The sequence below is a fragment of the Bradyrhizobium sp. USDA 4011 genome (assembly GCF_054063415.1).
The window spans coordinates 2040495-2265182 of record NZ_JBSSGG010000001.1 but is presented as its reverse complement, the minus strand read 5'-3'; the positions used below and the strand labels follow the sequence as shown (position 1 = coordinate 2265182).

The 224688-nt window shown below is 64.9% G+C and carries 212 protein-coding genes, 1 tRNA gene and 3 pseudogenes (2 of these 216 running past the window's edge); 125 read left to right on the top strand and 91 right to left on the bottom strand.

The genetic code is table 11. The annotated features are described in order from the left end of the window. Positions 1–12, top strand: partial view of an SDR family NAD(P)-dependent oxidoreductase gene (locus ACVW1C_RS10520; RefSeq protein ID WP_176533237.1) — the end only. It extends 771 nt beyond the left edge of the window; 12 of the gene's 783 nt are visible here — the last part of the coding sequence; the start codon falls outside the window, past its left edge; the stop codon is at positions 10–12. A 353-nt stretch (positions 13–365) separates the two neighbouring features. Here the strand turns inward: ACVW1C_RS10520 and ACVW1C_RS10515 are convergent, their stop codons facing one another. After that, the gene (locus tag ACVW1C_RS10515; protein WP_456758360.1) at positions 366–1178 is read right to left on the bottom strand and encodes an enoyl-CoA hydratase; all 813 of its coding nucleotides are present in this window, start codon (positions 1176–1178) and stop codon (positions 366–368) included. A gap of 510 nt (positions 1179–1688) precedes the next feature. Continuing rightward, positions 1689–2393, bottom strand: a complete 705-nt coding sequence (locus ACVW1C_RS10510; protein ID WP_456758359.1) for a hypothetical protein — start codon at positions 2391–2393, stop codon at positions 1689–1691. Positions 2394–2578: 185 nt separating this feature from the next. Here ACVW1C_RS10510 and ACVW1C_RS10505 point away from each other — a divergent pair, with 185 nt between their 5' ends. From ACVW1C_RS10505 to ACVW1C_RS10475, 7 genes are all read left to right on the top strand, one after another. Continuing rightward, positions 2579–3199, top strand: a complete 621-nt coding sequence (locus ACVW1C_RS10505) for a class I SAM-dependent methyltransferase (protein WP_456758358.1) — start codon at positions 2579–2581, stop codon at positions 3197–3199. Positions 3200–3222: 23 nt separating this feature from the next. Beyond that, entirely contained in the window at positions 3223–3633 is a 411-nt protein-coding gene (locus ACVW1C_RS10500; protein ID WP_456758357.1) for a DOPA 4,5-dioxygenase family protein, read from the top strand. A 135-nt stretch (positions 3634–3768) separates the two neighbouring features. After that, on the top strand, positions 3769–6150 hold the full coding sequence (locus ACVW1C_RS10495) for a putative bifunctional diguanylate cyclase/phosphodiesterase (protein WP_456758356.1): 2382 nt from the start codon (positions 3769–3771) through the stop codon (positions 6148–6150). A 290-nt stretch (positions 6151–6440) separates the two neighbouring features. Continuing rightward, complete coding sequence (locus ACVW1C_RS10490; RefSeq protein WP_456758355.1) at positions 6441–7394, top strand: DUF2778 domain-containing protein; 954 nt, start codon at positions 6441–6443, stop codon at positions 7392–7394. A gap of 246 nt (positions 7395–7640) precedes the next feature. Beyond that, complete coding sequence (locus ACVW1C_RS10485; protein WP_456758354.1) at positions 7641–8690, top strand: aromatic ring-hydroxylating dioxygenase subunit alpha; 1050 nt, start codon at positions 7641–7643, stop codon at positions 8688–8690. Between the two features lie 8 nt (positions 8691–8698). After that, positions 8699–9445, top strand: a complete 747-nt coding sequence (locus tag ACVW1C_RS10480) for a GntR family transcriptional regulator (protein WP_456758353.1) — start codon at positions 8699–8701, stop codon at positions 9443–9445. 12 nt (positions 9446–9457) lie between these two features. After that, a complete protein-coding gene (locus tag ACVW1C_RS10475; protein ID WP_456758352.1) occupies positions 9458–10438 on the top strand; it encodes a PDR/VanB family oxidoreductase in 981 nt (326 codons plus the stop codon). 22 nt (positions 10439–10460) lie between these two features. Here the strand turns inward: ACVW1C_RS10475 and ACVW1C_RS10470 are convergent, their stop codons facing one another. Further along, positions 10461–12422: a putative bifunctional diguanylate cyclase/phosphodiesterase gene (locus tag ACVW1C_RS10470; RefSeq protein ID WP_456758351.1), complete on the bottom strand. Its 1962-nt coding sequence runs from the start codon at positions 12420–12422 to the stop codon at positions 10461–10463. A 264-nt stretch (positions 12423–12686) separates the two neighbouring features. On the opposite strand from ACVW1C_RS10470, the gene ACVW1C_RS10465 reads away from it, so the two are divergent. Further along, positions 12687–13067, top strand: a complete 381-nt coding sequence (locus ACVW1C_RS10465; protein ID WP_456758350.1) for a VOC family protein — start codon at positions 12687–12689, stop codon at positions 13065–13067. After that, positions 13058–13281, top strand: a pseudogene (locus ACVW1C_RS10460) (FAD-dependent monooxygenase). The gene ACVW1C_RS10465 and the pseudogene ACVW1C_RS10460 overlap by 10 nt, the downstream one beginning before the upstream one ends. Here ACVW1C_RS10460 and ACVW1C_RS10455 read toward each other — a convergent pair. The 3 genes from ACVW1C_RS10455 to ACVW1C_RS10445 are packed head-to-tail and all read right to left on the bottom strand — an operon-like array spanning position 13271 to position 16842. Then, positions 13271–13744 (bottom strand): GlcG/HbpS family heme-binding protein, encoded by a 474-nt coding sequence (locus tag ACVW1C_RS10455; RefSeq protein ID WP_456758349.1) that lies wholly within the window; start codon positions 13742–13744, stop codon positions 13271–13273. The pseudogene ACVW1C_RS10460 and the gene ACVW1C_RS10455 sit on opposite strands and share 11 nt — an antisense overlap. A 40-nt stretch (positions 13745–13784) precedes the next feature. Further along, positions 13785–15290: an aldehyde dehydrogenase family protein gene (locus tag ACVW1C_RS10450; protein WP_456758348.1), complete on the bottom strand. Its 1506-nt coding sequence runs from the start codon at positions 15288–15290 to the stop codon at positions 13785–13787. A gap of 10 nt (positions 15291–15300) precedes the next feature. Continuing rightward, positions 15301–16842: a hypothetical protein gene (locus ACVW1C_RS10445; RefSeq protein ID WP_456758347.1), complete on the bottom strand. Its 1542-nt coding sequence runs from the start codon at positions 16840–16842 to the stop codon at positions 15301–15303. A gap of 309 nt (positions 16843–17151) precedes the next feature. On the opposite strand from ACVW1C_RS10445, the gene ACVW1C_RS10440 reads away from it, so the two are divergent. The 6 genes from ACVW1C_RS10440 to ACVW1C_RS10415 all read left to right on the top strand — a co-directional run bounded on the left by ACVW1C_RS10440 (position 17152) and on the right by ACVW1C_RS10415 (position 23211). Further along, positions 17152–17919, top strand: a complete 768-nt coding sequence (locus tag ACVW1C_RS10440; RefSeq protein ID WP_456758346.1) for a TenA family transcriptional regulator — start codon at positions 17152–17154, stop codon at positions 17917–17919. Positions 17920–17939: 20 nt separating this feature from the next. After that, a complete protein-coding gene (locus tag ACVW1C_RS10435; RefSeq protein ID WP_092124472.1) occupies positions 17940–18284 on the top strand; it encodes a 2Fe-2S iron-sulfur cluster-binding protein in 345 nt (114 codons plus the stop codon). A gap of 313 nt (positions 18285–18597) precedes the next feature. Then, the gene (locus ACVW1C_RS10430) at positions 18598–18927 is read left to right on the top strand and encodes a 2Fe-2S iron-sulfur cluster-binding protein (protein ID WP_229166071.1); all 330 of its coding nucleotides are present in this window, start codon (positions 18598–18600) and stop codon (positions 18925–18927) included. Positions 18928–19054: 127 nt separating this feature from the next. After that, on the top strand, positions 19055–19864 hold the full coding sequence (locus ACVW1C_RS10425; RefSeq protein WP_456758345.1) for a GntR family transcriptional regulator: 810 nt from the start codon (positions 19055–19057) through the stop codon (positions 19862–19864). Positions 19865–20042: 178 nt separating this feature from the next. Next, entirely contained in the window at positions 20043–21674 is a 1632-nt protein-coding gene (locus ACVW1C_RS10420) for a GMC family oxidoreductase (RefSeq protein ID WP_456758344.1), read from the top strand. Between the two features lie 217 nt (positions 21675–21891). Then, complete coding sequence (locus ACVW1C_RS10415; RefSeq protein WP_456756648.1) at positions 21892–23211, top strand: IS1182 family transposase; 1320 nt, start codon at positions 21892–21894, stop codon at positions 23209–23211. Between the two features lie 93 nt (positions 23212–23304). Here ACVW1C_RS10415 and hemE read toward each other — a convergent pair whose 3' ends face one another. After that, complete coding sequence (gene hemE, locus ACVW1C_RS10410) at positions 23305–24351, bottom strand: uroporphyrinogen decarboxylase (protein WP_456758343.1); 1047 nt, start codon at positions 24349–24351, stop codon at positions 23305–23307. Between the two features lie 122 nt (positions 24352–24473). On the opposite strand from hemE, the gene ACVW1C_RS10405 reads away from it, so the two are divergent. Then, on the top strand, positions 24474–24659 hold the full coding sequence (locus ACVW1C_RS10405; RefSeq protein ID WP_456758342.1) for a hypothetical protein: 186 nt from the start codon (positions 24474–24476) through the stop codon (positions 24657–24659). Between the two features lie 224 nt (positions 24660–24883). Here the strand turns inward: ACVW1C_RS10405 and ACVW1C_RS10400 are convergent, their stop codons facing one another. The 3 genes from ACVW1C_RS10400 to ACVW1C_RS10390 are packed head-to-tail and all read right to left on the bottom strand — an operon-like array spanning position 24884 to position 27316. Beyond that, a complete protein-coding gene (locus ACVW1C_RS10400) occupies positions 24884–25174 on the bottom strand; it encodes a PilZ domain-containing protein (protein ID WP_456758341.1) in 291 nt (96 codons plus the stop codon). 56 nt (positions 25175–25230) lie between these two features. Continuing rightward, complete coding sequence (locus ACVW1C_RS10395; protein ID WP_456758340.1) at positions 25231–26901, bottom strand: pilus assembly protein TadG-related protein; 1671 nt, start codon at positions 26899–26901, stop codon at positions 25231–25233. Between the two features lies 1 nt (position 26902). Further along, positions 26903–27316 (bottom strand): TadE/TadG family type IV pilus assembly protein, encoded by a 414-nt coding sequence (locus tag ACVW1C_RS10390; protein WP_456758339.1) that lies wholly within the window; start codon positions 27314–27316, stop codon positions 26903–26905. 398 nt (positions 27317–27714) lie between these two features. Between ACVW1C_RS10390 and ACVW1C_RS10385 the strand changes: the two genes are divergently transcribed. After that, a complete protein-coding gene (locus tag ACVW1C_RS10385; RefSeq protein WP_456758338.1) occupies positions 27715–28602 on the top strand; it encodes a LysR family transcriptional regulator in 888 nt (295 codons plus the stop codon). A gap of 30 nt (positions 28603–28632) precedes the next feature. On the opposite strand, the gene ACVW1C_RS10380 is transcribed toward ACVW1C_RS10385, so the two are convergent. Both ACVW1C_RS10380 and trhO read right to left on the bottom strand, forming a co-directional pair. Further along, positions 28633–28848, bottom strand: coding sequence for a SlyX family protein (locus ACVW1C_RS10380; protein WP_456758337.1), 216 nt, complete (start codon positions 28846–28848; stop codon positions 28633–28635). After that, the gene (trhO, locus tag ACVW1C_RS10375; protein ID WP_456758336.1) at positions 28841–29593 is read right to left on the bottom strand and encodes an oxygen-dependent tRNA uridine(34) hydroxylase TrhO; all 753 of its coding nucleotides are present in this window, start codon (positions 29591–29593) and stop codon (positions 28841–28843) included. The genes ACVW1C_RS10380 and trhO overlap by 8 nt, the downstream gene beginning before the upstream one ends. Positions 29594–29776: 183 nt before the next feature. Here trhO and ggt point away from each other — a divergent pair, with 183 nt between their 5' ends. From ggt to ACVW1C_RS10360, 3 genes are read left to right on the top strand one after another with little or no spacing between them, the layout of a single operon-like run. Further along, on the top strand, positions 29777–31363 hold the full coding sequence (ggt, locus tag ACVW1C_RS10370) for a gamma-glutamyltransferase (protein WP_456758335.1): 1587 nt from the start codon (positions 29777–29779) through the stop codon (positions 31361–31363). 35 nt (positions 31364–31398) lie between these two features. Further along, entirely contained in the window at positions 31399–31857 is a 459-nt protein-coding gene (locus ACVW1C_RS10365) for an FKBP-type peptidyl-prolyl cis-trans isomerase (protein WP_456758334.1), read from the top strand. A gap of 45 nt (positions 31858–31902) precedes the next feature. Further along, the gene (locus ACVW1C_RS10360) at positions 31903–32892 is read left to right on the top strand and encodes a D-2-hydroxyacid dehydrogenase family protein (protein ID WP_456758333.1); all 990 of its coding nucleotides are present in this window, start codon (positions 31903–31905) and stop codon (positions 32890–32892) included. 69 nt (positions 32893–32961) lie between these two features. Here ACVW1C_RS10360 and ACVW1C_RS10355 read toward each other — a convergent pair whose 3' ends face one another. Beyond that, the gene (locus ACVW1C_RS10355; protein ID WP_456758332.1) at positions 32962–33177 is read right to left on the bottom strand and encodes a CsbD family protein; all 216 of its coding nucleotides are present in this window, start codon (positions 33175–33177) and stop codon (positions 32962–32964) included. A 139-nt stretch (positions 33178–33316) separates the two neighbouring features. On the opposite strand from ACVW1C_RS10355, the gene ACVW1C_RS10350 reads away from it, so the two are divergent. Together ACVW1C_RS10350 and ACVW1C_RS10345 are read left to right on the top strand one after the other, a co-directional pair. Beyond that, a complete protein-coding gene (locus ACVW1C_RS10350; RefSeq protein WP_456758331.1) occupies positions 33317–33838 on the top strand; it encodes a cupin domain-containing protein in 522 nt (173 codons plus the stop codon). A gap of 53 nt (positions 33839–33891) precedes the next feature. Further along, positions 33892–34629: an enoyl-CoA hydratase/isomerase family protein gene (locus ACVW1C_RS10345; protein ID WP_456758330.1), complete on the top strand. Its 738-nt coding sequence runs from the start codon at positions 33892–33894 to the stop codon at positions 34627–34629. A 69-nt stretch (positions 34630–34698) separates the two neighbouring features. Here the strand turns inward: ACVW1C_RS10345 and ACVW1C_RS10340 are convergent, their stop codons facing one another. After that, on the bottom strand, positions 34699–36225 hold the full coding sequence (locus ACVW1C_RS10340) for an amidohydrolase family protein (RefSeq protein WP_456758329.1): 1527 nt from the start codon (positions 36223–36225) through the stop codon (positions 34699–34701). A gap of 278 nt (positions 36226–36503) precedes the next feature. On the opposite strand from ACVW1C_RS10340, the gene ACVW1C_RS10335 reads away from it, so the two are divergent. Both ACVW1C_RS10335 and ACVW1C_RS10330 read left to right on the top strand, forming a co-directional pair. Beyond that, positions 36504–37520 (top strand): alpha/beta hydrolase, encoded by a 1017-nt coding sequence (locus ACVW1C_RS10335; RefSeq protein ID WP_456758328.1) that lies wholly within the window; start codon positions 36504–36506, stop codon positions 37518–37520. A 120-nt stretch (positions 37521–37640) separates the two neighbouring features. Then, complete coding sequence (locus tag ACVW1C_RS10330) at positions 37641–38063, top strand: VOC family protein (protein WP_456725101.1); 423 nt, start codon at positions 37641–37643, stop codon at positions 38061–38063. A gap of 29 nt (positions 38064–38092) precedes the next feature. On the opposite strand, the gene ACVW1C_RS10325 is transcribed toward ACVW1C_RS10330, so the two are convergent. Together ACVW1C_RS10325 and ACVW1C_RS10320 are read right to left on the bottom strand one after the other, a co-directional pair. Next, positions 38093–39538, bottom strand: coding sequence for a sensor histidine kinase (locus tag ACVW1C_RS10325; RefSeq protein WP_456763044.1), 1446 nt, complete (start codon positions 39536–39538; stop codon positions 38093–38095). Beyond that, positions 39538–40209: a response regulator gene (locus ACVW1C_RS10320; RefSeq protein WP_456758327.1), complete on the bottom strand. Its 672-nt coding sequence runs from the start codon at positions 40207–40209 to the stop codon at positions 39538–39540. Before ACVW1C_RS10320 ends, ACVW1C_RS10325 begins: the two co-directional genes overlap by 1 nt. 464 nt (positions 40210–40673) lie before the next feature. On the opposite strand from ACVW1C_RS10320, the gene ACVW1C_RS10315 reads away from it, so the two are divergent. The 3 genes from ACVW1C_RS10315 (at position 40674) to ACVW1C_RS10305 (ending at position 43276) form a co-directional block, all read left to right on the top strand. Next, positions 40674–42443, top strand: a complete 1770-nt coding sequence (locus ACVW1C_RS10315; RefSeq protein ID WP_456763043.1) for a glycosyltransferase family 39 protein — start codon at positions 40674–40676, stop codon at positions 42441–42443. A gap of 196 nt (positions 42444–42639) precedes the next feature. Beyond that, entirely contained in the window at positions 42640–42882 is a 243-nt protein-coding gene (locus ACVW1C_RS10310) for a hypothetical protein (RefSeq protein WP_456758326.1), read from the top strand. Positions 42883–42946: 64 nt separating this feature from the next. Further along, positions 42947–43276: a hypothetical protein gene (locus ACVW1C_RS10305; RefSeq protein WP_456758325.1), complete on the top strand. Its 330-nt coding sequence runs from the start codon at positions 42947–42949 to the stop codon at positions 43274–43276. A 65-nt stretch (positions 43277–43341) separates the two neighbouring features. On the opposite strand, the gene ACVW1C_RS10300 is transcribed toward ACVW1C_RS10305, so the two are convergent. Both ACVW1C_RS10300 and ACVW1C_RS10295 read right to left on the bottom strand, forming a co-directional pair. Next, a complete protein-coding gene (locus tag ACVW1C_RS10300) occupies positions 43342–44454 on the bottom strand; it encodes a hypothetical protein (protein WP_456763042.1) in 1113 nt (370 codons plus the stop codon). A gap of 47 nt (positions 44455–44501) precedes the next feature. After that, on the bottom strand, positions 44502–45107 hold the full coding sequence (locus ACVW1C_RS10295; protein ID WP_456758324.1) for a FecR family protein: 606 nt from the start codon (positions 45105–45107) through the stop codon (positions 44502–44504). Positions 45108–45445: 338 nt separating this feature from the next. Here ACVW1C_RS10295 and ACVW1C_RS10290 point away from each other — a divergent pair. After that, a pseudogene (locus ACVW1C_RS10290) lies at positions 45446–46749 on the top strand (phospholipid carrier-dependent glycosyltransferase). 60 nt (positions 46750–46809) lie between these two features. Here the strand turns inward: ACVW1C_RS10290 and ACVW1C_RS10285 are convergent. Continuing rightward, positions 46810–47442 carry an OmpA family protein gene (locus tag ACVW1C_RS10285; RefSeq protein ID WP_456758323.1) on the bottom strand — a complete coding sequence of 211 codons (633 nt, stop codon included), beginning with the start codon at positions 47440–47442 and terminating at the stop codon, positions 46810–46812. Between the two features lie 163 nt (positions 47443–47605). On the opposite strand from ACVW1C_RS10285, the gene ACVW1C_RS10280 reads away from it, so the two are divergent. From ACVW1C_RS10280 to ACVW1C_RS10170, 23 genes and pseudogenes are all read left to right on the top strand, one after another. Further along, the gene (locus ACVW1C_RS10280) at positions 47606–47848 is read left to right on the top strand and encodes a hypothetical protein (RefSeq protein ID WP_207835584.1); all 243 of its coding nucleotides are present in this window, start codon (positions 47606–47608) and stop codon (positions 47846–47848) included. Between the two features lie 310 nt (positions 47849–48158). Then, positions 48159–49322 carry a winged helix-turn-helix domain-containing protein gene (locus tag ACVW1C_RS10275; RefSeq protein ID WP_456758322.1) on the top strand — a complete coding sequence of 388 codons (1164 nt, stop codon included), beginning with the start codon at positions 48159–48161 and terminating at the stop codon, positions 49320–49322. A gap of 229 nt (positions 49323–49551) precedes the next feature. After that, complete coding sequence (locus ACVW1C_RS10270; RefSeq protein WP_456758321.1) at positions 49552–50877, top strand: MFS transporter; 1326 nt, start codon at positions 49552–49554, stop codon at positions 50875–50877. Between the two features lie 218 nt (positions 50878–51095). After that, positions 51096–52202, top strand: coding sequence for an efflux RND transporter periplasmic adaptor subunit (locus ACVW1C_RS10265; RefSeq protein ID WP_456758320.1), 1107 nt, complete (start codon positions 51096–51098; stop codon positions 52200–52202). A 124-nt stretch (positions 52203–52326) separates the two neighbouring features. Continuing rightward, positions 52327–55464, top strand: coding sequence for an efflux RND transporter permease subunit (locus ACVW1C_RS10260; protein ID WP_456758319.1), 3138 nt, complete (start codon positions 52327–52329; stop codon positions 55462–55464). 21 nt (positions 55465–55485) lie between these two features. After that, positions 55486–56094, top strand: coding sequence for a TetR/AcrR family transcriptional regulator (locus ACVW1C_RS10255; protein WP_456758318.1), 609 nt, complete (start codon positions 55486–55488; stop codon positions 56092–56094). A 178-nt stretch (positions 56095–56272) separates the two neighbouring features. Beyond that, positions 56273–56896 (top strand): flavin reductase family protein, encoded by a 624-nt coding sequence (locus ACVW1C_RS10250; protein ID WP_456758317.1) that lies wholly within the window; start codon positions 56273–56275, stop codon positions 56894–56896. Between the two features lie 327 nt (positions 56897–57223). Beyond that, positions 57224–58489, top strand: a complete 1266-nt coding sequence (locus ACVW1C_RS10245) for an SMP-30/gluconolactonase/LRE family protein (protein WP_456758316.1) — start codon at positions 57224–57226, stop codon at positions 58487–58489. A gap of 327 nt (positions 58490–58816) precedes the next feature. Beyond that, positions 58817–61084: an acyl-CoA dehydrogenase gene (locus ACVW1C_RS10240; RefSeq protein WP_456758315.1), complete on the top strand. Its 2268-nt coding sequence runs from the start codon at positions 58817–58819 to the stop codon at positions 61082–61084. Further along, on the top strand, positions 61084–62367 hold the full coding sequence (locus ACVW1C_RS10235) for an acetyl-CoA C-acetyltransferase (RefSeq protein ID WP_456758314.1): 1284 nt from the start codon (positions 61084–61086) through the stop codon (positions 62365–62367). Before ACVW1C_RS10240 ends, ACVW1C_RS10235 begins: the two co-directional genes overlap by 1 nt. Positions 62368–62369: 2 nt before the next feature. Then, positions 62370–64466, top strand: a complete 2097-nt coding sequence (locus ACVW1C_RS10230; RefSeq protein ID WP_456758313.1) for a 3-hydroxyacyl-CoA dehydrogenase NAD-binding domain-containing protein — start codon at positions 62370–62372, stop codon at positions 64464–64466. A gap of 89 nt (positions 64467–64555) precedes the next feature. Beyond that, positions 64556–64909 carry an acyl-CoA thioesterase gene (locus ACVW1C_RS10225; protein WP_456763041.1) on the top strand — a complete coding sequence of 118 codons (354 nt, stop codon included), beginning with the start codon at positions 64556–64558 and terminating at the stop codon, positions 64907–64909. Positions 64910–65075: 166 nt separating this feature from the next. Next, complete coding sequence (locus ACVW1C_RS10220) at positions 65076–65270, top strand: hypothetical protein (RefSeq protein ID WP_176533195.1); 195 nt, start codon at positions 65076–65078, stop codon at positions 65268–65270. Between the two features lie 76 nt (positions 65271–65346). Further along, positions 65347–66021, top strand: a complete 675-nt coding sequence (locus ACVW1C_RS10215) for an HAD family hydrolase (protein WP_456758312.1) — start codon at positions 65347–65349, stop codon at positions 66019–66021. Positions 66022–66166: 145 nt separating this feature from the next. Continuing rightward, a pseudogene (locus ACVW1C_RS10210) lies at positions 66167–66979 on the top strand (DeoR/GlpR family DNA-binding transcription regulator); the annotation flags it as partial. A gap of 369 nt (positions 66980–67348) precedes the next feature. Next, the gene (gene glpD, locus ACVW1C_RS10205) at positions 67349–68893 is read left to right on the top strand and encodes a glycerol-3-phosphate dehydrogenase (RefSeq protein WP_456758311.1); all 1545 of its coding nucleotides are present in this window, start codon (positions 67349–67351) and stop codon (positions 68891–68893) included. Continuing rightward, positions 68890–70029: an ABC transporter ATP-binding protein gene (locus tag ACVW1C_RS10200; protein ID WP_456758310.1), complete on the top strand. Its 1140-nt coding sequence runs from the start codon at positions 68890–68892 to the stop codon at positions 70027–70029. The genes glpD and ACVW1C_RS10200 overlap by 4 nt, the downstream gene beginning before the upstream one ends. Positions 70030–70041: 12 nt before the next feature. After that, positions 70042–71127 carry an ABC transporter ATP-binding protein gene (locus ACVW1C_RS10195; protein WP_456758309.1) on the top strand — a complete coding sequence of 362 codons (1086 nt, stop codon included), beginning with the start codon at positions 70042–70044 and terminating at the stop codon, positions 71125–71127. Then, the gene (locus tag ACVW1C_RS10190; RefSeq protein WP_092124514.1) at positions 71127–72029 is read left to right on the top strand and encodes a carbohydrate ABC transporter permease; all 903 of its coding nucleotides are present in this window, start codon (positions 71127–71129) and stop codon (positions 72027–72029) included. Before ACVW1C_RS10195 ends, ACVW1C_RS10190 begins: the two co-directional genes overlap by 1 nt. Further along, positions 72029–72835 carry a carbohydrate ABC transporter permease gene (locus ACVW1C_RS10185; RefSeq protein ID WP_456758308.1) on the top strand — a complete coding sequence of 269 codons (807 nt, stop codon included), beginning with the start codon at positions 72029–72031 and terminating at the stop codon, positions 72833–72835. The genes ACVW1C_RS10190 and ACVW1C_RS10185 overlap by 1 nt, the downstream gene beginning before the upstream one ends. Positions 72836–73027: 192 nt before the next feature. Next, the gene (locus ACVW1C_RS10180) at positions 73028–73354 is read left to right on the top strand and encodes a DUF2160 domain-containing protein (RefSeq protein ID WP_456758307.1); all 327 of its coding nucleotides are present in this window, start codon (positions 73028–73030) and stop codon (positions 73352–73354) included. Positions 73355–73462: 108 nt separating this feature from the next. Beyond that, positions 73463–75205 (top strand): ABC transporter substrate-binding protein, encoded by a 1743-nt coding sequence (locus ACVW1C_RS10175; RefSeq protein ID WP_456763040.1) that lies wholly within the window; start codon positions 73463–73465, stop codon positions 75203–75205. Positions 75206–75376: 171 nt separating this feature from the next. Next, positions 75377–76087, top strand: coding sequence for a hypothetical protein (locus ACVW1C_RS10170; RefSeq protein ID WP_456758306.1), 711 nt, complete (start codon positions 75377–75379; stop codon positions 76085–76087). On the opposite strand, the gene ACVW1C_RS10165 is transcribed toward ACVW1C_RS10170, so the two are convergent. Further along, positions 76076–76888, bottom strand: coding sequence for a tetratricopeptide repeat protein (locus ACVW1C_RS10165; protein ID WP_456758305.1), 813 nt, complete (start codon positions 76886–76888; stop codon positions 76076–76078). The genes ACVW1C_RS10170 and ACVW1C_RS10165 overlap by 12 nt on opposite strands. A gap of 71 nt (positions 76889–76959) precedes the next feature. Continuing rightward, positions 76960–78129 carry an FAD-dependent oxidoreductase gene (locus ACVW1C_RS10160; RefSeq protein WP_456758304.1) on the bottom strand — a complete coding sequence of 390 codons (1170 nt, stop codon included), beginning with the start codon at positions 78127–78129 and terminating at the stop codon, positions 76960–76962. A 73-nt stretch (positions 78130–78202) separates the two neighbouring features. On the opposite strand from ACVW1C_RS10160, the gene ACVW1C_RS10155 reads away from it, so the two are divergent. Continuing rightward, positions 78203–78676: a MarR family winged helix-turn-helix transcriptional regulator gene (locus ACVW1C_RS10155; RefSeq protein ID WP_456758303.1), complete on the top strand. Its 474-nt coding sequence runs from the start codon at positions 78203–78205 to the stop codon at positions 78674–78676. A gap of 184 nt (positions 78677–78860) precedes the next feature. Here ACVW1C_RS10155 and ACVW1C_RS10150 read toward each other — a convergent pair whose 3' ends face one another. From ACVW1C_RS10150 to ACVW1C_RS10135, 4 genes are all read right to left on the bottom strand, one after another. Further along, positions 78861–79964: an alkene reductase gene (locus tag ACVW1C_RS10150; protein ID WP_456758302.1), complete on the bottom strand. Its 1104-nt coding sequence runs from the start codon at positions 79962–79964 to the stop codon at positions 78861–78863. Between the two features lie 88 nt (positions 79965–80052). After that, complete coding sequence (locus ACVW1C_RS10145; RefSeq protein WP_456758301.1) at positions 80053–80913, bottom strand: SDR family NAD(P)-dependent oxidoreductase; 861 nt, start codon at positions 80911–80913, stop codon at positions 80053–80055. A 120-nt stretch (positions 80914–81033) separates the two neighbouring features. Further along, positions 81034–81537 (bottom strand): DUF1993 domain-containing protein, encoded by a 504-nt coding sequence (locus tag ACVW1C_RS10140; RefSeq protein ID WP_456758300.1) that lies wholly within the window; start codon positions 81535–81537, stop codon positions 81034–81036. Positions 81538–81788: 251 nt separating this feature from the next. Continuing rightward, the gene (locus tag ACVW1C_RS10135) at positions 81789–83105 is read right to left on the bottom strand and encodes a lytic murein transglycosylase (RefSeq protein ID WP_456763039.1); all 1317 of its coding nucleotides are present in this window, start codon (positions 83103–83105) and stop codon (positions 81789–81791) included. 213 nt (positions 83106–83318) lie between these two features. Between ACVW1C_RS10135 and ACVW1C_RS10130 the strand changes: the two genes are divergently transcribed. Together ACVW1C_RS10130 and htpX are read left to right on the top strand one after the other, a co-directional pair. After that, the gene (locus tag ACVW1C_RS10130) at positions 83319–84971 is read left to right on the top strand and encodes an ATP-binding protein (RefSeq protein WP_456758299.1); all 1653 of its coding nucleotides are present in this window, start codon (positions 83319–83321) and stop codon (positions 84969–84971) included. Positions 84972–85202: 231 nt separating this feature from the next. Continuing rightward, a complete protein-coding gene (gene htpX / locus ACVW1C_RS10125) occupies positions 85203–86135 on the top strand; it encodes a zinc metalloprotease HtpX (protein WP_456758298.1) in 933 nt (310 codons plus the stop codon). 122 nt (positions 86136–86257) lie between these two features. On the opposite strand, the gene ACVW1C_RS10120 is transcribed toward htpX, so the two are convergent. The 3 genes from ACVW1C_RS10120 to ACVW1C_RS10110 all read right to left on the bottom strand — a co-directional run bounded on the left by ACVW1C_RS10120 (position 86258) and on the right by ACVW1C_RS10110 (position 88499). Next, positions 86258–87208, bottom strand: a complete 951-nt coding sequence (locus tag ACVW1C_RS10120) for an aldo/keto reductase (RefSeq protein ID WP_456758297.1) — start codon at positions 87206–87208, stop codon at positions 86258–86260. 245 nt (positions 87209–87453) lie between these two features. Beyond that, a complete protein-coding gene (locus ACVW1C_RS10115; protein WP_456758296.1) occupies positions 87454–87825 on the bottom strand; it encodes a hypothetical protein in 372 nt (123 codons plus the stop codon). A gap of 305 nt (positions 87826–88130) precedes the next feature. After that, complete coding sequence (locus tag ACVW1C_RS10110; protein WP_456758295.1) at positions 88131–88499, bottom strand: EF-hand domain-containing protein; 369 nt, start codon at positions 88497–88499, stop codon at positions 88131–88133. 478 nt (positions 88500–88977) lie between these two features. Between ACVW1C_RS10110 and ACVW1C_RS10105 the strand changes: the two genes are divergently transcribed. The 3 genes from ACVW1C_RS10105 (at position 88978) to ACVW1C_RS10095 (ending at position 90991) form a co-directional block, all read left to right on the top strand. Continuing rightward, a complete protein-coding gene (locus ACVW1C_RS10105) occupies positions 88978–89313 on the top strand; it encodes a GYD domain-containing protein (RefSeq protein ID WP_456758294.1) in 336 nt (111 codons plus the stop codon). Between the two features lie 528 nt (positions 89314–89841). After that, the gene (locus ACVW1C_RS10100; protein ID WP_456758293.1) at positions 89842–90480 is read left to right on the top strand and encodes a S1 family peptidase; all 639 of its coding nucleotides are present in this window, start codon (positions 89842–89844) and stop codon (positions 90478–90480) included. 79 nt (positions 90481–90559) lie between these two features. Further along, on the top strand, positions 90560–90991 hold the full coding sequence (locus ACVW1C_RS10095; protein ID WP_456758292.1) for a hypothetical protein: 432 nt from the start codon (positions 90560–90562) through the stop codon (positions 90989–90991). A 131-nt stretch (positions 90992–91122) separates the two neighbouring features. Here ACVW1C_RS10095 and ACVW1C_RS10090 read toward each other — a convergent pair whose 3' ends face one another. After that, positions 91123–92565: a helix-turn-helix domain-containing protein gene (locus tag ACVW1C_RS10090; RefSeq protein WP_456758291.1), complete on the bottom strand. Its 1443-nt coding sequence runs from the start codon at positions 92563–92565 to the stop codon at positions 91123–91125. 242 nt (positions 92566–92807) lie between these two features. Here ACVW1C_RS10090 and ACVW1C_RS10085 point away from each other — a divergent pair, with 242 nt between their 5' ends. The 3 genes from ACVW1C_RS10085 to ACVW1C_RS10075 all read left to right on the top strand — a co-directional run bounded on the left by ACVW1C_RS10085 (position 92808) and on the right by ACVW1C_RS10075 (position 94660). Then, positions 92808–93017, top strand: a complete 210-nt coding sequence (locus ACVW1C_RS10085) for a DUF4170 domain-containing protein (protein WP_016839740.1) — start codon at positions 92808–92810, stop codon at positions 93015–93017. A gap of 210 nt (positions 93018–93227) precedes the next feature. Beyond that, positions 93228–93803 carry a hypothetical protein gene (locus ACVW1C_RS10080; RefSeq protein WP_456758290.1) on the top strand — a complete coding sequence of 192 codons (576 nt, stop codon included), beginning with the start codon at positions 93228–93230 and terminating at the stop codon, positions 93801–93803. A 23-nt stretch (positions 93804–93826) separates the two neighbouring features. Further along, on the top strand, positions 93827–94660 hold the full coding sequence (locus ACVW1C_RS10075) for a glycine-rich domain-containing protein (protein ID WP_456758289.1): 834 nt from the start codon (positions 93827–93829) through the stop codon (positions 94658–94660). 21 nt (positions 94661–94681) lie between these two features. On the opposite strand, the gene ACVW1C_RS10070 is transcribed toward ACVW1C_RS10075, so the two are convergent. Beyond that, a complete protein-coding gene (locus ACVW1C_RS10070; protein WP_456758288.1) occupies positions 94682–95569 on the bottom strand; it encodes a metallophosphoesterase family protein in 888 nt (295 codons plus the stop codon). A 147-nt stretch (positions 95570–95716) separates the two neighbouring features. Here ACVW1C_RS10070 and ACVW1C_RS10065 point away from each other — a divergent pair, with 147 nt between their 5' ends. From ACVW1C_RS10065 to ACVW1C_RS10055, 3 genes are all read left to right on the top strand, one after another. Beyond that, positions 95717–96205, top strand: a complete 489-nt coding sequence (locus tag ACVW1C_RS10065; RefSeq protein ID WP_456758287.1) for an NUDIX domain-containing protein — start codon at positions 95717–95719, stop codon at positions 96203–96205. A 39-nt stretch (positions 96206–96244) separates the two neighbouring features. Then, positions 96245–96757, top strand: coding sequence for a GNAT family N-acetyltransferase (locus ACVW1C_RS10060; protein WP_207835642.1), 513 nt, complete (start codon positions 96245–96247; stop codon positions 96755–96757). A gap of 114 nt (positions 96758–96871) precedes the next feature. Further along, on the top strand, positions 96872–97189 hold the full coding sequence (locus ACVW1C_RS10055; protein ID WP_092124536.1) for an EthD family reductase: 318 nt from the start codon (positions 96872–96874) through the stop codon (positions 97187–97189). Between the two features lie 59 nt (positions 97190–97248). Here the strand turns inward: ACVW1C_RS10055 and ACVW1C_RS10050 are convergent, their stop codons facing one another. The 6 genes from ACVW1C_RS10050 to ACVW1C_RS10025 form a co-directional block, all read right to left on the bottom strand. After that, a complete protein-coding gene (locus tag ACVW1C_RS10050) occupies positions 97249–99627 on the bottom strand; it encodes a TonB-dependent receptor (RefSeq protein ID WP_456758286.1) in 2379 nt (792 codons plus the stop codon). A 119-nt stretch (positions 99628–99746) separates the two neighbouring features. Then, positions 99747–100169: a DUF2946 domain-containing protein gene (locus ACVW1C_RS10045; protein WP_456758285.1), complete on the bottom strand. Its 423-nt coding sequence runs from the start codon at positions 100167–100169 to the stop codon at positions 99747–99749. 143 nt (positions 100170–100312) lie between these two features. Next, positions 100313–102376 (bottom strand): hypothetical protein, encoded by a 2064-nt coding sequence (locus tag ACVW1C_RS10040; RefSeq protein WP_456758284.1) that lies wholly within the window; start codon positions 102374–102376, stop codon positions 100313–100315. A gap of 67 nt (positions 102377–102443) precedes the next feature. Next, positions 102444–105254 (bottom strand): DUF4159 domain-containing protein, encoded by a 2811-nt coding sequence (locus ACVW1C_RS10035; protein WP_456763038.1) that lies wholly within the window; start codon positions 105252–105254, stop codon positions 102444–102446. Continuing rightward, complete coding sequence (locus ACVW1C_RS10030; protein WP_456758283.1) at positions 105254–106195, bottom strand: DUF58 domain-containing protein; 942 nt, start codon at positions 106193–106195, stop codon at positions 105254–105256. Before ACVW1C_RS10030 ends, ACVW1C_RS10035 begins: the two co-directional genes overlap by 1 nt. Then, positions 106195–107199, bottom strand: a complete 1005-nt coding sequence (locus ACVW1C_RS10025; RefSeq protein ID WP_456758282.1) for an AAA family ATPase — start codon at positions 107197–107199, stop codon at positions 106195–106197. The genes ACVW1C_RS10030 and ACVW1C_RS10025 overlap by 1 nt, the downstream gene beginning before the upstream one ends. Before the next feature lie 229 nt (positions 107200–107428). Between ACVW1C_RS10025 and ACVW1C_RS10020 the strand changes: the two genes are divergently transcribed. The 4 genes from ACVW1C_RS10020 to ACVW1C_RS10005 are packed head-to-tail and all read left to right on the top strand — an operon-like array spanning position 107429 to position 110266. Then, complete coding sequence (locus ACVW1C_RS10020) at positions 107429–108085, top strand: DUF1285 domain-containing protein (RefSeq protein WP_456758281.1); 657 nt, start codon at positions 107429–107431, stop codon at positions 108083–108085. 32 nt (positions 108086–108117) lie between these two features. Then, a complete protein-coding gene (locus ACVW1C_RS10015; RefSeq protein WP_456763037.1) occupies positions 108118–108753 on the top strand; it encodes a CoA pyrophosphatase in 636 nt (211 codons plus the stop codon). Next, complete coding sequence (locus ACVW1C_RS10010; RefSeq protein WP_176533164.1) at positions 108750–109013, top strand: DUF6111 family protein; 264 nt, start codon at positions 108750–108752, stop codon at positions 109011–109013. Before ACVW1C_RS10015 ends, ACVW1C_RS10010 begins: the two co-directional genes overlap by 4 nt. Further along, the gene (locus ACVW1C_RS10005) at positions 109010–110266 is read left to right on the top strand and encodes a CCA tRNA nucleotidyltransferase (protein ID WP_456758280.1); all 1257 of its coding nucleotides are present in this window, start codon (positions 109010–109012) and stop codon (positions 110264–110266) included. Before ACVW1C_RS10010 ends, ACVW1C_RS10005 begins: the two co-directional genes overlap by 4 nt. Positions 110267–110420: 154 nt before the next feature. On the opposite strand, the gene ACVW1C_RS10000 is transcribed toward ACVW1C_RS10005, so the two are convergent. The 6 genes from ACVW1C_RS10000 to ACVW1C_RS09975 all read right to left on the bottom strand — a co-directional run bounded on the left by ACVW1C_RS10000 (position 110421) and on the right by ACVW1C_RS09975 (position 113964). Then, entirely contained in the window at positions 110421–110699 is a 279-nt protein-coding gene (locus ACVW1C_RS10000; protein ID WP_456758279.1) for a YodC family protein, read from the bottom strand. 112 nt (positions 110700–110811) lie between these two features. Beyond that, positions 110812–111552 carry an HAD family hydrolase gene (locus ACVW1C_RS09995; protein WP_456758278.1) on the bottom strand — a complete coding sequence of 247 codons (741 nt, stop codon included), beginning with the start codon at positions 111550–111552 and terminating at the stop codon, positions 110812–110814. After that, entirely contained in the window at positions 111543–112439 is an 897-nt protein-coding gene (gene hemF / locus ACVW1C_RS09990; protein ID WP_456758277.1) for an oxygen-dependent coproporphyrinogen oxidase, read from the bottom strand. Before hemF ends, ACVW1C_RS09995 begins: the two co-directional genes overlap by 10 nt. A 2-nt stretch (positions 112440–112441) precedes the next feature. Next, complete coding sequence (locus tag ACVW1C_RS09985) at positions 112442–112807, bottom strand: 6-pyruvoyl trahydropterin synthase family protein (RefSeq protein ID WP_456763036.1); 366 nt, start codon at positions 112805–112807, stop codon at positions 112442–112444. A 28-nt stretch (positions 112808–112835) separates the two neighbouring features. Next, positions 112836–113468, bottom strand: coding sequence for a 7-carboxy-7-deazaguanine synthase (gene queE / locus ACVW1C_RS09980; RefSeq protein ID WP_456758276.1), 633 nt, complete (start codon positions 113466–113468; stop codon positions 112836–112838). A 10-nt stretch (positions 113469–113478) separates the two neighbouring features. After that, entirely contained in the window at positions 113479–113964 is a 486-nt protein-coding gene (locus ACVW1C_RS09975; RefSeq protein ID WP_456758275.1) for a tRNA (cytidine(34)-2'-O)-methyltransferase, read from the bottom strand. 277 nt (positions 113965–114241) lie between these two features. Here ACVW1C_RS09975 and petA point away from each other — a divergent pair, with 277 nt between their 5' ends. The 3 genes from petA (at position 114242) to ACVW1C_RS09960 (ending at position 117756) form a co-directional block, all read left to right on the top strand. Further along, a complete protein-coding gene (gene petA, locus ACVW1C_RS09970) occupies positions 114242–114772 on the top strand; it encodes a ubiquinol-cytochrome c reductase iron-sulfur subunit (RefSeq protein WP_456758274.1) in 531 nt (176 codons plus the stop codon). Positions 114773–114843: 71 nt separating this feature from the next. Then, positions 114844–116916 carry a cytochrome c1 gene (locus tag ACVW1C_RS09965; RefSeq protein ID WP_456758273.1) on the top strand — a complete coding sequence of 691 codons (2073 nt, stop codon included), beginning with the start codon at positions 114844–114846 and terminating at the stop codon, positions 116914–116916. Between the two features lie 165 nt (positions 116917–117081). Further along, the gene (locus ACVW1C_RS09960) at positions 117082–117756 is read left to right on the top strand and encodes a dienelactone hydrolase family protein (protein WP_456758272.1); all 675 of its coding nucleotides are present in this window, start codon (positions 117082–117084) and stop codon (positions 117754–117756) included. A gap of 148 nt (positions 117757–117904) precedes the next feature. On the opposite strand, the gene ACVW1C_RS09955 is transcribed toward ACVW1C_RS09960, so the two are convergent. Beyond that, positions 117905–118903, bottom strand: coding sequence for a VOC family protein (locus ACVW1C_RS09955; RefSeq protein ID WP_456758271.1), 999 nt, complete (start codon positions 118901–118903; stop codon positions 117905–117907). 331 nt (positions 118904–119234) lie between these two features. On the opposite strand from ACVW1C_RS09955, the gene ACVW1C_RS09950 reads away from it, so the two are divergent. Together ACVW1C_RS09950 and ACVW1C_RS09945 are read left to right on the top strand one after the other, a co-directional pair. Beyond that, positions 119235–121400, top strand: coding sequence for an anthranilate synthase component I (locus ACVW1C_RS09950; RefSeq protein ID WP_456758270.1), 2166 nt, complete (start codon positions 119235–119237; stop codon positions 121398–121400). Positions 121401–121414: 14 nt separating this feature from the next. Next, positions 121415–121954, top strand: coding sequence for an adenine phosphoribosyltransferase (locus ACVW1C_RS09945; RefSeq protein ID WP_074131621.1), 540 nt, complete (start codon positions 121415–121417; stop codon positions 121952–121954). A gap of 52 nt (positions 121955–122006) precedes the next feature. Here the strand turns inward: ACVW1C_RS09945 and ACVW1C_RS09940 are convergent, their stop codons facing one another. The 8 genes from ACVW1C_RS09940 to ACVW1C_RS09905 all read right to left on the bottom strand — a co-directional run bounded on the left by ACVW1C_RS09940 (position 122007) and on the right by ACVW1C_RS09905 (position 131845). After that, on the bottom strand, positions 122007–122675 hold the full coding sequence (locus ACVW1C_RS09940) for a hypothetical protein (protein WP_456758269.1): 669 nt from the start codon (positions 122673–122675) through the stop codon (positions 122007–122009). A gap of 107 nt (positions 122676–122782) precedes the next feature. After that, positions 122783–123526, bottom strand: a complete 744-nt coding sequence (locus ACVW1C_RS09935; protein WP_173641235.1) for a P-loop NTPase family protein — start codon at positions 123524–123526, stop codon at positions 122783–122785. A gap of 163 nt (positions 123527–123689) precedes the next feature. Beyond that, positions 123690–124925 (bottom strand): M48 family metallopeptidase, encoded by a 1236-nt coding sequence (locus ACVW1C_RS09930; protein ID WP_456758268.1) that lies wholly within the window; start codon positions 124923–124925, stop codon positions 123690–123692. A gap of 34 nt (positions 124926–124959) precedes the next feature. After that, positions 124960–125520, bottom strand: coding sequence for a LemA family protein (locus ACVW1C_RS09925; RefSeq protein WP_456758267.1), 561 nt, complete (start codon positions 125518–125520; stop codon positions 124960–124962). 143 nt (positions 125521–125663) lie between these two features. Further along, a complete protein-coding gene (locus ACVW1C_RS09920) occupies positions 125664–126629 on the bottom strand; it encodes a small ribosomal subunit Rsm22 family protein (protein WP_456758266.1) in 966 nt (321 codons plus the stop codon). A 145-nt stretch (positions 126630–126774) separates the two neighbouring features. Beyond that, entirely contained in the window at positions 126775–130239 is a 3465-nt protein-coding gene (smc, locus tag ACVW1C_RS09915) for a chromosome segregation protein SMC (protein ID WP_456758265.1), read from the bottom strand. A gap of 347 nt (positions 130240–130586) precedes the next feature. Beyond that, positions 130587–131243 (bottom strand): DsbA family protein, encoded by a 657-nt coding sequence (locus tag ACVW1C_RS09910; RefSeq protein WP_050403998.1) that lies wholly within the window; start codon positions 131241–131243, stop codon positions 130587–130589. Positions 131244–131365: 122 nt separating this feature from the next. Beyond that, positions 131366–131845, bottom strand: coding sequence for a DUF721 domain-containing protein (locus ACVW1C_RS09905; protein WP_456758264.1), 480 nt, complete (start codon positions 131843–131845; stop codon positions 131366–131368). Between the two features lie 142 nt (positions 131846–131987). On the opposite strand from ACVW1C_RS09905, the gene mutY reads away from it, so the two are divergent. Continuing rightward, positions 131988–133100 carry an A/G-specific adenine glycosylase gene (gene mutY / locus ACVW1C_RS09900; RefSeq protein WP_456758263.1) on the top strand — a complete coding sequence of 371 codons (1113 nt, stop codon included), beginning with the start codon at positions 131988–131990 and terminating at the stop codon, positions 133098–133100. A gap of 65 nt (positions 133101–133165) precedes the next feature. Next, on the top strand, positions 133166–133585 hold the full coding sequence (locus ACVW1C_RS09895) for a PaaI family thioesterase (protein ID WP_456758262.1): 420 nt from the start codon (positions 133166–133168) through the stop codon (positions 133583–133585). Positions 133586–133727: 142 nt separating this feature from the next. On the opposite strand, the gene ACVW1C_RS09890 is transcribed toward ACVW1C_RS09895, so the two are convergent. Then, entirely contained in the window at positions 133728–134996 is a 1269-nt protein-coding gene (locus ACVW1C_RS09890; protein ID WP_456758261.1) for a flavin-dependent oxidoreductase, read from the bottom strand. 171 nt (positions 134997–135167) lie between these two features. Between ACVW1C_RS09890 and ACVW1C_RS09885 the strand changes: the two genes are divergently transcribed. Continuing rightward, the gene (locus tag ACVW1C_RS09885; RefSeq protein WP_456758260.1) at positions 135168–135788 is read left to right on the top strand and encodes a glutathione S-transferase family protein; all 621 of its coding nucleotides are present in this window, start codon (positions 135168–135170) and stop codon (positions 135786–135788) included. Between the two features lie 145 nt (positions 135789–135933). On the opposite strand, the gene ACVW1C_RS09880 is transcribed toward ACVW1C_RS09885, so the two are convergent. After that, positions 135934–136848, bottom strand: coding sequence for a LysR family transcriptional regulator (locus ACVW1C_RS09880; RefSeq protein WP_207840733.1), 915 nt, complete (start codon positions 136846–136848; stop codon positions 135934–135936). A gap of 91 nt (positions 136849–136939) precedes the next feature. Between ACVW1C_RS09880 and ACVW1C_RS09875 the strand changes: the two genes are divergently transcribed. Together ACVW1C_RS09875 and ACVW1C_RS09870 are read left to right on the top strand one after the other, a co-directional pair. Further along, positions 136940–137383, top strand: a complete 444-nt coding sequence (locus tag ACVW1C_RS09875; protein ID WP_456758259.1) for a nuclear transport factor 2 family protein — start codon at positions 136940–136942, stop codon at positions 137381–137383. A 4-nt stretch (positions 137384–137387) separates the two neighbouring features. Beyond that, the gene (locus tag ACVW1C_RS09870) at positions 137388–137564 is read left to right on the top strand and encodes a DUF1127 domain-containing protein (protein WP_456758258.1); all 177 of its coding nucleotides are present in this window, start codon (positions 137388–137390) and stop codon (positions 137562–137564) included. A 68-nt stretch (positions 137565–137632) separates the two neighbouring features. Here ACVW1C_RS09870 and ACVW1C_RS09865 read toward each other — a convergent pair whose 3' ends face one another. The 3 genes from ACVW1C_RS09865 to ACVW1C_RS09855 form a co-directional block, all read right to left on the bottom strand. Next, complete coding sequence (locus tag ACVW1C_RS09865; RefSeq protein WP_456758257.1) at positions 137633–138319, bottom strand: glutathione S-transferase family protein; 687 nt, start codon at positions 138317–138319, stop codon at positions 137633–137635. Between the two features lie 134 nt (positions 138320–138453). Further along, the gene (locus ACVW1C_RS09860) at positions 138454–138780 is read right to left on the bottom strand and encodes a hypothetical protein (RefSeq protein ID WP_456758256.1); all 327 of its coding nucleotides are present in this window, start codon (positions 138778–138780) and stop codon (positions 138454–138456) included. Positions 138781–138976: 196 nt separating this feature from the next. Beyond that, positions 138977–140110 (bottom strand): DNA methyltransferase, encoded by a 1134-nt coding sequence (locus ACVW1C_RS09855; protein ID WP_456758255.1) that lies wholly within the window; start codon positions 140108–140110, stop codon positions 138977–138979. 381 nt (positions 140111–140491) lie between these two features. Between ACVW1C_RS09855 and ypfJ the strand changes: the two genes are divergently transcribed. Further along, positions 140492–141427, top strand: a complete 936-nt coding sequence (gene ypfJ, locus ACVW1C_RS09850) for a KPN_02809 family neutral zinc metallopeptidase (RefSeq protein ID WP_456758254.1) — start codon at positions 140492–140494, stop codon at positions 141425–141427. A gap of 187 nt (positions 141428–141614) precedes the next feature. Then, positions 141615–142175: a molybdenum cofactor biosynthesis protein B gene (gene moaB, locus ACVW1C_RS09845; RefSeq protein ID WP_456758253.1), complete on the top strand. Its 561-nt coding sequence runs from the start codon at positions 141615–141617 to the stop codon at positions 142173–142175. Between the two features lie 65 nt (positions 142176–142240). On the opposite strand, the gene ACVW1C_RS09840 is transcribed toward moaB, so the two are convergent. Beyond that, on the bottom strand, positions 142241–143182 hold the full coding sequence (locus tag ACVW1C_RS09840; RefSeq protein WP_456758252.1) for a bifunctional helix-turn-helix transcriptional regulator/GNAT family N-acetyltransferase: 942 nt from the start codon (positions 143180–143182) through the stop codon (positions 142241–142243). A gap of 93 nt (positions 143183–143275) precedes the next feature. Further along, a complete protein-coding gene (locus ACVW1C_RS09835; protein ID WP_173641253.1) occupies positions 143276–143845 on the bottom strand; it encodes a glycosyltransferase family protein in 570 nt (189 codons plus the stop codon). 164 nt (positions 143846–144009) lie between these two features. On the opposite strand from ACVW1C_RS09835, the gene ACVW1C_RS09830 reads away from it, so the two are divergent. From ACVW1C_RS09830 to ACVW1C_RS09815, 4 genes are all read left to right on the top strand, one after another. Next, a complete protein-coding gene (locus ACVW1C_RS09830; RefSeq protein ID WP_456758251.1) occupies positions 144010–145188 on the top strand; it encodes a PA0069 family radical SAM protein in 1179 nt (392 codons plus the stop codon). 107 nt (positions 145189–145295) lie between these two features. Next, positions 145296–145742: a VOC family protein gene (locus ACVW1C_RS09825; protein ID WP_456758250.1), complete on the top strand. Its 447-nt coding sequence runs from the start codon at positions 145296–145298 to the stop codon at positions 145740–145742. A gap of 78 nt (positions 145743–145820) precedes the next feature. Further along, positions 145821–146597, top strand: coding sequence for a ribonuclease HII (locus ACVW1C_RS09820; RefSeq protein WP_456758249.1), 777 nt, complete (start codon positions 145821–145823; stop codon positions 146595–146597). A 320-nt stretch (positions 146598–146917) separates the two neighbouring features. After that, positions 146918–148423 (top strand): glycosyltransferase family 39 protein, encoded by a 1506-nt coding sequence (locus ACVW1C_RS09815; protein WP_456758248.1) that lies wholly within the window; start codon positions 146918–146920, stop codon positions 148421–148423. A gap of 34 nt (positions 148424–148457) precedes the next feature. Here the strand turns inward: ACVW1C_RS09815 and ACVW1C_RS09810 are convergent, their stop codons facing one another. After that, a complete protein-coding gene (locus ACVW1C_RS09810) occupies positions 148458–149270 on the bottom strand; it encodes a uracil-DNA glycosylase (RefSeq protein ID WP_456763035.1) in 813 nt (270 codons plus the stop codon). Positions 149271–149462: 192 nt separating this feature from the next. Between ACVW1C_RS09810 and ACVW1C_RS09805 the strand changes: the two genes are divergently transcribed. The 7 genes from ACVW1C_RS09805 (at position 149463) to ACVW1C_RS09775 (ending at position 159582) form a co-directional block, all read left to right on the top strand. After that, on the top strand, positions 149463–151121 hold the full coding sequence (locus tag ACVW1C_RS09805; protein ID WP_456758247.1) for an electron transfer flavoprotein-ubiquinone oxidoreductase: 1659 nt from the start codon (positions 149463–149465) through the stop codon (positions 151119–151121). Between the two features lie 543 nt (positions 151122–151664). Further along, a complete protein-coding gene (locus ACVW1C_RS09800) occupies positions 151665–153461 on the top strand; it encodes a tetratricopeptide repeat protein (RefSeq protein ID WP_456758246.1) in 1797 nt (598 codons plus the stop codon). 284 nt (positions 153462–153745) lie between these two features. Next, positions 153746–154633, top strand: a complete 888-nt coding sequence (locus ACVW1C_RS09795; protein ID WP_456758245.1) for a 4-(cytidine 5'-diphospho)-2-C-methyl-D-erythritol kinase — start codon at positions 153746–153748, stop codon at positions 154631–154633. A 415-nt stretch (positions 154634–155048) separates the two neighbouring features. Then, positions 155049–155975 carry an SMP-30/gluconolactonase/LRE family protein gene (locus tag ACVW1C_RS09790; RefSeq protein ID WP_456758244.1) on the top strand — a complete coding sequence of 309 codons (927 nt, stop codon included), beginning with the start codon at positions 155049–155051 and terminating at the stop codon, positions 155973–155975. Between the two features lie 133 nt (positions 155976–156108). Beyond that, the gene (locus ACVW1C_RS09785) at positions 156109–156702 is read left to right on the top strand and encodes a GNAT family N-acetyltransferase (RefSeq protein ID WP_456758243.1); all 594 of its coding nucleotides are present in this window, start codon (positions 156109–156111) and stop codon (positions 156700–156702) included. Positions 156703–156730: 28 nt separating this feature from the next. Next, positions 156731–158374 carry a GMC family oxidoreductase gene (locus ACVW1C_RS09780; protein ID WP_456758242.1) on the top strand — a complete coding sequence of 548 codons (1644 nt, stop codon included), beginning with the start codon at positions 156731–156733 and terminating at the stop codon, positions 158372–158374. 122 nt (positions 158375–158496) lie between these two features. Continuing rightward, entirely contained in the window at positions 158497–159582 is a 1086-nt protein-coding gene (locus tag ACVW1C_RS09775; RefSeq protein WP_456756830.1) for an IS4 family transposase, read from the top strand. Positions 159583–159928: 346 nt separating this feature from the next. Here the strand turns inward: ACVW1C_RS09775 and ACVW1C_RS09770 are convergent, their stop codons facing one another. From ACVW1C_RS09770 to ACVW1C_RS09760, 3 genes are all read right to left on the bottom strand, one after another. Further along, complete coding sequence (locus ACVW1C_RS09770) at positions 159929–161431, bottom strand: flavin-containing monooxygenase (protein WP_456758241.1); 1503 nt, start codon at positions 161429–161431, stop codon at positions 159929–159931. 72 nt (positions 161432–161503) lie between these two features. Beyond that, positions 161504–162346 (bottom strand): AAA family ATPase, encoded by an 843-nt coding sequence (locus ACVW1C_RS09765; RefSeq protein ID WP_456758240.1) that lies wholly within the window; start codon positions 162344–162346, stop codon positions 161504–161506. 105 nt (positions 162347–162451) lie between these two features. After that, a complete protein-coding gene (locus tag ACVW1C_RS09760) occupies positions 162452–162697 on the bottom strand; it encodes a GlsB/YeaQ/YmgE family stress response membrane protein (protein ID WP_456758239.1) in 246 nt (81 codons plus the stop codon). A 285-nt stretch (positions 162698–162982) separates the two neighbouring features. Between ACVW1C_RS09760 and ACVW1C_RS09755 the strand changes: the two genes are divergently transcribed. The 3 genes from ACVW1C_RS09755 (at position 162983) to sseA (ending at position 165587) form a co-directional block, all read left to right on the top strand. Continuing rightward, the gene (locus ACVW1C_RS09755) at positions 162983–164158 is read left to right on the top strand and encodes a vWA domain-containing protein (RefSeq protein WP_050632069.1); all 1176 of its coding nucleotides are present in this window, start codon (positions 162983–162985) and stop codon (positions 164156–164158) included. Between the two features lie 57 nt (positions 164159–164215). Then, on the top strand, positions 164216–164629 hold the full coding sequence (locus ACVW1C_RS09750) for a rhodanese-like domain-containing protein (protein WP_456758238.1): 414 nt from the start codon (positions 164216–164218) through the stop codon (positions 164627–164629). A 100-nt stretch (positions 164630–164729) separates the two neighbouring features. After that, a complete protein-coding gene (gene sseA / locus ACVW1C_RS09745; RefSeq protein ID WP_456758237.1) occupies positions 164730–165587 on the top strand; it encodes a 3-mercaptopyruvate sulfurtransferase in 858 nt (285 codons plus the stop codon). 10 nt (positions 165588–165597) lie between these two features. Here sseA and ACVW1C_RS09740 read toward each other — a convergent pair whose 3' ends face one another. Beyond that, positions 165598–166455: a hypothetical protein gene (locus tag ACVW1C_RS09740; RefSeq protein WP_456758236.1), complete on the bottom strand. Its 858-nt coding sequence runs from the start codon at positions 166453–166455 to the stop codon at positions 165598–165600. Between the two features lie 329 nt (positions 166456–166784). Here ACVW1C_RS09740 and ACVW1C_RS09735 point away from each other — a divergent pair, with 329 nt between their 5' ends. Beyond that, on the top strand, positions 166785–168032 hold the full coding sequence (locus tag ACVW1C_RS09735) for a L,D-transpeptidase family protein (RefSeq protein ID WP_456758235.1): 1248 nt from the start codon (positions 166785–166787) through the stop codon (positions 168030–168032). 101 nt (positions 168033–168133) lie between these two features. Next, entirely contained in the window at positions 168134–168877 is a 744-nt protein-coding gene (locus ACVW1C_RS09730; RefSeq protein ID WP_456758234.1) for a DUF4336 domain-containing protein, read from the top strand. 231 nt (positions 168878–169108) lie between these two features. Here ACVW1C_RS09730 and ACVW1C_RS09725 read toward each other — a convergent pair whose 3' ends face one another. Then, positions 169109–170071 (bottom strand): D-2-hydroxyacid dehydrogenase family protein, encoded by a 963-nt coding sequence (locus ACVW1C_RS09725; RefSeq protein ID WP_456758233.1) that lies wholly within the window; start codon positions 170069–170071, stop codon positions 169109–169111. 126 nt (positions 170072–170197) lie between these two features. Then, positions 170198–170440, bottom strand: coding sequence for a hypothetical protein (locus ACVW1C_RS09720; RefSeq protein WP_456758232.1), 243 nt, complete (start codon positions 170438–170440; stop codon positions 170198–170200). 271 nt (positions 170441–170711) lie between these two features. Here ACVW1C_RS09720 and ettA point away from each other — a divergent pair, with 271 nt between their 5' ends. From ettA to ACVW1C_RS09705, 3 genes are all read left to right on the top strand, one after another. Beyond that, complete coding sequence (gene ettA, locus ACVW1C_RS09715) at positions 170712–172361, top strand: energy-dependent translational throttle protein EttA (protein ID WP_456758231.1); 1650 nt, start codon at positions 170712–170714, stop codon at positions 172359–172361. Between the two features lie 166 nt (positions 172362–172527). Then, positions 172528–173112 (top strand): TIGR00645 family protein, encoded by a 585-nt coding sequence (locus ACVW1C_RS09710; protein ID WP_097672860.1) that lies wholly within the window; start codon positions 172528–172530, stop codon positions 173110–173112. Between the two features lie 390 nt (positions 173113–173502). Further along, on the top strand, positions 173503–174735 hold the full coding sequence (locus tag ACVW1C_RS09705) for a lytic murein transglycosylase (RefSeq protein ID WP_456758230.1): 1233 nt from the start codon (positions 173503–173505) through the stop codon (positions 174733–174735). An 85-nt stretch (positions 174736–174820) separates the two neighbouring features. Here the strand turns inward: ACVW1C_RS09705 and ACVW1C_RS09700 are convergent, their stop codons facing one another. Both ACVW1C_RS09700 and ACVW1C_RS09695 read right to left on the bottom strand, forming a co-directional pair. After that, the gene (locus ACVW1C_RS09700) at positions 174821–175105 is read right to left on the bottom strand and encodes a hypothetical protein (protein WP_029084043.1); all 285 of its coding nucleotides are present in this window, start codon (positions 175103–175105) and stop codon (positions 174821–174823) included. A 236-nt stretch (positions 175106–175341) separates the two neighbouring features. Continuing rightward, positions 175342–175647: a hypothetical protein gene (locus tag ACVW1C_RS09695; RefSeq protein ID WP_050422015.1), complete on the bottom strand. Its 306-nt coding sequence runs from the start codon at positions 175645–175647 to the stop codon at positions 175342–175344. Between the two features lie 386 nt (positions 175648–176033). Here ACVW1C_RS09695 and ACVW1C_RS09690 point away from each other — a divergent pair, with 386 nt between their 5' ends. Both ACVW1C_RS09690 and bfr read left to right on the top strand, forming a co-directional pair. Then, positions 176034–176309, top strand: coding sequence for a (2Fe-2S)-binding protein (locus ACVW1C_RS09690; RefSeq protein ID WP_050422037.1), 276 nt, complete (start codon positions 176034–176036; stop codon positions 176307–176309). Between the two features lie 231 nt (positions 176310–176540). Then, positions 176541–177029 carry a bacterioferritin gene (gene bfr, locus ACVW1C_RS09685; protein WP_029084046.1) on the top strand — a complete coding sequence of 163 codons (489 nt, stop codon included), beginning with the start codon at positions 176541–176543 and terminating at the stop codon, positions 177027–177029. Between the two features lie 94 nt (positions 177030–177123). Here bfr and ACVW1C_RS09680 read toward each other — a convergent pair whose 3' ends face one another. The 5 genes from ACVW1C_RS09680 to ACVW1C_RS09660 all read right to left on the bottom strand — a co-directional run bounded on the left by ACVW1C_RS09680 (position 177124) and on the right by ACVW1C_RS09660 (position 180143). After that, positions 177124–177534 (bottom strand): hypothetical protein, encoded by a 411-nt coding sequence (locus tag ACVW1C_RS09680; RefSeq protein WP_456758229.1) that lies wholly within the window; start codon positions 177532–177534, stop codon positions 177124–177126. Positions 177535–177697: 163 nt separating this feature from the next. Next, complete coding sequence (locus tag ACVW1C_RS09675) at positions 177698–178051, bottom strand: hypothetical protein (RefSeq protein ID WP_456758228.1); 354 nt, start codon at positions 178049–178051, stop codon at positions 177698–177700. Positions 178052–178206: 155 nt separating this feature from the next. Continuing rightward, positions 178207–178554: an MmcQ/YjbR family DNA-binding protein gene (locus ACVW1C_RS09670; protein WP_456758227.1), complete on the bottom strand. Its 348-nt coding sequence runs from the start codon at positions 178552–178554 to the stop codon at positions 178207–178209. A gap of 17 nt (positions 178555–178571) precedes the next feature. After that, the gene (locus ACVW1C_RS09665; protein WP_456758226.1) at positions 178572–179633 is read right to left on the bottom strand and encodes an alpha/beta fold hydrolase; all 1062 of its coding nucleotides are present in this window, start codon (positions 179631–179633) and stop codon (positions 178572–178574) included. Between the two features lie 108 nt (positions 179634–179741). Continuing rightward, entirely contained in the window at positions 179742–180143 is a 402-nt protein-coding gene (locus ACVW1C_RS09660; RefSeq protein ID WP_456758225.1) for a nuclear transport factor 2 family protein, read from the bottom strand. Between the two features lie 139 nt (positions 180144–180282). Here ACVW1C_RS09660 and ACVW1C_RS09655 point away from each other — a divergent pair, with 139 nt between their 5' ends. Further along, positions 180283–180972, top strand: coding sequence for an ArsR/SmtB family transcription factor (locus ACVW1C_RS09655; protein ID WP_456758224.1), 690 nt, complete (start codon positions 180283–180285; stop codon positions 180970–180972). Positions 180973–180989: 17 nt separating this feature from the next. Here the strand turns inward: ACVW1C_RS09655 and ACVW1C_RS09650 are convergent, their stop codons facing one another. Continuing rightward, positions 180990–181235, bottom strand: a complete 246-nt coding sequence (locus ACVW1C_RS09650) for a DUF2188 domain-containing protein (protein WP_173641286.1) — start codon at positions 181233–181235, stop codon at positions 180990–180992. A 120-nt stretch (positions 181236–181355) separates the two neighbouring features. Between ACVW1C_RS09650 and ACVW1C_RS09645 the strand changes: the two genes are divergently transcribed. Both ACVW1C_RS09645 and ACVW1C_RS09640 read left to right on the top strand, forming a co-directional pair. Further along, entirely contained in the window at positions 181356–181622 is a 267-nt protein-coding gene (locus tag ACVW1C_RS09645; RefSeq protein ID WP_456758223.1) for a DUF2277 domain-containing protein, read from the top strand. A 98-nt stretch (positions 181623–181720) separates the two neighbouring features. After that, entirely contained in the window at positions 181721–181948 is a 228-nt protein-coding gene (locus ACVW1C_RS09640) for a hypothetical protein (protein ID WP_456758222.1), read from the top strand. Positions 181949–182004: 56 nt separating this feature from the next. Here the strand turns inward: ACVW1C_RS09640 and ACVW1C_RS09635 are convergent, their stop codons facing one another. Next, entirely contained in the window at positions 182005–182532 is a 528-nt protein-coding gene (locus tag ACVW1C_RS09635) for a collagen-like protein (RefSeq protein WP_456758221.1), read from the bottom strand. A 128-nt stretch (positions 182533–182660) separates the two neighbouring features. Here ACVW1C_RS09635 and ACVW1C_RS09630 point away from each other — a divergent pair, with 128 nt between their 5' ends. After that, positions 182661–183650 (top strand): hypothetical protein, encoded by a 990-nt coding sequence (locus ACVW1C_RS09630; protein WP_456758220.1) that lies wholly within the window; start codon positions 182661–182663, stop codon positions 183648–183650. Here the strand turns inward: ACVW1C_RS09630 and ACVW1C_RS09625 are convergent. Together ACVW1C_RS09625 and ACVW1C_RS09620 are read right to left on the bottom strand one after the other, a co-directional pair. Then, a complete protein-coding gene (locus ACVW1C_RS09625) occupies positions 183647–183907 on the bottom strand; it encodes a helix-turn-helix domain-containing protein (RefSeq protein WP_456758219.1) in 261 nt (86 codons plus the stop codon). The genes ACVW1C_RS09630 and ACVW1C_RS09625 overlap by 4 nt on opposite strands. A 170-nt stretch (positions 183908–184077) precedes the next feature. Beyond that, positions 184078–184845, bottom strand: a complete 768-nt coding sequence (locus ACVW1C_RS09620; RefSeq protein WP_456758218.1) for an SDR family NAD(P)-dependent oxidoreductase — start codon at positions 184843–184845, stop codon at positions 184078–184080. Positions 184846–185044: 199 nt separating this feature from the next. On the opposite strand from ACVW1C_RS09620, the gene ACVW1C_RS09615 reads away from it, so the two are divergent. Continuing rightward, positions 185045–185443, top strand: a complete 399-nt coding sequence (locus ACVW1C_RS09615; RefSeq protein WP_456758217.1) for a hypothetical protein — start codon at positions 185045–185047, stop codon at positions 185441–185443. Positions 185444–185528: 85 nt separating this feature from the next. On the opposite strand, the gene ACVW1C_RS09610 is transcribed toward ACVW1C_RS09615, so the two are convergent. After that, a complete protein-coding gene (locus tag ACVW1C_RS09610; RefSeq protein ID WP_456758216.1) occupies positions 185529–185783 on the bottom strand; it encodes a hypothetical protein in 255 nt (84 codons plus the stop codon). Between the two features lie 259 nt (positions 185784–186042). On the opposite strand from ACVW1C_RS09610, the gene ACVW1C_RS09605 reads away from it, so the two are divergent. Beyond that, on the top strand, positions 186043–186483 hold the full coding sequence (locus tag ACVW1C_RS09605) for a lipid-binding SYLF domain-containing protein (protein ID WP_092124605.1): 441 nt from the start codon (positions 186043–186045) through the stop codon (positions 186481–186483). Positions 186484–186890: 407 nt separating this feature from the next. On the opposite strand, the gene ACVW1C_RS09600 is transcribed toward ACVW1C_RS09605, so the two are convergent. The 4 genes from ACVW1C_RS09600 to ACVW1C_RS09585 all read right to left on the bottom strand — a co-directional run bounded on the left by ACVW1C_RS09600 (position 186891) and on the right by ACVW1C_RS09585 (position 190472). Beyond that, complete coding sequence (locus tag ACVW1C_RS09600) at positions 186891–187472, bottom strand: GDP-mannose pyrophosphatase (protein WP_456758215.1); 582 nt, start codon at positions 187470–187472, stop codon at positions 186891–186893. Positions 187473–187482: 10 nt separating this feature from the next. Continuing rightward, a complete protein-coding gene (locus ACVW1C_RS09595; RefSeq protein ID WP_456763034.1) occupies positions 187483–187932 on the bottom strand; it encodes a GNAT family acetyltransferase in 450 nt (149 codons plus the stop codon). A 14-nt stretch (positions 187933–187946) separates the two neighbouring features. After that, positions 187947–189374 (bottom strand): FAD-binding oxidoreductase, encoded by a 1428-nt coding sequence (locus ACVW1C_RS09590; RefSeq protein WP_456758214.1) that lies wholly within the window; start codon positions 189372–189374, stop codon positions 187947–187949. 111 nt (positions 189375–189485) lie between these two features. Beyond that, positions 189486–190472, bottom strand: coding sequence for an L-threonylcarbamoyladenylate synthase (locus tag ACVW1C_RS09585; protein WP_173641297.1), 987 nt, complete (start codon positions 190470–190472; stop codon positions 189486–189488). Positions 190473–190551: 79 nt separating this feature from the next. On the opposite strand from ACVW1C_RS09585, the gene ACVW1C_RS09580 reads away from it, so the two are divergent. After that, a tRNA-Pro gene (locus ACVW1C_RS09580) sits at positions 190552–190628 on the top strand. 290 nt (positions 190629–190918) lie between these two features. On the opposite strand, the gene ACVW1C_RS09575 is transcribed toward ACVW1C_RS09580, so the two are convergent. Beyond that, positions 190919–192751 carry an outer membrane protein assembly factor BamB family protein gene (locus tag ACVW1C_RS09575; RefSeq protein ID WP_456758213.1) on the bottom strand — a complete coding sequence of 611 codons (1833 nt, stop codon included), beginning with the start codon at positions 192749–192751 and terminating at the stop codon, positions 190919–190921. 263 nt (positions 192752–193014) lie between these two features. Between ACVW1C_RS09575 and ACVW1C_RS09570 the strand changes: the two genes are divergently transcribed. The 3 genes from ACVW1C_RS09570 to ACVW1C_RS09560 all read left to right on the top strand — a co-directional run bounded on the left by ACVW1C_RS09570 (position 193015) and on the right by ACVW1C_RS09560 (position 196810). Continuing rightward, positions 193015–194595: a sugar ABC transporter ATP-binding protein gene (locus tag ACVW1C_RS09570; protein ID WP_456758212.1), complete on the top strand. Its 1581-nt coding sequence runs from the start codon at positions 193015–193017 to the stop codon at positions 194593–194595. Continuing rightward, the gene (locus tag ACVW1C_RS09565) at positions 194592–195584 is read left to right on the top strand and encodes an ABC transporter permease (protein ID WP_456721227.1); all 993 of its coding nucleotides are present in this window, start codon (positions 194592–194594) and stop codon (positions 195582–195584) included. Before ACVW1C_RS09570 ends, ACVW1C_RS09565 begins: the two co-directional genes overlap by 4 nt. A gap of 74 nt (positions 195585–195658) precedes the next feature. Next, positions 195659–196810, top strand: coding sequence for a substrate-binding domain-containing protein (locus tag ACVW1C_RS09560; RefSeq protein WP_342712712.1), 1152 nt, complete (start codon positions 195659–195661; stop codon positions 196808–196810). An 80-nt stretch (positions 196811–196890) separates the two neighbouring features. Here ACVW1C_RS09560 and ACVW1C_RS09555 read toward each other — a convergent pair whose 3' ends face one another. Continuing rightward, positions 196891–197685, bottom strand: coding sequence for a DeoR/GlpR family DNA-binding transcription regulator (locus ACVW1C_RS09555; protein WP_456758211.1), 795 nt, complete (start codon positions 197683–197685; stop codon positions 196891–196893). 238 nt (positions 197686–197923) lie between these two features. Here ACVW1C_RS09555 and deoC point away from each other — a divergent pair, with 238 nt between their 5' ends. From deoC to serA, 9 genes are all read left to right on the top strand, one after another. Further along, positions 197924–198946, top strand: a complete 1023-nt coding sequence (deoC, locus tag ACVW1C_RS09550) for a deoxyribose-phosphate aldolase (protein ID WP_456758210.1) — start codon at positions 197924–197926, stop codon at positions 198944–198946. 10 nt (positions 198947–198956) lie between these two features. Continuing rightward, on the top strand, positions 198957–201344 hold the full coding sequence (locus ACVW1C_RS09545; protein ID WP_456758209.1) for an aldehyde dehydrogenase family protein: 2388 nt from the start codon (positions 198957–198959) through the stop codon (positions 201342–201344). A gap of 81 nt (positions 201345–201425) precedes the next feature. Further along, positions 201426–201881, top strand: coding sequence for an RbsD/FucU family protein (locus ACVW1C_RS09540; RefSeq protein WP_456758208.1), 456 nt, complete (start codon positions 201426–201428; stop codon positions 201879–201881). Positions 201882–201885: 4 nt separating this feature from the next. Next, positions 201886–202809 carry a ribokinase gene (rbsK, locus tag ACVW1C_RS09535; RefSeq protein ID WP_456758207.1) on the top strand — a complete coding sequence of 308 codons (924 nt, stop codon included), beginning with the start codon at positions 201886–201888 and terminating at the stop codon, positions 202807–202809. Between the two features lie 7 nt (positions 202810–202816). Then, positions 202817–203692 (top strand): carbohydrate ABC transporter permease, encoded by an 876-nt coding sequence (locus ACVW1C_RS09530; RefSeq protein ID WP_456758206.1) that lies wholly within the window; start codon positions 202817–202819, stop codon positions 203690–203692. Then, a complete protein-coding gene (locus tag ACVW1C_RS09525; protein ID WP_456758205.1) occupies positions 203689–204726 on the top strand; it encodes a carbohydrate ABC transporter permease in 1038 nt (345 codons plus the stop codon). Before ACVW1C_RS09530 ends, ACVW1C_RS09525 begins: the two co-directional genes overlap by 4 nt. A gap of 49 nt (positions 204727–204775) precedes the next feature. Continuing rightward, positions 204776–206215: an extracellular solute-binding protein gene (locus ACVW1C_RS09520; RefSeq protein WP_456763033.1), complete on the top strand. Its 1440-nt coding sequence runs from the start codon at positions 204776–204778 to the stop codon at positions 206213–206215. Positions 206216–206298: 83 nt separating this feature from the next. Continuing rightward, positions 206299–207390, top strand: a complete 1092-nt coding sequence (locus tag ACVW1C_RS09515) for an ABC transporter ATP-binding protein (RefSeq protein WP_456758204.1) — start codon at positions 206299–206301, stop codon at positions 207388–207390. Positions 207391–207740: 350 nt separating this feature from the next. Further along, entirely contained in the window at positions 207741–208994 is a 1254-nt protein-coding gene (serA, locus tag ACVW1C_RS09510; RefSeq protein ID WP_456758203.1) for a phosphoglycerate dehydrogenase, read from the top strand. Between the two features lie 9 nt (positions 208995–209003). Here serA and ACVW1C_RS09505 read toward each other — a convergent pair whose 3' ends face one another. Next, positions 209004–210443, bottom strand: a complete 1440-nt coding sequence (locus tag ACVW1C_RS09505; protein WP_176533082.1) for a helix-turn-helix domain-containing protein — start codon at positions 210441–210443, stop codon at positions 209004–209006. A gap of 145 nt (positions 210444–210588) precedes the next feature. Between ACVW1C_RS09505 and ACVW1C_RS09500 the strand changes: the two genes are divergently transcribed. Both ACVW1C_RS09500 and ACVW1C_RS09495 read left to right on the top strand, forming a co-directional pair. After that, on the top strand, positions 210589–212226 hold the full coding sequence (locus ACVW1C_RS09500; protein WP_456758202.1) for an isocitrate lyase: 1638 nt from the start codon (positions 210589–210591) through the stop codon (positions 212224–212226). A gap of 224 nt (positions 212227–212450) precedes the next feature. Continuing rightward, on the top strand, positions 212451–212978 hold the full coding sequence (locus tag ACVW1C_RS09495) for a DUF4269 domain-containing protein (RefSeq protein ID WP_456758201.1): 528 nt from the start codon (positions 212451–212453) through the stop codon (positions 212976–212978). Between the two features lie 9 nt (positions 212979–212987). Here the strand turns inward: ACVW1C_RS09495 and ACVW1C_RS09490 are convergent, their stop codons facing one another. The 7 genes from ACVW1C_RS09490 to ACVW1C_RS09460 form a co-directional block, all read right to left on the bottom strand. Next, positions 212988–214202 carry a PepSY-associated TM helix domain-containing protein gene (locus tag ACVW1C_RS09490; protein ID WP_456758200.1) on the bottom strand — a complete coding sequence of 405 codons (1215 nt, stop codon included), beginning with the start codon at positions 214200–214202 and terminating at the stop codon, positions 212988–212990. Next, positions 214195–215220: an extracellular solute-binding protein gene (locus ACVW1C_RS09485; protein ID WP_456758199.1), complete on the bottom strand. Its 1026-nt coding sequence runs from the start codon at positions 215218–215220 to the stop codon at positions 214195–214197. The genes ACVW1C_RS09490 and ACVW1C_RS09485 overlap by 8 nt, the downstream gene beginning before the upstream one ends. Before the next feature lies 1 nt (position 215221). Next, a complete protein-coding gene (locus ACVW1C_RS09480) occupies positions 215222–217546 on the bottom strand; it encodes a TonB-dependent siderophore receptor (protein WP_456763032.1) in 2325 nt (774 codons plus the stop codon). A gap of 277 nt (positions 217547–217823) precedes the next feature. Further along, positions 217824–218057, bottom strand: a complete 234-nt coding sequence (locus ACVW1C_RS09475) for a hypothetical protein (protein ID WP_456758198.1) — start codon at positions 218055–218057, stop codon at positions 217824–217826. A 212-nt stretch (positions 218058–218269) separates the two neighbouring features. Further along, a complete protein-coding gene (locus ACVW1C_RS09470) occupies positions 218270–219196 on the bottom strand; it encodes an acyl-CoA thioesterase (RefSeq protein ID WP_456758197.1) in 927 nt (308 codons plus the stop codon). After that, the gene (locus ACVW1C_RS09465; RefSeq protein ID WP_456758196.1) at positions 219196–220311 is read right to left on the bottom strand and encodes a hypothetical protein; all 1116 of its coding nucleotides are present in this window, start codon (positions 220309–220311) and stop codon (positions 219196–219198) included. The genes ACVW1C_RS09470 and ACVW1C_RS09465 overlap by 1 nt, the downstream gene beginning before the upstream one ends. 54 nt (positions 220312–220365) lie before the next feature. After that, positions 220366–221589, bottom strand: coding sequence for an ABC transporter substrate-binding protein (locus tag ACVW1C_RS09460; RefSeq protein ID WP_456758195.1), 1224 nt, complete (start codon positions 221587–221589; stop codon positions 220366–220368). A gap of 202 nt (positions 221590–221791) precedes the next feature. On the opposite strand from ACVW1C_RS09460, the gene ACVW1C_RS09455 reads away from it, so the two are divergent. The 3 genes in view from ACVW1C_RS09455 to ACVW1C_RS09445 are tightly spaced (each overlapping or abutting the next) and all read left to right on the top strand, a layout consistent with a single transcriptional unit that may run on beyond the window. Then, on the top strand, positions 221792–223345 hold the full coding sequence (locus tag ACVW1C_RS09455) for an acyl-CoA synthetase (RefSeq protein WP_456758194.1): 1554 nt from the start codon (positions 221792–221794) through the stop codon (positions 223343–223345). Then, complete coding sequence (locus ACVW1C_RS09450) at positions 223315–224412, top strand: phosphotransferase family protein (RefSeq protein ID WP_456758193.1); 1098 nt, start codon at positions 223315–223317, stop codon at positions 224410–224412. The genes ACVW1C_RS09455 and ACVW1C_RS09450 overlap by 31 nt, the downstream gene beginning before the upstream one ends. Further along, positions 224409–224688: the 5' portion of a hypothetical protein gene (locus ACVW1C_RS09445; RefSeq protein WP_456758192.1), read on the top strand. 230 nt of this gene lie beyond the right edge of the window; 280 of the gene's 510 nt are visible here — the first part of the coding sequence; its start codon is at positions 224409–224411; the stop codon falls past the right edge of the window. Before ACVW1C_RS09450 ends, ACVW1C_RS09445 begins: the two co-directional genes overlap by 4 nt.

Here is a 224688-nt window from a genome sequence, read left to right as displayed (position 1 = left end):
GAGAGGAAGTAGGGGGCAGGTTCAATCGCGAGCACAATGCCAAAATATCGAAAACAACCCCATGCAAAGTAGCCGGCGGCTGCCGGCGTTCGTCCAGGCTGCTTGACATGCCGGGCAAATCAGGGATATTCTTCTAATATTCAGAAATCGCTCGGCGTCATCATCTGTCACCGCCCGGTTTAACCGGGCGATCCAGTACGCCGCGGCCCATCGGCTCAAGCACAACCGCCTCTGGAATACTGGATCGCCCGGTCGGCGATGACAGTGTGTTGCGTGGCAGCGACGACGGGGGTGGACCACCGCTGTTACCGCACTCTCAGCTGTCATTGTCAGCGAAAGCATGCGCGGGTGGTGACACCGGGTGGCTATCGGCCCTTGAACTGCGGCTTGCGCTTTTCCATGAAGGCGTTGCGGCCTTCGCGGAAATCCGCGCTGTCCATGCAGTCGATGCCGATCTGCTTGATCGCCGCCATGTCGCGATCGGCGGGATCCTTCAGCACCTGCGCGATGGTGATCTTGGCGGCCTTGATCGCCAGCGGCGCGTTGCCCGAAATCGTGCGGGCGATCTCCATGGTCGCGTCCCACAGTCCGGCATCCGGCAGCACGCGATCGACGAGGCCGATCCGCAGCGCTTCCGCGGAGTCGATCCGCATGCCGGTATACATGATCAGCCGCGCCCAGGACGGGCCGACCAGCGACACCAGGTGGCGCAGCCCGTCATAGCCATAGGCGATGCCGAGCTTGGCGGCGGGAATGCCGAACTGACCGCTGGCGCCGGAGATGCGGATATCGGTCAGCATCGCGACCTGCATGCCGCCGCCGAGGCAGAAGCCGCGGATGCAGGCGATGGTCGGCTTCGGGTAGTCGGCGAGCAAGGCGCGCTGGGCGGCGCTCCGCCGTGAATATTCCTCGGAGGCTTCTGCGTTGTGGCGGGTCTTCTCGAACTGGCTGATATCGGCGCCGGACACGAAGGCCTTGTCGCCCGCGCCGACCAGGATCACGACACGGACAGCCGGATCGTCGCGCAAGGCGGTCAGCGCCTCGCCGAGCCCTCCCCACATCTCCAGCGACATCGCATTGCGCTTGTCGGGATTGTTGAAGGTGATGACGCCGACGCCGTCGACCACGCTTTGCAGGATCTTGCCGTCGGCAAGCGACTTGTCTGAGATGTTTGGCATATGAGGATCCGGTCTGATTTCGGCCAAGGCTGGCATCAAAAGGCTGGCATCAAGGTTGAGGCTGGCACCAAGGCTAGCACCGGATTGCGGGCCGCGGCAGGCGGTTTAGGGCACTGCGCGATTGCAACGGCGTGCGGCAACTCTTCCGGTAGTTGTACGGATCGCAAAATAGACCGACGCGACGTGCCTGTCGTTGGCAAGGTCGGCGACCGGCTGCCGCCGTATTCCGAGGAGTTCGGCAAGCTCGAAGGCTGCCTCTCGACACGATGAGCGGCAGCTTCCTGATCGAGCTAAAGATGACGCATGCAATGCGCGAGAAGTTCGCCAGCAAGCTGACCTGCGTTGATTTGCGCAGCAAATCCCGTGAGGGGTTTTATCGAGAGAGCAAGAGCCCTCACCCGGATTGCACCGGACGATGCTTCGCATCGCCGAGAGCAATCCGACCTCTCCCCGACGGGGCGAGGTGAACCGAAGCCGCGCCAAGCCGATTCAACCAAACCTCATCCCTCTTTACGTCAGCTGTTCCGGATCTTCGGCCGCGCGCATGCGCGCGATACTGTCTTCCGTCGCCGCCGCGCCGGCCGTCGCGATCGCGATCTCGCGCGCCAAATTGGTGCATTCGGCCCACAGCAGGAAGAACACCAGCGGCGGCCGCTCGCGCGCCTCCAGCATCTGCCGGCAGCGCTCCGCGGCGCCGTCGAGCGCCCACCACTGCCGGGCGACGACCATCACCTTGCGGAAGCTGCGCAGTGTGCCGGAGAATTTCTGCGGATCGGCACCCACGGTGGCGCCGCAATGGTTCAGCCAGTTCAGCGCCGCATAGATCGCGATGCCGTAGTCCTCGATCGCCGTGCCCGTGAAATCGATGGCGGTGTTGTCGTGCGCGCGCTGGCGCAGGAAAGCGTCGATCATCTCGGCCTGGCGGGCCGGATCGACCAGCAGCGAGGTGTCTTTCCGCGGCACCATCGGGACATAGCGCATCGCCTCGAGCCGCGTGTGCTCCCAGATCGCCCTGCTATCGCCGAGCAGGTCGCCGGGCTTGCGCTTGCAAGCCGGATAGACCAGCGCGCCGTTGTCGGCGAGATCGAGATAGCGCGGCACCACCTTGTCGAGCGCGGCGAGAAACGCGCAGGGATCGGTGAGGCCGCGCAAATCGCTGGCGGCGTCGTCCGTCTGTGCAGGCTTGTTGCCGCGTGTCCAGCCGAAATTGGCCATCCCCGGACGCCCCGATCTCAACCTCGCCATCAGGTTAAATGGAAAATGTCGCGATGCAAATGCGGCATTTGCCGCTGCGCGGCCGGGCGTGTCGGCTGCTGCCGGTTGACGCGGGAGACCGCCGCGCCTAGCTCATGGTTAATGGTGCGCAACACGGGTTGCCGCCGCTTTCGGGACCTATCGCCGTGACAGCTTCTGATCGCCAGTCGCATTGGCAGACCGTCTATCTGACCAAGGGCGAGCAGCAGGTGAGCTGGTCGCAGGCCGATCCGCAGCCATCGCTGGGCTTGATCGAATCCGTCGCGGCCGGCCGCGATGCGTCGATCATCGACATCGGCGGCGGCGCTTCGCGCCTCGTCGATGCGCTGCTGGCGAGGGGCTTTCATGATCTGACCGTGCTCGATCTCTCGGAAGCTGCGCTGGCGAGCGCGCGGGAACGGGTCGGCGCGCCCGGCGCGGCGGTGCGCTGGGTGGCCGACGATGTGACGGTCTGGCAGCCGCAGCAGGCTTTCGACATCTGGCACGATCGTGCGGCGTTTCATTTTCTCGTCGCGGAGAGCGACCGCGCGGCCTATCGCGAGAGACTGCATCGCGGCGTCAAGGCAGGCGGCCACGCCGTGATCGGCACCTTCGCGCTCGACGGTCCGGAAAAATGCAGCGGCCTGCCGGTACAGCGCTATGATCCCGCAACACTCAGCCGGACCATCGGTCCGGCATTCGAGCTGATCGCGCATGAGGCGCACCGGCACGTCACGCCCTGGGGCGCGACGCAGTCGTTCCAGTTCAGTGTACTGCGGCGGAAGTGACCGGCCGTGGAAGGAGAGGCGAGATGACGGACGGGCCACGGACGATCGGCGAGATCGCGAGCTATCACGCCCATGTCTATTACGACCCCACCTCCGGCCGCGGCGAGGCCGAACGCCTGCGCAACTGGATTGGCGAGCGTTTCCTGGTCACGCTCGGGCGTTGGCACGACGTCAAGGTCGGCCCGCACGACCAGGCGATGTATCAGGTGACGTTTGCGGCCGAGCTGTTTCCGACCCTGGTGCCGTGGCTGATGCTGAACCATGGCAGCCTGAGCATCCTGGTCCATCCCAACACGACCAATCCGCGCCGCGATCATCGCGACGATCCGCTCTGGATCGGCCGGCCGCTTGCCGTCCATGCTGACAAGCTGCCCGAGGAGGCCGAAATGGAGCAGGCGCCGGCCCCGAACACGTCGCCGACATTGCGTCCCTGAGCGTCGCGGCAGTTGCGTAAAGTTTGACGCAATTGCGTTACAGCCAAGTCGTTTCAAACTCATCGCGTTTTGCAACGTGAGGTTAAGCCGGCATTCCTAGGCTTACCCGACATTTCGGGGTCGGGCGCATTGGGCATGTTCTTTTCGTTTCGAAGCTGGTCACTGTGGCGGGTGGTTGGGCCTCTGCTCGCGATCGTGTTGCTGCTGGGCGGACTGTCGGCCGGCAGCCTGCAGGTGATGTCCGCGGTGCGGGCCTATGTGGCGGGCGAAAGCCTGTGGTCGAAGGGGCAGAAGGACGCCATTCACGACCTCCAGATCTATGTCAGCACCGGCGCGCCGCTCTATCTGCAGAGGTTCGATGCCGCGATCGCGGTGCCTCTGGCCGATCGCACGGCGCGGCTCGCGCTGGAGGCGCCAGGCAACAACGACGCCGTGGCCCGGGCCGGCTTCGCCAAAGCGGGCAATCATGACGACGACATCGGCGGCCTGATCTGGCTGTTCAAATATTTCCGCACGATGCATCACGTGGCCGGCGCGGTGACGGCCTGGCGGAATTCGGATGCGCTGCTCGATCAGCTGATCGAAATAAGGAACGAGGCCGCCAACGACGGCGCGCTGCATGATCCCTCGGCTGCGACCATCAAACACTGGGCCGAGCGGATCGGTGCGGTCGACGCCGCGCTGAGCACGCTCGCCATTGATTTCTCCGACCATTTGGGGAAGGCGTCGCGCCAGGTCTCCGCGCTGCTGCTGCTGGTCAATCTCGTGATCGCGGCCTGCCTTGCCGGCATCGTCCTGTTCCATACGCGACGGATGCTGTGGCGGCGCTGGCTCGCCGAGACCGCGCTCGCCGTCGAGAAGGAGCGCGCCCAGCTCACGCTGGCCTCGATCGGCGACGCGGTCATCGTGACCACGCAGGACGATCGCGTCGGCTACATGAACGGCGCTGCGCAGCGGCTGATCGCCTCGGGGCAGGACGTAACCGGATGGCAACTCTCGTCACTGTTCAACATTGCCGAGCAGCCGGTGCGGGGATCGTTCCAGAGCGCCGATTCCGGCGACGAGAGCCGGCCGCAGCAGCGGCTCCTGGTGCGGCTGGACCGTTCCAGCGTGCCGGTCTCGGTGGTCGAGACCCCGATCGTGCATGCCGGCGAACCGGCCGGCCGCGTCATGATCATTCACGATATGACGGCTGAGCGGCGGCTGGTCGAGGAACTGGCGTGGGCCGCCTCCCATGACGCGCTCACCGGCCTTGCGAACCGCCGGCAGTTCGAGTTCGAACTGCACAAGGCGATGTCGGGCTCGCCGGCCACAGGCGCCGATCTGATGCTGATCGACCTCGACCAGTTCAAGATCGTCAACGACACCTGCGGCCACATGGCGGGCGACCGGCTGCTGAGACAGGTAGCGAGGCTATTGGCGGCTGAAGTCGGCGGCGGCGGGCTGGTCGCGCGTCTTGGCGGCGACGAGTTCGGCATTCTGCTCCACGATGACGGCTCCGCCACGCATGACGTCGCCGCCGATGTCGCGGAGCGGATCAGGGCGGTGATCGAGCAGTCGAACTTCGTCCATGAGGGCTCGAGCTTCCGGATCAGCGCGAGCATCGGTCTGGTCGCGTTGGCCGACAGCGCCGGCGTGCAGGACGCGTTGCGGCTCGCCGATGTCGCCTGCTTCCTCGCCAAGGACAAGGGACGCAACCGCGTCCAGGAGCACCGTCCGTCCGATACCGGCATGGCGGTGCGTGTCGCCGAGATGAGCTGGGTCAATCGCATCCGCAAGGGATTGGACGAGGGGCGCTTCTGCCTCTACGAGCAGGAGATCCGCCCGATCAACGGTGCCCTGAAGGGCAATGAGCGGCGCGAACTGCTGCTGCGGCTGCGCGACGAGAGCGGCGCGCTGGTGCCGCCCGGCAGCTTCCTGCCTGCGGCCGAACGTTATGGGTTGATGCCGCTGATCGACCGCTGGGTGGTTCGCCGCGCCTTCGAGATCATCGCCGAGCGCAAGCATCATCCGCGCAGGATAGCGAGCTACGCCATCAATCTCTCCGGTGCCACCATCGGCGACAGCGATTTCGTCGACTTCGTCGCCGAACTGTTCGCGCAGCATGACGTCGCGCCGGCACTGGTGTGTTTCGAGATCACCGAGACCAGCGCCATCTCCAATCTCGACGAGGCGCAGACATTCATCGCGCGGCTGCGCAAGATCGGCTGCAGTTTCTCGCTCGACGATTTCGGCACCGGCATGTCCTCGATCGCGTATCTGAAGCACCTGCCGGTCGACATCATCAAGATCGACGGCTCGTTCGTGAAGGAGATCCTGAACAGCAAGGTCGATCGCGCGATGGTCGAGATGATCACCAAGACCGCGAAGATCATGCAGAAGCAGGTGGTCGCCGAATTCGTCGAGAGCCTCGCGATCCTGGACGAGCTGCGCCAGATCGGGGTCGACTACGCGCAAGGTTACGCCATCGGGAAGCCGGTCCCGGTGCTCACCCTCCGGGAAGAAAAGATCGCCTGAGTCGCCGAAATTGTCCCGAAACGGGACTTTTTGGCCTTTCCAGCCCGCCCGGGGCTGATTCCCTGGCACTTTCCATCCGAAAAACGTTTAAAAATCCTGTCGTTGCCCGCTTCGTCTCGATTATGCCTTACTCTAATTCCCTGATATAATGAGTAGACGGTGAATTCCAACGTGGGCCGGGTAACAGGCCCCAGAGCACCGACTTGGGGATGATGGGTCAACGTACGACGAAAGCTGCCGCGCGCAGGTCGAGCCGCGGCACGTCTCTGGTGGGCAGCACGGCGTTCGCCGTGAGCGCGCTCGTCCTGTCGTCTGGCCTTGCCGCCTGGATGGTCGGCATCGACCCTACCGCTTGGCTGCATGGACCGGCACTCGCCAACACCACCGCCTCGTTGAATTTCGACGATCGCTTCGGCTCTCGCTCCACGATCAATACGGCTTCGCTCTATTATCCTTTGCGCCGCGGGTTCCGTTCGAGCCGCGGTGATTTCAATTCCGAGTTCGGTCAGATCGAGGACGCGCTGGCCGGCCAGCTGCGTGACACCCAGACCGAGCTGCCGACCAGCCAGCCGGCGATGGCATCCGTCGCGGCCACGACCACGACCGCAGCATCCGCCGTGCCGATGCCGCGATCGCGGCCGGCCGAGGCCAACCTGCTTGCGCGCAATGATCAGCCGCCGCAGGCGCCGGTGCAACAGGTCGATAACCGGACGTTCCTGCAGAAGATCGCCGACTTGATGCCGGGCAAGCTGCATCTTGCCTCGATCGATCCGAATGATGGCTTGTTGTCCGGCCCGAGCCCCGATCTCGGCGCGCTCGGTTATGATAGCACCACGGCGGTCTACGACATCAGCGGCCGCATCGTGTACATGCCCGACGGCACGAAGTTCGAAGCGCATTCGGGGCTCGGCAATCTGCTCGATGATCCGTCGCATGTGAACGCCCGCAACGCCGGTGCGACGCCGCCCGGCGTCTACGAGATGAAGCCCCGCGAGAAGCTGTTCCACGGCGTGCCCGCGCTGCGCATGACCCCGGTCGATGGCAGCGATACGTTCGGGCGTGTCGGCCTGCTCGTGCACAGCTACATGCTCGGACCGAACGGCGACTCCAACGGCTGCATCTCGGTCAAGCATTACGACAAATTCCTGCAGGCCTATCGCAGCGGCACGATCAAGCGCATCGCCGTCGTGGTCAGCATCAAGGACGTCAAGTCGGCCTCGACCCGCGCGGCGTCGAACTCGTAAGCCGCACACCGGCGCGGCCGGTTCGTCGAACCCGTCAAATTCCCAGTCTCCTGGCCTCCGGCGCGAAGGCGCCGGACGATGCGCCGTTGGCGTGTCGGAATGCGCCGGAAAAATCTCTCGGCTTCTAATCCGTCTAGGAATTGTATACACAACCAGCCGGGTTGCGGATTATAGTACCGTCAATTGCTAACTCTTGGAAGATAATGTATACATAGAGTATCCGAATCGAACCCGAGAGGGCGACCGATGCCAAGACCTTTTCCGATGAACGCGTGGTACGCGGCCGGCTGGGACGCCGAGATCAAGCACGCGCTGTTGCCGCGAACGATCTGCGGCAGGCATGTCGTGATGTACCGGAAGGGCGACGGTGAGGTCGTGGCGCTCGAGGATGCCTGCTGGCATCGCCTCGTGCCGCTGTCCAAGGGCAGGCTCGACGGCGATACCGTGGTCTGCGGCTATCACGGCCTGAAATACAATGCGCAAGGCCGCTGCACCTTCATGCCCTCGCAGGAGACGATCAATCCGTCGGCCTGCGTCCGCGCCTATCCGGTCGTCGAGCGCCATCGCTTCATCTGGCTCTGGATGGGCGATCCCGCGCTGGCCGATCCAGCGCTGGTGCCCGACATGCACTGGAACCACGATCCGGCCTGGGCCGGCGACGGCAAGACCATTCACGTCAAATGCGACTATCGCCTCGTGGTCGACAATCTGATGGACCTGACCCACGAGACCTTCGTGCACGGCTCGAGCATCGGCAATGATGCGGTCGCCGAAGCGCCGTTCGACGTCACCCATGGCGAGAAGACCGTGACCGTCACGCGCTTGATGAGGGGCATCGAGGCGCCGCCGTTCTGGGCCAGACAGTTGCAGAAGCCGGGTCCGGTCGATCGCTGGCAGATCATCCGCTTCGAGGCGCCGTGCACCGTCAATATCGACGTCGGCGTCGCGCCGGCCGGTTCGGGCGCGCCGGAGGGCGATCGCTCGCAGGGCGTCAACGGCTATGTGCTCAACACCATCACGCCGGAGACCGAGAAGACCTGTCATTACTTCTGGGCCTTCGTCCGCAATCACCGCATCACCGAGCAGCGCCTGACCAGCGAAATCCGCGACGGCGTCGCCGGCATCTTCCATGAGGACGAGATCATCCTGGAAGCGCAACAGCGCGCGATGGACGAGAATCCGGACCGCGTATTCTACAACCTCAACATCGATGCCGGCGCGATGTGGGCGCGGCGCGTCATCGACCGCATGGTGGCGAAGGAAAATCCGCCACAGCAGTTGCAGGCGGCGGAGTAGGCCGAGCCATGGCGGAGCGCGAAGCCGATCGCTCAGTATCGCACAGCGTGCGGGCGCAGCTCGCACTGCGTGACCTGGTTCTCTCGGGCCGGCTGCGGCCGGGCGAGCGCATCTCGGAGCTGCAGGCGGTCGAGATCACCGGGGTGTCGCGCACGCCGGTGCGGATGGCGCTGGTCCGGCTGGAGGAGGAGGGCCTGCTGGAGGCGATCCCGTCCGGCGGCTTCATGGTCAAGGCATTTTCCGAGCGCGACATCCTCGATTCGATCGAGCTGCGCGGCACGCTTGAGGGGCTTGCTGCGCGCTTTGCCGCCGAGCGCGGCGTCTCGTCGCGCGATCTCGAGCCGCTGAAGGAATGCCTCAGCGAGATCGACGGCCTGGTGCGGCAGGACCCGATCTCGGTCGAAGCGTTTTCGTCCTATGTCGCGCTCAACGCGCGCTTCCACGCACAGCTCACCGAACTGTCGCGCAGTCCGCCGCTGATCCGGCAAATCGACCGCGCCTCGGCGCTGCCGTTCGCCTCGCCGAGCGGCTTCGTGATGGCGCAATCGGCCTTGCCCGAGGCGCGCCAGATCCTGCTGATCGCGCAGGACCATCATCGCGTGGTGGTCGACGCCATCGAGAACCGCGAGGGCGCGCGTGCCGAAGCGATCATGCGCGAGCATGCCCGGCTTGCGGCACGCAATCTGCGGCTGGCGCTGCGCAATCGCACCCACCTTGATCTGCTGCCGGCGCTGGCGCTGGTCACCGCCGGCTGAACGGAGCGCGCGATGCGATTCATTGAAACCTGGACCTCCGCCACGCTGCTGGCAACGCGCGACCTCACGCCCGGCATCCGCGAATTCCTGCTGCGGCCGGACAATTTCACCGCCGCGCCCTATCCCGTCGGCAGCCACATCGATGTCGGCGTCACCATCGAAGGCCAGCCGCAGACCCGGTCGTATTCGCTGGTCGGCGAAGTCGATCCGCAAGGCTACCGGATCGCGGTGCGGCACGCAGCGGATTCCCGCGGCGGCTCGCGCTATATGTGGTCGCTTGTGCCGGGGGCGCGGCTCACCATCACGCTGCCGACCTCGCTGGTGCAGCTCGACTGGACGCGGCGGCATTTCTGCCTGATCGCGGGTGGCGTCGGCATCACGCCGATCGTCGGTGCGGCACAGGCGCTGGTCCGCCGCGATGCCGGCGTGACATTGCACTACGCGGTGCGCACGCGCGGCGACGCGGCCTATCTCGAACCACTCGAGCGCCTGCTTGGCGACCGCCTCATCGTCCATGCCGGTGACGAGGGCAGACGGCTCGATCTCGACGGCGTCTTCGCAGGCTTGCCGCGGCATACGATGACGTTGTTCTGCGGCCCGATGCGGATGCTGGACGCCGCGCGGCGCGCCTGGGAAGCGTCAGGCCGCCCGATCACCGATCTGCGTTACGAGACTTTTGGATCGAGCGGACTGCTGCCGACCGAGGCGTTCCGCGTGCGGCTCAGGGGAGAGGGGACCGAGTTCGTGATCCCGCGCGACCGCTCGATGCTGGACGTGCTCAACGAAGCCGGCCATGAAGTGATGAGCGACTGCCGGCGCGGCGAATGCGGCGTCTGCGCGCTCGACGTGGTCGATGTCGACGGCGAAATCGACCATCGCGACGTCTTCTTCAGCGACCACCAGAAGCAGCAGAGCCGCAAGATCTGCGCGTGCGTCTCGCGCGCCCGCGGCACCATCACGGTCGACACCTTGCATCGCGCCGACGCACCGTGATATGCGCGGCGCCCGGCCGGCGCTACGCCGCGTGCACCGAATGCTGCGGATTGTGATCGAGCAGCGCGGAGATCTCGCTGCCCGACATCGGCCGGCCGATCAAATAGCCCTGCACCTCGTCGCAGCTGGTCTGGCGCAGATATTCGAGCTGATCGGCGGTCTCGACGCCTTCGGCCACGACGCCGATCTGCAGGTCCTGCGCGAGGCCGATCACCGATTTGACGATCGCGGCGCAATCCGGCTGGGTCAGCATGTCCCGGATGAAGGATTGATCGATCTTGATGCGGCTGAACGGCAGCTTGCGCAGATATGTCAGCGACGAGAAGCCGGTGCCGAAATCGTCGAGCGCGACCGTCAGGCCGAGCTCGAGCAATCCATTCAGGATCGCCGGCGCCGATCCGTATTTGGAGATCAGCATCGATTCGGTGATCTCGATCTCCAGCCGGTTCGGCGCGACATTCGCCTCGGCAAGCGCCTGGACGATGGTCTGCAGGATGCCGGCGTTCTGGAACTGGACCGCGGAGAAATTCACCGCGATCCTGATGTCGTCCGGCCAGCGCGACAGCATCGCGCAGGCGCGGCGGATCACCCACTCGCCGAGCTGGTGGATCAGTCCGCTCTCCTCGGCGATCGGAATGAAGACGCTCGGCGGGATCTGGCCGCGCGTCGGATGCTGCCAGCGCAGCAGCGCCTCGAAGCCGGTGACGCGGCCTTTGCGGATGTCGAGGAACGGCTGGTAGACGAGAAGCAGCTGGTTCGCCTCGATGGCCTGTTCGAGGTCGCGCTGCAGGGCGCGACGGTCGCGCGCCGACTGGTCGTCGCTGGCCTCGAAGAAGCAGATGGTGCCGGGGCCGGATTTCTTGGCCCGGTAGAGCGCGATGTCGACATGCTTGAGCAGATCGTGGGAGGTGTTGCCGTCCCGCGGCGCGAGCACGATGCCGATGCTGATCGCGCTGGTGATCTCGAACCCGTCGATCGGGAACGGATCGGCGAAGGCCGCCACGAACCGTTCGGCGATCGCAAGCGCGTCGTCGGGCCGCGTCAAATTGGACATGATCAGCGCGAACTCGTCGCCGCCGATTCGCGCGACATGCTCGGCCGCGCGCGTGCAGCGCTGCAAGCGGGCCGCAAGCTGCACCAGCAGCTCGTCGCCTGCCGGATGGCCGAACCTGTCGTTGATCTCCTTGAAGCGATCGAGATCGAGCAGCAGCACCGCGAATTCCTCGCCCGAGCGCTCCAGTCGGCTCAGCGCACCATTGAGCGCCTCGTTGAAGGCGACGCGGTTCGGCAGATGCGTCAAAGGATCCTGCCGCACCGTTCGTTCGGCCTCGTGCTGGGCGATGATGCGGCGCCTGAACTCGAATGCATTGACGAACACGCCGCGCAGCAGGACGAAGCCGTAGACCAGGACGAGCACGACCATCATCAGATAGACGAAGTCGCCGTCCCTGCCGAGGCAGATCGCGGTGCCGACGAAGATCGGCCCGGTGAAGGCAATGGCGGCGATCGGAATGGTGGAGAAGGCGAAGGCGCCGCCGGCCAGCATGCCGGCGCAGAGACACGTGATCACCAATTGCGCGCCGCTCGATGCGTTCGCGAAGAAGGCGACCGGGACGACGCCCCAGGCGGCGCCGAGCGCCAGCGCATTGCGCACCAGCCGGTACATGGTTCGGCGCGACACGAATTGCGGCTTGGCGATGCGGCGCGACGCGCGCACCTGCATGCCGAAGAACAGCGCCGCGCTGCTCACGGCGGCGGCCCACACCAGCGCGAAGGCCCAATCCGGCGATTGCCACAGCGCCACCGCGAGCACCAGCGCGTTGCAGGCGTTGGCCAGCATGATGCCGAACGAATAGCCGAGCACGAGCGAAATCTGCTCGGCGCGGATGTGGCCAGCAAGCGCTTCATCTGTCGGTGGTGCGCCGAAGGCCGCGAGGTCACCCGCGAACAGGGCCGCGAAATATGATTTGAGATCGATACGCATCTCACTACGTCGCCTGCATGGTCTGGCCATCGCGCGTTGCCGCAGAATTCTCTGCAAACCTTTGACAAACTATGAACTATTGGAACGGACCGTGCCACGGCGAGCGCCGCTTGGGTTTCACCGGCAGGCATTGCTAACAAATTGATACAAATGCGTGATGTGACGTCACGGAGCGGCAGAGATGGCCCAGCGCACGCTGCTTGATCGTCCGCCGGTTTTTCGCAATGGGTTGGGTTCCCGCGACCGCAAAACCGGAAGGTGCGCATGAGCTTGCCGACCACGAACCACGATCCCGGGTTTCGGATCGCGCGGGCCAGCCACGTGGTCCTGACCGTCCGTGACCTCGCGGCAAGCCGGCAGTTCTACGAAAACGTGATCGGGCTGATCCTGACCGCGGAAGAGGGCGATGCGCTTTATTTCCGCGGCGTCGAGGAGGCCTGCCATCACGGCCTTGTGTTGCGCAAGAGCGCCGGGACACGCGATGTATGTCTGTATGCGCGATCCCGACGGGCACCGCGTCGAGCTGTTCAACACGCACTACCAGATCATGGACATCGAGAACGAGCCGATCGATCTGGCGCTCGGCGGTCTATCGCTTCCACGCGCTGCTCGGGCAGCGCTGGCGCGACCGCCGCGTGCTCCTGATGGGCGATGCCGTGCACCAGACGCCGCCGTTCCTCGGGCAGGGGCTGTGCGCCGGCATCCGCGATGCCTGGCCTGGAAGCTGCGCCTGGTTCTTCGTGGCGACGCCGGCGAGGCGCTGCTCGACACTTACGAGATCGAGCGCAGGCCGCATGTCCGTGCCGTCGTCGCCAGCGCCAGACATCGATCGTGCCCGGCGACATCAGTCACTTCTTGATGTCGGCTGCGACCAGCACGCGATGACCGTTCAGCAGTTCCTGCAAGGCCTGCAGGGCAGCGACGCCGCATTGGGTGTCCTGCTCGCCGTTGCCGCCGCTCAACCCGATGCCGCCGACAACCTCGTCGTCGACGACGATCGGAAAGCCGCCGACGAACACGGCAAATTTTCCGTCAAAACTCCACTGGATGCCGAAGGCCTCGTTGCCGGGCAAGGCAGGTCCGTTCGGCGGCTGGTTGAACAGATGTGTGGAGCGCTTGTGTCCGGCCGCCGTGAACGCCTTGTTCCAGGCGATCTGCGGGCCGGTGACCCGCGCGCCATCCATCCGCTCCAACGCCAGCGGATAGCCGCCGTCGTCGGTCACGCAGACCGTCTCCGCAACGCCGATCTCGGCGGATTTGCGGATCGCGGCCGCGATCATGTGGCGGGCTTCGGCAAGTTCGAGTTTGAAAGACTGTCTCATCGCTTTGGTCCAGGATTGGAGTGAAGTCGTCGACCGCGGCTCAGGTGCCGCGGTAGACCGTCTTGATCTGGGTGTAGAATTCGAGGCCGGTGCGGCCGGACTCGCGGAAGGTCGAGGTGCTCGACCGCTTCAATCCGCCGAACGGCGCGTTGATCAAATTGCCCGTCGTGGTGCGGTTGATCTTGACCGTTCCGGACTGGATGTCATTGGCGAAATCATGCATCGCGCGCGGGTTGCGCGTCACGATCGCGGCCGACAGGCCGTACTCGCTGGCATTGGCCTTGGCGATCGCGTCAGCATAGCTGTCGACCTCGATGATCGCGATGACCGGGCCGAAGATTTCCTCGCGTGCGATCGTCATGTCCTGGGTCACATCGGTGAAAATCGCGGGTGAGACGAAGTAGCCGCCGTCATAGGCGGCACCGGTGAGCCGGTCGCCGCCATGGAGGTGCGTCGCTTCCTTCTTCCCGATCGCGACATAGCGCAGCACGGTTTCGAGCTGCCTGGCTGTTGCGAGCGGCCCCATCTCCATTCCGCCGGCGAGGCCGCTGCCGATCTTGATCGCCTTCACCTTGGCGAGCAGCCGTGCGGTGAACTCGGCTCGCACCTGCTTCATGACCAGGACGCGGCTGGTGCCGGTACAGGCCTGGCCGGCCAGCGACAGGCCGCCTTTGACAGTCAAATCGACCGCCAGATCAAGGTCGGCGTCGTCCATGACGATCAGCGGATTCTTGCCGCCGAGCTCCATCTGCGTGCGGGTCGTGAAGCTGACCGCGCGGCAAATCTGTTCACCGGCGGACGTCGACCCGGTAAAGGAAATCGCGCGAATGACCGGCGGCTCGGTGATCGCAGGCCCGATCTCGCCGGCCTTGCCGGTGATGAAGTTGAGGGCGCCGTGCGGCAGGCCCGCCGCAATCAGCGCCTCCGCCAGGCGATAGCCGCTGAGCGGCGCATCGGACGACGGCTTGAACACCACCGTGTTGCCGGTGACGAGGGCCGGCGCGATCTTGCGCGCCGGGATGGAAATCGGAAAATTCCAGGGCGTGATCACCGACACGACGCCGAGCGGCTCGCGCAATGTATAGACCGTCATGTCTGTATCGTCGTTCGGAAACACCTCGCCGGTGAGCGATTGTCCCTCCACGGCATAGAACCGCAGGGTCTGCGCCGAGCGCAGCGCCTCGTCGCGGGCGAGGCCGAGCGATTTGCCCATTTCCCGCGTCATCTCCCGCGCGATGCGATCTGCGTGCGCCTCGAGATGATCGGCGGCCCGGTTCAGGATGGCGGCGCGTTTGGAGATCGGCGTCCGCCTCCAGCCTTCGAACGCGGCGGCCGCGGCATTGACGGCTGCTTGCGCATCGGCGGCGGTCGATTCCTGGAAGCGTCCGACCAGGTCGCTGGTGTCGGCGGGATTGATGTTCACGAACAGTCGGCCGGACGCGCTTGCGATCCGCTCGCCGGCGATCAGGTTCGGAAATTCCTCGATCCCTGCGCTGCCCTCCGCGGAAGGGTGCGCGTTGCGTATCGTCGTTTCAGCTATCGTCACAGGATTCTCCTCAATGCCAGATCAGCACCGCGCAGACGGTCGACACCGCGAGCCCGGTCAATACGGGGATCATCGCCGTCCGCACGATCTGGAACACGGGGACGCGCGCGAAGCCGGCCACTGCGATCAGCGACGACCAGGCCACCAGGGTGCCGCCGCCGGTCCACACCGCGCCCATCTGGCCGATCGCGGCGAGCGTTGCGGGCTCCATTCCGACCGACGGTGCCAGCGCGCCTGACAGTGAGCCGGTCAGCGGCAAGCCGGCAAAGCCCGAGCCGTCGATGCCGGTGATCATGCCGGCGATCAGGATGCCGAAGGCGACGAAAATCTCGTTGCCGGGGATCCAGGCCTGAGCGGTCTGGATCAGTTCGAACAGGAGGCTCGGCGCCTGGGCCGCGGGCACCCCGAGGATCGGCGCAGACAGGCCCGGCTCGGCGCCGAGAAAGAAGAATCCCGCGATCGGCAGCACGGAGCCCATCGCCTTGAACGCGAAGACGAAGCCTTCGGTGACGTGGTCGGCGCTGGTGTCGAGGAATTTGCGCAGGTCATCGGTGATGAAGGATGCGCAGATCATCAGGATCGCGGCGACGCCGCCGACCAGTGCGGCAGCGTCGCCGCCCTTGAGGTCGTGGCCGATGCCAAGCTTGGCCAGCACCATCACCGCGATGACGCAGAGAAAGGCGAGCGGGGTCGCAACCGCAAAGAATTTCGACCAGCCTTCGCGGCGCGTCGGCACCCCGGCGAGTTCCTTGTCGATCTGCGCCTGGGTCGCGAGCGGCCGCTGGCCGTCGGCGGTGCCGCGGGCGATCTCCGCCTTGTCGAAGCTGCCTTCCTGCTCCAGCCGTGCCAATTCGCCGTTGCTGGACTGCGCCTGCCAGCGCTCCAGCAGCCGCTCGTCGGCCTTGGTGATCGACTTGCGGATCGAAAGATAGGCGAGCGTCAACGCGATGCCGCCCGTGATGAGGGACAGCACCAGCGCGCGGTCCGCGACGGTGGCGGCGCTGACCGCGGCGCCGGCCGCCTTGGCACTGATCCCCGGCGCGACGCCGATCACGTAGTCCGACGACAGCGCCATGCCTTGTCCGGCGATCGCGATTGCAATGGCACCGCCGAGCGGCGACAGGCCGGCCGCAATCGCCGCGGGCAGCAGCACCGCGGAGACCAGCGGCACTGCCGGCGTCGGCCAGAAGAACAGCGAGATCACATAGGTGATGGCGGCAAGCACGAAGTAGGCGGTGTGTCCGCTCTTCATAATGGCGCGGAACGGCTCGACCATGCGAATGTCCGAGCGCAGCACCTTGAGTGCGTTCAGCAGCGCCGTCATCAACGCGATCACCAGGAAGATGTTGAACAGCTCCTTGGCGGCGGTGAAGCTCGCGTTGAAGACGCTGGCAAGCGCCGCGACCGGGCTGTGCGTCCAGGCAAGCGCGACCAGGAGTGTCGCGATCACCGACGGCACCACGACGTTGGCGCGCCAGATCATGGTGAGAACGATGACGGCGACGCCGAGCAAATAGACCCAGTGCGCGGCAACGATCGGAGCGTGCTGCATGGTTGTTGCTTCCCCTCTAATGTCGCGAATAATGTATACTGTATTCCGCTATGGCAAGCGCAAATTGCGGGCTGGCGATCCGTGCGTCGTAGAAGGATGGGAACATCTTCGACCGCATATTTGTGCACAGAAAGCACAAATTATCGGCGGTTCAATGCGGTTGGCGTCGGGTGGGATGGAGGGCGGGGAACCCGGCCCTCGGTGTTGACAGGCGCAAAAATAGTATACAGTATACCGAAATAGCCAACCAAAATCGGACCGATGGTCCGTGGCCGGACGGCCATTTCTTCACGGCACAGGAGCGCCACGATGCAAAAGCTGATGGATCACGTGGAATTTCGAGCGGCCCTCGAAAATGCCATCAAGGGAAAGAGCGCCAACAAGGCTCCGTTCAGCGTCGCCTGGGCGAGCGGCAAGCTCAGCCGCGCGCATCTCGCGCGCTGGGCCGAGAACCACTACCACTATGTCGGTCCGTTCGCCGACTACCTCGGCTACATCTATGCGCGGATGCCGGAGCAGTACCAGGAAGCCAAGGACTTCCTGCTCGCCAATATGTATGAGGAGGAGATCGGGGGCGACCGTCACACCGATCTGCTGATCCGCTTCGCGGAGGCCTGCGGCACGACCGCGGCGCGCATCAAGAACCCCGACAACATGACGCCGACGACGCGCGGGCTGCAGAGCTGGTGTTATGCGGTCGCGATGCGCGAGGATCCGATCGTCGCTGTGGCCGGCCTCGTGGTCGGTCTGGAGTCGCAGGTGCCCTCGATCTATCGCAAGCAGACGCCGACCCTGCGCGAGAAGTACAAGTTCACCGACGAGGAAGTCGAGTTCTTCGACCTTCACATCGTGTCGGACGAGATTCACGGCGAGCGTGGCTACCAGATCGTGCTCGAGCACGCCAATACGGTCGAGCTGCAGCAGCGCTGTCTCAAGATCTGCGAGATCGGCGCACAGATGCGGCTGCTCTACACGACCGCGCTGTACCATGACTATGTCGCAAGCGACATTCCGCTGGCGGAGCTCGATCTTGCCAGCGGCGCCTCCGCTGAGGAACGCGTGCTGTTACAGGCCTGAGCGCGGGGAGCAGCGGCGCGATGCCCAACGTCATCTTTCACCGCAATGGCGAGACCTTTGTCGGCGAGGTCAAGGAGAACACCAATCTCGTCGTCCGCGCCGGCATCCGCCAGTTTCCCTACCCCAACTTCCTTTATGGCTGCGGGATGGGGAAGTGCGGGAAGTGCGCGTCGCTGATCATCAAGGGGGGCGAGCACTTGCCGGAGCCGAACTGGAAGGAAAAGAAGCGCCTCGGTGCCAGGATCGAGCAGGGTTATCGCCTCGCCTGCCAGCTCTGGCTCACGCATGACGTTGAACTGTCGCAGGAGGCAGCCCCGCTGGTCGACGTCGTCGCGCCGGCCGGCGCCGCGGTTGGGAGGACATGACCGATGTATGTGATACTGACGAGCAAGCCGGGGCAGTTTCGCACCGAGATCGCTGACGGCCTGCGGCCGCTCGCGGCTTATGACTACCTGTTCTACGGGATCAGGAAGGCGACGTTCGTGATTGCCGAGCTGGTCGAGGAGACCAAGGTCCGGGTGATCGACGAGGCCTGGTCGCCGCCGATCGTGAACGAGGTGCGCCTCGAAATTCCTCGAAAAGTTCGAGACGCCCGAGCGGGCGCTGCACGAACTCGAGCACCTCATCACATTCGGGCACATGGACACCAAGCTGCGCAAGCGTTGAGCGGATGGCGGGATGATCGAAGTCACGTTTCTGACCAATGGCGGGAAAACCGTCACCGCGGCGGAGAACAGCAATCTGCTGCGCGTCTCGCTGCGCGAGCAGGGCGGCATTCCGTTCAAGTGCGGTGGCGGCCTGTGTGGAACCTGCAAATGCCTGATCGAGAAAGGCATCGAGAACACCGATGCGATCAAGCCGAAGGAACGAAAGCACCTCACCGACGCGCAGTTCGCCGCCGGCTATCGGATGGCGTGCCAGACCTTTCTCACCGGCAGCGTGAGCGTGTCGTGGGTGCCGAAAGCCGCAGTGCCGCCGGCTCGACCTGTAGCTGTTGACGGCGAATGAGCGCGGCTTGATGGCATGCAGCCGGCGGTCTAAATACGCAACAGCGGTCATTCGGCCAGGACTCTGGCAGCTCGTTGGACCTCCGGTGTCCATGCATTGAGCGAAGCGCGGCCGGACAGGTCGGTTCATGGCAGGCAAGCTCGGAAGCTCCAAACGTCTCGGCGACGACTACCTCTCCCTCCACGGCAGGGTGATCGAGGAGCTACGGCAGGCGATCCTGAGCCGGCGGCTGAAGCCCGGCGAGCGGCTGGTCGAGGGCCGGCTCGCCGATGAACTCGGTGTTTCCCGCAATCCCGTGCGCGAGGCGATCCGCGTGCTGGAGTCGGAGGGGCTCGTCGAGGTGACCGCGCGGCGCGGTGCCTCCGTCATCACGATGAGCGACGAGGAAGCGCGCGAGACCGTCGAAGTCCGCGCGCTGCTCGAGGGACAAAACGCGCGCCTGGCTGCGCGGCGCCGCGAAGAGAGCATCATCAAGCGGATCGCGGCGGTGTTGAAGCAGGGCAACGAGGCGGTCACGGGACGGCGCTACGACCTGTTGTCGGATCTCAACCAGCAATTCCATCATGAACTGGCGGAGGCCGGCCGCAACCGCGTGCTCGCCGATCTGCTGAAGCGGCTGCGCGAACGCACGGCGATGCTGTTCTCACCCACCGATCCGGTGCGCCAGGCGCGGACCTGGGATGAGCACGCCGCGATCCTGCGCGCCATCATCGCCGGCGACGAGCGCGCCGCCGCGACGCTTGCCGCCGAGCACGTGATGCGCGCCGGTGCGGATTTTCTCTCGAGCCTCCATGTGCCCGATGAGGAGACCTCGCTGGAGGCGGCGTCGGCGAAATACGGCCTGCCGTCCGGCTCCCGCACGGATCAAACGACGGCCAAGCCGCCGCGCCGGAACCAGCAGCGCGCCGGTACGCGACGGCGCAAAGCGGAGAGCTGAACGCGCCCGTCGCGTTGATGGCTTACGGCCCGCCGATCCCGCGGTGAAAGGTCCGGTGGTACCGCTCCGGATCGCCAGCTAACTTTCTTGACCGTATCTGCCACGCTCGCTACGTCTCTTCCCAATGCTGGGCAGGGGAGCAACCCTGCCGGCCGCGCCGCATGGCCGGGGGAAACCAATGAACAACAACAAGGATGGCGCGTCGCCGAACGACGTCACCGAATTTGATTACGTCATCGTCGGCGCCGGCTCGGCCGGCTGCGTGCTCGCCAACCGCCTGAGCGCCGACGGCAAGCATTCGGTGCTGCTGCTCGAGGCCGGCCCGAAGGACACCAACATCTGGATCCATGTCCCGCTCGGCTACGGCAAGCTGTTCAAGGAAAAATCCGTCAACTGGATGTACCAGACCGAGCCTGAGCCCGGCCTGAACGGGCGGCAGGTGTTCCAGCCGCGCGGCAAGGTGCTCGGCGGCTCCAGCTCGATCAACGGCCTGCTCTATGTGCGCGGCCAACACGAGGATTATGATCGCTGGCGGCAGCGCGGCAATGCCGGCTGGGGCTATGACGACGTGTTGCCCTATTTCAGGAAGGCGGAGGATCAGCAGCGCGGCGGCGACAAATATCACGGCGCGGGCGGCCCGCTGCCGGTGTCGGACTGGCGGCACCACGATCCGCTGTCGGAAGCTTTCGTGCATGCCGCGGCCGAGGTCGGCATCCCGACCAATCCGGATTTCAACGGCGCGACCCAGGAAGGCGCGGGCTTCTTCCAGACCACGACGCGGCGCGGCCGGCGCGCCAGCACGGCGCGGTCCTATCTGCGGCCGGCGCTGACGCGCGGCAATCTGCATGTCGAGACGTCGGCGCTGGCGCAGCGCGTCCTGTTCGATGGCAAGCGCGCGAGCGGCGTCGCGTACAAGCAGAACGGGCAGTTGCGCACGGCCAAGGCGCGCAAGGAGGTGCTGGTGTCGAGCGGCGCGTACAACTCGCCGCAATTGCTGCAGCTCTCCGGCGTCGGCCCCGCCGATCTGCTGCGGCAGCATGGCATCGAGGTTCTGCTCGATGCGCCCGGCGTCGGTAACGACCTGCAGGATCACATGCAGGTGCGCATCGTCACGCGCTGCGCCCAGAGCGTCACGCTGAACGACGTCATCAACAATCCGGTGCGCCGCGTCATGGCCGGCCTGCGCTACGCGGCGTTGCGCAAGGGGCCGTTGACCATTGCGGCCGGCACGTCGGGGGCATTCTTCAAGACCAGTCCGCGGCTGGCATCGCCTGACATCCAGATCCACTTCCTGCCGTTCTCCACCGACAAGATGGGCGAGAAGCTGCATCCGTTCTCGGGCTTCACGGCTTCGGTCTGCCAGCTGCGCCCGGAGAGCCGCGGCTCGCTGAAGATCCGGAGCGCGGACCCGAGCGTGCCGCCGGAAATCCGCATCAACTATCTGGCGACCGAGACCGATCGCCGCGCCTTCATCGACGGCATCCGCATCCTGCGCAAGATCCTGGCCGCGCCGGCGCTCAAGTCATACTCGGTCGGGGAAGTCGATCCCGGCGCCAAGGTGGTGAGCGACGACGATTTGCTCGATTTCTGCCGCCGCACCGGCAGCACGGTCTATCATCCGACCTCGACCTGCCGGATGGGCAACGATGCGCTCGCGGTCGTCGACCAGCGGCTCAAGGTGCGCGGTGTCGAGGGCCTGCGCGTGGTCGATGCGTCCGTGATGCCGGACCTGATGTCGGGCAATACCAACGCGCCGACGATCATGATCGCGGAGAAGGCCTCGGACATGATTTTGGAGGATGCAAGGTAACATCTCGACCCGTCATCCTGAGGAGCCGCGAAGCGGCGTCTCGAAGGATGCACGGCCCCGCTTTATTCGTGCGGAGAAAGCGGGGCCGTCGACCCTTCGAGAGGCGCGCAAGGCGCGCTCCTCAGAGCGTGTGAATTTTTCCTGTTTTAGACTGCCGATGTAGCCGGTTCGGTCGGGATGTGATTCTCTGCACGGAGCGAGTTGCGGGGGATGGAAGATGGCCGGGGACAAGCTGTTCGGAGAACTGCCTGAGCGGTCGAAGCCGCAAACTGATGGGGCGCCGTTGGGCTCGCCGCGGCTGCGCGAACCGAAGCGCGATCAAGTTGAGCTGCGAGCGGTCGATATCGAGAGCCTCATTGGGGAGGGTCATCCGGCGCGGGTGATCTGGTCCTATGTCGAAGGTCTCGACCTGAGCGAGCTTGAGGATCGGATCAAGGCCCGGGGCCACAGGCCTGGTCATCCGGCGACCTCGCCGCGACTTTTGTTGGCGCTGTGGCTCTATGCGACCAGCGAGGGGGTGGGGAGTGCCCGGGCTCTGGAGCGGCTGTGCGAGAGCCACGATGTCTATCGCTGGCTGTGCGGCGGGGTGTCGGTGAATTATCACTCGCTGGCGGACTTCCGGGTCGGATATGCCGATTTGCTCGACCGGCTGCTGGCAGAACATCTGGCGGCGCTGGCCGAAGTCGGCTTAGTCGATCTCGACACGCTGGCGCAGGATGGCGTGCGGATTCGGGCGAGCGCCGGAGCAGCCTCGTTCCGGCGCCAGGCAACCCTCGACCGGCATCTGGGGGTGGCGCAGGGGGTCGTGGAGGAACTCAAGCGAGAGGTCGATGCGCGCTCCGACGCGAGCAACCAGCGCATCAAGGCGGCCAAGGAGCGCGCAGCACGTGAGCGCGCGCAGCGGCTGAAGGCGGCACAGGCAGCGCTTGAGGAGATCAAGCGCCAGCGTCAAGCGCGCGCGGAAGAGCGCAACAACGGCAAGACGCCCAAGGAGCCGCGCGCCTCCACCACGGACCCACAGGCGCGCGTCATGAAGATGGCCGATGGCGGCTTCCGCCCGGGGTACAATTTGCAAGTGGCAAGCGTGGCCGGAGAGCAGATCGTCGTCGGGTTCGAGATCACCAATGCCGGCTCAGACCGCGGCCTCATGCGGCCGATGCTCGAGCGGACGCGCGTGCGGATTGGTCGTCTTCCGGGGCGCCATCTCGTCGACGGCGGCTTTAGCAGCGCCCACGACATCGAATGGGCGCACAGCCAGGGAGTTGAGGTCTTCTGTCCACCGACACAATCCAAGCACGGCACCGATCCCTCCCTGCCGCGGCGCGGGGATGGCCCGGGTGTCCTGGCTTGGCGGGCTCGGATGGCTAGCGAGGCCGGCAAGGCTCAGTACAAGCTTCGCTCGATCTGCGAATGCATCCATGCCCGCTGGCGAAACTGGAACCTGCGGCAACTGACCGTGCGCGGCATCGAAAAGGTCCGCGCTGTCGTGCTCTGGTACGCACTCGCCAACAACATCCTGCAAGGCCATCAAATCTGAAGCTTCGGCTATCCCGCCAACACACCAGAAATTGGCGAAACAAAAAGATTCACAAGCTGTCAGGGTGACGGTGATGGAGTGGGCTACAGGGCGTTAGCCGTTATACGCGCGCACCCGTGCGACCATCTGCTCGACATGGGCGATCGGTGTCTCCGGCAGGATGCCGTGGCCGAGATTGAAGATCAGCCGGCCGCTGCCGAAATTCTCCAGCACATCGTCCACCGCGCGGTCGAGCGCGGCGCCGCCGGCAATCAGGGCCAGCGGATCGAGATTGCCCTGCACGGCGACGCGGCTCTGCACGCGCTCGCGGATCATCGACGGCTCGGCGGCCCAGTCGATCGAGACGGCATCGACGCCGGTTTGCTCGACATAGGCCGGCAGCATGCCCGCCGCGCCGCGCGGAAAGCCGATGATCCGGGCACCGGGGACCTGCTTGCGCACCCCGGCAACGATGCGCCTGGTCGGCTCGATCGACCAGCGGGCGAACTCGCGTGGCGGCAGCACGCCGGCCCAGGTGTCGAAGATCTGCAGGCAGTCAGCGCCGGCCTTGAGCTGCCCGACGAGGTAGTGGATCGAGTTCTCCACCAGGACGTCGATGATCTTGGCGAGGGCGTCCGGATGGCGATAGGCGAGCATCCGCGCCGGCGCCTGGTCCGGCGTGCCCTGTCCGGCCACCATGTAGGTCGCAACCGTCCATGGCGCGCCGCAGAAGCCGATCAGCGTAATGTTCGGCGCAAGCTCGCGCCGGACGCGGCGCAGCGCTTCAAAGACCGGCTCGAGCTTGTCGAAATTGGCCTCGGTAGCCAGCGTCGCGATCTCGCCGGGCGTGGCCAGCGGATCGAGCCGCGGCCCTTCGCCGGCCTCGAAGCGCACCGAACGGCCGAGCGCGTAGGGGATCACCAGGATGTCGGAGAAGATGATCGCGGCGTCGAAGTTGAACCTGCGGATCGGCTGCAGCGTGATCTCGGTTGCGAATTCGGGCGTGAAGCAGAGATCGAGGAAGCCGCCGGCCTTGGCGCGCAGCTCGCGGTATTCCGGCAGATAGCGGCCGGCCTGCCGCATCATCCAGAGCGGCGGCACGGCCTGCCGGTGGCCCGACAGGAGGTCGATGAGCGGCTTTGTGGTGGGATCCTGGGGCACACGAAAGTTCCTGATCAAGGTCAAAATTTGGCCCGTGATACACGCTGAGGCGCAATGGGCCAAGGCGGTTCTGGAACCCTGGTTTGTGCAGGGGCGTTGTCCCCCCGGAATGGAGGGACGACATGGCCGAGAAATTCGATCCTGCCGCGCACGACAAACACGCCGAGAAGCCTCACGAGGCACGGGCTGCCGACCGCAAGGCACGCTCCCGGTTGAAGGAGGGACTGGAGGATACCTTCCCGGCCTCCGATCCGGTCAGTGCCACGCAGCCCGCGCCGTCGAAGCACGACGGCGATCGGGACAATTAGCTGGAATATCCCGGCGATCGCTAACCACGATGCGAAATGAGTTCAGCCGTGCGAGGAACGGCTTACCGCGGCGCGGTGGTTCGAAGGGCACCGCGCCCGTGGCGTGGAGCGCAATCGTCGCGGCAGGAATCGCCGCGATACCGTGGCTGACGCTGCATGCGTGACACGTTCGCCGGCGGCCTCGATGCGCGAGACCGCCCGCCTATCGTGATGCTCTGGACCGGCTAGACCGGACCGCCTTCGGGGCGCTGCACCCGGTCAAATTCGAAGGTCACGCCGAGCCGGCGCTCCAGGCGCCAGGCCAGAATGCAGTGCCGCCGGATCGGTTCGCTCTCGATCTTGAGATCGAAGGCGAACGGAATTGCGACATCGCTTTGCGCGGCCAGCCCTGCGCCGCCGGTCGAGATGTTGAGCACAAGACATCCGATGCTGGTGTTGCGGAACAGGATCGTTCCGCGCTTCATCAGGACGGTTCGCTGGCTGTCGATCTTGTACCTTTTTATTGTTGTACTCACGCCAGTCTCCTACCCCGATGTGACGCCCGCTCGCGATCGTTTCCCCGGAGAACCCCCTAGTTCACCAGCACCGCGCCGTCGCAGCGAATGCCGAGCACCCAGACGTCGACTTGGCCGAGCCCGACGCCGAGCGCCGAGAGCAGGGATGCCAGCACCTGATCGATCGAACTCGTCACGGCGTTGAGGATGCTCATGACCAGCGCGCCCAAGCCCGGGATCGGAAGCCCGAGCGGGCCGACATTGATGGTGAGCGAGAGGTCGCCCAGCAGACTTGATGTGAGCGAGGTGAGGAAGTTGGTGGTCGTCACCGTCTTCTTCGTCCCCGACTGGATGTCGCTGTAGCTGAAATTGACGTTGGTCGGCGTGGTGTTGCCCATGCCGACATGGGCGAGGCCGGTGACGGTGATGAGGCCAAGATTGACCAGCAGCGCCGGCGGCGCATTGGGCTTGGTCGTGAAGTTGGTCATGTCGGCAACCGTGACGTTGCCGATCCAGGCGTCGACGATCCCCGGCGTCACGCCGATCGTGACCTGCGAGGTGTTGATGTTCGGATGGCCGCAGGACACCGCGTTGAGCGTCGCGGTGCCGGAGGCGACCTCGACATAGACCGGGAGGTTGATCGCGGAAACGCTGCCGGAGCCGAGCACATTGATGGTCGCCAGGATCCTGGTCTGCGCGGTGTGGACGCTCACGCCCTGGGTGCCCATCGCGATCCAGCTCGAGCCGACCGGGCGCTCGCCGACCGTCGCGATCACGGACACGTTGGCGATGCCGGGCAGCCCGAGATTGACCGAGGTTGCGATCTGATGGCTGCCGTTGGCGATCTGCGCCACCGTGTTGACGAGGTCGAAGACCGAAACGCTGGCGCCGACCTTCGGTTTCTGGCCCACCGTCAGGTTGGCGAAGGGACCGAGATCGATCAAGGTGCCCGGCGAGATCTTGGTTGAGGAGCCGGTGACGGCCTGGGAGATCGTCGACAGAGCGGTCGTCGCCGCGCCCGCGCCGTTGGTGATCTGCTGTGTGGTCAGCGCGGCCGCCATGATATCGCCGACCTTGAAATTGCTGCTCAGGAGGTCGCTATATGTGACGCCGGTGAGGTTGACCCGGGTTGCCAGCGCCGACAGGAAGTCCAGGGCGTCGATCTTGGCGCTGATCAGCGAATTGTAGTCCATCACCGAGAGCGACAGCGTGGTGCCGAGCATCGAGCCGAGCAGCGCGTTGAGCACGCCGCCATTGACCGACAGCAGCCGCGAGCCGATCTCGAACGAGGCCATTTCGGTCGATGTCGCGGTGGCGGTCGTCGTGATGTTGAAGCTGCTCGCGCCGGTCAGATAGCGCGCGAAGTAGAGCGGGGTCTTGGTCGTCAACGTGACGCGCGCGGCGTTCGGAATGCCGACCGCCGGGCTCACGAAACGGGCCTGCGGCGCGACGGCGCTGTTTGCGGTGTAGGTCCCGGTCTCGACCTTGACCAGCGCGCTGGCCGGATAGTTGTTCTGCGTCACCGTCGCGGAGGCGGCGTTGACCGGATTGCTCAAATTGGCGGCAGCGACGATTGCGGCAAGGTCGGCGGTGCTCTGGGTCTTGCGCCGGTCGGCGAAGATCGTGCCGAGATCGATGGCAAGCCCGGCGCACCCGATCAGGAGCGTCATCAGGCCGGCCGAGATCATCGCGAAGTTTCCTCGTTCGTCGGCGCCGAAACGCCGCATCAGCATGAGGATGCCGCTCATGCTAGAATCCCCCGTACTGGATCGCCGCGGAGCGGACGATGGTGCTCGCCGGAGCGGGAACGAAGGGCAGCTTGTAGATGAAGTTGCCGGCCGCGTTGTAGTTGACCGTCACGACGTAAACGTTGGCGTTCGAAGGCGACGGTGCGGCATTGACGGTGAGATTGCTGGCTACGAGCAGCGGATAGGTCGATGCGTTGGCGGTGACGTAGCTCGTTGCGAGGCTGTTGCGTTCTGTGTCGGTCATTCCGGCAATCGACGAGCGCGCCGCCTCGGCGGCGAGTTGCTGGACGCCATGCACCATCGCGAGATACGAACCGAATACAATGATGCCGAAAATAAAGGCAAGAAACAGCGGCAGCATCAGCGCAAATTCGACAGCAGAAGCGCCGCTTCGACAACGAAAGAACCTGGTCATGGCACACCTCGAAACGCAATCCAGGGCGCCACGTTGCGAGGCTTTGATTAAGGAAAACTATGAAAACGCTTCCGCGAATCAGTGACGTCAATTCAGACAAATGGCGGCGTTCAAATTTATTGGGTGGACGACACGTTATGGGGCGATCAGAATTTTTGATGCCGTGTCCGCAGAAATCCGAGGTCCGATGGTGTCGAGGTGTTGCTTGCGCGTGCAGATGCAGTCGTCCGACACCGTAGCACTACGGGGCAATGCACGTAACAATACATAAGGCCTGCAATTACGATAGCATCGCAGCAAATTGAAACTAAACGAAAGTGCAACCAAATGTTAGTATAGCTTAATCACATACTATGGAGATCGTAATTGCGTCCCGCGCTGAGATTGGAGGGCTCGCGATGCACAGACCACGTCAGCATTTGAATATTCCTACAGAGATTGTTCGCACCGTCGTTGCGATTGCAGAGACCGGAAGTTTATCGAAGGCCGGGGAGCGTCTCGGCCTCAGTCAGCCGGCGATCAGTTCGCAGGTCAAGCGACTGCAGAGCCTGGTCGGCGGCGCGCTCTTCGTCAGAACGGCGAACGGCACCACGACGACGGAGCTCGGCAAGGTAGCCGTGCAGCAGGCAAGGCGAATCCTCGAAGCGAACGACCAACTGCTTCGGCTCGGCGGCAATCACGAAGGACCGCAGCCGTTGCGGCTCGGAATAAGCACGATGCTCGCCGAGGAATTCCTCAAGCTGCATCCGGCCGACGTACTCGCCGACGTGCTGGTTCACGCCGACATGTCGCCGATCGTCATCAGAGGATTGATCGACGGCTACATCGACATTGCCTTCGTCTACAGCAACCCTTCGCTGGAGAACGAACACGAGGTGACGATCGCCGCCGAGGCCGAAGAGCGCTCGGTTTGGGTACGGTCACGCGATTTTGTTCTGCGGCCGGGCGCCCCGATCCCGATCCTGGCGTGGCCGGGTGACGACTGGATGATCCGGACTCTCACCAAGCACAGCATCTCGTACAAGATCGTGTTCAGGAGCCCGAACCATCAGCTGCGACTCGAAGCTGCGCGGGCCGGATACGGCCTGACGGCGTGCCCCGAGCGGATGATCCCGTCCTCGCTGATTTCGGCGAAGGACTATTATCTGCCGGAGCTCCCGCTGCAGAAGCGGTTGTTGTGCGTTCGTCCGGGCCTCGAGGGAAGCCGCGCGACGGCGATGGTGCAGCGGTTGTCCAGCCTGTTCTTCAGCGGCGCGAAGCCGATGCGTCAGGTGAGCAACATGTAATCCGGCGCCGCCGGGCTCCGGCGGTACCGATCAGTAGTGCGGTGGGCGCTCGTTGGCGGGGCCCGGCGCCTGGCGTTCGGCTTCCTGAAGCCGGTCGCGCAACTGGGCGAGCTGGCGCGTCAGCGCGTCGATCTGCTTCCATTGTGCCGTGATGGTCTGGTTCAGCGTCTCGATGGCTTCATCCTGGTAGGTCAGGCGGACCTCCAGCGCATCGATCCGTTCGCTCAGCTTGGCCGCGTCATTCATGCACGGCGTCCTCGTGCCCACGCTCGCGCAGGCCGTGGCCGAGCGCGACCCGTTCGTCGAACACAAAGCAGTCGCCGCGCCAGCGGCTGTCCTGCGGCGGCGTTTGCTCGAGATATTTCAGGATGCCGCCTTTGAGGTGATAGACCTCGCTGAAGCCTTGCGCGAGCAGATAGGCGCTCGCCTTCTCGCAGCGGATGCCGCCGGTGCAGAACATTGCAATCCTGCGGTGCTTCGCGGGATCGAGGTGCCGCGCGGCAAATTCCTTGAATTGTCCGAAGCTCGCCATCCTGGGATCGACCGCACCTTCGAAACTGCCCATCGCGACCTCGAACGCGTTGCGGGTGTCGAGCACCATGATGTCGGGCGAGGCGATGAGCTCGTTCCAGTCGGCGGCATCGACATAGGTGCCGACCTGCCGCGTCGGATCGACGGTGGTGTCGCCGAGCGTCACGATTTCCTTCTTCAGCCGCACCTTGAGTCGCTGGAACGGCATCTGCGCGGCTTCGGAGAATTTCAGCTCGAGATTGTCGAGGCGGCCACCGAACAGCGGCCCGTGCCTGAGCTCCGCGACGAAGCCATCGATGGCCTCGTCGCTGCCGGCGATGGTGCCGTTGATGCCCTCATGAGCGAGCAGCACGCTGCCCTTGAGATCAAGCCCGGTGCAGAGCGCGCGCAGCGGCTCGCGCAATGCGCGGAAGCCGGGCATCGCGGCGAACTGGTAGAAGGCGGCGACCTTGAGGGGCATGGCCGGGGTTTATCAGGCCAGCCAGAGCGGCGAAACCCCGCAAAGCCATGCATTATCGGGATAATTCCTCTGGCATACCATGCATTGCCCTGCCGGGGACGAATGTGCCATGTACTTCGTATCCCCTTGGCATCCACCCGCCGCAGCGGCATCAGACCCTCACGATCAAGCGAGCTCTCCGTTATGAGGAACTTCCACTTCGCCGGCCGTTCCACGGTCCACGCCCAGAACGCGATGGTTGCAACGTCGCATCCGGAGGCGGCGCTGGCGGCCATCGAGGTGATGCGCGCGGGCGGCACCGCTGCCGATGCTGCGGTTGCGGCCTGCGCGCTGCTGGGCGTCATCGAGCCGCAATCGACCGGCATCGGCGGCGACTGCTTTGCGCTGATCCAGCCGAAGGGCGAGGGCAAGATCACGGCCTATAATGGCAGCGGCCGGGCGCCGATGGCGGCCACCGCCGAGTGGTATCTCGAGCGCAATATCCATTCGGTGCCGCTGACCTCAGCGCATGCCGTCAGCATTCCCGGCGCGATCGACGCCTGGGACGTGATCCTCCGGGATCACGGCAAGTTCGGCTTCGACCGGCTACTGCAGCCCGCGATCAGGGCTGCCGAGGAGGGCTATGTCGTCGCTCCGCGCGTCGCCTTCGACTGGAAGAACGGCTTCGAGAAGCTGAAGAACGGCACCAACACCGAGCGCTACCTGCTGCCGCATGGCAAGCCTGCGGTCGCCGGCGACGTGATCCGCCAGCCCGAGCTCGGCAAGACGTTGCGCGCCATCGCGCAAAAGGGCCGCGACGCCTTCTATAGCGGCGAGATCGCCGCCGACATGGTCGACACGCTGCGCGGTATCGGCGGCCTGCATACGCTGGAGGACTTTGCGGCGCATTCGACCGAGACGACCTCGCCGATCGGCACGATGTACAAGGGCTATGACGTCTGGCAGTGCCCGCCGAACGGCCCCGGCATCACCATGCTGGTCATGCTCAACATCCTGTCGCGCTTCGACCTGACCAAGTTCAAGCCGCTCAGCATCGAGCGCTTCCACCTCGAGGCCGAGGCGGCACGCATCGCCTACATGATGCGCGAGCAGCATATCGGCGATCCCCAGCACGTGCATGTCGACGTTGCCGGCATCCTCGCCCGCGAATTCGCCGACGAGCACATCAAGAATATCCGGATGGACCGGCTGCTCGAGCTGCCGAACGTGGCGCCGCCGATGAATCCCTCGACCGTCTACATCACGGTGGTCGACAAGGACCGCAACGTCTGCTCCTTCATCAACTCGATCGCGCATTCGTTCGGCTCGGCGATCGTCTCCAACAAGACCGGCGTCCTGCTGCAGAACCGCGCCGGCGGCTTCCGCATCCAGCCCGGCCATCCGAACTGCATCGCGCCGGGCAAGCGTCCGCTGCACACCATCATCCCGGCGCTGGCCACCAGGAACGGCCGCGCGGTGATGCCGTATGGCGTGATGGGCGGGCAGTATCAGCCGGTCGGCCAGACCCGCGTGCTGACCAACATGCTCGACTATGGCTGCGACATTCAGGAGGCGATCGACATGCCGCGCGGCCTGCATTACGAGGGCGTCTACCAGCTCGAGGACAGCGTGCCGGCGGAGATCGTCGAAGGCCTGAAGAAGATCGGCCACAAGACCACCAGCGTGGTCGCGCCGCTCGGCGGCGGCCAGGGGATCTGGATCGATTGGGACAAGGGCACGCTGACCGGTGGCTCCGATCCGCGCAAGGACGGCTGCGCGCTCGGCTACTGATCGGGATCAATATCAATCAAGGAAGGACGTCCGGGATGCAATCTTCACGACGCACGATCATCACGACTGCGTTCGCCGGCCTTGCGGCGGCAGTCTCCACGTCCGTTGCCGGCAGGACGGCAATGGCGCAAACCGTAGGAAAGCCCATGACCACAGCTTCAGGCCTTCAGATCATCGACAGCAAGGTCGGCACCGGCGCCTCGCCGAAGACCGGCCAGACCTGCGTCATGCACTACACCGGCTGGCTCTACGAAAACGGCCAGAAGGGCAAGAAGTTCGACTCCTCGGTCGACCGCAACGAGCCGTTTGAGTTTCCGATCGGCCAGGGCCACGTGATCAAGGGCTGGGAGGAGGGTGTCGCCACCATGAAGGTCGGCGGCAAGCGCACGCTGATCATCCCGCCGAACCTCGGCTATGGCGCGCGCGGCGCCGGTGGGGTGATCCCGCCGAATGCCACGCTGATGTTCGACGTCGAACTGCTTGGCGTAAAATAACCGGATGGCCGTGAAGTAACCGGCCCACCACAAGAGGGCGCAGCGATGAAGATTTCGATCCTCGACGATTATTTCGACACGCTGCGCACGCTCGATTGCTTCGGCAAGCTCGACGGCTACGACGTCACGATCTGGAACGATCATGTCCAGGACGTCGATGCGCTCGCCGAACGGCTGCGTGACACGGACGCCCTGGTGCTGATCCGCGAACGCACCCAGATCCGCACCCCGCTGCTCGAGCGGCTGCCGAACTTGAAGCTGATCAGCCAGCGCAGCGTCTATCCGCACATCGACATCGACACCTGCACGCGGCTCGGCATCATCGTGTCGTCGGGCCAGCACGCCGATACGCCGTCCTATGCCACCGCCGAGTTCACCTGGGGCCTGATCCTCGCCGCAATGCGGGCGATCCCGCAGCAGATGGCGGCGCTGAAGGCGGGGAAGTGGCAGATCGGCGTCGGACATACGCTGCGCGGCAAGACGCTCGGCATCTACGGCTATGGCCGCATCGGCGCCGTGGTCGCTGGCTATGGCAAAGCGTTCGGCATGAACGTGCTGGTCTGGGCGCGCGAGGCGGCGCTGGCGAAGGCGCGCGCCGATGGCTATGAGACCGCCGCCAGCAAGGCCGATTTCTTTGCCCGCTGCGATGTGCTGTCGCTCCATATGCGGCTGGTCGACGCAACGCGCGGCATCGTCAAGGCGGAAGACCTCGCGCGAATGAAAGACACCGCGCTGATCGTCAACACCAGCCGCGCGCCGCTGATCGAGCCCGGTGCGCTGGTCGACGCGCTGCGCGCCGGCCGGCCCGGCATGGCCGCGGTCGATGTCTACGAGAAGGAGCCGCTGCGCGACACCGCCGACCCGCTGCTCAACATGGACAATGTGGTCTGCACGCCGCATCTCGGCTACGTCTCGCGCGACGAATACGAGATTCAGTTCACCGACATTTTCGATCAGATCGTCGCCTACAATGCGGGTACGCCGACCAATGTCGTCAATCCGGACGTGCTCGCGAAGCCGCGCCCGCGTAGCTGACGGTGCCTTCAGCCACGGAAAAGACCGGCCCATCGGGTCGGTCTTTTCCTTCAATCAACAATCGGACGATCAGAGGTTCTTGTTCGCCACGTTGGCCGCGCGGTTGACTGCGTCCTTGGTGGCGTCCTTGACGTCGCCGACAGCCTTCTGGCCCTTGCCCTTGGCCTCCTGAATCGCGCCTTCGCCCCGCATTTCCTCGGACCCCGTGGCCTCGCCGATTTTCTGCTTGGCCTTGCCGATGGCTTCGTTGGCGGTGCCCTTGATCTTGTCGGTGGTGCTGCTCATGATGTTCTCCTGCGGTGTGTTCAATCTTCGGAAGGGCAACGCGGGGGCGCGATCAATAGTTCCGATTTTCTGCTCGCCTGCGCGTCAGCTTTTCGGTAGCGTTCCACGCACGAAAACTTGACCAACGAAAGCAAGAACGATGAGCGGTTCCCACGATCACACCCATTCCGACCACGATGATCACCATCACGACGACGAGCGCTGGAAGCACGACGGCGTCCGCGTGATTCCCGGCAATCAGCTCGATCCCAACGTGCCGTCGACCGCCGGCATGGACCGCAAGGCCGCGATCAACTTCGCCCGGGTCGGCGCGCAGAAATTGTGGGCAGGCACCGTCAGCATCAAGCCGGACGCCAAGACCGGCGCGCATCATCACGGTCATCTCGAAAGCATCATCTATGTCGTGAAGGGCAAGGCGCGGATGCGCTGGGGCGAGAAGCTGCAGTTCACCGCAGAAGCCGGTCCGGGCGATTTCATCTTCGTGCCGCCCTACGTGCCGCATCAGGAGATCAACGCCAGTCACGACGAGGTGCTGGAATGCGTGCTGGTGCGTTCCGACGGCGAGGCGGTCGCGATCAATCTCGACATCGAGCCGGTCGAGAAGCCGGAGAACGTGCTCTGGGTCGATCCGGTGCACCGGCATCCCGACGAGAAGAAATAACGTCGCCGCGCAGCCGCGACGAAGACAATAACAACAAAAGCAGGGAGGCCAGCATGACGCTCGTTCGTTACGAGAGCGCCGACCACGTCGCGACCATCACGATGGCACGCAGCGATAAGCACAACGCGCTCAACAACGCGTTGTGTACCGAGCTGCGTGACGCCTGGCTGCGGTTTCGCGACAGCGACGATCGTGTCGCGGTGCTGGCTTCGGCGGAGGAAAAGTACTTCTCAGTCGGCGCCGATGTTGGTGATCTTCCCGCCAACATGTGGCACGCCGTGCCCGGCCTCGGCGTCGAACTGGACAAGCCGGTGATTGCCGCGACATCCGGCTGGGTCGTGGGTGGCGCCTTCGTGCTGGTTCAGATGGCCGATTTGTGTGTGGCGTCGGAGACGACGCGCTTCATCTACCCCGAGGGAAAGATCGGCACCACCGCGGGCGGCGTCTCATCGGTGATGGCGCGGATGCCGCACAAGATCGCGATGGAGTTTCTGCTGATCGGCGAGGAGATGTCGGCGGAACGCGCCTTCCAGATCGGTTTCGTCAACAAGGTCGCGCCGAAGGGCCAGCATGTCGTGATGGCACAGCAGATGGCCGGCAAGATCGCGGCCAATGCGCCGCTGGTGGTTCGCGCCCTGAAGAAGCTCGCCCGTGAAGCCGTGCCGAAGGGGCCGCTGGAAACCGTCGCCGACGTGCGGCGGCTGCTCGACGAAGTGCGAGACAGCGACGATCTCAAGGAAGGCGTCAAGGCATTCAGCGAGAAGCGGACGCCGAGGTTCACGGGGAGGTAGGTTGGTGCGCCTGTTTCCTCGTCATTCCGGGCTCTCGCTTCGCGAGCCCGGGAATGACGGGTAGGGCGCCTACGCAAACACCCGGTGATCGATCGGCCCGTTCGGCACCACATAGCCGTAGCGCGTATGCGACGGCTCCACGCCTGCCTTCTCATACTGCGCCTTCATCATCGCGAAGCGGTCGCCCTTGATGTCGAGCATCGCGCGCTTCGGCTGGATGTTGTAAAGCCTCGCATTGTTGTCGCCGAAGATCGCCGTCTTCACCGGTCCATCGGCGGGCCCGAGCGGCGTGTAGCCGAACTTCTTCTGCATCAATTCGGGGATTTCCAGCCGCCGCAGGCCCTCGATCTGCCATTGCGGCGCGCCGGTCCACAGCGCGTCGGTGCCCCAGCAGACGTGGTCGACGCCAAGGCCCTTGATCAGGGTGCCCATCAGCGCGGCGCAGACATTGGGCTCGGCGACCAGCGTGGTCGCGAACAATTGCCCGACATCGCCGTAGACATTGTTGACGCCGTATTGCGCCGGGATGTCGGCGAGGTCGGAGGTCCAGGCGATCCGGCCGGTGCGCTCGAACTCGGCCAGCGCGACCTTGGGATCGCCCCCGACATGGCGATAGGCCGAGTGATAGATCACGAAGTTGAGCTGCGGCCAGTCCTTGGCCGCCTGGCCGACATCGGTAACGTCGGCGAAGCCGCGCAAATTCGGATACTGCTTCTCGATCCCGGGTGGAAACAGTCCCTTGTGCACGCAGACATTCTTGATGCCCGCCTTCACCATCTTCTCATAGCCCTTGTAGGCGACCTTCTCGTCGTCCAGCCGCCACGGATAGCGGCTGATCTCCTTGTGGGTGTTGTCGCCGATCGTGTAGCCCTTGCAGGATTGCGGCCTCAAGGCCAGCGCAGCATCGAGCTTGTCGAGCCAGCCGGGCTGCCCGGGCGTGAAGATCGCGTGACAGAACACGCGGCGCGAGCCGGCCTCGTCGTTGATCTTCTTGCGCGCATCGGCCATCTGCTCGTTGGTCAGGAACCAGTCCTGCTCGATATCCGACGGCGCCGAGGAGATCAGCGCGATCTTGGTGTCGGAATCGAGAAACATCTCCTTCTTGTAGTTGTTGAATTTCAGATCCTCGATGGTCTGCTCGTGATCATTGAGTTCCTTGTTCCAGCCGGCCTTGCCGACCGCCTTGCGCATTTCCACGAAGCCCATGATGCGGGTGTCGTCGCGCAGGAAATGCGTGTGCATGTCCATGATGAACTGGTCTTTCAATCCGTCGGCGCGCTCTTGCGCAATCGCCGGCGTTGCCGCCTCGGCCGGCGTCACGTCGAACAGCGGGCCATAGACCTGGTTCATCGCGACAAAGGAAGCGGCCATGCCGGCTGCGGTCTGGAAGAACCGGCGGCGATCGAGGCCCTGCTTGCCGCCGAGATCGTCGGCCATCGCCAGCAGACGCGCCTCGACCTCGCGCTGCCGTTCGTTCTGCGGATCGGGATAGAACTCGTCGCTGGAGACGATCTGGGTCGGAATCGGCGTCTGGTACTGGCACAGTTCGGAGGGCATCAAGGCGGCAAGTTCTTCGTCGGTGAGATTGCTGCTCATTCTTCGCTCCCGCATCTCGCCGGATATTTCCGGTCGGACCGCGGCTGAGACTATGACCAAGTCCGTCCGTCGTCCGCGCCGATCGCCGGAAACCGCGTTCACAAAATCGTGCATCAACTCCGCTGTCGTTGCGCGGAGCGTAAGCGACGAAGCAATCCATGCTCCCGCAAGCGGCGCCATGGATTGCTTCGCTTGCGCTCGCAATGACGGTTGTGAATGCTAGCATCGTGCAGTCCGGGGGGCGAACGAAGCCCCGTTGTTCCGAGGGGAGGCCAACCATGACGCCAGCAGATCATTCGCGGCGCACCATCATCAAGGGCATCGGCGTTGCGACGGCAGCCGGTGTGCTCGGCGCAGCGCCGGCGCAGGCCGCGACTGCAGTTCCTGCTGAGGGAGAAATATGGAGCAACGAATACTGGGCGAAGAAGGGTGACATCCCGCTGTGGATGTTCCGCAAGCGGATCGGCGCGCCGAAACCGGGCGAGCCGGCGCGGCCCGTGGTGTTCTTCGTCCACGGCTCATCGGTGACGTCGAGGGTGTTCGACCTCACGGTGCCGGGCAAGGGCGAGTATTCGCTGCTCAACGTCTTTGCGCGCTACGGCTTCGATTGCTGGACCATGGATCACGAGAATTACGGCAAGTCGGGCCGCACCTCGGGCAATGCGGATATCGCGAGCGGCGTCGAGGATCTGAAGGCCGCGGTCGAGGTGATCGCGCGCGAGACCGGCGAGCGGCGATATCACTTCATCGGGGAATCCTCTGGCGCGCTGCGGGCGGGTGCCTTCGCGATGGCCGCGCCCGAGCGCATCGACCGGCTGGTGTTCGCCGCCTTCACCTACAAGGGCGAGGGCTCGCCGACACTGGCAAAGCGCGCCGAGCAACTCGCCTACTACCGCAGCCACAATATGCGCACGCGCGACCGCGACATGATCCGCTCGATCGCGACCCGCGACAGGCCGGGCACGTCGGACCCCGCGGTGGTGGAAGTGTTGGCCGATGTCGAGATGCAGTTCGGCGACCAGATCCCGACCGGCACCTATCTCGACATGACCGCCAATCTGCCGGTGGTGCATCCGGAGAAGGTGCTGGCGCCGGTGCTGCTGGTCCGCGGCGAGTATGACGGTATCGCGGCCGTCCCCGATCTCGAGGAGTTCTTCAACGAGCTGCCGAATGGCGACCGGCAGTTCATCATCCTGCCCGGCACCGCCCATTCGGTGGCGCTGGCCATCAATCGTGAGCTGTTCTGGCATGTGACACGGGCATTTCTGACCATGCCGACGCCGATCGTGACCTGAAGCAGCCTGCGGCAGGACGCCGCAAGAAAAATCTGCGCGGCGATGTCGGGATCCGGCTATGTGGTTCGTCCTCGGGGCACAACCCCGCCAACAGGAGTTCTTCGCGTGGCCAATCCCAAAATGATCTTCGTCAACCTGCCGGTCAGCAACCTTGCCCATGCCACCGCCTTCTATGAGGCGATCGGCGCGACGAAGAATCCGCAATTCTCCGACGAGACCGCCTCCTGCATGGTGATCTCCGACACCATTTTCGTCATGCTGCTGACCCACGACAAGTTCCGGCAGTTCACGTCGAAGAAGATCGCCGACGCCAAGACCACGAGCGAAGTGTTGGTTTGTCTCTCCGCCGACAACCGCGACGCGGTCGACGGCTACGTGACCAAGGCGAAGGGCGCGGGCGGCACGGCCGATCCGTCGCCGAAGCAGGATTTCGGCTTTATGTACGGGCGCAGCTTCGAGGATCCCGATGGGCACATCTGGGAAGTGATGTGGATGGACCTCGAGGCCGCAACGAAGGCGCAGGCCGCGGCGGCCACCGCCTGAGCCGCCGCACGATGCATTAAGACAGCACCTCAGACTGCGGAAATGCCGTCCGGCCGGGCTTCGGTCATGGCCTGGGCGGCTTTTCTGCCTGTAGACTGGTCGGCTTGCCGGCAGCCTGGGACCGGAAAGTTCAGTTCGACCGTGGTGCCGCCTCCAGGCGTCTCGCAGAGGGAAACGGTGCCGCCGTGGGTGGTCATCACCTGGGAGACGATCGAAAGCCCCAATCCTGTTCCTTCCGTGCAGGTGTTGCCGCGCTTGAAGGGCTCCAGCAGCAGCTCGGGCTGACCGAGTTGGAGTCCCGATCCGTAGTCAATCACGCTCAACCGCGCTGGTGCTCCGACCTCGATGAGGACGGAGCCACCGGCGCTGCCGTGCGTCACGGCGTTTCGGATCAGGTTCGAGAGCGCGACGGCGATCGCGGTTTCCGAGCCACGCACCCAGACCGGGTGACGAGGCTCGGTGAACTCGATATCGCTTCCGTTCTTCAACGCCATCGGCACGTGTTCGGCCGCAACCCTGCGCGCGAGCGCCGCAAGATCCATCTCGATCAGTTCGGCAGGTTCCGCGGAGATGCGCGCGAGCTGGAGCAGCATGGTGACGATCGACGACAGCTTCTGGTTCTCGGCTATCAGCCTGGCGCGCAACGGAGCGTCCTCGACCTGCTCGAGTATGGTGCGCGCATTGGTCAAGGGCGTACGAAGTTCGTGTGCCGCGTTCGACAGGAAATTTCGTTGCGATTTCGACGCGACGTCTATTCGCGATAGCGCGCGATTGAAAGCCGCGACGAGGGGCAAGAGCTCGGCTGGTGCATCTTGTTCCGGCAATCGGCGGCCATCCGAAACCCCATCGATCATCTCGGCGGCCGCCGCGACGGCCCGGACGGGACGCGCGATGAGCGTCGGCACGAAAACCATCGCGGTAAACGCCGTCGCCGCCAGGACCAGGATGATGGGGAGCGCGACAATCGTCGCATCGGTGAGCATTCCGGTCGTCAGTTGCGCGGCCGTATAGGCCACGCCACCGGTTTCAATCCAGACCTCGCCCACAGGCGTATTTCTGACCGCCGCCATCTTCTTCAGATTCGTGGTTTCGCCGTCGAACGCGTAGGCGAGGAAACTCGTCCCGTCACGTGACGTCTGTGTCTTTTGCGGACGCCACTTCGGGATCGGGCCGTAGCTGACCTCTCCACTCTTGTCGGACACGACATACCAGAATGTCGGAAAATTGCGCGTGATCTCGTCCAGCCTCGAGGTCCGTTTGAGAGCCAGTTGCCCCGCCTCGTTGCGGATGACGGCTTCCTTCAATGCATCGGCGACGTCGGCGGCGGCCCAGGTGCCGTCATCGTCGCCGCCAAATCGGATCAGCAAGGCTGCCGCGCAGAGCAGCATGATGGTCGTCACGGCGCCTATCAGCGTCGCGGACAGCACCGCGATCGAGCGATGGACGCGCTTGAGCCTTTGCCACTTCAAGATCATCATTCGCCACTCAGCAGATATCCGAGGCCACGGACCGGTTTGATGACGACCTTGCAGTTGGCCGCGCGGAGGCGCCGGCGCAGCCGCGAAACGTGGGCCTCGATCGCGTTTGATTGAATCTCGTCGTCAAAGCTGTAAGCGGCAACTTCAAGGGTCTCCCGCAGCACGACGCGCCCAATGCGCCGGACCATCGCTTCCAGAATCGCCAGTTCACGACGTGGGACGACAATGGGCGCGTGATCGACGCAGACCTCGCGATTGAGGACGTCGTAGCTCAGATTGCCGATGCGAACGACCGCCCCTCGATCCAGAAACAGACGGCGCAGCACCGCCTTGGCTCGCGCAATCAGCTCGATCGGCTCGAATGGCTTGGCCACGTAGTCGTCCGCCCCACCGTCGAGGGCGCGAGCAATATCAAGGGGGTCATCAAGTGCCGTCAGCACGATCGTCGCGGGGCTGGGCTTCTGCTGCTTCAGGTCGCGCAGCAAGGCCAGACCGTCGCCATCCGGCAGTCCACGGTCGATCACCACGAGTTCAAAGCTTCGCACGGCGACTGCGGCGCGACCCTCCTCAAGCGTCGTGACCATGTCGGATGCGCCGAAGGCCGTAGCCAGGGTATCTCGCAGCCATGGCCCAAGCTGAGGGTCATCCTCCACCACCAGAACTCGCACCGCATTCTCCCAAGCATAAACCACGGCTTCTACCATTACGGACGGATTACAATAAGATTACGGCCGGCAATAAAACTGCGGTGTCCACACGAATGCGTTGATGTGATTGGCCTTCCCTGGTGGCTCGATCGACCATTCGCGAATGGCCGCGGTGATCGGATCCACCGCTGATGGGCCATCCGAAGGACTCAATCAGGGACGCCGCACACATCGGCGCTCCAGAGCCGATCAGCGTCATGACAGCGAGCGAACTGTCGCATGCGCATCGCCTCTCGGCGATTTCCCCGCCAAGGACGTCGATCAACATGACCGGCGAATGACAGCGCCTCGGCGCGCGCAAGATTACGTTGACTGAGGCGTGAACGGAGCCCCGTCAGGCTATCGTAATGGTCGCTGTGAAAAGCATGGCGGACAACGCGGCTCGCATCGCGCTTTCCGATCTCCATCCCAGGCTTCCGAACGATATGCCGGTCGATTTTGCGTTCTCAGCGATGGCCAAGCGGTCAGATCGCAGCCCGGCGTCATGGCGCCGTCCGTTCAATCGATGGCTGGAGGGAATAGAGGCAGGGTGGTCGGTGCCGCTGCTGCTCGCCTGCTTCGTCGGCATCTGGACGGTGTATCTGTCAGTCGCCTATCACGGCGCCGGCCTGCATCCGGACGTGCTGGAGACCTGGACGTATGGCAGGCATTTCGCATGGGGTTATCCCAAGCATCCGCCGTTGATGGGGTGGACGACCGGTGCGTGGACCGCGGTCTTTCCGCTCACCGACTGGTCGCTGCAGCTGATGGCGATGACAAATGCGGCGTTGGCGTTGTGGTTCGTCGATCTCATTGCAAGAAGATTCGTGACCGGGCACAAGCGCCTGATCGTGCTGCTCCTGCTGATGCTGACCCCGGCATACCAGTTTCATGCGCAGCGCTTCAACGCCAACGCCGTGTTGCTCGCCGTCTGGCCGCTTGCAACCTACTGCTTTCTCCGCGCCTTTGAAACGAAGGCGCCGCTCTGGGCGATCGCTGCGGGCGTCACGGCGGCGCTTGCAATGCTGGGCAAGTATTACTCCGTCTTTCTGATCGCCAGCTTCGCATTGTCGGCAATCATCCATCCCTCGCGACGAGCCTATTTCACGTCCAGTTCGCCTTGGATATCCGCTGCTGTCGGGCTGATTGCGCTATTTCCGCATCTGCACTGGCTGGCCACGACAGGCGCGGAGCCCATCCACTATGCCGCGACACACGTGGGGGCCGGTTTTCCTGCGTCGCTGCGGGATGCCGTCAATTTCCTGTTGGGCCTTGCTGCAGCGACGAGCGTGTCCGCCGTGACGTGGGCGATGATCGCCGGGTATCGGATCAAGCGCCTTCCGCGGGATCTCGCGGCGGCGGATTCCAACCTGAAGCTCATCGGCCACGTCGCGATCGGCACGATCGCTCTTCCTTTCATCACGTCCATACTGTTCGGCACCGACTTGCCGTCGCTATGGGCGCTTCAGGGATTGTTCCTGCTCGCCGTGCCGGTCGTGTGCAGCACGCGTTATCGGATCGAGCGGTTCTATACGGTCAATGCAGCGCTCCTGGTTGCCGGAATTGCAATCGCCGCCGCCGTGATGGCGGCCCCAGCCCATGCGCTCTACCGCAACAGCTATGGTTATGAGGAAGGGCGAAACGTCTATCACCAGGCGGCTGACAAGCTCACCCGGCTGTGGCACGAGCAGATGGGCACGCCGCTGTCGATCGTCGGCGGCAACGATAGCCTTGGGGTTGCGGTGGCCTTCTACAGCTCCGATCACCCGCATTATGGCGACCCTTTCGCCTACCAATATTCATTGGCACTGCCTCGCCAGGTGACAGCGGAGCGCGGCTGGGCAGCGCTCTGTTTCGATGACCAGCACGATTGCCTTGAATGGACCGGGCAAATGGCGGCCCACGCCGGAAGCTACGTCAAACGCGAGTTTTCCGTTAAATCGAGCCTGTTCGGAATTCGAGGCATCAAGCGAAACCTCGTTGCATTCCTGGTGGCGCCGCTTCGTGAGCCGGACGATGCACCGTCAAGCCTCGTCAACGATGCCGGTCAGGGCGGAGGACATGTTTCTCCGCAAACGGATCCGCCGCTCCGCGCGGAGCCGGATGTCGCGCTGCCGGAGAATCAGCCGCCGGGAAATGCGCCGCAGACGACCGATCCAGGAGCGAACATGCTGGTGGATCATGGAGCAGCAAGGCTCTTCGTCGTGCTGCTTTGATCAGGTTCATTCCCGGAATGCCGCCGTGATGATCGCACCCGTAATCTTGCGGTAATCGGCTCCCGCTTTATCGGCGGCGGGGTCAAGGGCGTCATATCACGAAGGATAGCGGTCCATGCTTATCAGGTTGGTTTGCATCAGCCTCGGCGTTTGCGCAGTCATCGGTGCCACCGCGCTCGCGCAGACATCTCCATCAATGACCGGTTCAACTCACTCGGCACCCGCAACACGACCGTCGGTCGGTCGCGCCGACAAGATCAACCTCAACACCGCTCCTGTCAGCGAGCTGGTGAAGCTTCCGCATCTTAGCGTGCGCGGCGTCACGGCGATCACGGAGGCGAGAGCAAAGTCAAAGTTCAAGGATTGGAATGATTTCGTGGCCCGACGGGTTGTGCCGCGATTCGTCAGGAGCGAGCTCAAGGAACTCGTCACGTTCTAGAAGGCTCTGTCGGTCGCTGCCAAAAGGCGGCACGGTTGTTGAACTCGAACATGGATATGCTTCAATGAAACGAGTAGCTGTTTTTGCCACCGTGGCGGTGATCGCTGTGGGATGTCTTGCGTCGACAGAAGCCACGGCAGGTGGCCGGCGGAGCGATGCGGTGGCTGTTGGCATCGTCGGCGGCCTGGCCGTCGGCGCCCTGTTGGGCTCCACCATGGCTGCCGGTGCGGCTCCAGCCTATGTCTACGAGAGGGACTATTATTCGCCGGCCCCTGTCGTTCACTACCATCGTCACGTGTACGAATACGGCGACGAATATCCGGGCGGATATGATTACGGTTATCGATCCGGGTACCGGGAAGGTTACTCGGACGGCTATTGGGATAACGATTGAATGGAGACCGGCGTCGTCGCTGATCCGGTTGCTCGACGGTGCGGGTCCGGACCAGTGGCCCGGTCCTAATAACTGATCCGCAGCCCCACGCCGCCGTGAAGCGTATTGCCGACCGGCTGCGGTCCGGCGGTGCCGTTGAGGAAGAGGTCGGCGATCCAGCCCTTGGTGATGCGGAAGCCGACGCGGCCGCCATATTCGAACCAGCCCTGGTTGCCGATGGTCGGCACGATGGTGCCATCGCCGGTGACGGTGGCGACGATGCCGGAATGGGTGGCGAAGGATTGCACCCAACCGCCATTGATGTTGGTTTCGATGTTCGATCCGAACAGATGCGTCCACTGGCCGCCGATCTTGACCAGGCTGGTGCGGTCGGTGCCCTCGGCGATGGTCGCATCGAACGGATTGAACGCAACGGCAGGATCGCTGTAGCCCTTGACCCGCTGCCAGAGCTGCCAGATCTCGACCGAAGCCGCGACCTCGTCGCGCGCGGACAGCCGGTTGATCCAGCCCGCCCGTCCATAGACGCCGTAATTCTCGCTCGAGGTCTCGCCGGTGACCAACACCGGGCCGAGGCTGGTCGCGTAGCTGCGCGTGTAGCGCACTTTCTCCGACGGCGAGAGGATGGTGCCGATATCGAAGAACGGCCGCGACGAGCCCCAGTCGACGAAGTCATAGCGCAGCGCGAAGGCGCCGATCGGCGCGCTGGTGACGTTGTAGCCGCCCTCGCCATACTGCGTGTACGCGATGCCGGCGAGCAGCGACAAATTCGGCGTAATGGTCTTGCGGCCGTGGATACCCGCCGAGAACGAGCCGGCGGAGCCGAAAGCGCTGATGCAGTCCTCGCAATTGACCTGCTCGTTGACGCCGAGCAGCACCGATCCGAGCACCCGGTTGGTGATCATCTGGTTGAAGCGCTGGTCGGCGAGGTTGTTGATCGAGCTGCCGCTCGACGGTGCGCCGGTGATCGGTGTCGGCGACGGGCTGGGCGTGGGTGTCGGCGTGGGCGTAGGTGTCGGCGTTGGCGATGGTGTGGCAGTAGGTGTCGGCGTCGGCGTTGGGGTCGATGTACAGTTCGACGACGCTGACAGCGTATCGGGATTCGAAGAACAGTTCGGCGTCGGACTCTGCGCCTGAGCCGGCGCAGCCCACGCCTGCAGTATCGCGAGCGACAGCGCCATTGTCAGGGCCGCCGACAGGACCAAATGATGGATACGCCGCGCCATGCTCACCGTCCGCACAGCATGCCGGTCGGGTCGTCGACCGGCTGCGTCACCGGCGAGGCATCCGCGAACTGGGTGACGGTGCAGAGGCCCGCGACCTGGGTGCAGGTGGAGGCAAAGGTCCAGGGCGGGTTGTTGGTCTTCTGGATCGTGGTGCGGCCGCCGCTCGAGGTGATGATCGCGGTGTCGCCGGGCTGCGTCAGATCGATGCATTGCCGGTTCGACGTACACACTGTCGATGCGCCTTCCTGCAACACCACGGTGGTCTTGCCGCGCTGCGACAGGATGTCGAGCACCGTGCCGCGAACGCCGATGGTCGCAAGCGGCGTCGTGATCGTGTAGGCGGCCTTGTTGGAGTGGCCGGTGACGAAGCGAAACGCTCCCGAGGTCAGGTGGATCGCAACATCGCGATAGTGATGCTCGTCGTCGAACACGGTGCGGTCGAGCTTGAGCGAGGCATTCGGTCCGAGCGACAGGTTGGTGCTGTCGGCCATCACCAGCCGGGCGGCACTCTCGAGACCGGTGCGCACCGTCTCGTCGCGCAGCAGCGCGTCGCCGACATTGATCGGTGTGGTCGCGGCCGCAACGCGGACAACCTCGTTCTTCACCATGGCCGCTTCGCCGACACGCGTCTGCGCCTGAACAGGATGAGCCGTCAGTGCGACCGCAAGACCGAGTGCAAGGAGAGGGAAAAAGCTGTGGCGCGAATTCATTGCAATACCGATCGACCTATCCTCTCATCGTACCGGATCGCGGACGCAGCTGATATTGTATAATTGTCACAAGCCGTGTTGAGTTGCGCCGGATGGTTCGTGTCGATGGATCCAAAAATGCTCGCGGCTGCGGACATCAACGTGAGATTTGATCACACTCGTCACATACATCACACTCCTGGCTGTCGTAGCTCACACTTCGCTCACACTGGTTCCCCTCGCAGCGTGCTCGTCCTTTGATCATCGCATCCGAATCTCCTTCTGTTCTGCGGCGTCCCGTCGCGCGCACGACGATCGTCGCGGCGATCATCTTCATCGTCGCCCACGTCGTGTTGCTGCTCGGGATCACCACGCCGGACAAGCTCTATTTCGATGAAGTGCACTACGTGCCGGCGGCGCGCCAGATGCTGTTGCCGGTGATCGAGGGCCCGATCCTCAACCCGATGCATCCGCCGCTCGCCAAGGAGATCATCGGGCTGTCGATCAAGGCATTCGGCGACGTGCCGCTCGGATGGCGCTATCCCGCGGCGCTGTTCGGTGCGCTCGCGCTGGTCGCCGTCTATCTCGGCGCCCTTGCGCTGTTCGCGTTGCAGGAGCGCGCCATCGCGGCCGTGCTGCTCGCCTTCTTCAACCAGATGCTGTTCGTGCAGTCGCGGATCGCGATGCTGGATATTTTCGCGCTCGCCTTCTGTCTGTTCGCGATCGCGGCCTTCATCCACGGCTTCAGGCAGAAGCGGCCGCAGTCTGCCTTCGCGCTGACGGGCGTATTCGCAGGGCTTGCCTGTGCCTGCAAATGGAGCGGGTTGTTCGTGCTCGCAACCTGCATCGCGATCGTCGCGATGGTCCGCCTGATGCAGGGCTGGCGCACCCGCTTCGCCGACGCCAATGCGGAGGACTGGTACCGGCCGGACCTGTGGCCGGATTTCCGTCTTTCCCACTTCGTCGTCTGTTTCGTGCTGATCCCGTCGGCCGTCTATCTCGCGAGCTTCGTGCCGCTGTACGGCTTCTCGTTCACCGACCTTATCGAGGCACAACGCCGCATCTTTGCCGACAACACCACGACCGCGATCGCAGGCCATACCTATATGAGCGCATGGCCGTCCTGGCCGTTCCTGATGCGCCCGGTCTGGTACCTGTTCGAGAAGGCCGGCGATGACAGGTTCGCCGCGGTCGTGTTTCTCGGCAATCCGCAATATTGTGGCCGGCGCTGATCGCGCTGAGCGTCGCGCTACGCGACTGGATCGTGACCCGCAGCCGCGATGCGTTTCTCGTGGTTGCGTTCTATCTCGGCCCGTATCTCGCCTGGGCGCTGCTGCCGCGCACGCTCGGTTTCATCTACTACTACCTGCCGGCCGCGACCACGGCGAGCTTCGTGCTGGTCTATGCCGTAACGCGCAACGGTGCGCCGCGCTGGCTGTTGTGGGCCTTCGTGGCCGCCGGATGCGCGGGCTTCATCGCGATGCTGCCGATCACGGTTGCCGCTATCGGGACGTCGATGGCGACCTTCAATCGGCTGATGCTGTTCCAGAGCTGGATTTGAATCTCTCGGAACAAGCGATCCGCCGGCCGGGCGTGGCAAGCGGATCGGAAGTTGGGGAGATTACTGCGACGCCGTCTTGGTATCCATGTTGACGACCTGCACGCGACGGTTGGTCGGGTCCATCGGTGCGCTCGGATCCTTCGGCCGGGTCTTGCCGTAGCCGACGGTCACGAGATCAGAGCCGTTCAGTCCGTAATGCTCGACCAGATAGTTCTTGATGGTGTCGGCGCGGCGCTCCGAGAGATCCTGGTTATAGGCCTCGCTGCCGATCGCGTCGGTGTGGCCGGCGAGCACGAAGGTCGAGCCCTTCATGCTGGCGTCCGACAGCGCCTTGCCGAGTTCCTGCACTGCCTGGGTCGAGCCCTTGGCGATCTCGGCCGAGTTGTAGTCGAAGTGAATCTCCAGATCGATCTTCGGCTTGTTGGCGGCGATGTCGGCGATCTCCTGGCGTTCGCCCAATGACAGCGAGCGGGTCTGCCGGTTGCGAACGGTGTTGAGGAAGCTCGCCTCCTTGGCCGAAGCGGCCGGGTCGACCTGCGTGCCGGCGGAGAGGCCGCGCGTGGCCGACTTCGGCTTCAGTGCATTGAGGATCTGGGCGGCCGGAACGGTGTCGCTGCCGGCCAGTGCGACGCCCGCCGTCATCGACAGCGCAGCGCCGATCGTCAAAAGAGACAAGGAAAGAGAGCGGGTCATGGTTTTCGTCCTTAAATGTCAGGTCAGCCAATCCGGCTGCTATCGTTTTGATGCTGGGAACCTAGGACCGGTTCAAAGCACGGAATGTGATCTGGATCACAGTTGAATATGCCGGGCGCTGTCTCGTGTCGGGCAGGGGCCAGCGAATGGAGAGGAGAGCATCTTGGCCCACGTCAATCGTGTCCTCCGCTCGATCAATGACGAAGGCGCTTCGCGTTGCGTCGATATCTTCGTTCGCCCGGAAGGGACCATCGGTTTCGAGGAATATCGGCGGGACGTGGAGGATGGCCGCGGCTGGTTTCCGGTTGGCGGTCATTCGTCCCGGGTTTTCCATGAGGAAAACGCCGCGCTCGCGGCGGCGATGGCGGACGTTCCCTGGTTACGGCGGGCCATTGGATCGGACTAAAGAGCGATGAGATTTGGTTGAGCTGAAACGGCGTCAATAGCTCACCTCTCCCCTTGGGAGAGGTCGATTTGCGTAGCAAATCGGGTGAGGGGTTACGGTCTATCGAGAGGGCAAGAGCCCTCACCCGGATTGCTTTGCAATCCGACCTCTCCCCGCCGGGAAAGGTGATCCGAAACCTTGGCGGGTCGATTCGACCAAATTCATCCCGCTTAGCTGCAGCCCGGGGCGCCGAAGCGTGCACAATCGGCGGAGCTGATTTCCCTGGCGCGGCTCTCCACAGCAGCGCGAATCTCACTACATTGCCTGGGCAATGCCTCGCGTCGCCGAACCCTTATCCCTGAACAATGCCGCCGCCCGCCATATCTGGCTGCGTGCGCAACGGCTCGATACGACGGCGCCGTTCGGGGACGGGGCATCAGCCGTGGCCGCTGCCGTCGATCATCTCGGCTATGTGCAGATCGACACCATCAACGTGATCGAGCGCTGCCACCACCACATCCTGTTCAGCCGGATTCCGGACTACCGCCGCGCCGACCTCAAGCAGGCGCAGAGCCAGGACAAGAGCGTGTTCGAATACTGGACGCACGCGCTGTCCTACGTGCCGTCCAAGGACATCAACATCTTCCTGCCGGCGATGAAGGCACACAAGCGCGAGGGCCATAAATGGTTCGCGTCGGTGACGCCATCGGATACCCGCAAGGTGCTGCGGCTGCTGCGGGCCGGTCCGCTGACCATCCGCGACATCGAAGACGACGTGCTGACCGAGAAGGAGCATCTCTGGCAGAGCCGCAAGCCCTCCAAGCGTGCGCTGCAACTCGCCTTCTATGGCGGCGTGGTCACGATCAGCGAGCGCGCCGGCATGCTGAAGACCTACGAACTGATGACCAGGCATTTCGGCTGGGACAAGCCGCCGAAGCCAGCATCGGCCTCGGCCAGAACAGCCTATCTGCTCGACCGCGCGCTGCGCTCGCAGGGCATCGTCAGCCTCGACTCGATCTGCCATCTGGACGCGCCGAGCAAGAAGGCGGTGCGCGGCCTGATCGAGACACGGGTGCGCCGCAAGGAGCTGGTCCGGGTCGCCTTGGAAGGCGCCGGCAAGCAGGAGCATTGGGCGCGGCCCGAGGTGCTGGAGGAAACCGGCGAGGGGGATCCCGCTTTGGTTCACATCCTCTCGCCGTTCGATCCGCTGATCATCCAGCGCAAGCGCACCGAGCTGTTCTTCGGCTACGGCCACAAGTTCGAGGCCTATGTGCCGAAGGAGAAGCGCCTGTTCGGCTATTTCGCGCTGCCGGTGCTGGTCGGCGACGACATCGTTGCCGCCCTCGACCTGAAGACCGACCGGCAGAACAGGAAGCTCCTGATGCAGAAATGGAGCTGGGTCGGCAACGGCAAGAAGCAGGCGGCGCGCAAGGAGCTGAAGCGCCGGATCGAGGAGGAGCTCGACCGCTTCGAGCGTTTCCAGCTCGCCGAGTAGGCCCCGGCGCGCTCTCCATTCGTCATTGCGAGGAGCAAAGCGACGAAGCAAACCACCTCGCCGCCTACGGCGCTATGGATTGCTTCGCTTCGCTCGCAATGACGGGGACGACGTCTGGCAAACGTGGTCCGGGGTTCCGGTTTGGCCTGTGTGCTATGAGTTTTTGCCATTGCCGAATGCGGGGCCACCCAATAATCCTCAAGGCAAGCAATAGCTTTGGGGGGAACAGATGAGCCAGACCGCAACCGTCGCGACTGATCGCGGCGCCCGCAGCGAGATCGAGACGTCCACGATCCGCGCGATCTCCTGGCGGCTGATCCCGTTCCTGATCCTGGCCTACTTCTTCTCCTATCTCGACCGCGTCAATCTCGGCTTCGCCGCGCTAACCATGAACAGCGAGCTGAAGTTCTCGCCGGTGGTGTTCTCGTTCGGCGCCGGCATCTTTTTCATCGGCTATTTCATCTTCGAGGTGCCGAGCAATCTGGCACTGGAGCGATTCGGCGCCAGCAAATGGATCGCCCGCATCATGGTGAGCTGGGGCATCCTCTCGGCACTAATGGCGGCGGTCTATGACGAGCACAGCTTCTATGCGTTGCGCTTCTTGCTCGGCGTCGCCGAGGCCGGCTTCTTCCCCGGCATCATCCTCTATCTCACCTACTGGTATCCGGCCGAGTATCGCGCGCGCTTCCTCGCCGCCTTCGCGCTCGCGGTGCCGATTTCGACGGTGATCGGCGCGCCGATCTCCGGCCTGTTGCTCGGGCTGGACGGCGTGATGGGGCTGAAAGGCTGGCAGTGGCTGTTCGTGATCGAGGGCATCCCCTCGGTGCTGCTCGGCATCGTCACCTGGTTCTATCTCACTGACCGGCCGGAGAAGGCCGATTGGCTCTCGGCCGAGCAGAAGGCCTGGCTGAAGACGAAGCTCGATGCCGAGGTCGCGGCCAAGCAGGCGGCGCAGCACTTCACGCTCGGCCAGGCGCTGTCCTCGCCGAAAGTGCTGGCGCTGAGCGCGATCTATTTCGGCTTCGTCGCCTCGCTCTACGGCATGCAGTTCTGGCTGCCGCAGATCGTCAAGGCGTTCGGCCTCAGCAACGCGCAGACCGGATTCGTCACCGCGATCCCCTATGCGTTCGGCACCGTCGCGATGATCCTGTGGGCGCGCCGTTCCGACGCCGCGCGGGAGCGCGTGTTTCATGTCGGCGCGCCGCTCTTGCTCACGGCGCTGGCGCTCGCCGTCTCCAGCTACATCACCGATCCGACCATGACCATGGTCGTGCTGACGGTCGCCGCGATCGGCGTGTTCTGCACCTTCGCGGTGTTCTGGACGCTGCCGACCGCCTGGCTGTCAGGCACCGCCGCCGCCGGCGCGATCGCGCTGATCAACTCGATCGGCAACCTCGCCGGTTTCGGCGGGCCCTATCTGATCGGCTGGGTGAAGGAGTCGACCGGCAGCACGTCGACCGGCCTCCTGGTGCTGTCGCTGTTGCCGCTCGCGGCGGGCCTATTGGTCTTCCTCGGCAGCCACGAGACCAAGACCGAGTTCGCCGGCGCGAAGTAGCCCAGCCGCCGGGCCAGACAAAACACCGAAAACAACCCCATGCACAGTGGCGGATTTTGCGTCGCTGATCCGGGCGATCCATCTTCCAAGCCGCTACACCGCGGATTCGACGCCAATCCCAGGCCATCCTCACGAACAGGTTACTACTGACGAATATTGACATTCATCAGTGATAAATCGATACTCTTCATCAGTCGTCAGCCCGATGGAGATTTCAGATGTTCGTTCGTTCCATTTTCTCGAGCTATTACAGGCTCTTGACAGGAGCGTCGCTGGCTTTTGCGGTGTTCGCGCTGACCGGCTGCAACGAAAGGGCGGCCGAACAGGCCGATCCGGGACGCCCCGTTCTGGTGGCGACCGTCCATTACGAAGCTGAAACCCCTGAACGCAGTTTTGTCGGCACCATCAAGCCCCGTATCGAAGCCGATATGGGCTTTCGGGTTGCCGGCAAGGTGGCCAAGCGGCTGGTCGAGGTCGGACAGACAGTCGACGTCGACCAGCCCTTGGCCACCCTCGACGAGGTCGATCTGAAGCTGCAGGCCGAGCAGGCAGAGGCCGAGTTCCGCGCCGCCACCGGCGTGCTGGCGCAGGCCGCGGCCGCCGAGCAGCGCGCCAAGGACCTGAAGGCCAAGGGCTGGGCCACCGATGCGGCGCTCGATTCCGCAAAGGCCGCCGGCGACGAGGCGCGGGCGCGGCTGAACCGCGCCGAGCGCTCGGTCGAGCTGACCAAGAATTCCCTCTCTTATGCAACGCTGGTGGCCGACACGAGGGGTGTCGTCACCGCGACCATGATCGAGCCCGGCCAGGTGGTTGCCGCGGGCCAGGCCTCGATCCGTGTCGCCCGACTTGGCGAGAAGGAAGCTGTCGTCGCGATCCCCGAGACGCTTCTCGCTCGTGCCAGGTCGGGCGTTGCCACGGTGACGCTGTGGTCGGATGCCAAGAAGACCTATGCCGCCAAGCTGCGCGAGGTCGCGCCGCAGGCCGATCCCGCGACCCGCACCTATCTCGCGAAGTTCTCGCTGCCGGACGCCGACGAGGCCGTCTCGCTCGGCATGACCGCAACCCTGACCCTGGCCGACAAGGCGACCGAACGGGTCGCCAAGCTGCCGCTGTCGGCGCTGTACAGTCAGGGCGGCGATCCCTCGCTCTACATCGTCGATGACAAGGGCGACATCGCCCTGAAGCCGGTCAAGGTGAAGGCCTATGAGAGCAACAACGTCGTCATCTCCGGCGGCGTCGACGATGGCGCCAAGGTGGTCGCCCTCGGCGTGCAGAAACTCGATCCGAGCCAGAAGGTCCGGGTCGTCTCGTCGCTGTCGTTCTAGTCCCGCGTCATTGCGAGGAGCGAAGCGACGAAGCAATCCACGTCGCCGCAAGCTGAAGAATGGATTGCTTCGCTTCGCTCGCAATGACGATTGAAGTCGAGACGGTTTGGACCTGGAGAGTTCGATGAAGCGCTTCAACCTTTCGGCCTGGGCGGTCAGCCATCCGACGCTGGTGCTGTTCCTGATGATCATCCTCGGCGTCGCCGGCTTCTTCTCCTATGAGAAGCTCGGCCGCGCCGAGGATCCGTTCTTCACCGTCAAGGTGGTGAACGTCTCGGTGATGTGGCCGGGCGCGACCTCGCAGGAAATGCAGATGCAGGTCGCCGATCCGATTGAGAAGAAGCTGCAGGAGCTGCCGTTCTTCGACAAGGTGCAGACCTATTCCAAGCCGGGCTTCACGGCGATGCAGGTCTCCTTCAAGGATTCGACCTCACCAAAGGATGTGCCCTATCTTTTCTACCTGCTGCGCAAGAAGCTGGTCGACGTGCAGGGCGATCTGCCGTCCGGTATCCTCGGGCCCGTGGTCAACGACGAATTCTCCGACGTCGATTCTATCCTCTATATGATGACCGGCGACGGCGCCAATTACGCGCAGCTCAAGAAGGTCGCGGAAGGCTTTCGCCAGCGCCTGCTGAAGGTGCCTGGAGTCACCAAGATCGACCTCTACGGCATCCAGGACGAGCGCATCTTTGTCGAGTTCTCGCATGCCAAGCTCGCGACCCTCGGCATCACGCCGCAGGCGCTGTTCGATTCGCTCGCCAAGCAGAACAACGTCACGCCGGCCGGCACCGTCGAGACCTCCTCGCAGCGCGTGCCGCTGCGCGTCACCGGCGCGCTCGACGGTGTCAAGGCGGTTGCCGAGACGCCGGTCGAGAGCAATGGCCGCGTGTTCCGGCTTGGCGATATCGCAACCGTCAGCCACGGCTATGTCGATCCGCCGACCTTCAAGGTCCGCCAGGAAGGCAAGCCCGCGCTCGGCATCGGCGTCGTCACCGCCAAGGGCGCCAACATCCTCGAGCTCGGCAAGGAAGTGCAGCAGGCCACTGCCGAATTCATGAAGGCGGTGCCGCAGGGCATCGAGGTCGAGCAGATCGCCGACCAGCCCAAGGTGGTCGAGCACGCCGTCGGCGAGTTCGTGCACTCCTTCGTCGAGGCGCTCGCGATCGTGCTGTTCGTCTCCTTCGTCGCGCTCGGCTGGCGCACCGGCATCGTGGTGGCATTGTCGGTGCCGCTGGTGCTCGGCATCGTCTTCATCGTGATGAACGCGATGTCGCTCGACCTGCACCGCATCACGCTCGGCGCGCTGATCATCGCGCTCGGCCTATTGGTCGACGACGCCATCATCGCGGTCGAGATGATGGTGGTGAAGATGGAACAGGGCTGGGACCGCATGAAGGCGGCGTCCTTTGCCTGGGAATCTACCGCGTTTCCGATGCTCACGGGGACGCTGGTCACAGCCGCTGGCTTCCTCCCCATCGGCTTTGCCAATTCGGCGGTCGGCGAATATGCCGGCGGCATCTTCTGGATCGTGGCGATCTCGCTGGTTGCCTCCTGGTTCGTCGCGGTGATCTTCACGCCCTATATCGGCGTCAAGCTGCTGCCCAACATCAAGGTGCACCAGAACCACGATCCGCACGCGATCTATGAGACGCGGATGTATCGCGGCCTGCGCAGCGTGGTGCAGTGGTGCGTCGATCACCGCGTCAAGGTGGTGGTGGCGACCGTCGGCGTCTTCGTGCTTTCGATCGTGGGCTTCGGCCACGTCCAGCAGCAGTTCTTCCCGCTGTCAGAGCGGCCCGAGCTGTTCCTGCAGCTTCGTTTGCCAGAGGGCACGGCCTTCAACGTCACCGAGAAGGCGGTGAAGCAGGCCGAAGGGCTGCTGAAGGACGACCAGGACATCCAGACCTATACCGCCTATGTCGGCCAGGGCTCGCCTCGCTTCTGGCTCGGCCTCAACCCGCAGCTGCCGAACGAGGCCTTTGCCGAGATCGTGATCCTCGCCAAGAACGTCGAGGCGCGCGAGCGCGTCAAGGCGAAGATCGAGCAGGCCGCCGCCGACGGCGCGCTGAACCAGGCGCGGGTCCGGGTCGATCGCTTCAACTTCGGTCCGCCGGTCGGTTTCCCGGTCCAGTTCCGCGTGATCGGGCCTGACGCCAACAAGGTGCGCGACATCGCCTATCAGGTGCGCGACATCATGCGCCAGAACAAGAACGTCAAGGACGTCCAGCTCGACTGGAACGAGCAGTCGCCTTACCTGAAGCTCGCCGTCGACCAGGATCGGGCGCGCGCGCTCGGCCTGACCCCGCAGGACGTCTCGCAGGCGCTGGCGATGCTGATCTCGGGCGCGCCGGTCACCACGATCCGCGACGGCATCGAGAAGGTCGGCGTGGTCGCCCGCGCGGTGCCGTCCGAGCGGCTCGATCTCGGCCGGGTCGGCGATCTCACCATCACGTCACGCAATGGCGTCGCCGTACCGTTGCAGCAGATCGCCAAGATCGAATATGCGCATGAGGAGCCGATCCTGTGGCGGCGCAACCGCGACATGGCGATCACCGTGCGCTCCGACGTCGTCGACGGCGTGCAGGCGCCCGACGTCACCAATCAGATCTCGCCGAAGCTCAAGGACATCCAGGCCCATCTCGAGCCGGCCTACCGGATCGAGCCGGGCGGCGCGTTCGAGGAATCCGCCAAGGGCAATGCGTCGATCTTCATCCTCTTCCCCGTGATGGTGATGGTGATGCTGACGCTTTTGATGATCCAGCTGCAGAGCTTCTCGCGCCTGACGTTGGTGTTCCTCACCGCGCCGCTCGGCATCGTCGGCGCCTCGCTCGGGCTCAACGTCGCCAACCAGCCGTTCGGCTTCGTGGCGCTGCTCGGCCTGATCGCGCTCGCCGGCATGATCATGCGCAACACGGTGATCCTGGTCGATCAGATCGAGAGCGATGTGGCGTCCGGCCTGACCCGGCGCGAGGCGATCGTCGAGGCCACCGTCCGGCGTGCCCGGCCGGTGGTGCTGACCGCGCTCGCCGCGATCCTTGCCATGATCCCGCTGTCGCGCTCGGCGTTCTGGGGTCCGATGGCGATCACCATCATGGGCGGTTTGTTTGTTGCGACTTTCCTGACCTTGCTGTATCTGCCGGGCCTTTACGCCCTCTGGTTCCGCAAGACCCTCGAGGAGAGCGGTCCCGAGCAAACAGATACTGCGCCGCAGCATACGGAAAAAGGGCAACTCGCATTTCCACTTGCTGAGGCGGCCGAATAATTGAAGATTGAGCAGGCCAACATGACACTGATCTCGGAACATAGCGAAACCGACACCCGCGAGCGGATTCTCGTGGTGGCGGAGCGCTTGTTCCGGCAGATCGGTTACCAGAAGACCACTGTCGCCGACATCGCCAAAGAGCTGCGGATGAGCCCGGCCAATGTGTACCGCTTCTTCGATTCGAAGAAGGCGATCCACGAAGGCGTGGCGCGCGGCCTGATGGGCGGGGTCGAGATCGAGGCGCAGCGGATTGCCCGGTCGGAAGGGCCGGCCGCGGCGCGCATGCGCCAAATGATGAAGACGATCAATCGCATGAATACCGAGCGCTATGTCGACGATTCCAAGTTGCACGAGATGGTCGAGATCGCGATGCAGGAGGATTGGCAGGTCTGCGTCACCCATATGGAAACGATCGGCCACACCATCGGCGAGGTGATCGCGCAAGGCGTGGCGACGGGCGAGTTCGAGGTCGACGACCTCGAAGTCGCCGCGCTGTGCGCCGGCACGGCGATGATGCGGTTCTTCCACCCGCAGATGATCGCCCAATGCGCCACCAAGCCGGGCCCGACCATCGACCAGATGATCGATTTCGTGATCGCCGGCCTGTCGCCGCGTGCCCGCGCCAATTGAGCGCCAACGCTGACATTTTCGTCAGTTGACTCTTGCGTCAATTATCTCATTCCGTCATTCCGGGATGCGCCGCAGGCGCAGGCCCGGAATCCATACTCACGATCGTGGTTATGGATTTCGGGCTCGCGTTGCGCGCGCCCCGGAATGACGAGCTACTGATAACAGGAAAGAGCACGCCGTGACCGCCAAAGACCTGCATTTCTACGAGCCGAAGAACGGCCACGGCCTGAAGCACGACCCGTTCAATGCCATCGTGGCGCCACGGCCGATCGGCTGGATCTCCTCGCGCGACAAGGGCGGCAACGTCAACCTCGCGCCCTACAGCTTCTTCAACGCCTTCTGCTACGTGCCGCCGATCATCGGCTTCTCCTCCACCAACTGGAAGGACAGCGTCGCCAACATCCAGGACACCGGCGAGTTCGTCTGGAACCTGGCGACGATGGATCTCGCCAAGCACATGAATGCGACCGCGGCGCATGTCGCGCGCGATGTCGACGAGTTCAAGCTCGCAGGCCTCACGCCGGTTGCCGGCAAGCTCGTCAACGTGCCGCGCGTCGCCGAAAGCCCGGTGTCGTTCGAGTGCAAGGTGAGCCAGATCATCCAGCTTCAGGGCGCCGACGGCAAGAGGGCCGAGGCCTGGCTGACGCTCGGCGAGGTGGTCGCCGTCCACATCGACAAGGCCTTCATCAAGGACGGCGTCTATCAGACCGGTCTCGCGCACCCGATCGTCCGCGCCGGCCGCCGCGGCGACTATTTCGAGATCAAGCCGGAGAACATGTTCGAGATGATCCGCCCGGATTAGTTCTTTCTTCTCCCTCGCCCCGCTCTTGCGGGGAGAGGGTTGGGGTGAGGGGCCGTCTCCGCGAGTTGTCATCGTCGTGAGACCTGTACCCCCTCACCCGAAATTCAAGCTGCGCTTGAATTTCGACCTCTCCCCGCAAGCGGGGCGAGGTAAGAAACGTCCCTCTACGGCGCACTTGCACGCCCCGCGACGCCTGCCCACACCACAACAATGTGAAATTTCGGCGTGCAGTGATGAAAAACCGTCACTCGCAACCTCCGAGCGAGCGGTCTAACCTCCGGCGCGCCAGGCCGGATCAACGGCCGGCCAACACAGTGGGAGGATGCGATGACACGCCAGCAGCGGAGCGGTCCGAAAGGCGCGCAGAGCGGTCAGGAGGAAGAGCGGCGCGATCCGAACGTTTCACGTCGAACGCTCGTCCAGGGATTGGCGGTGGGGGCGGCCGCTGCCGCAGCCGGCGTCACCAGCGCGCTGGCTCAGAACGCGCCCGCGCCGGTCGGACCGCCGACGACCATCACCAGCCCGCCGCGCGACTTCAGTCCGCGCGGTGCGCCGACCACCTATTTCTGGGACCCCGACATCATCGCGGTCGATCCGTCCTTCAACGATCTTGCCCAGCCCAACACCTCGATCAAGCGCCTCTTTACGGGTGTGCTGTGGGCGGAAGGCCCGGCCTGGAGCTCGCAGGGCCGCTATCTGCTATGGAGCGACATCCCGAACAACCGGCAGATGCGCTGGTCGGAGGATGACGGCCATGTCAGCGTGTTCCGCACGCCGTCAAACTACTCGAACGGCAATTCGTTCGACTTCCAGGGCCGCCAGCTCTCCTGCGAGCATCTCACCCGCCGGGTGACGCGCTACGAGAATGACGGCACTGCGACGGTGCTTGCCGATAACTATCAGGGCAAGCGGCTGAACTCGCCGAACGACATCGTCGCGCATCCCGACGGCAGCTATTGGTTCACCGATCCGCCCTATGGCGGCCAGCTCTACGAGGGCGAGCCTGACGCGGCCGGTGGCGCGAGCAACGCGGCCGGCAAGCTCAACCCGCGGATCGGGCAGCCCGCGGGCTTCGCGCCGGCCAAGCGCGAGCTGCCGACCAATTGCTATCGCATCGATCCCTCGGGCCGCGTCGATCTCGTGGTGAGCGAGGACCAGGTGCCGGATCCGAACGGCATCTGCTTCTCGCCGGATTACAAGAAGCTCTATGTCGTCTCGACCGGCAAGGGACCGGGCGACAGCGGCCCGGGCGGCAAGGGCGACGTCTTCGTGTTCGATGTCGGCGCCGACAACAAGCCCGTCAACGGCAAGCGGTTCAGCGATTTCACGATCGACGGCGTAAAGTGCGGACCGGACGGCATCCGCTGCGACGTCAACGGCAATGTCTGGTGCTCGAGCAATGCCGGCCGCGCGGTCGGTTACAACGGCGTGACGGTGTGGTCGCCGGAAGGTAAGCTGCTCGGCCGCATCCGGCTGCCCGAGGTCTGCGGCAACATCACCTTCGGCGGCCCCAAGCGCAATCGCCTGTTCATGGCCGCAAGCCAGTCGCTCTATGCGGTCTATACCGCGACCCAGGGCGCCGGGCCGGCCTAGCCGCGATCTTTACTCCACCTCTCCCCAGCGGGGAGAGGTCGATTTGCGAAGCAAATCGGGTGAGGGGGCGCTGCTCTCACGAGAGACCGTAACCTCTCACCCGGCGCTGCGCGCCGACCTCTCCCAAGGGAGAGGTGAATTCGCCATCCATCGCTACCTGATTGTCGCAGCTCAGCTTTCGGAACTGAACGCGTGGTCTGCCGTTAACAAAGGGCGGCTTGGCCGCGTCAATTTCGCTCTATTTGAACAGCGAAGTGTTCACCGGTGAACGGCACTTTCCGATAGGATCACCACCCATCCGCGCTGCCGTTTCATGAGGACCTCACCATGAGCTTCCGCCGCGATTACTTGTCCAAGCCGATTTTCTCCTGGGCGCGTGGCGTGCTGCCGACCATGTCGGACACCGAGCGCGAGGCGCTGGAAGCCGGCGACGTCTGGTGGGATGCCGATCTCTTCACCGGCAATCCCGACTGGTCGAAATTGCTGGCGTTCGCGCCGGCCAGATTGACCGAGGAGGAGAACGCCTTCCTGCACGGTCCGGTCGATGAGCTCTGCGCGATGCTCGACGAGTGGAAGATCAATTGGGAGTGGCGCGACCTGCCGCCCGAGGTGTGGAGCTTCATCAAGGCGAAGAAATTCTTCGGCATGATCATCCCGAAGGAATTCGGTGGCCTCGGCTTCTCGCCTTATGCGCATTCCGAAGTGGTGCGCAAGATTTCCTCGCGGTCGCTGACCGCGGCCGTCACCGTGATGGTGCCGAACTCGCTCGGGCCGGGCGAACTCCTGATGCGCTTCGGCACCAAGGAGCAGCAGGACAAATGGCTGCCGCGTCTGGCTGCCGGCCAGGACATTCCCTGCTTCGGGCTGACCAGCCCGGAGGCCGGCTCGGACGCCGCCTCGATGATCGACACCGGCATCATCTGCAAGGGCAATTTCGAAGGCCGCGAGGTGCTTGGGCTGAAGCTGAATTGGCACAAGCGCTACATCACGCTGGGGCCAGTGGCGACGCTGCTCGGCCTCGCCTTCAAGGCCTTTGATCCCGACCACCTGGTCGGCAGCGAGGAAGAGCTCGGCATCACGGTCGCGCTGATCCCGACCCATCTGCCCGGCGTCTCGATCGGCCAGCGCCATCTGCCGGCGATGCAGGTGTTCCAGAACGGCCCGAACTGGGGCCGCGATGTCTTCATCCCGCTCGACTACATCATCGGCGGCCAGGAGCGTCTGGGGCAGGGCTGGAAGATGCTGATGACGGCGCTCGCCGCCGGCCGCGGCATTTCGCTGCCGTCGCTGTCGGCCGCCGGCGCCGCCTATGCCGCACGCACCACCGGCGCCTATGCCCGCATCCGCGAGCAGTTCGGCATCTCGATCTCGAAATTCGAGGGCATCGAGGAGCCGCTCGCGCGCATCGCCGGCACCGCCTATCTGCTCGACGCCGCGCGGCGGCTGACCTGCGCCGCGCTGAACGAGGGGCATCATCCCGCCGTCATCTCCGGGATCATGAAGCTGCACGCCACCGAGCGGATGCGGATCGCGATCGACGATGCCATGGACATCCATGGCGGCAAGGCTGTCATCGACGGCCCGCAGAACTATCTCGGCGGGCTCTACCGCTCGGTACCGGTCGGCATCACGGTCGAAGGCGCCAACATCCTGACCCGTAATCTGATCGTGTTCGGGCAGGGCGCGATCCGCGCGCATCCGTATCTCTTGCAGGAGATGAACGCGCTCAGCGAGACCGATCGCGACAAGGGCCTGACTGCGTTCGACACCGCGTTCTGGAAGCATGTCGGCCACGGCTTCGCGACCATGTTCCGCGCCTGGGGCCGCAGCTGGACCTTTGGCCTGTTCGCACCGGCGCCGGATGCCGGCGACGCAACGGAGTTCTATCGCCAGCTCTCGCGCTATTCGTCGGCGTTCGCGCTGTGCGCCGACATGACGCTGCTCACCCTCGGCGGCGCTCTGAAGCGCAAGGAAATGCTCTCGGCGCGCTTCGGCGACATCCTGTCGGAGCTTTACTTGCTTTCTGCCGCGCTGAAGCGCTGGCAGGACGAGGGGCGGCAGAAGGAGGATCTTCCCGCGCTCCAATGGTGCATGGCATCCGGCTTCAAGACCATCGAGAACCGCTTTGCGGAGATCCTCGCCAATCTGCCGAACCGCCCGGTGGCATGGCTGCTGAAATTCCTGATCCAGCCGTTCGGCGCGCGCGTCACGGGTCCGTCTGATAGCGTCGTGCATCTCTGCGCACAGCTCGTGCTGTCGCCGTCGGCAGCCCGCGACCGCCTGACGCCGGACCTCGCCTTTGTCGAGGACGACGGCGGCATGGAGCGGCTGGAAAAGGCCTTCCGCCTCGTCATCGAGTCCGAGGATGCGGCCAAGCAGCTGCGCGCGGCGCGGCTGCATGACTGGAAGGAGGCCGTCCGGAAAGGCGTCATCACCGAAGCCGACGGCGAGAGGCTCGCCGCCGCCCACGAGGCGGTCGCGAAGGTCATCGAGGTCGATGATTTTGCGCCCGAGGCGCTGTCCCCGATTTACAAGAAAACCGCCGACGTGCATCAGTTCTTCCAGGAGCTGGGTGAGCAGAGGGCGGCGAGCTAATGGCGCGACCAGTCTTTATCGTCGACGGCAGCCGGACGCCGTTCCTGAAGGCGCGTTTCGGTCCCGGCCCGTTCACCCCGGTCGATCTCGCCGTGCAATGCGGCCGGCCACTGCTGGCGCGGCAGCCTTTCGCGCCCACCGCCTTCGACCAGGTCATCCTCGGCTGCGTCAACGTGATCGCCGACGAGATGAACCCTGCGCGGGTCGCAGCCCTCCGGCTCGGCATGGGCGAGCAGATGGTCGCCTTCACGGTGCAGATCAATTGCGGCTCCGGCATGCAGTCGATCGACACCGGCTACCGCTACATCCGCGAGGGCATCTCCGAGTTGATCCTCGCCGGCGGCGCCGAGGCGTTGAGCCACGCGCCGCTGGTCTGGCCCAATTCCGGCGTGCGCTGGTTTGCCGGCTTTGCCGGCGCCAAGGGCATCGGCGCCAAGATCGCCGCGGCGTTGAAGGTGAAGCCGAGCTACTTCAAGCCGATTATCGGCCTCGAGCGCGGGCTGACCGATCCCATCACCGAGCTCAACATGGGGCAGACCGCCGAGAAGGTCGGCCATCTCTTCGGCATCACCCGGGCGCAGTCCGACGCTTACGCCGCCGAGAGCCATCAGCGGCTGGCGAAGGCGCAGAAGGAGGGCTTCCTCAAGGGCGAGGTCGAGACCGCGTTCTCCCGCGACGGCAAGTTCTACGATCATGACGATGGCGTCCGCCCGGACTCGACACCGGAGACGTTGGCAAAGCTGAAGCCGGTGTTCGAGCGCCCGTGGGGCCAGGTCACAGCCGGCAATTCCTCGCAAATCACCGACGGCGCATCCTGGGTGATCCTGGCATCCGAGACCGCGGTGGCAAAGCACGGGCTGACGCCGAAGGCCGTGATCCTCGACAGCCAGTGGTCGGCGCTCGATCCGTCGATCATGGGCCTCGGTCCGGTGCTGTCGGCGAGCGCGCTGTTGAAGCGCAACGGACTGACATTGCAGGAAGTCGAGACCTGGGAGCTGAATGAGGCTTTTGCGACGCAGGTGCTCGGCTGTCTCGCAGCCTGGAACGACGACAAATTCTGCCGCGAGATTTTGGGGCTCGACGGCGCGGCCGGCGAGATCGACCGCGCGAAGTTGAACGTCGACGGCGGCGCGATCAGCCTCGGCCATCCCGTCGGCACCAGCGGCAACCGCATCGTGCTGCATCTGGTCAATGCGATGAAGCGGCTCGGCACCAGGCGCGGCGTCGCCACCGAATGCATCGGTGGCGGGCAGGGTGGCGCGATGTTGATAGAGACGGTGTGATCATGGATTCACGGATCATGGACGTTCTCGCCGATCGCGTGCTCGAGCTCGGGCCGAAGCCGGCCGCCGACAGTCCCTACAAGAATTTCCAGCTGACGCGTGACGAGGACGGCATCGCCTGGCTGCTGTTCGACCGCGCCGGCACCAGCGCCAACACGCTGTCCGCCGATCTTCTCGAGGAGCTCGATGCGGTCGTCACGGCGCTGGAGAGCCAGCGGCCGACCGGCCTCGTGGTGCGCTCGGCGAAGAAGAGCGGCTTCATCGCCGGTGCCGACGTCAATGAATTTCGCGGCGCCAGCGACCCGCGGGCGGTCGAGACCGAGATCGGCCGCGCCCATGCGGTGATCGACCGGCTCGAGGCGCTGCGCGTGCCCTCGGTCGCCGTGGTCCACGGTTTCTGTCTCGGCGGCGGCCTCGAGGTTGCGCTGGCCTGCCAGATGCGGATCGCGATCGACGATGCCAGATTCGGCTTCCCCGAGGTGTTGCTCGGCCTGCATCCCGGCCTCGGCGGCACCGTGCGCTTCACCGAGCTGGTTAAGCCGATGCAGGCGATGACCTTGATGCTGACCGGCAAGACGATCGACGCACGCCGCGCCAAATCGCTCGGCCTGGTCGACGCGGTCACCCAGGAGCGCCATGTCCGCAACGCGGTGAAGGATGCGGTGTTCGGCCGGCTGAAGCGCGCCAAGCCCGGCATGCTCAACGCGATCCTCAATCTTGGTCCGATCAGGGGCTTGCTTGCCTCACGGATGCGCAGCCAGGCGGAGAAGGCCGCGCCGCGCAAGCACTATCCGGCGCCCTATGCGCTGATCGAGCTCTGGGAGAAGCACGCCGGCAACCGCTCGGCGATGCTGAATGCGGAGAAGGCCTCCTTCGCCAATCTGATGGTGACGCCATCAGCGCAGAATCTGATCCGGGTGTTCTTCCTGCGCGAGCAGATGAAGAAGGCGGCCGGCAGCGGCAACAAGGTGCAGCACGTCCATGTCATCGGCGCCGGCGCAATGGGCGGCGATATCGCGGCCTGGTGCGCCAGCCAGGACATGCGCGTCACGCTCGCCGACATGAAGGCCGAGCCGATCGCGGGCGCGATGAAGCGCGCCGCCGAGCTGTTCGGCAAGATCATGCGCAGCAAGATCGACCAGCGCGACGCGCTGGACCGGCTGATCCCCGACATGGACGGCGAGGGCGTTCGCAACGCCGATCTGATCATCGAGGCGGTGCCGGAGAAGCTCGAGCTCAAGCAGAAGGTCTATGCCTCGCTCGAGCCGAAGATGAAGCAGGACACGATCCTCGCCACCAACACGTCGAGCATTCCCTTGCAGGATCTGCGCACCACGCTGGCGCGGCCGGAGCGGCTGCTCGGGCTGCATTTCTTCAACCCGGTGTCGCGGCTGCAGCTCGTCGAGGTCGTCAGCCATGACGGCACCGATGCCGCGATGCTCAGGGAAGCGCGCGCCTTTGTCGGCGCCATCGATCGTCTGCCGCTGCCGGTGAAGAGCTCGCCGGGCTTCCTCGTCAACCGCGCGCTGACGCCCTACATGCTGGAAGCGATGATGATGCTGGACGAGAAGACCGACCAGCGCCTGATCGACGCGGCCGCCGTCGAGTTCGGCATGCCGATGGGGCCGATCGAGCTCGCCGACCAGGTCGGCCTAGATATCTGCCTCGATGTCGGCGACATGCTGCGCTCGAAGTTCGGCGACACCTTGCCGCCGACGCCGGCCTGGCTGCGCGAAAAGGTCGCCAGGGGTGAGCTCGGCCGCAAGACCGGCAAGGGCTTCTACAGCTGGAAGGACGGCAAGGCGGAGAAGGCGCCGCTGCCGGAGACCGGTCCGAAAGTCAGCGACGAGATGATCGATCGGCTGGTGCTGCCGATCTCCAATGTCTGCATCGCCGTCTTGCGCGAAGGCATCGTCGACGACGCCGATATGGTCGACGGCGCGATGATCTTCGGCACCGGCTATGCCCCGTTCCGCGGCGGCCCGCTCAACTACGCGCGCACGCGCGGCGTCGACAGCATCGTATCCGCGCTGCGCGCGCTGGCGCAGAAGTTCGGCGATCGTTTCGCACCCGACGCAGGCTGGGAGACCTTCAAGTGACCGATACCCAAGCGCCTGAAACGCATGCTCACGCGCCGCCGATCAGCGGCAACGAGCCGCAGGGCGATCTCTGCATCCGCACGCTGGCGATGCCTGCCGACACCAACGCCAATGGCGACATTTTCGGCGGCTGGCTGCTCAGCCAGATGGACGTCGGCGGCGGCGTGTTCGCTTCCAAGCTGGCGAAGTCACGCACCGTGACGGTTGCGATCGAGGCGATGAACTTCCGCAAGGCGGTCTATGTCGGCGATCTCGTTTCGGTGCACGCCAATCTCGTGCGCGTCGGCCGCACCTCGATCACAGTGCATCTCGAAGCCTGGGTACTGCGCCGCCGCGAACAGCAGTCGATCCTCGTCACCGACGGCAATTTCACCTACGTCTCGATCGACGATCAGGGCCGTCCGCAACCGATCCAGCGCGATGGGGCGACGATTTCGACCTGACGTCTTTCGCGCGAAAAGCGCCGCTGATTCGGCGCAAGAGAAAACGCGTCCAAACTGAGACCGGAGCGCCGCTCGATTGCAAAAAGCGGCGCTTCGCTTCGCAAAAAATTCAGGAACAATCGGGCGGCGATGCCGTTGTCGGCGCGGAATCAAACCGAGGCCGATAATGTCAGACTGCTACGTCATCGAAGTAAGTTCCGAGACCGCGGGTATCGTGGTGCGCGATACCAGGGGTTACGCGTTTTTCGCGGCTTCGCACCGGTTCCAAGCCCTGGAGGGCCAGATCTTCCGCAACGCACGCGAGGCCGAGCGCGCGGCGCGACGCCTGGTCACCGGCCAGGATCTGCAGATGGCCTCCTGAGGAGCCACGCGGTGCGCCGTTTGCGCGCGCCGCAAGAGTCTGTATTGATGCATCCGAACTCACGGAACTTTTTCGGATGCCGCAGACACAAGGCAAGGCGCTGCTGTTCGATATCGACGGCACGCTCGCCGACACCGATCCGCTGCATCTGGCGGCGTTCAACCGGGTGCTCGGCCCCCATGGACACAGCTTCGATCACGCGCGCTTCGGCGAGGAGCTGCAAGGCTTCTCCAATGCGTCGATCGGCGAGCGTTTCCTCACCCGCGAACCGCCCGACCGCCGCGCCAGCATCCTCGGCGAAAAGGAGCGGATCTTCCGCGAATTGGTCTCCGGCCAGATCGTGCCGGTGCCGGGATTGATGGCGTTGCTCGACCGGGCCGATCGCGCCGGCGTGCCGATGGTGGCGGTGACCAATGCGCCGCGCCCGAACGCCGAACTGCTGCTCTCGGGACTGGGTATCGCGCACCGTTTCAAGGCTGTCGTGATCGGCGATGAACTGGCGCACGGCAAGCCGCATCCCCTGCCGTATCTCGAGGGGCTGCGCCTCGCCGGCGCGTCGGCGCAGGCTTCGCTCGCGTTCGAGGATTCGCGCTCCGGCATCCAGTCCGCGACGGCGGCGGGCATCGCGACGATCGGGATGCGAACCGGGCTCGGTCATGCCGATCTGCTCGCGGCCGGCGCCGTCGCCAGCGCGGCGGCATTCGACGATCCGGAATTGATTCGCCTGGTCGCATCGGCGATGGCTTGGTGAGGAAACGGCGTGGTGAGGCATTGTGCCCAAACGTCGCCGGCTCGACATTGCTGCAACGCAGTCCTTAACCCCGTCGATGCTAGCTCGTTGACCTCCGTGCCGAACGGTCGCACCATGGGTCATTCGCCGTTTCAAGGGGGCCGCCGTGGCCGGACTCTCCCATCGCCAGACTGAAATCCTCAACATCGCACGCGCTTTCGGCCGGGTCATGGTCGAGGACCTTGCCAAGCGATTCGAGGTGTCGGCGCAGACCATCCGCAAGGACCTCAACGATCTCTGCGACGAGCGGTCGCTGACCCGCATCCATGGCGGCGCGATCATCGCCTCGGGCGTCGAGAACCTCGCCTATGAGGCGCGCCGCTTCGTCGCCGCCGAGGAGAAGAAGGCGATCGGCGCCGCCGCGGCCGCGCGGATTCCGAACGGCTGCTCGCTGTTCATCAATATCGGCACCACCACGGAAGAGGTCGCCAGCGCACTGACCTCGCATGAGGACCTGCTGGTCATCACCAACAACCTTAACGTCGCGATGCTGCTGTACCGTCATCCGCGCATCGAGGTGGTGGTGGCCGGCGGCACGGTGCGCCGCGCCGACGGCGCCGTGGTCGGCTCCACCGCGACGCAGCTGATCGGCCAGTTCAAGGTCGACTACGCGATCATCGGCGCGTCGGCGATCGACGAGGAGGGCGCGCTGCTCGACTTCGACTATCGCGAGGTGCAGGTGGCGCAGGCGATCATCGCCAACGCGCGCAACGTGATGCTGGTATCCGATGCGACCAAGCTCCGCCGCAGCGCGCCGGTGCGGATCGCCCATATGAGCCAGATCCAGACCTTCGTCACCGACTCGCCGTTGCCCGCGGGCCTCGCCAATATCTGCCACAGCAGAGGGATCGAGGTGGTGGTGGCGATGGACAAGCCGCAGGCCGATATCGACGACAACGGCGCCGACGCCGCACCCGCGCGACGCTGCGCAGCGCGTAGTCGATTTCAACGATATCGCCGCCGTCGGCCCATCGTCCCCGCACGACAACTCGCTCACCGTTACCTTGTGAGACGGTCGCTTCTTCAGCGGCCCTCGAAGGGTGAGCGGCCACAATGGGGCCTTGCACCCTTCGAGGCTCGCTCCGCTCGCACCTCATCAGGGGTGACGGGTTAAGTGAGGGCGCGGGGTCAGTTGGGGTGAGCCTGTCCATCATTCCGCACGCAGTCCGCCCAAAAAATCCCCAACTAAAGTTCCCCATTTTCACTTTGCTTTCGTTTTCGGTTGTGATTTACTCCGATCCGAAAGTAAAACCGTCAAAGCGAAGGCGGTTGCCGGGGGAAGCGTTCTTTGGACCACATTTACGACCTCGCCATCATTGGAGGCGGCGTTAATGGCTGCGGCATCGCGCGCGATGCGGCGGGCCGGGGAAATTCTGTTTTCCTCTGTGAAATGAATGACTTGGCCAGCGGGACGTCGTCCTGGTCGACCAAGCTGGTGCATGGCGGTCTGCGCTATCTCGAGTATTACGAGTTTCGCCTGGTGCGCGAGGCGCTGATCGAGCGCGAGATCCTCTGGCAGATCGCGCCGCATATCATTCGTCCGCTGCGCTTCGTTTTGCCGCACCATGCGGGCCTGCGCCCGGCCTGGCTGCTGCGGCTCGGCCTCTTCCTCTATGACCACATCGGCGGCCGGCATCTGCTGCCGGCGACGCGCTCGGTCGACCTGACGCGCGACGTGGTCGGCAAGCCGCTGATCCCAGGCCGCTACACCAGGGGCTTTGAATATTCCGATTGCTTCGTCGACGACGCGCGGCTGGTGGCGCTGACCGCGCGCGATGCCGCCGATCGCGGCGCCGAGATTCGCACCCGCACCCGCGCCGTCGAGATCAGGCAGGTCGACGGCGTCTGGCACGTCACGGTCGAGGATGGCGCGACCGGCGCCCGCGACACCATCAAGGCGCGGGTGCTGGTCAATGCCGGCGGTCCTTGGGTCGAGCAGGTGCTGGCCACCGGCGCCGGCGTCAACGCGCGGGCCAAGGTGCGGCTGGTGCAAGGCTCGCATATCGTCGTGCCGAAACTCTACGACCACGACCGTGCCTACATCTTCCAGAATGCCGATGGCCGCATCATCTTCGTCATTCCCTACCAGAACGATTTCTCGCTGATCGGCACCACCGATCGCGACTATGACGGCGACCCGGCCGAGGTGAAGGCGACGCGCGAGGAGATCGAGTATCTCTGTGCCTCCGCCAGCGAATACCTTGCCAAGCCGGTGAAGCCCGAGGACGTGGTCTGGAATTACTCCGGCGTGCGTCCGCTCTATGACGACGGCGCGAGTGAAGCCAAGGCCGCGACACGCGACTACGTCTTCGAGCTCGATACGCCCGGCGGTGCGCCGCTACTGTCGATCTATGGCGGCAAGATCACCACCTATCGCCGCCTCTCCGAAGAGGCGCTGGAGCGGCTGTCGCCCTATCTCCGCGGCGCGAAAGCGCAGGAGGGCTGGACCGGCAAGGCGCCGCTGCCCGGCGGCGACATGGATGTCTCCGCGGTCGCGGCGCTGAGCGCCGAACTGGTTCGCAACTATCCGTTCCTCGCGCAGTCCCACGCCAACCGTCTCGCCCACGCCTATGGCACACGCGCCAGCAAGGTCGTGGGCAATGCAGCAACGGCTGATGATCTCGGCCGCTCCTTCGGCGCCACCTTGACGGAGAGTGAAGTCCGGTACCTGATGGCGAACGAATGGGCGCGGACCGCGGACGATGTCGTCTGGCGACGATCCAAGCTGGGCTTGCGGATGACGGCGGGTGAAATTGCCGCGCTCGACGAGTGGATGGTCGCCAACCGCGTGTCAGGTGAACGTCCCCTCCGCGAAGCGGGAGGACGGGCATGAGCGTTACACTGCAGAACGTCACGCGAACCGTGGATGGCATTCAGACCATCCGCGATGTTTCGCTGACGCTGGAGCGTGGCACGCTCAGCGTGCTGCTCGGGCCGACGCTGTCGGGCAAGACCTCGATCATGCGGCTGCTCGCCGGCCTCGACAAGCCGACCACCGGCCGCGTGCTGGTCGACGGCAGGGACGTCACCGGCGCCGACGTGCGGCAGCGCTCGGTGGCGATGGTCTATCAGCAGTTCATCAACTATCCCTCGCTATCGGTCTACGAGAACATCGCCTCGCCGCTGCGGGTGCAGGGCAAGCCGAAGGCCGAGATCGAGCAGCGGGTGGCCGAGGCGGCCAGCCTGTTGCGGCTCGAGCCCTATCTGAAGCGGACGCCGCTGCAGCTCTCCGGCGGCCAGCAGCAGCGCACCGCAATTGCGCGCGCGTTGGTCAAGGGCGCGGACCTCGTGCTGCTCGACGAACCGCTCGCCAATCTCGACTACAAGCTGCGCGAGGAACTGCGCGCCGAGCTGCCGCGGATCTTCGAGGCATCGGGTGCGATCTTCGTCTATGCCACCACCGAGCCGTCGGAGGCGCTGCTGCTCGGCGGCGATACGGTGTGCATGTGGGAAGGCCAGGCGCTGCAGACCGGCGCAACGCCGAAGGTCTACCGCCATCCCGACACGCTGCGCGTCGCGCAGGTGTTCTCCGATCCGCCGCTCAACATCATCGGCATCGAGAAGAATGGTGACCGGGTGATCTATGCCGGCGGCGAGCAGGCGCCCGCGGCCGGGCTGTATGCCAATCTGCCTGACGGCACGTACAAGATCGGCTTCCGCGCGCACCAGCTCGAGGTCGGGAGCGTCGTGCCCGGCCGCCACAAATTCTCCGCCACCGTGACGGTGACCGAGATCACCGGGTCGGAGAGCTTTGTGCACGTTCACGTCCACGATTCGAACTGGGTCGCGGTGCTGCACGGCGTGCACGAATATGAACCCGGGCAGGTGCTTGAAGCCGCGCTCGATCCCGAGAATATCTTTGTATTTGACGCCGCCGACCGCCTGGTCGCGTCGCCCGCGACCGCGTTCGCAAGCGAATTGTACGGCAGTTCGCTTGCGGCACGCACGTCAGCCAGCAAGAGCAATTGAGGGAGATGCCCGATGGCTCGCATTGACCTCGTCGATCTCGCGCAATCCTACAGCGGCAATGACGCGCCGCTGGAATCCTTTGCGCTGAAACCGGTGACGATGACCTGGCGGCAGGGCGGCGCCTATGCGCTGCTCGGGCCCTCCGGCTGCGGCAAGACCACGCTATTGAACCTGATTTCCGGCATCGTGACGCCGTCGCGCGGCAAGATACTGTTCGACGGCCAGGACATCACGCCGCTGTCGACGCAGAAGCGCAACATCGCGCAGGTGTTCCAGTTCCCGGTGATCTACGACACCATGACGGTCGGCCAGAACCTGGCCTTCCCGCTGAAGAACCGCGGCGTCGCCAAGGCCGAGGTCGATGCGCGGGTCAGGCAAATCGCCGATTTGCTCGACCTCACGCCGTACCTCAATCGCAAGGCGACGCGGCTCACCGCCGACGCGAAGCAGAAGATCTCGCTCGGCCGCGGCCTGGTGCGCTCCGACGTCGCCGCCGTGCTGTTCGACGAGCCGCTGACGGTGATCGATCCCGAGCTGAAATGGCAGCTGCGCTCCAAGCTGAAGGCGCTGCATCGCGAGCTCGACCTCACGATGATCTACGTCACCCACGACCAGACCGAGGCGCTGACCTTTGCCGATACCGTCGTCGTCATGCATGACGGCCGCGTGGTGCAGAGCGGCACGCCGGCTGAACTGTTCGACAAGCCGGCGCACACCTTCGTCGGCTACTTCATCGGCTCGCCCGGCATGAACATCGTGCCCGCCGAGGTCAGCGGCCACGAGGCGCGGATCGACGGCCATGTCATCGGCCTGCATCGAAACTATGGTGTGCTGCCGGCCGGCAAGAAGATCGAGATCGGCGTGCGGCCTGAATTTGTCGATGTCGCGGCACCCGCGTCCGGGCTGCTGTCGGCCACCATCGAGCGGATCGACGATCTCGGCCGCGTCCAGTTCGCCCGCGTCCGGATCGGCAACACCAAACTCGCGGCGCGCGTGCCGCCGGGCTTCTCGATCTCCGGCGATACCGCCGGCCTGATCTTCAATCCCGCCAACGTCCACGTCTATGCCGACAGCCATTTGGTCGAAGGGGTCGCCTGATGGACAAGACCATCAACCAAAAAGCCTGGTTCCTGGTGCTGCCGGTGTTCCTGGTGGTCGCGTTCTCGGCGGTGCTGCCGCTGATGACCGTCGTGAACTATTCGATGCAGGACACCTTCGGCAACAACCAGTTCTTCTGGAACGGCGTCGGCTGGTTCAAGGAGCTGCTCGATCCGTCGACCGATCTCGGCGGCCGCTTCCTGGCCTCGCTCGGCCGCAACCTGTTCTTCTCCGCCGTGATCCTTGCGATCGAGGTGCCGCTCGGTATCATCGTCGCGCTGTCGATGCCGCGCGAGGGCTGGAGCGTCGCGGCCTGCCTCGTCATCCTCGCGCTGCCGCTCTTGATTCCGTGGAACGTGGTCGGCACCATCTGGCAGATCTTCGGCCGGCCCGATATCGGCCTGCTCGGCTATGTGCTGAACCACCTCGGCTTCAACTACAACTACGTCTCCAATGAGGTCGACGCCTGGGTCACGGTGATCGTGATGGACGTCTGGCATTGGACCAGCCTCGTCGCGCTGCTCTGTTACGCCGGCCTGAAGTCGATCCCCGACGCCTACTACCAGGCGGCGCAGATCGACGGCGCCTCGCGCTGGGCGGTGTTTAAGGCGATCCAGCTGCCGAAGATGAACCGCGTGCTGCTGATCGCGGTGCTGCTGCGCTTCATGGACTCGTTCATGATCTACACCGAGCCGTTCGTGGTGACCGGCGGCGGTCCCGGCAACTCGACGACCTTCGTCTCGATCGAGCTCGTCAAGATTGCGCTCGGCCAGTTCGACCTCGGCAAGGCCGCGGCGCTGTCGCTGGTCTACAATTTGATCATCCTGATCGTGTGCTGGGTGTTCTACACCGTGATGACCAATGCCGGCTCCGAGCGTCCGGTCAAGGAAGGAGCGGCGTGATGCACTCGATCCCCGGCCGCCGCCTGGTCATGGCGCTGTTCCTGATGTTCCTGCTGTTGCCGATCTACTGGCTCGTCAACATGAGCTTCAAGACCAACGCCGAGATCGTCTCGACGATGACGCTGTGGCCGCATACGCCGACGCTGCAGCACTACCGGCGCATCTTCACCGACGAGAGCTGGTACTCAGGCTACATCAACTCGCTGGAATATGTCGTCATCAACACCGTGATCTCGATCGCGGTGGCGTTGCCGGCGGCCTACGCATTCTCGCGCTACCGCTTTCTCGGCGACAAGCACCTGTTCTTCTGGCTATTGTCCAACCGCATGGCGCCGGCGGCGGTCTACGCGCTGCCGTTCTTCAACCTGTACTCGGCGATCGGCCTGTTCGATACGCCGTGGGCGGTTGCGCTCGCGCACTGCATCTTCAACGTGCCGCTGGCGGTGTGGATCCTCGAAGGCTTCGTCTCCGGCGTGCCGCGCGAGATCGACGAGACCGCCTTCCTCGACGGCTACTCGTTCCCGCGCTTCTTCATCAAGATCCTGGTGCCCCTGATCGCGAGCGGGATCGGCGTCGCCGCGTTCTTCTGCTTCATGTTCTCCTGGGTCGAGCTGCTGCTGGCGCGCACGCTGACCTCGGTGCAGGCCAAGCCGATCGCCGCGATCATGACGCGCACCGTCTCGGCTGCCGGCATGGACTGGGGCCTGCTCGCCGCGGCCGGCGTGCTCACTATCATCCCCGGAGCACTCGTGATCTGGTTCGTCCGCAACTACATCGCGCGCGGCTTCGCGCTCGGCCGGGTGTGAGGGATGACGATGCGATCACGCTGTGGCAGCTCAACGCATGGTTTCACCTCTCCCAAAGGGAGAGGTCGGATTTGGCGCAAAGCGGCGAATCCGGGTGAGGGGTTTCACTCTATCGATGCACCGTACCCCCTCACCCAGGCCCTCTCCCCATGGGAGAGGGGGCGCAGTGTGCCGTACGGAGGGAGCTGAGACATGGACAGCATCGCATGGATGGCATGGACCTGGCCCACCGCGGTCTTCTTCGTGCTGCTTGCCTCTACGCTCGGGATGATGACCTGGCTCGCGATCGCCTATCCCGAGGCGGAGCGGGTCGGCGTGCTGCGCATTCCGACCACACGCGGCGACCGACTGTTCGTGTCGCTGGTGCTGGCGGCTGTGATCCATTTGCTGTGGATCGGCCTCGTCGGCACCGATCCGATTTTCACCCTGCCGATCGGGGAGGGCGTCGAGATTTCGAGCCTGTGGCTCGGAACGGTAATTTCGCTTCTTTTAGCCGTGGTGATTTTTCGCACCGTCTGAAGAACGCGAAAAAGAGCAGATCCGGGGTCTACCCGGGCCTGATTTAGTCGCTGCAACCGGAGGAATCACATGCGACATTTACGAATGACTAAAGATAGACTTTTGACGATGACCAGCGCGGTCGCGCTCGTCGCAGCATCGGTCACTCTTGTCGCGCCGGCCCGCGCCGACGAGGCGGCCGCGAAGAAGTGGATCGACAGCGAATTCCAGCCGTCGACCCTCTCCAAGGACGACCAGATGAAGGAGATGCAGTGGTTCATCAAGGCCGCTGCCCCCTTCAAGGGCATGGAGATCAACGTCGTCTCGGAAACGCTGACGACGCACGAATATGAATCCCGCACGCTCGCCAAGGCGTTCGAGGAGATCACCGGCATCAAGGTCAAGCACGACATCATCCAGGAAGGTGACGTCGTCGAGAAGATCCAGACCCAGATGCAGTCCGGCAAGAACGTCTATGACGGCTGGATCAACGACTCCGACTTCATCGGCACCCACTTCCGCTATGGCCAGGCCGTCGACCTGACCGAGTGGATGAAGGGCGAAGCCAAGGACGTCACCGATCCGATGCTCGACGTCGACGACTTCATCGGCAAGTCGTTCACGACCGCACCGAACGGTCACCTCTATCAGCTGCCCGACCAGCAGTTCGCGAACCTCTACTGGTTCCGCTACGACTGGTTCACCAACCCGGAATACAAGGCCAAGTTCAAGGCCAAGTACGGCTACGATCTCGGCGTGCCCGTGAACTGGTCGGCCTATGAAGATATCGCCGACTTCTTCACCAACGACGTCAAGGAGATCAACGGCGTCAAGGTCTACGGCCATATGGACTATGGCAAGAAGGACCCCTCGCTCGGCTGGCGTTTCACCGACGCCTGGCTGTCGATGGCCGGCAACGGCGACAAGGGTCTCCCGAACGGCCTGCCGGTCGACGAATGGGGCATCCGCATGGAAGGCTGCCGTCCGGTCGGCTCGTCGGTCGAGCGTGGCGGCGACGTCAACGGCCCGGCGGCGGTCTATTCGATCGTCAAGTATCTCGACTGGATGAAGAAGTATGCCCCGCCGCAGGCGCAGGGCATGACCTTCTCCGAGTCGGGCCCGGTGCCTTCGCAGGGCAACATCGCCCAGCAGATCTTCTGGTACACCGCCTTCACCGCCGACATGGTGAAGCCGGGGATTGCCGTGATGAATGCGGACGGTACGCCGAAGTGGCGTATGGCTCCGTCGCCGCACGGCGCGTACTGGAAGGACGGCATGAAGCTCGGCTACCAGGACGTGGGTTCGGCCACGCTGCTGAAGTCGACTCCGGTCGATCGCCGTAAGGCGGCCTGGCTCTACCTGCAGTTCATCGTCTCCAAGACGACGAGCCTGAAGAAGAGCCATGTCGGTCTCACCTTCATCCGTGAATCCGACATCTGGGACAAGTCGTTCACCGAGCGCGCGCCGAAGCTCGGCGGCCTGATCGAGTTCTACCGCTCGCCCGCGCGCGTGCAGTGGACCCCGACCGGCAACAACGTGCCTGACTATCCGAAGCTCGCTCAGCTCTGGTGGCAGAACATCGGCGATGCGTCGTCCGGTGCGAAGACGCCGCAAGCTGCGATGGACGCGCTCGCCGCGGCCCAGGATTCGGTGATGGAGCGTCTTGAGAAGTCCGGTGTGCAGGGTGCCTGCGGACCGAAGCTGAACAAGAAGGAAACCGCCGAGTACTGGTACAAGAAGGCCGAGAAGGACGGCACCATCGCTCCGCAGCGCAAGCTCGCGAACGAGAAGCCGAAGGGCGAGACGATCGACTACGACACGCTGATCAAGTCGTGGCCGGCGACCCCGCCCAAGCGCGCCGAAGCGAAGTAAGGCGGCAAGGCTTGACCGCCCACGCCATCCGCAAACTGCAGAAGGCCGGGAGCAATCCCGGCCTTTTTTGCTGGATCGACGGCTGTGGAGACCGGTTCAGGATTGTGCTCAAATGACGTGATGAGATCATATGCGCGTGCCGTCATCGCATCATGATCCCGGAGTTTCGCCATGCGCATGACTTTCCGCTGCGACCCGCGGCTTGCCGATTATCTGCCGCGGCCGTTCCCTGCCCGCGCTGCGTTGCCCGATTGGCTGCGTGCGATGCCGGCGAAGGCGCATTCCGACATCCACGACCGCGAGATCCGCACGGTCAAGCAATGCCCGCCCTTCGTCGATGCGATGGCCCATGGGGTCATGATCCCGCTGCCTTGCGACGTCAGGGTCGAGCGCGGCGCCTTCGCCTGGGATTGGGACATTCCGGAGCCGGCAACGCAGGGCCATCCGCGCGCGCCGCTCAGCTTTCATCCCGTCGCGCAATTCGCCGGCGCGCCGTTCGCCAACGGGCAGGCCGCGCTGAAATTCAACAGCTTCTGGACCATCGAGCTCGAGCCGGGCTGGTCGCTGTTCGCGACCCATCCGGTCAATCGCGACGACCTGCCGTTCCGCGTGATCTCGGGACTGGTCGACGCCGACCGGTTTCACGACGGCGGGATCAATTTCCCGGCAGTCTGGACCCAGCCTGATTTTGCCGGCGTGCTACGGAAGGGGACGCCGGTCGTGCAATGCTTCGCGGTGCCGCGCGCGGCCCCCGGACTGGTGTTCGAAGCGTTCGACGACGCGCACCGTGAAGCCTATTCGAAGGTCGTCGGCGAGGTGTTGGCCGCACCCAACGTCTATCGCAAGCATTTCCGCGCCAAGCGCGGCCGGCTAGTGACCTAGCGCTGCGCGCAGCGCGCGCTCATCGAGCCACAGCCGGCCGTGCGGGGCCGAGGTCAGCGCCATCGCGATCGATCCGAACAGCTGTGGACGCAAGGCATAGGCGCGCGCGAAGGCCTGCATCGCGGCGTCGGGCTTGCCGCTCTCCTGCAGCGTGATCCCCAGATTGAGTGCCGCTTCGGCGTAATCCGGCTTGATCTCGAGCGCCTTGCGATAGGCGCGTGCGGCGCTGTCGTGATCGCGCATATCCTGCTTTGCGACGCCGAGATCGAACCACACCGAGGCCGGCGCCGCGCTCGCAACGGCGCGCTCGAGCAGGCCTGCGGCCCTGGCGAGGTCGCCATCCTCCCAGGCCAGCCGGCCAAGTCTTGCGTTCGCTTCCTGATGCTCCGGGATGGCCTTGAGGATCGCCTCCCAGGCCTCGCGGGCCTGTGCCTTGCGGCCGGCCAGTTCCAGCGTGCGTGCCTTCTCGAGGAAAGCTTCGCGTTGCGGCTTGAGCGCGATGGCGCGGTCGAGATGCGTCAGTGCCGCGTCGAATTCGCCGCCGCTGCGGGCGAGGCGCCCCGCGAGCAGCCGCGCCGCCGCATTGTCCGGGTGCCGCGCCAGGCTGGTCTCGATATGCCTGCGGGCCGGCGCGATCTCGCCTTTGGCGAACAATACGGCAGCGAGCAGATGGCTCAGCATCGGCTCGCCGGGCTGGCGCGCAAGGCCGCGCTCGCAGAGCTCGATCGCCTTGTCGTGCCGGCCGCTGTTGAATGCGGCGGTCGCGCGGCGAACGATATGCTCGGCGTTGTTGGTGTTCATTCCGTGCGACCGACTTCAGGCTTGTTTGATACGGACCATGCTATGCGGCGCCGCAGAGCATGACCAGCGCTTTACCGCGCCGCGGAGTCGCCGGCTGCCGCGCGCATCTGCATGTACGCCTGGTGGTGCGCCAGCGTCAGTTCCTGGCTGATATGCGACAGCTCGGTCGCGGCGGCTTCGGCGGCCTCGCCGGCGGGCTGGGCGACGCGCACGAACATTCCGGTCTCGTAGGCGCGAATGGCCGCGCGCCAATCCTTTGATCCCACCAGATGCGCCGCGAGTTCCACCGCATCCAGCATCGCGGCGTTGACGCCTGCACCACCGAACGGCGACATCAGATGCGCGGCATCGCCGAGCAGGGTGATGCCTGGGCGGTTGGTCCAATGATGCCCGACGGGCAGCGCGTGGATCGGCCGGATTGCGAATTGATCATTGCTGGCGCGGAGCAGGTCGAGCAGGGCATCGGCCCATCCGGCGAATTCGCCAAGCAACGCGTGACGCATCGCAGCCGGCGAGGTGACGTCGAACCGCCGCCCGACCCATTCGACGGGCACACGGAACATCGCATAGCCGCGCAGATGGGCGTTGCCGTTGCGCAGGACCATCAGGCTGCGTCCGGCGCTCTCTGCGCCCATCTTGCCGCGGCCGACCAACTCCGACAGGGCAGGGTGCCGCGTGTCGACATCGTCGATGCCGAACTCGATGAAGGTCAACCCGCTGTATTGCGGCTGATAGCGCGACACCAGCGGCCGCACCCGCGACCAGGCGCCGTCGGCGCCGATCACGAGATCGAACGGCCCTTCGCGCGCACCGTCAAACAGAAGATCGTAACGGCCGTCATCGCGAGGAACGACCTCGCGCAGGCAGCGCGCCCAGGCGACGGCATCCGGCGGCAAGGATTGCAGCAGCAGGTCGCGCAGCGCCGTGCGATCGACCTCCGGACGGTCGCCGGTCATGTCGTCATCCGCGAGCAGCACCCGGCCATCGCTCGTATAGAGCCGGCTGCCCTGATCCTCGTAACGTGCGATGCGCAGGAAGCCGACGGTGAGCCCGGCGCGCGCCAGCGCCAGCTGGCCGCTCTCGGCGTGCAGGTCGAGCGTTCCGCCGTGCGGCCGCTCGGTTGCCGAGCTGTCTCGCTCGAACAGACATGTCTTGATCCCGGCAACGTGCAGCAGGCGGGCGAGCGTCAGACCGCCGGGGCCGGCGCCGACGATGGCAATGCGAATTGGATTCGGACTCATGGACACCACGCTCACAACATGGTACATAGGGACCTATATAATCTAGATAGGTACCTATGTAAATGGTGAGATCGTGACCGACTGGGACCTGTTCGATCGTCCGGCGCCGCTGGTCAACATGGCCTCGCGCAGCTTCCTCAGGCTCGGTGAGCGGCGCGTGAAGCCGCACGGCTTCAGCATCGGCCAGTTGCCGGTGATCTATCTGTTGCGCGACGGCAAGGCGATGTCACAGCGCGATCTCGCCCGCGCCGCGAAGGTCGAGCAGCCGTCGATGGCACAAATTCTGGCGCGGATGGAGCGCGACGGCCTGGTCCAGCGCACGCCGATGCCGGGCGACGGCCGCAGCCAGCTGGTGTCTCTGACCAGGGCAGCCAGGGCGAAACTGCCGGCCGCGCGCAAGGCCTTGCATCGCAATCAGGACCGGGCGCTCGCGGGCTTCAGCGCGGCCGAAACCGCAACCCTGCTCGACCTGCTGCGGCGGCTCAATCGAAACCTCGACCGCATGGTGGCGGAGGAGGTGGAGAGCGGCGAGGCTGCCGAGGCGTAGGAATCCAAATGCGTGCGCTCAATGAAGAAAGGCCGGGAGCGATCCCGGCCCTTTCTGTTTTCTCCGTTGTCATCGCCCGGCTTGACCGGGCGATCCAGTACGCCGCGGCGTCTCGATCAATCGCTGGCGTCTCTGGAATACTGGATGCCCCGCCTTCGCGGGGCATGACAGGCTTTGGTGTACGTTACTCCGCCGCCTCGGTCGCCTTCAGCGTCGGATAATCCGTGTAGCCCTTGGCGCCGCCGCCGTAGAAGGTCGCCTTGTCCCAGTCGTTGAGCGGGGCGCCGGCCTTGAGCCGCTCGACCAGATCGGGATTCGAGATGAAGGGCTTGCCGAACGCGATCAGGTCGGCAGCACCTGCCTCCAGCACCTTCTCCGCCAGCGCGAAGTCGTAGCCGTTGTTGGCGACATAGGCCTGCTTGAAGCGCTTGCGCAGCGAGGCGTAGTCGAACGGTGCGATATCGCGCGGGCCGCCGGTCGCGCCCTCGATGACGTGGATATAGGTCAGCTTCAGCGCATTGAGCTGGTCGACGATGTAGTCGAACAGCGGCTGCGGATTGCTGTCGGAGACGTCGTTGGCCGGCGTCACCGGCGAGATGCGGATGCCGGTACGGTCGGCGCCGGCCTCCTCGGCGACCACCTTGGAGACCTCCAGCATCAGCTGGGCGCGTTTCTCGATCGAACCGCCATAGGCGTCGGTGCGCTTGTTGGTGCCGTCCTTCGCGAACTGGTCGAGCAGATAGCCGTTGGCGCCATGGATCTCGACGCCGTCGAAGCCGGCCGCCAGCGCATTCGCGGTGCCGCGCTTGAAATCCTCGATGATGGCAGGGATTTCCGACAGCTCCAGCGCGCGGGGCTCGGACACGTCGGCGAAGGTGCCGTTTACGAAGGTCTTGGTCTTGGCGCGGATTGCGCTCGGCGCCACCGGCGCGCCGCCATTCGGCTGCAGCGAGGTGTGCGAAATACGGCCGACATGCCAGAGCTGGATGAAGATGTGGCCACCGCGCTCATGCACGCGATCGGTGACCTTGCGCCAGGCCGCGACCTGTTCCTTCGAATAGATGCCGGGGGTGTCCTGATAGCCCTGGCCCTGCTGCGAGACCTGGCTCGCCTCGGTGATCAGAAGGCCGGCGGAGGCGCGCTGGCCGTAATAGTCCACCGCGAGCGGGCTTGGCACGAAGCTTCCGGGTTCGGCGCGGTTGCGCGTCAGTGGCGCCATCACGAAACGGTTCGGCAGCGTCAGCGGGCCAAGCTTGTAGGGCTCGAGAAGTTTGGTCGGTTGGCTCATGTGAAATGGTTCCAGACAATGATCGATGGGGAGAGAATTGTGCATTGCCGCGACGAGCGCAATGGCCGGGATATGCCCAGTTTGCAGGCTAGCCGCGCACAATTCCGCCCATGTGGCCGGCATCGAGGAACAAGGTATGCGCGTTCACATAGGAGGATTCATTCGAAATCAGGAACAGCGCAGCATAGGCGACCTCCCAGCCGGTGCCCTGGCGGCCGAAAGGCACTGTCAGGGCGCGGTCCGATCGCCTGCGGCTCGCATCGCGGCCCATCGGCGTGTCCATGAAGCCGGGCGCGATCACATTGCAGCGAATGCCCTTGTCCTCGCCGGCCCGCGCGATCGCCCGTCCCAGCGCGATCTGCGCCGCCTTGGAGGATTCATAGGCCGGGTTGCGCCCGCCGGCGCGCTGGCTCGCCATCGAGGAGATCAGGATGATCGCGCCGCCCGGCGCCATCACCTCGAGCGCCTTCTGCGCGAACAGCATGTGGCTACGCACATTGACGGCGTAGTCGCGGTCCCAGGCTTCCGCCGTCATCTTGGGCAGCGACAGGCCGGAGGAAATGCCGACATTCAGCGCCAGCCCGTCGAGCCCGCCGAGCCTCTCGGCGCAGCGTTCGACCGCGGGCGCGATCGCCGCGACGTCGGAGACATCGACCACATCGGTGAAGGCCTTGCCGCCTTCGCCCGTGATTTGCGCGACGGTGTCGTCGGCGGCTGCCTTGTTGACGTCGAGGCACGCGACCGAGGCGCCTTCGCGCGCGAACAGCACGCTCATCGCGCGGCCGTTGCCGATCGGCGGCGCTTCATCCACGGTCGTGCGCTGTCCCGCGCCGACCACGATGATGCGCCGGCCGGCCAGGCGGCCGTGGTTCTTCGCAAGCCCGAGCGCTTCCGCATGCAGCGAGGCTGTGGGATCGATGGCTTTCGGTGCGTGGGTCGTGGTCGACATGAGCGTGCTCCCTGACGTCTTGTTGTTGTCAGGGAGCAGTAGCACGAGAGCGAGCGTGAGGCGACGTGTCGCGCCGAAGCCTCGGCGAAGGCGGAAAATCCCGCGGTGGGGAATATCGCGTCAGCTCACGCCGAGGAAGTCGCGCTTGCCGATCTCGACGCCGTTGTGACGCAGGATGCCGTGCGCGGTGACGGCGTGGAAGTAGAAGTTCGGGAACGAGAAGGCGCTGACGAATTGCTGGCCCTTCAGGGTCATGGTGCGATCGGCGCCGATCGGGAAGGTGACGTCCTTGGCGTCGGCGCCGTCGAACTGCTCCGGCTTGAACGATTTCACATAGTCGATCGTCTTCGCCAGCCGCTGCTTCAGTTCGCCGAAACTCTTCTCGGTGTCGGGCGTCGACGGCACCTCGCTATGGGTCAGCCGCGCACAGCCGCGTGCGGCGTGGTCACAGACCAGCTGCACCTGCTTGGTCAGCGGCAGCATGTCCGGATAGAGCCGCGACCCCAGCAGCACCTCGGGCGCGATCTTCTTCGCCTCGCAATGCGCCTCGGCCTTGGTCAGCTCGCCGGTGAGGCTGTTGAGGATCTGCAAGTACGCGGGGACGACGGCGTCATAAAAGGACATGTGGATGCTCTTTGTTCTGATGAAATCCGGATCTGCCGAACGGCGATGCTGCACATGGGGCCGCGAAGGGAAGAATACAACTGCGGAAGGCTGTAACACTTGGTCAAATATTGCTCGTGGTGCCGGACATTGATCCGTACATTGATCCGTCATCCTGAGGCGCGAGCGGAGCGAGCCTCGAAGGATGGCTCGCTGCGCTCGCACCTCAGGATGACGGACCAAGAGTGGGCAGGCCGTTCGGCACGACGTCCCTACCGCGTCGGCGGCATCGTGGCGTCCGCGGCCGGTTGCGCACGGCCGCCGCCGCGCATCCGGGCCAAGAGCTCCGCGGTCGGCCAGGAATCCGCCGGCAGGCCGTATTTCATCTGCATCGCCTTCACCGCGCTGCGGCTCGCCTGGCCGAGCACGCCGTCGATCTTGCCGACGTCGTAGCCGGCGCGCGCCAGCAGCGATTGCAACTCCTTGATCTCGCCAAACGGCAGCTGCGCCACCGGCGCGTGCGGCCGCTGCATCGGCGGTGCGCCCGCGATGCGGCCCGCGAGATAGCCGGCGGTGGTCGAATAGATCAGCGAGTTATTCCACTCGGTGTAGGCGGCGAAATTTGGATAGGCGAGGAACGCCGGACCCATGCGGCCCATCGGCAGCAGCAGCGAGGCCGGCATCTCGTCATTCGGCAACGGCTTGCCGTCGGTCAGGCTGACGCCGAGCGCAACCCATTTCGAACGCGGCAGCTTGACGGTGAGGTCGGCCTGTTCCCAAGGAAAATTCGCGGCCTGCGGCACGCGCACCTCCTGCAGCCACGGCTCGCCGCGCCGCCATTTCAATCCGTTGGCGATGTAGTTCGCGGTCGAGCCGATCACGTCGGGGCCGCTGGCGAGCAGGTTGCGATGGCCGTCGCCGTCATAGTCGACAGCATAGTTGAAATAGTGCGTCGGCAGGAATTGCGTCTGGCCGAGCTCGCCGGCCCACGAGCCGATCATCTCATCGGGCGTCAGGTCGCCGCGCTCGATGATCTTCAGCGCCGCGATGGTCTCGCCCTGGAACATTTCCGAGCGGCGGCAATCATAGGCCAGCGACACCAATGATTTCAGTGTCGGGAGATTGCCCATCTGGGCGCCGAAATCGCTCTCCAGTCCCCAGAACGCGGCGATCACCGCCGGCGGCACGCCATACTCCTTCTCGGCGCGCGCGAACGCGGCGGCATAGGTCCGGATGTACTGCTGGCCCTGCTGCATCCGGTAGTTCGCTGCCATGCGGCCGGCGAACTGGGTGAAGATCTGCCCAAACACGCGCTGGCCGCGGTCGCGGTTGACGATGCCCTGGTCGTAGACCAGGTAGGGCGCGGCCTCCGCGATCGTGCGCTGCGAGACGCCGGCGGCGACCGCCTTCTGTTTCAGCTCGGCAAGGAATCGGTCGAAGCTCTGCCCGTTGTGGCAGGACGCAGCCCTTGGCGAGGCCACCGCGGCCGGGCGCGGCCTGACCGGGGCGGAGCCTGCGGGATTGGGCAGCGGCTGCTGCGCCTGACCCAGTGAGGAGAGCGCCAGCCCCCCCGCGATCGCTGCGATCATGATCGGGGCGCGGAGGGGAGATGCTGGCATCGATGTCACCGGCTGGCAAAGGGGGATCAAGGCCCGATCTGCATACACCAGTGCGATACCGGGCAACAACGGGGGTGGCCTGTTAGACCAATTGGGCTTCGGCAGGTTCAGTCGTCGCCGCTATCATCGGCTGGTGATTCGCGGGCAGGGGTGTCGGCGGATCGATCACGCCCGGAGGGACCCATGTGGAGTTTTCTCGAGCGTCTGTTGGATTCGTCGACGTTTTCGCCACACGGCATCTGCCTGTTGTGGGAGCCGGAGCTGATCTGGCTGCACGTGATTTCAGACGCGATCATTGCCGCTTCGTATTTCTCGATTCCGTTTGCGCTGGCGATCCTCGTCTCCAAGCGACGCGACTTCCAGTTCGGTTGGATGGCCTGGCCGTTCGCCGCGTTCATCCTCGCCTGCGGCCTCACGCATGTGTTCTCGATCTACACGCTGTGGGTGCCGATCTACGGGCTGGAAGGAATAGTCAAGGCGCTCACCGCCGTAGCCTCGATCTTCACCGCGGTGCTGCTCTGGCCGCTGATCCCGAAAATCCTGGCGATCCCGACCGAGGCGCAGCTGTGCGAGGCCCATGTCGCGCTCGCCGAAGAGGGGCGGCAGCGCCAGCGCTCGGAAGTCCTGCTCGAGCGTTTCCGCGAGGCCGAGGTCAATGAGAGCAAGATCCGCCAGGCGCAGAAGATGGAAGCGGTCGGCCAGCTCACCGGCGGCATCGCGCACGACTTCAACAACATCCTCACCGTCATCACCGGTACGATCGACATCCTGGCCGAGGCGGTCACCCATAACCGACAACTCACCGAGATCACCAGTCTGATCCGCGACGCCGCCGAGCGCGGTGCGTCGCTGACGCGGCATCTGCTCGCCTTCGCGCGCAAGCAGCCGCTGCAGCCGAGCGATGTCGACGTCAATGCGTTGATGGTCGACACCATCGAGCTGCTGCGGCCGACCATCGGCGACCATGTCGACATCGATTTTCGCCCGATGCCGGATCTGCCGCGCGCGCTGGTCGATTCCAACCAGCTGGTCACCGCGATCATCAATCTCGCGCTGAACGCGCGCGACGCGATGCCGAAGGGCGGCCGGCTGCGGATCGAGACCCGCACTGCCGAACTGAAGCCATCAGACGTGCACGGCCATGATGGACTTGCCGCCGGCGACTATGTCGCGATCGCGCTGATCGACAACGGCCAGGGCATCGCGGAAGCCGATCTCGCCAAAGTGTTCGAGCCGTTCTTCACCACCAAGGACGTCGGCAAGGGCACGGGCCTCGGGCTCTCCATGGTCTACGGCTTCGTGAAGCAGTCCAACGGTCACGTCGCGCTCGACAGCGAGGTCGGCCGCGGCACGCGGGTGATGCTGTATCTGCCGCGCGCGGCGGAGCTCTCGCCGGCCGCGGTGCCGGAACGGCGGCAGCCGGAGCTGCGCGGCGCGCAAGAAATCGTGCTGGTCGTCGAGGACGATAGACTGGTGCGCTCTTACGTGCTGACCCAGATCGAGAGCCTCGGCTACACCACGCTGTCGGCCAACAATGGCGGCGAAGCGCTCGCCGTGCTCGACAGCGGCGCGCCGGTCGATCTCCTGTTCACCGACGTCATCATGCCCGGTGCGATGAATGGACGCGACCTCGCCACCGAAGCGCAGAAGCGGCGCCCCGGCCTGCGCGTGCTGTTCACGTCGGGCTACACCGATGACGCCATCGACCAGGAAGGCAAGCTCGAGCAGGGCATCCTGTTCCTGGCCAAGCCCTACAGCCGCGCCCAGCTCGCACGCATGCTGCGGGTCGCGCTGCGCGAGCAGGAAACCGCGCGCGCGCAGGAGCCGGCGGAGTAGCCACGATGCCGTAGCCGCAGCCCGGAAAGCGAAATCCGGAAGCGGTTTCACCGCGGGGACGGCCCGGATTGCGCTGCGTTCCATCCGGACCACGGATCGCGACACATGACCAATCGTTAACCCGCGCCGCGTCGCTGCGACGCACGCGTTCCCCTTGCGGCTGCAGCGGCAAAATCCCTACCTCAGCGGCGTCAGTTGTGGCAGCATGCCGCTCGCCGTGAGGGAACCACGATGAACTATTTCCGCACCGCGCTCCTGCTCGCCGGCCTCACCGCCCTGTTCATGGGCGTCGGCTATCTCATCGGCGGCGGCACCGGCGCCGTGATCGCGCTAATCGTTGCGGCTGCGACAAATCTGTTCACCTACTGGAATTCCGATCGCATGGTGCTGTCGATGTACGGCGCCCATCAGGTCGATGCGCGTTCGGCGCCGGACCTTTACAATCTCGTCGCCGAGCTGGCGCAGCGTGCGAGCCTGCCGATGCCGCGCATGTTCGTGATGGACGAGGCGCAGCCGAACGCATTCGCAACCGGCCGCAATCCGGAGAATGCGGCGGTTGCCGTCACCACTGGACTGATGCAGCAGCTCAGCCGCGAGGAGCTCGCCGGCGTGATCGCGCACGAGCTCGCGCATATCAAGCATCACGACACGCTGACCATGACGATCACCGCGACGATCGCCGGCGCGATCTCGATGCTGGCGCAGTTCGGCATGTTCTTCGGCGGCAACCGCAACAACAACGGCCCCGGCATCGTCGGCTCGATCGCGATGATGATCCTGGCACCGCTCGGCGCCATGCTGGTGCAGATGGCGATCAGCCGCACCCGCGAATACGCCGCCGACAATTTTGGCGCGCGCATCGTCGGCCGGCCGATGTGGCTGGCGTCCGCACTTGCGAAGATCGAGAACGCCGCGCACCATGTGCCGAACATGGAGGCCGAGCGCAATCCGGCCACCGCGCACATGTTCATCGTCAACCCGCTGTCGGGTCATGGCGTCGACAATCTGTTCGCGACCCACCCCTCGACCGCGAACCGCATCGCCGCGCTCCAGCAGCTCGCCGCCGAACTCGGCACCCAGACCGCGCCGCGCCCGGCCGGCGCCAGCTATCCGCCGCGCAGCCCGTGGGGCGGTGCCTCAGGCCAACGCGGGCCGTGGGGCTAGGCGCTGTCCCCGCAGATTACGTTGATAGCTGCATTCGCGGAGGCTCCCCCTCACCCGGAACGCATCTGGCGATGCGTTCCGACCTCTCCCCGCACGCGGGCGAGGTGAAGTGAACCGCGCCGCTACGCGCTCGCGGCGTCCAGGCGCTCGACCTGAGCCTTGCTCAGCTCGAGCCTCGCCGCAGCCACAAGCGTTGCGACCTGCTCGGGCTTGGTGGCGCTGGCAATCGGTGCGGTGATGCCGGGCTTGGCCATCAGCCAGGCGAGCGCGACGGCTGCCGGCTCGGCGCGGGTTTCCGCGGCGACCTCGTCGAGGCAGGCCAGGATCCGCATGCCGCGCGGGTTCATGTATTTCGGAATGCTGCGCGCGCCACGCGGGCTCTTGGCGAAGTCGCTCTCCGAGCGATACTTGCCGGTCAGGAATCCGGCGGCGAGGGAGAAGAACGTGATCACGCCGACGTCGTTCTCCACACAGATGCGTTGCAGCGCGCCTTCGTAGCTCGATCGCTCCGCCAGGCTGTATTCCGGCTGCATGCTCTCGTAGCGCGGCAGCCCATTGGCTTTGGAAATATCCAGCGCGCTCTTGAGCCGCCCCGCCGAGAAATTCGAGGCACCGATCGCCCTGACCTTGCCGGCCTTGATCAATTTGTCATAGGCCGCGAGCGTCTCTTCCTGCGGGGTTGTCTCATCGTCCTTGTGGGACTGGTAGAGGTCGATGGTGTCGGTCTGCAGCCGCCGCAGCGAGTCCTCGACGGCGCGCGCGATGTAGTCCGGCTTCAGTCCGACATTGCCGCCTCCCATGTCCATGCCGACCTTAGTGGCGAGGATGATGCGGTTGCGGTTGCCGCGCGCCTTCATCCATTTGCCGATGATCGTCTCGGACTCGCCGCCGTGATGGCCAGGCACCCAACGCGAATAGACGTCGGCCGTATCGAGGAACGTCAGTCCATGCTCCAGCACGGTGTCGAGCAGGCGAAACGACGACGCCTCGTCCACCGTCCAGCCGAACACATTGCAGCCGAAGCAGAGAGGAGGGACGGTGAGGCCGGAGCGGCCGAGCGCGCGATGCTTCATGAGTGTTCTTTCTCTTGTTCTTGACGGGAGGCGCGGGACACTGAGGCAGATCGGCCTTGTTTGCAAGGCGCAGCGTCCGCATTGCGCCGTTTCCGAGCGATTTAGGACCACCGCCAGCCGCAAGCGCGCAACGCTGCCGGCCGGCGTGGTGAGCAACGTTGCCCGTCATTTGTCGCGGAATCCGTCGGCATTCCCTGTCGGGATGCCGACGGATGATCACGGAGAATTCGCCGCCGCCGGCTCGACTACTTGCGCTCGACGAATATCGCCTTGCAGTCGTCGCTGCTGATGTTCTCGGCGGTGTGAGAAACCACGATTGGCCCCGCAAACGCCGTGCCCGCCTTGCTGGGACTGTCTCGCGTGGTGCCGTCGGCATTGTGCAGACGAATGATGCAGTCGGTCAGCGGATAGACCACGAACGGCACCGGGTGCGAGTGTGGCTTGTCTGTCGTCCCCTTCTTCCATGTCGCGGCAATGACGCGGAAATTCTGGTCTTCGAAGATCACCTTGTAGGTGTCGGGATCGCCTTGATAGCTCGGCGGAGAATCCGCAGCTGCCGTCGCGGAGACCGCCGCAAGCAATCCAACAATCGAGAAACCCAATGTACGAAAATTCATATCGGAAAGCTCCTTATTCCAATCAGGCTAAACGCTCGGCAATGAGCGCAGCGGAGCCTTAGCACGGGATTGGTATCGCGCCGAGACTCATTGCGTCCTCCCGCATCAGCGGGGCATTATTTTATTTTGCGAATTCGGGCGGCGTAACGCGGGGTCGCGCGGATATCGCGGGCGACGGCGCCTGGCCGAGGCCTGCGTCTGCTCAATCGCGCTCGGGACCGGAAGGCGATATGACCTGCCGGCGAACATGCATTGGTCGGACGACACGGTTCTGATCGCAGCTCATGGCCGCAGCGGCAAGCTGGTCACCGCGCGCCATGGATGAACGCTTGCATCTCCTCCAGCGTCAACTTGCCGTCTTTGTTGGCGTCCATTGCCTTGAAGATCCGTTCGTGAGCGGCCTGGAACTCCTGCAGCGAAATGGTCCCGTCGCCGTCGGCGTCCATCAGCGCAAACATCATGCGCATCATGACAGGTGACGCCATCATGCCGTGCCCCATCATATGTCCACCCATCATGCCTTCGTGCCCCATCATGCCCGCGCCGTCGTGGTCGATGGGATGCGATTGCATTTGTTGGATGTCCGGCCGGTGCATCTGATCCTGTGCCGAGGCAGCGACGGTACCGTAGGCCAGGATGAGCGCAGATGTTAGTCCCAAGATGTACCCGTGCATTGAAACCTCCGCGAAAGGGTGGCCGCCGTGTGATCATTGCGTCACGACAATGTAATTGTATCACTTGCTAGCAAAGTGACCGATCACAGTGTTTGCGATGGCTCAAATGATATGAACTGGCCCCATTGCGGTGTCCGGTTTGCGACAGGGGCAGCAGCTATCGGAGGCGGCGGCGTCCCCGAGCTCGTGCGGCCATCGATCGCGCTTGCTCTTGCTTCAGGTCAGGCAGGCTGTCCTTCGGTGCGCAACAAACCTTCGGGGTGACCGGCGCGCAGCTCAGGAACGCGATTTCATTTGTCGGGCATTTGATGTAGTTTGTGCGGCAAGCTGCCATCGGTCGCGCCGAAATCCGAAGAATGAGCGGCAGCGTTACTGGCCATCGGCAGGCCATTACTCTTGCATTTTCATTCCGAAATCTTCTGCCCGGGCCGCGCCCGGGTGCATGCCCTTTTCATTCCAGCCAATTGGAGCAATTGCCATGCATTTCTGCTTCTCGGGTGAATATACGCCGCGCGCTCTCAACAGCATCATGGAGAATCCGACGACCAATCGATATGAGGCTGCGCGGAAGTTGATCGAGTCGGCCGGCGGCAAATTGATTTCGATGTACAGCACGGCGGCCGATGGCCCCGGCGTGATGGTGATCTTCGACGTGCCCGATCCGAGTGTCGCACCCGCGATCAGCGGCGTGGTCTTGGCGGCCGGCACCATGCAGAATGTGCGGCTGGTCCGGCTGTTCACCCAGGATGAGATCAAGGTGGTGCGCCAGCACGCGGGCAAGCTCAAGGCCGCTTACTCGCCTCCGGGAAGCTAGCAGGCACGGACGACGAAACGCGGCGCAGATCGATCTGACGACCGCGGTCACTCCCGCGCGGCGGCGCCTCCTGGCGTCCCGCGCGGAGACGAGGGCCGTTGCGCGCCGCAGATCCGGGGCGCGTTCAACGGATGGGCAGTCGCTCGGGCGGATGTCGCGCGCACATGCTGGCTCGCAAGCCCCGGCCGGCTGTGTCGTCGCATGACGTCCGCCGCCTCGTTCAGCACGGCGCGCCTCATCCTGCGTCGAGTTCTCTTCATCCGCCCTTGAATGCGGTGTATGTACAGACGTTGCCGGTGATTTGCGCGGCGGCGTCGAAGGGCGGGTTTGGGTCTGCGGGGGTGGGGTCTGAAGGTGCATCACCCGGTTTCGGTTTTAGGACGCGCGGCGTCGACGGCGCGCGCGAAATTGCCTGTACGCACGGTTCGGCTGGCCTGCGGTGTTGCGATTGGCTGCGCCGTGATTGGCTTCACGCCGCAGTGGGCGGCGGCGCAGGTGCCATTCTCCCCGTTTCGACGAGTGCAACAGATGGAGGCTGCAAAGCCGCTGGCGCGTGACGTCACTGGTCCGCCGGCCGCCAGCCAGCGGCTCGACGGCACCGCGTTCTTTGTCGACGATCTCGGCCACATGCTGACCGCGCGGCATGCGGTCGCGGATTGCGCCCGCATCGTCGTCAGCAAGGAGGGGCGGGCCGTCGCGGCGCGCGTGGTGGCGCTGGCCGCGAGCGACATCGCATTGATCAAGGTGCCGCGCACGCTGGGTCTCGCAGCGGTATTCCCGCGCGCCAATACGTCCGTCGCCAACGACATGGTGTTTGCCGAGGCTTATGACCGCCTGAAGCCGATGCTCGCGCATGGCGGATCGCTCGGCAATGCGTTCGTCGATACCACCCTGCGCGACCCCGAGCATCTCGTGCTGCGCTCGAATGTCACGTTCGGCACCAGCGGAGCGCCGGTGCTGGATTCCCGTGGCCTCGTCGAGGGAGTGGTGAGCCGCAGGACCACGATCGATCGCGTGCTAGCGGTCGATGCCGTGCACGCCAAATCCTTTCTTGCCGCGCACGGCGTGCGCTTCCAGGAGGACGACCGGCCGCAGATGAGCGGCACCGCGTCACGCGCGCATCGCGCCGCCAGCATCTCGGCACGCGTCACATGCCTGCAACAATGAGCGACTAGTTGCTGCAAGCGCTCATACTCTCGCGTTGTCCTGTCAGCCGGCTGTCCGCGGTCAACCCTTGTCCAGAACCATGCTCATCTTGCGGGGCACGCTCGTGCTCTCGTTCGGCCTCTTGATCCTGTCCCCAGCGCCGGGCCGCGCTCAAGACGCCAACTTTCGCAATCCGGAACAGGCGCCGCCGTCATGGGCGCAGTTTGCCAAGCTGGTCAAATACCGGTTCGAGGAATGGATCGCGGCCGACGAGACGGTTGCCAATCGCTTCCGCAACTGGGTCGTCGAGCATTCCGGCAAGGAGAACGGGCCGCCGCCGACGCTCGTGGTGCGGGCCTGGCTCAATCCGGACGGCACCGTCGAGCGCGTCAAGTTTCCGGCGCTCAATGATGCCGGCGCGACCGAGGACCTGCGCACCATCCTGAAGCGCGGCAATGTCGGCGAGGCACCGCCGCCGGAAATGTTGCAGCCGCTCAACCTGCGCTTCTCGCTCAATCTGCGCAAACCCTGAGCGGGGGTGAACACCATGGCCAAACAACGACCCGGACGTTCGCGGCGCGCGTTCGTTGGTGCTGCCATCACAGGACTTCCCGCCATCAGCAAGGACGGCTGGTGCAAGGCCTTTGCCGCGGTCGATTGATCTCACAACTCCCGTGCATTCGAGAACGCGAACGACGATACCCGCCGCGTGGTTTCGTCCAGGATCAGGGTGCGCGTGATCGGCGGCTCGGCGCGCTGGCTGCAATTCTCGCGCTCGCAGAGCCGGCAGTTGACGCCGATCGGGGTGCCCTCGACCTTCTCCAGATCCATGCCGATCGCGTAGACGAGCTTTGCCGCATGACGGATCTCGCACCCGAGCCCGATTGCAAAGCGCGGCTGCGGCTGCGGATAGGGCGCCACCGGCCGCCGCACCGTCTGCGCGATCGAGAAGTAGCGCGTGCCGTCCGGCAGCTCGATCACCTGGCTCAGCAGGCGGTCGGGCATGTCGAAGGTCGAGTGCACGTTCCATAGCGGGCAGGTGCCGCCGAATTTGGAGAACGGGAAGGTCCCGGAGGAAAACCGCTTCGACACGTTGCCGGCATTGTCGACCCGCAGCAGGAAGAACGGCACGCCGCGCGCGTTCGGCCGTTGCAGCGTGGTGAGGCGGTGGCAGACCTGCTCGAAGCCGGCGTTGAAGCGCTGCGCCAGCACGTGGACGTCATAGCTCAGGGCCTCGGCCGCGGAATGAAATGCCTGGTAGGGCATCATCGCGGCCGCCGCGAAATAATTGGCGAGCGTGATGCGGTACAGCCGGCGCGCGGTGTCGTCGAGCGGACCGGCGCGGCTGACGATCGCGTCGATCGCGGCGCCGCATTCGACAAAGCCGATCTGCAGCGCGAGCTGGAAGCTGCGGCCGGCACTGTCGACCAGTTCGGAGATCAAGAGCTGCCGGCGATGGCGGTCGAAACGGCGCAGCGTCTCGCGCATCACGTCGACCGGCATGACGCGGGTAACGATCGAATGTTTTTCGCGCAGGCGCGTCGCGAGTGCCGTGAACAGGCCTTCGGTCGGCACGTTGAGCTCGTCGCGCAGACTTTCCGCCGCGGTCTCGAGCTCCGGGAAATAGTTGCGGTTGGCCTCGATCAGGTCGCGCGCCCGCTCGATCGGGTTGGCGTCGAACTGCGAGCCTTCGCGGTCGGCCATCTGCGCCGCCACTAGCGTCTCGCCGCGGCGCGCCTCGGTATAGGCGGCGTAGAGCCGTTGCAGCGCATGCGTCACGCCGGGGCAGAGCTCGGCGAGGTCGCGCAGCTCCTGCTTCGGCAGGTCGATCTGGCGGAACAGGGGATCGGAGAAGATCTCGTTGAGTTCTGCGAAGAAGCGATCCTCGTCGGCGGTGGCGAGGTCGCGCAGATCGAGGTCGTAGGTCTCGGCCAGCCGCAGCAGGATCTGCGCGGTCACCGGGCGCTGGTTGCGCTCGATCAGGTTGATGTAGGAGGGCGAGATGCCGAGCCCCTCGGCGATCTGGGTCTGCGACAGCCCCAATTGCTGGCGGATCCGCCGAAAGCGCGGACCGACGAACAGCTTCTTTCCGGATTCGCCGGGCACGACAGCCTTCCTGACCCATTTTTGTGACAAAATTTACAAATCGACATTTATTACAAGTTCAGATGTTACATGACATCACCAATAAAAAACAAGGTATCTGTACGAACTTCCTGTTTTCGCGTTTATCTTCTGACACGCACTTCGTGATGCTCTGTCAATAATGTCGATATGACGAACAGGTCGCGGGGATCAGAATTCAGGCGGCTGAGCAAGGGCAGCAGGATTTTTAGAGGAGACTGACGATGAGCAAGGGCAGCAATTTCTGGGTGATCGGCGGCGAATTCGGCTCGATGAACTTCCACAAGCTCGTCGAAGGCTCGGCCCAGGTCCGCGGTCCGTTCAAGACCCGCAAGGAAGCCGAAGAGTGCTGGAAGGAAGTCTCGGAAGAGAGCCGTCACAAGGCCGGCGTGCGCTTCTCGATCGTCGAGGAGCCGTCGCGGGTTTCGGCCTGACGCCAAAATTACCAGAGCTAAGAAACGTCCAAGGACGGCGGCCCCATCCGGTTCATCCGGGTGGGGTCGACCGCTTTTGGGACAGGGCCGGGATCTTTCATCTGGGGATAAGCGGCAACCTAAGTGCTTGGGAACCAACGTCCTTTGCGGACGTCATGGTTGCTGATAGGTTAATAGGTAAGGCAACCCGTCACCACGAGGCCGTAAGGCATGTCCGATCCGCAGAACAACGGCAGCGAGGCGCGCGAGATGCGGCCGACGCTGCGAGAGGCGCTGCGGCGGGCGCGGATCGAGGCGGCCGATCGCACCGGCGTCGTCGTCGAGCTGCGCGATGCCGAAGTGGCGCGGCTCGAGATCCTCAACGACGCGCTCGATCCCTTGTTTGCGCAGGTGCCGGAGAAGGTCGATCTGTTCGACCGCGGCATCAGCCAGGGCGAGACGCCGCGGCTCTGGATCGACGTGGTCGCGCATGTGCTGATGGGCCGCGACAAGCGCATCTACCGCTTTGTGCAGGACACGAGGTTCGGCCGCATCGTGCTTGCCGAATCGCACGACGTGGCCGTGATGGTCGATGCGGTCACCGACTATGTCGCGCGGCGCATGATCGAACGCGAGCATGCGATAGTGGCAACGCCGCTTCCGGTTGCCGAGCCGCCCGCTCCGCCGCCCGTGCCGGTGGTGGCGCCGAAGCGCCGCGGCGGGATCGGCATGTTCGTGCTCGGCTTCGTCCTGGGCGCGCTGGCGCTGTTCGGCTTCGCGCTGCTGGCGAGCTTGCAGAACTACTAGCCGCTGACCGGCGGGGGGGCATCGTGGTCGTAACTCCGGCCTCGGTATTTTTCGGCATCCTGGCGGCGGCCGCGGTGGTCGGCAGCGCCGTGCTGTTCGGCAAATGGCAGACGCTGCGGCGCGCCGAATATATTCGCACCTTCAAGTGGCCGGCCGGCCTGTTGGCCCGGCTCGAGAAGCATCACCCCGGCCTCAACCGCAAGGACAGCGCGCTGGTGTCGCGCGGCCTGCGGCAGTTCTTCCTCGCCTATCTGATGAGCGGCAAGCGTTACGTCTCGATGCCGTCGCAGGCGGCCGACGACCTCTGGCACGAATTCATTCTCTACACCCGCGAATACGACGCGTTCTGCCGCCGCGCCTTCGGATCCTTCCTGCATCACACGCCCGCGGTCGTGCTGGTGAAGGAGCGGCGCCGGAGCAATGAAGGGCTGCGGCGGGTCTGGTGGTATTGCTGCAAGTACGAGAACATCGATCCCGTCAGGCCGACGCGGCTGCCGCTGTTGTTCGCGCTCGACGCCAAGCTCAGCATCGCAAACGGCTTCATCTACCACACCGACTGCGAGGCGCTGCGCCGCAGCGGCATCGGTGGCAGCAGTCCCTATTGCGGCGGCGATTTCGCCGACTCGTCGATCGACGGATCGTCAGCGGGTTTGGCGATGCCGGCAGTGACGGAAGCCATGGCGGCCATGGTGGCGACGGCGGTGGCCACGGCGGCGGTGATGGAGGTAGCGGCGACAGCGGAGGCGGCTGCGGCGGTGGGTGTGGTGGCGGCGGGGGCGGCGATTAGAGCGTTTTCGAGCGAAGTGGACGCCGTGAAGAAAACGCGTCAAAACAAGAATCTAGAGCTTCGGTTCTGATCAATCAGAACCGAAAATGCTCTAGGATAGCCGCACTCGCTTCAGCTCGCGAATGCCGTCGTCAGCGCCGAGGCCGCGCACGGTCTGCTCGCAGCGCCAACCATTGCCGTCGCGCTCGATCGAGAACAGATTGTAGGCTGCCGCCGGATAGTGCCTGCGCGCCAGCGCCGATGCCGACGGCACGCCGATCGCCGGGATCTTCCGCTCGGGGCCGTCGAACCACATCGTCGAATGGATGTGGTCGTGGCCATGCAGCACCAGCTCGACGCCGTGCCGCTTGAGCAGCGCCAGCAGCTGATGCGAATCGGTCAGCCGTTTGGCGCGCCCGTCGGAGTGCAGCGGGTGATGCACCAGGAGGACGCGGAAGGCCTCCTCCCGCGACAGCTGCGCGAGGATCGTATCCAGCGCGCCGAGCTGAGCATGGCCGAGCCAGCCGGTCGCCATCAGCGGCGGTGTCGGCACCGCCGAGGAGACGCCGATCAGCGCCACCGGCCCGCGGCGTCGCACGAACGGAAAATGCGTCGCCGCGCCGTCGGTGTCGCCGCGCAGATAGTCGCCGAAGTGACTGACGAAGCGATGCCGGGTCGCGCGCACATAGGCGTCGTGATTGCCGGGGACCACGGTGACGTCGGCGGCGCTGCCGACACCCTCGAGCCATTGCCGGGCCGGATTGAACTCGGCATCCAGCGCCAGGTTGACGAGATCGCCGGTCACCGCGACGTGGTCCGGCTGCTGTGCCTGCATGTCCGACACCAGCGTGTCGAGCACCTCGCGGCGATGATATTTGTGACGGTTGCGCGTCCAGTTCAGGTAGCCGAAGGCGCGCTTGCCGGCGAGATCGCGCAGCCGCGCCGCCGGCAGCGGTGGCAGATGCGGATCCGACAGATGCGCGAGACGGAACACTGCCATCACGCGATTCCCTTCGGATTGTCGGTGAAAAATGGCCGGCAGCCGGTCATGTCGTGCTATCCCGAACGTCCTGCCCTGTATTGGCAAGAGCTGCGCAAGCGCGCAAGGATCAAAGCACGGATCAAACACCATGATGTCGAGGGTTCAGTGACGGTCCTGCTCGATTTACGCAAGCGCTACGAGCCGCAGATCAGGTGGGTATTTCATTTCTATTGGCGGCTGGCCCGCAGCATGACACTCGGGGTCCGCGCCGTCGTGCTCGACGCCGATAACAAGGTGTTCCTGGTCAAGCACAGCTACGTCCAGGGCTGGTATCTGCCCGGCGGCGGGGTCGAGGTTGGTGAAAGTTTTATCGAAGCGCTGCGGCGCGAGCTGGAAGAGGAGGGGCGGATCGAGCTCGACGGCACGCCGGTGCTGCACGGCATCTTCCACAACAGCCACGTCTCGCCGCGCGATCATGTCGCGGTCTATGTCGTCAGGAACTACCGGCAAGACCGGCTGCCGGAGCCGAATCGCGAGATCGTGGCCTGCGGCTTCTTCGATCCGGCTGATCTGCCTGATGGCACCACCCCCGGTACGCGGCTGCGGATCGCGGAGGTGCTCGAGGGCAAGCCGCCGCCGGCGACATGGCGGTGATGGACCGCGCCCGCGCCAGATGCTATCCCGCGCCCCACAATGACTGAACTGTCCCTGACCATCCTGCCCGAGACCCCGAAAGACGCCCAGGCGATCGAGCGCCTGCATGAGCGCACCTTCGGGCCCGGCCGCTTCGCGCTCAGCGCCTACCGGTTGCGCGAGCATGTCGATCATCTGCTCGACGTCTCCTTCACGGCGCGGATCGGCACGCTGCTGGTCGGCTCGGTGCGCCAGCTGCCGGTCACGATCGGCGATACGCCGGCCCTGATGCTCGGGCCGTTGACGGTCGAGCCGCCGTTCCGCAGCCGCGGCGTCGGCCGCGCGCTGCTCGAGCGTGCGATCAACGACGCCCGCGCCAAGGGCCATCGGCTCATCGTGCTGGTCGGTGACGCGCCGTACTATTCGCGGGTCGGCTTCAAGCCGGTCCCGAAAGGCCGGATGACGATGCCCGGCCCCGTCGACTACAGTCGCCTGCTTGTCATGGAACTGGTCGACGGCGCTGCCGAGGGCGTATCCGGGCCGATCCAGCCGGACTGGAGCAAGGCGATCTGACATCCGCGCGAGCGTCGCCCGGAACGGTTGCGCGCTGTCGGAAACTGAAGCACAGTTGAGGCAAGCGCCGGGACAAGACCGGCGCATGTCATATCAACAGGGAGAGTGCGCGCCATGATCAAGGTCAGTGTGATGTATCCGAACAATCCAGGCGCACGCTTTGATCACGAGTATTATCGCGACAAGCACATGCCGCTGGTGAAGGCGCGCCTCGGCGACGCCTGCAAATACTACACCGTCGACAAGGGGCTCGCCGGCGGCGCGCCGGGGACGCCCGCAACCTATGTCGGAATGTGCCACATCTTCTGCGACTCGGTTGAGGCCTTCGCGGCCGGTATGGGCAAGCACGCCCAGGAGATCATGGGCGACATTCCGAATTACACCGATCTGCAGCCGGTGATCCAGATCAGCGAAGTCGTCGTCGGTCACTGACCGCGCAGGCGTTAGAGCATCGATCCCTCTGCCGCAAGCGGCAGAGGGATATACTTGTCTCAGAACTTCAGATTGGCGAAGGCCCGCACGCCGAGGCCCGGCATCAGCACCTCGTCCTTGGTGTAGGACACCGAGTTGCGGATGTTCTGGTTGAGCAGATTGTTGCCGACCAGGCCCAGCGTCATCTCGCGCGCGCTGATCCATGATTGATTGAGCTTGGTGTTGTAGGTGATCTCCGCGTTCAGCAGGTTGTATCCCGCGGTCGGGGTCTCGCCGATGACCGCGATGTCGTTCTGCGCAAAGGCGTGCACCAGGTTGATGCGGGTGAACCAGTTGCTGTCGCGCCAGTAGACGCCGCCGCCAAGCCGCACCGGCGGAATCCGCGGCACGTTGCTGCCGTCGGTGAAGGTGGCGCGCACCACGTCGAACTGGTTCTCGATGCCCCAGATGCCGCCGTTGAGCGCGCCGATGTCGAGCTGGCTCTGGAACTCGGCGCCACGGAAGATGGCGTCGCGCTGCGCGTATCTCGCCTGGTTCAGCTCAAGCTGGTCCGGATTGGCTATGTCCACGCAAGCCGCGCTGTCGCACGTGTTGCCAGTCAATTGGCGGTAGATAAAGCCGTTGAACTTCGTGTAGTAGCCGGTGAGTTCGAATCGCAACGGCCCCGTCGCCCGGCGTAGTCCGACCTCGATCGATTTTGCCGTCTCGATGCCGAGATTAGGATTGCCGATGTCAAAGGTGGCGGTCGCATCATGGGCGCCGCGTGAAAACAGCTCCGCCGGTTTCGGCGCGCGTTCGACGTATTGACCGGTAATGCTCGCAACCAGATCCCACGGCAGGTTCTGGATCAGGCCAATGCTCGCACTTTTCGGCGCGAAGTGCACATTGCGCGGCGTGGCTGGACCAATACTGGCAGGGTCGATGTTGACGTCGAACACGTCAGGTATGAATGCCGGCGTTGTCCCGGAGAGGTCAATGTGCTCGATGCGTGCGGCGATGTGCGCCTTGGTGGTCTCGCTGAATTTCAGCTCGTTGAAGACGTAACCGGCGACCCTGTTGTTGTTGTTAGGGTCCCACAATCCGTTGAGCGGGCTGCCTGGATCATCCGGACTTGGGGCGGTCAATTCCTGATGGCCGGCCTGCAGACCGAACGCCGTCGTCACGGCCGCGAAGCGCGCGTTGAATGGCATCGTTTGCACTTCGAGCCGGGCTTCCTGCTCTTTGTTGGTAAAAATCTGCCGCACGCCGTCGGTCGACAGATCGGCAGGGACAGCAAGCCCGAGCTCGTTGTGGCGATAGTCGGTCGCGCCGACCCAGAGCCGCACGGCGTCGATCGCAGCCGCATCGGGCCGGTACTCGCCCTTGACGGCGACCTTGGTCTGGTGCGCGTCGATCCGGGTCTGGTGATCGGCGCCGTCGATTCCCGGAATGTGATAGAGCGAGTCGTTCTGGGTGATCGACGCACCGATATAGCCGCCCTGGAAGAAATAGGACGCGCCGACCGAGGCGCCGTCCGACTGCGTCGCAGAGTTCGGCTGGCGGCCGTTCACCGGTCGGGTCTTGTCGAACAGATACGGGTAGCTCGGGATGCTGTAGTCGCTGGTGGTGCGGCCATAGACGTCGGCATGCACCGCGACGTTGTTGCCGCCGGCGTCCAGCAGCATGCCGCCCTCGACGCCGCGATTGACCGAACTCACCGACGTGCGGGTCTCGACATTGAGGCAACCCGGACCGCCTGCGTCAGCCAGCGGCGCCTTTACTGGCAGTCCATAGCTCTGAAATGGTGGCGCCGCGCAGGTCGGCATCGCGTCGGGAATGCGGTTGTTGGTGGCACTCACCACGCCGCCGATCGAGGTCGAGCCGTAGCGCAACGCGGCAGGTCCCCGCACCACCTCGATCTGGTTGGTCGAGAACGGATCGATCGGCACGAAATGATCTTCGCCGAGATCCGAGACGCCGCCGCCGCCAAGGCCATTCTCGACGATGCCGACGCGGTTGACGTCGAGGCCGCGGATGATCGGCCGGCTCGATGCGCCGGGCGCAAAACTCGAGCCGGTGATACCGGGCTTCGAGAACAAGAGGTCGCCGAGCGTGGCGGCGCCGGAGCGTCGCAGTTCCTCGTTCGGGATCACGGTGACGGTGGCGAACTGGTCGGTGACGATGGGGAGCACGCCCTGCTGCGGTGCCGGCGCCGGTGCGGCGGGCGCAGGTTGTGCGGCGGCGGCGCGTTCGCGGTTGCGGCTAGGTGCGGCCCGGACGACGTGGGTCGGGGTGCGCGTTGGCGTGGTGCGGTGGCGCTGGATCGGGCTTGGTGCCGTCACGGTGATGTCGGGGAGTTGCGTCGCCGTGTCGTCGGCCAGTGCGCCGCTATGCATTGCGCCGAGCAGCAGCCAGCTCGCGCCTCCGATGTGGAGTGCTCGTTTCTTCTGAAGTGTCATTGTCCCGATCCAAAGTCCCAGCCCCGTCGAAATGACGGATCGATCCCGATTTGCCTTAGCGGAGCAGGCCGCAACTGTGACGCGGCCGTCCGCTCAGGGCGTGCAGCAATCAGTCGATGTCAGGACAAGGGAGGTGCGCGGGAGTGGAAGGCCGCAGGCGCCGACTTCAGATGGACGAATTCGGCACTGGTGGTGCGGAACAGAAGCTCGACGGCTTCCGGCAGCAGCAGCACCGGCGGCGCCGCGAACAGCATGCTGCTCGCGAGCGCGATGACGGCGCAGATCGCGCAATGATCGGCTGGATGCCGGTCATTGTCATGTTTGGTGGGCGGCTCGGTCCCGGTCACCTGGACCGCAAGGTCCGGCGTCGCCGAGGTCCCGATATAGGCGAGGTCGAGCAGCGACAGGCCGGTCTGGACCGCGGGCGCCGCTTGCGCGGCCGCAATGGGGTGGAGGTGCCCGAACGACAGCACGAACTGGACGGCGAGCGCGAACAGCGCCAGCCGCGAGCCAGTCTTGATGCGTCTCCGGAACCACTTCATGCGATAGCGCCCACCCAGTCGGGAGCGCGCGAATACCCCTGCAGTCCCGATGTTACATCATAACATCGGATGGGTTCAGACACACTGTGTCGATGTGTCGCCCGTGTGTGTTTGCCGCAACGCAGACGCGAGCCCGACCGGGCTCAGCGTCCCTCACGCAGCCAGGTTGCCGCGAATGCGCCGAGCAACAGCAGCAGGCCGACCAGGCCGGCGAACATCGGCAGCACGCCGACGCCCTTGACCACGCTGGCGTCGCGCATCTTGACGCCGAGCCAGCCGTCGCCGCGGAAGATCGTCGACGCGCGCACCGGTACGATCCGCGGCATGTCGAGGCTCGATCCGTCGACGATGCGCCGTGCGTCGCCGCCGGTCGCCTGCGCCAGCGGCTTCAGCATGTCGGTGGTCGAAGTGACCTCGGAGAATTCCTTCGGGTTGGTCGGGCCGACATTGATCAGCGCCTTCAGCGTGCCGTCAGTCGCTTGCCACAGGCCGAGCTCGCTTGCCGGCAACGTCGCGCGCCATTCGCCGGGATCGCCAGCGGCCAAGGTCAGTTCATGCGTGGCGCCGCTCGGCGACGTCACGGTGACCGGCCCGACACTGTCGGCCATGGTCTGCCGCACCACCATCAGGTCCTTGCCCTGCACTTGCATGCGCAGCGCCTCTTCGTCGAGGTCGGGCTGCTTCATCAGCCAGTGAGATACGCGCCGCAACAGATCGAGATGCGGTCCGCCGCCCTCGTAGCCGCGCGCCCACAGCCAGATCTGGTCGGAGAGCAGCAGCGCCACGCGGCCTTCGCCGAACCGCGACAGCAGCAGCAGCGGCTTGCCGTCGGCGCCGGTCATGACCGGCGGGTTGATCGCGTTGCGGGTGTCGACGGTGCGGAAGAACCGGCTCCAATGCGGCGGCTCGGCATTCGAGCCTTCCAGCCCGCGCGTCACCGGATGGCGTTTCCCGGCATCGCTCAAATGCGCGTAGAACGGCTTCTCGGTGACGCCGACCGGCTCGGCTGGCAGCACCGAATCCAGCGGTGTGCGCCAGATGCTGGTGGTCGAGGCGTAATCGGGACCGGCCGACACCAGCACCGCGCCGCCCGAGCGGACATAGCGTGCGATGTTGTCGAAATAGGCGATCGGCAGCACGCCCTGGCGGGCGTAGCGGTCGAAGATGATCAGCTGGAATTCGTTGATCTTCTGCTGGAACAGCTCGCGGGTCGGAAACGCGATCAGCGACAGCTCGTTGATCGGCGTGCCGTCCTGCTTCTCCGGCGGACGCAGGATGGTGAAGTGCACGAGATCGACGCTGGGGTCGGACTTCAAGAGATTGCGCCAAGTGCGCTCGCCGGCATGCGGCTCGCCGGATACCAGCAGCACGCGCAGCTTGTCGCGCACGCCGTCGATCGCCACTACGGCGCGGTTGTTGACCGGCGTCAGCTCGTTCTCGAGCGGCGAGGCCTCGATCTCGACGATGTTGGGCCCGGCATGCTTGATGTCGATGTCGACACTCGAGGTCTGGCCGCTGCTCAGGGTGCGCTCGTTGATCACCTCGCCGTCGCGGCGGATCGTGACCTTGGCGCGCTCGCCGGTGACGCCCTGGTCGTCGAGCCGGTAGGTGATGGTCTGGGTCTGGCCGACGATGCCGAAGCGCGGCGCGGCCGTGATCGCGATACGGCGGTCGCGCTCGTCCTTGCGGCCGGTGATCAAAGCGTGCACCGGTGCCTGGAAGCCGAGCGCCTGGGCGTTGGCGGGAATGTCGTGCACGCGGCCGTCGGTGATCATAAACGCGCCGGCGACGCGCTCGACCGGAACATCCGACAGTGCCGATGTCAGCGCGCCGAACAGCTTGGTGCCGTCGGTTTCGCCGTCGGCCTGGCCGGCCTCGACGACGCGGACCTCGAGGCCCTTGATCTGCTTCAGGCTGTCGACCAGCGCCTGCCGCGCCTTGTCGGTCTCCTGGTTGCGCGTGCCGAAATTCTGGCTCGGGCTCTTGTCGATCACCACGGCGGCGACCGAGGATAGCGGCTCGCGCTCCTCGCGGGTGAAGGAGGGATTGGCCAATGCGAGCAAGATCAGCGCCAGCGCGGCGACACGCACCGCGGCGCCGCGCGCGCGCGACAGCAGCAGCAGTGCCGCGATGACGACGATCGCGCCGAGCGCGATCCACAGCACGATCGAAGGAACCAGCGGTGTGAACGCGATACCGTAGTTCATGGCTTGCTTCTATTCGTTGTGAGCATGATCTGTTCGGAAAACCGGTTCCCACTTTTCCGGATCATGCTCATTGTCCCAGCCGCTCGATCAGGGCAGGCGCGTGCACCTGGTCGGCCTTGTAGTTGCCGGTCAGCGTGTACATCACGATGTTGACGCCGGCGCGGAAGGCGAATTCGCGCTGGCGCGGCTCGCCCGGTGTCAGCGGCAGCATCGGCTGCCCGTCGGGACGGATCGCCCAGGCGCCGGCGAGGTCGTTCGACGTGATGATGATCGGCGAGACGCCGTCGCCACCGCGCGCCGGGCGCTGCGCAGCCTCCTCGTCGTCCTCGCGCGGCAGCGCCTCGACCCAGGTCTGGCCCGTGTTGAAGCGGCCGGGGAAGTCGCGCAGCAGATAGAACGTCTTGGTCAGCACGTGCTCGCGCGGCACCGGCTCGAGCTCGGGCACGTCGAGGGTCGACAGCAATTCGCGCAGCGTCTGCATGCCCGGCGTCTGCGACGCGCCATTGTCGCCCGGCGGCGCCTCGACGGCGTCGCGGGTGTCGAAGATCACGGTGCCGCCCTGCTTCATGTAGGCGTCGATCTTGTTGATGGCGTCCTGCGCCGGCTTCGGCGCGCCCGGCACGATCGGCCAGTAGATCAGCGGAAAGAATGCCAGCTCGTCGCGCGCGGGATCGATGCCGACGGGATCGCCGGCTTCCAGCGCGGTGCGCTGCCCAAGGAACAGCGTCAGTCCGGACATCCCGGCCTTGACGATGGAATCGACGTCGGCATTGCCGGTGACGACATAGGCCAGCCGCGTCTGCGACACCGCCTTGATGGCGAAGTCGTCGCTGCTGGCGTTCTGGGCGCGCGTCGGTGACGGCACCATCATGGTCGCAAGGACGAAGGCTAACGCAAGCACCGCCGGCGCGGCGCGCCGCCGGATCAGCGCGGCAAGGCCGCCGCCGAGCATCGCCACCACGATCGCATCGAGCAGAAACAGCGCCAGCGCCGTCGAGAGCATGATGCCGCGCAGGTCACGCGGCTCGGTGTTGGTGTAGGTCGCATGCTTCGCGCGCAGGCCGGAGATGTCGAGCGGCGCAATGCGGTCGGCGGAGGCCAGCGTGTTGACCGCGATCGGGCTCTCGGCGGTGCCGTAGAAGCCGGGCGGATGGTCCGCGGTGCCGCGGTCGCGATAGTCCGCCGACATCGGCTTGGCGGTCGAAGGCGGCGGCCCGAAGGCGCCGAAGCCGTCCAGCGTGCGCAGCGGCGCCACCGTCTCGGCATTGGGATCGCTGGCGACGCCGGGGCCGGGCTTCGAGGTGTAGCCGGACATGTCGATCAGCCGGCGCAGCATCTCGACGAAGGTGCCGGACATCGGCAGGTCCGACCAGCGCATGTCGGCGCCGACATGGAACAGGCTGACCACGCCCTTGCCGCGATGCTCGCCGGTGACGAGCGGCGTGCCGTCCTCCAGCGAGGCCCAGCTCTTGGTCGCGAGCACGGCGTCGGGCTCGGCCAGCACCTGGCGGCTGACGGTGATGTCCTTCGGCACGGTGAGGCCCGTGAACGGGCCGTCGGCGGCGAACGAGGCCATGTGTTGCGGCTTCTCCCAGGTCAGGCTGCCGCCGAGCGTGCGTCCGCCGCGGCGCAGCTTGACGGGAACGAGGTCGTCATCGGCCTGCGCGAGGCGGGGACCGGCGAAGCGCACTAGCACGCCGCCTTGCTCGATCCAGGCGTTGAGCCGGTCGCGGATCTCCGGCGACAGCGTGCCGACATCGGCCATCACGATCATCGGCAGCCGCTGATTGAGGAATTGCCCGATCACCTGCTGCGGCGCGCCGCGATCGCCGAGCCTGACGTCGGCGAAGGGCGAAAGCGCGCGGGAGAGATAGAAGGTCGAGGCCAGCAGCGGCTGGGCGGTGTCGTTGCTCGCACCCGAGACCACGCCGATGGCGCGGCGGCGCCAGCGCCGGTCGAGCAGCTGCACCGCGCCGGCCGAATGCTCGCCGGAGATTTCGAGCCGCGCGATGTCGTTGCGCAATTCGACCGGAAGATCGAAGGCGGCTTCTGTCTCGCGCTCCTTCGGGCCGAATGCGTAGCGGGCCTCGCCGATCGGCGAGCCCTTGGCGTCGACCGCACGCACCGTTCCCGCAGCGATGCCGCTCTCGGTGCGCAGCACCTTCACCGTCATCTTGGCCGCGGCGTTCTCGGCCGCGACCAGCGCCTGCGCCGACTGCGCGCCGCCGGCATAGATCGTCAGATTGCGGCTCTCGATCACCTTGCCGAGACCTTCGGTGAATTCGCTGCCGCGGCCGGTGTCGACGCCGTCGGACAGCCAGGCGATGTCGCAGTCGCCGGTCGATTTGAGGAAGCGTTCCAGCGTCGCGAGGGTTTCAACGCGATCGATCGAGTAGGGCTTTGGCGCAAGCTGGCGCAGCGCGACGCGCGCGGCACCGGCCGGCATCAGTGTGATGTCGCGCGTCGGCTCGGAGAGCGGCACCAGCGCGACGCCGCGGCGGTCGCTGTCGGCATTGGTGACCAGCTCGTCCGCGGCCTTGATCCGCGCATCCCAGCTCGAGGCCGCGCTCCAGCCGTCGTCGAGCAGGATCACCAGCGGCTGCTTGCCGGCGGCAACGCCGATCTGCGGATTCCAGATCGGCCCGGCGGCGGCGAAGATGACCAGCGCGGCGGCGGCGAGCCGCAGCAGCGTCAGCCACCACGGCGTGCGCGATGGCGTCTCCTCCTTGGGTGCGATGTCGAACAACAGCCGCGTCGGCGGGAAGTCGATCCGGCGCGGCCGCGGCGGCATCACGCGCAAAAGCCACCACAGCACCGGCAGGCTGATCAGCCCCAATAGCAGCAATGGTTCGGCGAAGGAGAGCGGGAGGCCTGCGATCATGCGCTGCGTCCCGCCTTGACCGTTGAGCGGCCGCCGCCCTTGCTCACCATCATGCCGGCGTGCAGGAACAGCAGCAGTTCGGCCGCGGAGCGGCTGGTGGTGTGGGTCGAGAACAGCCAGTCGAGCCGGTTGGTCTCGGCACGGATCTGATCGCGATGCAGCGCGACGCGCGCGACATAGTCGCTCGCCCAGCTCTCGGCGCGGCCCGCGGTGATGACGCTGCCGGCCTCGGGCTCGACGAATTCGACACGGCCCGAATAAGGAAAGCTCTCTTCGGCGGGATCGACGACCTGGATCATGGTGCCGTGCGCGCCGGAGGAGGAAAGCCCGCCCAGCATCGCCGTGATCTCCGCGATCGGCGACCAGAAATCCGACAGCACGACGATCTCGGCCAGCGACGACGGCACGAAGGACGGCGGCAGGCTGGCGCGCTCCTTCTCGTCGTGCAACATCGCTTCCGCCATCTTGTCGATCACGTTGAGGCTTGCGGTCGGGTTCAGCAGGCCGGGAATGCCGACGCGTTCTCCGCCCGCAACGAGCAGCTCGGCAAGCGCGAAGGCGACGATCAGTCCGCGCTCCAGCTTGCTGTCGCGGGCTTCGCGCGAGGCAAACACCATCGAGGGCGAGCGGTCGGGCCAGATCCACACGGTGTGCGCGGCCTCCCACTCCTGCTCGCGGACATAGAGATGGTCATCGCGCGCCGAGCGGCGCCAGTCGACGCGCTGCGACGGCTCGCCGGAGACGAAGCGGCGGTATTGCCAGAAATTCTCGCCCGAGCCGGCGCGGCGGCGGCCGTGCAGGCCATGGATGACGTTGGCGGCGACGCGGCGGGCTTCAAGCACAAGACGCGGCAGCGATGCGGCGAGCGTTCGGCTTTCGCCATCGGCACGTCGAACCGCCAGGATCTCCTCGTTCCGGTGCCTGTTGTCTGCCGCCATCAACCGATCCGCGTCTTCAACTGCTTGATCACGTCTGGAATGGTGCGGCCCTCGGCGCGCGCCGAGAAGGTCAGCGCCATGCGATGCTTGAGCACGGGCTCGGCGAGATCGAGCACGTCGTCGATCGACGGCGCGAGCCTTCCGTCGAGCAGCGCGCGGGCGCGCACCGCCAGCATCAAGGCCTGGCTGGCGCGGGGACCGGGTCCCCATGCGATCAGCTTGCCGGCTTCGCCGCCCTCGGTGCCGGGGCGCGCGGCGCGCACCAGCGTCAGGATCGCCTCGACCACGGAATCGCCGACCGGCAGGCGGCGCACCAGGCGTTGCGCGGAGATCAGCGTCTCGGCGTCCATCGACGCCTTGGCGAGCGTCTCATCGGCACCGGTGGTTTCGAACAGGATGCGCCGCTCGGCGTCGCGATCGGGATAGTCGACGTCGATTTCCATCAGGAAGCGGTCGAGCTGCGCCTCGGGCAGCGGATAGGTGCCTTCCTGCTCGAGCGGGTTCTGCGTCGCGAGCACATGGAACGGCTTCGGCAAATCGTGCCGCGCGCCGGCAATGGTGATGTGCTGCTCCTGCATGGCTTGCAGCAGCGCCGACTGGGTGCGCGGGCTAGCGCGGTTGATCTCGTCGGCCATCAGGAGCTGCGCGAACACCGGACCCGAGATGAAGCGGAACGAACGCTTGCCGGCGGAGCTCTCGTCGAGCACTTCGGCGCCGAGAATGTCCGACGGCATCAAGTCGGGCGTGAACTGGATGCGCTTGGCGTCGAGCCCGAGCGTGACGCCGAGTGTCTCGACCAGCTTGGTCTTGGCAAGGCCGGGCACGCCGATCAGCAGCGCGTGGCCGCCGGACAGGATCGTGACCAGGGTGTTCTCGATCACCTGGTCCTGCCCGAAGATGACGGTGGCGACCGCTTCCTTGGCCGCCTTGATCTGGCCCGCGACCTGTTCAGCCGAGCGGACGATCACATCTTCCAGTTTTTCGACGCTGTCTGCACCGGCCATTCGATCCGCTCCTTCTTGACGATGCGCTCGATTCTCGCGTCGTCACCACATGGACCGCATGCTAAACTTATGCGAAGGCCATGTATTCGTTGAATTAAACTATCCCCACCTTATCGGTATTTCAGGGTATGAACGGCATCACGATGTGGCGAGAATGACATCCCGACCACATCTCAGGATACGTGCACCAAATGTGCCAGATTGAGGGTTGGAAACTTCAGGGCAAACAATGGCGAAGCAAGGGCAGAGCGATTCCGGCAGTGAAACTACGGGGCTCGAAACGAAGGCCCTCGGAGGCAAGGGCCTCGAAGGGCTGACCACTGCCGCCAATCAAGCTGCGACATCGGGGCAGGCCGGACGCAAGGGCCTGCCGCCGGTTCACCTGTGGAATCCGCCTTTCTGCGGCGATCTCGACATGCGAATCGCGCCTGACGGCACCTGGTTTTACATGGGAACGCCGATCGGACGCCCGGCGCTGGTGCGGCTGTTCTCCACGATCCTGAAGCGCGAGGACGGCAAGCACTTTCTCGTGACACCGGTGGAGAAGGTCGGCATCCGCGTCGACGACGCGCCGTTCCTTGCGGTGGAAATGCAGACCCATGAAGACGCGCGCGGCCGTTTGCTCCGGTTCCGCACCAATGTCGACGACTGGGTCGATTGCGAGAAGGGCCACGGCCTCAGATTCGAGGCTGCCGAGGATGGCGGATTGACGCCCTATCTGCATGTCCGCGCCGACCTGTGGGCGAAGGTCACCCGCGCGCTCTACTACGATCTGGTTGACATGGGCGAGGAGCGGATGGTCGATGGTCAGGAGATGTTCGGCATCGAGTCCGGCGGCGAATTTTTCGCGATGGCCGATGCCAGCCAGGTGAGGGGCGCACTTTGAACGAGCCGTTGCTGAAGGTGAAGCCGGCGACGATCAGCTCGACGGAATTCTTCGCGCGAGCCCGCACGCGGCTCGATTTCGAAGTGCCGCCGGGTCTGGTCGATCCGAATATCATTCCGCGCACCGGCGATTCCGGCAACGATCGCATGCTCGAGATCGTGGCGCAGGAGCAGCCGGTGCGGCCGGCCGCGGTGCTGATCCCGGTGGTCGATCATCCCGAGCCGACCGTGCTGTTGACGCAGCGTTCGCCCAATCTGTCGAGCCACGCCGGTCAGATATCGTTTCCCGGCGGCAAGATCGACGCCACCGATGCCTCGCCGCTCGATGCGGCGCTGCGCGAAGCCTGCGAAGAAGTCGGGCTGAAGCGGGAATTCATCGACCCTGTCGGCTATCTCGACCTCTATGGCACCGCTTTCGGCTTCCGCATCCTGCCGACGGTCGCCAGGGTGAAGCCGGGATTTACCTTAGAGATCAACGAGGCCGAGGTCGTCGATGCGTTCGAGGTACCGCTCGCTTTCCTGATGAACCCCGAGAATCATCAGATCCACACCAAGGAATTCCGCGGCATGGACCGGTCCTACTACGCGATGCCGTTCGCCGAGCGCTACATCTGGGGCGCGACCGCCGGCATCCTGCGGGTGCTGTATGAGCGGATCTATCTGTCATGATCCGCACGGTGTTGACCGAGGTCGGAGTCTTTCTGATCCCTTTCGCGGTCTATGCCATCTTCCTCATCGCGACGCGGTCCGGCGTGACGCTGCCTGCATCCTGGCCGCTCGACATGATCGCGAAGCTGACGCTGGCGGCGCTGGTGCTGGTCATCGTGAGCTTCGTGCTGCTCGCCGAATTGACCGGCGCGCCGCCGAACTCGACCTACGTTCCCGCCCATATCGAGAACGGCAGGTTGGTGCCGGGAGCTGAGAAATGAGCGAGGTGCGCCTGTTGTCCGACGCGCCATGGCTCGCTTCGGGGCCCGCGGCGCGCGTGCTCGGCCTCCTCAACGCCGACGGCGAGGAAGCGCGGGTGATCGGCGGCGCCGTGCGCAACGCGCTGATGCGGATTCCGCTCGCCGACATCGACATCGCCACCACGGCAGTGCCGGAGGAGGTGATCCGCCGCGCCAAGCGGGCAGCCATCAAGAGCGTGCCGACCGGGATCGAGCACGGCACGGTGACCCTGGTCGTCGACGGCCATCCCTTCGAGGTGACGACGCTGCGCGAGGACACCGAGACCTATGGCCGCAAGGCCAAGGTGGCGTTCGGGCGCGACTGGGTCCGCGACGCCGAGCGGCGCGACTTCACCATCAACGGCCTGTCGGTCGACGCTTCGGGCGTCGTGCATGATCACGTCGGCGGTCTCGCCGACATCGAAGCGAGGCGGGTGCGCTTCATTGGCAGTCCCGCGCAGCGGATTGCCGAGGATTACTTGCGCATCCTGCGCTTCTTCCGCTTCCACGCCGCCTATGGCGCAGGCGAGGTCGATCGCGCCGGCTATCTCGCCTGTATCAGCGGGCGCGCCGGGATTGCCGGCCTCTCGGCCGAGCGCATCCGCATGGAGATGCTCAAGCTCGTGGTCGCGAACGGCGCCGCCGGCGCGGTGGTCGCGATGGGCGATGGCGGGTTGCTGCTGCCGCTGTTCGGCGGCGTCGCCTATACCGGGCCGTTTGCGGCGATGATAGAGATCGAAGGGTTGATGGGGCTCGCGCCGAGCGCGACGCGCCGGCTCGCCGCGCTGACGGTCGCCGTGACCGAGGACGCGCGGCGGATCGCAAGCCGGCTGCGGCTCTCCAACGCCGAAGCCAAGGCGCTCGACTCGATGGGTCATCGCTGGTGGCGCCTGCCCGGCATGGACGAGGCGCGTGCCAAGCGCAGGCTCTACCGGCTCGACGAGGAGCCCTATCGCGACCGGCTGCTGCTCGCCTGGGCGCGAACCGGCGCGGGCCGCGACGTCGAGCAGTGGCGCGCGCTCGCCACACTGCCGCAGCGCTGGCGCGCGCCTCACTTTCCGTTGCGGGCGTCGGATTTCATCGCGCGCGGGATTGCCGAAGGACCGGCGCTGGGGCACGTCCTGACCCTGGCTGAGGATGCCTGGCTAGCCGCGGATTTTCCGCTCGATCCGCAGGTGTTGTCTGGCATCGCCGACCAGACCGTTTCCCGTTTCACCCGCGACCATCGGCTCTAGATTTTCTTGCCGGGTATCTCGCCGGATTTTCTTGCCGGCGTCTCCATGCCGCCGGGATCGTCGGCGGCATGGCGACGATTGGCTGAACGACGATTGAACTTGGTGTGGAGACGATGCCGCCGGCATGTGCCAGGCAGCATCGCGCCAACGGATCTCAAGCCGCCTTGCGCTTCTTCTTGCGGTCGCCGTCGTCGTCCTCGTCTTCGTCGTCCGCTTCTTCCTCGTCGTCGTCTTCGTCCTCGTCGTCTTCCTCTTCATCGTCTTCCGGATCGATTTCGGCCGACTCGAGTGCGACGAGCGGCAGGGTTTCGCGAAACAGATCGCCGTCCGTTCCCATCCACAGGCACTCGACCTTGTCCTCGTCGACCTCGACCACCGTGATCGGATGGCCGCCGGACTTCAGCATGACGACATCGCCTGGTTTCAGTTCCATGATTTTCCCTCCGCGCTGGATGACGCGGACGGCAAGCTAGCGGCCCGTGATGACAGTCCGATCACGGCCGACGTTCTGCGCGGTGGATTTTGCTGTGAAAACAGAAGCTGTGTTATTTGCGCGCGGCCGGAACCAGTTCGGTCAGCGAGCGGATGATGCGGTCGGGCCTGATCGTCGATCCCGGCGGCAGCCCGACACCGTGCACGTCCATCCAGATCGCGTAGATGCCAAGCCGCTGCGGCGCCACGACTTCCCACTCCAGATTGTCGCCGATCATCCAGGTATCAGATGCGGAGACACCGAGCGCCTGCATCGCGTGCAGATAGGCGCGCTCCTCGGGCTTGCCGAAACCGTGCTCGCCCTCGATCTGGATGTGATCGAAGCGATGGCCGAGCGCGAAGCGCTCGACCTTGGCGCGCTGCATGTCGGCGGCGCCGTTGGTGACCAGTGCGAGCTTGATGCCGAGCGCCTTGAACGCATCGATCGCTTGATGCGCGCCAGGGAAGACGAACATCTCCTCCTCGCGATAGGCGGTGAAGCGATCGGCGATGCGGTCCGCGAGATCGTCCGGCAGCGCACGGTGGCCGGCCGCCGCAAGCTGAGCGAAGCCGCCCTTCACGGTCAGCCGCCGCGCCTCACCGAGCTTGATCCGCCAGATCGGCTCGGCGGTCGACCAGAATTGCCGTGCGGAAGCCAGCAGCGCGGTTGCGACCTGATCCGGGGGCAGGGGCGCCAGCTCCGCGGCGAATTCGGTTGCGATGGTGTTCCAGGCGATCTCGGGACGTCCATAGGCCGACAGGATGGTGTCATCCATGTCGATCAGCATCGCGCGCGGCAGGTTCATTACGGCCATTTCACCTCCGGCGGCAGCGACGACAGGATCGAATCGACATTGCCGCCGGTCTTCAGGCCGAAGATGGTGCCGCGGTCGTAGAGCAGGTTGAACTCGACATAGCGCCCGCGGCGGACCAGCTGCTCGTCGCGGTCCTCCGCGCTCCAGGCGGCCGCGAAATTGCGCCGCACCAGGTCGGGATAGATGTTCAGGAAGCTGCGCCCGACGTCCTGGGTGAAGGCGAGGTCAGCGTCCCAGTCGCCGCTGTCGTGCCAGTCATAGAAGATGCCGCCGATGCCGCGGGCTTCCTTGCGGTGGGGCAGATAGAAATACTCGTCGCACCACTTCTTGTACTTGTCGTAGTCGGCGACGCCGTTCGACCCGCTGCACGCCGCTTTCATCGCGGCGTGGAAGGCGACCGTATCGGGGTCCTCCTGGGTGCGCCGGCGGTTCAGCACCGGCGTCAGATCGGCTCCGCCGCCGAACCACGCCTTGGTGGTGACGACGAAGCGGGTGTTCATGTGCACGGCGGGCACGTTCGGATTGCGCAAATGCGCGATCAGCGAAATGCCCGACGCCCAGAACCTCGGATCATCAGCGGCGCCGGGAATCTGCGCGCGGAATTCGGGAGCGAACTCGCCATGCACGGTCGAGCAGTGCACGCCGACCTTCTCGAACAGCCGGCCCTTCATGATCGACATCACGCCGCCGCCGCCGGGCTTGCCGGTGTGGTCGGTGCGGTCCCAGGGGGTGCGCACGAACCGCCCGGCAGCGCCGGGATAGAGCGCTGCGGGGGCATCGTCCTCGAGCTTCTCGAAGGCCGCGCAGATGTCGTTGCGCAGCGCCTCGAACCAGCTGCGCGCGCGCGCCTTGCGGTCCTCGATGATGGCGGGGTCTGTTGGCAGCATGGCTAACCTTGCGGGCCGAAGTAAGTGCAGCTCTCGTTGCAGCTGTCGCGATGGACGCTGACGCGGGTCAGCTTGCCCGCGTGTTGCAGCCGCTCCCAGATGAAGCGTGAGAGATTCTCCAGCGTCGGGACGCCGATCGCCTCGATCTTGTTCAGGAACTTGTGGTCGAGCGTCTTCTGCACCTCGGCCATGGCGCGTTCGAGCAGGCCCAGATCGATCACCATCCCGGTTTTCGGATCGGGCGTGCCGCGCACCGTGACTTCGGCGCGGAAAGAGTGACCGTGAATCTCCTCGCTGGCGGTGCCAAGGGTCGTTCCGGACAGCGCATGCGCAGCTTCAAACCGAAACGCTTTCGTCAATTCCCACATCTCGTTCAACAATCCAGTTTCCGTTAGTTCATCTAATGCCGAGCGTCTTGTGCGTCTGCACGCTGAGGCGCCATTGCGGGTGCTTCAGGCAGTATTCGATCGCCCGCTCGGTATTTTCGATCACGTCGGGGCCGTCCATTGGTTGCAGCGAGAAGCGCTCGAAGGCGAGCCCGGCGAAGTCCTCCGGCGCGTTTTCGGGCTGCGGATAGACCAGCTTGAGCTCGTGTCCCTTGCGCACCACGAGCTCGGAAGCGGCCTTGGGGCTGACGCAGATCCAGTCGAGCCCCTCGGGCGGGGCGATGGTGCCGTTGGTCTCGATCGCGATCGCAAAGCCGTGGCCGTGCAGGGCCTCGATCAGAGCTTTATCGACCTGCAGCAGCGGCTCGCCGCCGGTCAGCACCACGTAGCGGTCGGCTTCGCCCCCCGTCCATTGCGCTGCGATGGTGCCGGCGAGCTCGGTCGCGTCGGCATAGCGGCCGCCGAGCGTGCCGTCGGTGCCGACGAAATCGGTGTCGCAGAACCGGCAGACTGCGCCGGCGCGGTCCTGCTCGCGGCCGCTCCAGAGGTTGCAGCCGGCGAAGCGGCAGAACACGGAGGCCCGGCCCGCATGGGCGCCTTCGCCCTGCAAAGTGAGAAAGATCTCCTTGACCGCGTAGCTCACCAAATATCCCTTAAGTTACCGAACCGGTAGTTCCTGAGCCGGCAAGCCCTGAATCCGTCTGCCGCAGCGCTTCTCCGACTGCCATGGCCGCGGTGACCGCCACATTGAGCGAGCGCAGGGACGGCTTGATCGGAATCAGCAGCCGCGCATCCGCGGCGGACACGACCGCCTCGGTCACCCCTGCCGTTTCGCGCCCGAAGAGCAGGACATCGGAGGCCATATACGCGAAATCAAGGTAGGATTTCGCCGCCTTGGTCGTGAACAGAACCAGCCGGCATCCGGCCTCGGCCCGCCATTCCTCGAATTTCGACCATGAGTCGTGACGCTTCAACCGCACATGGTCGAGATAGTCCATACCCGCCCGGCGGAAATTCCGGTCCGAGGTGTCGAACCCTGCCGGTTCGATGATATGGGCTGCCACGTCCAGGCAGGCGCAGAGCCGCAGAATCGTCCCTGTATTCTGGGGGATGTCGGGCTGGAACAGCGCGATCTGCATGGTGCGGGCGACCTGTGAAATCCGGATGAAATTGTCTCAATAAAACATCGCTTGGCGCGGATTTCGTGCATTGCACGTGTGCGAGCCGATAGCGGGCTTGCGCTCGTCCGGCAAGGGTGCCAATAGAACGATTCTGGACTGCTGTTCCGCCATTTGGGGTGGGGAATAGTGGTTTTCTGCCGCCGCGGGGGCCGCGGGCGCCGGCAGCCTTTCTTGGGGCGCGTTCTGCGTCTCCGGGGCGGTTCCACCGGCTGCAGAAAAGAAAGGGCTAGGAATCGTGACGACAGCGTCTTCGGCGGACCATCCGACACGCCGTGATTTTCTTTTTGTTGCAACCGGAGCTGCCGCCGCGGTCGGCGCAGCCGCCACCGTGTGGCCGCTGGTTGCCCAGATGAACCCGGATGCCGCGACGATCGCGGCCGGCGCGCCGATCCAGGTCGATCTGACGCCGATCGCCGAGGGCCAGGACATCAAGGTCTTCTGGCGCGGCAAGCCCATCTACATCAGCCATCGCACCAAGAAGCAGATCCAGGAGGCGCAGAGCGTGGCGCTCTCGAGCCTGCCCGATCCGCAGCCCGACTCTGCCCGCGTCAAGGCGGGCCACGACCAGTGGCTGGTCGTGATCGGCATCTGCACTCATCTCGGCTGCATCCCGATCGCCCATGAGGGCAATTACGACGGCTTCTTCTGCCCCTGCCACGGCTCGCAGTACGACTCCTCCGGTCGTATTCGCCAGGGGCCGGCACCCGCCAACCTGCCGGTGCCGCCCTACGCCTTCCTTTCCGACACCAAAATCCAGATCGGCTAAGTCCCGACCCTCCGGGACTTCGGCTTCCCCTTGGACCCATCGCGTCGTTTTTCTTCTTCAGGATCGCATCAATGAGCGGACCATCTGATTTTCAACCGAGCAACCCCGCCTTGAAGTGGATCGAACGGCGCCTTCCGATCTTCGGCCTCGTCCACTCCTCGTTCGTGGCCTATCCGACGCCGCGCAACCTGAACTACTGGTGGACCTTCGGCGCCATCCTTTCGATGATGCTGGCGCTGCAGATCCTGACCGGCGTGATCCTGGCGATGCACTACACGCCGCACGCCGATCTCGCCTTCAAGTCGGTCGAGCTGATCGTCCGCGACGTCAACTACGGCTGGCTGCTGCGCAACATGCATGCCTGCGGCGCGTCGATGTTCTTCTTCGCCGTCTACATCCACATGTTCCGCGGTCTCTATTACGGGTCGTACAAGGAGCCGCGCGAGGTGCTGTGGATCCTCGGCGTCATCATCTACCTGCTGATGATGGCGACCGGCTTCATGGGCTATGTGCTGCCGTGGGGCCAGATGAGCTTCTGGGGCGCCACGGTCATCACCAATCTGTTCTCGGCCGTGCCGTATTTCGGCGAGAGCATCGTAACCCTGCTGTGGGGCGGCTATTCGGTCGGCAACCCGACGCTGAACCGCTTCTTCTCGCTGCACTATCTGCTGCCGTTCGTGATCGCCGGCGTGGTCGTGCTGCACGTCTGGGCGCTGCATGTCGCGGGGCAGAACAACCCGGCCGGCGTCGAGGCCAAGACCGAGAAGGACACCGTGCCGTTCACGCCCTATGCGACGATCAAGGACGCGTTCGGTGTGTCGTGCTTCCTGATCTTCTTCGCCTGGTTCATCTTCTACATGCCGAACTATCTCGGCGACGCCGACAACTACATCCCGGCGAACCCGGGCGTGACCCCGGCGCACATCGTGCCTGAATGGTACTATCTGCCGTTCTACGCGATCCTGCGCTCGATCCCGAACAAGCTCGCCGGCGTCGTCGCGATGTTCTCGGCGATCATCATCCTGTGCTTCCTGCCCTGGCTCGACAGCGCACGGACCCGGTCGTCGAAGTATCGTCCGCTGGCCAAGCAGTTCTTCTGGATCTTCGTGGTGGTCTGCATCCTGCTCGGCTACCTCGGCTCGCAGCCGCCGGAAGGCATCTATGTGATCGCCGGCCGCATCCTGACGGTGTGCTACTTCGCCTACTTCCTGATCGTGCTGCCGCTGCTCGCCCGCATCGAGACGCCGCGCCCGGTGCCGAACTCGATCGCCGACGACGTGCTGGCGAAGAGCAAGGGCAGGGCCGCGACCGCCGCCTCGGTGATGCTCGCGCTGGTGGTGGCCGGCGGCCTGTTCGCAGGCAGCACCCAGAACGCCAAGGCCGAGGAGGGCGGTGACGCTCCGCCGGCCCAGAAGTGGTCGTTCTCCGGCCCTTTCGGCAAGTATGATCGCGGCTCGCTGCAGCGTGGCCTGAAGGTCTACAAGGAAGTCTGCTCGGCCTGCCACGGCCTGTCCTATGTTGCGTTCCGCAATCTCGCCGATGCCGGCGGCCCCGGCTATTCGGAGGCGCAGGCGGCTGCGTTTGCGTCCGAGTACAAGATCAAGGACGGCCCCAACGACCAGGGCGAGATGTTCGAGCGTCCGGGCCGACCGGCGGATTACTTCCCGTCACCGTTCCCGAACGAGCAGGCCGCGCGTGTGGCCAATGGCGGCGCGGCGCCGCCCGATCTCTCGCTGATCACCAAGGCACGGTCCTACAAGCGCGGCTTCCCGCAATTCGCGATCGACTTCTTCAGCCAGTACCAGGAGCAGGGCCCCGACTACGTCGACGCCATCCTGCAGGGCTTCGAGGACAAGGTCCCGGCCGGCGTGACGATCCCGGAAGGCTCGTACTACAACAAGTACTTCCCCGGCCACGCCATCAAGATGCCGAAGCCGCTGTCCGACGGTCAGGTGACCTTCGACGACGGCTCGCCGGCGACGGTCAAGCAATACGCGCACGACGTCACCACGTTCCTGATGTGGGCCGCCGAGCCGCACATGGAAGAGCGCAAGCGGATCGGCATGCAGGTGTTCTTCTTCCTGGTGATCTTCGCCATCCTGATGTACTTCACCAAGCGCAAGGTCTGGGCCGACGCTCACTGACCTCAGGTATGGTATCGCGCGTTTGAAAAAGCCCCTTCGGGGGCTTTTTTGTTTGCTCCCATCATTGCGAGCCGTTGGCCCGCAATGACGGCTAATTGATTGCTTCCTGGCTGTAGTGCGGACAAAATGCCGGCCAATCGGCCGGCCAACATTGCGGAGGAACTCATGGGTACCAGCATCAACTTCAAGCGTCCGGACGGCAAGGAAGCGTCAGGCTATCTCGCCAACGCCGCGCGCGGCAACGCGCCTGGGGTCGTCGTGATCCAGGAATGGTGGGGGCTGCAGGACCAGATCAAGGGAATGTGCGACCGCTTCGCGCGGGCCGGTTTCGATGCGCTGGCGCCCGATCTCTACAAGGGCAAGGTGGTGCCGTATCACGACACGGACGCGGCCGGCAAAGAGATGAACTCGCTCGACTTCATGGACGCCACCACGCAGACGGTGCGCGGCGCCGCTCAATATCTCGGCAAGAACGGCGCCAAGGTCGGCCTGACCGGCTTCTGCCTCGGCGGCGCGGTGACCATCATCGGCGCCACCAAGATCCCGGAGCTGACCGCCGGTGTGGTGTTCTACGGCATTCCGCCGGAGCAGGCGGCCAAGCCGGCGGACGTGAGAATTCCGCTCCAAGGCCATTTCGCCACCAAGGACGACTGGTGCACGCCGGCACTGGTCGATGGTTTTGAGAAGGCGATGAGGGCCGCCGGCAAATCGCTGGAGCTGTACCGCTATGACGCCGAGCACGGCTTCGGCAACGAGCAGCGCCTGTCGGTGCACGACCGGCAGTGCGCGGAACTGGCCTGGGGCCGGGCGACGGACTTCTTCAGGAAGCATCTGGGGTAGTACGTTTGCAAACACCGGCGTCGTCCCGGCGAAAGCCGGGACCGATTACCACCGCTCCACATTGTCACGAAGGCTGGGGCCACAGCGAGCCCCAACAACAAGACCCTGTGGTTAGGGGTCCCTGCTTTCGCAGGGACGACGGCGAGGTTTAGCTCTCCGCCTTTACCCCGTCCCACCACGGGCAGGTCCCCGACATCAGCTTGAAATTGCCTTCCAGCACCTGCACCGGCGCGCGCTTGCCCTCGGCGGCGGCGCGCATGCGCATCTCGCGCGCGACGGCGCGGTCCTCCGGCGACAGCCAGACCCGTTCGTGACCCCACAGGCTCGGGCCGTCATGCATCTCGAACGGCGTCCAGTTCGCCGGGTCGATCTCGCGGCCGCCCCAGCCGCACTCGACCATGAAGGCTGACGGCGATTTGGCGTAGAACGAGGTCATCAGGTCGTTGGTGTGGCGGCCGAGCGTGACGTTGACCCGGTCTTCCTTCATCGCGATGTCGTAGGCTTGCCCGACATCGTCCAGCGAGAACAGCTCGACCATCAGATGGTGCATGCCGTTGCTGCCGGTCTCGATCAGCGCGAGCGAGTGATGGCGGGCATTGACGTGGAAGAAATAGGCGCGGAACGGTTTTTCGATGTAGTCGCTGAGGCCGAAGCCGAGCACGTCGACATAGAAGCTCATGACGGGCGCGATGTTCGCGACGGTCAGCACCGCGTGGCCGAGCCCGAGCGCGCCGGTGCGAAAGCCGGAAATGGATCGTCCCGGCCGGAACGGCGTGTCGTCGATCTCGGCGCCATGAAACGCCTCCAGGCGGTTGCCGGCCGGGTCCTGGAACGAGATCAGGCCGCGGACCCGCCTGGTATCGGCGAGCGCCTGCGGCTCGGCGGTGACAGGCACGCCGGCGCGCTCCAACCGCGCCGCCATCGCGTCGAGGGCTCCGGCATCTGCCACCTCCCAGCCGAAGAACCTTGTCCCTTCGCCCTGGGCGCGGTCGATCACGATGCGCTGCTTGCGGTCGTCCATCCGGAAGGCGAGCAGCGAGTTGCCGCGCTCGATCGCCTGCAGCCCGACCAGGCCGGTGCCGAATTGCCGCCAGTCGTCGAGCGCGTCGGAGCCGAAGCCGGCATATCCGAGACCCAAAATCGCCATCTGCGCCTCCACCATCTGTCTGTTTTTTGGGCGGCCGGTCACCGCTATTTCGCCAAATCCTACGCGGATTCCGGTCGCTTCAAACCCCGAAAATGCCGTCCCGCCTTGGGGCAGGGGTGTCGGGCCATCCCTTGACACGGCCCGCGTCGGGTGGTGAGTAGCGGCCATGAGCACCGTTGCCAGTCCATCCCGTCGTTGGTGGCCCACCTTCTCATAGGTGGCCGGTGCGTTTTCATTTCCCAAAAACGTCGAAGGTCGCCATCGCAGTGCGACGGTCTCCCTTCGTTTGTCCTGTGTGGCGCTCTCTTCCCAAGTTTCGTAAGAGGATCACATGAACAGGACAGTCTTCTCCCTGCCGGCCAAAAGCGAATACCTCACCAATGGCGGCCTTGCGGTTGCGCGCGTGGTCGAGCAGTTCACCGGCGGCGCCAACCGCCTCGACGACCTGATCGCGCTGCTCGACCGCCGCTGCGGCGTGGTGCTGTCCTCGGGCACGACAGTGCCGGGCCGCTACGAGAGCTTTGACCTCGGCTTTGCCGACCCGCCGCTGGTGCTGGAAACCTCAGGCACCGACTTCTCGTTGCAGGCGCTGAACCCGCGCGGCGAGGTCCTGATCGCCTTCCTTGGCGACGTGCTGCGCGAGCCCTGCGTCGTGATCACGGAGCGGAGCGCAACTCGGCTCGCCGGTCATATCATCCGCGGCGCCGCGCCGGTCGAGGAAGACCAGCGCACCCGCCGCGCCAGCGTGATGTCGCTGGTACGCGACATGGTGGCGGCGTTCGCCTCCAATGCCGATCCGCTGCTCGGCCTGTTCGGCGCCTTCGCCTACGACCTCGTGTTCCAGATCGAGGACCTCGTGCAGAAGCGCACCCGCGACGCCGACCAGCGCGACATCGTGCTCTACGTGCCGGACCGGCTATTGGCCTATGACCGCGCCACCGGCCGCGGCGTGGCGCTGAATTACGAGTTCTCCTGGAAGGGCAAATCGACCGCCGGCCAGCCGCACGAAACCGCGCCGAGCCTCTATGCCAAGACCGGGCGGCAGGGCTTTGCCGATCACGCCCCGGGCGAGTACCAGGCGACGGTTGAGGTCGCGCGCGCGGCGTTCGCCCGCGGAGACCTGTTCGAGGCAGTGCCTGGGCAGCTGTTTGCCGAGCCCTGCGAGCGCTCGCCGGCGGAAGTGTTCCAGCGGCTCTGCCGCATCAACCCGTCGCCTTATGGCGCGCTGATGAATCTCGGCGACGGCGAATTCCTGGTCTCCGCCTCGCCCGAGATGTTCGTGCGCTCCGACGGCCGCCGGGTCGAGACCTGCCCGATCTCGGGCACCATCGCGCGCGGTTCGGACTCGATCGGCGATGCCGAGCAGATCCGCAAGCTCCTGAACTCGGAAAAGGACGAGTTCGAGCTCAACATGTGCACCGACGTCGATCGCAACGACAAGGCACGCGTCTGCGTGCCCGGAACCATCAAGGTGCTGGCGCGGCGACAGATCGAGACCTACTCAAAGCTGTTTCATACCGTCGATCACGTCGAGGGCATGCTGCGGCCGGGCTTCGATTCGCTCGACGCATTCCTGACCCATGCCTGGGCCGTGACCGTGACCGGCGCGCCGAAACTGTGGGCGATGCAGTTCGTCGAGGACCATGAGCGGTCGCCGCGGCGCTGGTACGCCGGCGCGATCGGCTGCGTCAATTTCGACGGCAGCATCAACACCGGCCTCACCATCCGCACCATCCGCATGAAGGACGGTCTCGCCGAGGTGCGCGTCGGCGCGACCTGCCTGTTCGACTCGGATCCGGCCGCCGAGGACCGCGAATGCCAGGTCAAGGCGGCGGCGCTGTTCCAGGCGCTGCGCGGCGATCCGCCGAAGCCGCTGTCGGATTTCGCACCTGACGCCACAGGCTCTGGCAAGAACGTGCTCCTGATCGATCACGACGACAGTTTTGTACACATGCTGGCCGATTACTTCCGCCAGGTCGGCGCCAACGTAACGGTGGTCCGGCACATTCATGCCCAGGACATGCTGAAGCAGCGCGGCTGGGACTTGCTGGTGCTCTCGCCCGGTCCGGGGCGCCCGGAGGATTTCGGCATCGCGAAAACCATCGACACCGCGCTCGAGAAGAAGCTGCCGATCTTCGGCGTCTGCCTCGGCGTGCAGGCGATCGGCGAATATTTCGGCGGCCAGCTCGGCCAGCTCGGCCAGCCCGCGCATGGCCGTCCGTCGCGCGTCCAGGTGCGCGGCGGCAGGCTGATGCACAATCTGCCGAATGAGATCGTGATCGGCCGCTATCATTCGCTCTATGTCGAGCGCGACAGCGTGCCCGAGGTGCTGGCGGTGACCGCGACCACCGAAGACGGCGTCGCGATGGTGATCGAGCACAAGACCCTGCCGGTCGGCGGCGTGCAATTCCATCCGGAATCGCTGATGTCGCTCGGCAACGAGGTGGGCCTGCGCATTGTCGAGAATGCATTCCGGCTTAATCCGCCGGCCAATTGAGGATTGCGAGACCAATGACCTTCGACCACGACATCAAGGCGACCGTTCGCACCATCCCGGACTACCCGAAGAAGGGCATCCTGTTCCGCGACATCACGACGCTGCTTGCGGATGCCCGCGCCTTCCGCCGCGCGGTCGATGAGCTGGTGCATCCCTGGGCGGGGGCGAAGGTCGACAAGGTCGCAGGGATCGAGGCGCGCGGCTTCATCCTCGGCGGCGCGGTGGCGCATCAGCTCTCGGCCGGCTTCGTGCCGATCCGCAAGAAGGGCAAGCTGCCGCACACCACGGTGCGGATCGCCTACTCGCTGGAATACGGCATCGACGAGATGGAGATGCATGCCGATGCCGTGCAGCCCGGCGAGCGCGTGATCCTGGTCGACGATCTGATCGCGACCGGCGGCACCGCGGAGGGCGCGGTGAAGCTGCTGCGCCAGATCGGCGCCAATGTGGTCGCGGCCTGCTTCATCATCGACCTGCCCGATCTCGGCGGCGCCGCCAAGCTGCGTGCGATGGACGTTCCGGTGCGCACGCTAATGGCGTTCGAGGGGCACTAGCGGCACTCCCTCCACACGTCCCGGCTCGCGCTTCGTTTGGCCGGGACGACAGTCATCCCCGTTGCAGCAGCATGCTCAGCTCGAGATCGCGGAACGTGGTGTAATTCCGCCGGATCCACTGATGCAGCTCGGTCGATGAGTCCCGCTCCTGGCGCAGATAGCCGGTGAAGGAGAAGGTCAGCCGGTCGATATAAGTCTTCAGGAACACCGGCAGGGCGCGGAAGCGTAGCACCCGGCTGCCGGTCATGACGGGCGGCAGCTCGCCACGCACCACGAACTCGTTGTCGATCACGACGAGGGCGTTCGGCGGGATCATGCCCTGCAGCGTCTGGTAGCCGTGCACCGAGGCGCGGTCGGTGTCGGCCACATAGAGGATCACAGGCGAGACGCGGCGGCGCAGCGCCTCCTTCATCAGCCCGATCTGGTCGACCATTTTGAAGAATTCGTCGAAGGCGTGGTAGCCGAGGTCGATCACCTTGGCGATGCCGTCATTGACGATGACGCGGTCCATCAGCTGCATCTTGCCGTAGGTGTCGATCACGTCGGCGGTCTCCGTGATCCGCGGCAGATAGTCGAGCAGCGACGGCTCCTTCAGGTTGATGTCGTAGCAGACGACGTCGCCGTTCTTGAGCAGCAGGAATTCGCCGAGCAGCCGCGCGATCAGCGTCTTGCCGACCTGCGGGCGGGGCGAGCAGATGATGTAAACGGGCGTGGACGACATCGCCCGCTATATCAGGCCAAATTTTCGCCTAATCCAGCCCCATCGCCGTCCCCCGGCGCGATTTTTTCGCTGCCCTCGGGCGCGACCTTTCGCTGCCTTGTGCGCGACTATTTTTCGCCCTTGGCCGACTTGGCGCCGACCAGGTCGGTCAGCTTGATCCGGTCGTACTCGCTCCAGACATTGGCGAGCCAATGCCGGACGTAGCCGCGCAGCACGAACGAGTAGTTGGCGGCGTCGTCGTTGATGCCCTTGTTGGCGACGAATTTCAGGAACGGAACCGAGGAGACCTCGACCTGCTCGTAGGCCATTTCGTTGAGCTTCGGGATGGTGAGGTCCACGGCATCCTTGATGCGGTGGAAGTAGGAATTGTAGGTCGCCTGGTCCCACTGGAAGAACTGGGTGTCGTTGATGAAGTTCTTCACCAGGAAGTACTTCGCGCCGCCCATGAAGTTGGCGGTCTCGGCGATCTCGTCCAGCGAGGCGATCGAGGGGCCGAGGATGTGGAACACGGCGAAGGTAATCTGGCCGGAGCGCGCGGCGTCGAGGAAGCCGATATCGCGCAGCGAGGCCAGCGCGGGCGACAACAGGCCGGCGCGGACGTCGATCACGGTGACCGAGGAACCGGCGTTCAGCGTATCGAAGATCTTCATCTGGTCCGCGGTCGTCGTCATGTCGACGATCTCGGTGATGTCAGGGTGGAAGCGCTTCAGCGTGCCGCGCGGCGACTCGGTGTCGAACGCCCGGGTCTGCACATTGTTGGCACTGAAATAGTCCAGGAGCGTCCGCGAGACGGTGGTCTTGCCGACCCCGCCCTTGTCCGCGCCCACCACGATCACAACCGGCTTTGCCATGGAAGTCCCTTAAAGCGCGCTCCCGACCGCGATGGCGATCGGCAAGTCCCCACACTGCTTTGGGCGCGAACATGGCAGAAACGAGGGAGAATTCAATTCCTTAAGGTGCCCATGACCGGCCTCGTGGAGATTTCCTTAACGGACTGAGTGGTCTAGGGCACGATCAGCGGTGCCGGCCCCAGGGGCCTTGAAGGGGGCCTTGCAGGGGATCCAGCGGTCCCAATGGTCCCTGTGCGGGGCTGGTGCCGGGCAGCGGCGGCGGATTGTTCGGTCGTGCAGGCGGCGTGTCGCCCCATGGCCCATGGCTGACAGGCGGAGGCTGGTCGCCTGCCGCGGCCGGTTGGTCCTGGGTCTCCGTCTCATCCGGCAGCGCCAGCGGTCCGGGATCGTGCCCGCCGGCATATTTGACCAGAGCATCGACCCGGGACTTCACCGACGGATGGGTGGCAAACAGGTCGGCAAAACCCTCGCGCGGATTGTCGACGCAGAGTTCCATCACCGCCGAGGTGGCGCCCGGCAACTCGCCGCGGTTTTCGATCTTGCGCAGTGCCGAGATCATCGCGTCTGGATTTTTCGTCAGCTCGACCGATCCGGCATCGGCGAGGAATTCGCGCGACCGCGACAGTGCGAGCTTGACCACCTGCGACAGCAGCCATGCCAGCACGATCAGCGCCACCGCGATGATGATCACGACGATTGCGCCGCCGCCCGAGCCCTTGCTGTCGCGGTCCGACGAGGATGACGACGATCGGGAGGATGGCGAGGATGACCAGCCGCCACCATCGCCGCTCCACGACAGATTTGTGAACAGGCGGAAGAACAGTTCGCTGAAGAAGCCGACCACGCCGGCGATGATCACGGCGACCACCATCAGCTGCACGTCGCCGTTCTTGATATGGGTGAGCTCGTGGCCGAGCACGGCCTCGATCTCCTGGTCGTTCAGTGCCCTCAGAAGACCCGTGGTGACCGTGATGGCGTATTGCCGCGCGTTCAGTCCGGTCGCGAATGCGTTCAGCGCCGGGCTGTCCATCACCTTCAGCTTCGGCATCGGAATGCCGCGCGAGATGCAGAGGTTTTCCAGCAGATTGTAGAGACGCGGCTGCTGCTGCCGCGTCACGCTCTCGCCGCCGGTGACGGCGTCGATCATCTTCTGGTGGAAGAAATAGGCGATCACGATCCAGGCCACGGCCGCGATCGTTGCCCATGGGAAGACCGAGACCAGGTCGCGCGAGGCGCGCGCAAGGTAATAGTCGACCGTGCGGCCGCTATCGGTCATCACCTCCGCGACCAGCGCGCCGGCATAGACCAGCACGTAGATCAGCAGGAACAGCCCGGCGAGCAGCAGCATCGAACGAAACTTGTTCGATGCGATATGCGTGTAGAGACCATAGGCGGCCATGACGGAGCAGCCTCTCGCCGGCGCGCGTTGCGCCTCAGAACTTCACGCTCGGTGCCGCCTCGACCTCCGTGCGGCTGGTGCCGAGGTCGAAGAAATCCTTGCGGGTGAAGCCGAACATGCCGGCGAACAGCGCGGCCGGCATCTGCTGGATGCCGGTGTTGTATTCCTGGACCGCGTTGTTGAAGAAGCGGCGGCTGGCGGCGATCTTGTTTTCGAGATCGGAAAGCTCCGAGGCGAGCTGCTGGAAATTGGCGTTGGCCTTGAGGTCCGGATAGGCCTCGGACAGCGCGATCAGCCGGCCGAGCGCGCCGGAGAGCTGGTTCTCCGCCGCCGAGATCTGGGCCGGTCCCTGCGCCGAGATCGCCGAGTTGCGCGCCTTGATGACATCGTCGAGCGTGCCGCGCTCATGTGCGGCATAGCCCTTCACGGTCTCGACCAGGTTCGGAATCAGGTCGTGACGCTGCTTGAGCTGCACATCGATGTCGGCAAAGGCCTGGCTGACCCGCTGGCCGAGCGCGACGAGGCGGTTGTAGGCGCCGAACGCAAACAGCACGAGAAGGACGATGACGCCGATAACGATCCAGCTGGTCGACATGACAGGGCAGCTCCTGATGGACGAGACGGCGGCACCGTAGCCCAAGATGTGGGCGCAGGGCAGCCCGCCGCGAAAAGGGTGGGCATGGATTGGTCGGCACAGAACCAAGATTGGTTCAACATTCGCCGGGAAGACGCAAATAGCTAAACCGCATCGCCCCAGCGCCAGCGTCGGGCGCTGGCGTAATCGGCCTTGGCGCGGCGGGGCACCCTGGCGACGACGACGCCCTCCGCCGTGCACAGCTTGGCCGCAACCTCGACCTTGCCGACATCGGGCTGCGCCAACACCCGCGATGGCCGGTTCTCAATGCGCGCGCGGCTCAGCGCGACATAGGCGAAGCGCTCGTCCTCGAACGGGGCATCGGCGCCCTTGACCTGCTTGTGCGCGCGCGAGCGTTGCAGGCGCTGCGAGAAATGGCACCAGTCGGGCGCGACCAGCGGGCAGTCGCCGTCATGCGGGCAGGGGGCTGTGACATGCGCGCCGGCGGCGATCAATCGGGCGCGGAGTGCAATGATCCGCGCATAGCCCGCGGGCGTGCCGGGTTCGACGACCAATAGCGTATCGCCGGTTTTGGACCACAGCAAATCGGCCAGTGCCGCGCGCTCGGTTTCGCCGAGCTCGCCGATCATGTAGCTGGCGACGACGAGATCGGCCGGGTCGGCCTTGTCCAGCAAGGCGCGCGCCTGGCCGAGTTCATAGTTGACGTCGTGCAGGCGTGTGGTGCGTTGAAACAGCCCCTCGGCCAGTGTTCGCAACACGCCGTTGGCGTCGAGCAGGGTGAAGCCCTTTAGCGACGTGAACGTCTCCGCGGCCGCCCAGGTCGCGGTCCCGGGGCCGGCGCCGACATCGAGCAGGCTCGTCGGCGCGAAGTCCGGCCGGATCTCCGTCAACGCATTGAGGCTCGCCACCACGGCCGCATAGGTCGCCGGCATCCGCGCCAGCGCATAGGCGAGCGCATCGGTTTCGGTCCGGATCGTCCCGGAGCCGCCGCCCTCGCGATAGGTCTGTGAGATCACCGCGGCGCGGCCGGCGGCGTCGCTGCGTGAGCGGCCTTCGAGCCTGGCGTTGAGCGCGGCGCGCAGTTCGGCAGGGAGATCGGGTGAAGTCATGCGCCGTACTCTCCCAACGTCATTGCGAGCGAAGCGAAGCAATCCATGGCGCCGCTTGTGGAGGCGTGGATTGCTTCGTCGCTATCGCGCCTCGCAATGACGGAGCCGAGAGGCCTCGTCTTGAGTCCGAGCTTTCCGACGAGCCCTACGCCACGTTCTGGTCGAGGATATCGACTGCGCCCTGCAGGTCGACCGACACCAGCTGCGACACGCCGCGCTCGGCCATGGTGACGCCGAACAGCCGGTTCATCCGCGCCATCGTGATCGGATTGTGCGTGATGATGATGAAGCGGGTTTCGGTCGACGCCGTCATCTCGTTCAGCAGGGTGCAGAACCGCTCGACGTTGTGGTCGTCGAGCGGCGCGTCGACTTCGTCCAGCACGCAGATCGGCGACGGGTTGGTCAGGAACACCGCGAAGATCAGCGCCAGCGCCGTCAGCGCCTGCTCGCCGCCGGACAGCAGCGACAGCGTCTGCGGCTTCTTGCCGGGGGGCTTGGCGATGATCTCGAGGCCGGCCTCGAGCGGATCGTCGCTCTCGATCAGGTGCAGCGCCGCTTCGCCGCCGCCGAACAGCTCGGTGAACAGCCGCTTGAAGTGGTTGTTGACGGTCTCGAACGAGGTCAGCAGGCGCTCGCGCGCCTCGCGGTTGAGGCTCTGGATGCCCTGCCGCAGCCGCTTGATCGCCTCGACCAGATCGTCGCGCTCGGTGGTCAGCGCGGTGTGCTGGGTCTCGACTTCCTTCAATTCTTCCTCGGCGCGCAGATTGACCGCGCCCAAGCGCTCGCGGTCGCGGCGCAGCTTTTCGAGTTCTTCCTCGACCTGCGCGACCGGCGGCAGCTCCGCGCCGGGCTCGATCTCGGCCATGCCGACGACCGCGCTCGGCTCGACCTCAAGCATGTCGTGGATCTCGCGCTCGATATCGGCGAGGCGGCGACGGGTGCCCTCCATGCGCTCTTCGGCGCGCGCGGTGGCTTCGCGGGAGGAGGAGAGCGCTTCGAGCGAGGTCTTGGCGAGGCGATCGGTTTCCGCCATCGCGGCTTCCGCCGTCGCCAGCGCGTCGGCGGCGATCCGGCGATCGCCCTCGGCGTGCTCGATCTCCGTGATCAGCGCGCTGCGCTTCTCGGCGAACACTTCCGGCGCATTGGCCAGTTCCTCGCGCTCGGCCGACACCTCGGCGATACGCTCCTCGATGGTTCCGACCTGCGAGGCGGCGCTGGTCTTGCGGCTCTGCCACTCGTTGCGTTCGGCAACGATGGCCTGCACGCGGCGGTCGGCGAGTTCGGCCTCGCGGGCGAGCGCCTGCGCCTCGGCGCGGACTTGCGCCGCGGCACGCCGCTGGTTGTCGATCTCGGCGCGAACCGCGGCGAGCTGGGCTTCGGTCTCGACGCCCGGCGGCAATTCCGACAGCGCGGCAACTGCGCTCTCGTGGGCGGCTTCAGCCTCGGCGCGGTCGGCGGCGAGGCGGCTGTGTGCCTCGGTCAGCGCCGATTTGCGCGCGGAGTGGCGGTTGATCTCGCGTTCGGTCGCGGCATGGCGCTCACGCGCGGCATCGGTCTCGCGGCGGGCGGCGCGCACGGCTTCGCGCGAGGCACCCTCGGCGGCGGACGCCGAGCGCAATTCTTCTTCAGCCGTCTCCAGCGCCTGGCGCTTGGCGGCGGCATCGATGCGGGCCTGCTCCAGCTCATGCTCGATATCGACCAGGCGGGCGCGTTCGGCGAGGCGGCGGGCGGCGCCAGTTGGAGCATGGGCGTCGGCGACAAAGCCGTCCCAGCGCCAGACGTCGCCTTCGAGCGACACCAGCCGCTGGCCGGTCTTCAGCTGCGACACCAGCGCCGCGCCGCGCTCCTTGGCCACCACGCCGATCTGGGCCAGACGCCGCGCCAGTTCCGGCGGCGCCTGGACGTGATCGGCCAGCCGTTCGACGCCATCCGGCAGTGCGGGGTCGCCCGCGGCTTCACCGACATTGGTCCATCGCATCGGCGCAGAGGAATCCACCGGCGCGTCGAGGTCATCGCCGAGCACGGCGCCGATCGCCTTTTCGTAGCCCTTGGCGACCGTGATGCCGTCGATGATCGGCGGCCACAGATTCTTGGTCTCGCTGGTGACGAGCTTGGAGATGGTGCGGGCTTCGGTCTCGAGCCGCTGCACCCGCTTTTCGGCTTCGGCGAGCGGATTGCGCGAGGCTTCCAGCGTCTGCCGCGCGGCGGCATGGTGCATTTCGCTGGACTGCACGGCCGCCTCGGACTCGGCGAGCGTCTGCTGCGCCATCTCCACGGCGGCAGCGAGCGCGTCGATGTCGCCGAGATTGCCGGTCTCCTGCGCGAGCTTGGTTTCCTCGGCCTGGACGTTGGCGATCTCCTGATCGAGCCGCGCGAGGCGGTCGCGATGCGTGCGCACGCCGGCTTCGAGCTGGTTGCGCTTGGCGGTCAGGTCGGCGAGCTGCGTAGTCAGTTCGGAGAACTGGCGCTCGGTCGCGGCCAGGATCTCCTCGGCCTCGGAGACGCGCTCGTCGACGCCGGAGCGCTTCTCGACGCGCGACTTGATCTCTTCCTTCAGCTCGGCGTCTTCGGTGTCGAGCCGCTGCAGCGCAATGTCGGCATCCGAGGTCTGCTGCTGCTCGCGCGCGATGTCCTGAGCGAACTGGGTGAGGCGGCGATCGAGCTCGCCGACGCGCTCCTTGGCGCGCTGCTCCTCGCGGTCGAGCATCTCGCGCGCATTGGTCAGGCGCTGCAGGCCGGCGGCGGCGCGCGCCTCGGCGTCGCGCAGCGCTGGCAATTCGGCGGCGCGGATCGCCTGGATGCGGGCGGATTCGGCCTGCTCGCGGGTGCGCTCGGCCATCTCGCGCACGGAGATGTCATGGGTGTGCGCGGCGTCGTTGACGTCGGCATTGGCCTCGATCCAGCGCAGATGGAACAGCATGGCCTCGGACTTGCGCACCTTGGCTGCGACCTCGCGGTAGCGAATCGCCTGGCGCGCCTGCTTCTTCAGGCCTTCCATCTGGCCGCTGAGCTGGCCGATCACGTCCTCGACGCGGGTCAGGTTGGTTTCGGCCGCCTTCAGCCGCAGTTCCGCCTCATGGCGGCGGGCATGCAGGCCGGCAACGCCGGCGGCGTCTTCCAGCACGCGGCGGCGCTGCTCGGGCTTGGCCTGGATGATTTCGCCGATCTTGCCCTGGTGGACCAGCGCCGGCGAACGCGCGCCGGTGGCGGCATCGGCGAACAGGATCTGCACATCCCTTGCACGGACGTCGCGGCCGTTGATGCGGTAGACCGAGCCGGCCTCGCGCTCGATGCGGCGGGAGATTTCGAGCAGCTGGCTGTCGTTCACCGCGGCCGGCGCCGAGCGATCGGAATTGTCGATCGTCATCACGACTTCGGCGTGGTTGCGCGCCGGACGGTTGCCGGAACCGGCGAAGATCACCGCATCCATGTCGGCGGCGCGCAGCGACTTGTGCGAGGTCTCGCCCATCGCCCAGCGCAGTGCTTCGACGAGATTGGATTTGCCGCATCCGTTCGGTCCGACGACGCCGGTCAGGCCCGGCTCGATCACGAAATCGGTGGGTTCAACGAACGACTTGAAACCGTGCAGGCGGAGGCGCGTGAGCTTCATGTACACAAATCTCGTTTGGCCGGGCGCGAATCTCCCTGCCGTGACAATACCATGGATGGCAATGTCGGTGTCTGGGGTGAATAGCTGCGTGCAGCTCTCATGAGCGGCGACAATGGCGATGCCGGTGCGTCAGGGCAACCGCTTGACCAAGCTTTTCCCAAGGGATTTGCAAGGGTTTTGCAGGGGTTTTGTGACCTCCGCATGTCCTCGAAGATTCGCATCACGCGAATCAGGTTTTCAACAACCAAATGATGCGACGGCGGCATGCCGTGATCGCAAATCATCCACAATTATCGTGCCGCGACTCGAACGCGGGCATGATGACGTCAGATTCGCGGGGCGCGGGATCAGCTCTTCAGCAGCGGGTCGATGTGCTTGCTGAACTCCTCGAACGAGGTCTCGCCCTTCAGCATCTCGCCATTGACGAAGAAGGTCGGCGTCGAGTTCACCTTCAGCACATCGTTGGCGTATTTCTGGTCGGCGGCGATCTTGTCGAGCAGCGTCTGATCCTTCAGGCAGTCCTCGACCTGCTGCTGGCTGAGGCCGGCCTGCTTGCCGATCCGCGTCAGCGTCTCGGTGGTGTTCTTGACCACCCAGTCGTTCTGCTGGCGGAACAGCAGGTCGATCACGGCAAAGAACTTCGGCGCGTCGTCCTTGGCGATGCAGCGCGCCAGCATCGAGCCGGCGGCGGCCTTGATGTCGAGCGGGAATTCGCGGAACACGTAACGGACCTTGCCGCTGTCGATGTAGGTCGACTTGATCTTCGGGAACACGGTCTCGTTGAAATTGGCGCAGTGCGGGCAGGTCATCGAGGCGTATTCGATGATGGTCACCTTGGCGTCCTGCGGGCCGAGCCCCATGTCCGGCAGCGACTGCGGCTTGGCGACCTCGGCGGCGGTCTGCGCGAACGCGTCCGTGATCAGGCGTAGCGGCGACAGCCCGGCGAGGGCCGCAAGCCCGGTCAGCGAGAGAGCGGTGGTGAAAGCGCGGCGCGTGATGATCAAGGTCAGCTCCCGGATTGGCGCATTCACGCCAGAATGAAGGGGGTCCCGAAAAGAAGCCTTCGCTAGCTTGAAACGACCATTGTGGCAATGCCGGGGTCTCGCGGCCGAGCCTGCGAAAAGCGTCAATTTCGCTTGATCGAGGCACCCAGGCGGGCCAGCGCGGCGCGCAGATCGTCGTCCTCGACGGCGCCGAGGTTTGCCGCCTCCCGGGCCACGTCTTTGGCGTCGGGCGGGCGCGGCCGGGCGGGGCGGCCGCGGCGCAAAAGCGGCGCTTGCCGGATCGTCAGGCGGCCGACCGCGTGCCAGCCGAAGAAGCGGTTCACCCGTTCCAGGATGACGTCGGAGGAGTGCTGGATCTCCAGCGCCATCGGCCCCTCGACCCGCAGCACCAGCGTGGCCGGCTCCTGCGGCTGTCCCTCTACCGGGCGCGGCCACTGGATTTTGAGGGGCTCGCAATAGGCCGCGATCCGGTCGCCCGCGATCTCGGTCCAGCGCGTCACCAGTTCGCGCGCGGCAAAGCCCTGCTTGGCATAGGCGTCGGTGAAGACGTCGCTGAGCAGGATCGACAGGGGCTTTGCGCTGATCGGGCCGGGTCTGGGCATGGGAGGGGTTATAGCAGCAGTGGCGATGCGGCCGAAACCGTGTTCATCAATGTGGCCGCTCTTCCGTCCAGGGATAAGAAAGACGTGGATGCCCGGGGCAGGCCCGGGCATGACGTCGCGAGATTTGCCTTAAGATAGGTCCATGAGCTCGCGCGCCGCCGCCAAAACCAAACCGGCCGACCAGCAAGCCGACCGCCCGGCGCGGCTGCTTGCCTGGTATGACCGCCATCGCCGGCGGCTGCCGTGGCGCGCGGAGGCGGGGGAGCGGGCCGATCCGTACCGTGTCTGGCTGTCCGAGATCATGCTGCAGCAGACCACGGTCAGGGCGGTCGGGCCTTATTTCGAGAAATTCCTGTCGCGCTGGCCCGACGTGACCGCGCTCGGCCGCGCCTCGCTCGATGATGTCCTCAGGATGTGGGCCGGGCTTGGCTATTATTCGCGGGCGCGCAACCTGCATGCCTGCGCGGTTGCGGTGCTGAATGACCATGGCGGAGTGTTTCCAGATACCGAGGAGGGGCTGCGCGCGCTGCCCGGAATCGGGCCCTATACCGCAGCGGCGATCGCCGCGATCGCGTTCGACCGCCGCACCATGCCGGTGGACGGGAACATCGAGCGCGTGGTCACCCGCCTCTACGCCATCGAGGAGGCGTTGCCGCAGGCCAAGCCGCTGATCAAGGCGATGGCGACGACATTGCTCGCCCCGTCCCGCGCCGGCGACGAGAACTCTCGCGCCGGCGATAGCGCGCAGGCGCTGATGGATCTCGGCGCCACCATCTGCACGCCGAAGAAGCCGGCTTGCGCATTGTGCCCGCTGAATGACGATTGCGCAGGACGCGCCCGTGGCGACCAGGAGACGTTTCCGCGCAAGGCACCGAAGAAGAGCGGCACGTTGCGTCGCGGCGCCGCCTTCGTGGTGACGCGCGGCGGCGAGCTCCTGGTGCGTTCGCGCCCGGCAAAGGGCCTGCTCGGCGGCATGACCGAGGTGCCGGGATCGCAATGGCTTGCCGGGCAGGCGGATGCCGCCGCGCTGGCGCAGGCGCCGAAGCTCAAGGGCGTCACGCGCTGGCACCGCAAGACCGGCGTGGTCACCCACGTGTTCACGCACTTTCCGCTGGAGCTCGTGGTCTACACGGCCAATGTTCCGCCGCGGACCCGCGCGCCGGAGGGCATGCGCTGGGTGCCGGTGGCGACGCTGGACGGCGAGGCGTTTCCCAATGTGATGCGCAAGGTCGTCTCGCACGGGCTGGATCTCTAGGGGGAGACCTGCTGACACCATGCTGGCAGCAGGTCTCGGCTACAACATCCCAAATGGAGGCCGCCATGATCGCAACCGCACTCGACCGCATCCCGATGCCGCCAGTCGCAAAGCTGCTGGGTTGGCACGTGGCTGGCGCACGTCCGCAGGACGGCTGGATCAGGATCGTGTTCGACGGCAAGCCGGACTTCTGCAATCCGGCCGGCTTCGTCCAGGGCGGCATGCTCTCGGCGATGCTCGACGACACGATGGGCCCCGCGGTGTTCATCATGACTGAGGGCAGGCTCTTCACCACGACGATCACGATGAATGTGAACTTCCTCGCGCCTGCCAAGCCCGGACCGATCACCGGCGAGGCGACCGTCACGCAGCTCGGCAAGACCATCGCCTTTGTCGAGGGCCGGTTGACCGCCGCGGACGGCACTTTGCTCGCGACGGCGAGCAGCAGCATCCGCCTGGTGGAAGCGTCGCGGGCGCTGCGCTAGGGCAGCGTGCGCGCTACAGCAAACCCGTCATGAGCCTCGAAGCATGCAGGGCCACCAGCGCGGCCGTGCACCCTTCGAGACGCCGCTTCGCGGCTTCTCAGGGTGACGGAATCATAGAGCGGCGCTTTGATGCACGCAGCACTTAGGCTCCCGCCCGCTGCACGATCGGCGGCTTGGCGTTCAACCCCTCGACCTGGAAGCCGGCGACGCGCTTGTAGTTGGCGGCGATGTCTTCAAGCTCCTGCTGCGACAGCACCTCGGTGACGACGCCGAAGCCGTCGGGGGCGCGCTCCTCGACGAGCTGCATGACCTGTTCGGGGCCGTTGCGGCGGTTCAGCATCACCAGATCGGTCGTCGCCGGACGCCGTTCGGCCTCATAGGCCAATAGCGCCGCCTGCGTCGGGCCATGCGCCAAAATCTCACGCGTCAGCGTGCGCGCATCGAGGATCGCCTGCGAGGCGCCGTTGGAGCCGATCGGGTACATCGGGTGCGCGGCGTCGCCCATCAGCGTGACGCGGCCGAAGGTCCATTGCGGGATCGGATCGCGATCGACCAGCGGATATTCGTAGGCATGCGGACAGTTCCGGATCAAACCGGGCACGTCGAGCCAGTCGAAATTCCAGCTCTCGAACCACGGCAGGAACTCGTCGAGTTTTGCCGTGCGGTTATAGTCCTCGCGGCGCCACTGATAGGTCGGCGGCATGTGGCGCTCGGCGACCCAGTTGATGTCGAACTTGCCGTCGGGGCCGGCCTCCTTCGAGATCGGATAGCAAACGAATTTCAGGGTCTCGTGGCCGGCCATGATCATGGTGCGGCCGGTCAGGAAGGCATTGCCGCGGGTGATGCCGCGCCACAGGATGCGGCCGTTCCAGATCGGCGGCCCTTCCTGCGGATATAGCTTCTCGCGCACCGCCGAATGGATGCCGTCGGCGGCGATCAACACCGCGCCGTCATAGCTGCCGGCGGGCTTGCCGGTCGCCTTGTCGATAAAGTCGGCGCGGACGCCGTCGGCGCTCTCAGTCCAGCCCGTGAGATGATGGCTCGTGAGGATGTTCTCGGGCCCCAGCCGTTCGGTCGCGGCGTCGAGCAGCAACTGTTGCAACCGGCCGCGATGGATCGAGAACTGCGGCCATTTATAGCCGGCCTCGAGCCCGCGCGGCTCGCTCCAGATCGGTTTGCCATGCTTGGAGAAATAGGCGAGCTCGCGGGTGCGCACCGCCGATGCGTCGAGCACATCGTGCAGGCCGAGCTCGATCAGTTCGCGCACCGCATGCGGCAGCACGTTGATGCCGACGCCGAGCGGCCGCAATTCGGGCACGCTCTCGAAGACCCGGCAAGGCAGGCCAATCTGGTGCAGGCTGAGCGCCAGCGTCAGCCCGCCAATTCCGCCACCTGCAATGAGTACAGTCATGAAAGCCCTCTCGATTGGCCATGGTCATCGCATGGCGGCCCCGCTGCGGGCAAGGTCCGCGGCACCGGGCGGGGTGGACGGCAAGGGGGGCTGCCGCTAACGTCCGCCGCATCCCAAAACAAGCCAGGCCGGGTTCGCAACGAACTGACAAGGCCCGCAGAGGACAACGACATGCTCAAGCTCTATACCGCCCCCGGCACCTGCGCCCTCGCGTCCCACATTGCACTGGCCGAGGCCGGCGCGCCCTATTCGGTCGAGCGGCTCGATTTCAAGATCAACCAGCAGAACAGCCCGGAGTATCTGAAGATCAATCCGAAGGGCCGCGTTCCGGCGCTGGTGACCGACCGCGGCGTGCTCACCGAGACGCCGGCGATGCTGGCCTACATCGCGCAGACCTATCCGCAGGCGAAGCTCGCGCCGCTCGACGACGCCTTCGAGTTCGCCAGGCTGCAGGCCTTCAATTCCTACCTCTGCTCGACAGTGCATGTCTGCCACGCGCACAAGATGCGCGGCGCGCGCTGGGCGACCCAGGAGACGTCGTTCGCTGACATGAAGTCGATGGTCCCGAAGACCATGGGCGCCTGCTTCAGCCTGATCGAGCGCGACATGCTGAAAGGCCCCTGGGTGATGGGCGACAGCTACACGGTCGGCGACGCCTATCTCTACACGCTCACCCTCTGGCTCGATGGCGACGGCGTCGACATCGCGACCCTGCCGAAGGTGAAGGCGCATCGCGCCGCGATGGAGAGCCGCCCTGCGGTGCAGAAGGTGCTGGCCGAGCAGAAGGTGTAAGCGCGAGAAATTCGGTGTCGTCCCGGGCAAGCGCAGCGCGACACAGGGACCCATAACCCCGAATCCCGGTTGTGGCGCGACGCTGGGGCCGCAGCGCACTCTCACAACGCACCCCTGTGGTTATGGACGTGTGGATAGAGCTGAGCTAGACCTTCCGCGTCTCCAGCTCGCGTCCGGTCTCCAGCATCAGCCGGCGCAGCCAGATCGAGCCGGGATCCATCTGGGCCCGTGTCGGATAGAACATATGCTGCTCGTCGATGCCGGGATCGAGCGGCGGCGTCACCGTCACCAGCGATAATTGTTTGGCCAGTGCGGAGATCAGCCGGCGCGGCACGAAGGCGACGAGGTCGGTGCGCGCCGTGACGTGCAGCGCCTCGATATAGCCCGGCACCACCAGCGCGATCCGCCGCTGGATGCCCTTGGCGCGCAGCCAAGTGTCGATCAGATCCTCATTGTGGCCGCGGATGATCACGGCGACATGCCGCGCGGCGAGGAACGCCTCGCGCTTCCTGAGTTTGACGCCGGCGGGGTGACCGCGCCGCACCGCCAGCGCATCGATGTCGGTGTAGAGCCGCTGGCGGTGAAATCCCTTGAAGGAATTGCCGATCGAAATCACGAGATCGATGGTGCGGGCGAAGTCGGGCGTGAAGATCGCGGAGCTCCGCCACGGCACCACGTCGATGGTGACGTTCGGCGCCAGCTGCGTCACCTTCTCCATCAGCCGCGGCATCAACAGCTCGACCGCGAGGTCGGGCATCATCAGGCGGAAATGCCGTTCGCTGCGCGCGGGGTCGAAATCATCGGATACGAATAGCGTGCGCACCTGGTCGAGCGCCTGAGCCAGCGGTGAACGCAGCGCCTGCGCCCGCGGCGTCAGCTCCATTCGCGCGCCGTTGCGCACCAGCAGCGGATCGCCGATCAGGTCGCGCAGCCGCTGCAGCGCGTGGCTGGTCGCGGGCTGCGACAGATTGAGCCGCATCGCGGCGCGGCTGACATTGGCATCGCGCAGCAGGGCGTCGAGCGCGACCAGCAGATTGAGGTCAAGCGAATTCAAATTCATCAGGTGAATATATATCATACCACCTATCGATTGGAAGAATGTGCGCCGGCGCCGCAGGATGGGCCATCAACCCATTGCAAGGAGAGGCGCCATGAGCGCAGCCGACAACAAGAAACTGGTGCACCAGATGTTTTCCGTCGCGGGCGATCCCGACCCCGCGGTGCGCGAGAAATCGCTGTTCATGGCGACGCTCGCCGATGACGCGATCTGGACCGTGACCGGGCAATATTCATGGTCGCGCACCTTCACCGGCAAGCAATCGATCATGAACGACCTTCACGGCCATGTTCGTTCGAGACTGGTCGAGCGCGGCCGCACTATCGCGCATCGCATCATCGCCGACGGCGACATCGTCGTGGTCGAGGCCAAAGGCAATAACCTGACCAAGGAAGGCCAGCGCTACGACAACGACTATTGCCTGGTGTTCCGCTTCGACGGCGGCAGGATCAAGGAGGTGAGGGAATATTGCGACTCGGTGCTGACCGAGAAGGCCCTCGGTCCATATCCAGCCGCAGAGTTTCTCGCGGCGGGTTGAGCCATTGCCTGCCGCATTCGCGGCGGCGTTGTTCTGGTTCAGGCAGTGGCGCGAGGACCGGCGCTCATGGCGGCAGCTGGCCGCGATGAGCGAGCGTGACTTGCAGGATACCGGCGTCTGCCGCGCCGACATCTGTCATCGCCGCCGGGACGACGAGGGCAGGCCGTACTGGCCGCCGTAACGGGCGATCGAAAATAACGGGGTGGGCAACGCGTCAGCGCGCCCACCCTGCGTAGCGTCAAGGACGGCTTACGCCACCTTGTTCTTGAGGTGGCCGAACATGATGCCGCGGGCTTCGTCGTCCATCTCGGTCTTGAAGGTGTGCTTGTCCTTCAGCGCGATGGCGCGGGCGGCGGCCGGCCGCGCCGAGATCTCGTCGACCAGACGCTTCACATTGGGATATTTCGCGTAGTTTTCCTCGCCGAGCACGAACGGCGCCATCCGCGCCCAGCCCCAGAACGCCATGTCGACGATCGTATAGCTGTCTCCGACCATGTAGCGGGACTTCGCCAGATGGTCGTCGAGGATCTTGTAGTGGCGGTTCGCCTCGTACTGGTAGCGGTTGTTGGCGTAGTCGAGGTCCTTCGGCGCGAAATGCTTGAAGTGCACCGCCTGGCCGGAGTACGGGCCGAGGCCGGTCGCGATGAACATCAGCCAGGACAGCGTCGCGGCGCGGTTGGCCGGCGTGTTGGCGGGCAGGAACTTGCCGTGTTCCTCGGCGAGATAGAGCAGGATGGCGTTGGAGTCGAACACCAGCACGCCGTCATCGTCGATCGCCGGCACCTTGCCGTTCGGGTTGACCTTCAGGAAGTCCGGCGCGAATTGCTCGCCCTTGCGGGTATCGATCGGGATCGCCTCGAACGGCAGACCGGACTCCTCCAGGAATAGTGCAACCTTGTTCGGGTTCGGCGCGCCATTGAAATAGAATTTGATCATGAAGGGACTCCCTTGGTTCTTGTGAGCGGCGAGATCGGGACACGGCGGCGCAAAGCCGGTTGGCCCCTCATGCGCAAAATTCGCTGCAATGCGCAAGCGACGAGTTTGTGAATCAGGGTCGCGTGCAGCGCTGGTCAGCCGCCCCAGAAGAAGCCCAGGATACCCGCGACGATCAGCGCAAGTCCCGCGACGTCCAGGACGGCGGCGGAGCGGGTCGCGGCATGCAGGTTGGAAAGCTGCGTCGCGCGCTCGGAGCCGCGGGCATAGCCGTGCACGATGATCCCTTGGTTGAATTCGCCATGTGCCTCGAGGGCGAGCGTCAGGCCGACGCAGACCAGCAGGATGCCGAAAATGATCAGGCCGAAAAATCCGAGCAGGCCGATCAGCAGCATCGGAAACATGCCGAGCAGGAAGACCGGCAACAGCGGCACCAGCAGCAAGGTCTCGGATTGTCTTCGCATCGGGCGACCAATCGAAACGGCGAGTGACAGACGTTAATGTAGGCCCGGCGCCGCGGCGCAACAAGGCGGCCCCCGTTCAAGACGGCGTCATCTTTTACCATTCCGGGGCGCCGCGAAGCGATACCCATCGATCACACGGCGCCAAGGTGATGGGTTTCGCTTCGCTCTACCCCTACGGTGCCGCATTCGCGGCCGCTCAGCCCACCGCCATCTCGGAGCGGATCTCGGCGCGCAACTCGTCGATCAGCCTGAGGCCGGACTTGGTCTCGACGTGCCAGAAGGTCCAGCCGTTGCAGGCGCCGGAGCCCTGTGCGACCGCGCCGATGCGGTGGATCGAGCCGACCTTGTCGCCGAGCATGATGGCGCCGTCGGCGCGCACCAGTGCGCCATGGCGCTTCTTGGCATCGACGAGTTTCGCGCCGGGCACGATCATGCCGCGTTCGATCAGTTCGGAGAATGCCACCCGCGGCGCCTCGCGTGCGGTCATGAACGGGGCCAAGGTCTCGGCCGGCAGCGGCTCGATCGCGGCGATGCGAGCTTCGGCGGCGGCGGCATAGGTCCGGTCGCGTTCGAAGCCGATATAGTTGCGGCCGAGCCTCTTTGCGACCGCGCCTGTCGTTCCGGTGCCGTTGAACGGATCGATCACGAGATCGCCGGGCTTCGACGACGACAGCAGCACGCGGGCGAGCAGCTGCTCGGGCTTTTGCGTCGGATGGACCTTCTTGCCGTCGTCGCCCTTGAGGCGCTCCTCGCCGGTGCACAGCGGGATCAGCCAGTCGGAGCGCGCCTGCACGTCCTCATTGGACGCCTTCAGCGCTTCGTAATTAAAGGTGTAGCCCTTGGCCTTCTCGTCGCGCGCGGCCCAGATCATGGTCTCGTGCGCGTTGGTGAAGCGGCGGCCGCGGAAATTCGGCATCGGATTGGACTTGCGCCACACGATGTCGTTCAGGAGCCAGAAGCCGAGGTCCTGCATGATCGCGCCGACGCGGAAGATATTGTGATAGGAGCCGATCACCCACAGCGTTGCCGACGGCTTCATCACGCGGCGGCAGGCGAGCAGCCAGGCGCGGGTGAAATCGTCATAGGCAGCGAACGACGAGAACTTGTCCCAGTCGTCGTTGACGGCATCGACATGCGATTCGTCGGGGCGCTTGAGATCGCCCTTGAGCTGCAGATTGTAGGGAGGATCCGCGAAGACCAGGTCGACGGAGCCGGCCTGAAGCTTCGACAACTCGGCCACGCAATCGCCAATGACGATGTGGCTCGACGGGGCACTCTCAAATTTAGTGCGGGGCGCCCTTGCAGACGCCCCGCGACGCGACACTACCATGACTCAAGAACTCTGACTCAGGCGACGCTGTCGGCGACGCGGGACTAAACAACCGACTGGCGCCACATTGACCCGGCAAAGTAAAAATCGACTTAATTGGAAATGTTCATGCAAAAGATTGCGCCAGCTTTCGAACGGCGTGGCGCATTGTCGTTGGCGTTGTGCTGCAACATCAGCGCGTTCGGCGAAAAATTTTGCGGATCATCAAACCGGCACGATTCGGCCGGCAAATTGGCCGCTGCTTGCAGCGGTTCGCACTGCAGAGGATGCGCGTCTGCGGACTAGGCAATTTTTGCCGGGCAGGATATTGATTAACAGAATGGAAATTTTAGGTTGGTGTGTCCCGCATTGGGGCGCCGACTGGAATAAAGGGAAACCGCCATGCGCTATGATGATTTCCGCCGCAGCGACGATATCGAAGACCGTCGCGACGACAGCGGAGGCGGCGGCGGTGGTGGCGGCTTCGGGATTCCGATGGGCGGTGGCGGGCTCGGCATCGGCACCATCATCGTGCTCGGTCTGCTCGGCTATGCCTTCGGCATCGACCCGCGCATCCTGATCGGCGGCGCCGAGATCCTCACCGGCGGCGGCCAGGCGCCGACCTATCAGACCGATCGGCAGTCGTCGGGCGGGCAGGCCAAGCGCGGCGCGCCGACCGACGAGATGGGCAGCATGATCGCCGGCATCCTCGGTGAGATCGACGATCGCTGGAGCGAAATCTTCCAGGCCTCGGGCCAGACCTACACCGGTCCGAAGATCGTGCTGTTCCGCAACGCCACCAATGGCGGCCGCTGCGGCATGGCGCAATCGGCGATGGGACCGTTCTACTGCCCGCCGGACAAGACCATCTTCCTCGACACCGGCTTCTTCCGCGAGGTCGAGACGCGCTTCCGCGGCTGCTCGGGCAACGCCTGCAAGTTCACTGCGGCCTATATCATCGCGCATGAGGCCGGCCATCACATCCAGAACCTGCTCGGCATCATCCCGCGGGTGAACCGGCTGCAGCAGCAGGCCGGCAGCAAGGCCGAGGCCAACGCGCTGCAGGTCAAGGTCGAGTTGCAAGCCGATTGCCTCTCCGGCGTCTGGGTCAACCGCGAGGAGAAGAAGCGGCCGGGCTTCCTCGAGGCCGGCGACATCGACGCCGCGCTGACCACGGCGAACGCGATCGGCGACGACACGCTGCAGCGGCAGGCGACGGGCAGGGTGGTGCCCGACTCCTTTACCCACGGCTCCGCCGCGCAGCGCAAGCAGTGGTTCATGACCGGCTACCAGCAGGGCACCGTGCAGGCCTGCAACACGTTCGGCGGCAACGGCTAGTCATTGTTGATTGATCGCCGGGTGTAGCCGCGATTTCGGTTCACCTCTCCCGCTTGCGGGGGAGGTCGCATCGCATCTTCAGATGCGATGCGGGTGGGGGCTCTCTCCTCGCAAAGGCTCCGACTCGCGGCGACACCCCCACCCCAACCCTCCCCCGCAAGCGGGAGAGGGAGCAAGAGAGCAAGCCATGTCGACCGACGAATCCAAAACCTTCATCCCGCTCAACATCGCGGTGCTGACGATTTCCGACACTCGTACGCTGGCGGATGACAAATCGGGCGCCACGCTGGCCGACCGTCTCACCGCGGCCGGCCACAAGCTCGCGGCACGCGAGATCGTCACCGACGACGTCGAGGCGATCCGCGCGGTGATCAGGCGCTGGATCGCCGACCCGGGCGTCGATGCCGTCATCACCACCGGTGGCACCGGCTTTACCGGCCGCGACGTGACGCCGGAGGCGGTCGAGCCGCTGTTCGAGAAGCGGATGGACGGCTTTTCGATCGCCTTCCACATGCTGAGCCATGCCAAGATCGGGGCATCGACGATCCAGAGCCGCGCCACCGCCGGTGTCGCCGGCGCGACTTTCATCTTCTGCCTGCCCGGCTCGCCCGGCGCCTGCCGCGATGGCTGGGACGGCATCCTGGCCGCGCAACTCGATTACCGCACACGGCCCTGCAATTTCGTCGAGATCATGCCGCGGCTGGATGAACATTTGCGCCGGCCGAAGGCGAAGGGCGCGAGCGCGTAGACACCACCGTCGTCATTCCGGGCCTGCGCCTAACGGCGCATCCCCGAATGACGAGATATGAAGTTCTAAAGATCCAACTCCCACGTCTCCCCGACCAGGTCGACGCCAAAGCTGTGGTGCTTCTCTTCCTTGACCCGCTGAAAGCCGGCACGCGCATAGATGCCGCGCGCGGCGACCAGGATGCTCTGGGTCCACAGCGTCATCTTCTTATAGCCCATCTCGCGTGCGGAGCGGATGCATTGCTCGACCAGCGCGCGGCCGACGCCGAGCCCGCGGGCCTTCTCCTCCACCGCCAGCAGCCGCAGCTTGGCGACCCCGTCGCCGCCGTTGACCAGGAAGACCGAGCCGACCGGCTCGCCGTCGACCTCCGCGATCCAGCAATGCTCACGGGCCGGATCGAACGATCGCAGAAACTGCGCGCAGATCTCGGCCACCAGTGCCTCGTAACTGATGTCCCAGCCATACTCCTGTGCGTAGACGCGCCCCTGTTGCGAGATCACCCAGCCCATGTCGCCGATGCGATGGCTGCGCAGCAGGAAACCCACCGGCTTCTCGGCCGGCGGCTCCAGCGACTGCTCGATCGTGCTCATGGCACGCACCACGGCCGCACGCCGGTTGCCGTCCATCTGCTTGAGCAGTGCCCCGACCTCGCTGCGCGAGCGGCTGTCGAGGTCGGCGGCAGCAGCGCGGCCCTTGGTGGTGAGGGCCACCTCATTGACGCGCTTGTCGGCCTTTGACGGCTTGCGGGTCACGATCTGGCGGCGCTGCAGTGCCTGTAGCGTCCGGCTGACGAAGCCGGCATCGAGATCGAGATCGCGCACCAGGTCCGTCGCGGTGCAATCCGTGCGATGCGCGAGCTCGTAGATGATGCGTGCTTCCTGCAGCGTGAACGGGGAGTGCAACAGCTTCGGCTCGATGATGCCGAGCTTGCGGGTATAGAACCGGCTGAAGCCGCGGACCGCGGCGACCTGGCTCTCGAGGGCGGTGTCATGGGAGTTTGATTTCATCAAACATATTATTTGACGGAATCAAATAATCCGCAAGCGCTTTCTCACGCGTTTTCTTCGCGCGAACCGGTGCCTGCTTCGCTTGAGTATGCCCTACGCCACCATGATCCGGCTGCGCAGCATGGTGCGGGAGGAGCGGCCGAGCCGGCGCAGCAGCCGCGCCTCGGAGCGGCGGGCGTCCGGCCGGTAGCCGCCGATCCGCTCGTAATGCTCGCGCGCGATCAGGAGTCCCTGCTCGGCCGAGGGCCCGGCGATCATGCGGGCGACGAATTTGAGGCCGTCGCGCAGGCCAGGGTCGGTGTAGGGCGCGCGGGCGTAGCGGAAGATGCCGGCGCGGTCCTTGCCGCTCGCCGCCACCATCTGGATGAACTGGGTGGTCTCCTCGATCCAGCCGGCGTCGAGCACCGCGCCCGGATGCAGGAACATCAGCCAGGGCGAACGCGCCTGCCTGGCGCCTGCCGCAAGCGCCGCGGCGCGCGTGCCCTCGAAACGCAGGAAGTGACAGCCGGCGATGTCGGCAACGCGCTCCATCACGTCGCTGTTGGTGCGGTCGACCAGCAGCACCTCGCGGATGACGCCGGCGGCCGCGCCCGGCACCAGCGCGGCCAGCGTTGCGACCGCGGTCCGCTCGACGCCGTCGGTGGGGATGATCACGCTCAGCATGATTTTGAGGCTTCGGTGGCTCAAACGGTGGAGAAACTCCGGCCGTGTTATCACCTTGTCATATTCAAAGCAGCCTGTTCGCCTGCAGATTTTTACGCCATCACTTTGTGGATTTTCTCAACTCGTGTTCTTGATTTGTTCTCGGGTTGTGCTAGCTTCAAAGCATGAGCCGAGCATCCTCTCATGCCCTCAAGCACCCGCCGGTAACGGCGCCCTCCGATAACCCGGCGGGTGCACCTTCGCCTGTTCCTGCCCCTTTTCCCGAGCTTGCGGTCGCGATCGAGCGCGAGCGGCGGCGCGGCCGCGGCGCGCAGTCCAACGCCAGCGGCCGCTACGAGGCCGAGGCGCGGGTTGCCTTCGACGATGGCTGGCAGAGCCTCGAGGACCTGCCGCCGTTCCAGACCAGCGTGGCGCTCGACACCTCGCGCAAGGTGATCACCCGCAACGACTCGCCCGACATCGGCTTCGACCGCTCGATCAATCCCTATCGCGGCTGCGAGCACGGCTGCGTCTATTGCTTCGCGCGGCCGACCCACGCCTATCTCGGCCTGTCGCCGGGCCTCGACTTCGAGTCGAAGCTGTTCGCCAAGCCGGACGCACCCGAGTTGCTCGAGAAGGAGCTTGCCGCGCCAGGCTACGAGGCGCGGATGATCGCGATCGGCACCAATACCGATCCCTATCAGCCGATCGAGCGCGAACGCAAAATCATGCGCGGCATCCTCGAGGTGCTTGAGCGCGCCGGTCACCCGGTCGGCATCGTCACCAAGTCGGCGCTGGTGACCCGCGACATCGACATCCTGGCACGGATGGCCAAGCGTAATCTCGCCAAGGTCGCGCTCTCGGTGACGACGCTCGACCTGAAGCTCGCCCGCACCATGGAGCCACGCGCCTCGACCCCGCCGAAGCGGCTCGAGGCGATCAAGCGGCTCGCTGATGCCGGGATCCCGACCACGGTGATGGTCGCGCCCGTGATCCCGGCGCTGAACGATTCCGAGATCGAGCGCATCCTCGATGCCGCCGTGCATGCAGGCGCCAGGGAGGCGAGCTACGTGCTGCTGCGGCTGCCGCTCGAGGTGCGCGATCTGTTCCGCGAATGGCTGATGGCGAACTATCCCGACCGCTATCGCCACGTCTTCACGCTGATCCGCGACATGCGCGGCGGCCGCGATTACGATTCGCAATGGGGAACGCGGATGAAGGGCACCGGCCCGATGGCCTGGATGATCGGCCGCCGTTTCGAGATCGCCTGCGAAAAGCTCGGCCTCAACAAGCGGCGCACCAAGCTGACAACGGATCATTTCGCCAAGCCGAAGCGCAGCGGTCAGCAGCTCAGCTTGTTCTGATACCACAGGCGTCATTGCGAGGAGCGAAGCGACGAAGCAATCCACGCTTCGGTATATGCGGTACGATGGATTGCTTCGCTTCGCTCGCAATGACGGGAAAGGCAAATATGAGTAACCCCCCGACCGCCCGCTTCACCGTCCTCACGCTCGGCGTCAGCGACATGCGCGCCAGCATCGCCTTCTACGAATCGCTCGGCTTCAGCAGAAAGATGCGTGCGACCGGCGAGGAGGTCGCCTTCTTCGAGACCGGCGGCAGCGTGCTCGGGCTGTTCCCGTGGCATCTGCTCGCCGACGACGCCGGGTTGCCGGATCAGCCGCGGCCTTCAGCGTTCCGCGGCGTTGCGATTGCCTGGAACTGCAACGACGATGCCGAGGTCGACCGCGTGATGGCATTCGCGCTGTCGAAAGGCGCCACATTGCTCAAGCCCGCGCAGCCGACGAGCTATGGCGGCTATTGCGGCTATTTCGGCGATCCCGACGGCCACGCCTGGGAAGTGGTGCGCGCGCCGGGCTTCGAGGTTCTCGAGAACAGGCGGGTGTCCATCCCGGATTAGGGCGAGCCGAATTGAATAACGGGGAAGGGCGCCGAGTTCCCGGTTGCGCCGGGGAGCCGGCTTGATCACCATCCCCGCATGATTCGGGATAACTCCAAACGCGCGTCAAAAACCCCGTCGAAGACGGCGCCGGCCAAATCAGCCGGACCGGACAAGCGCGTCATCGCCGTGACGCGGCCGAGCTTTCGGCGCGAGCGCGCGCTGATCAAGCGGGGCGTCTGGCCGGTCGCCGGCTGCGACGAGGCCGGCCGCGGCCCGCTGGCAGGTCCCGTGGTCGCCGCCGCCGTGGTGCTCGACCCCGCTCGCGTTCCCAAGGGCCTCGATGATTCCAAGCGGCTGACCGCCGAGCGCCGCGAGGAACTGTTCGAGGAAATCTGCGCCACCGCAGCATTCTCGGTCGCGGTGGCCTCGCCGGCGCGAATCGACCGTGACAATATCCTGCGCGCCTCGCTGTGGGCGCTGGCGCGCGCCGTCCATGCGCTGCCGGAAATGCCGAAACACGTCTTCGTCGACGGCCGCGACAAGCTCGCGACCCCCTGCGACTGTGATGCCGTGATCGGCGGCGACGGCATTGTGGCCTCGATCGCGGCGGCCTCGATCATTGCCAAGGTGACGCGCGACCGCCTGATGTGCGCGCTGGCGCTGGATTGCCCCGGCTACGGTTTCGAGCAGCACAAGGGCTATGGCGTCCCCGAGCACCTCGAGGCGCTGGACCGGCTCGGCCCCAGCACCCATCACCGCAGCTTCTTCGCGCCGGTCGTCGCCGCGCGGCTGAAGCACTTCCCGATCCCGGCCGAGCCTGACCTGTTCAAGGTGCATGCGGAAAGCGAAGCCGCGGCATCCGCGGCCGCATAGCTCGAACGCGCCAATCCGCCCACCGCTGTCATCGCCCGGCTTGCCGCCTCCGCAAAAGCTTCGGCGCGGCAGGGGGCGTGGCCTCGTCGAAGCCTTGGCGGAGACGGGACCGGGCGATCCAGTATTCCAGAGACAGTCGTTTTCGATCGAGAAGCCGCGGCGTACTGGATGCCCCGCCTTCGCGGGGCATGACACCTGCATTTGACTTTGCACCGTGGATCCATCCGCGCCCGGTTGCCTCGACCGCCGCCGCCGTTTATCAAAACCCTCGGGATCAGACGGCGCCGCTGACGAGGTGGCTGGGGCATTTCAGGCGTTTCATGCGGTTTACCTCCCTGGTTGTCGAACTGATCCGCGCCCGGCCGCGCCTCGTGGTGTGGGTCGTGGTGCTGGTGCAGGCGGCGATCTGGCTGTTCGTGCCGCTGATCTTCTACGGCAGCCCGCCCGGTAATCTCGCCACCGTCCTCGCCTTCGGCCGCGAATATCAGGTCGGCACCGACATGGGGCCGCCGCTCGCATTCTGGCTCGCCGACATCGCCTTCCGCGCCGCCGGCAATCACGTGTTCGGCATTTATCTGCTGGCACAGCTCTGCGAGATCGCCACCTTCATCGCCTACTACCAATTGGCGCGCGCCATCGTCGGCGGTCCGCAGGGCGTGCTGGCGGTGCTGCTGTCGATGACGGTCGTGGTGTTCTCCTCGCCGAGCGTCGAGTTCGGCCCGCTGATCCTGGCGCGTCCGCTGTGGGCGCTCCTGCTGCTGCACTCATGGCAATTGATCGGGCAGAACCGGCGCGCTGCCTGGTTCGCCTGGTCGATCGATTGCGGCCTGCTGCTGCTGACGACGCCGGCGGCGATCGGCATGATCCTGCTCGTGGTCGGCTTTGCGCTTGCAACCGAGCGCGGGCGCCGCACGCTGCGCGCGGTCGACCCGCTCTATGCGCTGCTGGTCATCATCGTGCTGGCGCTGCCCTATCTGATCTGGTTGGTCCGCGCCGACGTGCTGGCGCTGCCGGCCTTGCCCGCGGCTGCCGATCTCAAGGCCCGCGCGCTGCGCTGGGGTGTCGTGCTCGGCGGACTGATCGTGGCGACGGGTGCGATCGTGCTGCTGGCGATCCTCAATTCGCGCTGGTTCGCGCGCGACCGTGAGGATGCCCCGATCATCTACCGTCCGCCGGTCAGTCCGCTGGCGCAGCACTTCGTTTATTTCTTCGCGTTCGCGCCGGCGATCGTGAGCAGCTTCGTCTCCGGGCTGTTCGATCTGGATCGCGCCTTCGGCGGCGCCGGCGTGGCGCTCCTGATGTCGGGCCTCGCGGTCGTCGTCGCGACCGGCGATCTGATCCATCTCAGGCGGCAGCGGCTGTTGCGCTCGGTGTGGGCCTTCGCTGTCGCTGCGCCCGCCGCGGTCGCAGTGGCGGCGGCGCTGTTCCTGCCCTGGACCAGCACCACCGAGGTGCCAACCTCGCTGCCGGCAGCCGCGATGGGACGTTTCTTCGACGACAGCTACGAACGCCGCACCAACCAGCGCCTGCGCGCGGTCGCCGGCGATCCCGAGCTCGCCAGCCTGATTGCGATGAACGGGCGCCGTCCGCATCTTTTGCTCGACGCCGCGCCGCAACGGACGCCGTGGCTGTCGGTCGCAAAATTCAACGAGATCGGCGGCGTCGTGGTCTGGCGCGCGCAGGATACCGCCGGCACGCCGCCGCCCGAACTCGCGCAACGCTTCCCCGGCCTGGTGCCGGAAGTGCCGCGCTCATTCGATCGGCTGGTCAACGGCCGGCAGCCGGTGCTGCGGATCGGCTGGGCGATCGTGCGGCCAAAGGGGTAAGGATCCGTAGATTTGGCAGGATGAGTTACCTATCCTACGAAGCAAGCACCTTCGCGATCGCGCGCAGATCCTGCCACGACAATCTCTTGTACGACGGCGAGCGCAGCAGATAGGCCGGATGGAAGGTCGCGACCGCGCGGATCGTGCGCGTGCCGGTGTCGTAGTCGATCCATTTGCCGCGCGTGCGCATGATGCCCTCGCGCGTGCCGAGCAGCGCCTGTGTCGAGGGATTGCCGAGCGTCACCAGCACGTCGGGATTCACCAGTTCGATATGGCGCTGGATGAAGGGCAGGCACACCTGCGTCTCCTGCGGCGTCGGCGTGCGGTTGCCCGGCGGCCGCCACGGGATGACGTTGGCGATATAGGCCTTGCTGCGATCGAGCCCGATCGCCGCGATCATGCGGTCGAGCAGCTTGCCGGAGCGGCCGACGAACGGCAGTCCCTCGATGTCCTCGTCGCGGCCCGGAGCCTCGCCGACGAACATCACGCGCGCCTGCGGATTGCCATCGGCGAACACCAGCCGGGTCGCGGTGTGCTTCAGCGCGCAGCCGTCGAATGTCTCCATCAGCGCACGCAAGGCTTCAAGCGTCGGCGCGGTGCGTGCGGCCTCGCGCGCGGAGGCGATTGCGGCGTCCGGCGCGATGGTGATTTCGCTGCGCGGAACGGCGGGCATTGGCGGTGGCCGCAGCGGGTTGAGTGCAACCGATGGACGCGGCGCGGCGGGGGCGGGAACTGGCTCGGGCTCTTCCAGCCGGTTGATCGGCTCGTCGCCAAGCGCGCAATCGACCCCGGCCTCGAGGTAAAAGGCCAGCAATTGCTGCAGTGTAGGGGTGGGCTCGGGCGTCAGGGCCATGATGGCTGCAATCTAGAGCATGATCCGGAAAAGTGGAGGCTCGATTTCGGAAAAGATTATTCTCTGCGGTATCCGGGCCGTGCAAAGCCATGGAAGCGCAATTCCATGGTTGTCCTTCCGCCAAAAATCGGAAACAACGACTTTTGAAAAGCTTAGAAGCGTTCTCAATGGGCTGAGATCAAGATCATGAGTGCTGAAGACCTTCCCCCGCGCGAGTCTATGGAATTCGATGTCGTCATCGTCGGCGCCGGCCCCTCGGGCCTGTCGGCCGCGATCCGGCTGAAGCAGCTCAATCCCGAGCTCTCGATCGTCGTGGTGGAGAAGGGCTCCGAGGTCGGCGCGCACATCCTTTCGGGTGCGGTGATCGATCCGGCCGGCCTCGACAAGCTGGTGCCCGATTGGCGCAGCGACGCCGACTGTCCGCTGAAGACGCAGGTCACGAGCGACCGCTTCTATTGGGCGACCTCGCAAGGCTGGTTTCGCATACCGAACTTCATCATGCCGCCGCTGATGAACAATCATCACTGCTACATCGGCTCGCTCGGCAATGTCTGCCGCTGGCTGGCGCCGAAGGCGGAAGCGCTCGGCGTCGAGATCTATCCGGGCTTTGCCGCCACCGAGGTGCTCTATGACGACAAGGGCGCGGTGCGCGGCATCGCGACCGGCGACATGGGCATCGCCAAGGACGGCAGCCACAAGGATTCCTACACCCGCGGCATGGAGTTGCTCGGCAAGTATACGCTGTTCGCCGAGGGCGCGCGCGGCTCGCTGTCGAAGCAGCTGATCGCGAAGTTCAAGCTAGACGCCAACTCCGAGCCGCCGAAATTCGGCATCGGGCTGAAGGAGGTCTGGCAGATCGATCCGGCCAAGCACCGCAAGGGACGGGTTCAGCATACGCTGGGATGGCCGCTGAACGACAAGACCGGCGGCGGCTCGTTCCTCTATCATTACGACGACAACCGCGTCGCGGTCGGCTTCGTCGTGCATCTCAACTACAGCGACCCGTATCTGTCGCCGTTCGACGAATTCCAGCGCATGAAGACGCATCCCGATATCCGCGAGCTGTTCGAAGGCGGCAAGCGGCTCGCCTATGGTGCGCGCGCCATCACCGAGGGCGGCTACCAGTCGGTGCCGCGGCTCTCTTTCCCGGGCGGCGCGCTGATCGGCTGCGCGGCCGGCTTCGTCAACGTCCCGCGCATCAAGGGCGTCCACAATGCGATGGGCTCCGGCATGCTCGCCGCCGAGCATGTCGCGGCCGCGCTCGGCGCCGGACGCGCCAATGACGAACTCGTCGAGTATGAAAACGCCTGGCGCTCGTCCGCGATCGGCAAGGACCTGTTCAAGGTCCGCAACGCCAAGCCGTTGCTGTCGAAGTTCGGCAACCTGCTCGGAATGGCGCTCTCCGGCTTCGACATGTGGTGCAACACGCTCGGCTTCTCGCTGTTCGGCACCCAGTCGCACGCCAAGCCGGACAGCAAGACGCTCGATCCGTCCAAGCAGCACCAGCCGATCGCCTATCCGAAGCCGGACGGCAAGATCTCCTTCGACAAGCTGTCGTCGGTGTTCCTGTCCAACACCAACCATGAGGAGGACCAGCCGGTCCATCTCAAGGTCGCCGACATGAACCTGCAGAAGACGTCGGAGCACGACGTGTTCGCCGGTCCCTCCAACCGCTATTGCCCGGCCGGTGTCTATGAGTGGATCGAGGAATCGGCAGGCCCGCGCTTCCAGATCAATGCCCAGAACTGCGTCCACTGTAAAACCTGCGACGTGAAGGACCCCAACGGCAACATCACCTGGGTTCCTCCGGAGGGCGGCGGCGGACCGAACTACGAGGCGATGTAAGGTCAAGGTAAGGCTGACGCGACCGACCACATTTGCGTGAGGTTGATTGCGTCTGTGCCGCAACCTGCGCTTGGCCTCTGCCCTTGTGGGAGAGACCGGATTGCATCGACGGATGCAATCCGGGTGAGGAGTACCGGACTTCGACCGACGGATAGACCTGAATCCCTCGCCCGGAATTCAAGCTTTCGCTTGAATTCCGACCTCTCGCGCAAGGGGAGAGGTGGAACTGGCTGGGTGGCGAGCCTCCCGAGGCGCTTTTTGCTTCCGCACGCGAATATGCCGGGGCCGGTCACGATACCGCCATAGTGGGAGGGTCTTGCGGTGGGCTGGCTGGATCGGCAGGCCTAACGGCCTAATCTGCCAATCGATTCGGCATGGGTTACCTTTGGGCGATCCTTGCGGATAAACGCCAAAAGCGGCATTGTCGCTCGCCGGGATGCCGCCGCTTGGGTTCGCATTTTGAGACTGATCGCAGGATCTTGTCGCGAAGATCTTGGCCGTAAATCCTTCGTGGCCTTAAACCCCTGGAGCAAGGCGACCGTGATGCTGTCCACCCGTTTCAACCGCCTGACGATTGCCGTTCTTGCTGCCGCGGCGCTTGCCGTGCCTGCGCAGCTTGCGGCGCAGACACCCGACCATCCGACCGACAATGCCGCGCAATTCCCGAGCAAGACTGACCTGAAGTCGCTGACCACCGCCGGCAGCTATCTGGCCGCCCGCCACGCCAGTGTCGAGCGCGATGCGGCCTCCGCTGCGGCGTTCTACCGCTCGGCACTGCGCACCGACCCGAAGAATTCCGAGCTGCTCGACCGCGCCTTCATCTCCTCGCTCGCCGACGGCGACATCGAGGAGGCGGTCAAGCTCGCCGACCGCATCCTGACCCAGGACAAGGCCAACCGCGTCGCGCGCCTCGTCGTCGGCGTGCGCGACCTCAAGCTGAAGAAATACGCCGCCGCGCAGTCCAACATCAACCAGTCGGTGCGCGGCCCGATTACCGACCTGGTGGCGACGCTGCTGTCGGCCTGGGCGGCCTATGGCGCCGGCGACAGCAAGGGCGCGGTCGCCTCGATCGACAAGCTGACCGGCCCGGAGTGGTATCCGATCTTCAAGGATCTGCACGCCGGCATGATCTACGAGCTGTCCGGCAAGGAGAAGGATGCCGGCGCCCGCTTCGAAAAGGTCTACAAGCTCGACGATTCGATGCTGCGCACGGTCGACGAATATGCGCGCTGGACCTCGCGCAACAAGGATGCCGCCGCCGCGACCGCGATGTACGAGGCATTCGACAAGAAGCTGCCGCGTCATCCGCTGGTGCTGGAGGGCATCAAGGAAACCAAGGCCGGCAAGAAGCTGCCGCCGCTGATCGATTCCCCGCAGGCCGGCGCCGCCGAGGCGCTGTACGGCATCGGTGCGACGCTGACCCGCCGCGGCGGCGAGGACCTCGCGCTGGTCTATCTGCAGCTCGCGCTCTATCTGCAGCCGAACCATCCGTTGGCGCTGCTGTCGCTCGCCGATCTCTACGAATCGGTGAAGAAGCCGCAGATGGCGATCAAGGTCTACGAGCGGATGCCGGCGTCCTCGCCGCTGAAGCGCAATGCGCAGATCCAGCTTGCGACCAATCTCGACGCCGCCGACCGCAGCGACGAGGCGATCAAGATCCTCAAGGAAGTCACCGCCGATCAGCCGAAGGATATCGAGGCGATCCTCGCGCTCGGCAACATCGAGCGCGGCCGCAAGAAGTTCGCCGATTGCGCCACCACCTATTCGCAGGCGATCGATGCGCTGCCGGCCGCCGGCGGCGACAAGAACGCCTGGGTCACCTATTACTACCGCGGCATCTGCGAGGAGCGCTCCAAGCAGTGGAACAAGGCCGAGGCCGACATGCGCAAGGCGCTCGAGCTACAGCCCGAGCAGCCGCATGTGCTGAACTATCTCGGCTATTCCTGGATCGACCAGGGCATCAACCTCGACGAAGGCATGAAGATGATCAAGCGTGCCGTCGATCAGCGCCCTGACGACGGCTACATCGTCGATTCCCTCGGCTGGGCCTATTACCGGATCGGCAATTACGACGAAGCGGTGAAGAACCTCGAGCGCGCGATCGACCTGAAGCCGGAAGATCCGACCATCAACGACCATCTCGGCGACGCCTATTGGCGCGTCGGCCGCACGCTGGAAGCCAAGTTCCAGTGGGCGCACGCCCGCGACCTCAAGCCCGAGCCGGAAGAGCTGCCGAAGATCCAGGCCAAGATCGACAACGGCCTGCCGGACGACACCTCGAACGCCGCCTCCGCCGACAAGAAGAAGGACGAGGACGGCAAGGGCGGCAAGGGCGGCTAGGGCTTGCGGGTGCCGCAAATTCGGTGTCGTCCCTGCCTAGTGCGCAATTGCACGGGAGCAGGGACCTGTAACCACCGATGAGTATTGTTGCAGACTGCCCGAACGACGAATCCCGTTCACAACGTCCGCCGCGGAATATGGGTCCCTGCTTCGCAGGGACGACGGCGGCGGATGCGGCGCCTGAGCCGGGATACCCCCGGAATTTCCGTGCAAACAAAGGGATAGGATCGTGAGGCGATTTACGCTAATCGCAGCACGATATTTGTCTTTAGGGGTTTATCGCCGTGCCGGCGCTGATTGAAGAAGGGCGTGCAAAGGTCAACCTGACGCTCAGGGTTGTCGGGCGGCGCGTCGATGGGTTTCACGACCTCGAGAGCGTCGTCGCGTTTGCCGATTGCGCCGACCGTCTCACGCTCGAGCCGGGGCCCGAACTGTCGCTCTCGATGCTGGGGCCGCTGGCCGATGCCTGCGGCGACACCTCGGACAATCTGGTGCTCAAGGCCGCGCGGCTGCTCCGCGAGCGCGTCGCGGACCTCGAGGTCGGCCACTTCACGCTGGAGAAGGTGCTGCCCGTTGCGGCCGGCATCGGCGGTGGTTCGGCGGATGCCGCGGCCGCGCTGCGGCTGCTGGCGCGGCTCAACGAACTCTCGCTCGACGATAGCAGGATTATGGAGGTCGCGCTGCAGACAGGCGCCGACGTGCCGGTGTGCGTCGCCTCGCGCGCCTGCGACATGACCGGCGTCGGCGAGGGCCTGTTGCCGCTCGACCTGCCGAAAATGCCGTGCGTGCTGGTCAATCCGCGCGTGCCGGTTGCGACGAAGGATGTCTTCAATGCGCTTGGCCTGCGCCATGGCGAGCTTTTGATCGGCGCCACCGATGTCATGATGCAGGCGCCGTCCTGGCCGGAGGCCGGCCGCGCGGTCGACGACTGGATCGCCGCACTTGCGCGCGGCACCAACGATCTCGAGGCCCCGGCCGCGCGCATCGAGCCCGTCATCAGCGACGTCTTGTCCGCGCTGCGTGCGACCAAGGACGTTCGCCTGGTGCGCATGTCGGGCTCCGGTGCAACCTGCTTTGCGGTGTTCGGAACCGATGCCGACGCCCAGGCCGCCGGCGAACAGCTTCGCGCCGCTCACCCCGGCTGGTGGGTACATGCGGGCACGCTGAGCTGAGGGCGCTCCTCTTCGTCATTCCGTGGCCCGCCAACGGGTCGCGCGAGTGCGCGCCCCGATGACAGGCTCCGCAAGAGTTCGGAATCCATTCATGCCAGGGTATGACTCGCGACAGCACCGCATACTCGATGTCGTCCCGGGCAAGCGCAGCGCGACCCGGGACCCACAAACACCAATGATCATTGTTGCGCGACGCTGTGGCGGCAGCCTGCTCCGACAACGCAACCCTGTGGTTATGGGTCCCTGCAGGACGACAGCATCATTTGCCGCACCATCCCAACTCAACGCCGGGCAGCGTTGCGCCGCTGATTGCTTGGCAAGCCAAACCCCGTTTGCCATAACAGGACGAAACAACAACGTTGCGCGTGCGGGACCGTTCGGAATCCGCCTGCAGCCAATGAGCCGGGAGGATGCCATGGCCAATATCCGCGTACTCGCCACCGATCTCGAGTTTCCCGAAGGTCCGGTCGTCATGCCCGACGGTTCGGTCGTGCTGGTCGAAATCCGCGGCCAGCGGCTGACCAGGGTCTATCCCGACGGGCGCAAGGAGATCGTGGCCAAGGTGCCGGGCGGCCCGAACGGCGCGGCGCTCGGCCCGGACGGCAAGATGTACGTCTGTAACAATGGCGGCTTCTCCTGGATCCCGACCCGCAACATGATCATGCCGGGACCGCAGCCGGAGGATTATCTCGGCGGCTCGATCCAGCGCGTCGATCTGCAATCCGGCAAGGTCGAGACTGTGGTGACGAAGTGCGGCGAGCATGAACTGCGTGGGCCGAACGACCTGGTGTTCGACAGACAGGGCGGCCTGTGGTTCTCCGATCTCGGCAAGCGTCGCGCCCGCGAGATGGATGTCGGCGCGTTCTATTATCTGAAGCCTGGCATGAACGAGATCGTCGAGGCCGTGCACGGCATTCTGCCCGCCAACGGCATCGGCCTGTCGCCGGACGAGAAGACTGTCTACATCGCGGAGACGCCGACGGCGCGGCTGTGGGCTTATGAGGTGTCCGAGCCCGGCACCATCAAGCCGCGCGACGTGATCTATCGCGGCGAACGCGGCAAGCCGATCGCGGGCCTCGGCGGCTACCAGATGTTCGATTCGCTCGCCGTCGAAGCATCGGGCAATGTCTGCGTCGCGACGCTGATTTCAGGCTGCATCTCGGTGATCGCGCCTGACGGCACGGTGGTCGAGCAGGTGCCGACCGGCGATCGCGTCACCACCAACATCGCCTTCGGCGGACCCGACCTGAAGACCGCCTACATCACGCTGTCCGGCAGGGGCGAACTGATCGCGATGGACTGGTCACGGCCGGGATTGCCGCTGAATTTTCTGAATAGATGATGCGCTCGCCGTCATTGCGAGGAGCAAAGCGACGAAGCAATCCATCCCTCCACATGTGCGGATAGATGGATTGCTTCGCTTCGCTCGCAATGACGATTAGAGTGAGACCCGCTTCTACGTAGAGGATATTCGAATGCCCTGGCTTGAACCGGTCACCCTTCGCGGCGCGCATGCGCGGCTCGAACCGCTGTCCCATGATCATCGCGACGGTCTCGTCGACGCAGTGAAGGACGGCCATCTCTCTCAACTCTGGTACACCTCGATCCCGCAGCCGGAGAACATGGCCAAGGAGATCGACCGAAGGCTCGGCTTGCAGGCGGTCGGATCAATGCTGCCGTTCACCGTGTTCGATGCCGACGGTCGGATCTCGGGCATGACGACCTACATGAACGTCGACACGCCGAACCGCCGCGTCGAGATCGGCTCGACCTGGTACGCCAAGCGTGTGCAGCGCAGCGCGGTCAATACGCAGTGCAAACTGCTGCTGCTGCAACATGCCTTCGAGAAGCTCGATTGTATCGCGGTCGAGTTCCGCACGCACTTCTTCAATCACCAGAGCCGGCGCGGCATCGAGCGTTTGGGCGCCAAGCAGGACGGCATCCTGCGCAGCCATCAGATCGCGCCCAACGGCACGTTGCGCGACACCGTGGTTTACAGCATCATCGCCAGCGAATGGCCGACGGTGAAGGCGCATCTCAACTATCAACTCAACGAAAAGCCGCGCTGACGCGTTGGTCGGCGCCAGAAGCGAGACGATGGAAACGTTCGATTATGTGATCATCGGCGCAGGCTCCGCCGGGAGCGTGCTGACCAACCGGTTGAGCGAAGACGCTGCTGTCAGGGTGTGCGTGCTCGAGGCAGGGCCGAGCGACTGGCATCCCTACATCCATCTGCCGGCCGGCTTCATCAAGACCTTCCACATGAAGAGCGTGAACTGGGCCTATCAGCAGGAGCCCGGTCCCTACACCGGCGGCCGCAGCATCTATGCGCCACGCGGCAAGACTCTCGGCGGCTCGTCCTCGATCAACGGCCACATCTACAATCGCGGCCAGCGCCAGGACTTCGACACCTGGGCGCAGCTCGGCAATCGCGGCTGGGGCTATCCCGACGTGCTGCCGTACTTCCGGCGCATGGAGCGTCGGATCGGCGAGGGCGACGACACCTATCGCGGCCGCAACGGCAATCTCACCGTCACCACGATGGACTGGCAGGATCCGCTCTGCGAGGCCTTCATGGCGGGCGCGGTCAGCCTCGGCATTCCGCGCAATCCCGATTACAACGGCCAGATCCAGGAGGGCGTCTCCTACTGCCAGCGCACCATCCTGAACGGCCGCCGGGTCAGCGCTGCGACCGCATTCCTGCATCCGGCGCGGAAGCGGCCGAATGTCGACGTGCGCACGCATGCGCATGTCACCGGCATCATCTTCGAGGGCAAGCGCGCGGTCGGCGTGCGCTACAATCGCGGCGGCAAGCACGGCGATCCGCTGGAGATCCGCGCCACCAAGGAGGTCATCCTCTCCGGCGGCGCCTACAACTCGCCGCAGCTGTTGCAGCTCTCCGGCGTCGGTTCGCCCGAGCTGTTGCGGTCGCACGGCATCGAAGTGCGCCACGCGTTGCCCGGTGTCGGCGAAGGCCTGCAGGATCACTACGCGCCGCGCTCGGTGGCGCGGGTCAAGAACATCCGGACCATCAACGAGCTACGCCGCGGCCTCAGCCTGTGGGGCGAGGCGATCAAATGGGCGACGACCCGGCGCGGCCTGCTGTCGCTGTCGCCGACCATGGTCTACTGCTTCTGGCATTCCGGCGAGACCACCGAGAGCTCCGATTTGCAGCTCACCTTCACGCCGGCGAGCTACAAGGAAGGCGTGCAGGGCCAGCTCGAGGACGAGCCCGGCATGACGGTGGCCTCATGGCAGCAGCGGCCGGAGAGCCGCGGCTATGTCCGGATCCGCTCCGCCGATCCGTTCGCGCCGCCGATCATCCAGACCAACTATCTCGCCGAGGAGATCGACCGCCGCGTCGTCGTCGCCGGCATGAAGCTGGCGCGCCGGCTGCTCGCCTCCGAGCCGCTCAAGCCGTATTTCGCCTATGAGGATTTTCCGGGTCCGAAGGTCACGAGCGACGACGAGTTGCTCGCGGCCGCGACCCAGCGCGGCACCACCACCTTCCATCCCGGCTGCACTTGCCGGATGGGCCCGGCCGACGCGCCCTGGGCCGTGGTCGACGACCAGCTTCGGGTCCACGGCATGGAGGGCCTGCGCGTGATCGACGCCTCGATCATGCCGCGGATGATCTCAGCCAATCTCAACGCCTCGACCTTGATGATCGCCGACAAGGCCTCCGACATGATCCGCGGCAAGACCCCCGAGGCCGCCGCGAAGCTGCCGGAATATGCGTGAGGGGCTGTTCGTACGACGATAACCGTTCAGCGTCGTCCCGGCGAAGGCCCATAGGCGCTAAAATAGGATTTGCGCGTTGAATTTGTATGTGATTCCAAGAAGGGATGAGACACGAATCGCTTGTGAACGAAGACTGGGCGCGTGTTGTTGCTCGGCTTGGTGGGGCTGAGGCTCTGGAGGTTGGCGCGCGCGAGACGAAGGCGTTTGTTCGTCCGCGCGAGATCACCAATGCGGTTGATTTGCTGCGGCTGATCCTTGCGTATTGTCTGGGCACGCGGGGTTTGCGGCTGACGGCGGCGTGGGCGACGTCGGTGGGCCTTGTCGACATCTCCAACGTGGCTCTGTTGTATCGCTTGCGTCAGTCCGGAGATTGGCTGGCGCAACTGATAGGTCAGGCACTTGCGAGTGGTGCGCCGAAGGCAAGCCGCGGTCGGCTGATCCGCATCGTTGACGCCACGACGGTCCCCAAAGCCGGAACCGAGGGCAGGCAAAACAACGCAGTGTGGCGTATCCACAGTGCGTTCGATCTTCCGCAAGAGCGCTTTGGGCACTTCGAGCTGACCGATGAGGGCGCAGGCGAGACACTGGATCGGATACCCGTGACTGCCGGCGAGATCCGTCTTGCCGACCGTGCCTACCTGCAACCAGAGCGCATGGCGCATCTGGTCGATGCCGGCGCGGACTTCGTGATCCGCGCGGGCTGGAAGAGCGCGCGTTGGCTGGATCGCAACGGCAACCTTGTCGATCTCATCGCAGAGCTGCGCAAGGCCTTGGCAGGCGGCATGATCGATCGACCGATCTGGATAGAGCGCAAGTCCGGTGCGCAACCGCTTGCTGTGCGCTTGGTCGCGGTCAAAAAGCCGGCGCATGCGGCCGCGGAGGCGCGACGCAAGGCACGCAGGACAGCCCAGAAGGGAGGCCATCAACTCTCCAGGCAAACGCTTGAGGCCGCAGATTGGGTAATCCTGGCGACCTCGCTCAAGGGCGAGGACTTCACGGCTGCTGACGTCATTGCCCTCTACCGGTTGCGATGGCGGATTGAGCTCGGCTTCAAGCGGCTGAAGAGCTTGATTGGCTTGAAGGGACCTCCCGGAACTGACCAGCGGTCCGCTAAACCCCATATCCTCGCTCACCTGCTGATCACTCTACTGCTCGAGCCGTTGGTCGACGAACTCGAGGACTCTCCCCGCTTGGACGAAGCCGCCTGACCGGACCTTCCGCATGGCGCCTGCTACGTCAGCTCATCGCCTCATTGCTCCAAGCCGTCATTCCCCAACCCACGATCGCTTGTCTGCGCAGAGCAAGCCGTGCTCTCCGGCGACATCTGCGCGAGCCCCCCAGACGCAAGCGCCGCTATCAGGCAATGATCAAACTATCTTAGCGCCTATGGGCGAAGGCCGGGACCCAATCACCGAGGTCATTGTTGCGTGTCAGTGGAATGACGAGTCCCGTCGACAACATCCGCCGCGGAGTATGGGTCCCGGCCTTCGCCGGGACGACAGCGGAGAGTGTGTGGCCGTTAGCAACTCAGGATAACGGGAAACTTGCAGGAGCTCAGCCGTAGACGAACGCCTTGTCCTCAAGGTCGATCGCCGGGAATTCGTCCTTCTCGGCCCAGTAGTCCTGGTTGTGCTGCCATTCCGGCTTGTCGCCGCGTTTCGGCAGCAGGTGCATGCCGCGCATCATGTAGCCGGGGTTGAAGTTCTCCGGATCGATCCACGGCAGCAGCGGCATGTTGTGGTCTTCGGGGCGCAGCTCGGGCGTCACTTTCTTCGCGCCGGTCGCCTTCATGTGCTTGAGCATGCGGCAGACGAAGTCAGCGACCAGATCGACGCGCAAGGTCCAGCTGGCGCGGAAATAGCCGAACACCCAGACGAGGTTCGGCACGCCGGTGAACATCATGCCGCGATAGGTCACGGTGTCCTTGAAGTCGAGCGGCTTGCCGTCGATTGCGAAGTCGATGCCGCCGTTCGCGGACAGGTGGAAGCCGGTCGCGGTGATGATGATGTCGGCCTCGAGCTCCTTGCCGGACTTGAGCAGGATGCCGGTCTCGGTGAAGCGCTCGATCTCGTCGGTGACGACCGAGGCCTTGCCGCCCTTGATGGCGTGGAACAGGTCGGCATCCGGGATGAAGGCGATGCGCTGCCGCCACGGCCGGTAGCGCGGCGTGAAGTGGGTGGCGATGTCGAAGTCCTTGCCGAGGACGGCCTCGACCGCCGCCAGCAGGTCCTTCTTGGCGCCCTCGGGCTCGGCGAAGGTCCGCTTGGTGAACGCGTCCTGCTCGAACAGGATCTTGCGGCGGGTGATCTCGTGGATCCAGGCCTCGTCGACCTGCAGCCGGCGCAGTTCCTCGGCGATCTCGATCGCGTTGCGGCCGGTGCGGAAATAGGTCGGCGAACGCTGCAGCATGGTGACGTGTCCGGCGTCCTTGGCCAGCGCCGGGATCAGGGTCGCGGCCGTGGCGCCGGAGCCGATCACGATGACGCGCTTGCCCTTGTAGTCGAGATCATCGGGCCAGGTCTGCGGATGCACCACCGTGCCCTTGAACTTCGCCATGTCGGTCCATTCGGGCGTGTAGCCCGCGTCATGGCGGTAGTAGCCCTGGCACATCCAGAAGAAGTTGCTGGTGAAGCGCAGGTGCTCGCCGGTGTCGATGCGCGTGGCATCGATGGTCCAGAGATTGGTCTCGTTCGACCAGTTCGCCGCGGTGATGGTGTGGCGATAGCGGATGTGGCGGGCGAGGTCGTTCTCCTCGATCACCTCGCCCATGTATTTCAGGATCTCGGCGGCGCTGGCGATCGGAGCGCTGGTCCACGGCTTGAAGCGGTATCCGAACGTGTGCAGGTCGCTGTCGGAACGGATGCCGGGATAGCGGTGGGTGGACCAGGTGCCGCCGAAAGTCTTCTGCGTCTCCAGCACCACGAAGCTGGTGCCCGGGCACTGCGTGGTGAGGTGGTAGGCGGCGCCGACGCCGGAGATGCCGGCGCCCGCGATCAGGACGTCGAAATGCTCGGTCGTGACGGGCTCGGCGGCGCGGATTTGGGTCTGGACGTTCATCTTCCCTGGTCTTCTTGTTGGTTGGAGCGGTTCAGCAAAACGCCGGAGCGAATGCCCCGGCGCTTGCGTGTACTAGACTTCGCGGCGGCTGAGGAACGCCAGCCGCTCGAACAGGTGTACGTCCTGCTCGTTCTTGAGCAGCGCGCCATGCAGCGGCGGGATCAGCTTGCGCGGGTCGCGCTCCCTGAGCATCTCGGGCGTGATGTCCTCGTTCAGCAGCAGCTTGAGCCAGTCGAGTAACTCGGAGGTCGACGGCTTCTTCTTCAGGCCCGGCACCTCGCGGACCTCGAAGAAGATCCGCAGCGCTTCTTCCACCAGCCGCTTCTTGATGCCGGGGAAGTGCACGTCGACGATCTTGTTCATGGTGTCGGCGTCGGGGAACTTGATGTAGTGGAAGAAGCAGCGGCGCAGGAAGGCGTCCGGCAGTTCCTTCTCGTTGTTCGAGGTGATCATCACGATCGGGCGCAGCTTCGCCTTGATGGTCTCGCCGGTCTCGTAGACGTGGAACTCCATGCGGTCGAGTTCGAGCAGGAGGTCGTTGGGGAATTCGATGTCGGCCTTGTCGATCTCGTCGATCAGGAGCACCGGGCGCTTCTCGTTGGTGAAAGCCTCCCACAGCTTGCCGCGCTTGATGTAGTTCTTGATGTCGGAGACGCGCGCGTCGCCGAGCTGGCTGTCGCGCAGGCGCGACACCGCGTCGTATTCGTAGAGGCCCTGCTGCGCCTTGGTGGTCGACTTAATGTGCCAGGTCAGAAGCGGCGCATCGATCGCCTTGGCGACTTCTTCGGCCAGCACGGTCTTGCCGGTGCCGGGCTCGCCCTTCACCAGCAGCGGGCGCTCGAGCACAATGGCGGCATTGACGGCGACCTTGAGGTCATCGGTGGCGACGTAGTCCTTGGTACCCGTGAATTTCATCGATCTGTTTGCCTTGCTTCGTTCGTTGGCCGCATGGGTCTCACCTTGGGCCTCAACATGAAACGACCGCTCTCGCAGCGGCCGTCGGAAATGCCGATTGTTCGATCAGGCCCGCCTGATCAGCGACAGAATCACCAGCACGACGACGGCACCGATCGTCGCGTTGACGATGTCGCGGACCGCGCTGCCGCCGAGGCTGATGCCGAGTTGCGGCAGCAGCCAGCTCGCCACCAACGCGCCGATGATGCCGACAACGATGTTGCCGATCAGTCCGAAGCCCGCGCCGCGCACGATCAGCCCCGCGAGCCAGCCGGCAATCGCACCGATCACCAGTGCCGCAATGATGCCCATTCAAACGTCCTGCCCAATGTCTTGTCAGGCGCAATTGTAATTGAAAAAGCGGGGCGGTCTAGGGCGGATTCCGCGGCGCAGCGGTACCCTGAACGGCGCGGCGCGCATGGAATGTCGATCGTCATGTTTCCGCCGCGCGGAATGACCGACGCACGGATACGGGGCGGGGCGTCGTTGGGTGGACCCCGCAAGACCTGGCGCCAGGGGCCATATCAAGGCGGATCGCCGGTCTCGGCATGGCTCGGCCCCTTGACGCCACCGGTCCAGCGGGCGATCTAGGTGAGTATGTTCCTGCAGTTCTTCACATCGCTGCGCGACGCCCAGGTCCCCGTGACGCTACGGGAATATCTGACCTTGATGGAAGCGCTTGACGCCGATCTCGCCGAACAGACCGTCGAGAACTTCTACTATTTGTCGCGCGCCGCCCTGGTGAAGGACGAGCGCAATCTCGACAAGTTCGACCGCGTGTTCGGCACCGTGTTCAAGGGGCTCGAGAGCCTGCTCGACGCCATGGGCAAGGCGGAGATCCCCGAGGAGTGGCTGAAGAAGCTCGCCGAGAAATATCTCACCGAGGAAGAGAAGAAGCAGATCGAGGCCATGGGCTGGGACAAGCTCATGGAGACCTTGAAGAAGCGGCTCGAGGAACAGAAGGGCCGCCACCAGGGCGGCAGCAAATGGATCGGCACCGCCGGCACCTCGCCGTTCGGCGCCCATGGCTACAATCCCGAGGGCGTGCGGATCGGGCAGGAGAAGAACCGCAACAACCGCGCCGTGAAGGTGTGGGACAAGCGCGAGTTCAAGGATCTCGACGGCAATGTCGAGCTCGGCATCCGCAACATCAAGGTCGCGCTGCGGCGGCTGCGCAAGTTCGCGCGCACCGGCGCGCCCGACGAACTCGATCTCGACACCACGATCAAGGAGACCGCCAACCACGGCTATCTCGACGTGCACATGCGGCCCGAGCGGCGCAATGCGGTCAAGGTGCTGGTGTTCTTCGATATCGGCGGCTCGATGGATTCGCATATCGAGCAGGTCGAGGAACTGTTCTCGGCCGCCAAGAGCGAATTCAAGCACATGGAATATTTCTACTTCCACAACTGCCTCTATGAAGGTGTCTGGAAGCAGAACAAGCGGCGCTTTACCGATCGCACGCCGACCTGGGACGTGCTGCACAAGTATCCGCACGACTACAAGGTGGTGTTCGTCGGCGACGCCTCGATGTCGCCTTACGAGATCATGGTGCCAGGCGGCTCGGTCGAGCATGTCAACGAAGAGGCCGGCTCGGTTTGGCTCGACCGCATCACGCGCACCTATCCGCACGCGGTGTGGCTCAATCCGGTGGCGCAGAAGCACTGGGACTATTCGGAATCGACCACCATCATCCGCCGCCTGTTCTCCGAGCGCATGTATCCGATCACGATCGAAGGTCTGGAGAACGCGATGCGGGAGCTGGTAAGGTAGCCGCACAAGGCGTCGCGCGCCGGCGGGCGCGCCAACAACATCCAGGGAGAGAGCTCCATGCCCCAGCACATCCACCGCGGCATCAAGGTGATGATCGACGAGGCCAATGCTGAGATCGAGACCATCAGCGCCGCCGATGCGATTACGCTGATCGGCAAGAACGACGTTGTCATCGTCGACATCCGCGATCCCCGCGAGATCGAGCGCGACGGCAAGATCCCCGGCGCGTTCGCCTGCACCCGCGGCATGCTCGAGTTCTGGATCGATCCGAACAGTCCCTACGCCAAGCCGATCTTCCAGGAAGACAAGAAGTTCATCTTCCACTGCGCCGGCGGTCTGCGCTCGGCGCTCGCGGCCAAGACCGCGAAGGACATGGGCTTGAAGCCGGTCGCGCATATAGGCGGCGGCTTCGCCGCCTGGCGCGAGGCCGGCGGTCCGATCGAGGCATGGGAGCCGAAGAAGAAGGGCTAAGCCAGGATGTCACACGCGGGCTTGACCCGCGTGTCCATCGTTTCGAAGCAAGACGGATTGCCGGATCAAGTCCGGCAATGACGATGGAGAGACAGGTAAGATGACAACCACCGACGATCCGCTCGTTTCGACCGAATGGCTGGCTGCGCATCTCGGCGACGCCAACGTCAAGGTGCTTGACGCGACCTTCAAGCTGCCCGGCGTGCTGCCGCTGCCGAAGGACGACTACCTCGCTGCGCATCTGCCCGGCGCCGTGTTCTTCGACGTCGATGCGGTGTCCGATCATTCCAATCCGCTGCCGCACATGTTTCCGAGCGCCGAGCAGTTCGGCCGCGACGTCGGCGGGCTCGGCGTCAGCAATACCGATACCGTCGTGATCTATGACGCCGGCGGCTGGGTCGCCGCGCCGCGCGCCTGGTGGATGTTCCTGTCCTATGGCCATCGCAATGTGCGCATTCTCAACGGCGGTCTGAAGAAATGGCGCGCCGAGGGCAGGGCGGTCGAGAGCGGCGAGGTGAAGCCGAAGCCCGCGACCTTCGCGGCGAGCTACGATCCGAAGCGCGTGCGCAGCATCGAGCAGATGATCGCCAATGTCGAAAGCCGCGCCGAGCAGGTGGTCGATGCGCGCGCCGCCGAACGCTTCGAGGGCCGTGCGCCGGAGCCGCGGCCGGGCATCCGCGCGGGCCACATCCCGGGCGCCCGCAACGTGCCCTACAACCAACTGTTCGATGCGGCGACCGGCGAGATGAAGCCGCTCGACGATCTGCGCAAGTCGTTCAGCGGTGCCGGCGTGAAGCTCGATGCGCCGATCGTGACGAGCTGCGGCTCCGGTGTCTCGGCCGGCGTGCTGACGCTCGCGCTCTACCGGCTCGGCGTCACCGACACCGCGCTCTATGACGGCTCATGGTCGGAATGGGGACAGGCGAGCGGCCCGCCGATCGCGACGGGGCCAGCCTGATAAATAGCTTCTAACGCCGGGTGAGCGGCACCAGGGTCGGGTTGCCGAACGGATCGAGCTGCTGCTGAACGGCCTGCCGCACTGGCGGCGCGCGGACGATCCGCCGGCGCTCCTTGCGATGTGCCGGCTTGCTGGTCGCGTTGCGCTCCGGCTTCTTCGCCTTGGTGGCCTTCGGCGCTGCCGGCGCTTCGACGACAACTTCGGGCCCGCCCAGCGTTGCGATCCTGGTCGCGGCTGCGATCGCTTCGGGTGACGGCTGTGGTGTCGGCTCCGGCGCAGCCATCGCGGGGGCCGGTGCTGCGGGCGCGGGTTCGCCGGGTGCGGCAGGCGGATCGGTAACGGCCGCGACCTTGGCCGCGGCCGGCGCCGGTGCCGCTTCCGCGGATACCGGTGCGGGCTGCGGTGCGGGCGACAGATCCGCGGCAGGAGGCTGCTGAGCGACCTCGGCGGATTGCACCGGTGCGGGAGTTTCGACCGTCTGGGCTTCCTGATTCGGCGGGGCGGGCGGCGGATCATCCGCCTTCACCGCGGCGAGCTTCGCCGGCTCGGCAGGAGGCAAGGCTTCGGCAGGAGGCGCGGCTTCGGCAGGAGCAGCCGGCTCGGATGCGACTGGCTCGGACGGTATCGAGGGCGGCGGACTGTCGGCCGCCGTCTTGTCTGCGGCTGATGGCTCGACCCGCACCATGGCGAGCACCGGCGGGGCCTCGGGCTGCTGCGCGAACTGCGGCTCGGGCGGCGCCCGGCGGGCCGGAATGCTGGCGAATTCCTCATGCGCCGCGCGAAACAGCGCGGCTGCTCCTAACCCGAACACCAGAAGCGACGTCGCCAGCACGATCGCGGCGAACAGGAATCGAAGGCCGGGGAGCATGGGCGCGGGTTCCCCCTTCTGCGGGAGGGTCTTTGATGTCGAGGGAACGCGGTGACCACACAAGAAGGCCGGCGTCGCGAGCGCGAATCAGGCCGATTCGAAGATATCGCAACCCTCGGAGACTGTTTGTTACAAAATGCGGGTGATTGATGACTTTGGGCAGGTGGACAAACATTCCCCAACCCATGGGACATCTTTGCCGCAGCGCTGACCGCACATCACAAAAGCCCGAAATGGCCCGGATTTCGCGGATTTGTCTTGAATGCGCCGCTATCTTCCTGCATTGGGCCGTTAACAGTCCAGTGTGGCTTGGGGACTATAATAGAGCAATGATGATCAACCGCATTCTGACGATTTGCGCTGCCGCGGCTCTCGGCGTGGCGGGAACCTCGCTTGCGCGTGCGCAGCAGGGCTATCCGGCTCCCCAGGGCCCGGCCTATTCGGTCGCGCCGCAGCCCTACTCGCAGGGCAACATGCCGGATTTCGACTCGCTCGACGATGAAGATGTGCCGCGCAATTCGGCCGCGCTGCCGCCGCCCGGCCCGGTGATGTCGCCGGATGATCCGCGCTATGGCCGCCCGATGAATGCGCCGGTGTATTCCGATCGTGGTGCGCCGTCCGGTCCCGTGATGTCGCCGGACGATCCGCGCTACGGCCGCCCGATGAATTCCCAGCCGGTCTACTCCGACCGCGGTGCGCCGACTGGTCCTGTGATGTCGCCCGATGATCCGCGCTATGGCCGTCCCATGGGGCCGCCGCCGGTGATCTATGGCGATCGTCCGGGCGCGCAGCAGGCCAACCGAGACAATGGCGTTCCGGCAGCCGGCGTGTCCTATGGCGACGATCGCGGCGGCATGCGTCCGCCCGAGGGCGTGACCGGAGCGGTGCCGCATCAGCAGGCGCCGGTCGATGCCAATGGCAAGCCGGTGCAGATCGCAGCGTTGCCGCCGGACGAGCAGCCGGAAGACGGTCCGGCGCAACTGGCTCCGAATCTGCGTCGCCAGGAAGTGGCGTTCGCGACCAAGGAGCCGGCAGGCACCATCGTCGTCGATACGGCGAACACCTACCTTTATTATGTCTTGGGCAACGGCCGGGCGATCCGTTACGGCGTCCGCGTCGGCCGCGACGGCTTCACCTGGACCGGCGTGCAGAAGATCACCCGCAAGGCCGAGTGGCCGGATTGGCATCCGCCGACCGAGATGATCGAGCGTCAGCCCTATCTGCCGCGCTTCATGGCAGGCGGCCCCGGCAACCCGCTCGGCGCCCGCGCGATGTATCTCGGCTCGACCGTGTACCGCATTCACGGTACCAACCAGCCGTCGACCATCGGCAAGTTCGTCTCGTCGGGCTGCATCGGCATGCTGAACGAGGACGTCTCGGACCTGTTCGAACGCGCCAAGGTCGGCACCCGCGTGGTCGTGCTGCCCGGTGGCCCGCCGCCGGGAACGACGACGGCTTCCGCCGCGCCGCCGCCCAACCCGATGGCTCCCGCGCCGACGCAGGCCCAGGCCGCGCCGCTGCCCGGCACGCAGCCGACCTCGGTCCAGCCGCTGCCAGCGCCGGTCACCGTGCGCTAGGCCAATCGGCAAGTTGATCATTGAAAAAGGCGCGCCAACGGCGCGCCTTTTTTGTTGCAACCAGCCTGTCTGTTTCGACGTTGCCGCTATGAGGCTATGCGATGCTGGAATCCCGCCTGACCTATCCACCGCTGAACACGCCGAAACTGGTCGCCGACGATGTGTGGATCGTCGACGGCCCGGTGATCCGGTTCGGTCCGCGCGGGTTCGCGATGCCGTTTCCGACCCGCGCCACGATCCTGCGTCTGCCCGGCGCGCAGCTCTTCATTCATTCGCCGACCCCATTGGTGGATGAACTCAAGGCCGAGATTGCCCGTCTGGGCAGGCCGCACTGGATCATCGGGCCGAACCGCCTGCATTATTGGTGGATACCGCAATGGCATGCGGCCTATCCCGACGCGCGTGTCTTTCTCGCGCGCGGCATCGCACAGCAGGCCGGTGATCGGCTGGCTCTCGATGGCGAGCCGCTGGAGCAGCGATCGGGCTATCCCTGGGATGAATGGATTGCGACGCTTCCGGTGGCCGGCAGCTACATGACGGAGGCCGTGTTCTTCCATCTGAAGTCACGCACGTTGGTGCTCACCGACCTGATCGAGAATTTTGAAGCCAAACGAATTGGTTCGCCGTTGATGCGATTGCTGACCTGGATCGGCGGCGTGCGCGATCCGGACGGCAGTATGCCGCGCGACATGCGTCTGACATTCCGGCGCGACAAGGCGGCGCTGAAGGCCGCCGTAGCCTGCATGATCGGATGGGATCCGGAACGTATCATCCTCGCCCATGGCCGCTGGTACGACCGGAACGGCCGCGCCGAGCTCGAACGCGCATTCCGCTGGCTCGGCTAAAGCGTGATGAGATTAGGTTGAGCTCGAGCGGCGGTGGGATTTCACCTCTCCCTTGGGAGAGGTCGGCGCGCAGCGCCGGGTGAGGGATTACGGTCTCTCGTTAGCGCTGCGGCCCCTCACCCGATTTGCTGCGCAAATCGACCTCTCCCCGCTGGGGAGAGGTGAAACGAAGCCGCGGTCGAACCGATTCGATCTAAATTCATCTTGCGCTAGCCGCAGCGAATGTTCTGGTCAGGCCAGGCGCTGCGGCGGCTCGCCGCCTTTGGTGAAGGCGTCGATGCACGCGACCATCTGCTGATAATGCGTTTGCAAGCTCTCGCGCGTCGCATAGCCGAGGTGCGGCGTGATCACGACGTTGTCGAGCTTGCGAAGCGGATGATCCGACGGCAGTGGCTCGACCGAGAACACGTCGATGCCGGCGCCGGCGATCTTCCTCTCGCGCAATGCCGCAAACAGCGCGTCTTCGTCGACGATCGGCCCGCGTGCGGTGTTGACGAGATAGGCTGATGGTTTCATGCGGGCGAGATCGGCGGCGCCGACCAGTCCGCGCGAGCGCGGGCTCAGCACGACATGGATAGTGATGATGTCCGATGTCGCGAACAGTTCGTCCTTGCCGGCGTAGCCGACGCCGGCCTCCTTGCATTTCTCCGGCGTCAGGTTGGGGCTCCAGGCGATCACGTTCATGCCGAACGCCTTGGCCATGCCGGCGACCTTGCTGCCGAGCTTGCCGAGGCCGATGACACCGAGCGTCTTGCCCTCGATCTCGGTGCCGGCAAAGCTCTGCCACGGCTCGCCGGTGTGCATCCGCGCATTCTCGCGGCCGATGCCGCGGGTCAATTCCAGGATCAGGCCCATGGTCAGCGGCGCGGTGGGATCGCGGCTATATTGGGTGCCGCACAGCACCACGTTGCGCGCCTTGGCGGCCTCCATGTCGATCGCGGCGTTGCGCATGCCCGATGTGATCAGGAGCTTCAGCCTGGGCAGCGCGTCGAGCAGGCTGCGCGGGAACGGCGTGCGCTCGCGCATCGCGCAGATGATCTCGAATTCCCTGAGCTTGGCCGCTGCTTCCGCCTCGCTCGCGAACGGCTTGTCGAACACGGTGACCTCGACGCGGTCCCCGATCGACGGCCAGTCGGCCAGCGACAGCGCGATGTCGAAATAGTCGTCGAGGATTGCACAGCGGAGCCGCGTCATCGGAAGGGTCCATTCAGGGTGAGGGCGACGGCGGGCAATGAACCGTCGGGAAGCCCCGGATGGTTACGCGCAATCGGCAGTCGCGCAAGCGGCCGCGGTTTCAAAATGCGGCGATTGTCACATAGCTCAGGATGGCTTGCGCGTCTTCGCGGTGCGGATATCGGCGAGCATCGAGCGGACCGCAGGCGACAGCGCCGTCTGCTTGGCACGGCAGGCCGGACCCGGGCCGCGCATGTAGTGCAGTTCCGGCCGGTAGGAATTGAAAGCCCTGGCAATGAAAGCCCGCCAGAACGCGCTGAATTCGGCGAACAGCGTCGCCTCGCGTTTGGTCGTTGGGCGCGAAAGAGGGGCTGAAATGATGGTAGCCATGACGCGGCCTCAACTGTTTGATCGCGGTTCTGCCGCGAAAATCGCCGTTTTCGGCGTTGAGAACGAGTTTTGGCCTGATTTATTAAAAGATAGTTTCAATTGTCGTGATTCGGCGCGCACAGGGCGCCGACCCCGTAATCACCCGTGGCGAATGGACGGAACGTGGTGAACGGATGGAAAACGACCGCCCCGCGGTTGCGCTTTCGGGGGCCGGCCGTTACATCGGCGGCAGCAAAATTTCCACAAATCGGATCAATTCCAGGGACAGCGGATGGCTCGCCAGTTCATCTATTTCATGCAGGGTCTGACCAAGGCGTATCCGACCCGGAAGGTGCTCGATAACATCCATTTGAGCTTCTATCCGGACGCCAAGATCGGCGTGCTCGGCGTCAACGGCTCGGGCAAGTCGACGCTGCTCAGGATCATGGCCGGCCTCGACAAGGAGTATAACGGCGAGGCCTGGGTCGCCGAGGGCGCCCGTGTCGGCTATCTCGAGCAGGAACCGCACCTCGATCCCGCGCTCAATGTCCGTGAGAACGTCATGCTCGGCGTCGCCAAGCAGAAGGCGATCCTCGACCGCTACAACGAGCTGGCCGTCAACTACTCGGACGAGACGGCCGACGAAATGACCAAGCTGCAGGACGAGATCGAGGCGCAGGGCCTGTGGGATCTCGACAGCAAGGTCGACCAGGCGATGGACGCGCTGCGCTGCCCGCCCGACGATGCCGATGTCACCAAGCTCTCGGGCGGTGAACGCCGCCGCGTCGCGCTGTGCCGCTTGCTGCTCGACCAGCCGGAATTGCTGCTGCTGGACGAACCGACCAACCATCTCGACGCCGAGTCGGTGTCATGGCTGGAAGGCCATCTGCGCAACTATCCCGGCGCGATCCTGATCGTGACCCACGATCGCTACTTCCTCGACAACGTCACCGGCTGGATCCTCGAGCTCGACCGCGGCCGCGGCATTCCCTACGAGGGCAACTACTCGTCCTGGCTGGTGCAGAAGCAGAAGCGGCTCGAGCAGGAGGGGCGCGAAGACGCCGCGCACCAGAAGACGCTGGCCCGCGAGCAGGAATGGGTGGCGTCCTCGCCGAAGGCGCGCCAGGCCAAGTCGAAGGCGCGCTACCAGCGCTATGAGGATCTGCTCAAGAAGGCGAGCGAGAAGCAGACCCAGACCGCGCAGATCATCATCCCGGTCGCCGAGCGGCTCGGCGCCAACGTCGTCGACTTCGAGGGCCTCAGCAAGGGCTTCGGCGATCGGCTTTTGATCGACGATCTCACCTTCAAGCTGCCGCCCGGCGGCATCGTCGGCGTGATCGGCGCGAACGGCGCCGGCAAGACCACGCTGTTCAAGATGATCACCAAGCAGGAGACGCCCGACAAGGGCACCATCACGGTCGGCGAGACCGTGCATCTCGGCTATGTCGACCAGTCGCGCGACGCGCTCGATGGCAACAAGACCGTGTGGGAGGAAATCTCCGGCGGCAACGAGCTGATCCTGCTCGGCAAGAAGGAAGTCAATTCGCGCGGCTATTGCTCGGCGTTCAACTTCAAGGGCGCCGACCAGCAGAAGAAGGTCGGCGCGCTGTCGGGCGGTGAACGCAACCGCGTGCATCTCGCCAAGATGCTGAAGTCGGGCGCCAACGTGCTGCTGCTCGACGAACCGACCAACGACCTCGACGTCGACACGTTGCGTGCACTGGAAGAGGCGCTGGAGGATTTTGCCGGTTGCGCCGTCATCATCAGCCATGATCGCTGGTTCCTCGACCGCATCGCGACCCACATCCTGGCCTTCGAGGGCGACAGCCATGTCGAATGGTTCGAAGGCAACTTCCAGGATTACGAAAAGGACAAGATGCGCCGGCTCGGCCAGGACAGCATCATTCCGCACCGCGTGAAGTACAAGAAGCTGACTCGGTGAATCGGTTCAAGCGGTCGACGCGGCCATCTTGCCGCGCTCGACCGTTCCTCGTTTGCAGGATCGTGACGGCATCGCGGCGCAATCTGCGGCCAGTTGTCGCTTTTCAAGTGCGCGGGATTGCGTAGATAGAGCGCTCCGCAATTCTCAATTCCGCGAGCACTCCAACATGTCCGCACTATCAGACGCGCCCGCCCGCTCGAAGGGCCGGTCGCTGCGTCCCGTTCCCATGCTGATCTTCGGATCGCGCTGGCTGCAATTGCCCCTCTATGTCGGCCTGATCATCGCCCAGGGCGTCTATGTCGTGCTGTTCCTGAAGGAGCTGTGGCACCTGTTCGCCCATGCCTTCGATTTCAGCGAGCAGCAGATCATGCTGGCCGTGCTCGGCCTGATCGACGTCGTGATGATCTCGAACCTGCTGGTGATGGTGATCGTCGGCGGCTACGAGACCTTCGTGTCGCGCCTCAATCTGCAGGGACATCCGGACGAGCCGGAATGGCTCAGCCACGTCAATGCCAGCGTGCTGAAGATCAAACTGGCGATGGCGATCATCGGCATCTCCTCGATCCACCTGCTGCGCACCTTCATCGAGGCCGGTGCGCTGTCGTCCGGCAAGGGCACCTACACCGAGACCGGCGTGATGTGGCAGACCATCATCCACTGCGTCTTCATCCTGTCGGCGATCGGCATCGCCATCGTCGACAAGCTGTCGAACGACTCGATCGAGGGTGCCAAGCAGCAGGGTGGGCATTAGCCGAGACAACTAAAGCTTGATGAGATCAGGCTGAGCCGGAACGGCGTCGAAAGTTCACCTCTCCCTTGGGAGAGGTCGATTTGCGCAGCAAATCGGGTGAGGGGTTACGGTCTATCGAGAGAGCAAGAGCCCTCACCCGGATTGCACTGGACGATGCTTCGCATCGCCGAGAGCAATCCGACCTCTCCCCGACGGGGAGAGGTGAACCGAAAGCGCGGCAAGCCGATGCGAAGTTCGTGCGATTTCGCGGCAGCCGCTTTCACGAACTTCGCATTCATAAAGCACACTAGAGTCATAAGTTTGCTAGTGTCCTTATCGAATCCGAAGTTCGCTCCGAAGGTGCGGCGAGTGATGCGAACTTCGGATTCGGGACACTAGGTGAGATCGATCATGAAATGGCCAGCCACCATCGTCGCATGCGCGGTGCTGCTGTGTGCGCCGCTGCAACGGCCCGCATACGCTGCCGACGCCGCGTTCACCCAGTTCATCGCCTCGCTGTGGCCGGAGGCCAAGGCGGCCGGCGTGTCGCGCGAAACCTTCGATCGCGAAACGCGCTCCCTAGAGCCCGACTACAAGCTGCCCGACCTGATCCTGCCCGGACGTCCCAAGACCGGCGCGCCGGCGCAGGCCGAGTTCGTCCAGGTGCCGGCCGACTACATCAAGGAAGCCTCGATCGCGCGGCTCGCCGCGGAGGGGCAGCGGCTGCTGCAGAAGTATCGTCCGTCGCTCGACGCGATCGAGAAGCGGTTCGGCGTGCCCGCCACCATCGTGCTGGCGATCTGGGGCCGCGAGACCGACTATGGCCGCTATTCGCTGCCCTACGACGCGCTGCGCGTGGTGGCGACGCAGGCCTATGTCGGCCGGCGCAAGGATCAGTACCGTACCGAGTTCATCCTCGCGCTGAAGATCCTCGGTGAGGGCGTCGTGACGCGCAAGGAGCTGCGCTCATCCTGGGCCGGGGCGACCGGCTACACCCAGTTCCTGCCGTCGGAATATTACAAGCACGGCGTCGACCTCGACGGCGACGGCCGGGTCGACATCTGGCACTCGGTGCCGGACGCGCTCGCTTCCGCCGCGCAGCAGCTCGTCAACAAGGGCTGGCAGCCCGGCGTGCGCTGGGCCTACGAGGTCACAGCACCCGCCAATGCCGATTGCACAATCGGTGTGCCCGAAGTGACAAAACCGATCAGCCAGTGGCTGCGGGCAGGCTTCGTGCCGGTGCGCGGCGCGAGGCTCAGCGCCACCGAGCAGGCGCAATCGGCCTCGCTGCTGCAGCCTGAAGGCATTTACGGTCCGGCCTTCCTGACCACGCCGAACTACTTCGTGATCAAGGAGTACAATTTCTCCGACCTCTATGTGTTGTTCGTCGGCCATCTCGCCGACCGCATGACGAGCCCGCAGCCATTCGCGACGCCATGGTCGGCGTCGAAGCAGCTGCGCTCGGCCGACGTCGAGGCGATGCAGCAGCAGCTGACGAAGATCGGGCTCTACAAGGACAAGCTCGACGGCAAGGCCGGGATGCAGACCCGCGCCGCGCTCGGCGCCTATCAGAAGCAGGCCGGGCTGAAGGTCGATTGCTGGCCGAGCGAGGCGGTGCTGCGCGCGATGAACGGGCAGCGCTGATAGCCAAGCCTGCCTGGTGGCGGAAAACAAAAACCCGGCCGCGAGGCCGGGTTTTCGAGGGTGATGCTGAAAGCGTGTCGGTCGATCAGTCGCAAACCTGGATGCGACGGAAGCGCCAGCCGTAGCCGTCCCAGAAGCGTTCACGAACCCAGCGGCACGGAGCTTCTTCGACGTAGGTCGGGGCCGGTGCAACATAGACCGGGGCCGGGCGAGCGCCAGCAATCGCGCCGCCGAGCAGGGCGCCGCCGATCAGGCCGCCGGCAACGCCGGCCGCGACGGCGCCGCCGTCACCAGCCTTGGCAGCCGGAGCAACCGCCAGCGAACCGGCAATCGTGGTAACGGCGACAAGGGCAGCTAAAGTCTTCTTCATGTCTTTGGCTCTCCTGGAAAGTGGTGACGTCGTGGTTCGACGCCGGGTTTAGGTGACTCACACGCTGATCTCGAACTGCTGTCTTGCTAAACAGCGCAGAACAGTCAACCGAAAGTAAACGTCCGCAGGCTCATCGCGCAGAAAAGCGGTTTTTTCTGGCCTTCTACAGTAGATGTCCCGGAGCAACAGTCGGTTTTCCGGGACATCTGGTTCGAATTAATCGAGATGAACGGCGATCAATCGCAAACGCGCACGCGGCGAACGCGCCAGGTGTAGCCGTCCCAGAACCGCTGGCGCTGCCAGAAGCAATCGGGACCGTAACCGGGCTCGGCGACATAGGCCGGACCGGGCGCGTAGTAGCCATAGCCCGGACCGTAATAGCCGTTCTGCGAAGCGATCGCGCCGCCGACGATGGCGCCGCCGATCAATCCCGCAGCGACGCCAGCGGCGACACCGCGTTGTGCCTGGGCGGGGGCGGGCACCGCCACGGCCGAAACCGCCAGAGTGGCGGCGGCGCAAAGCGCCAGCAATGTCTTCTTCATGACCTCACCTTTCTCACGGGAGCAGCGACAGCGTACGTGGGCGACCTGACTCGCGCTAAGGGTTCCATATTCCGCTTGAACGATCAATGAACGACGCTGCCGTATTCGCGTCCAAATGCTTGCAGCTTTTGGCATATCTTGCAACGCACAAGCTTGTAGCCGCAGTGAACCGGTGCTTGTGGCGGTGGAAGCCGGGATTGGCCCCGGGAGACCGGCCTGATGGATCTCCTATTCCCGAAAGGCGGGACCGCACGATTTAGACTCATTCCAATATGAATCCCGCATCAGTTTGGAATTGCTACAAGAACGGCTTTTTCCTTTTGCATCCGGGCGGAGCCGACAATATCCATATTGGCGAGCATCACCCGTTGGACCCGCCTCCTCTGATGATTGTCTGTTCCTGTAACGTCCTCAGCGACCACGATGTCCGCAATGCCGTCAATGGCGGCGGGTCTGTGACACGAAATGCTAAGCAGGTGTATGGCTGCCTCGGCTGTAGCGCCGAATGCGGCCGCTGCGCGCGCACCATCAAGGCGATCATCGACGAGGCGCTTGGCCCCTGCGCCAAGGCCTGCTGTTCCGGCTGCCCCCACAGCGGCCATCCCCACGCTGCCAACGACGAAGACGCCGAGCCGGCCGAATTCGCGCTCGCGGCCTGCTAGGGCCATTTTTCGATTCTGTTCGACGCAGAACCGAAGCTCTCCCGTTTCAGTCCGTTTTCTCCATACGATCCAACTGCCACGTCGCTGGAAACGCTCGGCGTCCGCCAAATCCACCCGAATCCGGTTATCCACGCGCCGCTTCCGCGAAGGGTTGCCCTCTCCGGTAATCTGACTTAGAAGCGTTCTAAATTCAGTGCTGGCCGGTTTTGGCCGCGACAGGTGGAGTGGATCATGCAAGGCGACCCGAAGGTCATCGATTATCTGAACAAGGGGCTGCGCAGCGAGCTGACCGCCATCAATCAGTACTGGCTGCACTACCGGATGCTCAACAATTGGGGCCTCCTGGAGATGGCCAAGGTCTGGCGCAAGGAGTCCATCGAGGAGATGGAGCACGCCGACAAATTCGTCGACCGCATCCTGTTCCTCGACGGCTTCCCGAACCTGCAGGTGCTCGATCCCCTGAAGATCGGCCAGGACGTCAAGGAGATCATCGAGTGTGACCTGGCCGCCGAGATCGGCGCCCGCACGCTCTACCAGGAGGCGGCGACCTACTGCCACGGCGTCAAGGACTATGTCAGCCGCGACTTGTTCGAGAAGCTGATGAAGGACGAGGAAGACCACATCGACTTCCTGGAGACCCAGCTCGACCTGATCAAGCGCATCGGTCTCGAGCTCTACACCCAGAAGCACGTCGGTCATCTGAAGGGCGAGGAGTCCTGATCGGCTTCTTCACGCTCGGAGAGTGGCTCAAAATGCGAGAGGCTGTCCTTGCGGGCGGCCTCTTTCGTTTTCGCGATCCGGATGAAGCGATCGGTCAGTAGCAGCGGATGATGTTGATGGTGCGATCGCCGTCGCGGCCGGGCACCGTCACGCTCTCGGTGGGGCAGCTCGATACATAAGGCCGATCCGACGGCACCACGGCCGGCGGATATCGATGCGCCCAATCCCAGGGCACGTCCTGGGTGTAGGTGTAGCGAACGTCGTTCGACGCCGGCGCCGGGACCCCGGCGGCGAAGGGAACATCTGCCGCGCCATCATAGTATCCGCCTGCGTCCGGCAACACGATGCCGGGCACGCGCACATGATGACGGAAGGCCGGATAATGGGAGGAAAACGTGCCGCGCGGCGCCGTTCCGGATCTCGCATGGGTTGAGGTCGAGGAAGCAAGCAGCAGCGCTGCAACGCCAAGGGACGCCATCAGCGCCCCATATGTTCGATACGCCATTGTTCGACAAGCCATGGCACGCACCAACTCGCGATTACGGAGCATTTGTGCAGACGCTAGGCCGCGCCTGAGGGCGCCCGCAAACTCATCCTTAATTATTGGTTAAAAAGTAAGGTTAACAGGAGGTATCTGTTTCAAATTGATGCGATTGCGTGGCGGCGCGTCAAACCGCGTCCGCCGGAACGAAGCAGCTGATGACGATGTTGCCGCGGTGGTGCACGTACCACACCACGGCCTCGCCGACCGGGTTGCCGCGATCGCGGATGATGGCGCGCTCCGGCACCATCATCCATTCGCCCTCGATCGGCACCCAATAGGCTCCGCCCCGAACGTCATAGCTCGTGCGATGGCCGTCGGAGATATCGCAGCACGGCACGCCGTTGGGCGCGATCACGCTCTTGAACCAGGCGCGGATATCGGCCGGTACGTTGTCGTATTGGCCGTTGTCGAACGCCAGCGCTGCGCCCGCCATCATGGCGAGCCACGCAAGCACCGCGCCATGCGTGAGCCTTCGCATTGCATCCCTCCGCGACAGCCTTGTGACACGCGCGCAGCGTCCCGCGCGCGAATCCGATGTTTGTGCGATTAGGCCCGAACCGCGCACGAGATGCATGCCCAAAGAATCAGCGAGGCAGCGCTGCTGTCCCGTGATGCAGTGCGGGATCGCCGCGTTCAGGCCTGCGTCTTCGTTCGCGTCTTCTTCGCAGGCTTTGCCGCGATATTGTCCCGGGCCATTGTCAGCGCGCTACGCAACGTGACCTGATCGGCTTTCGCGAGGCGGACATTGGTGCTGCCGCCCTTGCCCCAGCCGCCCGGCACCGGCCGGAAGATTTCCGGCTCGGCCTCGACGACGACAGCCTGTTGCTCCGGCGTCAGCTTCACCATGCCCCAATCCTTGTCGGGATAGCCGAGCGTTGCGAAGATGCGGTTGCCGACGCGAAAATCGGCGGTGCCGTGATGCGCGCCCTCAATCACCTCGGGCAGGCTCAGCGCGACCTTGCGGAAGCGATTTGCGGACATCGCCTCGATCTCGACCGCTACATCGTTCGTTGCGGTGCCGTCTGCAGCAATTCCTGCAACTGCCTGGCATAGAACTTGGCATCGCCGGTCGTGAGGTGGCCGCGTGTCTCGCTGCTCGCCGGGATCAGGTCAATCCGGCCGCTCTTGATCCGCTTCACCGCTGCCTCGGTGACGCCGGTCTCCGGCGGATTGCGCTCGTCGTCGGCCGCGTTGATCGCAAGCAGGGTGGCCTCGATCTTCTCCATTCCCGCCGACGGATCGTAGTCGTGCGAGGCCTCCCATTGATAGATGTAATCATTGGCATCTGCGGTGACCGGCAATGCCAGCTGCTCATCGACCATCTTGTCGGCTTGCGGCGCGGACGGCGCCAGCGCCTGATAGCCGAGCGTGCCGCCGGCGCTGGCGAAGCGATAGGCCGCGATGGCGTATTTCATCATCCGCGGCTGGCTCGTGTAGTTGCCGCCATTGTAATCGGGATCGTTGCGGATCGTTTCCAGCATCGTCCGGCGCAGGATCCAGTTGCGCGCCGCCATCGCAGTCGGCTGCGAGGCCATCGGCACCAGGACGTCCATCATCTGCGGATAGCGCACGCCCCAGATCCAGGTGTGCATGCCGCCCATCGAGTTGCCGATCACGAGCCGCAGGTGCTTGATGCCGAGCCCTTCGGTGACGAGCCGGTACTGCGCGTCGACCATGTCGTTGTAGTCGTATTTCGGAAAGCTAGTCCGCATCGCATCCGACGGCTTCGACGATTTGCCGTGGCCGATGCCGTCGGGGATGATGATGTAGTATTTCGCCGCGTCGAGCGGCTGCCCCGGGCCGAACAGCTGGCCGGCAAAGGTCGGCGTCAGCATGCTGGCGGCCGAGCCGCCGGAGCCGTGCAGCACCAGCACCGGCTGTCCGGTCGGCGCGCCGACCGTGGTGTAGTGCAGCCGCAGTTCCGGCATCACCTCGCCGCTGTGGAACTTGAAGTCCTTTGCGATCCACTCGCCATCCTGCGGCGCAGGATAATCTGCGGCCATTGCCGGTACCGACATCGAGACGAGGGCGGCCAGCAGCGCCGCACATGAACGGATCATGGTGTTTCTCCCCACGCGCGGCGCACTTGTCCAGCCGCTTCCACGCAAGCCTAGCATGACGGGAAAGCGTTGTCCGAGAGCTGCGCCGCGCGGCTGGCGAAGATGTGCTCAGTTCGCCCTCAGCACGTTCAGCGCATACCATCCCCAATAGACACGGTGACGCTGGATCAGGCCGTCCTCGATCTCCATGACCTCGACGAGGTCCATCTGATCGCCATCCGAGGACTGGCGCGGATATTCCCAGGTGAGAATTCGGCCGTCGCTGAAGAAACCCTGCTTGAAGCGCCGCCGCTGCGGCGGGTTGGTGCGGAACACGTGCGTGATGAACGCGCGCAGCGCGGCGCGGCCCTGGACGATCCCGTCCGTGGTCTGCATCAGGTGCTGGACCAGCGGGCTTTCGATCGAGGCATCGGGCGCATAGAGCGCCAGCGCTGCCTCGAGGTCCTTGTTGCCGAGGGCCTCGTCCCAGAGCCTATAGATGCGTTCCGCGTCGGTATTGTTGGCTGTCATGATTGTTCCCTTGCGTTTCGTCTGATGGCACCGATTTGAGCGGAAGAGGTTGTCGCGACGTTTCAGGAAAAACTGAAATGAGTTTCACGGCACGGCGAATGCGCGTAGGACGTTTCAGCGCGATCTGGAGGACGATGCGGTGAGATCATCCCAATCCGTGCAGACGGGATTTTCGCGGATCGCCGAGGCATTGGGCGATCCGGTGCGCGAGGCCATGGTCGGTGCGCTGGCCGACGGCAAGGCGCTGCCGGCCGGCGAGCTTGCCGCGGTGGCCGGCATTTCGCCGCAAGGCGCCAGTGCGCATCTTCAGAAGCTGGTGGATGCGCGCGTGCTGTCGGTGTGGGCACAGGGCAGGTTCAGATATTACCGGATTAGGGACGACGATGTCGCGGCGCTGATCGAGAGCCTGGTCGATCTTGCGGCGAAAGCCACGGCCGGGCGCAAGCGTGCGATGCCCGCCGAGCAGCTCAGGCAATCGCGCACCTGCTACCATCATCTGGCGGGCCAGCTCGGCGTGCTGCTGTCGAATGCGCTGGTGCGCCGCCGCCTCGTCATCATCGACGGCCGCGATGGTCGCGTGACCGAGCAGGGGCTGGCCTGGTGCCGCGCCGAAGAGATCGATTTCGATCCGGCGCGGCGACCGCACCTGCGGCTCTGCAATGACTGGACCGAGCGCGTGCCGCATCTCGCGGGTCCGTTCGCCAATGCCGTGCTGGCGCGGATGGTCGCGATGCGCGGCGTTGCGCCGCATCGGATTCCGCGCGCGTTGCGGATCACCGACCGCGGGCGGGCGTTCTTCTACCGGCTCGGCGTGCAGGTTCCATTCTGAAGCCGCCGAACGTGAAACTAGCGGCCGTCCTCGACCTCGGTCTCCGGGCGGTCATTGCCGGAGGCGGTTTCGGTCAGCCATTTGCCGTCCGACGTCTCGTACTGGATCGCCTCGGTGCGGCCGGGAACGCGTTGCTCGTTGGCGGCGCGCCGGGCGGCGGCAAGCGCCGCGGCGTGGGTTGGAAACGGCTCCGAGAACACCCCGTCGACGGTATAGGCCCAGCCGCCGTCGTGCTGGACGACCTTGTAGATCACGTGGCTCATCCGGAACCTCGTTTTCCATCGTGGACGATGAGGCTGCCACAATAGACCACGATGTCGTATTTTGCAGCAGCCGATCGTCCTTGAGACACAAGCCCCGAGGTGCGGGCGAGGGAGACCGACATGTGCCGCAATATCAAGACGCTGTTCAACTTCGAGCCGCCCGCCACCGAGGATGAGATCCACGCCTCGGCGCTGCAATTCGTGCGCAAACTGTCCGGCTTCAACAAGCCGTCGCAGGCCAATGAGGCCGCCTTCCACCTTGCGGTGACCGAGGTCTCGGACGCCGCGCGCAGGCTCCTGATCTCGTTGCAGACCACGGCGCCGGCACGCGATCGCGAGGTCGAGGCGGAGAAGGCGAGGGAGCGCTCGCGGCTGCGGTTCGGCTGAGGCCATGCTGAGGCTCGCGCATTCCGTGATGCGGGTCACGGTATGGTGCCATGCCCCCAGGCATCATGGCCGTTCACCCCGGTCCTGGAGCAAACGCCATGAAGCCTGCCGCCCTGCTCACATTCTGTTCGATTGCGTTCGCCGTGCTCTGGACCTGCGGCATGCTGTGGTCGAGCGGCACGATCGACCTCGCCAACGTCATCATCCTGTCGGCCTGCGGCGCGTTCGCGGGTGTTGCCTGGTACTACGCGATGCGCTGGGTCTTCCAGCTCATGCAGATTGCCCGGCCGCCAGATCCTCCGGCCAATCCGGGCACCGAGCGCTGAGCATCGAGCGCGACACGACACAGCTGGCCGAAGTTGCGGCGTGAGGACAAGAAGGGTTACTTCTTGTCCTTCTTGCGGTGCTTCTTCTTTTTCTTGTGATCGTCGTCCTCGTCCTCGTCGTCAGCGAAATCGATCGCGTCGACGTCAAGGGCGATCGCCTCCGCTGCGGCGCGCTCGGCGGCATCGCGTTCGGCGAGCTCTGCGGCTTCACGCTCCTTGGTGCGTTTGTAGTCTTCCCAGGCGTCGAAGATCATGTGCAGCCACGGCATCACCTGCTCGATCGATGGCAATTGGCCGGGTGGGCCGGGTTCACCGCGCGGGCCGGCGGGACCTTGCGGTCCCTGTGGACCAGCCTCGCCGCGCGGCCCCTGCACGCCAGCCTTGCCCTGCGCTCCCGGCTTGCCCTGGGGACCTGCCTTTCCGACCGCGCCCGCCTTGCCTTGCGGACCCGGCTTGCCACGCGGACCTTCCGGCCCGGGCCGTCCCGGATGTCCCTGCGGTCCGGGCTTTCCCGGCTCGCCCTGACGGCCCTGCGGCCCCTGTGGTCCCCGTTGCCCCTGGCGGGAAGTTGTCTCGTCAGCCACTGATATGCTCCGTCGCGATTTGAAGCCGCTTGTAACAGAGGTTGGAGGACGGCTTCAATTCTGCCTGCCGGCACCGATGCAAGCGATCAACAGTCATAATTCCATGCGCATATGACAATGGAGAGGGCGTGTTGCGGGTTCTGGACGGCATGTACCGCGAAGGCGCGAGCGAACCGCAATCGCTCGACATTGTCGTGACGCGACACGATGTGCGCGACCAAGCGGCCTTTCGCAGCACGGGTGTGCTCGAGCTCTATGAAGAGCTGTTTCCCGCGAGCGAGCGCGACAGCCCTGACGACATTGTGCGCTGGCTGTTGTCGGATGATGTCGGCGAGCGGCGTCACTTCAGCGTCGGCGGCCACGAGATGTCCTATCGTCTCGACTCGCGCTGCTTCATCCTGCGCGCCGGCGCCGGGCGCGCGGTCGGGTTCGGCTTCTTCACCCACGATCACGCAAGCGACCTGATCTTTTGCAACCATGTCGGCGTCGCGAAGGCATGGCGCGGCGGCCGCCTGGCGCGCGCGTTCTATCGCGAGATGGTCGCCATGCTCGATGCGCTGTTTCCGAACAATATCGGCGTGGTGCTCGAGGTCGAGCCATTCGATCGCGATCGCGTGGCTGCGATCATCGCCGATCTCGAGCGGACAGGCAGGCGGCAGCTCGCGGCGGACGAGCGGGACGAGATCCGCCGGTTGCTGCGCGCAAGCTGGTACGACAGGCTCGATTATTCCGTGTTCTGCGACGCGTGCACGATGCGGCCACTCGCCTGCCGCTCGCCGCGTCTTGATCCGTCTCCGCCGTCATCGGATTGGGCGGGCGGAGAAGAGAGCTACTGGCTGATGTGGCAGGCGCGGACCGGCGCGGTCTCTGCGGAGCCGCGCGCAGGTCAGCTCTGGCACAAGGCTGCCACCGCGATCTATGTCGAGATCCTCGCAAAATCCCTGGTTGCGGCGGATCCGAACGGCCGGCGCGGCTATTGGGACTATGCGACCGCACTCGTGGGCCACACGCTGCAACGGACCGCGGTGGCCGACGTGCGTCTCGCACGCTGCCTCGGTGAAGATGACGCCGCGTTGCTGTCGCGCTGGCGGCGTCTTGCGATCGACCTGCCGATCTAGGCCGCGGCGTGCTCGCTGTGCGGCACGTCGATGCCGTCGGCCGAATATTCGCGGATCTTGTTCCGCAACGTCCGCACCGACAGTCCGAGTACGCGCGCGGCACGGGTGCGGTTGCCGTCGCAGCGCGCGAGCGTCTGCAGCACCAGTTCCCGCTCGACTTCATCGACGGTCGCGCCGATCAGCAGCGGGACGATTTCATTTGGAGCCAGCGCCGGCAGCAGTGCTTCCGGCGACGGTACGGTGGATGCGTAAGGCATGAACTCCTCCCGATCAACGCCCGCCTCGTCGATGAGGCGCAGACATCGAGAATGAACTACCCCGTAAATCAACGGTGTGCCGGTTTGGTTAACAATTCCTTAAACGCACCCCTAACTCCCTGCCTTGTAAGCAAAATACCCAGAAATCGCCACGATTCCGGTTCCATCGGTCACAGTGTCCGGTAGCCGCCATCGACCATCACGATCGATCCCGAGACATAGGCCGACAGGTCCGAGGCGAGGAAGATCGCGGGGCCGACGATGTCCTCCGGCTTGCCGGCGCGACCGAGCGGGGTGTGGTCCATGAAGACTTTCACAAGGTCGGGATTGCTGGCGCGCACCTTCTCGTTCAGCGGCGTCTCGATGAAGCCGGGGCCGATCGCGTTGACGCGCACGCCGTCCTTGCCGAGCTCGGCGGCCAATGCCTTGGTGAAGCCGAGCACGCCGTGCTTGGAGGCGGTGTAGGCCGGCGAGCTCGGGGTGCGCAGATGCACGAAGGACTGGATCGAACCGATATTGACGATGCGGCCCTTGTTCTTGCGCAGCGGTGCGAGGAAGGAATGCGTCACGTTGAAGACGCCGGTGAGATTGATCGAGATGATGTCTTCCCAATCCTTGATCACGGCCTCCTCGGTGCCGAGCATGCCGTTGCGGCGCGCGATGCCGGCATTGTTGACCAGGATCGAGACAGATCCGACCTTGTCGGCGATTTGCTTTGCCATCGCGATGCAGGCGTCGAGATTGGTCACGTCGAGCGCAAAGCTCTCCGCCTTGCCGCCGTCGTTTCGGATCTCCTTGGCTGCTTCCGCCGCCGCATCGCCGTTCATGTCGAGCAGCACCACGCGCGCACCCTCGCGGCCGTAGCCCGCGGCAATGGCACGGCCGATGCCCGAGCCTGCACCCGTGATGACGGCGATGTGATTGTCGAGAAGGGCCATGGTGTTTCCTCGTTCTGATTTATGAGCGTTGTCGACAACACTATTCAAAACTGCGCCAACCGAAACGCCAAGCCGCGTTTGCGCGTTGCTGTTATCCGGATTCGGATGACAGTACGGACCGATCATGGACCCGCATATCAGACATTGGAAAGGTGCAATCGCGCGCCTCTGCGCGGCGCCTGATCCCGACTATAGCGAAATGGCCAGAATGATCGCCGAGATCGCCACGACCGACATCGACGAAACGTTGCGGCATGCGGCCGCGCAGGTGCTGCCGATCCTGCGCCAGGCGGCGCTGAAATCGGCCGACCGCCGGACCAGATCGATGGCGCTGCGGCGTCTCGGCATCGTCAGCGATGCGCTGCACATGCTGTCCGCGCCGCAGTTCGGCCGGCGTGGCTTGACGCCGAAGGCGTTGACGCAGGAAGAGCGCTACCGGCAGTTGCTTGGCCTGCCGTTCGGCCGCCGCCTCGCGGCGAACGAGGTCCACCAGGCGTTCAAGCACGCCGCCAAGACGATGCATCCCGACGGCGGCGGCAACGGCCCAGCATTCCTCGAACTCACCGCTGCGCGTGACGCGCTGATCAAGCATCACTGACGCGCGATGGCGTTACGGCCTGACAGCACAAGGGTGGACGCCGCATTGTTGCAGCGTATCTGCCCTGTGCGTGATCAGGGGGCGCTCAGAACGAGCAGGTGCCGTTGTTGAGGAGGCCGGTCTTGTAGCTGAACGCGGCGTCGAAGGTCGGAAGCTGCTCGCTGACGACGGCGAAGTTCGCCGGCCACGGCGTGGTCGGAATGCTCTGGTCCCAGATCTGGCAGAAGCCGGTGTCTTGCCAACGGATCAGATGATAGGGCGTGGCGCTGGCCGGGCTTGCCGCGGCAAGCACGGACACAGTGGCGGCCATGGCGGCGCAGGCAATCGTAAGACGACGCATGGAAAATCTCCAGTTCGAAAAAGTGAACGCTCCGCGGGGAAATCCCGGAGCTCAGGGGCCGATCGCCCCGGACATGCAGTGAGTGTTGCACCCCCGAGAACAGGTTCAACGCCGCCTGCGCGGACATTCCCGGCACCAATGGACGCCTGCTGTGCCAAATTGCGCCTGACGACGCGCTTGCTACAGTCGGCGCATTGCGATTCGTGCCTGCGTCGCGACGCGAGCAAACCGACGTGAGCCAATCCCGGGGAGACCGCACATGAAACTTTCATCCACCCTGCGCGCCGCGCTGGTTGCACTGATGGCCTTCACCGGCCTCGCGGTCTCCACCGCCGCGCGCGCCGACAGCGGCTTCGTGACGCTCACGATCTACAAGGCCGGATGGTTCATCGGCGGCTCCGGCGGCAGCGGCGTGCTGACGTTCCGCGGCCGCTCCTATCGGCTGTCCACCGGCGGCCTCGACTACGGCCTGGTGTTCGGCGGCTCCAAGACCGTGCTGCGCGGCCGCGTCAGCAACATCAATCGTCCGTCGGATGTTGCCGGCGTCTACGGCGCAGCGGGGGCGGGACTTGCGCTCGGCCGCGGCGCGCGCGCGATCGTGCTGACCAATCAGAAGGGCGCGGTGCTGGAGCTGACCGGCCACCAGGTCGGCCTGATGGCGAACGCCGATCTGAGCGGGCTTGCGATCACCATGCGGTAGCGCGTTTTGTCCAATCTATCCCCGTCATCCTGAGGTGCGAGCACTTGCGAGCCTCGAAGGATGCACGGCCCGGCTGGTGGCCGATTCATCCTTCGAGGCTCGCCGAAGAGGCTCGCACCTCAGGATGACGGGGCTAGAGCATTATCGAGCGAAGTGGCTACCGGCTTCGCGTGAAACAAAGCGTCAAAAGAGCAATCGAGAGCCGCGTTCCGATCCCGTCGGAACGAAACGGCTCTGGCGGGCAGTGCGTGCGCCTGCGTGATTTCGGAATATTAGAATCGTAGCCGTGAGTTGCCCGACGTGTCAAGTGGCCTGGTCGAACGCCGGCCGCCGTTGCTGGCTCCTTTGCATGGGGTTGTTTTCGACAATTTGGCAACGCACCTCCCTGCGCGTGACCACGGCGGTGCTTACCTGAACAGATGCAGCGCTGCGTACTGCAGCAGCATGATGGTCTTGCCGTCGACGATACGGCCGTCGCTGATCATTGCGAGCGCGTCGTCGATCGCAAGCTCCAGCACCTCGATGTCCTCGCCCTCGTCCGCGAGCCCGCCGCCATCGCTGACGCGCATCGCGGCGTCGTATTCGGCGACGAAGAAATGCAGCTTCTCGGTTACCGCGCCCGGCGTCATGAAGGCTTCGAACACCTTGCGCACATGCGCGAGCCGGTAGCCGATCTCTTCCTCCGCCTCGGCGCGGATGCGTGCTTCCGGCGCGGCATCGTCGAGCATGCCGGCGGCGGCCTCGATCAGGAGATCGTCATAGCCGTTGGCGAACGCGGGGTAGCGGAACTGACGCACCAGCACCACGGTGCGGGTGTTCAGATTGTAGGGCAAGAGCGTGGCGCCGTTGCCGCGGTCGTAGACCTCGCGCACCTGGGTCTGCCATTCGCCATTGCTGCGGCGGTAGTCGAAGGTCACGCTCTTCAATTCGTAGCGGCGCTTCGACAGCAGCTGGACGTCCTTGACGCGGACGCGGTCGGCGATGCTCATGCGTCGATCCTCAACTCTGGCGCGGCGTGGCTTCGCGACCGTCGAGCCATTTGGCCAGCATCACCGAGGTCGACTCCTCATAGCCGAGCGATTGGTAGAATGCGCCGGCCTTGGCGTTCTCCCGGCGCACCAGCAATTGCAGCTTCGGCACGCCGGCATTGCGCAGCCAGTCCTCGGCCGCCGCCATGATGGTGCGGCCAAGCCCCTTGCCCTGGAGGTTGGGATCGACCGCGACGTAATAGACCCAGCCACGATGGCCGTCATGACCGACCATCGCGGTTGCGACGATCGTGTCCGAGTTGCGGCCGACCAGGATGGCCGAGCTCGGTCCGCGCCGCGCCAGCGCGATGTCGGCGGCCGGATCGTTCCACGGCCGGGTCAGGCCGCACGCCTGCCACAGCGCGACGACGTCGGCAACGTCGGCGTCGGTGATCTCTGCAATGGCAAGCGAGGAGGGCATGGTCGTCTGCACGGTCACAGCACCTTGCCCGGGTTCATGATGCCGAGCGGATCGAGCATCGCCTTGACCTGCCGCATCAGCTCGATCGCGACCTTGTCCTTGACGTCAGGCAGCTCGTCGCGCTTGAGCACGCCGATGCCGTGCTCCGCCGAGATCGAGCCGCCCATCCGCAACACGATCTCGAACACCACGGCATTGACCTCATGCCAGCGCGCCAGGAAGTCGGCGGCATTGGCGCCGACCGGCTGGCTGACATTGTAGTGGATGTTGCCGTCGCCGAGATGGCCGAACGGCACCGGCCGCGCGCCCGGGATCAGCTTCACGACCGCCGCGTTAGCCTCTTCGATGAAGGCGGGAACGGCCGCGACCGGCACCGAGATGTCGTGCTTGATCGAACCGCCCTCCGGCTTCTGCGCCGCCGACATCTCGTCGCGCAGCTTCCAGAACGCCTGGCGCTGGCTTAGATTGGCGGCGATCACGGCGTCATCGACGATACCGTCTTCCATGCCCTGGGCCAGGATCGCCTCCAGCGCATCGCGGGCGTCGTCGCGCGACGACGACAATTCCATCAGCACGTACCATGGATGCTTGCTCTCCAGCGGATCGCGGATATCGATGCCGTGGCGGATCGAGAAATCGACCGCAATGTCGGCGAGCAGCTCGAAGCTCGTCAGGCTCCCGGCCGCCTCGTTGCGCGAGATCGACAGCAGCTTCAATGCCGCCGCCGGCGACTTCAGGCCGACATAAGCGGTCTCGACCGCGCGCGGCTTCGGAAACAGCTTCAAGGTTGCCGCGGTGATGATGCCGAGCGTGCCTTCGGCACCGATGAAGAGGTTGCGCAGGTCGTAGCCGGTGTTGTCCTTCTTCAGCTTGGACAAAGCGTTGAGCACGCGGCCATCGGCGAGCACGACCTCGACGCCGAGAGCCATCTCGCGCGCCACGCCATAGGCCAGCGCTCCGGTGCCGCCGGCATTGGTCGAGAGGTTGCCGCCGATGGTGCAGCTGCCTTCGGCGCCGAGCGACAGCGGGAACAGCCGGTCGACGTCGGCTGCCTTCTGCTGCGCGATTTGCAGCACCACGCCGGCCTCGCAGGTCATGGTGTTGGATTCGACATCGATATCGCGGATCTTGTCGAGCCGCCGCAGCGACACTACGACCTCGCCATGATGCGGTGTCTGGCCGCCGACCAGGCCGGTGTTGCCGCCCTGCGGCACCAGCGCGATCCTGTGCTCGCTCGCAAGCTTGCAGATCGCAGCGACTTCGGCGGTCGAGCCCGGGCGCAGCACCAGCGGCGAGCGGCCGTGAAACAGGTCGCGCTCCTCGGTGACGTAAGGCTCGATGTCGGCGGCATCGGTCACGGCATATTTGTCGCCGACGATGGCGCGGAATTTTGCAAGCAATTCGGGCGGAAGCGGCGGCACCGCTGATTGGACGATGTTCATTTTTTCTTGGTCTTTCACTCAGTCGGGATCTTTATCGAGGCATGACCTCTGCGCAAACGCCTGGCGTTTGTCGCGGCGAAAACCGGCTCGCACCTTTCCGGGTCATGCTTGTTACCGCCCAACCGCTGCGCGGCGCAGCCGGTCATTGATGGCTTCGCCGAGCCCATCCTCGGGAATGGGCATCACGGCGATAGCATCTGCGTTTCTCGTGTCGAGCGTGCGAAGGTAGCCGAACAGGTTGGCGGCGGCCTCGGCGAGATCGCCGCGCTCGGACAGGTTCATCTCCACGGAGGCGCATTCGCGCCGCCCGACCTTGACCGGCCCGAACGCCAGCAAGGCTTCACCGACATGGACATCGCTCGCATTGAGCCGGACCGGTGTCCGCGGTGCATAGTGTGAGGCCAGCATGCCCGGGGCGATCGGCTGGGCGTCGCCTTCAGCATCGGGCGGCGGCGATTGCAGCGGATGGCCGAGCACGCGCTCGATCTCGGCGCGGGTCAGCCCGCCCGGCCGCAGCAGCACCGGATCGGAGAAGCAGCCGACGATGGTGGATTCGACGCCGACCTCGACCGGCCCGCCGTCGACGATCAGGTCGATCCGGCCCGCCAGATCGCCGTTCACATGCTCGGCCGTCGTGGGCGAGACATGGCCGGAGAGATTGGCCGACGGCGCTACCACGGCGCCGCCGAACGCCTTGATGATGTCGCGCGCCACCTTGTGGGCCGGAATGCGTATCGCGACGGTATCGAGGCCGGCGGTCGCGAGCTCGGCGACCGGGCAGGACAGCGCCTTCGGCAGCACCAGGGTGAGGGGACCGGGCCAGAACGCCTCCGCCAGGCGCAACGCCTGCCCATCGAACAGGGCGATCCGGCGCGCGGCGCCGAGATCGGCGACATGGGCGATCAGCGGATTGAAGGCCGGCCGGCCCTTGGCCTGGTAGAGCCGGGCGATCGCGGCGGCGTTGCCGGCGTCGGCGCCGAGGCCATAAACCGTCTCGGTCGGAAACGCCACCAGACCGCCCTCGGCCAGGACCCCGGCCGCGGTCGCCGTGGCGGCAGCGCCGGCGGGCAAAATGTGCGTTTTCAGGCCTGTATCCACTGTGACTAGATTCCTCAATTCGGTGCCTTGTGGTCCCTTGCGGTCCCCGAAACCCGACGCTATAAGCCGGCCTCTTAGTCGGAGTGTGGCTCAGCCCGGTAGAGCACTGCGTTCGGGACGCAGGGGTCGCAGGTTCGAATCCTGCCACTCCGACCATTCTTTCAAGCACTTATAGTTTCTGTGTTTTTTGTGCGCAACGAAATGCGCATCGATTTGTGGCGCGGCAGCCATGTCCGTCGATTCGATTCGACGCCGCTCCGAACCTGACGCGCGACGATTGCTGGGCACGAGGGAAAGGCACCTGGACGTGATGTTGCGTAGCAAGCCACCAAGCACCAGAAGGCCTCCCGTCGGACCTGTCAGCCGATCCTGGCCGACATCAAAGCACGAATAGCTCGCGGCGAGTAGTGCTCAACGTGCCGTCGCAAATGCTGACATTGCGCTCGTCAGGGGGTGCCGACCTCGAAGGCCAGCAGGACGTTGCCGGGCAGGCCGCCCCATTGCGCGTAGCCGGAATTGACATACAGCATGCCATTGACGACGACCGCGCCGGGGCCGTCCATGGCTCCGCCCCGGGCCGCAACGCCATTCACCGTGGTGTAGTCGCGCGCGGTGTCGATCTCCCAAAGCAGCCGCGCATCATCGGTGGCGTAGGCGCGCAAGAAGCCGCTCACGCCACCCGAGAAGACGACACCGGGAATGAGGGTGATCGCTGCGGAGAGGGCGGGACTGCATTGGGGACGATCGCCACAGGCAACCGGCGCCACCTGCATCGCGATTTTCCCGGTCGCGAGATCGAGGCCAAACAGGCCGCCACCTTCGCTTGAATTGAGGCGCCTCGAGCCGTCCCTCAGAAACCGCACGTCGGAATTGGCGACATAAATTCGCTCCTGGTCCGCGGCGGAGCCCCACTCGGTCCCGCCCAATGGGCCACCTTGGCCGATCCGCGTCTGCCACAGGATCTTGCCCTCATGGTCGGGATCGAGTGCGTGGACGACGCCGGATTTCTGGCCGATCACCAGCACGCGTTGTCCGTTACGCAAGGTCACCAGGATCGGCGATTGTCCGAAGTCGTGGTCCGGGCCGCGGTCCTGCGGACAGTTGCTCTGGTCGGTGCCGAAGCACGCCACGACGAAGCTGTCCTTCGGCGTCGCCTGCTGATGCCAAAGCATTCGCCCGGTCGCGAGATCGAACGCGAGGATGGCGTCGCTGGTGTCGGTTGCCGGGTCGGCATAGCTGTTCGACGTCGCGACATAGAGCGCCTGGCGCTGAACATCGATCGTCGGCGCGGACCAGACCGACGCGCCGGCCGGCCCGAACAGCTGCGTCCCGATGGCGTTGGTCCGGGTGGGATGCGGCGCTTCAGGGATGGTGTAGGTCTTCCAGATCTGCGCACCGGTTTCGGCCTTCAGTGCAACGACGCTTCCGCGAAACGTGCAGCATTGGTAGGTGGGGCGGGACCCGATGGCCTCTTCGATCGATGAGACGCCGACATAGACGACGCCGGCATGGAAGGTTGGGGCACCGGTGATCCGGGCGGCCAGATGATCGTCGACCTTGCTCTTCCAGATCAGCGCACCGGTCGCAGCGTTCACGGCATAGACGTTGGCGCGCACATCACCAAAGAAAATGGCGGACCGGCCATTATCCAGCGGGGCAACGCTGATAGCCGCCCGGACCGGCGCCTCGGTCGGAAACACCCAGCGGGTGCATCCGCTCTTGGCGTCGAGCGCGTGGACCTTGCGGTCGCCGCCACCCACGAACAGCAAGCCACCGACCACAGTCGGTTGAGCGTTGGCGTTGGACGTGTCAGCAAATCCGAAGGCCCATTTCAGACGCAACCGCGAGACCTGGTCTGGCGTGAGGCCGGCCATCGCGGCCGGCTGAAACCGGCTGTTGTTGAGATCCGCGCCCCAGCCGTTCCACCGTGGCCCATCGATCGGTTGCGGGAAGCCGGTCTCGCTCTGCGCGCATTGGCCTGCACTGTCGGCCGACGCATGCGAGGCGGCCTTGCCGGTGACGAGCGAGGCGATCGCCGCCCGCTCGTCGTTGCTCAGCCCCTGCGCGAAGGATGACATCGCGCCGGTGGTGATCGCACCCAGAACCTCATCGAACGACCTCGATTGCAGCGCGGCGCGGTTCGGCGCGCGGATATCGGTGCTCCTGCTGTCGTGGCACTGCGCGCAGCGTTGCGCGTAGAGGTCGGCGCCGCCTTGCTGCGCTGTCGCAGGAAAGCACGACCAGATCAGGACGACGGCAATCGCGGCACTCAGTTTCATCGTGGTTCACCGGCGTTGGCTTTGATGAGATGAGCGACTGAAGCGTAGCACAACCTGCCGGCTTCCATCGTGCTTGGGGAGGCCGGCGGCGTGTATCGGGCGGTGCCGGACCAGCTCGCGACCGGCCGCCCCCAATTCGAGCGCCAGTCGGCGCGATCTCCCATTGACACGTCGCCCGATGTGATAGAATTATAACACAATAAGTTGCAAAAATAACAAGATGTCATCATCGCATCAGCGTTTCGCGCGGCGATGGGAGGAAAATGGAATTGTCCGGTTCGATCGCGGCAGAGCCTCGGCCGTCGGCGTCGCTTTTGACGGTCGGTGGCATCAACAAGCGCTTTGGCGGCGTGCGCGCGCTGCGCGACGTCAACCTCGAGGTCCTCTCCGGCGAGGTACATGCGCTGCTGGGCGAGAACGGCGCCGGAAAATCCACGCTGATCAAGATCCTCAGCGGCGTTCATGCCGCCGACAGCGGCGCGATCGAGATCGCCGGCAAACCAGTGACGTTCGACAGCCCGGCAAGATCGCGCGAGGCGGGGATCGCTGTCGTCTATCAGGACCTCAGCCTCGTCGAATCGCTGAGCGTCGCCGACAATCTGCTGCTCGGCCGCGAGCCGCGCGCGCGGTTCGGCTTTGTCCGGAAGCGCGAGCTGATGGCCAAAGCCGAAGCGTTCCTGGGGGAGCTCGGCATTCCCCTTGATACACGAGCGACGGTCGGCTCGCTGCCGTTCGCCTACCGACAGATGACAGAGATCGCCAAGGCGTTGATGGGCGAGGTGCGGCTCTTGATCCTCGACGAGCCGACATCCTCGTTGACGTCGGATGAGGTCCGCATCCTGTTCGACGCGATCGGCAAGGCGACGCGCCGCGGCGTCGGCGTGATCTACGTGACCCATCGGCTCAACGAGGTGTTCGAGATCTCGCAGCGTGTCACGGTGCTGCGCGATGGCGCCAACGCGGGCACGTTCGTCACCGCCGATACCGACATGAAGCGGCTGGTGAACGCCATCATCGGCACCGATCGATTGGCGCCGGCAGCATCGCGCGCCGCGCCCGCGGCAGCGCGTTCGTTGGATTCATCGCCGGTTCTGTCGCTGTCGGGCGTGTCGAACGACCGGCTGTCGGCCGTCGACTTGTCGGTGATGAAGGGGGAGATCCACGGCCTTGCCGGATTGATCGGCAGCGGGCGCACGGAGATTCTGGAGACGATCTTCGGACTTCGGCCGGTCGAGGGCGGCACGCTCGAGATCGAGGGGCGGCCATGGCTGCCGAAGAGCGCGGCCGATGCAATCGATCAGCGCGTCGCGCTGGTGCCGGAGGATCGGCATGTGCAGGGCCTGGTGCTCGACCATTCGATCGAACGCAACATCACCTTGCCGCGGATTCCGCATTTCTCGCGCTGGGGCTTCATGCAGCAACGCGCCGCCGCCCGGCGCGCGGACGCCGCGGTCGCGCGGCTTGCGGTGAAAGCGCAGGGTGCTTCCAGCCTGGTCAGGACACTGTCCGGCGGCAACCAGCAGAAGGTCGTGTTCGGAAAATGGAACGATCCGCGGCCGCGGGTGCTGCTGCTGGACGAACCGACGGTCGGCGTCGACGTCGGCGCACGCGAGGAAATCTACGGCGTGATCCGCAATGCCGCCCGCGACGGCAGCGGCGTCCTGATCGTCTCCTCGGATCTCGTCGAACTGATCGAGCTCTGCGACCGCATCTCCGTGATCGTCGATGGACGCGTGGCGCGAACGCTGGCGCGCGGCGAGATCGATGATGCCGAAGAGCTCCATCATCTTCTGCAGATGTACCAAGCTTCAGGACAAGGCGTATTGCAAGAGCTGCCCGCATGACCGAACTGACCGCGCCAAATGTCGTCGCCTCGTCGACCCGAACCGATCGCCGTCGCAAGCTGCTGCAGAATCTGCTGCGCGGCGAGCGGCCCTACATGCTGTACATTGCCTTCGTCGTGCTGCTGGTGGTGTTCAGCCTGTCCTCGCCCTGGTTCCTGTCGCTCGACAATTTCCTGAATATCGGACGCCAGACAACGCTGGTGTCGATCATCGCCGTCGGTATGACCTTCGTGATCATCGCACGTCAGATCGATCTGTCGGTCGCATCGACGTTGGCGCTGTCCGGCATGGCCGCGGCGCTCGCCATGAGCCAGATCAACAACAGCTGGATCGTCGGCGCGATTGCCGGGCTCGGCACCGGTGCGCTGGTCGGGCTGCTCAATGGCATCCTGACCACGCAGCTTTCGATCCCGTCTTTCCTGGTGACGCTCGGCTCGCTGAGCATGGCGCGGGGTCTGGCGATGATGGTGACGAACACCAAGCCTGTCATCATCACCAACGAGACCTATTTCGCGATCTTCGGCGAAGGCACGTTCCTGGGCATACCCGTTCCCATTGCCTGGACGCTGGTGGCGATGATCGTCGGCATCCTGCTGCTGCACTACAACGTGTTCGGCCGTCGCATCTATGCGGTCGGAGGCAATCCGACCGCGGCGCTCTATTCCGGCATCAATACCAAATGGGTGACGACGGCGGCCTTTGTGCTGACCGGCGCGCTGGCCGGGCTTGCGGCGCTGGTGCTGTCCGCGCGCTCGCACGCCGCGCGGCCCGACGTCGTGCAGGGGATGGAGCTCGACGTCATTGCCGCCGTGATCCTCGGTGGCTGCAGCCTGTTCGGCGGGCGCGGCTACATCCTGGGAACGCTGTTCGGCAGCCTCATCATCGGCACGCTCAACAACGGCCTCGTGCTGCTCGGCGTCAGCTCGCCGATGCAGCTAGTCATCAAGGGAGCGATCATCGTGGCCGCGGTCGCCTTCACGAAACGCTAGAGCACGATCCGGAAAAGTGTAGGGGCAAGGTCGCCGGCCTCCGGTCAATCGGCGACCAAAAAAGGGAGGAAACAATGAAGCCAATCTTGCGACAAACCCTGCCGCTGACCGCGCTGATCGCGGCGACGGCCATTTCGATCGCGCCCTCGGCGCGTGCCGAAGTGCCGGCAAGCTGCGTCAAGGGCGTCGATCTCGCGACGCTGGGACCGAAATCGATCGTCGGTCAGGGGCCGCACGGCGAGAAGGCCGCATCGCCCGAGGTGCTCGCACTGTCGGACGCCGACGCCGCCAAGATCAAGGAGAAGCATTTCAAGGTCGGCATCTCCATGCAGACCGTCAACCTCGACTGGGCGCAACTGCAGATCCAGGGCATCACCGATACGCTGAAGAAGTACGGCGTGACGGTGACCGGCGTCGCGTCCGCCGAATATCAGGTCGACAAGCAGATCGCCGACATCGAGAATACCATCCAGCAGCATCCGGACGGCATCATCTCGATCCCGGTCGATTTCACTGCGACCGCGCCGACCTACAAGAAGATCGCGAAGGCCGGCATCAAGCTCGTGTTGATGGACAGCATTCCGACCGGCCTCAAGCATCCGGAGGAATATGCCTCGATGATCTCGGCGGACAGCCAGGGCAATGGCCAGATCGCGGCCCAGATCCTGGCCTCCTGCGTGGCGCAGGGCGCGACCATCGGCCTCGTCAATTTCGGCGTCGATTACTTCAGCACCAACGAGCGCACCAAGGGTGTCCGCGAGTGGATGCAGAAGAACCGTCCCGACATCAAGATGAAGCAGGTCGACTTCACCGATCCGCCGAAGGTGTCGCAGATCGCGGGTGACTTCCTCACCGGCAATCCTGATATCAAGGGTCTGTTCGCGGTCTGGGATCAGCCGGCGCTCGATACGCTGAGCTCGATGCGCGCGCAGGGCATCGACATTCCGGTCACGACCGTCGATCTCGGCCTGCAATCGGCGATCGAGATCGCCAAGGGCGGTCCCTTGAAGGCGACCGGCTCGCAGCGTCCCTATGATCAGGGCGTCGCGGAAGCGATGGCGATGATGAACGCGTTGCTCGGCAAGGAAACGCCCGGCTGGATCGGCGTGCAGTCGCTGCCGGTGACACAGTCGAACGTGCTGGAATCCTACAAGACGGTGTTCAAGAAGGAGCCGCCGCCGGAACTGACCGACGCTTGCAACAAGGCAAAGCCTGCCTGCAATTGAGCCGCAGGAGTTCGATGGGTGGTCCCGCGAGCCCGCGCATCGTGAGCAGCCTGATCCGGGCGTGCCAGCCCCCGCTCGGATCAGGTTGCGCTGGTCACGTACTCGACAGGAAGGCTGCGGAAGTGCTTGCGCATCTCCGATGACGCCGCGCCGCCGACGATGATCCGCGAGAACGCGCCGATATCGGAGAAGAATGCCGACTTGAGACTGCCGAGCTTGCTCGCGTCGATCACCAGGGTGCTCTCCATCGCGGTCTCGATGACGGCCTGCTTGACCGCGACTTCGTGAAAATTCGAGCAGCTCGCGCCGCGGGTCCAGTGCACGCCGCCCGCAGAGATGAAGGCCTTGTTGATCCCAAGCCGCCGCAGATAGGACAGGCCATCGTCAGACGCAAAGGACTGCGACGAGGGATGATAGAGCCCGCCCATCAGCATCACCTGCGTGCCCGGCCGGCGCGTCACGATCGACGCCACGTTCATCGAATAGCAGATCACCGAGAGTGGCAGATCCTCGGGCAGGCAGTCCGCCAGCGACTGCATCGTGGTGCCGCAGTCGATGAAGATCGTATCGCCTTCCCTGATGGAGGCGGCGGCAGCCCGACAGGCGAGGCGCTTGTCCTGGGTGTGCTGGTCGATTTCCTGCTCGAACGTGTACTTGATGCCGGTCGGCGACGCCGCATTGACGACGTAGCCGCCGAGCAAAGCGAGGGCGGCGTCCGGACCGGCAAGGTCGCGGCGCACCGTCATTTCGGAAACCTTGAGGAGCTCGGCGGCGTCCTTCAGATGCAGCGCGCCACTCGATTCGACCGCGCGGCGCAGCCTCTGAAGGCGCTGGACGCGTGTCTCGCTTGGTCGTGCGTTGGAAGTTCCAGCCATTTTGATCGCCGAGCTTGCTTATCCGATTGACAATGATCTTACAATGTTGTGAGTTTATCAACGTCGATTTGTTACAATAATAACATCCAATCCGGCGGGCTGATCCGGTGTCGAGACGATGTCGTCCTCGGCAGGCGGAAAACCCGGCGGCAAGGTCAGGGGAGGATCACATGTTGCGATCGACACATTCAATCTATCTGGCCACCTCGTCGATTCGCTAGGACCGCACGGCGCCACCATGACGCAGAGCGTCTTCATCCAGAATCCGTCCCCCTTGGCCGTGCAATCGCCTTCCCCGGGCGGCGAGCATTCGCTGCCGCGCAACAGCGGCCGCGCGCTCGAGATGGATTGGGTCGACGAAATCAAGATCAATCTGTCGGCCGTTGAACGGCGGGTCGCGAGCCTGCCGGGCCGGCGCACGGTCAAAAAGGACGCACAGGCGGGGTGGCTGCTCAAGGCGGTCACCTGCATCGACCTGACCACACTCAACGGCGACGACACGGCCGAACGGGTAAAGCGCCTCTGCGCCAAGGCCAAGGCGCCCGCGCGCGGCGACCTTCTCGAGCGGCTTGGCTTTGCCGGGCGCGAGCTGCACACCGGAGCGGTCTGTGTCTACCATCGGTTCGTTGCAGCGGCTGTCGATGCGCTCGATGGATCCGGCATTCCGGTCGCCGCGGTCTCGACCGGGTTTCCCGCGGGTCTCGTGCCGCACGATCTGAAGCTGAAGGAGATCGAGGCGTCGGTCCGCGACGGCGCGCAGGAGATCGACATCGTCATCACGCGTGAGCATGTGCTGACCGGCGATTGGCGGGCGCTCTACGCCGAGGTGCGGGATTTCCGCGCCGCCTGCGGCAACGCGCATCTGAAGACGATCCTGGCCACGGGCGACCTCAAGACGCTGCGCAATGTCGCAAAGGCATCGATGGTCTGCATGATGGCCGGTGCCGACTTCATCAAGACCTCCACCGGCAAGGAAGGCGTGAACGCGACGCTGCCGGTGACGCTCGCGATGCTGCGGATGATCCGCATCTATCAGGAGCGCACCGGCTACAAGATCGGCTTCAAGCCGGCCGGCGGCATCTCGACGGCAAAGGACGTGCTCAACTACCAGTTCCTGATGAAGGAGGAACTGGGACGCGACTGGCTCGAGCCGGAGCTGTTCCGCATCGGCGCCTCCAGCCTGCTCGCCGACATCGAGCGGCAGCTCGAACATCACGTGACCGGCCACTACTCGGCTTTCAACCGTCACCCCGTGGGATGAGACTCCAGCGATGAGCGTCGCAAATTATTTCGAGACCATGGAGTATGGCCCCGCGCCCGAGCCGGACGGCGAGGCGCGTGCCTGGCTGGCGCGGCATGGCGCCACGTTCGGGCATTACATCGCCGGCAGGTTCACGGCGCCGCATGCGGGCAAACACCTCACGACAAGCGAGCCTGCCACCGGCAAGGCGCTGGCGCGCATCGCACAGGGCGACGCTGCCGACGTGTCGGCGGCGGTCGACGCCGCGCGCGCCGCGCAGGCCGCCTGGGCAAAGCTTGGCGGTCACGGCCGCGCGCGCCATCTCTACGCGTTGGCGCGCATGCTGCAGCGTCACGCCCGGCTGTTCGCCGTGCTGGAGGCGATCGACAATGGCAAGCCGATCCGGGAAACCCGTGATCTCGACGTGCCGCTCGCCGCGCGCCATTTCCTCTATCACGCCGGCTGGGCGCAGTTGCAGGACCGCGAATTCGCCGATCAGGTGCCGATTGGCGTGATCGGCCAGATCATCCCGTGGAATTTCCCGCTGCTGATGCTGGCCTGGAAGATCGCGCCGGCGCTCGCCGCGGGCAACACGGTGGTACTGAAGCCGGCGGAGTTCACCTCGCTCACCGCGCTGTTGTTCGCCGAACTGTCGGCCGAGGCCGGCCTGCCGCCGGGCGTGTTGAACGTCGTCACCGGTGACGGTGCGACCGGTGCGCTGCTCGTCGAAAATCCCGGTGTCGACAAGATCGCCTTCACGGGATCGACCGAGGTCGGGCGGCTGATCCGTCAGGCGACCGCGGGGACCGGAAAATCGCTGACTCTGGAGCTCGGCGGCAAATCGCCGTTCATCGTGTTCGACGATGCCGATATCGATGGCGCCGTGGAAGGCGTGGTCGATGCCATCTGGTTCAACCAGGGCCAGGTCTGCTGCGCCGGATCGCGGCTGTTGTTGCAGGAGGGGATTGCCGAAACCTTCCGCAGGCGGCTGATCCGTCGCATGGAGATGCTTCGCGTCGGCATGCCGCTCGATAAGGCGATCGACATGGGCGCGGTGGTCGCCCCCGTGCAGCTCGAGCGGATCAAGGCATTGGTCGAGACCGGGGTGAAGGAGGGCGCCGAGAAGTACCAGGCGTCCGGCGCGATTCCGGCGGAAGGATGCTTCTATCCGCCGACCCTGCTCTGGAACGTGCATCCGTCCTCGACGGTTGCGACCGAAGAGATTTTCGGCCCTGTCCTGGTGGCAATGACGTTCCGCACGCCCGACGAGGCTGTCATGCTCGCCAACAACACGCGCTACGGCCTTGCCGCCAGCGTGTGGAGCGAGACGATCGGGCTCGCGCTCGACATCGCGCCGAAACTCCTGGCCGGCGTGGTCTGGGTCAATGCGACCAATCTGTTCGACGCCAGCGTCGGCTTCGGCGGCTATCGCGAATCCGGCTTCGGCCGCGAGGGCGGCCGTGAAGGCATGTATGAGTATCTCAAGCCGAAGGCCTGGAGCGGGCGCAAGGCGCGGGCCAAAGCACCGCCGCTGCCGACGGCGTCGAGCGCCAGCGCCGGCTTCGACGTGCCGCCGATCGATCGAACGGCCAAGCTGTTCGTCGGCGGCAAGCAGGTCCGTCCGGACGGCAATTATTCGCGCGCGGTGCTCTCGCCGAAGGGCCGGCGCCTCGGCGAAGCCGGCGACGGCAATCGCAAGGATATCCGCAATGCGGTGGCCGCGGCGCGCTCCGCCGAGGGGTGGGCCCGGGCGACGGCGCATAATCGCGCCCAGATCCTCTATTACCTCGCCGAGAATCTGTCCGCGCGCGGCGACGAGTTCGCCCGGCGCATCACCGACATGACCGGCGTGTCGGCAGCAAAGGCGCGCACCGAGGTCGATGCCAGCATCGAGCGGCTGTTCAGCTATGGCGCCTGGGCGGACAAATTCGAGGGATCCATCCACGCGCCGCCGCTGCGGGGCGTGGCGCTCGCAATGCATGAGCCGATCGGCGTGGTCGGCGTCGCCTGTCCGGACGAGGCGCCGCTGCTTGCCTTCCTCAGCCTGGTGGCGCCGCTGGTGGCGATGGGCAACCGGGTGGTCGCCGTGCCGAGCGAGCGGCATCCGCTTGCCGCGACCGACCTCTACCAAGTGCTCGAGACGTCGGACGTGCCGGGCGGCGTGGTCAACATCGTCACCGGTGACCGCAACGATCTCGTCAAGATCCTTGCCGAGCATGACGATGTCGACGCGCTTTGGGTGTTCGGGTCGCAGGACGCTTCCGCGGCTGCCGAACGTCACTCGATCGGCAATCTCAAGCGGACGCTGGTCGATCAAGGCCTCGCGCTCGACTGGTACGACAGAGCCGCGAGCGAGGGCCCGATCCTGCTGCGTCATGCCGTGCAGGTGAAGAACATCTGGATTCCGTATGGCGACTAGGGACGTCACCTTACGGTGATATCGATTGGGGCCCGAACCACGAGAGTTCGGCGATCTGGAAGACAAAGGAGGGGACGCAACATGCTCAAGGGCATCAATCCACTGCTCAATGCCGACGTGCTCTATGCCCTGCGGGCGATGGGGCACGGCGATCGCCTGGTGGTGTGCGACACCAATTTTCCGGCGGACTCGATCGCGCGCCAGAGCGTGCTCGGCAGGCTGCTGCGCATCGACAATGTGAGTGCCGCCAAGGCGGTCGAAGCCGTTCTCTCGGTGATGCCGCTCGATACCTTTGTCGACGATGCCGCGATCCGCATGGAGATCGTCGGCCAGGCCCAGGAAGTGCCGCCCGTGCAGCGTGAGGTGCAGGCCGCGATCGATCGCGCCGAGGGACGATCCTGGCCGCTGGTCGGCGTCGAGCGCCATGCGTTCTACCAGAAGGCCAAGACGGCCTATTGCGTGATCGCGACCGGCGAGCGCCGCTTCTACGGCTGCTTCCTGTTCAGCAAGGGCGTCATCGCGCCGGACGGGGAGTAACGACATGAGCAAGCATGGCGTGGCCGTCCTCGGCGTCTTCGTCGTCGACCTGGCGTTCCGCGCCGGCAACATGCCGGCGATCGGCGAGACGATCGCCGGATCTGGATTCGCCATGGGGCCCGGCGGCAAAGGGTCCAACCAGGCTGTCGCGGCCGCGCGGGCCGGCGCCAGCGTGAGCTTCATCTCCCGGATCGGCAGCGATGCCTTCGGCGAGCTTGCGATCAAGACCTGGGAGGCCGAGGGAATCCGGCCGCGCATTGCCAGGACGGCGGACACACCGACCGGTGCTGCGTTCATCTATGTCCACGAGACGCGCGGCGATAACGCGATCATCGTGGTGCCGGGCGCAGCAGGCGGGATCGGCCCGGCCGATGTCGACGCGGTGGCGGACGCCATCCGCGACAGCCGCGTGTTCGTGACGCAGCTCGAGCAGCCGGTCGATGCGGCGCGGCGCGGGCTCGAGATCGCGCGCGCCGCCGGCAGCATCACCGTGTTCAACCCGGCGCCGGCGATCGAGTTCGACTCTGACCTGTTTGCGCTCTGCGATTATGTCGTCCCCAACGAGACCGAGGCCGAAGCGCTGACCGGCATCGCGGTCGGCGATCTCGCCGGTGCCCGCCGCGCCGGCGATGCCTTGCTGGCGAAAGGCGCAGGAACGGCGCTGATCACGCTCGGCGAGCGCGGCGCCTTGTTTCATGCGCGGGATCGCTCGCTGCACGTGCCGCCCTTCGCCGCAGGCAAGGTGGTCGAAACCACCGGCGCAGGCGACGCCTTCGTCGGCGGCTTCGCGGCGGCGCTCGCCGACGGCGCTGATCCGCTGGAGGCTGCGCGCTTCGGTTCGGCCACGGCCGGAATCTCGGTGACGCGACCGGGCACCGCGCCCGCGATGCCGCGGCGCGCGGAGATCGACGCGCTGCTGAAGGGATGATCGCGCGATGATGCGGAATGATCCGATCAAGCATGTCTTCATCTGGCCGGCGGTGCTCGTTGTGCTGGCGATCTCGATCTTTCCGCTGATCTATTCGCTGACCACGAGCTTCCTGAGCTACCGCCTGATTCCGCCGATCCCGCCGCGGGTGGTCTGGCTCGGCAATTATGCCACGCTGTTGCAGGAGCCGCGGTTCTGGAACGCGATCTTCACGACGACGCTGATTGCCTTCATCGCCGTCGCCCTGCAATACGCGATTGGTTTCGGCGTCGCGCTGGCGCTCAACGCGCGGGTGCCGGGCGAGCGGCTGTTTCGCGTCGCCTTGCTGCTGCCCATGCTGCTGGCGCCCGTCGCGGTCGCGCTGGTCGCGCGCATGATGTTCAACCCGACGATGGGGCCGCTCAATCAGTTGCTGTCGAAGTTCGGTCTGGTCAATCTGCCGTTCCTCACCAATGGACATTGGGCGCTCGCCTGCATCATCGCAGTCGAGGTCTGGCAGTGGACCCCGTTCGTCATCCTGATGATGCTGGCCGGCCTGCAAACGCTTCCCGAAGATGTCTATGAGGCCGCCGAGCTCGAGAATGCCAGCGCCTGGCAGCAGTTCTGGGGCATCACCTTTCCGATGCTGCTGCCGATCTCGGCTGCGATCGTCTTCATCCGCCTGATCGAGAGCTACAAGATCATGGACACGGTGTTCGTGATGACGGGCGGCGGCCCGGGCGTGGACACCGAGACGCTGACACTGTTCGCCTATCAGGAAGGCTTCAAGAAGTTCAATCTCGGCTATACGTCGGCGCTCAGCTTCCTGTTCCTGATCGCGATCACGATCATCGGCGTCACCTATCTGGCGCTGCTGCGGCCGCATCTGGAGAAACGCCGATGAGCGGGCAGGGCTTGACGGGACTGTCGCCATGGAGCCGCCGCCTGGTCGCGGTCGGCGTCCTCGCCTGGTGCCTGATCACGGTGTTTCCGCTCTATTGGGTGGTGGTGACCGCATTCAAGACGCCGCCGGGCGTCGTCGGCGGGCCGACCTATCTGCCGTTCATCGATTTCACGCCGACGTTGCAGCCTTTCATCGATCTCTATCAGGGGATCCGCGGCGAGTTCTTCCGGACCTTCCTGAACTCGACCATCGTCGGCTTGTCAGCCGCGGCGATCGCCACCGCGATCGGTGCAATGGCGGCCTACGCGCTGGTGCGGTTCGAATTCAAGGTACGCCTTGGTGCGGGCCTTGTGTTCTTCCTGCTCGCGCTCGGCGGCTATCTGCTCTTCAATGCGACGTTCGGGTTCACGCGACCGCAGGCCCTGTTGCTCGCCTTTCCGATCGCGCTGATCGCTGCTGTCGTCGCCAACCGCCTGCCATTGCCCGGACCGATCCTCGGCAACGAGGACATCCTGTTCTGGTTCGTCAGCCAGCGTATGTTCCCGCCGATCGTCACGGCCTTTGCGCTGTATCTGCTCTACAGCGAGATCGGCCGGCTGGGTTTCCAGCTCATCGACAGCTACGTCGGCCTGACGCTGTGCTACGTCGCCTTCTCGCTGCCGATCGTGGTCTGGCTGATGCGCGACTTCTTCGAGGCGGTGCCGATCGAGGTCGAAGAGGCGGCGATGGTCGACAACGTGCCGAGCTGGCGCATCTTCTTCGGCATCGTGGTGCCGATGTCCATGAACGGGCTGCTGGCGACGTTCATGATCACGCTGGCCTTCGTCTGGAACGAGTTTCTGTTCGCGCTGTTCCTGACCAATTCCAGATGGCAGACGCTGCCCATCCTGGTGGCAGGACAGAACAGCCAGCGCGGCGATGAATGGTGGGCGATATCAGCTGCGGCGCTCGTCGCAATCGTTCCCATGATGATCATGGCGGGCCTGCTCAGCCGGATGATGCGGTCGGGCCTGCTGCTCGGGGCCATCAAATAGCAAAAAACCTTGTAGGGAGGACTAGACGATGTTGCGACGGACGTTCCTGATGTTGACCACCTCGCTCGCGATGGCCTGTGCCGCGAGCCAGGCGAATGCTGCCTGCAGCCCGGATTACACCGGCGTCACCCTGACGGTGGCGTCGCAGACCGGACCTTATATCGCATCCGCGCTCAAGCTCGGCGCGGACGAATGGGTCAAGAAGACCTGCGGCAAGGTCAATGTCGTCGAGTTTCCGTGGTCCGAGCTCTATCCGAAGATCGCGACATCGCTCACCGCGTCGGATGCGACGTTCGACCTCGTCAGCTTCGCACCGGCCTGGCTGCCGGATTTCGTGCCCTATCTCAGCGAGATGCCGAAGGAGATGCAGTCCGGCAAGGACTGGGACGATATCGAGCCGGCCTATCGTGAACGCCTGATGGTGTGGGAAGGCAAGATCTACTCGCAATCGATGGACGGCGACGTCCACACCTATACGTACCGCACCGACCTGTTCAGCGATCCCAAGGAGAAGGACGCCTTCAAGGCCAAGTACGGCTACGACCTCGCGCCGCCGAAGACCTGGAAGCAGTATCTCGACATTGCGGAGTTCTTCCAGCGGCCGGACAAGGGCCTGTGGGGAACCGCGGAAGCGTTCCGTCGCGGCGGTCAGCAGTTCTGGTTCTTCTTCAGCCACGCCGCGGCCTACGCCAACAATCCGAACTATCCGGGTGCGATGTTCTTCGACCCCGAGACGATGGACGCGCAGATCAACAACCCGGGCTGGGTGAAGGGGCTCGAGGAATACATAAGGGCTTCGAAGCTCGGGCCGCCCAACGCGCTGAACTTCTCGTTCGGCGAGGTGAACGCTGCGGTGGCCGGTGGCCAGGTGGCGGAATCGATCGGCTGGGGCGACACCGGTGTCATCGCCGCCGACCCGAAGCAGTCGAAGATCTCGGGCAAGGTCGGCTCGGCGATGCTGCCCGGTTCGGACGAGATCTGGAACGCCAAGACCAAGAAGTGGGACAAGTTCCCGAGCGTGCTTCCGGGCCCGTTCATGGCATTCGGCGGCTGGCAGATCGCTGTGCCGAAGGCCGGCAAGAACCAGCAGGCGGCGTGGGATTTCGTCAAGACGTTGACGAGCCCCGAGGTGTCGGGCCAGGCGGCGATCACCGGCGGCAGCGGCGTCAATCCCTATCGCAAATCGCACACCGCCAATCTGCAACTGTGGAGCAAGATCTTCTCGCCGGAAGAGGCCAAGGAATATCTCGGCGCGCAATCGGACTCGATCAACGCCAAGAACGTCGCGCTCGACATGCGTCTGCCCGGCTATTTTTCCTATACCGAGGCCGTCGAGATCGAGCTCGGCAAGGCGCTGGCCGGCCAGACCACGCCGCAGGCGGCGCTCGACGCGATGGCGAAGGAGTGGAATCGCCTGACCGACGAATTCGGCCGGGCCAAGCAGCTTGCCGCCTATCGCGCCGCGATGGGTCTGCCGCCCAAGAACTAGCTTTCCAGTGAGACCTCCCGGATGATGCGCGAGCGTCATCCGGGGCTTGACCAGCCGTCGACGAAAGGACGGAAAAGGATTCCATGACGCACGTCGAGATCGAGAACGTCAGCAAGGCATACGGACCCTACAAGATCATCGAGGGGCTCGACCTCAACGTGGCCGACGAGGAATTTGTCGTGCTGGTCGGCCCGTCCGGCTGCGGCAAGACCACGACATTGCGCATGATTGCGGGACTGGAGGCCGTCACCAGCGGAACCATCCGCATCGGCAACCGCGACGTCACGCAGTTGCGCCCCGGCCTCCGTAACTGCGCGATGGTGTTCCAGAACTACGCGCTCTATCCGCACATGACGGTCGGCGAGAACATCGGCTACGGCATGAAGGTGCGGGGCGAATCGCGCGCCAGCATCGAGAAGGCCGTCAATGACGTGGCACGCGTGCTTGACCTCGAGCAATATTTGCAACGGCGGCCCAAGCAGCTTTCCGGCGGACAACGCCAGCGCGTAGCGATCGGCCGTGCCATCGTGCGCAGCCCGGACGTGTTTCTGTTCGACGAGCCGCTGTCCAATCTCGACGCCAAGCTCCGCATCGAGATGCGGACCGAGATCAAGGCGCTGCATCGCCGTCTCGCCAAGACCATCGTCTATGTCACCCACGACCAGGTCGAAGCCATGACGATGGCCGATCGCGTCGTGGTGATGAACAGAGGCAGGATCGAGCAGGCGGCCGATCCGATCACGATCTACGAGAAGCCCTCTAATCTCTTTGTCGCAGGCTTCATGGGCGCGCCCAGCATGAACTTCATCGATGGCGAGATCATCGCCCGCGACGGCGCGCTCACCTTCACCGCGCCATCGGGCACGGCGTTGCGCGTGCCGAAGTCGCGCGAGGCGGCCTATGCAGCTAGCGTCGGCAAGCCGGTGGTGCTCGGCGTGCGGCCCGATCATGTGTTGCGGCAAGGCGCGTCGGCGGGTTCTTCCGTCCGGTTGCTCGTGAAAGACGTGGAGCCGCTGGGGCCGCACACCTTGGTGATCGGGACCGTCGCCGGCTTTGCGTTCACCGCGCAAATGCCGGTCGGCGTTGCCGCTGAGCCGGATCATGTCATCGACGTCGCGCTCGATCTCGAGCGAACGCATCTGTTCGACAAGACATCAGGGATGGCTGTTTGCTGATCTGCTCCGGCGACGGCAGCAGGCTTGCGGGCACCGGAACCGGGAAGTGAGACCAGCGCTCCGGACATAACCCTCGGCGCCGAGTTGAAGCGACTGGGATTGACCTTCAGCCGGAGCTGGCGTTCGAACGCCTTGGGAACCGCAACCGGGGCTTTGCCGGCGAATTGACAGGACATTTGGCTGATTCGGTTCCTGCCTCGCGTCTGAACCCTCGGATCGAGGGGGCTCACCGAAAATCGCAGGGCACGCCGCCACGGCGGCTTCTGATGCGATTGTTTTCCATGTTATCACCTGATCCGTCGAAACTGCGTTCGTGCCTAACCTGCCCGAACCTACGAGCCTGGATCTTGATGATGTTGTCGCTGCCCAAGACCAAAATACGCGTGCTGCTGCTGGAGGGGGTGAACGATTCCGCGGCCCGGATGTTCGAGGCGAACGGCTATACCGAGCTGCAACGCCTGCCCAAGGCGCTAGGACCGAAAGAACTCAGGCAAGCGCTGTCGGGTATCCATATGCTGGGAATTCGGTCGCGGACCCAGTTGACCGCGGAAATCCTCGAGGCCGCCGACCGGCTGCTCGTTGTCGGCTGCTTTTCGGTCGGCACCAATCAGGTGGATCTCGACGCCGCGCGAAAGCTCGGCATCCCCGTATTCAACGCGCCATATTCCAACACCCGCAGCGTGGCGGAGCTGACCATCGCCGAGATCGTCATGCTGTTCCGCCGGATCTTTCCGCGTTCGGTTTCCGCACATGCCGGCGGCTGGGACAAGTCCGCCGAAGGCAGCCGTGAGGTGCGCGGCAAGACGCTGGGCATCGTCGGCTACGGCAACATCGGATCGCAGCTGTCGAACCTCGCGGAAGCCATGGGTATGCGCGTGATCTATTTCGATCAGACCGACAAGCTCCGCCATGGCAATACCGAGCCGGCCGAATCGCTTGATGCGCTGCTCGCAGCCAGCGACGTCGTATCGCTGCATGTGCCGGAAACGCCGGCCACCGCCAACATGATTGGTGCGGCCCAGCTCCAACTGATGAAGCCCGAGGCCTATCTGATCAACAACTCGCGCGGCACCGTGGTCGATCTCGATGCGCTGGCGAGCGCCCTGCGCGAGGGCCGGCTGGCGGGTGCCGCAGTCGACGTGTTTCCGGTCGAGCCAGTGTCGAACGAGGCGCGCTTCGTCTCGCCGCTGCAGGGCCTCCCCAACGTCATCCTCACGCCGCATGTCGGCGGTTCGACGGAGGAAGCGCAGGATCGCATTGGCGGCGAAGTCGCGCGCAAGCTGATCGATTATTCCGATGTCGGGTCGACCTTCGGGGCGGTCAATTTTCCGCAGGTGCAATTGCCGGCGCGGCCGACCGGCACCCGGTTCATCCACGTTCACCGCAACGTTCCGGGCGTCATGCGTCAGGTCAACGACGCGGTTTCCCGGCACGGGATCAACATCCTGGCGCAATATCTGCAGACCGATCCGGAAGTCGGCTATGTCGTGCTCGAGACCGACGTGGTCGGCGGCGAGGGCGAAGGACTCCTGGCCGATTTGAAAGCCATTGACGGCACCATCCGCGTGCGGGTGCTGTATGACGCGAACCGGCCGCAGGGATGATCGACCGCGTCAATCCGCCGAGAAGCCGAACGGGACGCTCGAGGTTCTGAAATCGTCGGGAAGAATCTCGCGTCCGATCGGAGGCGCCGACCGCGCTGCGCATCGCGGGCGATGGCAGACCCGGCAGGCAACGCCGATCGGGGTCGGCTCATCCGCGTTCGGCCCCTGTCCGTCGCGCGTATAGATCAGCTGGCTTGCATGCTCGGCGGCGCAGCCGATCGCGATCGCCCGCTCGACGCGGATGGCCCCGAACGCGCCGCCGCCGGCGGTCACGGTGCGGGCGATCGAGAAGAACCGCTGTCCGTCGGGCAATTCCAGCCATTGCGTGACGATCTGGCGCGGCGTCTTGAAGATATCGTGAACCGACCATAGCGGACACGCGCCGCCATGCTTCGCAAACGGAAACCCTGCGCCATCGAGCAGCTTGGAAATGTTGCCGGCCGGATCGACGCGGATCAGGAAGAACGGCACTTTCTCGAGCCCCGGCCGCTGCAGGGTCGTGACGCGGTGCGCGGTCTGCTCGAAGCTGGTGCCGAATTGGCGCGCCAGCGCCTCGAGATCGTAACGACGCGTCTCGACCGCTTTGGCAAACACGGAATAAGGCATGATGAGTGCGGCCGCGGCATAGGCCGCGAGTGCGCGGCGGGCCAGCAACTCGGCGCTCTTGCTGGTGAACTTGCCGTCTTCCACCGCCGCGCCGATCTCGCCTTCCAGCTCCAGATAGGCGAGTTGCTTGGCCAGCTGAAAATTGAGGCCTGCGGTATCGAGCGAATCCTCGAGCAGCAATTGCCTGCGATGAAGGTCCAGTCGCCGGACCGAGCCGAGCATGACGTTCGGCGGCAGGTAGCGGACCTGGAGCTTGTGACGCTCGCGAAGCCGCTCGATAAATCCGGCTGGTCCGGCCGGTTCATGGACGAGACGCTCGGCGGCATCATCGAGGTTGGCGAAATTGTTGCGGCGCGCGGCGAGAAATCGCCTGACTTCCGCGACGGGGTCGTTGGCATCGAAGTTCTCCTGCCCCGGATGGGACCCGCCCCCCACCAGGTCCGGCGCCCGTCGCTCCGCAAGTGCCAGCTGTTCTTCGCGATAGGCAGTGTAGAGGCGCAGGAACGCTTCGGTCATTCCGGGATAGCTGACAGCGAGGTCACTGACCTCGAGCGCCGGGATGTCGATGTCGGCAAACATCGGTTCCTTCAACACCGACTGCATGCGCGCGGTGTGATCGGCGCCGCCGTCGCCGGCGAGATCGGCCAGATCGATCTTGTAGGTGCGCGCAAGGCGAAGCAGCATGTCCGCCGTCACCGGCCGTTGATTGCGTTCCAGCAGCGCCACATAGGGGGCCGAGATTTCGAGATCGGCCGCCATGTCGGCCTGGGTCAGCCCGAGATCGCGCCGCAGCCGCCGTAGCCGCGGGCCCATGAAAACGGAACGGGCGCTTGAGGTTACCATCGCCTCATCCAAGGTTTGTAAGATTCTTACAACAATACATCGGTTTCTTGTAAGTTATGACAAGTTTTCCGCGCCAGGTCTAGCTCCCGATGACGCCGCGCGTCACAAACGGTGCAGTTATTTCGTCACCGAAGGGATCACGGACATGAACTTCCAACCGCGCGGGATCAGCGACCGGGCCATCCAGGGACCGGCTTCGTATCAGAGCGAGCTTGAGGCGGCCGAAGCGCTGCTCAAGACCAAGGACACCTGGAACGGCGTCACCGCCGAGGCCGTGGCGCGCATGCGCCTGCAGAACCGCTTCAAGACCGGTCTGGACGTCGCCCGTTACACCGCTGCGCTGATGCGCGCCGACATGGCCGCCTATGACGCCGACAGCACCAAGTACACCCAGTCGCTCGGCTGCTGGCACGGCTTCATCGCCCAGCAGAAGCTGATCTCGGTCAAGAAGCACTTCGGCACTACCGATCGCCGGTATCTGTATCTGTCCGGCTGGATGATCGCCGCACTGCGCTCCGAGTTCGGCCCGCTGCCCGACCAGTCAATGCACGAGAAGACCTCGGTGCCGGCGCTGATCGAAGAGCTCTACACTTTCCTGCGCCAGGCGGATTCCCGTGAGCTCAATGACATCTTCCGCGCGCTCGATGCGGCGCGCAAGGAAGGCGACAAGGCCAAGGAAAAGGCACTGATCGAGAAGATCGACAACTTCCAGACCCACGTCGTGCCCGTGATCGCCGACATCGACGCCGGCTTCGGCAATGCCGAGGCGACCTATCTGCTCGCCAAGAAGATGATCGAGGCGGGCGCCTGCGCCCTGCAGATCGAGAACCAGGTCTCGGACGAGAAGCAGTGCGGCCACCAGGACGGCAAAGTCACCGTGCCGCACGAGGTGTTCATCGCGAAGATCCGCGCTTGCCGCCATGCGTTCCTCGAACTCGGCGTCGAAGACGGCATCATCGTGACCCGTACCGACTCGCTCGGTGCCGGCCTGACGCAGCAGATTGCCGTGAGCCACAAGCCCGGCGACATCGGCGACCAGTACAACAGCTTCCTCGATTGCGAGGAAGTGACGGCTGCCAATGCGCGCAATGGCGACGTCATCCTCAACCAGAACGGCAAGATGATGCGTCCGAAGCGTCTGCCCAGCAATCTCTACCAGTTCCGTCCCGGCACCGGTGCGGATCGTTGCGTGCTCGACTGCATCACCTCGCTGCAGAATGGCGCCGACCTGCTGTGGATCGAGACCGAGAAGCCGCATATCGAGCAGATCGCCTCGATGGTCGATCGCATTCGCAAGGTCATTCCGAACGCGAAGCTCGCCTACAACAACTCGCCGTCGTTCAACTGGACGCTCAACTTCCGTTGGCAAGTCTACGACGCGATGAAGGAAGCCGGCCAGGATGTCAGCAAGTACAACCGTGCCGAGCTGATGAAGGCGGAGTACGACGAGACGCCGCTGGCGAAGGAAGCCGACGAGCGTATCCGCACCTTCCAGGCGGATTCGGCCAAGCGCGCCGGCATCTTCCACCACCTGATCACGCTGCCGACCTATCATACGGCTGCGCTCTCGACCGACAATCTCGCAAGGGAGTATTTCGGCGAGCAGGGCATGCTCGGATACGTCAAGAACGTGCAGCGCGCGGAGATCCGTCAGGGCATCGCCTGCGTGAAGCATCAGAACATGGCGGGCTCCGACATCGGCGACGATCACAAGGAGTACTTCGCCGGTGAGGCCGCCCTCAAGGCGGGCGGCGCGCACAACACGATGAACCAGTTCGGCTGATCGATCGAACAGGTCATTTGGACATCGGCTGGACAGGCGGGATTGCGAGGCAGTCCCGCCTGTCTGCTCGTTTGGCGGGGCGATTTCGACCACGGTGACGCGGTCTAATTCGCCCTGTAGCGTTTGCAAGACCGTTCCGTCGGGCTTCCGCCCGCTTGTCGAGGTTCCCTCATTCCACGCCAGCGTGGTATTGCCTCGCTGCGACCTCGAGGGCATGCCACGCGATGACTATCGGGCATTATGCATCCGCCGTCACCAGCTCCGCCGTGATGGAGCTGCTCAAGCCGTTCGATCCGCGCATCGTCGGAACGCTGCCGCTCGGCCTTGCCGTGCCGGGCAGCGACATCGATATCGTCTGCCATGCGCCCGATCCGAATGCTTTCGCGGACATCGTTTGGACCTACTACCGATCGGCTGATGATTTCGTGCTCTACCGATGGACCTCGGGAACGCGGCCGGCCATTGCCCGCTTTGTGTGGGATGGCTGGCCGTTCGAACTGTTCGGTGACCTGCGTCCGGTCGATCAGCAGCAGGGCTGGATCCATTTCGAGGTCGAGCGGCGGCTGCTCGCGCTTGATGACGGACGGCTGCGGCGAGCCGTCGGCAAGTTGCGGGCAGATGGCCTCAAGACCGAGCCTGCGTTCGCCGCCGTGCTCGCCATACCGGGCGATCCCTATCGCGGGTTGCTCGAACTCGCGGCCGAAACGGACGCCGCGTTGTGCGCCCGGCTCGCGGCGTGCGGTCTCAGCTGATCGCGAGCTTCATTCGCCCGGTACGAGGTGGCCCATCGGCTCTCGCGCGAGGCGCCGGTGCCTGCGGCGGGACAGATAGAGCAGCAGACCGGTCACGGCGAACAGCGGCATCATGGCGGCGGCCAGCATGAAGGCGAGCTTGCCGGGCCAACCCAGGATGGCGCCGCGGTGGATGTCGAGCACGCCGGCAAGGATGCGCTCGCCAAACGTCTTGTCCGCGTAACGATCCGACGAGATGACGCGCCCGGTGACGGCATCGATCCGCAATTCGTCGCGCACGCTTTCGAGCGACGAATCCCGCGGCCATGACCGCACGCGCACCGCCGTGCCCGCGCCGGCCGGCAGGGTCAGCAGGACCCGTCCGTAATCGTTGCTCTCCTGCTGCAGGAACGTGCTCCAGACACGATCGAAGGCGAGCGGCTTTGCTTCGGCCTTCGCCTCGGTTTTGGCTTCGCCCCCGCCTGCGGCGGCCGCCGCGCCGCGTGGTGGCTTAGGCTGCATCGCCGCATCCGTGGCTTGAGGCCGCGCCAGGAGCCAGTTGGCGCCGGCCTTGTACCACTCGAACGAGTACCACAGACCGGTCAGCGTCATCACCAGATAGACCGGCAGCACCCAGGTGCCGATCACGGCGTGCAGCGAGCGGTGCAGGCCGCGCCCGCGCAGGCCCAGATTTGGCTTCAGCCACATCTTCACGCTGCGCGCGCGATGCGGCCAGCGCAGCACGAGGCCGGTGATCAGCATCACGATCAGGCAGATCGCGGCGGACCCGGTGATCTTGCGTCCCATGCCGTTGCCGTCACCCGGCAACAGCAGCCAGCGATGCAGCTTGCGGACGGTGGCGAAGAAGTCCTCGCCGCGCGGCGAGCCGAGCAAATGTCCGTCATAGGGATCGACGTAGACCGAGGAGGGACGCGCGCCGCCTTCGCTGCGGGCGAAGCGGATGCGTGTGGCCGCTGACGGGTCGCTCGCCATCGTCACGGCGGAGGCCCTGCCGAAGTCGCCGGCCGACTGCAGCCGTGCGACCAGCTCATCCGGTGTCAGCCGCCGCGTCGCACTGGCGTCGACGCGCATGATGTGGCTGTTCAGGCTGGCCTCGATCTCGTCCTCGAACGCCATCGTCGCGCCGGTGATGCCGACCACAGCCCACAGCAGCGCCAGCGCGAGGCCGGCGAGGGAGTGGAGCTGCAGCAGCGCGGCCTTGATCGGGCGGCGGACATCATTCATCGAATCCGGCCTTTCGGATCAGTGCGATTGCGGCCGCTTGATGCGCGGCAATCTCGTCGATAGGGAGAGCATCGGCAGCGAACGATCCGATTCCCTCCACGATCGCCGCCCGCTTTGCGGTCGCAAGCACGGGGTACTCTAGCTCGGCGGTGGAGAAGATGGTTTGGGCCTCGGGTGTGACGAGGAATTCGAGGAACGCGCGTGCCGGGGCCGGATGCGGTGCGTGCCGGGCAATCGCTGCGCCCATCAGGTTGACGTGACTGCCGCCGCCCGCGAGCTCGGTCGGCACCGCCTTCACGGCGTCCGCCCATGCGCGCCAGTCATTGCCTTCGCGGCCGTCGCGGAGCTGCGCGAGCGCGACCGTGTTGCCAATCCCGATGTCGCAGCGCCCTTCCGCGATCTCGCGGATCACGTCGTTGTCCTTGCCGTTCGGCTTGTGGACGAGATTGGCCTTCAGCCCGGCGAGCCAGCTCTCCGTCGCATCTGTCCCGTGATGCGCAAGATAGGCCGCGATCAGCGCGACATTGTTCTGGTGCAGCGCCGGTCGCATACCCAATTTGCCGCGCCATTTGGGATCGGCGAGCTCTTCGTAGCTGACCGCGGCGAGCGGGTTGTCCTTGCGTGCGAACACCACACGCGGACGGATCGCGAGCGCGATCCGCTGGCCGTCGTTGCCGCGCAGGTTAGCCGGAACCGCCTGGATAAGCGCCGGCGATATAATCGCCTGCGTCAGCCCGCGCGCAGCAAGCTGGGTCGTCTTGTCGAGACCGATGGTGAGCAGGACATCCGCGGGCGAATGGTCGCCTTCCGCTGTCAGTCGCTTGACCAGGCTGTCCTCGACGAAGACGGTCTTGACCTTGGTGCCGGTCGCTGCCGTGAAGGCCGCGATAACAGGCTCGACCAGATTGGCTTCGCGGGTCGAGTAAAGCGTCAACTCGTCGGCGCGGACCGGGGTGCAGGCGCACGCGAGCGCGGCCAGGGCGGCCAGCAGTCCGATCGCTGTCCGTGCCGTGGCCATGCTAGAATTTCACCGTCGCCGAAAGCGAGAAGCGCCGCGCGTCGCCCATCGCCACGGCCAGATTGCTGACGGCCGAGGGATAGTAGACGGTATCGAACAGATTCTTGACGTTGAACTGATAGACCACCGGGAACGTCTGGACCTTGGTCTCGTAGGTCGCAAATACATCCGCGACGGTGTAGGCCGGCAGCACGAAGCTGTTCGCGGCATCGCCGGGCCGGTCGCCGACATAGCGCGCGCCGCCGCCGAGACGCAGACGTCCGGGCAGAGTGGTGCCGAAATCATAGACCAGATAGAGCGAGGCGGTGTTGAGCGCGACGTTCTGCAGCGCCCTGCCGACGAGCACCGGATCTTCGGTGACGCGCGCATCGGTATAGCCGTAGCTGCTGATCATGCTCCAATTGTCGGTCAGCCTGCCGGTGACGTCGAACTCGACGCCGCGCGAGCGGACCTTGCCGGCGGTGCGGTACTCGACAATGCTGGTGGCAGGGTTGAGCTGCGAGACCAGCACGTTCTTCTTGTCGATATCGTAAAGCGCAAGCGTGCCGGAGATGCGCTTGTTGAAGTCGAACTTGACGCCGGTCTCCCACTGGGTGCCCTCTTCCGGGGCGATGTTGGAGCCGATCACGACGCCTCCGGTGAGCGGCGCGATGGTCGAGGTCGGCTTCAGCGACTGGGTGTAGCTCGCGTAGAGCGAGACCTCGTCGGTGAGCTTGAGGATCGCGCCGCCGAGCGGCAGCACCTTGTCCTGCGAGACGTTGGTGTTGGTGATGAAGGGCCGTCCCTTGCCCGCGATCTGGTCGTAGTCCATGTAGCGCACGCCGCCGACCAGCGCGAAGCGCTCGGTCAGATGCAGCGTGTCTTGGAAGAACAGCGACCACTGGCCGAGCTTGTCGGTCTGGGCGCTGTCGACCGCGGACACGGTGGTACCCGGCGTGATCAACCCATAGACCGGATTATAGAAGTTGAAGCTCGGCGTCGCCTGCCGGATCAGGTTGTCGCGGTAGATCGTGCGGTACTGGCCGTCGCCGCCGAACAGCACCTCGTTGCGGAAACCGCCGAGCCAGACGTTGCCCTGCAGATAGGAGGTGCCGTAGCTCGCATTGCTGAGCGAGCCCTGCGTGCCATCATTGCTGCGGGTCTCGACGCCGGTCTTGGTGTTGATGCCGGTGATGCGGAGCTGATTGGCGCTGAAGGTCTCGGTGTCGTAGCTGTAGGCCGCGAACAGCTTCCAGTCCTGGTTCAGCCGGTGCTCGACCGAGGCCTGCATCAGGTCCGAGGTGCCCCACATGTTGTTGAAGGGCTCGTCGAGCCGGCGCGTCGCCAGCGGCGCCTTGGTCACGGGATCTAATGCGGTGCCGCGGTCGAACGGCGTGATGAACTCGCGGTGCTCGTAGTTGAGCTGGACGGTGGTGTTCTCGCCGTACCAGGCCAGCGACGGCGCGACCAGCATTTCGCGGTGCCGCCCGAAATTTCGCCAATAGTCCTCGCTCACGCCATAGCCGATGAAGCGATAGGCGAGGCCGCCATTACCGATCGGGCCGGTGATGTCGATGGTGCCGTCGGCGCCGGTCCTCGAGTTGGCAAAGGTCGAGCCGAGCAGGGTGACCGAGCCGTGCTGATAGAGCTCGGGGCGCTTGCTGATCGTGTTGACGATGCCACCGGGATCCATGATGCCGTAGAGCAGCGAGGCCGGACCCTTAAGCACCTCGACGCTTTCGACCGTGGCATTGAGGCTGCGGCCCTGCACCAGCGGCATGCCGTTGCGCATGATCGAGCCGTCGCGGTTGTCGCCGAAGCCGCGGCGGATCACGGCATCCTGGGTGCCGGCCAGCGTGTTGGTCTGGGTGACGCCGCTGACATTGGCCAGCGCGTCGTCGAGGTTGCGCGGCAGCTGATCCTTCAGCACCTGCTCCGGCACGACGTTGACCGTCTGCGCGGTGTCGAGCGGCGAGGCGCCGCTGCGCAAGGTGGTTGAGCTCGGCATCGCGCGATAATGCAGCTTGGCTTCGTTCAGCACGGCGGCGGCAGCTGCCGCACGCTCCGATGGTGTCGGCGGCGTCGGCTGGGCATTTCGGCTGCGCTGCCGTGCCGCGGCGGCCGACTGCGTTCGCGGTGCGGACCGCGCCGAACTGGCTGCGGGCTTGCGCTTCTGTGTCGGTTGCTCGACCGTGACCGGCGGCAAGGGGACGCTCGATTGGGCGCTTGCCGGCGTCACCGCCGAGGAGATGTCGGCGAGCAGGAATACTGCGCCGATCAGCAGATGTGTATGGCCCTTGTCGGCGGCATTTCGACGGTCGCCGACAATCCGGCCATCAGCAATCACAGGCACTCTGCACTTCCGATTCACGCGAACTCATTCACGCCGCGCCTCTAGCAGTCGGCGCGCGCGAAAAGAACCGGAGCAGACTTGAATCCCTCTAACCGGATTGGATTTGAATCGTTCTAAGACGTAACGGAGCTCGCGCGTGTGCGCGAGCCCCGCATCTCATGACTTGATTTCACGTTCGCGCGTCAAATGGTCGCGCGATCCTCGCATGAGGTGAGCGGTCGTTGTCCTCTCACGCCTCAAGCGCAGGATTGCTCATGTGGCGCGATGCGCCTTACGACATTGCCAGGCTGACGGGCGCCGAGCCGACCATCCCCGTGCTCACGCCGCCGCGTGCCATCGATTCGATTGCGGTCCAGTTCTCGCGGAAGATCCGCGCGGCCTCGTTGGCACTTTCCGCCTGGATCGTCAGACTGCACGCGCGTCTCGCGCCATTGCTGGCCAGCTGGAAGTAGAGAACATAGCCAGACGGTTCCGCGCTCCGTGCGCCCGACGGTGCCTGCTGCATGTAGGTTTTCCCCAATCGTGTTTTTGTTGCGCCACCCGCGGGCAGGATTGGACCGAGATGCGGCGCAGTCGTGGTTCAAAACGCGCAATCTGCACGATCGCGCATTTTGTCTGCCGGTGTTGCCGGGATTCAACACACGGTGGAACCGATCACGCGCAACGGCTGCAACTCAGGCCGCGATCACCACGCGCGTTCAACTCTCGCGGCGTGGCTTACGCATCGCCATCCGGATGCACCATCAGGGTTTCCTGGATCGAGGTCGCGAGCATCGACCCATCGCGATCGTGGACGCGTGCGATCGACAGCCCGCGGCCGCCATCGGCGGATGGGCTCTCGGTTTCGACATGCATCCAGGCGTCGGGCGAGAATGCACGATGAAACCAGATGCAATGGTTGAGGCTCGACAGATAGAGCGGCGCGCGCGACTGCAGGTCGCGGAGATGGCCGCCGACGCTGGAGAAGTTGAGCCACCAATCCGAGAGATAGGCGAACACCGCGGCCTGGGCGCGGGAACCGGCGGCGAGCGGCTGCCGGCATCTGATCCAGAAGCGCAGGCGCGGCTCTGCCGTCGCGGCCGAGAGCTGACGTTCAATCTCGGGGATGCGGAAATCCATGCTGGGCTTGATCTGCGGCGAATAAGGACCGAGCGGTCGTAGCTGCGCCATCAGCTCGTCGGGGATCACGCTCAGATCGGGCAGGCTCTCGGGATCTTCCGGCGGCGCAAACGGCGCTGCGTGTCGCGGGCCAGGCTGGGCTGCGCAGAACGTGGCCTGCGCGCTCACGACGGTACGGCCGTCCCCCTGGCTGCCGACGACGTGGCGGGAGGAGAACCGCTTGCCGTCCTGCAGAACCTCCGCGTCAAACGTGATGCGCCGGGTGGGATCGGCGCCGCGCAGGAACAAGAGCTGCAGCATCGCCGCCGGGCGATCTTCGGGCGCGCTGAGCGTCGCGGCCATCATGGCCTGGCCAAGGATCTGGCCGCCGTAGGAACGCCCGTTGAGATTGCCGTCGCCGAAGCGGCTGCGATAGCGGAGCGGCGCAATGGTCTCGAGCGAGACCAGCGCCTCGGCGGCCTTGTCGTCCCACGGATCGCACGCGGCCTCATTACCCTCCGCGGCGTGGATGTCTTGCCCGTCCATCACATCGCCGGGAATTTCTGCGGTCCCGGATAGAGCGGATAGCCGGCGGCGACGCCATATTCGCTGATGCCGAATCCGGTCTCGTTGCCGCTTTCGAGCCGGACGACATGGTCCGACAGCGTGCGCGCGATGGCGCGCGTTGCCGCGTCGTCGAGGTTCCAGATGTCGTGCGCTGCATGGTTCTCGCCGCGGTCGTCGCCTTGGGTCCAGCCTTGCAGGCCGCCATACATGCCGGCCTTGAGATAAAATCGCGTCGGCAGTCCGTGCATCCTGACGCGGCGCGGCTCGCCGTGATCGAAGCCGAAGGTGAAGTCTGCCACAGCGATGGTCTGGCCGAGCGGATCGTCGGCCCATTCGATCGCGTGCTCGACCGAGGTCACCTCGCGATGCGAAACCGATCCGTCGGCTTCGCGGCGGAACTCGCTACCCGAGAGGTAATGCGGTTTGCCCGGTGTGCGCTCCTTGATGAAGATCGACAGCGCCGACGTCTCGAACTGGAACATCGACCAGGTCCAGAAGAAATTGCGATGGGCTGCAACCGGCGGCCTGGTCTCGTCGGTGCGCATCTCGGAGCGCAGGCCCCAGGAGCGGTCGCGCTGTCCCCACCACAGTTCCGGTTCGATGTTGGTGCGCTTGCCGTCGGCGACGATCCAGCCGCGCCAGCGGCCGAATTGCGAGACGCGCGCAAGGTCTTCCTCGACGACGCCGTTGCGCTCGCGAAAGTTCTGCTTCTCCTGCGCCGCCGGAAAGCTCGCCTTGAACTCGAGCTGAAAGCTGATTCCGGACGGATTGTCGGCGAGCGACAGCCGATGCAGGCCCATGCCCTCGACGATCTCGATCTTGAGCCCACCGACTTCGGTCTCCAGCGGACGCGCCCCGAGCCGGCGCGAGGCACGGAAATTGTGCTGGCGACGGCCGATGGTGATGCCGGCAAAGCCGTCCATCACGTTGCGGTTCGGGTAATAGCCGAGCCCGATGTCGATCAGCAGTTCGCTGCCGTCGATCGGATGCGCGGTGTACCAGTAGCGCTCGGTAAATCTAATGTCTCCGTCGCCTGCCTTGGCAAACGGCTGCGGCGTCTGGTGGCCGATGAGATCGTCCTGGGCTGTCAGCATTGTTCTTGTCCTTGTGTTTGAGCCGGCTCGGTCAGTCGGATGCGAGGCGCAGGATCAGTCCTTGGCCGGGCCCGCGCCCACGATGTCGCCGAACAGCACCCAGGTCTTGCCGTCGAAGCGGGCGAAGCGGCGTTCGGTGATCGCCGCGTAATCCTGCGGCGTGGTCTGGATGGTGATGCCCGGGAGCAGCATCGGCAGCTCGATGCCGCTGAGGTTGGTGGCCTGCTTGAGCACATTCTCCCGCGTGAGATTATCGCCGCAGCGCTGCAGGATGATCGCGCCGAGTTGCGCCGTGGTGTAGCCCGTCACCGCGATCACGTCGTTCGGGTCCATGCCCGGCATGTATTTGGCGGCGAAGGCGAGATAGTCGGCCATGCCCTTGTCATTGGCCCAGGCCGGATCGTTCGGCGTCTTGTAGGAGGTCGTGGTCAGAATGCCGGTCGAGGCCTCGATCCCTGCCGGCATCAGCACGCCGGCGATCGAATTCGCGGTCGAGCCGAGGAAGATCAGCGGCTTCCAGCCGAGCTCGTGGATCTTGCGGATCGCCATCGAGGCGAATTTGTTCTGCGCGGCGATCAGGATGGTGTCGGCGCCGGACGCCTTCAAATTCACGATCTGGGAGTCGATCGTGGGCTCGGTCGATTGATACATCGCCTCCTTGACGATCATCGTGTCGGCTTTCGCGCCCAGTCCTTCCTTCAGGCCAAGGACAAAATCCTTGCCGATGTCGTCGGCCTGCAACAGCACGCCGATCTTGGCGTCCGGCTTCTCGCGCAGGACGTAGCGCGCGATGATGCGGGATTCGTTGACGTAGGTCGGCGAGTAGGGCGTCGTCCAGGGAAACTGCTTGGGATCGTTCCAGCGGGTGCCGCCGCTCTGCACCAGGAGCTGCGGGACGCCGTTGCTGTTGAGGTATTTCTGGATCGCGGCGTTGGTCGGCGTACCGAACGGCGCCATGATCGCGAGCACCTTGTCGTTCTCGACCAGCGCGCGCGTCACCTCGACGGTCTTGGGCGGGCTATAGGCGTCGTCGCGGGTTACGAAATTGATGTGGCGGCCGTTGATGCCGCCTGTCTCGTTCAGCATCGTGAAATAGGCGAGCATGGTCTTCGGGAAGCTCGCATAGATCGACGCCGGTCCGCTGTAGGGCGCATTGGCGCCGAGCAGGATCTCGGTGTCGCTGACCCCGGGACCGTAGGCCTTCTGGGCGTTCGCTGTTCCGAGCGCGCCGGTGAGCGCGAACGCCCACACTGCAAGCCTGACGATTGGCTTCCGCATCTTCCCCTCCCATGACGCCCTCTTTTGCGGGGCTCGTTGATCCCTACGGCGGGGCCCTCAAGGGCTTTACCCGTCGCGTTGGTTATGTAATAATAGACCGTCTGTCCGGATTATCAACTTAAATCTCCGGGCGGCGTATCGGCTTCACGCATGACGGAAACATCCGCAGGCGCGCGCGGCCGCATGGCGTTGAGGAGGAAACATGAAGCTGACGCAGGCGCTCATCTCGGCGGTGCAGTTGCGCAAGGATGCGCCCGGTACCATCCATGCCGGACGGTCGCGGAGCTGGAAGCAGATCGGCCAACGCGTCGCCTGTGCCGCGGGCGGACTGCGGCGACTCGGCGTCGAGGCCGGCGATCGCGTTGCGATCCTTGCGCACAACAGCGACCTCTATATCGAGGCGCTCTATGCCATCGCCTGGGCCGGTGCGGTTGCAGTGCCGCTCAACACCCGTTGGGCGGTCGCGGAGAACGCCTATGCGATCGACGATTCCACGGCAAAGCTGTTGCTGGTCGACAAGGCCTTTGCCGAGATCGGCTCGGCGCTCCGTGGCGCGAAATCACTCACCGCGATGGTCTATCTGGACGAGGGACAGGTTCCCGACGGCATGCAGGGCTATGACGAGCTCATCGCGCATGCGCCGATCGAGGATGCATCCGGCGCTTACAACGATCTCGCAGGCATCTTCTACACCGGCGGCACCACCGGCTTCCCCAAGGGCGTGATGCTGTCGCATACCAACATCATCTATGAATCGTTGGTCTGGATCTATGCACTCCGTTTCCGCGAGGACACGCGATATCTGCACTCGGCCGGGATGTTCCATCTGGCCGGCACCTCGCCGATGATCGCGCTGACTTTGGTCGGCGGCACCCATGTCACGATCCCGAAATTCGAGCCCGAGCTCGCGATGCGGACCATCGCCGAGCACAGAGTGGACTACTGCCTGTTCGTGCCGACCATGCTCAACATGATGCTCAATCATCCGTCGTTCGGCAGCTATGATCTGAGCAGCGTCAGGGATTGCGAGTATGGCGCGTCTCCGATGCCGGATGCGCTGCTGGTCAAGCTGATGCGCGTGCTGCCGAGCTGGCGCTTTCACCAAGGCTACGGCATGACCGAGAGTGCGGCGCTGGCGACGATCCTGCCGTGGGAGTACCACGCGCTGGAAGGGCCGCTGGCGGGCAAGCGCAAATCGGCAGGGCGGGCGGCGCCGGGCGTCGAAGTCCGCATCATCGATCTCGCGGGCAACGAGGTGCCGCGCGGCACGGTCGGCGAGATCGCGATCCGCGGCGCCGGTGTGATGCTCGGATATTGGCGCAAGCCGGAAGAGAGCGCGCGCGTGCTGCGCAATGGCTGGCTGCACACCGGCGACGGCGCCTGGATGGACGAGGACGGTTTTGTCTATATCGTCGATCGCCTGAAGGACATGATCGTCTCGGGCGGCGAGAACGTCTATTCCGGCGAAGTGGAGAACGCCATCTTCCAGCACGAGCACGTCAAGGAATGTGCCGTCATCGCGGTGCCCGATCCGCAGTGGGGCGAGGCGGTGCACGCCATCGTGGTGCCGAAGGACGGCGCACGGCTCGATTCCGACATGGTGATCGCGCATTGCCGCACCCTGATCGCCGGCTACAAATGCCCGCGCTCGGTCGACATTCGCCTCGAGCCGCTGCCGCTGACCGGCTCCGGCAAGATCATGAAGTCGGCGCTGCGCGAGGAGAAGTGGCAGGGCTATACGAGGTCGGTCAATTGATGCAGGACGTTGCGAAACGATCCGATGATGTGTCGGACGCGCCGGAGCCTGTTCGTCCGGTCACAGTCAACGACGACGCCGTGCGCGCGGCGCTCGCGCAGCATCTGTCGCGGATCTCCGGGAGTCGGACGGAGATCGGGAGCTTCGGCCGCAAATCGTCCGGCTTCTCCTGGATCACCTATGCTTTCGTGGCGCGCTCTGCGGCTGACGGGGATCGCAAGCTGATCCTGCGCGTCGGTCCGCCGAACGGGCTGTTTGCGCCTTACTCGGTGCTGCCGCAGGTCTATGCGTTGCAGTCGCTGGCCGGCAGCGGCGTGCCGGTTCCGGCGCTGGTGTCATCAGAACAGCAGGGCGCCGAGATCGGCTTTCCTTTCTTCATTTGCGCGCATGTCGAGGGCGACGTTCCCGCGCCCTGGGCGGCGAGCGAACTCGATCCGGACCACAAGCGCGCGATCGCCCTGCAGTTCGTCGAAATCCTGGCGTCGCTGCACCGGATCGACCCATGCGGAACGCCATTCGGATCGCTGCAGCAGGGCGGAGAACGCGCCGAAGTTCGCGCGATCGCCGGCTGGCGTGCGTCGCTGGCGCGTCCAACGGCGCGCTATTATCCGCTGCTCGATTGGGGCGGACGCTGGCTTGAGGACAACTGCCCGCAGCCGCCATGCCGCACCATCGTGCATGGCGACTACCGGATCGGGAACTTCATCGAGCACAACGGGCGGATCACCGCCATTCTCGATTGGGAGCTCACTCACCTCGGCGATCCCCATGAGGATCTGGCCTGGGCGATGATGCCGACCTTCAATGCCAGGAGCCGGAAACTCTATGGCGTGCTCGAGCGTACTGAGGTCATGGATCTCTATCAGCGCGCCTCCGGCATTGCGGTCTCGGACAAGAGCCTCGCCTTCTACGAGGCCTATGCGCTGTATCAGGCCGCGGCGATCCAGATGTGTGCGGTGCGCGCCTTCGAAGTCGACCGCTTCAACGACATGCGCCTTGCGGTGATGGCAAGCCAGATGCCCTCGATCGTACGGGCCTTCGAGCGCGCATTGGAGGCTGCTGCATGAGTGTATCCTTCGAGCGGCTGATCGACGGCATCATCGATGCCCTGCACAGCCATGTCGTACCGAACAGCAGCGACGATTTCGTCCGCGGGCAGGTGTTCTCCGCGATCTACGCGCTGAACGGGTTGAAGCTCGCGGCCGACTGGAAGGCCGGGCCGCTGCTGGAGCAGGTGCGTCTGCAGGACGATACTTTTGCTGCGGTCAAACGATTGGCGGACGGCATGATGCATCCGGAGACTCCAGCGATGCCGCGCATCCGAAGCGACATGTCCGACGCTG

What these genes read in the sequence shown, in the direction of transcription:
- ACVW1C_RS10515 (WP_456758360.1), bottom strand. Translation starts at nt 1,178, where the DNA reads ATGCCAAACATCTCAGACAAGTCGCTTGCCGACGGCAAGATCCTGCAA.
- ACVW1C_RS10510 (WP_456758359.1), bottom strand. Translation starts at nt 2,393, where the DNA reads ATGGCCAATTTCGGCTGGACACGCGGCAACAAGCCTGCACAGACGGAC.
- ACVW1C_RS10500 (WP_456758357.1), top strand. Translation starts at nt 3,223, where the DNA reads ATGACGGACGGGCCACGGACGATCGGCGAGATCGCGAGCTATCACGCC.
- ACVW1C_RS10495 (WP_456758356.1), top strand. Translation starts at nt 3,769, where the DNA reads ATGTTCTTTTCGTTTCGAAGCTGGTCACTGTGGCGGGTGGTTGGGCCT.
- ACVW1C_RS10485 (WP_456758354.1), top strand. Translation starts at nt 7,641, where the DNA reads ATGCCAAGACCTTTTCCGATGAACGCGTGGTACGCGGCCGGCTGGGAC.
- ACVW1C_RS10480 (WP_456758353.1), top strand. Translation starts at nt 8,699, where the DNA reads ATGGCGGAGCGCGAAGCCGATCGCTCAGTATCGCACAGCGTGCGGGCG.
- ACVW1C_RS10475 (WP_456758352.1), top strand. Translation starts at nt 9,458, where the DNA reads ATGCGATTCATTGAAACCTGGACCTCCGCCACGCTGCTGGCAACGCGC.
- ACVW1C_RS10470 (WP_456758351.1), bottom strand. Translation starts at nt 12,422, where the DNA reads ATGCGTATCGATCTCAAATCATATTTCGCGGCCCTGTTCGCGGGTGAC.
- ACVW1C_RS10465 (WP_456758350.1), top strand. Translation starts at nt 12,687, where the DNA reads ATGAGCTTGCCGACCACGAACCACGATCCCGGGTTTCGGATCGCGCGG.
- ACVW1C_RS10455 (WP_456758349.1), bottom strand. Translation starts at nt 13,744, where the DNA reads ATGAGACAGTCTTTCAAACTCGAACTTGCCGAAGCCCGCCACATGATC.
- ACVW1C_RS10445 (WP_456758347.1), bottom strand. Translation starts at nt 16,842, where the DNA reads ATGCAGCACGCTCCGATCGTTGCCGCGCACTGGGTCTATTTGCTCGGC.
- ACVW1C_RS10440 (WP_456758346.1), top strand. Translation starts at nt 17,152, where the DNA reads ATGCAAAAGCTGATGGATCACGTGGAATTTCGAGCGGCCCTCGAAAAT.
- ACVW1C_RS10435 (WP_092124472.1), top strand. Translation starts at nt 17,940, where the DNA reads ATGCCCAACGTCATCTTTCACCGCAATGGCGAGACCTTTGTCGGCGAG.
- ACVW1C_RS10430 (WP_229166071.1), top strand. Translation starts at nt 18,598, where the DNA reads ATGATCGAAGTCACGTTTCTGACCAATGGCGGGAAAACCGTCACCGCG.
- ACVW1C_RS10425 (WP_456758345.1), top strand. Translation starts at nt 19,055, where the DNA reads ATGGCAGGCAAGCTCGGAAGCTCCAAACGTCTCGGCGACGACTACCTC.
- ACVW1C_RS10420 (WP_456758344.1), top strand. Translation starts at nt 20,043, where the DNA reads ATGAACAACAACAAGGATGGCGCGTCGCCGAACGACGTCACCGAATTT.
- ACVW1C_RS10415 (WP_456756648.1), top strand. Translation starts at nt 21,892, where the DNA reads ATGGCCGGGGACAAGCTGTTCGGAGAACTGCCTGAGCGGTCGAAGCCG.
- ACVW1C_RS10405 (WP_456758342.1), top strand. Translation starts at nt 24,474, where the DNA reads ATGGCCGAGAAATTCGATCCTGCCGCGCACGACAAACACGCCGAGAAG.
- ACVW1C_RS10395 (WP_456758340.1), bottom strand. Translation starts at nt 26,901, where the DNA reads ATGAGCGGCATCCTCATGCTGATGCGGCGTTTCGGCGCCGACGAACGA.
- ACVW1C_RS10390 (WP_456758339.1), bottom strand. Translation starts at nt 27,316, where the DNA reads ATGACCAGGTTCTTTCGTTGTCGAAGCGGCGCTTCTGCTGTCGAATTT.
- ACVW1C_RS10385 (WP_456758338.1), top strand. Translation starts at nt 27,715, where the DNA reads ATGCACAGACCACGTCAGCATTTGAATATTCCTACAGAGATTGTTCGC.
- ACVW1C_RS10380 (WP_456758337.1), bottom strand. Translation starts at nt 28,848, where the DNA reads ATGAATGACGCGGCCAAGCTGAGCGAACGGATCGATGCGCTGGAGGTC.
- trhO (WP_456758336.1), bottom strand. Translation starts at nt 29,593, where the DNA reads ATGCCCCTCAAGGTCGCCGCCTTCTACCAGTTCGCCGCGATGCCCGGC.
- ggt (WP_456758335.1), top strand. Translation starts at nt 29,777, where the DNA reads ATGAGGAACTTCCACTTCGCCGGCCGTTCCACGGTCCACGCCCAGAAC.
- ACVW1C_RS10365 (WP_456758334.1), top strand. Translation starts at nt 31,399, where the DNA reads ATGCAATCTTCACGACGCACGATCATCACGACTGCGTTCGCCGGCCTT.
- ACVW1C_RS10360 (WP_456758333.1), top strand. Translation starts at nt 31,903, where the DNA reads ATGAAGATTTCGATCCTCGACGATTATTTCGACACGCTGCGCACGCTC.
- ACVW1C_RS10355 (WP_456758332.1), bottom strand. Translation starts at nt 33,177, where the DNA reads ATGAGCAGCACCACCGACAAGATCAAGGGCACCGCCAACGAAGCCATC.
- ACVW1C_RS10350 (WP_456758331.1), top strand. Translation starts at nt 33,317, where the DNA reads ATGAGCGGTTCCCACGATCACACCCATTCCGACCACGATGATCACCAT.
- ACVW1C_RS10345 (WP_456758330.1), top strand. Translation starts at nt 33,892, where the DNA reads ATGACGCTCGTTCGTTACGAGAGCGCCGACCACGTCGCGACCATCACG.
- ACVW1C_RS10340 (WP_456758329.1), bottom strand. Translation starts at nt 36,225, where the DNA reads ATGAGCAGCAATCTCACCGACGAAGAACTTGCCGCCTTGATGCCCTCC.
- ACVW1C_RS10335 (WP_456758328.1), top strand. Translation starts at nt 36,504, where the DNA reads ATGACGCCAGCAGATCATTCGCGGCGCACCATCATCAAGGGCATCGGC.
- ACVW1C_RS10330 (WP_456725101.1), top strand. Translation starts at nt 37,641, where the DNA reads ATGATCTTCGTCAACCTGCCGGTCAGCAACCTTGCCCATGCCACCGCC.
- ACVW1C_RS10325 (WP_456763044.1), bottom strand. Translation starts at nt 39,538, where the DNA reads ATGATCTTGAAGTGGCAAAGGCTCAAGCGCGTCCATCGCTCGATCGCG.
- ACVW1C_RS10315 (WP_456763043.1), top strand. Translation starts at nt 40,674, where the DNA reads ATGCCGGTCGATTTTGCGTTCTCAGCGATGGCCAAGCGGTCAGATCGC.
- ACVW1C_RS10310 (WP_456758326.1), top strand. Translation starts at nt 42,640, where the DNA reads ATGACCGGTTCAACTCACTCGGCACCCGCAACACGACCGTCGGTCGGT.
- ACVW1C_RS10305 (WP_456758325.1), top strand. Translation starts at nt 42,947, where the DNA reads ATGAAACGAGTAGCTGTTTTTGCCACCGTGGCGGTGATCGCTGTGGGA.
- ACVW1C_RS10300 (WP_456763042.1), bottom strand. Translation starts at nt 44,454, where the DNA reads ATGGCGCTGTCGCTCGCGATACTGCAGGCGTGGGCTGCGCCGGCTCAG.
- ACVW1C_RS10295 (WP_456758324.1), bottom strand. Translation starts at nt 45,107, where the DNA reads ATGGTGAAGAACGAGGTTGTCCGCGTTGCGGCCGCGACCACACCGATC.
- ACVW1C_RS10285 (WP_456758323.1), bottom strand. Translation starts at nt 47,442, where the DNA reads ATGACCCGCTCTCTTTCCTTGTCTCTTTTGACGATCGGCGCTGCGCTG.
- ACVW1C_RS10275 (WP_456758322.1), top strand. Translation starts at nt 48,159, where the DNA reads ATGCCTCGCGTCGCCGAACCCTTATCCCTGAACAATGCCGCCGCCCGC.
- ACVW1C_RS10270 (WP_456758321.1), top strand. Translation starts at nt 49,552, where the DNA reads ATGAGCCAGACCGCAACCGTCGCGACTGATCGCGGCGCCCGCAGCGAG.
- ACVW1C_RS10265 (WP_456758320.1), top strand. Translation starts at nt 51,096, where the DNA reads ATGTTCGTTCGTTCCATTTTCTCGAGCTATTACAGGCTCTTGACAGGA.
- ACVW1C_RS10260 (WP_456758319.1), top strand. Translation starts at nt 52,327, where the DNA reads ATGAAGCGCTTCAACCTTTCGGCCTGGGCGGTCAGCCATCCGACGCTG.
- ACVW1C_RS10255 (WP_456758318.1), top strand. Translation starts at nt 55,486, where the DNA reads ATGACACTGATCTCGGAACATAGCGAAACCGACACCCGCGAGCGGATT.
- ACVW1C_RS10245 (WP_456758316.1), top strand. Translation starts at nt 57,224, where the DNA reads ATGACACGCCAGCAGCGGAGCGGTCCGAAAGGCGCGCAGAGCGGTCAG.
- ACVW1C_RS10240 (WP_456758315.1), top strand. Translation starts at nt 58,817, where the DNA reads ATGAGCTTCCGCCGCGATTACTTGTCCAAGCCGATTTTCTCCTGGGCG.
- ACVW1C_RS10235 (WP_456758314.1), top strand. Translation starts at nt 61,084, where the DNA reads ATGGCGCGACCAGTCTTTATCGTCGACGGCAGCCGGACGCCGTTCCTG.
- ACVW1C_RS10230 (WP_456758313.1), top strand. Translation starts at nt 62,370, where the DNA reads ATGGATTCACGGATCATGGACGTTCTCGCCGATCGCGTGCTCGAGCTC.
- ACVW1C_RS10225 (WP_456763041.1), top strand. Translation starts at nt 64,556, where the DNA reads ATGCCTGCCGACACCAACGCCAATGGCGACATTTTCGGCGGCTGGCTG.
- ACVW1C_RS10220 (WP_176533195.1), top strand. Translation starts at nt 65,076, where the DNA reads ATGTCAGACTGCTACGTCATCGAAGTAAGTTCCGAGACCGCGGGTATC.
- ACVW1C_RS10215 (WP_456758312.1), top strand. Translation starts at nt 65,347, where the DNA reads ATGCCGCAGACACAAGGCAAGGCGCTGCTGTTCGATATCGACGGCACG.
- ACVW1C_RS10200 (WP_456758310.1), top strand. Translation starts at nt 68,890, where the DNA reads ATGAGCGTTACACTGCAGAACGTCACGCGAACCGTGGATGGCATTCAG.
- ACVW1C_RS10195 (WP_456758309.1), top strand. Translation starts at nt 70,042, where the DNA reads ATGGCTCGCATTGACCTCGTCGATCTCGCGCAATCCTACAGCGGCAAT.
- ACVW1C_RS10190 (WP_092124514.1), top strand. Translation starts at nt 71,127, where the DNA reads ATGGACAAGACCATCAACCAAAAAGCCTGGTTCCTGGTGCTGCCGGTG.
- ACVW1C_RS10185 (WP_456758308.1), top strand. Translation starts at nt 72,029, where the DNA reads ATGCACTCGATCCCCGGCCGCCGCCTGGTCATGGCGCTGTTCCTGATG.
- ACVW1C_RS10180 (WP_456758307.1), top strand. Translation starts at nt 73,028, where the DNA reads ATGGACAGCATCGCATGGATGGCATGGACCTGGCCCACCGCGGTCTTC.
- ACVW1C_RS10175 (WP_456763040.1), top strand. Translation starts at nt 73,463, where the DNA reads ATGACCAGCGCGGTCGCGCTCGTCGCAGCATCGGTCACTCTTGTCGCG.
- ACVW1C_RS10170 (WP_456758306.1), top strand. Translation starts at nt 75,377, where the DNA reads ATGCGCATGACTTTCCGCTGCGACCCGCGGCTTGCCGATTATCTGCCG.
- ACVW1C_RS10165 (WP_456758305.1), bottom strand. Translation starts at nt 76,888, where the DNA reads ATGAACACCAACAACGCCGAGCATATCGTTCGCCGCGCGACCGCCGCA.
- ACVW1C_RS10160 (WP_456758304.1), bottom strand. Translation starts at nt 78,129, where the DNA reads ATGAGTCCGAATCCAATTCGCATTGCCATCGTCGGCGCCGGCCCCGGC.
- ACVW1C_RS10150 (WP_456758302.1), bottom strand. Translation starts at nt 79,964, where the DNA reads ATGAGCCAACCGACCAAACTTCTCGAGCCCTACAAGCTTGGCCCGCTG.
- ACVW1C_RS10145 (WP_456758301.1), bottom strand. Translation starts at nt 80,913, where the DNA reads ATGTCGACCACGACCCACGCACCGAAAGCCATCGATCCCACAGCCTCG.
- ACVW1C_RS10140 (WP_456758300.1), bottom strand. Translation starts at nt 81,537, where the DNA reads ATGTCCTTTTATGACGCCGTCGTCCCCGCGTACTTGCAGATCCTCAAC.
- ACVW1C_RS10135 (WP_456763039.1), bottom strand. Translation starts at nt 83,105, where the DNA reads ATGATCGCAGCGATCGCGGGGGGGCTGGCGCTCTCCTCACTGGGTCAG.
- ACVW1C_RS10130 (WP_456758299.1), top strand. Translation starts at nt 83,319, where the DNA reads ATGTGGAGTTTTCTCGAGCGTCTGTTGGATTCGTCGACGTTTTCGCCA.
- htpX (WP_456758298.1), top strand. Translation starts at nt 85,203, where the DNA reads ATGAACTATTTCCGCACCGCGCTCCTGCTCGCCGGCCTCACCGCCCTG.
- ACVW1C_RS10120 (WP_456758297.1), bottom strand. Translation starts at nt 87,208, where the DNA reads ATGAAGCATCGCGCGCTCGGCCGCTCCGGCCTCACCGTCCCTCCTCTC.
- ACVW1C_RS10115 (WP_456758296.1), bottom strand. Translation starts at nt 87,825, where the DNA reads ATGAATTTTCGTACATTGGGTTTCTCGATTGTTGGATTGCTTGCGGCG.
- ACVW1C_RS10110 (WP_456758295.1), bottom strand. Translation starts at nt 88,499, where the DNA reads ATGCACGGGTACATCTTGGGACTAACATCTGCGCTCATCCTGGCCTAC.
- ACVW1C_RS10105 (WP_456758294.1), top strand. Translation starts at nt 88,978, where the DNA reads ATGCATTTCTGCTTCTCGGGTGAATATACGCCGCGCGCTCTCAACAGC.
- ACVW1C_RS10100 (WP_456758293.1), top strand. Translation starts at nt 89,842, where the DNA reads ATGGAGGCTGCAAAGCCGCTGGCGCGTGACGTCACTGGTCCGCCGGCC.
- ACVW1C_RS10095 (WP_456758292.1), top strand. Translation starts at nt 90,560, where the DNA reads ATGCTCATCTTGCGGGGCACGCTCGTGCTCTCGTTCGGCCTCTTGATC.
- ACVW1C_RS10085 (WP_016839740.1), top strand. Translation starts at nt 92,808, where the DNA reads ATGAGCAAGGGCAGCAATTTCTGGGTGATCGGCGGCGAATTCGGCTCG.
- ACVW1C_RS10080 (WP_456758290.1), top strand. Translation starts at nt 93,228, where the DNA reads ATGTCCGATCCGCAGAACAACGGCAGCGAGGCGCGCGAGATGCGGCCG.
- ACVW1C_RS10070 (WP_456758288.1), bottom strand. Translation starts at nt 95,569, where the DNA reads ATGGCAGTGTTCCGTCTCGCGCATCTGTCGGATCCGCATCTGCCACCG.
- ACVW1C_RS10060 (WP_207835642.1), top strand. Translation starts at nt 96,245, where the DNA reads ATGACTGAACTGTCCCTGACCATCCTGCCCGAGACCCCGAAAGACGCC.
- ACVW1C_RS10055 (WP_092124536.1), top strand. Translation starts at nt 96,872, where the DNA reads ATGATCAAGGTCAGTGTGATGTATCCGAACAATCCAGGCGCACGCTTT.
- ACVW1C_RS10050 (WP_456758286.1), bottom strand. Translation starts at nt 99,627, where the DNA reads ATGACACTTCAGAAGAAACGAGCACTCCACATCGGAGGCGCGAGCTGG.
- ACVW1C_RS10045 (WP_456758285.1), bottom strand. Translation starts at nt 100,169, where the DNA reads ATGAAGTGGTTCCGGAGACGCATCAAGACTGGCTCGCGGCTGGCGCTG.
- ACVW1C_RS10040 (WP_456758284.1), bottom strand. Translation starts at nt 102,376, where the DNA reads ATGAACTACGGTATCGCGTTCACACCGCTGGTTCCTTCGATCGTGCTG.
- ACVW1C_RS10030 (WP_456758283.1), bottom strand. Translation starts at nt 106,195, where the DNA reads ATGGCGGCAGACAACAGGCACCGGAACGAGGAGATCCTGGCGGTTCGA.
- ACVW1C_RS10025 (WP_456758282.1), bottom strand. Translation starts at nt 107,199, where the DNA reads ATGGCCGGTGCAGACAGCGTCGAAAAACTGGAAGATGTGATCGTCCGC.
- ACVW1C_RS10020 (WP_456758281.1), top strand. Translation starts at nt 107,429, where the DNA reads ATGGCGAAGCAAGGGCAGAGCGATTCCGGCAGTGAAACTACGGGGCTC.
- ACVW1C_RS10010 (WP_176533164.1), top strand. Translation starts at nt 108,750, where the DNA reads ATGATCCGCACGGTGTTGACCGAGGTCGGAGTCTTTCTGATCCCTTTC.
- ACVW1C_RS10005 (WP_456758280.1), top strand. Translation starts at nt 109,010, where the DNA reads ATGAGCGAGGTGCGCCTGTTGTCCGACGCGCCATGGCTCGCTTCGGGG.
- ACVW1C_RS10000 (WP_456758279.1), bottom strand. Translation starts at nt 110,699, where the DNA reads ATGGAACTGAAACCAGGCGATGTCGTCATGCTGAAGTCCGGCGGCCAT.
- ACVW1C_RS09995 (WP_456758278.1), bottom strand. Translation starts at nt 111,552, where the DNA reads ATGGCCGTAATGAACCTGCCGCGCGCGATGCTGATCGACATGGATGAC.
- hemF (WP_456758277.1), bottom strand. Translation starts at nt 112,439, where the DNA reads ATGCTGCCAACAGACCCCGCCATCATCGAGGACCGCAAGGCGCGCGCG.
- ACVW1C_RS09985 (WP_456763036.1), bottom strand. Translation starts at nt 112,807, where the DNA reads ATGTGGGAATTGACGAAAGCGTTTCGGTTTGAAGCTGCGCATGCGCTG.
- ACVW1C_RS09975 (WP_456758275.1), bottom strand. Translation starts at nt 113,964, where the DNA reads ATGCAGATCGCGCTGTTCCAGCCCGACATCCCCCAGAATACAGGGACG.
- ACVW1C_RS09965 (WP_456758273.1), top strand. Translation starts at nt 114,844, where the DNA reads ATGAGCGGACCATCTGATTTTCAACCGAGCAACCCCGCCTTGAAGTGG.
- ACVW1C_RS09960 (WP_456758272.1), top strand. Translation starts at nt 117,082, where the DNA reads ATGGGTACCAGCATCAACTTCAAGCGTCCGGACGGCAAGGAAGCGTCA.
- ACVW1C_RS09955 (WP_456758271.1), bottom strand. Translation starts at nt 118,903, where the DNA reads ATGGCGATTTTGGGTCTCGGATATGCCGGCTTCGGCTCCGACGCGCTC.
- ACVW1C_RS09950 (WP_456758270.1), top strand. Translation starts at nt 119,235, where the DNA reads ATGAACAGGACAGTCTTCTCCCTGCCGGCCAAAAGCGAATACCTCACC.
- ACVW1C_RS09945 (WP_074131621.1), top strand. Translation starts at nt 121,415, where the DNA reads ATGACCTTCGACCACGACATCAAGGCGACCGTTCGCACCATCCCGGAC.
- ACVW1C_RS09940 (WP_456758269.1), bottom strand. Translation starts at nt 122,675, where the DNA reads ATGTCGTCCACGCCCGTTTACATCATCTGCTCGCCCCGCCCGCAGGTC.
- ACVW1C_RS09935 (WP_173641235.1), bottom strand. Translation starts at nt 123,526, where the DNA reads ATGGCAAAGCCGGTTGTGATCGTGGTGGGCGCGGACAAGGGCGGGGTC.
- ACVW1C_RS09930 (WP_456758268.1), bottom strand. Translation starts at nt 124,925, where the DNA reads ATGGCCGCCTATGGTCTCTACACGCATATCGCATCGAACAAGTTTCGT.
- ACVW1C_RS09925 (WP_456758267.1), bottom strand. Translation starts at nt 125,520, where the DNA reads ATGTCGACCAGCTGGATCGTTATCGGCGTCATCGTCCTTCTCGTGCTG.
- ACVW1C_RS09920 (WP_456758266.1), bottom strand. Translation starts at nt 126,629, where the DNA reads ATGACTTCACCCGATCTCCCTGCCGAACTGCGCGCCGCGCTCAACGCC.
- smc (WP_456758265.1), bottom strand. Translation starts at nt 130,239, where the DNA reads ATGAAGCTCACGCGCCTCCGCCTGCACGGTTTCAAGTCGTTCGTTGAA.
- ACVW1C_RS09905 (WP_456758264.1), bottom strand. Translation starts at nt 131,845, where the DNA reads ATGCCCAGACCCGGCCCGATCAGCGCAAAGCCCCTGTCGATCCTGCTC.
- mutY (WP_456758263.1), top strand. Translation starts at nt 131,988, where the DNA reads ATGAGCTCGCGCGCCGCCGCCAAAACCAAACCGGCCGACCAGCAAGCC.
- ACVW1C_RS09895 (WP_456758262.1), top strand. Translation starts at nt 133,166, where the DNA reads ATGATCGCAACCGCACTCGACCGCATCCCGATGCCGCCAGTCGCAAAG.
- ACVW1C_RS09890 (WP_456758261.1), bottom strand. Translation starts at nt 134,996, where the DNA reads ATGACTGTACTCATTGCAGGTGGCGGAATTGGCGGGCTGACGCTGGCG.
- ACVW1C_RS09885 (WP_456758260.1), top strand. Translation starts at nt 135,168, where the DNA reads ATGCTCAAGCTCTATACCGCCCCCGGCACCTGCGCCCTCGCGTCCCAC.
- ACVW1C_RS09880 (WP_207840733.1), bottom strand. Translation starts at nt 136,848, where the DNA reads ATGAATTTGAATTCGCTTGACCTCAATCTGCTGGTCGCGCTCGACGCC.
- ACVW1C_RS09875 (WP_456758259.1), top strand. Translation starts at nt 136,940, where the DNA reads ATGAGCGCAGCCGACAACAAGAAACTGGTGCACCAGATGTTTTCCGTC.
- ACVW1C_RS09865 (WP_456758257.1), bottom strand. Translation starts at nt 138,319, where the DNA reads ATGATCAAATTCTATTTCAATGGCGCGCCGAACCCGAACAAGGTTGCA.
- ACVW1C_RS09860 (WP_456758256.1), bottom strand. Translation starts at nt 138,780, where the DNA reads ATGCGAAGACAATCCGAGACCTTGCTGCTGGTGCCGCTGTTGCCGGTC.
- ACVW1C_RS09855 (WP_456758255.1), bottom strand. Translation starts at nt 140,110, where the DNA reads ATGGTAGTGTCGCGTCGCGGGGCGTCTGCAAGGGCGCCCCGCACTAAA.
- ypfJ (WP_456758254.1), top strand. Translation starts at nt 140,492, where the DNA reads ATGCGCTATGATGATTTCCGCCGCAGCGACGATATCGAAGACCGTCGC.
- moaB (WP_456758253.1), top strand. Translation starts at nt 141,615, where the DNA reads ATGTCGACCGACGAATCCAAAACCTTCATCCCGCTCAACATCGCGGTG.
- ACVW1C_RS09840 (WP_456758252.1), bottom strand. Translation starts at nt 143,182, where the DNA reads ATGAAATCAAACTCCCATGACACCGCCCTCGAGAGCCAGGTCGCCGCG.
- ACVW1C_RS09835 (WP_173641253.1), bottom strand. Translation starts at nt 143,845, where the DNA reads ATGCTGAGCGTGATCATCCCCACCGACGGCGTCGAGCGGACCGCGGTC.
- ACVW1C_RS09830 (WP_456758251.1), top strand. Translation starts at nt 144,010, where the DNA reads ATGAGCCGAGCATCCTCTCATGCCCTCAAGCACCCGCCGGTAACGGCG.
- ACVW1C_RS09825 (WP_456758250.1), top strand. Translation starts at nt 145,296, where the DNA reads ATGAGTAACCCCCCGACCGCCCGCTTCACCGTCCTCACGCTCGGCGTC.
- ACVW1C_RS09820 (WP_456758249.1), top strand. Translation starts at nt 145,821, where the DNA reads ATGATTCGGGATAACTCCAAACGCGCGTCAAAAACCCCGTCGAAGACG.
- ACVW1C_RS09815 (WP_456758248.1), top strand. Translation starts at nt 146,918, where the DNA reads ATGCGGTTTACCTCCCTGGTTGTCGAACTGATCCGCGCCCGGCCGCGC.
- ACVW1C_RS09805 (WP_456758247.1), top strand. Translation starts at nt 149,463, where the DNA reads ATGAGTGCTGAAGACCTTCCCCCGCGCGAGTCTATGGAATTCGATGTC.
- ACVW1C_RS09800 (WP_456758246.1), top strand. Translation starts at nt 151,665, where the DNA reads ATGCTGTCCACCCGTTTCAACCGCCTGACGATTGCCGTTCTTGCTGCC.
- ACVW1C_RS09790 (WP_456758244.1), top strand. Translation starts at nt 155,049, where the DNA reads ATGGCCAATATCCGCGTACTCGCCACCGATCTCGAGTTTCCCGAAGGT.
- ACVW1C_RS09785 (WP_456758243.1), top strand. Translation starts at nt 156,109, where the DNA reads ATGCCCTGGCTTGAACCGGTCACCCTTCGCGGCGCGCATGCGCGGCTC.
- ACVW1C_RS09780 (WP_456758242.1), top strand. Translation starts at nt 156,731, where the DNA reads ATGGAAACGTTCGATTATGTGATCATCGGCGCAGGCTCCGCCGGGAGC.
- ACVW1C_RS09770 (WP_456758241.1), bottom strand. Translation starts at nt 161,431, where the DNA reads ATGAACGTCCAGACCCAAATCCGCGCCGCCGAGCCCGTCACGACCGAG.
- ACVW1C_RS09765 (WP_456758240.1), bottom strand. Translation starts at nt 162,346, where the DNA reads ATGAAATTCACGGGTACCAAGGACTACGTCGCCACCGATGACCTCAAG.
- ACVW1C_RS09760 (WP_456758239.1), bottom strand. Translation starts at nt 162,697, where the DNA reads ATGGGCATCATTGCGGCACTGGTGATCGGTGCGATTGCCGGCTGGCTC.
- ACVW1C_RS09755 (WP_050632069.1), top strand. Translation starts at nt 162,983, where the DNA reads ATGTTCCTGCAGTTCTTCACATCGCTGCGCGACGCCCAGGTCCCCGTG.
- ACVW1C_RS09750 (WP_456758238.1), top strand. Translation starts at nt 164,216, where the DNA reads ATGCCCCAGCACATCCACCGCGGCATCAAGGTGATGATCGACGAGGCC.
- sseA (WP_456758237.1), top strand. Translation starts at nt 164,730, where the DNA reads ATGACAACCACCGACGATCCGCTCGTTTCGACCGAATGGCTGGCTGCG.
- ACVW1C_RS09740 (WP_456758236.1), bottom strand. Translation starts at nt 166,455, where the DNA reads ATGCTCCCCGGCCTTCGATTCCTGTTCGCCGCGATCGTGCTGGCGACG.
- ACVW1C_RS09735 (WP_456758235.1), top strand. Translation starts at nt 166,785, where the DNA reads ATGATGATCAACCGCATTCTGACGATTTGCGCTGCCGCGGCTCTCGGC.
- ACVW1C_RS09730 (WP_456758234.1), top strand. Translation starts at nt 168,134, where the DNA reads ATGCTGGAATCCCGCCTGACCTATCCACCGCTGAACACGCCGAAACTG.
- ACVW1C_RS09725 (WP_456758233.1), bottom strand. Translation starts at nt 170,071, where the DNA reads ATGACGCGGCTCCGCTGTGCAATCCTCGACGACTATTTCGACATCGCG.
- ACVW1C_RS09720 (WP_456758232.1), bottom strand. Translation starts at nt 170,440, where the DNA reads ATGGCTACCATCATTTCAGCCCCTCTTTCGCGCCCAACGACCAAACGC.
- ettA (WP_456758231.1), top strand. Translation starts at nt 170,712, where the DNA reads ATGGCTCGCCAGTTCATCTATTTCATGCAGGGTCTGACCAAGGCGTAT.
- ACVW1C_RS09710 (WP_097672860.1), top strand. Translation starts at nt 172,528, where the DNA reads ATGTCCGCACTATCAGACGCGCCCGCCCGCTCGAAGGGCCGGTCGCTG.
- ACVW1C_RS09705 (WP_456758230.1), top strand. Translation starts at nt 173,503, where the DNA reads ATGAAATGGCCAGCCACCATCGTCGCATGCGCGGTGCTGCTGTGTGCG.
- ACVW1C_RS09700 (WP_029084043.1), bottom strand. Translation starts at nt 175,105, where the DNA reads ATGAAGAAGACTTTAGCTGCCCTTGTCGCCGTTACCACGATTGCCGGT.
- ACVW1C_RS09695 (WP_050422015.1), bottom strand. Translation starts at nt 175,647, where the DNA reads ATGAAGAAGACATTGCTGGCGCTTTGCGCCGCCGCCACTCTGGCGGTT.
- ACVW1C_RS09690 (WP_050422037.1), top strand. Translation starts at nt 176,034, where the DNA reads ATGATTGTCTGTTCCTGTAACGTCCTCAGCGACCACGATGTCCGCAAT.
- bfr (WP_029084046.1), top strand. Translation starts at nt 176,541, where the DNA reads ATGCAAGGCGACCCGAAGGTCATCGATTATCTGAACAAGGGGCTGCGC.
- ACVW1C_RS09680 (WP_456758229.1), bottom strand. Translation starts at nt 177,534, where the DNA reads ATGGCGTATCGAACATATGGGGCGCTGATGGCGTCCCTTGGCGTTGCA.
- ACVW1C_RS09675 (WP_456758228.1), bottom strand. Translation starts at nt 178,051, where the DNA reads ATGCGAAGGCTCACGCATGGCGCGGTGCTTGCGTGGCTCGCCATGATG.
- ACVW1C_RS09670 (WP_456758227.1), bottom strand. Translation starts at nt 178,554, where the DNA reads ATGTCCGCAAATCGCTTCCGCAAGGTCGCGCTGAGCCTGCCCGAGGTG.
- ACVW1C_RS09665 (WP_456758226.1), bottom strand. Translation starts at nt 179,633, where the DNA reads ATGATCCGTTCATGTGCGGCGCTGCTGGCCGCCCTCGTCTCGATGTCG.
- ACVW1C_RS09660 (WP_456758225.1), bottom strand. Translation starts at nt 180,143, where the DNA reads ATGACAGCCAACAATACCGACGCGGAACGCATCTATAGGCTCTGGGAC.
- ACVW1C_RS09650 (WP_173641286.1), bottom strand. Translation starts at nt 181,235, where the DNA reads ATGAGCCACGTGATCTACAAGGTCGTCCAGCACGACGGCGGCTGGGCC.
- ACVW1C_RS09645 (WP_456758223.1), top strand. Translation starts at nt 181,356, where the DNA reads ATGTGCCGCAATATCAAGACGCTGTTCAACTTCGAGCCGCCCGCCACC.
- ACVW1C_RS09640 (WP_456758222.1), top strand. Translation starts at nt 181,721, where the DNA reads ATGAAGCCTGCCGCCCTGCTCACATTCTGTTCGATTGCGTTCGCCGTG.
- ACVW1C_RS09625 (WP_456758219.1), bottom strand. Translation starts at nt 183,907, where the DNA reads ATGCCTTACGCATCCACCGTACCGTCGCCGGAAGCACTGCTGCCGGCG.
- ACVW1C_RS09620 (WP_456758218.1), bottom strand. Translation starts at nt 184,845, where the DNA reads ATGGCCCTTCTCGACAATCACATCGCCGTCATCACGGGTGCAGGCTCG.
- ACVW1C_RS09615 (WP_456758217.1), top strand. Translation starts at nt 185,045, where the DNA reads ATGGCCAGAATGATCGCCGAGATCGCCACGACCGACATCGACGAAACG.
- ACVW1C_RS09610 (WP_456758216.1), bottom strand. Translation starts at nt 185,783, where the DNA reads ATGCGTCGTCTTACGATTGCCTGCGCCGCCATGGCCGCCACTGTGTCC.
- ACVW1C_RS09605 (WP_092124605.1), top strand. Translation starts at nt 186,043, where the DNA reads ATGAAACTTTCATCCACCCTGCGCGCCGCGCTGGTTGCACTGATGGCC.
- ACVW1C_RS09600 (WP_456758215.1), bottom strand. Translation starts at nt 187,472, where the DNA reads ATGAGCATCGCCGACCGCGTCCGCGTCAAGGACGTCCAGCTGCTGTCG.
- ACVW1C_RS09595 (WP_456763034.1), bottom strand. Translation starts at nt 187,932, where the DNA reads ATGCCCTCCTCGCTTGCCATTGCAGAGATCACCGACGCCGACGTTGCC.
- ACVW1C_RS09590 (WP_456758214.1), bottom strand. Translation starts at nt 189,374, where the DNA reads ATGAACATCGTCCAATCAGCGGTGCCGCCGCTTCCGCCCGAATTGCTT.
- ACVW1C_RS09575 (WP_456758213.1), bottom strand. Translation starts at nt 192,751, where the DNA reads ATGAAACTGAGTGCCGCGATTGCCGTCGTCCTGATCTGGTCGTGCTTT.
- ACVW1C_RS09570 (WP_456758212.1), top strand. Translation starts at nt 193,015, where the DNA reads ATGGAATTGTCCGGTTCGATCGCGGCAGAGCCTCGGCCGTCGGCGTCG.
- ACVW1C_RS09565 (WP_456721227.1), top strand. Translation starts at nt 194,592, where the DNA reads ATGACCGAACTGACCGCGCCAAATGTCGTCGCCTCGTCGACCCGAACC.
- ACVW1C_RS09560 (WP_342712712.1), top strand. Translation starts at nt 195,659, where the DNA reads ATGAAGCCAATCTTGCGACAAACCCTGCCGCTGACCGCGCTGATCGCG.
- ACVW1C_RS09555 (WP_456758211.1), bottom strand. Translation starts at nt 197,685, where the DNA reads ATGGCTGGAACTTCCAACGCACGACCAAGCGAGACACGCGTCCAGCGC.
- deoC (WP_456758210.1), top strand. Translation starts at nt 197,924, where the DNA reads ATGACGCAGAGCGTCTTCATCCAGAATCCGTCCCCCTTGGCCGTGCAA.
- ACVW1C_RS09545 (WP_456758209.1), top strand. Translation starts at nt 198,957, where the DNA reads ATGAGCGTCGCAAATTATTTCGAGACCATGGAGTATGGCCCCGCGCCC.
- ACVW1C_RS09540 (WP_456758208.1), top strand. Translation starts at nt 201,426, where the DNA reads ATGCTCAAGGGCATCAATCCACTGCTCAATGCCGACGTGCTCTATGCC.
- rbsK (WP_456758207.1), top strand. Translation starts at nt 201,886, where the DNA reads ATGAGCAAGCATGGCGTGGCCGTCCTCGGCGTCTTCGTCGTCGACCTG.
- ACVW1C_RS09530 (WP_456758206.1), top strand. Translation starts at nt 202,817, where the DNA reads ATGATGCGGAATGATCCGATCAAGCATGTCTTCATCTGGCCGGCGGTG.
- ACVW1C_RS09525 (WP_456758205.1), top strand. Translation starts at nt 203,689, where the DNA reads ATGAGCGGGCAGGGCTTGACGGGACTGTCGCCATGGAGCCGCCGCCTG.
- ACVW1C_RS09520 (WP_456763033.1), top strand. Translation starts at nt 204,776, where the DNA reads ATGTTGACCACCTCGCTCGCGATGGCCTGTGCCGCGAGCCAGGCGAAT.
- ACVW1C_RS09515 (WP_456758204.1), top strand. Translation starts at nt 206,299, where the DNA reads ATGACGCACGTCGAGATCGAGAACGTCAGCAAGGCATACGGACCCTAC.
- serA (WP_456758203.1), top strand. Translation starts at nt 207,741, where the DNA reads ATGATGTTGTCGCTGCCCAAGACCAAAATACGCGTGCTGCTGCTGGAG.
- ACVW1C_RS09505 (WP_176533082.1), bottom strand. Translation starts at nt 210,443, where the DNA reads ATGGTAACCTCAAGCGCCCGTTCCGTTTTCATGGGCCCGCGGCTACGG.
- ACVW1C_RS09500 (WP_456758202.1), top strand. Translation starts at nt 210,589, where the DNA reads ATGAACTTCCAACCGCGCGGGATCAGCGACCGGGCCATCCAGGGACCG.
- ACVW1C_RS09495 (WP_456758201.1), top strand. Translation starts at nt 212,451, where the DNA reads ATGACTATCGGGCATTATGCATCCGCCGTCACCAGCTCCGCCGTGATG.
- ACVW1C_RS09490 (WP_456758200.1), bottom strand. Translation starts at nt 214,202, where the DNA reads ATGAATGATGTCCGCCGCCCGATCAAGGCCGCGCTGCTGCAGCTCCAC.
- ACVW1C_RS09485 (WP_456758199.1), bottom strand. Translation starts at nt 215,220, where the DNA reads ATGGCCACGGCACGGACAGCGATCGGACTGCTGGCCGCCCTGGCCGCG.
- ACVW1C_RS09475 (WP_456758198.1), bottom strand. Translation starts at nt 218,057, where the DNA reads ATGCAGCAGGCACCGTCGGGCGCACGGAGCGCGGAACCGTCTGGCTAT.
- ACVW1C_RS09470 (WP_456758197.1), bottom strand. Translation starts at nt 219,196, where the DNA reads ATGGACGGGCAAGACATCCACGCCGCGGAGGGTAATGAGGCCGCGTGC.
- ACVW1C_RS09465 (WP_456758196.1), bottom strand. Translation starts at nt 220,311, where the DNA reads ATGCTGACAGCCCAGGACGATCTCATCGGCCACCAGACGCCGCAGCCG.
- ACVW1C_RS09460 (WP_456758195.1), bottom strand. Translation starts at nt 221,589, where the DNA reads ATGCGGAAGCCAATCGTCAGGCTTGCAGTGTGGGCGTTCGCGCTCACC.
- ACVW1C_RS09455 (WP_456758194.1), top strand. Translation starts at nt 221,792, where the DNA reads ATGAAGCTGACGCAGGCGCTCATCTCGGCGGTGCAGTTGCGCAAGGAT.